This window comes from Wolbachia endosymbiont (group A) of Gymnosoma rotundatum (genome assembly GCF_947250765.1).
GTDB lineage: Bacteria > Pseudomonadota > Alphaproteobacteria > Rickettsiales > Anaplasmataceae > Wolbachia > Wolbachia pipientis.
The window spans coordinates 864,278-1,094,963 of sequence record NZ_OX366347.1; the positions used below are offsets into that span (position 1 = coordinate 864,278).

The window sequence follows — 230,686 nt, forward strand, 5'->3', positions numbered from 1 at the left end:
ATAAAAGGCAAATTTATGCTGCGTAAGGTTGTAAGTAAAAAGAAGTAATAAAAATGAAAAGATCGTATAATTTTTTAAGTAATTCTGAAAAAAGGAAGTTACGTAATAGAGCGAAGCTTGACAAGAGCGCTGAACGTTTACGTATATCCATATTTAAATCTAATAGGCATTTTTATGTCCAGTTAATTAATGATGTAAAAGGAATAACTCTCACTTCAGCTTCTACTTTGGATGCTAAAATTAAGGATGTATGTAAAGGGAAAGTCAACGCTGAAACTATAAAACAGGTTTCTTCTTTAATGGTTGAGCGTCTGTCTGGCATGAAATTAGAGCAGCAGCTTACGTTTGATCGTGGAGCGTATAAATACACAGGATTAGTTTCTCAATTTGCTGAGGCTTTAAGAAGTTCTGGATTTGAATTTTAGAAGGTTTTGAATATGGCTATAAAGAATTTACAAAATAATAATGATTTATCAGAGCTTTTAGTTTCGGTACGAAGAGTGACAACGGTTACCAAAGGTGGTAGAAGATTTTCATTTTCAATTTTGGTTGTTGTTGGCGATGAGAAGGGTAGGGTAGGGTGTGGAATAGGTAAGCACGCAGAAGTTGCTGAAGCAAGAGTCAAAGCTGTAAATGCTGCAAAGAAATCAATGATTAGAGTGTACTTGCGTGAAGGTAGAACTTTGCATCATGATATTAAAGCTAAATTTTGTTCTGGTGAGATAGTTTTAAGAACCGCAAGAGCCGGAACAGGTATTATTGCTGGTGGAGCGATTAGATCAGTTTTTGAGGTGTTAGGTATAAAGGATGTGGTAGCTAAATCCACTAGATCAAATAATCCTCATAACGTTATATGTGCGGTGTTTAAGGCTTTTGATAGTATGTTATCTCCTCGTCAGGTAGCAAGCAAAAGAGGCAAAAAGATTAGCGAGATAGTTGGAAACAGGTAAAGTATGAATAATGCTGTAAAATTAAACTCTATATTTACTAAATTATCTAAGAAAAAGAAGCCTAAGTTGCTGGGTAGAGGTATCGGTTGTGGTAAAGGTAAAACATCCGGTAGAGGGCATAAAGGGCAGAAGGCTAGAAGTGGAGTTTCTATAAATGGTTTTGAGGGTGGACAACAGTCTATATATACTCGTTTGCCTAAAAGAGGTTTTAAGCCTATACGTAGGAGCATATACTCTATAATTAATGTTGGCGATATACAGCGCTTAATGGAAGCTAAAAAAATAGTGAAAGACTCTGTTATAGATAAGGAGAGGCTGTATAAATTAGGTTTTATAAAGTCTATTAAGGGTAAAATTAAACTTCTTAATAAAGGTAAGTTGAGCGAAAAATTTGTGTTTCATGTTGATTTTGCGTCAGAAGCTGCAAAAAAATCTGTAGCTTCAGTTGGTGGTAGTGTGGAAATACTATCGTAAGTCATGGGCAATAAATCAGCATTTAATAGCTTGGATCCTACGTTGTTATATAAAGGCGATTTATTAAAGCGTATATTTTTTACGCTAATAGCTTTAATTTGCTATCGCTTGGGTACTTATGTGCCTATTCCTGGAATTAATCTTGATGTAATTAATGATATATTTCCCAAAGATGGCTCAGGCGTTTTTGGAGTATTTAATTTATTTTCTGGTGGTGCATTGGCTAGAATGACAATTCTAGCATTGAACGTTATGCCATATATAATGGCTTCTATCATTATTCAGTTACTTTCTTCTGCGATTAAAGGAATGAAGGAAGTTAAGAATGATGGAGAGTCAGGCCGTAGAAAGATGAATTCTTATATACGCTATCTGACCATAGTAATTTGTGTATTTCAATCAATTCCAATTTTGGTTGGATTGGAAGGGATGAATAGGGAAGGGATATTGGTTGTAATCGAACCTGGTGTTATGTTTCGTACAATAGGTGTTTTCAGCCTTTTAGGTGGAACTATGCTTTTAATATGGCTTGGTGAACGAATCAACGCTAGCGGTATAGGCAATGGTATCTCATTAATCATTTTCACGGGTATAATATCAGAGTTACACAGCGCTTTGTCATCTTTGTTAACGTTAAATAAAAACGGTAGCGTATCGTTATTTATTATCCTTTTTGTTTTGGTATTGTTTTTTTTGCTGCTACTCTTAGTTATTTTTGTAGAGTCTTCTTATAGAAAGGTTATTGTTCAACATCCTAAAAAGCAATTTAAAAGATTACATAATGACGATTTTACTTATATTCCATTGAAGATTAATTTATCTGGTGTAGTACCAACCATTTTTGCTAATGCAATTTTATTGACACCTATTTCAATTGCAAATTTCTATAAGGGGCACGCTTTTTCTGATTTTATTTTGAATTACTTTATGGCAAATAAAGTAGTATATATTGTAGCCTATTTGGTGCTGATAGTATTTTTTAATTTTTTCTATACCAATTTTATATTTAATCCAGAGGAAAACGCAGATTTTCTTAAAAAAAATGGTGGTTTTATACCTGGTAGAAGGCCTGGGAAACATACTTCTGATTACCTTCAAGATATAGTTTTTAAGTTAACATTCATTGGCTCTGCGTATTTGGTAGTCATATGTACTGTACCTGAAGTTATGAGATATTATTATGATATACCATTTATTTTTGGTGGGACGAGCTTACTGATTATAGTGAACGTTATTACTGATACTATTATGCAAATACAATCTTATATTTTTTCAAATAGGTACGACAACTGGATAAAGAAATATGAGTCTAAAACGAGGAAAGTAAGATGATCATTACGATTTTTGGTCCTCCAGGTTCTGGTAAAGGTACTCAGTCAAGCTTGTTAATAGCAAAATATAATTTAAAATTAATTTCAGTAGGGGATTTATTAAGGAATATTATATCTAGCAGTAATGAGTTAGGTAAAAAAATAAAGGGTACCGTGGAATCTGGTAATTTAATTCAAGATGAAATTATATGTGGATTATTACGTGACCAGCTTGCATTAGTGGATGATAATTGCTTATTAGATGGTTTTCCGAGAAATTTAAACCAGGCTCATTTTTTGACTCAAGTTTTGCAAGAAAAATATAATAGGGATGTTGACATTGTAGTTGAGCTGCAGCTTGACGATAATATTGCAATCGATAGGTTAAAAAATCGTCTTGCGTGTTTGGACTGTAAAAGCATATATAGTGTATCTTCTTTTAAGAGTACTACTTGTGCTAAATGTAAAAGTACGAGGTTAGAGAAAAGAATTGATGATGCTGATATGTCTGCAATTAATAAGAGAATAAGTGAATATCACCTTCAAATGAAAGGTTTACGCGAGTATTATAAAGGCAAATTATTAACAATTGACGCTAATTTGAGTGTTGATGAGGTAACGCAAGAGATTGAAAGTAAAATTTCTTGTAATTTGGTTTGACTCTGAGTTGTTTTATGGTATAAATTAAGAGTTGTTATTAATAAAGTATCGAGGTACCAGTGGCACGTATTGCAGGCATAAATATTCCAGTGAGGAAATGTGTTCCTTTTGCATTAACTTATATATATGGTATAGGTATTGCTACTGCGAATGTAATTTGTCACGCTTGCGAAGTTGATAAGCGCAAACGTGTTTCAGAATTACGAGATGAAGATATAGAAAAGATCAGCGGTTTCATTAGACAAAATTATGTTATAGAAGGTGAGCTCAGAAAAGAAGTGGCTATGAACATAAAATCTTTAGTGGAAATGGGATGCTATAGAGGGGTGAGGCATAGAAAAGGTTTACCTGTGAGAGGGCAAAGGACTCATACTAATGCTAAGACTCGTAAAGGTAGATCTCGGTTGCCTATTGCTGGGAAAAAATAAAATTTATTATTATTGTGAGTTTTAATGAAAAAAGTCAAAACGGTTGGTAAGAGTAAGAAGGAGTTTATTACTGGTGTTGTCCATATTCGTGCAACTTTTAATAATACTTTTGTAAATGTAACTGATGTTCATGGTAATACGCTATGTCAAACTTCTGTGGGTGCATGTGGTTTTTCAGGTTCGAGAAAATCCACACCTTATGCTGCAGGTAAGGCTGCGGAGTCTGCTGCGAAGAACGCAATGGAGAGATTTGGTATGAAGGTTGTCTCTGTAATAATTCGCGGTCCTGGCTTTGGTACCGAAGCTGCGGTTAAAGCACTTCAGAGCTGTGGGTTGACTGTGACTTCAATTGCAGATAAAACCGCAATTCCTCATAATGGGTGCAGGTTAAGAAAAAAAAGAAGAGTATAGGATATTTGAAAAGGTTGTTTTATGTATTATAATAATGATGTTTCTCTCTGTAGCGATTTAGATAAATTGATTAAACCTAGTTCAGTTAAGGTAATATCAGATGATTCAAGTGAAAAAAGTGATATAGTGCTAGAACCGTTGGAAAGTGGTTTTGCTTTAACATTAGGTAATGCATTAAGACGTGTAATGTTATCTTCTCTTAAAGGTAGTGCTGTTTATGGAATAAAAATTGAAGGTGTAACTCATGAGTTCACTTCAATTCAAGGGGTGAGAGAAGACGTAACTGATATAGTATTAAATATGGGTATGTTGAGGTGTAAATTAAATGGTGCTTCTAATAAATGCTTAAATTTAAACGCTAAAGGGCCTTGCCAGGTATTAGCTGGGATGATAGAAACTGATGATCAATGCTCTATTGTTAATAAAGATTTGTTAATATGTACGCTGGGGCAAAATGTGGAGCTTAACATGACCATATATGTGGCTAGCGGAAAAGGTTATCTTCCTGTAACTAAATATAAAGAAAATGAACTTGTGAAGCTTATGAGCGAACAGGATTTAATAGGTTTTATTCCAGTTAATGCTTTGTATAGCCCTGTCAACAGGGTTTCGTACAAGGTAGAGAACAGTCGTGTTGGCCAAGTTACTGATAAGGATAAGCTGATATTGTCAATTGAAACTGATGGTACAATCTCTCCGAGTCAAGCTGTTGACTTTGCTGCAAGAATATTACAGGAGCAACTTCAGCCCTTTATTAGTTCTGATGTGAGTTATAAAAAATCGCAAGTTTCTTCATCTAGTGGTGCTAAAGACTTGGGTTATGACCCTGTCTTATTGCGTAAGGTAGATGAAATGGAATTATCTGTCAGGTCTCATAACTGTCTGAAAAACGAAAACATCACTTATATAGGTGATCTTGTGCAGAAGACAGAAGGTGAAATGTTAAGAACTGCTAATTTTGGCAGAAAGTCTTTGAATGAGATTAAGGCAGTTTTGGTTAATTTTGGCTTGTCTTTGGGTATGAATGTGCTAAACTGGCCGCCTAAAGATATAGATGAGTTGGCTAAACAACATACTGATGAAGATTAGGTGATATATGAAACATGGAATAAAAAAACGTAAACTATCTCTTTGTACTGAACATAGATTATCGATGTTAAAGAATCTGTCTATCTCATTAATTAACCATGAGCAGATTGTAACTACTTTACCAAAAGCTAAGGAACTTCGTCCATATGTCGAAAAGTTTATTACAATTGCTAAGAATAAGAATACTTTACATGGTAGAAGACTTTTGCTTTCACGCCTTCATAATAGTAAGTTAGCAGTTGATAAGTTATTAAACGTCTTAGCCAGCCGTTATCAAGATCGTAAAGGTGGGTATTCTAGAATAATAAAATTTAGCACTCGAAAGGGTGATTGTGCTTCAATGGCAGTGATAGAACTGGTTGATAGGGATGTTGCAGCAAGAGGTAAGGTTTATAGTAAAAATAGAGAAGGAGGCAAAGTAGTTATACAAAGTTAATTATTATCATAATTGTTCTTCTTATGGTAAGTAGGTTACGCTACTTTATAGGTTACTTTGGCGAATTGTTAATTTTAGCGTATTTAAGGCTGAAATGGTATAATGTTATAAAACGCCGTTACCGTTGTAAGTTCGGTGAAATTGACTTAATTGTATCTAAAAAAAAGGAGCTGATTTTTATAGAAGTTAAAACAAGTTTACTTGGAAAAGAAATACCGATATCTCATCTTCAATGTCAGTCAGATATGATTTATATTTTCTTTCCTTAAAGAGAAGAACTGTTTATATAAAAAATGCTTGGATTGAAGAATGAAAGATTTATAGCTGAATTAATTTAGATTTACTGGATTTAATATGAAAAAGACCCAATACAATAATTTAGTTTCATCTTACGCTAGAGTGCTGTTTCATGTCTCAGGAAGCAGGTTAGGTATTATAAGGAAAGAAGTAGAATTTTTGTTGGCTTTTTTTAAGGATCAACGTGACGTTTTTGTGTACCTATCCCATCCTATGATTTCTTTTGCACACAAAAAAAAAGTGATACTTTCTATAAATGAGCACTTGAGTGAGAATTTAGTAAAATTTATTATGGTTATATTTGCAAATAAACGCTCTAGTTTATTGATCTTTATATTAGAAAAATTCTTAAGTCTTGCAAGAAAAAATGAAAATGAATTCGAGATTACTATAAAGTCAGCAGAAACTTTAAAGGAATCTGATATAAAAATAATTACTGAATCTTTGAGCTTTCTTGGTAAAATAATAAAAGTAAGCAATGTGGTTGACCCTTCTATACTAGGTGGCTTCGTAGTTAGGTATGGTTTTAATTTGATCGATGCTTCGCTAAAAAGTTACTTGGATAGGTTAGTTGACTTAAGTAAAATGGAAATATTGAAAGTAAGGAATTTTGTATGAAGAACAGTATGAATGTTTCTGAGATAGCAAGTGTAATAAGGGAAAAAGTTGAGACGTTTGATAATCCTATAAAGCGGGAAAATATAGGTGAAGTAATTTCAGTAACAGATGGTATTGCATTGGTTTATGGACTGGAAAAAGCAAAATTCGGTGAAAAGGTATTTTTTGCAAGCGGTGTAGAAGGAATAGTTCTTGATTTAGATCATGATACGGCTGGAATAGTTGTGCTTGGTAATGACCGTGATGTGAAAGAAGGGGACGTTGTAAAATGTAGTGGTAATGTTGTGCAGGTGCCTGTAGGGCATGAATTATTAGGAAGAGTTGTAAATGCATTAGGTCAGCCTATAGATGGTTGCGGAGAAATTAGAACTAAAAATAGGATGGATATAGAATCCAAAGCGCCAGGTATTATTGATCGTAAATCTGTGCATGAACCGTTGCAAACAGGAATTAAAATTATAGATTTGCTAATTCCAATAGGTAGAGGGCAACGTGAATTAATTATTGGCGATAGACAAATTGGTAAAACTACTATTGCGCTTGATACTATTATAAATCAGAAGAAGATTAATGATGAAGTAGATGAAAATCAAAAAGTTTACTGTGTTTATGTTGCTATTGGACAAAAAATTTCAACAGTAGCAAAAGTGGTAAATAAGCTAAAAGAAAGTGGAGCATTAGAGTATACAACTGTAGTTGTGGCTAGTGCATCTGACTGCGCGCCTATGCAATTTTTAGCACCTTATGCTGGTTGCACTATTGGGGAATTTTTTCGTGACAATGGAATGCATTGTTTGATTGTATATGATGATTTATCTAAGCATGCTGTAGCATATAGGCAGATGTCTTTATTGCTCAGACGTCCTCCTGGTCGTGAAGCTTACCCTGGAGATATATTCTATGTACATTCTCGCTTGCTTGAAAGAGCTGCTAAAATGTCTGATAAAAAAGGGCAGGGGTCTTTAACTGCTTTGCCAATTGTCGAAACTCAAGCTGGTGATGTATCTGCATATGTGCCAACAAATGTTATTTCAATTACCGATGGGCAGATCTTTCTTGAGTCTGAATTATTTTATAAAGGATTTCGACCTGCAGTAAATATAGGTTTGTCAGTTTCACGGGTTGGTTCTGCTGCACAATTAAAGTCTGTGAAAAAAGTTGCTGGTTCTATAAAGCTAAGCTTAGCTCAGTATAGAGAATTAGAAGATTTTGCAAAATTTGGTTCTGATCTTGATGCTAGTGTTCAATTATCCTTGAATAAGGGTAAATATCTTGTTGAGTTATTAAAGCAAAAACAACATTTACCTATGCCAATAGAAGAGCAAGTAGTGCTGATGTATATTTTTTCTAGTCTATATAATCAGTTAAGTAAAATACAAATAAGTAACGTTAATAAATTTGAACATGATCTTATTAATTATTTTCGTACTGTACACCGTGGGGTTTTAAAAAAGTTGTCAAATGACATGAATGGTAATATAAAAGATGATATTTTTAATATTGTGAGTAATTTTGTTACTCAATTTAATTGCGTTTAGGTGGTAATTATGGCTTCATCCATTATTAATAAATTTCCTATGACGAGGGAAGGTTTTGAGAATATGCAAGCCGAACTTGAAAAATTAAAGGAAGAAAAACCTTCTGTGATACAGGCTATTTCTGATGCTCGTGATCAAGGTGATTTGTCTGAAAACGCAGAGTATCATGCTGCACGGGAAAGGTTAGGTTTTATTGAAGGCCGTATAATGGAGATAGAAAGTAAGCTCTCACATGCGGAAGTAATAGAAGTAAAAAATTTGTCTGGTGATTCAGTAATATTTGGTGCAACTGTGACATTAAGCATGTTAAGTGATAATAACGGTGAAGTGGAATATGTTTATAAGGTTGTAGGCGAATATGAAGCTGATGTTTCAAAGCAGTTAATATCTACTAGTTCACCACTCGGGAGTGCCTTAATCGGCAAAAAAGTCGGTGAGTATGTGGAAGTGACAGTGCCAAATGGAGAGAAATTGTATAAAATAGTTAAGATTGAATTTAAGTAAATTATTATGGTACAGGCCACTTATGCTTCAATGAATCTACCCGGTGTTTCTTCTGTGGAAGATGTATTAGAGGATGCTCGTTCCGGTAAATTATTCATTTTAGTTGATGATGAAAGTAGAGAGAATGAAGGTGATTTGATTGTCTTAGCTGAGAAAATAAAGCCGGAACATATGGCTTTTATGGTTAGATACGGTACTGGTATTGTATTTTTAGCCATGACAGAGCTTCATATGAGTAAACTAGATCTTGAGTTTATGGAGAGAAGTAATGTAGACGAAAAGGTTGCTCCTCATACTGCATTTACTACATCAATTGATGCACGTTATGGTATCACAACAGGTGTTTCTGCTTATGATAGAACACATACGATACTTACCGCCATTGATGAAAAGAGTACTAAGGACGATATTATTACTCCAGGGCATGTTTTCCCTATTATTGCAAATGAAGGCGGGGTTTTAGCACGTAATGGTCACACTGAAGCAAGTGTTGAAATAGCAAAGTTGGTTGGTCTTAATCATGCAGCTGTAGGGTGTGAATTAGTGAATGATGATGGCTCTATGATGCGCTTACCTCAGTTGCTTAAATTTGCTGAACAACATAAAATTAAGTTAACTACCATCGACAAACTTATCAGTTACGTTAAAAAATTAAACTAGCGTTTATAAATTTGTATAATTTAAGTGTTAAAATATAGAATTCCTATGAATTATACAAGCACAGAATTTTCATGTTTAGAATTGCTAAGTTTTTGACCTTATTGTTCTTTTTTGCATATTATAATAATGCTTACTCTATTAACATTATTAGAGATAGTGAAGTGGAAGCAATAGTGAAAGAGCTAGCGCAACCTTTATTTTTCGCTGCAAACATTGATAGTGACCGAATAAAAGTTTTTATAATTAATGACAATTCGATTAATGCTTTTGTAATTAACAATAACAGTATCTTCATTCATTTAGGGCTTTTACGATATTCGGCTAAACCTTATGTCCTGCTTGGTATATTAGCACATGAGATTGCTCACATATCTGCTGGTCATATATTGCAAATGAGTAGTGCTATGGGTTATTTTCAATCGATAGCAATGATTAGTTATATGGTAGGATTAGTTTCTAGTATTATCATTAACCCTCAGGTTGCTGGTGCAATTTTGCTTAGTGGTGTAGCATTCAGTTCAAGGCTATTTTTTAACTATTCTCAAGAGCAAGAAAGTGTAGCAGATAGCTATGCTTTAAGGTACCTTGATGAATCTAGCTATGATAATTCAGGTATGAAAGAGATTTTTGATTATTTTAAAAGTATTGAGCATGAAAACACCGAGGAATATTTCCGCACTCACCCACTTAGTGAGAAACGTATATTTGCTGTACAGAATTATAAGGTCAAAAACAACGTAAAACCAATTTTTGCGGATAAGTTACTAAAGTTTGAGCGTGTGGTTGCAAAGCTAGACTCTTTCTTTGCTCCTATTCATGTGTTATCTAATAAATATGAAAATAATTCTGAGTATGTAAATGCTATAGTTTGCTATAGGCAAGGAAAGATAGAAGAGGCTATTGCTAAAATGAATTCATTGATTCAAGAGTCACGCAATGACCCATACCTATATGAATTAAAAGCAGAAATGCTATACAAAGCTGGAAACTTAAGTGAAGCAATAAAAATGTATGAAGAATCGCTTAGGTATTTATCTGAGAAAAACAGTTATTTAGTGAAACTTGCATTATCTCATACTTTATTATTACACGGTGATGCAAAAAAGGCGATTTTTTACCTGGAGCAGATTTTGAATGTAGAACCAAATAACGCTTTTGTCTGGAAATATTTAAGCATTGCATATAAATGTGACGCTGATACGGCAATGCATTATTTTGCTTTGACAAAAAAGGCTTGTATTGAAGGTAATTCAAAGCAATTTATGAAGTACGCTGAGTTAGCTGTTAAAACTCTACCAAAGAATAGCCCTTACTTGTTGCAAATTGAAGATATGAAGCAATTTAATGGGTAACAAAAAAGCATTTCTGCACTTTTTGGGTTATTTTTGTCCACACTTTTCCAACATAGTTTTTGCTTCATCGCTTACGTTGGGCATAATTTTCGTTATGATAGTTTTAGCGCCAAAAAATACAGCACAAAACACGCCTAGAGCAAAAAGAGCAGGCCAAGGCATCCTGCCAAATATTGCAAGCAAAGCTGCACCAATTATTACTACCGTCATAAGTGGACCGCCTATCCCCCAAACATAACCAATAATATTGCATATTACTTTAGTTGTGTCATCCATATCAGGTTCAGCTGCATAACCTGAGAAAGAGAAAAGCAATACTACGCAAAAAACACTAAAAAATTCCATTATAGAGCTCATTTTTTTGCCTCTAAGTAATAAATTAACGTAAACCTAAACCTACACCTACACATTTTTTATTTTAAAGTAAAAATTATAATTTGTCCATACATAAGTGTTGCTACATAAATAACCCACCATTAATATTGAGCACATGCCCTGTTATATATTTTGCTTCATCACTTGCTAAAAACAAGACCCCTGCTGCTATTTCTTCCCCTGTTCCCATTCTTTTCATTGGAATATTATCTAATATTTTTCCCTTTTGTCCTTCATTTAAAACTTCAGTCATTTTAGTATCTATAAATCCAGGAGCAATACAATTTACTGTTATATTACGACTTGCAACTTCTTTTGCTATAGATTTGCTCATAGCTATTATTCCAGCTTTAGACGCCGCATAATTTGCTTGCCCGGCGTTTCCTGTCAGCCCTATTATTGAGGAAATATTTATAATTCTTCCCCAATTATTCTTAATTAGTTTTCTGCATGCTTCTCTACTCAGCTTAAATGTAGAGCTCAAGTTAATATCAATTACTTTTTGCCATGCTTCATCTGTCATTCTCAATAATAAACTGTCTCGCGTAATACCCGCATTGCATACGAGCCCGTCAAAGCCTTCCATCAGCTCACTTGCTCTATTTATTAGTTGATTTACTTCCTCAGCATTTGATAAATCACAAGGGAGTACGTGCATATTTTTTTCATATTGTTTAGCAACTTCTTCGAGCACTTCTTTTTTTGTGCCAGAAATACATAAAGTTGCTCCGGCTTTGTGCATAATTTTTACAATTGCTTGCCCTATTCCGCCTGATGCGCCAGTAATCAGGAACTTTCTGCTTTCCAATTTAAGCATAATAACTTTATATTATCTTAATTCATAACAGAATATTGACTAGTTGGCAATAGATTTCTTACATAATATAAGTAACTCAGATATTCACAAAATAAAGAAAAAGTTATAATAAAGTTAAACGTCAAAAAATTTTAAAAACATAGTTGATGCAGGAATTGTTACTAAATAGTTTATTCTGGTGCTCTACAGTCTAAATGGAATGCTTAAATTATAGATTCTTTGTTTTTGTGTGTTATCTTGAGTTAACACAAATTCACAGTAGTATTATGATAAGTAAGTTAAAAAAGCTTAGCGCTGGATTTTCTTTGACAGGCTTGATTGGCCATGGTGATAATATAAATATGCAAGGAGCAAAAAATAAAAAGAAGAAGTACCCAAAATTTTTGGATAAGACGTTTGCATTGATTGATGCAGTGATAAATTTTATTTTAAAACGCGAAAGTAATAACGTAAATGAAGTCCTGAAAGTAACATGGGGACCACTATTTTTTGGTCTGGTAGTAATACTCATCTTTTTTGGGATAGGTGGTATTTGGTCGGCTATAGCTCCAATTGACGGTGCGGTGCATGCAAGTGGAGAAGTTATTGTATCTTCAAATAGAAAAATAGTTCAACACTTGGGCGGAGGAATAATAAGCAAAATTTTAGTAAAAGAGGGTCAAGCAGTTAAAAAAGATGAGCCTCTAGTTTTGTTGAGTGATGTTAACGAGAAGGCGAATTTAAGTATCATCAAAGAGAAGCTCTTATCATTTTTAGCAACAGAAGCAAGGCTTCTTGCAATCAGAGTAGATTTGGACACGCTCGAGTTTCCTGATGAGGTTAAAAAATTATCTCACGATGAACTTGTAAATAAAGCGATAAAGAATCAAGTAAAGTTGTTCAACTCTCAGAGAAAGAGCATATTGGGAAAAACAGACATACTGCAACAACGTATAAAGCAGTTAAATGATGAATTAGCGGGGCTAAACTTTCAACTAAATGCAGCTCATAAGCAATATGACTTGATAACTGAGGAGTTGGAAACAAAAAGACAATTACTTGATAGTGGCCATATAAGCAAACCACACATTTTAGCTTTAGAAAAGCAGTTTGCTGAAATTGAAGGCAGAGTTGGACATTACCGTTCTGCAATATCTCAAGTGCAGCAAAAAATTGGAGAGAACGAATTAGAAATTATAAACGTGAGAAATGATTCTCAAGAAAGAGCAAACGCTGAACTTAAGGAAGTTAGTACGTCTATTGCAGACTTGAAAGAGAGACTGATGGTTGCTGAAGATTCATTAGCACGTACAATAATTAAATCGCCTCAAGATGGGATAGTCACAGATATAAGATACCATACTGAAGGTGGTGTTATACAATCTGGAGTTCCGATCATGAGCGTAGTGCCATCGGATGATGACCTAATAATAGATGCTAAAATTCAGACCAGAAACATAGAAGAGATACTGTCAGCACAAAAGAAAGATAGCAATATAGTCTCTATTGATGGGCTAGAAGGGCTAAAGGTTAAAGTTCGTTTAAGTGCTTACAGTGCACGTCGTTTAAGTTTAATTAATGGTATAGTAAGCAATATTTCTCCCGATGCCCTTGATGATCCAAGGCTAGGGCGTTATTATTCAGTACGTGTAGTGATACCAAAACCAGAGCTTGCTCAGTTTAAAAACGTATACCTATACCCTGGTATGCCAGCAGAAGTGTACATAGTTACTCAATCTCGTACTCTTTTATCATTCTTGTTTACGCCTATAATTGCAACAGTCGATAGGTCTTTTATAGAAAGGTAGCTCACTCGTTAAAGTAGTAGTGAAAGTGCCGTAATAAAATTTAGGTACATAATTAGACAATAGGCTTCTTGACCTTACCCAGAAAAAGTGGAGAGAAAGAAAGGAGTTTTTTCGGGTAAAATAAAATTTTGGAGGATTAGAAATGGCAAGAGAATATACGGCAGAATTTAAATTGGAAGCTGTTAAGCTGGCAAATGAACAAAGAAAGGTAGTTCAACCAGTTGCAAAAGTAGCAAGAGATCTAGGAATAAGGGATAGTGTATTAGGAAAATGGATGAAGAAATATAACGAAAAAAAGTCAGCGGCAAATGCATTTCCAGATGTAGCACCTTATGACAAAGAGAGATTTGATTTACAGAAAGAGTTAGCAAAAGTAACAAGAGAAAGAGACATTTTAAAAAAAGCCCTGGCCAGTCAAAAAGAGTAAAATATTTTTTCATAAAAGAGCATAGTAAACACTATAAAGTGCAGGAATTATGTAGGGTTTTCTGCTAGTGGCTACTATAAGTGGACTACAAGGAAAATAAGCAGTAGAGAATCAGCAAATAAAGAGTTATTAGCAGATATTCAAAAAATATATCAAGCTTCTAAATGTAGATATGGAGCTCCTAAAATTCATGCTGAATTAAAGGCTTTGGGTAAAAGTTGCAACTTAAAAACAGTGCAAAGTATTATGCAGAAAAATGGTATTCAGGCTATATTGAGAAGAAAATTTAAAATTAAGAAACAACAAACGGACAGTAGCTCCCAATATATTAGACCAAAACTTTATTGTCGATCAACCAAATAAAGTATGGGATTACTTATATAAAAACCAAAGAAGGATGGCTATATTTGGCAACAATAATCGATCTATATTCACGCATGGTAGTTAATGAGCAGTTCAATAAATAAACAATTGGTTATGGACTCTTTATTAATGGCCGTTAACAAGCGTAAACCTGCCAAAAATCTACTATTACATAGTGATCAAGGTTCACAATATACTTCGCAAGGTTATCAATATCTCTTATCCATAAAAAACATAGATGAGTCATAAAGGTTGTTGTTACGACAATTCTGTTGTGGAAAGCTTCTTTAGCTCATTGAAAAGAGAAATACTTATTGATACTTCACAACACTCTGCTCAACAAACTAGAACTGCAATATTTGAATACATAGAAATTTTTTATAACAAACAACGTCACTATTAACTATTGCATTCCTGAGCATTTTGATTCATCATTCTCTTTGTGAAAAACATTCCAAACTTTCTCTCCACTTTTTCTGGGTAAGGTCAATACCTTTAAGCCCAACACCAAGCTCGAGAAAGTAGAAAGTGTGGAGCAGCCTATTCAGTCTTCTTTGAATCTAACATGAAAGGCTATGCTCAAAAAACTATAAGCGTCCAAGTAATTTTTTAAATAAGATAACTCCTTTAGAATATCTCTTAAGCTATTAACTTAACATCACCATAGGATTTAAAACATTCCCCAAAAAATGTTAAAGCTATTTTAGTAAAATACTCAAAACTTGACCCTAAGCAACTTTGAGTTCATGCTCCTGGTACTCTTGCTTTACCTTCCTGCATAATCGCTTTTGGAGGAAATATATTACTGGATGAAGAACTCACTATATCACCACACTTTAAACCTTTTACCGCTGCTTTGACTCCTTCTGAGACTTTTTTAGATAGACTAATTGTTTCAAAAGATTGACAAAGTTTTCCAGACCTTTCAAAATATCCCTGTTTAATAGCATCGTAGACCCAATATCCACCAAGCGAGCAATTCTCACCTAATTCTTCTTTACAATTTTTGAACTTTTCCAGTATTTCCTTTTTGTTACTAACTTCTACTATTATTTTATCTTGCTTGTCAGGGTACAAATTAACTTCTAATTCTCCTAAACTAGTAGAGAAAGTTAACACTATATTACTATTGTCTGCAAGATTAGTGTAATGCCTTATGCCATTTTCCGTTATAATTTCTACCTCACTTTTACCGATCTTTACTATATCTCTTCCGTATTCTATTTTTCCTTGAGTTAACCCTAAGCTCCTTGCCCCATCTGTTATCTTTGCGACATCTATTATGCTTCTAAGAAACTTCCCATTAGTTATTCCTGTTGAACTAAGATATAACCGAATTCCTGTGCCTTTTTGATTAAATTTTTTACAACCCTCTCTTTGTAACGTGTTTCATAATAGTCCATACCTCTTTCTACATATTCTTGTCCATACTTCAACATACTATAAAAGATACATGCTAATTTCCTTGCCGTAGCAGTAATCGCTTTTGGTGCACCTAGTCTTTTTTTTAACCTTCTACAATATGCACCTATTCCGCTATTGCTTCTTGATACACAGTGAGCAGCCATTCGAAATGCATTCGCGGCACGATTAATGACTTTACGTGTTCTTGTGCTAAACACTTTTTCCCCTGTAATTTTATTAGCAGGGCTTAGCCCCAACCACGAAGTAAAATGCTTCTCTGATCGCCATTTATTATAGTTAACACCAACTTCCGAAATGATAGTTTGTACAGTTAGTATATCCAATCCAGGAATTTTGGTAAAATCTATACCAGTTACTCGATATAATTCTTCATGCAAAGCAAAGTTTGGTTTACTTTTTCTATGCTTATTTTTCTCTTCACCTAACTTTTTACTCTCATCAGACTTTGTCTCAAATGTTTTATAATATTCTTCAATGCTCCTGTCACATTCTGCTACTTTTTCCTGATAAATATTATATAGCTCAAATTCTTGCTTTAATGTAAATAGGTGTTCTTTTCTATAGTTTCCTGCTAATGCTTTTGCAATAACAGATTTATCACTTTTTATTCGTCCATCTCTTAGTTCAGCCAATTTTTCAGGATTACTCTCACCATCTATTATTGCTTTAATAATTTGCATTCCAGTTACACCAGTTGTATCGCTTATAACTCTATGTAGTTGAATATTCATTTGTGTTAGCGCTTTTTGCATACGCAAAGTATGTGTAGAAGCATTTTCAATTAAATTTTTACGTTGCCGAACATAACTACGCAATACACACATTTGATCATCTGGCCTAAATGACCCTTGGAGTAACCCGTAACTGTGTAGTTGTTGAATCCATTGACAATCTTGCACATCTGATTTTCTCCCAGGTACATTTTTAACATGTTTTGCGTTTACCAGTTTTACTTCAAATCCGTGTGATTCAAGTACTTGAAACAAAGGAATCCAGTACACTCCTGTTGACTCCATGGCTACTGTATTAACTTTACATTTTTTCAACCATTTTGCTATGTTGTAGAGATCTTCCGTAAAGCAGCTAAATTTTTGTATACGTTGTTCATCGCTTCCTTCGGGTACACATACATAATGTACAGCCGAGCCAACATCGATTCCTGCTGCATTAGGATTCGTTATCTCTAATTTACTTTTGACCTTTGCCATTTTTAATCTCCATTATATAATAATCCATAGTTGAGAAGTGCTTAAGCTTGGGACGGTTGAGTTATACATTCTTCTAATCGAGGTAGCCCAAAAGGCTCCATCAGTGGTTTGACCGTTCCTCCAAAGCCACGCTATTCTACGGGCACTTAAGGCACCATTGCACAGTTCGGCTATAACTGCAAAAAGCTCTTCTCTACAAAATTATATATAAAATTTGCCACACACTCAGCTAGGAAGTTTCTTTTTGGTTTGACAGGTTTTATCTGTCCGGCGCTATCCTCTGAATACTCTAAGTAGAAAGTAGAGTTGTCCATTTTTGCATCTTTTAACTTACCATTAGTTGCACCTCTAACAACTTCCATAAACTTGAGAGTAAGATTTGCACAACTTCCATGAGCTTTTATCATATTAGTTTCATGATCTTCAAATTCTAATTCCAGTGTATTGAGCACATACATACTATCTACAACATACCACACCGCTCCTTTTGATACTAATTTACATATTATATCACTAGCAACCTTGGAGTTCTTTTCTAATTCACTAATCTCTTTTATTCTTTTCATCACACAATCCATAAAGTTATACTTATCTTCATACATCTTTCCATATAGCTTTCCTTGATGAGGAAAATTAAACCTTATTCCAGACTTTATAGCTTCGTTTACAACTTGTTCTAATTGATTCATGTCTTGCGCTTTACCTACTTCATCTAAAAACACTTCTAACTTTGCCTGCTGGTCTAGTATTAAATTATCCCATAGAGTCCTAGATTTAAGCAGATGCTTTTCACTATCTAACCCTTTGAAATCTTTTATTCCTGCTGCCAGCAACAATCTTTCTGCTTCTTTACAACAAGTTTCATCACTATGAAAAACATTTCTGATATATTGAAAGATTCGTAACTTCCCTTTATTGTTATGAAGGCTTAAAACTCTCTTTAAGTCTTGAGTACCCTTGCGTTCATTCAAAAACTTTTCTAATACAGTAAGACCTTTACTTAGAGAAGAAGGGTTATCTTTGTCAACACCACCAAGAATACAGTCTAATTCTTGCTGCAACCTTTTGTGATCCTCAGTTAAAAGATAACCTTCAGCATAGTAGTTACAATTATCAATTGCTATGTCTAGAGGGGTCTTTCCTTGTTTATCACATATATCAGATCTAGCTCCACTATCCAGAAGTGAAGAGATGAGATCATTGTAATCAGTGCTTGTTTAAAACAGCATGGTGTAAAGGGGTATTACCAATCGAGTCTTGCACATTAAGAGCAGCTCCGTTTTTTACAAGATATTCAACTATGTTTAAGTGACCTCCTAGAGCAGCAAAATAGAAAGCAGTGTAGATATAACTGTTTTTTGTCTCAATATCAGCTTTTTCTATAAAATATTTAACTATGTTTAGGTGACCCTTTAAAGCAGCATGGTGTAAAGGGGTATTACCAATCGAGTCTTGCACATTAAGAGCAGCTCCGTTTTTTACAAGATATTCAACTATGTTTAAGTGACCTCCTAGAACAGCAAAATAGAAAGCAGTGTAGATATAACTGTTTTTTGTCTCAACATCAGCTTTTTCTATAAAATATTTAACTATGTTTAGGTGACCCTTTAAAGCAGCATGGTGTAAAGGGGTAGTGCCACGATAGTTTGCCTCAGGAGTAGCTCCGTTTTTTATAAGATATTCAACTATGTTTAAGTAACCCTTAGTGGCAGCATGGTGTAAAAGGGTATTACCAATCGAGTCTTGCACATTAAGAGCAGCTCCATTTTTTACAAGATATTCAATTATGTTTAAGTAACCTTCTGAAATAGCAAAATAGAAAGCAGTGTAGATATAACTGTTTTTTGTCTCAACATCAGCTTTTTCTATAAAATATTTAACTATGTTTAGGTGACCATTTGAAGCAGCACAGTATAAAGTGATACTACCAATCGGGTCTTGTAGATTAAGAGGAGCTCCGTTTTCTACAAGATATTCAACTATGTTCAAGTGACCCTTTGAAGCAGCAGAGTCTAAGGGAGTATTATCATCCCTGTCTTGTACATCAAGAGCAGCTTTGTTTTCTACAAGACATTCAACTATATCTAAGTGACCACTTAAAGCAGCAGCATATAAAGGAGTATCACCCTTCTTGCTTCGTAGATCAAGAGTAGCTCCGTTTTTTACAAGATATTTAACTATGTCTAAGTAACCACCTTTAACAGCAGCATGTAAGGGGGTAGTGCCACGATAGTTCTTCATATTCGGATTAGCTCCTTTTTTTATAAGACATTCAACTATATCTAAGTAACCCTTTGAAGCAGCAGCATATAAAGGAGTATCACCATCCTTGTCTTGTAGATCAAGAGTAGCTCCGTTTTTTACAAGATATTTAACTATGTCTAAGTAACCCTTAATGGCAGCAAAGTACAAAGGAGTAAAGCCGTGATTGTTCTTTGCATTAGGATCAGCATGATTTTTTATAAGATATTCAACTATACTGAAATTATTCTTGCGAACAGCACTGTGTAGGGGAGTATGATCATCCTTGTCTTGTAAATCAATAGCAACATTTTTTTTACCTACAAGATATTCAACTATTCTTAAGCGATCCATGGAAGCAGCTACATGCAGTAAAGTAGTCTTTACATCCATATCGGAAAATATTATGTCAAAATCTTGTTCTTTTAGCTGATTTTCTATTCTATCAATAACATTACTCTCATCTACACCATCTTGTATTATTGCTCTTAATATCTCTTGCAACTCACTTAAATTCATAATTTTACCTTAGTTTAAAACCGCTTTAATCATTATATGCCTGATACAAAAGTCAAGAATTTTATATGTCTTCCTGAAAATTACGAGCGATTGTTTTAGTTGCTCTGCTTGATCGGTAGAAGGAGCATATTTGTGCAATTCAATAGCACCGAACAGAAAAATCTGTCAAACCAGGAAGAAACTCTCCAATTTAAGTTTTAGTAGTTTTTAAGTACAATTGTACAGGAGGTGCTTTTGCAGTTATAACCGAATGTTTCACTGGTGCCATAAGTGCCCGTTTTATAGCATGGTTTTGGGAGGAACGTTCGAACCATTGATGGAGCCATATTTTATGACTACCTCGTTTAGGAGATTGTATAATCTTAACCATTCCCAAGCTGAAGCGCTTCGTTATTATAAATTATAGGAGCTACCATGAAAAAAGCAAAAAGTAAATTAGAGATAATGAATCCTAACGCAGCAGGAATAGATATCGGTTCATCTGTGCATTATGTATGTATACCTGAAGAAAGAGATGAACAACGTGTACAAAAGTTTAGCTGCTTCACAGAAGATCTTCACAATATAGCAAAGTGGTTAAAGAAGTGTAAAGTTACTACAGTAGCTATGGAGTCAACAGGAGTATATTGGATTCCTTTGTTCCAAGTACTTGAATCGTATGGATTCGAAGTAAAACTGGCAAATGCAAGGCATGTAAAAAATGTACCTGGGAGAAAATCAGACGTCCAGGATTGCCAATGGCTACAACAACTACACAGTTATGGGTTAATCCAAGGATCGTTTAGGCCAGATGATCAAATGTGCATATTGCGTAGTTATGTTCGGCAACGTAAAAATCTTACAGAAAGTGCGACTACACACATTAATAGGATGCAAAAGGCGTTAGTACAAATGAATATTCAGTTACATAAAGTAATAAGCCATATAACAGGTGTCACTGGAATGCAAATTATTAAGGCTATAATCGAAGGTGAAAGAAATCCTAATAAATTAGCTGAATTAAGGGATGTGCGAATAAAGAGTGATAAATCGGCTATTGCCAAAGCACTAACAGGTGACTACAGAGAGGAACATTTATTTGCATTACAGCAGGAATTTGAACTATACAATGTTTATCAGGAAAAAATAGCAGAGTGTGACAAAAATATTGAAAACCACTATAAGACATTTGAAGCAAAATCTGACGAGAGTAGAGAGTTAAGCAAGGAAAGAAGTAAGTATCGAAAAGATAAGCTAAACTTTGCCTTGCGTGAAGAATTGTATCGAGTAACCGGTATAGATTTTACTAAAATTCCTGGATTTGATGTACTAACTGTACAAGCTATTATTTCGGAAGTTGGTATTAACTACAGTAAATGGCAATCAGAAAAGCATTTTACTTCATGGTTGGGGCTAAGTCCTGCTAATAAGATTACAGGGGAAAAAGTATTTAGGACAAGAACTCGTGAGGTTATCAATCGTGCTGCGAATGCATTTCGAATGGCTGCTTATGCCGTGGGAAAAAGTAAGAGTGCATTGGGTGCATATTATAGAAGATTAAAAAAGCAACTGGGATCCCCAAAAGCAATTACTGCTACAGCAAGGAAATTAGCGTGTATCTTCTATCAAATGTTGAGATACGGACAAGAGTATGTGGAAAAAGGAATGAACTATTACGAAACACGTTACAAAGAGAGAGTCGTGAAAAATTTGATCAAAAAGGCACGGGTTTTTGGTTATATCTTGGTGCAACAGGAAGAGCTAATTGAGGGAGTTTCTTAGGAGAAACATGCCTTTCTTCAGCATCACAAAATTTTTAATTATTGACTTTCCCCAAAAACGCAAAAAAGTAAGTATATTTGTGAGAATAATTTAAATAAAAGCGGCGTTGTGAAAATAAAAGCGTAAAATTGTTGCAACGAAGTTGGGCAAATTAGTTCGTACCTAAATGTGGCAAAAGTAGGCTAATATAGCTGGTTTTGCGATATAGTCAAACTATTATACAAGAAAGTTCAAACGGTACAAGTGGTGGGACGAGTATAATTTAAAACCTTAAAAACTATTTTTTAGCATCTGCAAGATCGATACCGTTTGTTTGATCAATTTCAACATTGCTAAGCGCTGTATTTGCTTCATACGAACAGTAACATCCTACTGCAAGAAAAGTTAATGCAGCTACAGCAAGTGAAATACACATTGCTAAATGAAACATTGTTAAACTTGCACCAACAGCAAATGCCACAGATAACAAAAAAGAAACAGAAGCATAGATTACTTGCTTTCTACTTTGAGCATTTACTGCTGAGAGTTTTTTGTTTTCATTACCCAGGCTGAGATCTTTTTCTTTGGCGAGCCGACTATTTTCTGATAAAAGTTGAATTTCTTTTTTAGTAAGACAATCAATACTTGCTTGTTTACTTAATGTCTCATGCTTTAGTTGTGAAACATTTTTCTTTGTACTATTCAGCTCTTTATTTTTACCTTCAAGTTGTTCCTGCAAACATTGGATTTGACTTTCCACCCTATTTTTGCTTTCAAGTTGTTCATGTAGATTTTTAACTTGACTCTCTAGTTCTTTACTTTTGGTTTCAGATTCCTGCAGCTTTGTCTTCAGGTCGTTATTTTCATTTTTGGGCTTTTTCAGCTTTAGCTCATTCTTTAGTTTGTTGTTTTCTTCAGTGAGCTGAGTTACTTCACCAGTTTTGTTAGTTAAGTCTCGCTTTGCACTACTCAGGTGCCCTTCTAGCTGTTTTGCTTGCTTTAGATCTTTTTCTAATTGTGAAATATTTTTCTTTGCAACATCTAGCTCTTTCTTCCCCTCTACGAGTTGTTTTTTTGTTTCCTCAAGTTCTTGAGCAAGTTGAATTACTTCACTAGTGTTGCCAACCAATTCTTGCTTTACACTATCCCGCTCCTGTTCCAACTGAGTTTGTGTGCTCTTAAATGTTTGAATTTCTGCATTCAAGGCTTTATTTTTATCATCCAGCTCTTTTTTGCTGTTTTCAAGGTTAGCTTCTTTGCTCTCAAATTCCCTAGTTATTTTAGCCAATTCTTGCTTTGCACTCTCTTGCTCTCGTTCTAACTGAGCTTGTAATTGTGAAACCTTTTGATTTGCATCATCAATCTTTTGTTTTGCTTGTTCCAAATCTTCTTTTAATTTTAAAATATTTTCATTTGCATTATCCAGCCCTGTCTTGCTGTTTTCAAGGTTAACTTTTATGTTCTTATATTGCTCTTTAAGCTTACTGCTTTCTTCAGTAAATTTAGTTACTTGATTATTTAGCTTGCTAATCTTTTCCTCCTTCTCTGCAAGCTGAGCTCCTGTACTCTTAAGTTCTTTAGCTTTTGCATCCAAGCCTTGATTTAGCTTTTTCTTCTCCTGCGCAAACTGAGCTTGTGTATTTTTAAACTCTTCCAGCTTTTGGTTCGCATCATTCAGCTCTTGATCCTTGCTGTTAAGTTCCTCAGTTTTTTCATTCAAGCTTTGTTGTGTACTCTTTAGCGTTTCTTTTAGTTGACTCTTGTCTTGAGTCAATTGAGCTACTTTATCATTAAGCTCATCACACTCTTGTTCTTCTTGTTTCAATTTTTCTTCTAATTTTGGGGCATATTCAATCGGTATTTCAGAAAGCTTAATATCCTTATTTTCTTTCCTGACTTCTTCAAAGAATTTCTCGCCATCTATACATGTAAAGTTAAGTAGACAATTTATTAAGTGGTAAAATGGACTAAGCACGTAAGAAATATAAAAATACCTAGATGCATTGCTGTCTGATTTAAAATTTTCCTGCTTTACTTCCCGAATAAGTTTATAATAGGTATCAATTTTATGATAGTATGGCTCTAAATAATCTAGAACTTTATCCGTTTCTAGTTTTAATGGTTTACCTACATGTTTATAATGCGCACCAGCATTACCGTGTGGCAGACATGGTACTGGGTCGGCTTTGTTGCATAGCAACTGAAAAAATCTGGTGGCTACTGACAAAATTCATTATAAAATAGCCATTTAACCTTGAAAGAAAAAATATGCCACAAAAAATGAGGGTCAGTAACCATAGCGAATATAACAAATTTCTAGAAAAAAGAGGAAATATTTTTCATTATATCAACGAAGCCATAGAAAAGTGGTACGAGAATGGTCCAAAAATACCAGGTGGCAACAATATTTATAGCGATAAAGTTGTAATTTTGGTGCACATAATAACTTGTTTATTTAGAATAGGCCTGAGGCAAACAGTTGGGTTTATAGCAGGATACCTTGAGCAAATTGGGAAAAATTTGCAAGTTATCAGCTATTCACAATCATCAAGAAGGTTTAAGAAACTCAATATTAAGATCAATGATTGCAGAATTGATAAAAATAATATGGAAGATATCGAAATTACTATAGACAGTACAGGAATTAGTATATACAACAACACTCCTGGTCATAGCAAAGAAAATAGCGAAGATAGAAAGTATCGCAGCTATGAACAGACAAGAAAATTGCATGTAATGTTGAATACAAACAGCAAAAAAGCCATAGCTGTAAAATACAGTAACGGTGTCTACTCTGATCACTATGGAGCTTGTGATTTGCTAAAAGAAGTCGATTTTCAGTATGTCATAAAAGTACTATATGCAGATAGGGCATATGACAGAGAAAAGCTCTATAAGCTGTGTAATCAATATGGTATAAAAACGAAAATTCCTCCGAAAAACAACGCAGCAGAGCATCCAAAATTGGATTATATGCTTGATAGAAATGCCGCTATTCAGTTAATGAAATTACATGGTGAGAATGGTATAAAAAGATGGAAAGAAGAAGTAAATTACGGAAAAAGATCGTATATTGAAGGATTTTTCTCAAGGTTGAAGCGAATATTTGGGTTTAGTTTTAGGAGCAAATCTGAGATTAATCGTGAGAAGGAACTGCTACTCAAGTGTTATTTGCTTAACAAATTTACTGAAATAGGCATGGCTAAGTTTGAGATAGCTTCATGAATTTATTGTACGTTACCTACTATCCGAAGAGCGATGCAACAAAGCCTACTGGGTCTGATTGACAAGCTACTCTAATAGTCTTCTTTCCAAGACACTCACTGTAAACTTCAGCAGCATCATTGTAGAAAACTCTTGGGGAGCCAAAAGTTGCAACATTAATGTCTTTGGCTTCTTCTGTTTTATCAAGACATAAAGCAGCTATAGTAGCAAGAGCACCTCCCATGCTATGACCTGTAACATTAATTTTTAAACTTTTGATTCCTTCTAATCCTTTATCATTAGCATGCCCTTGTAATATCTTGTGTACGCTGGGCCAAGAGCGTTTGAATAAAGAGTAGAAACCAGAGTGGATATAATTATCTCCAGATAAAAATGATAACTTAGTCAAAGATGCACGAAGATCTTCCTTCAAATCATTCAAATCGCGAGTACCATGATAAGCTATAGTTACTTCCTTGTCTTTAATAAAAACATAACCAACATCTCGATTGTATGAATTGCTACCCGTCAAAGCATAGCCGACATTATGTTGTTCTAATTTATAATCACTATCCGAGCAATATTTATCTTGAATGAGTTCATTGTCATAAAATTTTATTATTTGATAACCTGCTTCTTCAAACTGCCTTTTAGTTTCATATTCATCTTTCTTTAATTTCCTGTCCCCATCACCATAGGCAATTTTACTGAGAGTACACATTTCTAGTAATTTTTCTTTATCAAATTCTGCAATTTGTCCTGTTATCAGATCGGCAAGGTCAGAAGCATCATTTAACTCACTATTCTCAGAACGCTCTATATTCTTCCATATTTTAATTAAATTAGAAGTGTCTTGATTCAAAAGCGCGTCGAGATCATGTTCATCTCGAGCTTCTAATTCACTCTTAATTGGTCCGAGCTTTTCAATTAAGACCTCTTTTATTGAAGTATTGCTAATATTTACAAAATCATCGCTAATAGAATTTTGATTATCAATAACACCTGGCATATTTCTTACTTACTACAAGTTTAATTAACTTAGTATACCACTATGCAATTATTTAGTCAAATAAGTTATCAATTTAATAAGATTAACCATAAATCTTTTCGTCTTCAACGGTACAAGCAATATTTGTTCAGGAGCGTTTCTGGGAGGAATATTACAGTAACTAGCGTTAACAGGTTAGGTAAGGAAGTAGTATTGCTACTACTCCCTCCCTTAGAAACGCAGCATGCAGGTTTCCCCACACTACGCTTGAGCCCCTTATCTAAGTCCTTCTTTTCTCGAACCGGCTTGTCCTTCATGATTCCTCAGAAAACATCATTCTTAATGGTGACACCAACAGTAGAGAACCTTCTCTTGAGAAAGAGCTTGCTAACATTTTTGTTTGTTTCACTCTTTCATCAAAATACTTTTTCCATTTTAAGTCAAGTGGATTTGCATCCGCCCTGATTTTAACATGTCGTCTGATAGGTATATCAATCAACCTAAGCAGTCTTAAATACCTTATCTCTTTCGGTTTGTTCTTGCATATGGGTGCAGCAAAGACCCATTGACGTTGTTTCATTACCTTGAAGTAACGATTCTTTATCCAACGTAATCCTTTACGAGGATGTCTTTTCTTTGCCCATTTCCATAGAGCACACATAATTTCATGGTCTATTTTGTTAAAAGCTCTTTTCGCACACACATGGCTGTAGTAATTTCCCCATCCCCTTAATAGGGAATTGAGCAACTTGATTAGTACGGCCTGAGTGTTCGCTATGTTTGCCTTTATCAATGTACGTGCTTTATTAAGAAGTTTCTTAATACTTTCTTTTGAAGGTTTTATAATTAACTTCTTATTATACCTGCGTACATTACAACCAAGAAAGTCAAACCCTGTTGTAATAGATATAATTTTTGTTTTCTCTTCGGAAAGGATAAGACCTCTCTCCTGAAGAAAGGACGATACTAGAGGTTTTACTTCATTTTCCAGTACTTCACGTGTGATTCCTGAAATGATAAAGTCATCTGCGTACCTGATTACATTTACTCCACTTCTGATTTTGCTTCTTCTTTTACTGCCAAGTTTACCAAATTGACTTTCCAATGATTTTTCAAGTCCATTTAGGGCTAGATTTGCTAGTATTGGAGAGATGATACTACCTTGTGGGGTACCTGCAGTTGTGGAATACAGAGTTTTTGATTCTAGGAAGCCAGCTTTTAACCAGCTATGAAGAATTTTCTTCTCCATAGGAATATGCTTCATGAGCCATTCATGGTTAATGTTATCAAAACACCCTTTAATATCACCTTCGAGTATCCATTGTAGTTGGTTACGGCTTGCCAGTAACAAGTGACAAGCCACAGTAGCGTCTGCGCAGGATCTTTTTGGTCTAAAGCCATAAGAGTGACGATCACTGATCGTTTCAGCTATCGGTTCCAAAGCAAACAAGTATAATGCTTGCATGGCTCTATCTTTTATCGTAGGGATTCCAAGAGGTCTTCTTTTGCCATTAGACTTACTGATGTATATCCGTTTTAGCGGAGAAGGTTTGTATCCTCTTTGTTTTAATAGCTTTATTCCTTGAAATTTTGTGTTGCAAGTTGACCATATTTGACGATCTACACCTGCTGTCTTGGTTTTCAGTTACTCTCTTAACCGCCAAAGCTTTGCCGCTAAAAGAGCGTGTGAGAAGATGTTGTAAAGTTTTCACCTTACCCCATCTGCCTTGTTGGACAGCCTTAACAATACGCCTCTGTAGCCTCATAACAACTTTTTGGCATTTCTTCCAGGGTCATGCTTCGGAGTTATTGGTAGGTGCACTTACAGTTGTACTTGTAATCATCTGCTTTCCTACCTTAAGTGGTTAACAAAGTTTCTTGTCATGAGGGACCAAATGGAGGTCTGCTCGTTTTCACGCGAATTAATGTTACAAATTCTATCCATTTCGTTACAAAATGGCATTCGCTTTCTCCATTATCCTTTACCTGCACATCCATCAGCATTCCTTGCGGATTGCCTGCCATATAGGCGAAAATACAGGCTTACCCTGTTCCTTCTATCATACAACAGTGGGTTAGGTGGCTTCTCTATACCGGTGATTTGCGTACATCCAGAAATGAAAAATGTCACATTACCTTTTGGTCGGAGCTTATCAGCATCTTTAGCTCTTTAATCGTTACGATACTTATGAAGCTTCACTTACGTTCACCATACCACTAAGCCTAGCCCTCCAACCACATGATGCTTGTAGTTTATGCTTTCTCTCACGATTGAGCATCTTCTTTATCAAGAGGAGGTTCATTGTCCGCGTCGCTCGGCACCAACTGGTTACCCAATTCGCACTGATGCGTAGACTCAGATGGCAAAACATCTGGTTTAATAAGTTTTAGGATTCTTTCAGTTTCTTTCTGAAGGAATTCCTCTCCTTTTAAACAATATGACCGAAGACTTTCAGGTCGCACCATCTCGCAAATGTATTGAGCACCTGTAGAATCTCTACAGAGAACATCAACAATACTTTGCTTTTTAGCGGCGATATCAGGGTCTTGAATAGTACTTAAAAACTCTATATCCTTTATTTCATTTTTACCAGTAAAGCCAAGAATATCATTGAGAAAGTGAATAAGGATATCTTTATTTTTTTCAGTACCGAAGATACGCTTAAATGATACATCATTTTTGGGATCAAGAAACTTAGAAAAAGTCATAAGAAATCAACCTAAAAAGCATTAATAATTATACACACAATTATTCAACCATATTTTTAAGTATAGCTATACCGCCGTGGCGCTAACACGTAGCGGGATGACGAGCTTATCGTCATACCACCGCAAACCGTCATACCGCGATTCATTCACGGTATTTCTAGATCCCGCTAACACGTAGCGGAATGACGAATTACTATCTACACTGTCATACCGCGATTCATTCGCGGTATCTCTTAGCATAGATCCCGCTAACAAGTAGCGGGATGACGAGCTTATCGTCACGCTGCCACGAACCGTCATACCGCCGCGGTATCTCAGCCGCTAACAAGAGATCCCGCTAACAAGCAGCGGGATGACGAATTACTTAACCATCATTACACCGTCATACCGCGATTCATTCGCGGTATCTCTTAGCCGCTAACAAGTAGCGGGATGACGAGCTTATCGTCATGCCACTGCGAACCGTCATACCGCCACGAACCGTCATACCGCCGCGGTATCTCTAGATCCCGCTAACAAGCAGCGGGATGACGGTTGTCGTTTAGCTACAAACATTAAGAAATTTACCAAACGAAAAAAAAGGCAAAAGAAGCCCTAGTCATTGTCTATTTTCAGTATTGGCGTTTTTTAAGTCTTAAACACTGCAATTTAGCTGCTTTTAAATGCAACTCACCTTAGTTTAAATGTTTAAGAAATTTACTAAGCAGAAAAAAAGGCAAAAGAAACCCCGTGTTAGCTAGTTGTCACTCTCTAATCCTGCAAATTGGCGTACTATACTGTCTTAAACGACTTATAAGCGCGTTTCAGCTTATATAGGTAAAAACCTAGAAATGTTGTGAAGACATAAGGTGCACATAGTGCAAAAAATTAAAAATAAGACGCCAACTACGTTGTTTTCTTGCTGTTTAATCTGCACAGATGAAGATAACTGAATACCTTCAATACCATGATAAGAGGACTGGCGGAGTTTGTCAAGCAAGTTTTTCGTTTCTGCGGGCTACTACCCTTTCTTGGTGGACTAAAATCACAACAGCTGCAGAACCTAAATTGCTTCATACTACACCTTTCCCCTTTCCCCTGAAACTAAAATCTATATACTTAACTTTAGAAACTTTAAAATAAGATGCGATCTAATATTAGGCAGTTATTTTACTATATAAAGCCTAATCTATCCTATTTTGTCATAGCTTTTATTGCAGTTTTATTTTCAGCCTTAACGATCCTCCTCTTTGGCAGAGGCTTAAGCAATGTAATTGATTCTGGCACAGAGCACGATTTTACTACCAAACTATTAGTTGCAATACTTATAGTTTTAGCCATTTCTCTCACTGCATTTACTCGGTTATATTTCATTGGCATTGGCAGCGAGAAAGTTATCGCAAGAATCAGATATGACTTATATAGCAGTATCACTAACTTGCAACCAAGTTTCTTTGAGAACACAGGCGTACAAGATGTTATCTCAGCGTTAATTACTGATACCTCTGTGCTGCAATCAATAATAAACAGCAGCTTACTAACCATATTACGAAATTTTGTGATTCTGATTGGCAGTGTTGCTATGTTATTATATACAAATATACAACTAACTGCGTATGCAGCCGCAATAATACCTATACTACTCATTATCATGACCTCACTTGGAAAAAAAGTGCGTAGCTATGCACGCTTTGCCCAGGATAAATTAAGTGAGCTTGCGTCATTTAGTGAGGAAAATTTTAGATCTATAGTGACTATCAAATCGTTTGTACTCGAAGAAAATGAAAAAACCCGTTTTAAGGAGTATTTAAACTCAGCATCAAAATCATACGTAAAATTAGTACTCTTGCGTGCTATTTTAGTAACTCTAGTTATCACGTGTGTGATAGGTTCACTAGTTGTTTTGCTCTTTTTTGGTATTAAAGAAGTCTTAAGCAATAATATAACTATTGGAGAACTCTCCTCATTTGTGTTTTATTCAGCGCTCGCAGCAGGAGCTATAAATAATTTGAGCGATAATATCAGTGATTTACAACGAGGTCTTGGAATAGTAGAGCGTTTATTTGAATTTAAAAATATGAAAAGCTCTATAGCAGATCCCGATGATCCTATAAAAATTTGTAGTGTTCAAAAGGGAATTTCGTTTAATGGCGTAACATTTTTTTATGAATCTCAGTCTGATAAGCCAGCGTTAAATAACGTATCATTTTCTATAGAGGCAGGTCAAGCAGTATCAATTGTTGGACCATCTGGCAGTGGTAAAAGCACCATTTTAAAGCTTCTGCTCCGTTTTCATGATCCAAACAAAGGTAGCATTACTATCGATGGGCACAATATTAAGTCAATTGCGCTAAATGACCTCAGATCGTTGTTTGGCTTAGTGCCACAAGATCACATGATATTTTCTTGCTCAATAATGGAAAATATACTATATGGCAAACCAGGTGCCGAATATGAGGAAGTGAAGCAAGCAGCCATCAGCGCTTATGCGATGGAATTTATTGATAAGCTGCCTGATAAATTTGATACATTTGTAGGAAAAAGAGGATTAAAACTTTCTGAAGGACAAAAACAACGTATTGTAATAGCAAGGGCCATACTCAACAATCCTCAGGTTTTAATACTGGATGAAGCAACCTCTGCCCTTGATTACAAAAGTGAGAACCTCGTGCAAAAAGCATTGAGCAAGTTAATGCAAAACAGAACAACAATCGTAATTACACACAGGCTATCAACCGCACTCAAGACTGACAAGATTATAGTAATTAATCATGGAAAAGTAGAAGAAGTAGGAACTCATGACTCTCTAATGAGTAAAGACGGGCTGTATGCAAAACTGGCGAAGATACAGTGGAATTGAAAGAAAATTTAAATCATACCGTTAGTTGATATGCTAGATTTATAATTAAAATTATTAAATTTTTAATTTTATTATTTTATAATGGTTCCATAGTTATCCGGAAATTTCGTGATCTGTAGTTTCTTTCATTCACGTTATATTCATAGCTTGTTCTATCTTAATGTAATTCCAATTTTGACTGTATAGGAGGTCTCTATGTTAAAACATAACTATAGTGATAAAATCAATAATCGCTATTCATATACTAACAAATTTTCTTATAGTGATGAGGGTGTAGACGAGACGATCAAGGATAAAATCACAACTGAAGATCAGGTGGTAACTGAAGATCAGGTAGTAACTGATGATGTTGAAGAGCCTGATGCTGGTAATGATGGTTACAGCGAAGGTATGGCTTTCTCTTACCATGGTTACGGCAACGACTTAATATAAACTCTGATCCAGGAAGATAAAATAGTTAAGATAAACCTTCAACTAGTCCCACTTATTCACTATACTGCTATAGATTTTATAGCAATATAGTGAATGAACATTTTTAAGCAGATTTCCTCTCTAATCTTTAGTAAATTGAATGAGTTGAAACAAAGGGGTGTTATAAGCACAAGTGCAGCAAACTTTATCATAGAGCCTCCAAGCAATAGAGTCCATGGAGACATTTACACAAATGTTGCTATGGTGCTTGCAAAGCATGAAAAGAAGAATCCCATTGAAATTGCAGAGGTTTTAGCCAAAGAATTTGAACTTTTTGATGAAGTTGCAAAAGTGGAAATAGCAGGCTCTGGTTTCATCAACATGCACTTAAAAATAGAAGTGTGGCATGGAATTTTAAAACAAATAAATGAGCTAAAAACAGAGTTTGGCACCCTAGATATAGGGAACAATCAGGCCATCAATGTTGAATTTGTATCTGCAAATCCAACTGGTCCACTGCATATTGGTCATGCAAGAGGGGCAGTATTTGGTGACGTTCTGGCAAATTTATTGAAAAAAGTTGGTTATAAAGTTACTAAGGAATACTATATTAATGATGCTGGAGCGCAGATAGATACGCTAATTCGGTCAGTGTATTTGCGATATAAAGAAGCTCTGGGAGAAAAAATTAGTGTTGAAAAAGGTTTATACCCAGGTGAATATTTAAAACCGATAGGGGAGGGGCTGGCCAAAAAATATGGCGCAGAGCTTCTAGAAAAGCAAGATAATCAAGTGATTAGAGACTATACTTTAAGTTCTATCTTAGAAATTATAAAGGAAGACATGAACTTACTTGGAGTAAATCATGATGTTTTTACTTCAGAGTATGAGCTACAAAAAAGTGGCAAAATTGAAGAGAGTATAAAGATATTGTCTGACAAGGGTCTAGTGTATGAAGGGTACCTGGAGAAACCAAAAGGCAAAGAAAGCGAAAATTGGACTTCCAGAAAAGAGATGCTATTTCGCTCTACAAAATTTGGTGATGACGTTGACCGTGCATTGAAGAAAGAGGACGGCAGTTGGACTTATTTTGCCTCGGATATCGCTTACCATTTTGATAAGATATCGCGTGGTTTTAACAATATGATCGTAGAGCTTGGTAGTGACCACGGCGGTTATGTCAAAAGACTCAAAGCAGTCGTCTCTGCGCTCAGTGATGATCAAGCAAAAATAGAGGTAAAACTGCATAATATTGTGAATTTTTTCGAGAACGGCAAACCTGTTAAGATGTCCAAAAGATCAGGAAACTTCCTAACAGCAAGAGATGTAGTGGAAGAAGTTGGCAGGGACATAACTCGTTTTATAATGCTAACACGCAAGAATGATATGGTCTTGGACTTTGATTTTGCTAAAGTTAAAGAACAGTCAAAAGACAACCCTATTTTTTACGTGCAATATGCGCATGCTCGTGCTCATTCGTTAATGCGTAATGCTCCAAAAGAGCTCCCAACAGCAGATCCTTCACTTTTAAGGACAGGTGGAGAGCTCTTCCTCATAAAAACCTTAGCAAAGTGGCCAGATGTGGTAGAAATTGCAGCAAGGCTTTGTGAGCCACACAGAATTACTTTCTACTTACTTGAAGTTGCAGAAGCGTTTCACGTTTTATGGGGGTATGGCAAGAGTGATTTAAACATGCGTTTCATACTGGAAGACAACTTAAACCTCACCGCTGCAAGAATGTTTCTCGTGCAGGCCTTAGCACACGTCATCGCTTCTGGACTTTCTATCTTCAATATAGAGCCTTTGGAAGAGATGAGTTGATTTTTTTATGCAAGATTGTTTTTTCAACGAATAGAGAAGTTGACAAAATTAAGTAAAAATGTTATAGTTTATAGTAGTATTTTCTGGTTAATATATGGCTCACAGTCAAAAAAAGCTCAATGTTAATGTAAGTTTTGACAGTAAATTGGCTCAGTATCTTACAGAAATGGCAGAGACTCAAAATAAAACTATTCCTGAAGTTTTAGTAGATTTAGTGGAAGAAGAGTTCGAAGAAGATGTAGAGCTATCCAAAATAGCTGACGATCGCCTCTCTGAAGGTGAAGAAGAAGTAGAGGATGATGAAAACATCTGGAAATAAAACTTACACTATAAAATTCTTAAAAAATGTTATTGAAAAAGAAATTCCAGCTCTTCCGGCAAAGATTAAATTAATGGTTCAGGAGGCCATAAAGAAACGCCTTACAGTTGATCCTTTTAATCTAGGAAAGCCTTTATGTCATAGCTTTAGAGGGCAATATAGGATAAGGGTTAGCAACTACCGTATAATTTACATCATAAATCATTCAGAACGTAAAGTACTTATTACTGCAGTGGGGTATAGAAAAAACATTTACAAACACAGAAGATTACACAATTAAAAATATAAGAAAGATCTCACCGCTGCAACTTGTCCAAGCCTTAGCACACGTCATTGCTTCTGGACTTTCTATCTTTAATATAGAGCCGTTAGAAGAAATGAGTTGATTTTTTTTTGTTACAATATGTAATGATCAAAATATTATTCAAAGTAGGGTAAAGTTATGACGATCAGTTTTAGGGAGTATTCAACTGTATTCACTGAAGTTGCGGAACAGACAGATTTAAATGGAAATAACATAATTGAAAGAATAAAAGGGCATTAGCATAGATCCCGCTAACAAGCAGCGGGATGACGGTTGTCAGGGTGTCAGGCTAGTACCTTCTCTTGTCATCCCAGTGCCCAGACACTGGGATCCAGAAAAGTTTGCTTGTGAACAAGCAAACTAGCATGGAAAGTGGTTACAACATTTTCGATGAGATTATATGGAAAACTGTATTCCAGTGTCAAGCACTGGAATACATCACAGGGGCACTGGAATGACACCCTTTACGGGCTCTTAAATTGCAACTATAAATGTTTAAGAAATTTACCAAATGAAAAAAAAGGCAAAAGAAGCCCCATGGTGGTTGGCTATTTACTATGTACTAAAATATCGGCGTTTTTTTTATTCTAAAACGCTTGATTAAGAGCGATTTAGCTGCTTTTAACTTGCAACTAACCTACACCGCAAGTGTTTAAGAAATTTACCAAGCAGGAAAAAAGGCAAAGAAACCCCGTAGTAGCTAGCATTCAAATTCTCCCTTGTCAATTTGACGTTTTTTGCTGTCTTAAACGCTTTGTAAGCGCGTTTCGGCTTATATAGGTAAAAACCCAGAAATTTTTAAAGACATGCGATGCACGTAGTGCGAAAAATTAAACATGAGACGCCAAATACCCTAAGTTTTTTGTCATTAACCTGCACAGATTGCGAAGATAAATAAATAGCTTCAGTTTCATGATAAGGGGGTTGGCGAAGGGTGTCAAGTAATTCCGTTCCTTATGGGTAAAAAAAGAGAAACTCTAAGTTGCAGCCGCACAATGTTTCTCTTTTCTGCTGTTGATGATTATTTCGCCTATTGTAACTGCCGCTAGAATAAAGCAATAATATACCTGTGTTAATAAAGAAATAGGTGATACAGAGGCGATGCTACCTGCTAGCAATAGTTGGGAACCATAAGGTAAGATACCTTTTGTAGCACAAGCAAAAACATCTAATAAGTATGCGCTGCGATGTGGCGCAATACTGTGTTTTTGTGCAAGCCTTTTTGCAATGCCACCACTTAGTAAAATAGCAATGGTATTATTGGCAACTAAGGTAGTAAACATAAACGCAATTCCTGCTATCACAAATTCAGCTTTAGTTTTTGTGATATTGCTTTCATCGATGAGTTTATGCAACGCTTTTTGACCTTGCTTGTACATTATATGGCTCAATCCACCGATAAATAGAGCAAATATCACTATTTCGTTTACTTTTTTGAAACCGTCATACACGTCATGAGGAAATTGAATGATAGCATAGTCAAAAAAAGTTATTCCTAGCACACCAGCAATAATTATGTTTATAGTTATTGTTACTAAAGTGGCGACTTCAAACAGCCCCATGATTATTAAAGAAATGTAAGGAATAATTTTTATTATAGAATAATAATCTAAATTTGATATAGAAATAATTTTTGTACTATTTGAGGCAACTGCTAGGTAGATGAGTGTTATAATGCTGGCAATAAGTGCAACTTTAGAGTTCATTTTAAGTTTATCTTTTGCTGAAGCTTCCTGTGAAGAAACAGATGCAATGGTGGTATCAGATATCATCGAAAGGTTATCGCCAAACACGGCACCACCTACTACAGTTGCAGTTCCTATTTCGAGACCAAAAGCTCCACTTTTTGCCAGATTAACAGCTATAGGTACCATCAGCGCAACAACTCCCATAGATGTGCCAATTGCAGTTGAAATAAAAGCAGAAGCCAAAAATACTCCAGGCAGCAGTAATCTTGCTGGAAGGAAATTAAGAATTAAATTAGCAACAGTGTCTGCGCTACCGATTGATTGAGTCACCGCAGAAAATGCTCCAGAAAATAAAAAAATTAAACACATAGTAAGGGTGTTTTTGTCACCCATGCCCTTGATAACAGTATCGATGTTATGCTGAATTTTATTTGTACCACGTGAGACAGCAAAAAATAGTGCTGGTAATAAGCAGATTACTGGTGAAACCTGATGAAGTGGATTATCAGTTCCGATAAAAGAAAAATAAGCACCACTTCCAAGATACAAGATTAAAAAAATAATCAAGGGGACAAAAGCTGTCATTTTACTGTACCTAAACTTATAACTATAACTAATTAAGTGGTTTTAAGCAAGTTTGGTTTTCACTAGTTCTACAGGAAGTCAATAGCAGAGTTTTAAACTTCATATTTAATCTACTAAATAAATAGCACATGTAGCTTATTGCTTGACAATAGGATCTAATTGTTGTCTAGATTCCAACATCACGCGCACAACTGTACGAACATTTGTTTGCGAAGAAATGTTATAGCTGGTTTTGCCTCAAACACAAAGATGTCATCCGAGTAGCTGACTACTTGGATCCAGAAAATTTTGCTGCGGGTAAGCAAATTTGTTTGGTGAGCATAGAAAGTGGAATGTGTAAGCGCAGCCTCAACAGGTTGTCATCCAAGTAGCTGACTACTTGGATCCAGATTGGATACTGAGTTGGTGAGTATAAAAGTATAGCTAACGCGAGCTCTACGTCATACCGCCGCAGAATAATTAACCGTCATACCGCGATTCATTCGCAGTATCCCTTCGCGGTATCCCTTAGCCGCTAACAAGCAGCGGGATGACGGTTGTCGTTTAGCCATAAATATTTAAGAAATTTACCAAATGAAAAAAAGGCAAAGAAAACCCGTGCTAGTTATTCACTCTCTATTTTAAAATTTGACGTTGGGTGATGTCTTGAACAGCGCGTTTCAGCTTGTATAGCTAGAAGTTTTATAAAGACATAAGGTGCACATAGTGCAAAAAATTAAACATGACACACCAGATATACTAAGTTTTTTTGTCGTTTTATCTGCACAGACTGAAGATAAATAAATAGCTTCAGTTTCATGATAAGGGGACTGGCGAAGGGTGTCAAGGAAGTCTTTTCGTTTCTAATGGTTGTTAACGTGCTGCCAAAAACTATGCAAGAAGTCTATTGAAATCGCGTATATCAATCGTTGTAAAATCACACAATTGCTCTGTAGAGCTATGCCCTGTAATAATTACTATACCATTTTGCTCAGAGCGTATTGAGATTAAGTTCAGCACTAATTCACACGTTGCACTATCAAGATTACAAAATGGTTCATCTATCAGCCAAACGTTTGCATTAGAAATCAAGAGGCGAGCAAGCGCAACTCTCCTTTTCCAGCCTGCAGAAAGTTCGCCATATCTAATATTAAGTACAGGTTGCAACTGCAAGCAACAAATAGCTGCCACAATCAATTCTCTAGTATTTCGTATTCCTGCCCAGAATTCTACGTTTTGAGCAACAGTTAAGCTATCTTTACAGGCATTCTTATGGCCTATATAGACCATAGAAGGTATATAGGATTTTGGATCATCATATATATCTTTTCCGCAGTGCCTTATATTGCCTGATACCGGCGGTAAAAGTCCAGATAAACTTCTAATTAAGCTGGTTTTACCACTACCATTTGGACCAGTGATTAGAATCTTTGATTTTAGCTCAGCTTTAAAACTGAGATTCTTAAATAGTACCTTATTATTACGAGCGCAGGATAAATTTTCACATTCAAGCATGGATTATCTGCCCTTCCCCTTATGTTTACCTTGAGTTGAAGCCTGAGCTTTTACAAACAGCTCCCAAAATCCTTTCTGTCCGCCTTCTCTATGTATCAATTGTGCAAAACGCTGCATTAAACCATTACCCATCATAACCATCTTTGTCCATTTACCTACCGGTTTTGCTATGTCAACTATTTCTGGATCTTCTTTATAAACTTGCACATCTTTTTGCTTCTCGCGCAGTATTTCCTGTTGTTTCATCAATTCTTTTTGCTTGTTTTTTTGATACAATTCATTGAATTTTCTGTCTTCTTCCCACTCTTCTTTAAAAACTTTTCTAGGAAATATGATTTTTCTAATGCGATTTTTGTATATTTTTCTCAAAAAGAGAAATACTTTGACTATAGCAAGTAATGCTATACTATATATAATGATTTGTCCGAAAGACATTTTCTGTACTCAGCTTATTACAAAGCGCCACTTATATTATACCATAATTATAGAAATTGTGCAATTTTTGTGTGAGTAAAGACAGTATAAAAGTAATACTGCTCTATTTCGTAAATTGCACAAATATCCGACGAATGGGCTTGTATGTAGTAAGGTTTATTTCTATACTTCTTAAAGAATTTAGAAGTGAAACAAACATGAACTGCTACAAGACTCACATGTGCAATGAATTAAGGAAGAATGATGTAGAAAAGGAAGTTACCCTTTCTGGATGGTTATACCGTAAGCGCGATCACGGCAACCTAATCTTTGTTGATTTAAGAGACTTCTATGGAATCACTCAACTAGTATTTAATAATGACAAAGACTTTTTTGATGAGATATCAAATTTAAAATTGGAGAGTGTAATTACTGTTACAGGAATAGTTGAAGCTAGAACTGAAGATACGGTAAACAGCTCTATTTCTACCGGAGAAATCGAGGTGATAGTCAACAATTTGCGCGTTGAGTCGGAAGTTGAGTTCCACTTTGATGAAGAAATAGCAAAAGAAGAAAGAAGTATATTGGCAAGCATTACCGGCGAGCAAGAATACCCAGAAAACATGAGATTTAAATATCGATTTCTTGACTTAAGACGTGAAAAAGTCCGCAACAATATTATTTTGCGCTCACAAATTATTGCAGAGCTCCGCAAGCTCATGATAGAGCGAGGATTTTTAGAGATTCAAACTCCAATACTCACTGCTTCCTCTCCTGAAGGAGCACGCGACTACCTAGTGCCAAGCAGGCTAAATCCTGGCAAGTTCTATGCATTGCCACAAGCTCCGCAGATTTTCAAACAGTTGCTCATGGTCTCAGGGTTTGATAAATATTTCCAAATCGCACCGTGTTTTCGTGATGAAGATGCAAGGGCTGACCGCTCTCCTGGGGAATTTTACCAGCTAGACCTTGAAATGTCTTTTGTGACTCAAGAGGACATATTTGACGTTATTGAATCTGCTTTATATAAAGTGTTCGCCAAATTTTCTCGCAAGTCTGTCGATAAAGATTTTCCACGCATTACATACAAAGAGGCAATGCTTAAGTATGGTTCTGACAAGCCAGATTTGCGTAATCCACTATTAATCAGCGATGTTACAGAAATTTTTCGTGATTCAGGGTTCAATATTTTCAAAAGCAATATTGAGCGTGGTATGGTAGTGAGAGCCATCCCTGCACCTAAAACAGCAGAGGAACCACGCAGCTTCTTTGATAAAAAGATAGAACATGCGCAAAAAGAATTCGGTGCTAAGGGTCTCGGATATATAACGTTTGATAAAGATGGAACTGCGAAAGGCCCAATTGCTAAATTTCTTGATGAAAATAGGCTAAACCACATAAGAGAAGCAACAAACATAGAGCCAGGAGATAGTGTATTTTTTGCTTCTGACAAAGAGAATGAGGCGGCAAACATTGCAGGAAAAGTACGCACTCTTTTAGGGTCAGAACTCAGTCTTATAGATGATAATATCTTCAAGTTTTGTTGGATCATTGATTTTCCATATTTTGTATATGACGATAAAAGTAAAAAAATAGATTTCTTTCATAACCCATTCTCCATGCCACACGGTGGTCTGAAAGATTTAGAGGACAAAAATCCACTGGATATCCTTGCTTACCAATATGATCTTGTTTGCAATGGAATAGAACTGTCAAGTGGGGCGATTCGTAATAACAAACTGGATATCATGTATAAAGCTTTTGCCATTGCAGGTTATAGCCGGGGAGAAGTTGATACAAGATTCGGTGCACTTGTACGTGCATTTAGATTTGGTGTTCCTCCTCATGGTGGAATAGCACCAGGAGTTGATAGAATAGTTATGCTGCTTGCTGATGAGCCAAATATTCGTGAAGTAATCTGTTTTCCTATGAACCAGCAAGGTGAAGATGTTCTAATGGGTGCTCCTTCCAAGGTGGAGGATAAGCATTTACGTGAATTATCCTTGAAGGTTATTGAATGAAAAATTTTATAGCAAGGAGCACCGGTTAATGATATATTAGGTTATGTTAAATTGAAAGACCATGAATAATATCCAAAAAGCAATACTATCGGGCATAATCTGTAACATGATTGTGTGGTATGAACTCACTCTTTTTGGAGTATTAACAGATACAATCATCAACGTTTTTTTCCCATCAGAAGATCATTATTTGAGTACACTCAAATTCCTTGGTGTTTTTGCAATTGGTTTTGCGTTTAGACCAATTGGTGCAGTAATTTTTGGTTATATGGGAGATAAGTATGGCAGAAGAAAGACTTTACTTACTTCAGTAATATTAATTTCAATATCATCCACAATTATGGGAATTATACCTGGGTATAAAGAAATAGGGTTGCTTTCACCTGTATTGCTTGTGTTTTGTAGAATAGTGCAAGGAATAACTGCAGGAGGTGAAACAAGCATTAATACAGCATTTACGATAGAGCATTCAAAAGATAAAAAAAATCTAGGTTTCTTAGGAAGTATGAAGCCCTTTAGCGGAGCCCTTGGAACGCTCTTATGCATAACAATGATATTTATCTGCAAAAGAGTTACAGGTGAGAACTATGAAATATGGGGATGGAAGTTGCTTTTTTATTTTTGCTTTTTTTTGGGAACAATAGGTTTTTTAACTAGGTACATATTAAAAGAAAGCTTAGCATATAAAACTAATAAGTACGCTAATAATTTAGCACATTCACCATTGTTAGAACTAGTAAGAAACTATAAAAGACCGCTTATTATTTCAATCAATCTGGGAATTGCTCAGAATGCAATTGTCTACGCAGCAATAATGTTTTATAATATATCAATAAAAGAGCTAGTTATTTTATCTATTAGTGTTAAAGATTTAATGAGGATAGTAATACAGGTTGTATTTGCAGCATCTGCGGTACTTTTTGCAATTTTATCTGATAAAGTTGGAAGAAAACGCGTAATGATTCCTGTACTGATTATGCTATCTCTGATTGGTACATGTGTATTACCATTATTATCTTCCGTTAACCACTATGTCGTAATAATAACTTACTTATTGATTACTATACCAGTAGGTGCATCTTTTGGAATATATGGTTCTGTTATTTGTGAACTGTTTCCAACAAAAGTAAGATGCACTGGCGTAAGCTTAGCAAATAATATATCTGCAGGAATTTTTGGTGGCCTTTCTCCATACATATGCATGTGGCTTATAGAAAAAACCGAAACAAAACTTGCAGCAGGCATTTATCTTACTGCCTGCGCATTAATTAGCCTAATATCTGTGCTTCAAATTAAAGCCAAAGACAGAAAAGTTGATTGGTGAAATCGTTTCAGTCGAAAAATAGCGCTTCAATGGATTTTTCGATGTGTTTAGTGATAGGAGCGGTGATAGTGATTTCTTTATTGTTTGGCAGTTTTAAAGATAAAGAATGCGAATGAAGGTGAATTTTATTTGCTATCCCATCAATAAAAGCTTTTTTACCACCATATTTACCGTCACCAAGAATAGGGCAATTTATATGAGCTAAATGTGCACGTAACTGATGGGTTCTGCCGGTAATTGGTTGTAATTTTAAATAAGCAACATTGTGTTTGGATTTTGCTATAATTGAAAAATGCGTAGTGGCATTCTGAGGTGAATTTTCATCAACGACCACTTTTTCTTGACCTGAAACATATTTTTTCACCAATGGATAGTCTATTGTTCCACTATCCTTGCTCGGTATGCCAGAAGTTAATGCTAAATAAGTTTTTTTTACTCTTCGTCCTTTAAATTCTTCCATAAGGTATCTGGCAACATTAGCGTTGCGTGCGAATATTATCACTCCACTCGTATCTCTATCTAGCCTATGGACAATTTTAAATGTTTCTCCCTCTCTTATTTGGTCAAGCAAATCACTCATGCTAATCTTTACTTTTACGCCACCTTGAACGATGACCCCTGCGGGTTTGTTTATAGCTAGTATATATTCGTCTTCATATAATATGTTCTCTCTTAGTAGATTCACTAACTTTTCATTATATTTGCGATCAGAATTAGCGTTTTCAATATAATTCAAGTGCTTCAGCGTTATAGTTTGCCCAGAATTTACTCTATCACTGGACTTTGCTTTGCAATCATCAACTTTGATTAATCCTTTCCTTAAAGATTTTTCAATTACAGATTGCTTTAGATCAGGAAAGATTCTTCTGATGTACCTATCCAGCCTAACGTTATCGTCTTCTATTAATATGGTTTTTATACTTTGTAGCATTCCATTATTTATAATGAATATCTAGTGAAATGTCAATTATTGGTGTCATTCCAGTGTCAAGCACTGGAATGACACCGAAGGGGCTACTGCCGTCATAAAGGAACCAGTGTCAGCTACTCGGATGACAGGAGAAGGAGACTACTGAGATGACAGCTAGCCTGACAACCGTCATCCCGTTGCTTGTTAGCGGGATCTAGAGATACCGCGAATGAATCGCGGTATGACGGTTCGCGGCGGGATGACGTAGAGCTTGCGTTAGCTATACTTTTATACTCACCAACTCAGCTGGATCCAAGTAGTCAGAGCACTGGGATGACAAAAAAAGGAGGGCACTTGGATGACGGTAGAAGGAGCTACTTGAATGACATCGTTTACTATACAATGTTCGTACAGTTCTGGATAAAAAAATTAGCTAACAAATTTATAAACATCAGTATACAGCTCATCAATGCTTGGTTCTTTACTATTTTTGGCAAAATCTTCCGACTTTTTTACTAAATCACGTATTTCCTTATCAATTACTTTGCACTCTTCTTCTGAAGCCATTTTATTATCTGTCATGTATTTCTTTAAAGTGCTTATAGGGTCATGATTTTGCTTCATATCTTCAACTTCTTCTTTTAAGCGATAAGTAGCAGGATCTGACATTGAGTGACCGCGATATCGATATGTCTTCATTTCAAGCAGGATAGGCCCTTTTCCGCTGCGTGTGTGTTCCGCTGCTTCGCTTGTAGCCTCATAAACAGAGAAAAAATCCATTCCATCAACTTGTTTTCCAGGAATACCAAAACTTTCTCCCCTTTTATATAACTCTGTTACTAAAGTTGATCTTTGCACGGAGGTTCCCATTGCGTATTCATTATTTTCTATGATGTAAACCACAGGCAACTCCCACAAAGATGCCATATTAAACGATTCATATACTTGTCCTTGATTTGCAGCACCGTCGCCAAAATATGTAAATACCACATTATCTTTTTTCTTATATTTATTAGCAAATGCTATTCCTGTGCCAATTGGAACTTGTGCTCCCACTATTCCATGCCCGCCGAAGAATTTTTTTTCAACGTCAAATACGTGCATCGAACCACCTTTACCTTTCGAGCATCCTGTTTCTTTGCCGGTAAGCTCTGCCATTACAACATTTGGATCAGAATCACATGCGAGCATTAAGCCATGGTCTCTATAACTTGTGATAAAAGCGTCACCTAATTTTGATGCAGCTTGAGTTCCAACTGCAACTGCTTCTTGTCCTATTGATAGGTGACAGAACCCGCCTATTAATCCCATCCCATATAATTGTCCTGCTTTTTCCTCAAATCTGCGTATGAGTAGCATTTTCCTGTAGAATCCAATTATCTGTTCTTTAGTGAAATTTTCTGCTTTCATATCGATTTCTTTTTCATTAAACTAACACAATACCAGGAATTTTAAATTTTTGCTAATGAACTATTACCACTGGCTTGAGGCTTTTCATGTTATCTCTGTTATCATGTGGATGGCAGGTATGCTTTATTTACCCAGGCTTTATGTCTACCATGCAACTGTAAAACCGGGATCGGAAAATGATAGCTTGCTTCAAACAATGGAAAAGAGGCTACTTAGATATATCATAAACCCTGCAATGCTTTTCTCACTTGGTCTTGGAATTACACTAATGGTTATTAGGGAAGCATATCGTGAAGGATGGTTTCATGTAAAAGCATTTGCAATACTTTTGATGTTAATTATTCATATGCTACTTGCAAAATATAGGAAAAATTTTGCAATGGGTTCGAATAAGAAGTCACATATTTATTTTCGCGTTTTAAATGAAGCAGTTACAGTATTGATAATAGTTATAGTTATTATGGTTGTTGTAAAACCTTTTTGACTGACCTTACCCAAAAAAAGCAGAAAGCTCGTATCTGTTCAGATGCATGGCTAATGTACAATACTGAAATAAAAATTCCAGTGCTCCCTTTCTTGTCATCCCAGTGCTTGACACTGGGATCCAGTTTTTCGTATAATTTTGTCAAAATCTATTGTGCTAGCAAGTTCACTAGCGTCACGCGCTGGTCTGTTAGACATTTACGTGTAGGGTGAAGAAATTTTGAAAAAGACATACCAAATATGAAAGGCCTATATATTAAAACTTACGGCTGTCAGATGAACGTTTATGACTCCGTTTTAATGGAAAATGTAATTAAACCTTTGGGGTTCAACGTTGTTAGTGATGCAGGGAAAGCCGATTTAGTGATACTGAATACTTGTCACATTAGAGAGAAGGCAGCAGAAAAACTTTACTCAGAGCTTGGGAAGATTCATTCGTTACGAAAAGAAATGACTATAGTGGTGGCTGGGTGTGTAGCGCAAGCAGAGGGAGAAGAAGTGTTCAGAAGGGCTCCTTTTGTTGATATTGTTGTTGGTTCGCAGAGTATCGCTACCTTACCGGAGCTGATAGTCAAAGCAAGCAGAAGTAAAGGTCATGTAATAAACACTGATTTTCCTGAAGTTGCAAAGTTTGATAAATTGCCAGATGAATGCTATGGCAATAGCCAGGGGTCTTCTGCGTTTCTTGCCATACAAGAGGGTTGTGATAAATTTTGTACGTTTTGTGTAGTGCCCTATACTCGTGGAGCTGAGTATTCACGGCCAATGAATGAAATATTTCGTGAAGCATTGAAATTAGTTGCAAATGGGGCAAATGAGATCAATTTGCTTGGTCAGAACGTCAATGCTTACCATGGGGAGTGCGAAGGGGAAGTGTGGGATTTAGGAAAATTAATTAGTCATATTGCTAAAATTGAAAAGCTAGAGAGGATTCGTTATACAACTTCTCATCCAAGAGATATGCATGAATCTCTCTACTTGGCACATGCGGAAGAGCCAAAGCTCATGCCGTTTGTTCACCTGCCTGTGCAGTCTGGTTCGAATAAAATATTGCACGCGATGAACAGGAAACACACTGCAGAGGAGTATTTGGAAATAATAGACAGATTTCGCAAATTGAAACCTGAAATCGAATTTTCTTCTGATTTTATTGTTGGTTTTCCTGGAGAAACCGAAAAAGATTTTGAAGAAACTATGAAATTAGTAGAAAAAGTTAGATATGCTCAGGCTTATAGTTTTAAATACAGCCCAAGACCAGGCACACCGGGAGCGGAAAGAAAAGATCAAGTACCAGAAGAGGTTAAAACAGAGCGCCTTCTTCGTTTACAGAAATTAATTAGTAAGCAACAACTTGAGTTTAACCAGAGTATGGTAGGTAAAACTATACCTGTTCTATTTAGCGATAAAAAAGGTAAACACCAAAACCAAATTATTGGTAAAAGCCCATATATGCAATCAGTGTGCATTGATGATTCTGAAGATAAATACAGGGACAAAATAGTAAATGTGAAAGTGTTGGAAGCTCGGCAGAGTAGTTTGCTGGGGTGTGCATTTCACTGATTTTAAGCAGCGTTAAATATAAATCTTAAGCAAAGAGTATTGAAAAAATGCAATCATAATCTTTTTCAAAAGTTACAAAGTTTAATTGCTACCTCTGCTGAACGGGTACCTTAAACCTACAAATTTGAGCTTACCTATATCAATTTTTTGTACAAGATGAGTTAGTAACAACTTTATGTATAAAATTGAAGAAGAATAAAAATACAATAACGAGCATTAAATTAAATATTCCCACCTTTAAAAAACCCTCTTTATATATTTCTAAAGATTCTAAATAATTTATTTTACCATTTATTGAAGGAACTGACATAAATTTTGATATTGCAACTCCGGCTAGGTTAGAAAACGCTAATGATAGCATTACTATACCCATCACTACTCCTCTAAGGTTTTTGGGGGCTAGTGTAGTTGCTTGTTCTTGGACTAATGGAGCAATACATAATTCTCCCAGTCCCATAAAGGAGATAGCAATTATTAAATATAAGTATTCTACTTTACCTTCAATGTTAGAGTTTAAACATCCTATGTACAGTGTGAAAAAACACATAACCATTGTCAGAAGGCCAAGGGTAAACATGGAAGTTGCATATTTTTGCTTAAACTTCATGTATGTTCCAAAAAGAAAGCCAAATATTATAATTGACAAAGGATTTATGGCTTGAGAAACTGAAGCTGGAATTGTTATACCTAATACATTGTTAATAACGTTTCTTTCGGTGAATAAGTTAACCAAAGAGCCAAGCTGCATTTCTAAAGCAAAAAAACACAAGAAAAATACTACAAGAATAGATAATGCCACTAATTTTCGTCTTTGTTCTGCTGATAATTTAGATATTATATAAATAAATATGCCCAGAGCTGTTATTCCAACAAATATGAGCATATTAGTAAAAAATTCACTATGTATAAGCATTTTAGCAATTATTGATGATGACAGAAAGCTTCCTATCAATACTATACCAAAAATTTTAATCCCTAATATGCGCTTATTCATAAGCTCTGGATAAGGAGAAAGGCCGCTATCTCCTAAAAGATTCTGAAATTTGAGAAAAAAGATTAGCCCTATAGACATCCCAATACCAGCTAAACCAAAGCCGTAGTGCCAGCCAAACAAGTGGGCTACATAACCACATGAAATAGAAGCCAATATTGCTCCAATATTCACGCTTACGTAAAATAAAGTAAAGCCTCTGCTACGTTCAGGATCGTCTTTGCCATAGCATGAACTAAGTAAGTTAGTTACGTTCCCTTTAAACATACCAGTACCTATGGCTATTAGAGATAAACCTAAATATAATAAACCTGGTTCAAAGTCAACTAATGACATGCAAGCATGACCTGCTATCATCACTATCCCTCCAAGCAACACCATGTTGCGGAATCCCATCAACTTATCAGCTAAAAAACCTCCAAGTATTGGTATAGCATAACCTGTTGCAGCAAATAATGAGTAAACAGTAAAGGCCCTCTCATCAGTGAAACTTAAGTGAGAAGTTAAAAACAGGACCAAAAGTACTCGCATTCCATAATAAGAGAAACGTTCCCACATTTCAACAAAGCACAACATTTTTAAAAATTGTGGAAACTTATCTGTCTTCTGATCCATAAAATACCCCTAAAGCTTGGGTTAATGTTAAGTAAAACAATAAAAACTGCAAGTAAAACTTAAAAAAAGGTATTAGAAGCTCGGCAGAATAGTTTGCTGGGATGTGAGCTACGGAAATATTTTTGAATTTGTAATTTTTCAGAAAGCCCTATATTCTTTAGTTTTACATAGCGAACATGAAGTCAAAGCATTATCCTGATACAGTAAGTAGTCCTGATTTTTCGTCGTTAGAAAAAGAAATCATAAAATTTTGGCAGGAAAATAAAGTTTTTGAGCGGTCAGTTGGAGAACGTTCTAAGGATAATTGTTTTGTGTTTTATGATGGGCCTCCATTTGCAAATGGACTTCCGCATTATGGACATTTACTCACTGGTTTCATCAAAGACGCATTTGCAAGATATCAAACTATGCTTCAAAAAAGGGTTGAACGTAGATTTGGCTGGGATTGCCATGGATTGCCGGCTGAGATGGGTGCAGAAAAAGAACTTGGAATATCTGGTAGAACTGAGATAGAGAAGTTTGGTATAGATAAATTTAACGATCATTGCCGTACTTCTGTGATGAAATTTTCATCAGAGTGGGAAAAATATGTCAATAGACAAGCAAGATGGGTAGATTTTCACAATGACTATAAGACTATGGATAAATCATTCATGGAGTCGGTCATGTGGGCATTCAAGCAGCTTTATGATAAGGGTCTGGTGTATGAATCAGTGCGCGTTGTACCATATAGCTGGGCATGCGAAACTCCATTATCTAATTTCGAAACAAGGCTTGATAACGCGTATAGAGAAAAAGTTAGCAAAGCTGTAACTGTTGCATTTGAGCTTTTAGAAAACCCACAGCAATTTAAAAGTGTTAAACGAAAGTGTAAATTACTTGCTTGGACTACAACTCCCTGGACGTTGCCGAGCAACTTGGCTTTAGCAATAGGAAAAGATATTAAGTATTGTGCAGTGTCAGTCCACCCTTTGATGTCATTCCAGCGCGTGACGCTGGAATCTATTTCTGGATCCCAGTGTCGAAGCACTGGGATGACAGGGGAGGGGGCTACTGGGATGACAGGGGATAATGCAAAAGATCTAGTTAACGATGAAGTTTACATCTTCGCTGAAAGTTATTTAGGGAAATTTGTCAGCCACTGTGAACAAAGCAATATTCCATATGAAAACTGCAATATAAAACTTAAAGCGAATGATCTTGCAGGTCTTTCTTACAAACCACTGTTTGACTATTTTAAAGACACAAAAAATGCATTTCGCGTTTTTATTGCTGATTATGTGACGGAAGAAGATGGTACTGGCGTTGTGCACACTGCTCCTGGATTTGGTGAGGAAGATTTTTACCTTTGCCAAAGCCATGATATTCCAGTTATTTGTCCAATTGATAACAGTGGAAAATTTACTGCTGAAATTTCAGATTTGGCAGGGGTTCATGTTTTTGATACCAATGATACAGTAATAAAAAAATTAAAAGAGCAAGGGAATTGGTTTAAAACTGAACAATATATTCACAATTATCCACACTGCTGGAGAACTGACACTCCTTTGATCTATCGCACTATGCCTTCTTGGTATGTTGCTGTTACAAAATTCAAAAGCAGAATGGTAGAGCTAAATAAGAGAGTTAATTGGATACCAAACCACATTAGAGATGGTCAATTTGGAAAATGGCTTGAAGGGGCACACGACTGGTCAATTTCACGCAATCGATTCTGGGGTACGCCAATCCCTGTATGGAAATCAGACGATGCGAGATATCCAAGAGTAGATGTATATGGTTCAATAGAAGAACTGGAGAGAGATTTTAATGTTAAAATAGACGACTTGCACAGACCATTTATCGATACTTTAACAAGACCAAATCCTGATGATCCAACAGGAAAATCAGTTATGCGCCGTGTACCTGACGTGTTTGACTGCTGGTTTGAATCTGGCTCGATGCCATTTGCGCAAATCCACTATCCGTTTGAAAATAAGGAGTGGTTTGAATCTGCGGATTTTATCACTGAATACATAGCGCAAACCAGGGGGTGGTTTTATACGCTCTTTGTATTGTCCACTGCTTTGTTTGATAGGGAACCATTTAAGAACTGCATATGCCACGGTGTTGTTTTGGATGTAAAAGGGCAAAAATTGTCCAAACGTTTGAATAACTATGCAGATCCAATGGAGGTTTTTGATAGATACGGTTCTGATGCACTGCGTTTTCTTATGCTTTCTGGATCTATTGTTTGTGGTGGTAATTTGCTACTCGATAAAGAAGGAAACTCAATACGAGATGTTCTGAAAAACGTAATAAAACCTATTTGGAACAGTTATCACTTTTTTACTATGTATGCAAATGCAGATGGAATTAAAGCTGAAGTTTGTAAGGATTATCAAAGTACTATTGATCGCTACATGATTTCCAAATGTTTTGAAGCTATAGAAAGTATCCAAGCTTCTATGAACAGCTATAACTCCCAAGAGGCTTGCAAAATTTTAATGAACTTTTTTGAAGTGCTAAATAATTGGTATATTCGTCGCAGTCGCGAGCGTTTTTGGAAAAGTGATTTGGATCAGGATAAAACTGATGCTTATAATGTTCTATATACGGTTTTTTATTACATACTAAGAGCTGCAGCTCCTTTGTTGCCACTTATAACAGAGAATATATGGCAAGGGCTTAAGTATGAAGAAACATCTGTTCATTTGGCTGATTTCCCACAATTAGAGAAGTTTGATAGTCAGCTCATTGCCAAGATGGATTTAGTGAGAGAGGTGTGCAACTCTGCACTTTCGATCAGAAACACTTTTAATATACGTATCAGACAGCCGCTTGGCAGTATGATCATTTATCATCAGTCTTCCTGTAGTTTTCTTGAAGGTGAACCGCTTTCTGTCATCCCAGAGTTCTCTCCTGTTATCCAAGTAGCTGACACTGGGATCCAGTGTGCTGCAGATTCAAATGAGTACCAGGAGATGATAAAAGATGAGGTGAATGTAAAAAGCTTGGAATTAGTAAACAGACTTGAAGGTATTGCATCACTAGAACTGAAACTAAATTTTCCTATGCTTGGAAAGAGAGTTCCGGAGAAGATTAAGACACTGGTTCAATATGTTAAACAAGGAAAGTGGAAACAAGTTGAATCCGGTGTCATCCGAGTAGCTGACACTGGGATCCAGATGCAGATTCCAGCGTCACGCGCTGGAATGACAGAAGGTTCCGCAAAAGGTTCAATATTTTTAGGAGATGAAACAGAGAACTATATTATAGAAAAAGGTGAATATGAACTGTTATTAAAAGCAAACAGTGAATATTCTGCTGTGTTTGATAACAACAAAGGGATTGTGATTCTGAACACTACTTTAAATGATGAATTAATTCTAGAAGGGCTCGCGAGAGATATTGTGAGGCTCATTCAAGAAACTAGAAAACAAGCTGATTTTCATATATCAGATAGAATTAGAGTAACAATCAAAACAGAAGATGAAAAAATTAAGGAAGCAATAACTACATGGAATGAATATATAAAAGAGCAGACCCTTGCCTTATCTTTGGACATTAATAAAGAGATCGAAGCCGACTTCTATTCTAAAGAATATCAAGGGTTGATAGTTGGTATCAAGTTAAGTTGTTAATAAAGTTGCAAAGTTACTAATGTTTATGTTATACTTAGATTGCTTAGGGTAAGGTTATAATATGAATAAAGCTGTTGCAGATGATTATGAAAAAGTTGTTAACAATAGTGATGGTTTAGGTAAAGTAGAATCTATTTCCAATGTTGCTTTGGAAGAGGAAGAAGAGTTTTTTGATGCTATGGAAGCTGTTTCTAATGTAGAAGAAGGGAATGATTTAGGTCTTGCTACTTCAGAAGAGGAAGAAGAATTTTTTGATGCTGTGGAAGAACAAGAGCCGTTAGCTAATTTTAACGTTCCACTCAGTATATTTCATTATAAAGATTATAACTCTGATTTTTTTACTTCTTGGTATAATATATCAAGTAGAATATTTAAAGAGGTAAATCGAGCTTGCCCGGAGAAGAAAGTATTAAATTTAGCTCTATCAGTTTTAATGTTTCCTTATATAGTTTTCACTGCGTTAGGATTAGCCGTATATAATAAATTAAAAACAAATGATAAGACACAAATCAGTTCAGAGGAGAATAAAACAAAAAAAAGTGAAGTAAGTGAAAGTACAGCAAAAAGACTGGCATATGGTGTTCTTGCTGCAATAGTGATTCTTGTTAATATAGCTATGCTTGCAGCATTACTTATTCCTGCAACAATTGCTTTGGCTACTTTTTATCTTTTAAATAGAGATTTATCTCACTCTTTAGTTACTGCTCTTAAAATAAGTATGGGGCGGTATTCTAATAAGCATCAAAATATTGAGGTGTCTTTTCATGAAAAGGAAGTTACTGGACCAAATATTGCGTGGGATATGGAAATAGAATTTCCACCGCAATTTAAACGATTGCTTAGAGATTTGTATGAAAATGAAAATAACAAGTGGTTTGATGTGACGCGGGATTCAGAGCATAGCATCGTACTGAAATTGTCAACTAACATCAATTTAAAAAATGGTCTTAAGCCCTTACGCAATGAAATCAAGGATGTGCTTGCAACTTCTATTCAAGAATTTGCGAAGACTATGGAAGAACTGATAAAGCTAGAAAAGAAAGAGATTACATATGATAAATTGAAGGAATTGTTGGACGAATTCAGGTTAAAAGTGGTAAGTAGCATAGATTTTAAGTTGACAACTCACTTAATATACAACGCCTATCAAGTTGCCTTTATACAAGCAGTTAGGTTTCAGCTGGATAGACGGAAAGAAGGTTTTTCACTGGAAGATGAGATAAAAAATTCTTTAGTGAGACAGGAATTAGAGAGTCAAGGTAAGGAATTACCAAGTGAGAAAGAAGTGATAATAAGAGATCTGAAAAAAGCAGGAGCAAAAGTACCGGATGTTTTAGATGATAGTGAGCTTCCTATATTTAAAGCAGAATGGAAGCGGCTTAAAGAAGAAGGGAAGATAGCTAAGAGAACAATTATTGATGTTTATAAATATATACATAGTAGAGAAACAGAGACAGCTCTAGGTAATGCTAAAGAAGAGATTAATCTTTTAAAAAAAGAAGGACAAAAAAGATATATTAGGATACATGAAAAATTGAAAGAAATATATGGAGATGTAAAAAAGAATAATTTAGCAGGTGATGTTTTAAGAAGAAGGTTAGAAGGTCTTTTTAAGTTCGAGTATGATGATCAAGAAGTTGAGCAAAGGCTAGTAAAATCAGTAATGAAAAAAGCCAAGGGTGAGTTAGGCCTATTAGGCATGCTCAGCTTAATAGACCAGTTTCGGGATTTAGAAAAGGAGATAAAAGGTTCTTTGAGTGAGAATTTAAAAGAAGCTTCAGATAAAGTAAATGCTTTTGTAGCAAAGATATATTTAGAAATAACGAAATGCAAAAAACAAAATGTACTCAAAGGCCAAGCAAAGGGTATAGAGGATTCATGTAAGCTGTTAGAGGAAAAGGAGCCGGATTTAGTACAGAGGATTAATGCGCACCGAGCGGAAATTGCAGAATGCTTAGAGCAACCTATATCGTTAAGGAAAGTAATAGAAGAAAATGAGGATTTAAACAAATATTTAGAAGGTGAGCGAAATAGGAAAGGAGAACAGCATCCAAGTACAAAATTAATAGAGAAGCATTTGAAAAATAACCAAGAAATTCTCAAAGCATTAAAACAGTTAGAATTAGAAGAAAAAGGATTGTTGATAAATGAAGAAACAAAAAATGATTATATAGAAGAACTAGAATCTCGCGAAAAAATAAAGTTTGCAATAATAGAGGATGATTTACTGAAGGAGTTCGAGCGTGAAACTTTTAACGAAGAAGCAGTTAAGAAGTTGTTAGAGGAAGAGGAACTTGAATACTATTTGGCAGAAAAATGCATAAAAAGTCCTGTGATAAAAACAAAAAATAATATCAAGCACTTTTATCAAGGTTTATTGTCTCCTTTGATAGATAATTTGACAAAAGATATAATAAATAATATACCAGGAAATAGTGAAGGTTGTATACAGAAAGTTAAGAACTGGAGTAAAGTTATGTTTGGTGCAATAAAGATTGGAGCATCAAATGCTTATAAAGAGACTACAGAGAGAAAAGCGTTAAATGTGGCACATAATACTTATAAAGAAGGAGAGACATTTCTTCAATGTTTTCAGTCAAATTATGAAGGTATTGGAGCCTTTTTAGGTAATTTATTTTCTGATGATGGGGTAACATTTAAAAATGATGTGTGGCCTAAAATAGAAGAGCATTTGCATGGAATGTGGGATAGATTTTTCAAGGATATTGAATTCAATATTGGAAATAAATTGGATGAAGTAAGTGTGACACAGCAACGGCAGGAAACTATGATTGTGACTCAACGATAAGTTCTCAAAGTTCCTCCGGTATTTTCACATACTAAATTAACTATAGCACTTGATTCTTTTTGGATCTCTTTTTCAGTTAAAGTGTGAGTTGGAGAGCAGAAAGTAACTGACAATGCTATAGACATCTTATTCGATTCTATATTATTTCCATGGTATACGTCAAATACTAAAACTTCTGTGATGAGCTCTGAGCTTTTTTTTACCACATTGATTATGTTACCTACTTTCACATCCTTATTTACAATAAATGCAAAATCACGTTTTACACTTTGGTATTTATAATCGATAAATTTCTTTCTACTTACAGGTAAATTTTCAATATTTTCTAATATCACCTCAAAACCTACAACTTTTTGCTTGATATCAAAAAGATCTAATATATTAGGATGCAACTCTCCAAAATAACCTGCTACTTTATTCTTAAAAGAGAGAGTGCCTGACTTTCCTGGGTGATAATGTTCTTTTTCTGCTCTCTCTATCGTTAAATTATCACAATTGACGTTAAAAAACTCCAAAGCTGCTATGCAATCAGCCTTTGCGTCAAAAACATCTACTTTTCTATCAGTATTATAATGGTTTCGCGGTAAATTATTTCCTGTTCTTATCCCACTTAAAACATGTTTAGACCGAGCTTCACCATCGTAAATCGGCCCAATTTCGAAGATTGCAAGATCAGATATTCCATGGGCAATATTATCAGCAGTAACTTGCAATAAATTTGGCATAATACTTGGTCTCATTATATTAAAGCTATTGTTAAACGGATTATCGATGATAAATAACTTATTCGAGTAACCAAATTTTTCAGCTGTTGATTCACTCATAAACGACCAGGTTAGCACTTCATGAAACCCTCTGTTTGTCATCAAAATACGCAAATTGTCGTATGTACTATCTACTTCTTCAACATTATTTGGTAGTGGTTCTTCTTTTATTTTGTCATAGCCGTATATCCTTGTTACTTCTTCGATTAGGTCAGCCGGTATTGTCACGTCCGGTCTCCAGCTTGGTACTTGTACATTCCAATTGCCTTCGGTTTTTTTATCAATACTAAACCCTAGTTTCGTTAAGATATCAAGCACCTCATCAGGCGATACAGACACACTTCCAAACTTGTTCACATCCTGATAATCAAAGCTCACCTTGGTGTCAGCACTATCTAAACTGCCAGCAGACACTACGCTTGAGGTTTCTCCACCACATAAGTCCAGAATCATTTTAGCTGCAAGGTTGAGTCCATCAAAAGTAAATCCAGGATCAACTGAACGTGCAAATCTGTAACTAGCGTCTGTGGAGATGCCGAGCTGCCTTGAAGATTTAGTAAGAGAGATGGGATCGAACCAAGCAGACTCTAAAAAGATATCAGTAGTTTCAAGAGTACATTCACTGCACTTACCACCTATAATTCCAGCAATTCCATGAATATTTTTATCACCTGCAATAACGCTTATGTCTTTGTTTAATAAGTATTCTTTACCGTTCAAACCAGCAAATTTTTCTCCGTCGTTTGCTTTGCGTACTGTGAGCTCTCCTTCTATTTTTTTTGCATCATACGCGTGCATTGGGCGGCTGAAAGATATCATAATATAGTTTGTGATATCAACTATTGCAGAAATGGAGCGCATTCCTATCGATTCCAGCCTATCTTTTAACCATTTTGGGCTTTCTTGATTTTTTACATTGGCGATGTATATTCCACTAATAAAACTTTCCCCGTCAGTAACTTCAACATCGATTGGTGAATTTATGGAGCTGGTAAGTTGTGGAATGCTTAAAGTCTTTAATGTCCCAATTCCAGTTGCAGCAAGGTCGCGAGCTATTCCATAAATGCCTAAGCAATCTCCACGGTTTGGAGTAACATTTATATCAATTACAGGGTCACAATTGAAAAATTTATCCCCTACTTTATAATCATCGGAAAGCTCGATTATTCCTTCACTTTCCTCTTGAACCAGCGCAAGTTCAGAAGTAGAGCAGAGCATCCCTTCACTTAGCATTCCTCGTATTTTTGTGGACTTAATTGTGAGATCACTTTCTGGCAACGTGCTACCAAGAGATGCAAGTACAGTTTTCATACCTTCTCTAACATTGTTTGCTCCACAGACTATTTGTAGAATTTTACTTCCATCATTTACTTTACATAATTTTAATTTATCAGCATTTGGATGAGGTACGACTTCTAATACCTCTGCAACAATAAACCCAGTCAATCTGGAATTATCGATCACATCTTCTACTTCTAACCCTATGTGAGTTAATTTATCGGTAATTTCTTCTAAACTAGCATTGGTTTCTAAGTGTTCTAATAACCAAGATAATGTGAATTTCATGGACCTAAAAAGAAGTGAAAAAGTTATTGTAATGTAAAATGTAGTGATTTTAAAGCTTATTGTAGTGGAATGAAAAGTGACTTCTGTATCACAAGCAATGATGCAGAAGTTTTTGTAACTTTATATCTTCTTGTAAAGAGAATTTATCTTCTTTATATCACCTTTTAAATCTATCTCCGTAAAGGATTTAAGATTCATATTGTGGGTATCTGCATGGAAGCTATGAATGTAGCCATCTATAGTTAAGTCTCCTATCATATTATGGCTTTCATCTAGTATTTCGCTTCCTATTTGATAATGGCCAGTATATTCGTTAAAGGAACCATCTGTCAATTTGATGTATCCGTTACCAAATTCCTGCTCTAAATTTAAAGGATGATTAGCGTTAATAAAATCTATTTCGTTCATTATATACCTCACTAAAAATTAAATTATAATTAAAATAAGATGTTAAGTTAAATAATTTAATAAGATTAGTAAATTTTAAAATACAGAGCTGACTGTAATTAACACTCTAATTACATATTTTGTTAATGTATCAATGTTATAATAACACAGAGCCTTATCTTAACCCTTGACTTTGTCCTATAAAATTCATACTTTATTTACTGTTATAGTTCAAGTACATAGGGTCAAAATGGCGTTAAATCCGCTAGAGCAATTTAAAGTATATACAATAATAGAGTTACCTAGGTTATTTGGGTATGACGTAAGCTTTACCAATTCATCTTTTTTCACGATGATTTCGGTGATATTGATGATACTCTTTTTGCTTTTTGGAATAAAGAAGGGGTCAGTAATACCAGGATATTTGCAAGCTGCAGTTGAGTATGTATATGATTTTGTTATTTCAATAATAGAAAATAACACTGGAAGCAAAGGCTTGCAGCACATTCCATTGATATTCACAGTATTTATTTTCATTTTATCGTGTAATTTAGTTGGTGTTCTTCCTTATAGTTTCACGGTCACAAGTCATGTGATAGTCACCTTCGCTTTATCGATGGTGGTTTTTATTTATATAACGATTGTTGGATTTAAAGAAAGGGGAGTAGAATTTTTACGCATATTGCTACCAAAAGGAACTCCTTCGTGGCTTGCACCTATAATAATTATTATTAAGTTGTTTGCTTATTTAGTAAGGCCGGTTAGCCTATCAATAAGGCTTGCAGCAAATATGATTGCTGGTCATACAATCATCAAAGTGATAGCAGGGTTTATTGTAAATATGAACATATTTTTCACTCCTGCGCCGTTTTTGTTCATAATTGCATTGATAGGATTTGAAGTATTTGTTGCAATTTTACAAGCTTATATATTTACTATATTAACATGTGTATATTTGTCAGATGCAGTAAAGTAATTGACTTCCTTGTAGAATATTTTACAATTATATTATAAAGAAAAATTAAAGGTAATATATGGATTTAGTAGCTTTAAAGTTTATAGCAATTGGTTTAGCTGTGTTTGGAATGCTCGGTGCTGGTTTAGGTATAGCTAATATCTTTTCTGCTATGTTAAATGGGATTGCGAGAAACCCTGAATCAGAAGGTAAAATGAAAAGTTATGTTTATATTGGTGCTGCCATGGTTGAAATCATGGGATTGCTTGCGTTTGTACTTGCAATGTTATTAATATTTGCTGCTTAACAGATGCCACAGCTTGATGTTTCAACCTTCTTTTCTCAAGTTTTTTGGTTTTTAATTTTTTTCTCTTCACTTTTTTTCGTGGTAAGTTGTTTATTTTTACCAAAGTTAGATAAAATAATAAGCACTAGAAGTAAAGAAGTATTGGGTTCTTTTAATAGTTCTGTTCATCTTTTAAGACTCACGGAAGAGCAGATTGCCAAGTATAATGCCGCTTTAAACCAAGCTAGAATACAGGCAAAAAAAATCATAGATGATGCACTTGCTCAGGTAGAAGAAATGAGAGCTAATGTTAAGAATATATTAGAAGAGGAAGACAAAAAAAAGAGCAAGCTTATTGAAAAAAAAGTGGCAGAATTTAAATCTGAATATACTGATCAGTTAAAACAAATGGCTACTAGTATTGCTTTAATTTATTATACTAAATTGACTAATTCTGAAATTGAAGAGGAATTTATTGCTGACTTGGTGTCCAAAGAATTTTAGGGGTTTTTATGTCTACATCACTGATTATCGGTCTTGCCTTCTTGGTAAGTTTTGTCCTTTCGTATAAATTGCTAAAGAAAGTGATAAAAAATGCGCTTAACAATAAGCGTAACAAAAGCAAATTTTCAAGTGAAGAAACTGAAAAATTCAGGAAAGATATGTTGGAGTATTACAAAAAATCTTCTAAAAAATACAAAGAATTAGATGCAGAAGTTAATAAAATGATGAATGAAGCACTTGATAAAGCTAATAGTATCATTAAGCACAATAGACAGCAGCTAGATCAGACATTAGATGACAATGCCCATTCTAACTTGAAGAAAGTCACTGACCAAGTTGAAAAAGCTCTTGGGGATTTACAGACTAACACAGTGAATATAGCTGCTGATGCTGTAAAAAAAATAATGCATGAACGTAAAGATGATAAGCGTAGTAGCGAGGTCATATCTTCATTTTCACGTGACTTAAATAAAAAATTGCATTAGGTTCAATGCAACAATTGCCTATACTTCAAGCTGATAATGTAGAAAAAATTAAGTTTGATTCTAGTTTGTGCAAAGAGCCAGAGAAACTTTTTTACTATAAATTTAATATAATTCCTTGGCAAAAATTAAATAATACTACTTTTTTTATGGTTGAAGACACAAGCCGAGATATCAACCGTTGGGTCGAAGCTCATTACGGTATTGACTATGTATTAATAAAAGTGGATAGCGAACAGATTTTAAATCTTCTTAACTCGCACTTTGGTATTTCAGAATTTGCAAGCAACTACTTATATTACAAGAATCCTAATTTTTCAGCTAAAAGCATTAAACTAAGCTCAATATTTTTTGCTTCTTTCTTTATTGTAACTTCAATTTTAACACTAACAGAGAAATATACATATTTTGCTTTGATGTTGATATTTATAATCGGATGTTCTAGTTATTTATTCAAGTTTATAGCTACAGTTTTTAGCTTATGTGAAACCTCCAACCAAAAAGTGGATTATAGTAAGCTGAATGAAGAAGATTTTCCTATATATACTATTTTATTGCCTGCTTTTAAAGAAAGTGCAGTGATAGAGCAATTGATCGAAAGCATTGAAAGTTTGGATTATCCAAAATCAAAATTAGATGTGAAGCTTCAGGTAGAAAGTGATGACCAAGAAACGCTAGCAGCTATAGAAAAGTACACTTTACCGCAGTATTTTGAAGTAATAAAAGTGCCTCATTCTTTGCCTAGAACAAAAGCCAAGTCATGCAATTATGCTATGAGCTTTGCTAGAGGAAAGTATGCAGTAATATATGATGCGGACGATAAACCAGACCCATTGCAGTTAAAAAAAGCACTGATTGAATTTAATAAGGACGACGATAAGCTTGCCTGTGTACAGGCGAAATTAAATTACTATAATTGTGATTATAATTTTCTCACAAAATCCTTTTCTCTGGAGTATATGAACTGGTTTCAATACTTATTGCCTGGATTCCAAAAAATGAACATGCCAATGCCTTTGGGTGGTAGCAGTAATCATTTTTCAGTAAAAATTCTAAAAAAAGTGTTTTTCTGGGATGCTTACAGTGTTACCGAAGATGCTGACCTCGGTTTGAGACTTGCGCAAATGGGATATAAAACCAGGATGATTGACTCAGAAACATTGGAAGAGTCACCAATTGCTGTATTTGCTTGGATTAAGCAAAGAGCGCGCTGGATCAAAGGCTATATGCAAACTTATATTGTTCATTTAAAAAATATAAAGTCACTTTATAAACACACTGGATTTAAGGGAATTTTGCTATTGAATCTTTTTGTTGGCTCTGCAGCTTTTATATTTTTTACTACTCCATTTTTACTGCTTTCATTGATATTAACTAAAGTTTTAAATGAATTATTTTTGTACTACTTTGTAGTGGTATACGTTACTAACCTGATTCTTTTGGTAATAGCTGTCAAACAGCAAAAGATGCCTTTTTATTTTTATATAGTATCGATATTTTTTCCGGTCTATAGTCTGCTACATAGTGCAGCAGCTTTTCTTGCCTTGTGGGAATTTATTCTTTACCCTGAGCGATGGAACAAAACTCAGCATGGTTTATGGAACAAAAGCAATCAAAACCTGTAGCTATTTGGCTTTTTCTCTGCTGTATCATGGTAATTCTCATGGTGGGGATTGGTGGATTTACCAGACTTTCAAAAGCAGGATTGTCAATCACAGAGTGGAAACCCATCACTGGAACATTGCCACCACTGAGTGGACAAGACTGGCTACAAGAAAAATTAAAATACGAAGCTACACCTGAATATAAAGCACTTAACTATGGTATGAGTATGGAGGAGTTTCGCGCTATATACTTAATAGAATATGTACACAGATTGGTTGCAAGACTAACAGGTTTAGTTTTTGTCCTGCCATTTATATATTTCACATTAAGAAGAAAAATATCTAAAAAAGTAGTAATAAAGCTATTTATGGCATTATTATTTGGAGCTTTACAAGCTTTTGCTGGTTGGTATATGGTTAAAAGTGGTTTAGTAACTGAACCTCATGTTAGCCACTATAGGCTTGCACTTCACTTATTATTAGCATTAATTATCTTTGCATTATTGTCATATCAATTTTTTGATTACCAAATCAGGCCAAAGCAAACTAAACTTAAGATTAGTAGTGACACTATATACTATACAGGGATGATTTTGGCCCTAATTGTAATACAAATAATTTTCGGTGCGTTTGTTGCGGGATTAAATGCTGGTTTGATTTACAATACCTTTCCACTAATGGGCGGACAAATCGTTCCAGAAGATTTATTTTTCTTACAGCCTATATGGCTGAATATCTTTGAGAACAGAGCGACAGTGCAATTTATACATCGAGCACTGGCATTGCTAATACTAACTTTGGTAGTAATACTCACAGTAAAAAATGCTAGCATAAAACCGGTATATATTATGCTGCTCTCCGTCGTCATTCAGATCATTTTAGGTGTAATTACTCTATTATTGCACATACCGATAGCCATTGCCATAGCTCATCAAGTGTTTTCATTTATCTTGTTTGGGTCAAGTTTATACTTCTTGTGTTATTTAAGGAAGCAGACTACATCACCAATCTGCACATTTTTTCCTTCTTGAACGGGAATATTTTTTATCACCATTGCTGCTTCAGCACATATAATATTTTCCATTTTCATCGCTTCCACAACAAATAAAGGTTGTCCTATTTCTACCTGATCTCCTACATTTACGTGTAATTTAACTAATAAGCCAGATATTGGGGATTTTACAGCATCTACTGAAATCCCTTCTGTTTCATTATTTAGCATTAACTTACTTAATTCAGCTACATGAGGTTTTAATATACAACACTCAGCTTTCATACCTGCATGTCTTATGAAGTACTTGCTGCCTTGTCTTTCTATTTTAAGTGCTATATTGGTATCGTCATTAATTGTGATATATAGCAATCTATAACTTGATTTCCACTTGCCTATAACGGAGTATTTATTGTGATTATATACCGTTATTAGTATATTATCTTGGTATTTTGCATTTACGGAGTACTCATTGTCATTTATATTCACTATGAATAAATCTCTTGCACGGTCACCTGCCATCCGAGTAGCTGATACTGGTGCCCCTTCTTTTTTACTAGATTCCAGTGTCACGCACTGGAATGACACCTGAGATGTTTCATTCACTGCTTTATGATGGTACCTTTCTTCATTTTCCAAATGAACATATAACGCAGTGAAAATAAATATTTTAATATACTCCTCTGTAACAAAATCGCCGTGAAACCCACTAGGGTAATGATCTGGAATGAATCTCGTATGGAGCTTTGCTGCGATAAAATTTGGGTGATGGAAGATGGATTCTAGAAATTCTATATTATTTGTTACTCCTTCTATATAGCATTCAGACAATGCTTTTTGCATTCTGCTGATCGCTTCTACTCTATCTTTTCCATATGTTATCACTTTGGCAATCATCGAATCATAGAACATGCTAATTTCTGAACCTGCAGCAACTCCATCATCTATTCTTACATAATCATTTTCACCCGGTTTATCGTAATATTTTATTCTTCCGCTGGAAGGGAAAAATTTCTTCGATGGGTCTTCAGCGCAAATTCTACTTTCTATTGCAGAACCAGTAAGTTTAATATCATCCTGACTGAACCTTAATTTTTCTCCACAGGAAGTTCTAATCATTTCTTCTACTATGTCTATTCCAGTTATAAATTCTGTTACTGGATGCTCAACTTGTAATCTCGTATTTACCTCAAGAAAATAGAAGTTTTGGTCTTTATCTACAACAAACTCAACAGTACCTGCTGAAAAATAGCCAACTTGCTTTGCTAAAGAAACACATTGGGCATACATTTTTTGTCTTACTTCTTCACTAATAAATGGACTTGGCGTTTCTTCCATTATTTTCTGATTATTCCTTTGTATTGAGCACTCCCTCTCTCCAAGACATACTATATTGCCATATTTATCCGCTATGATTTGTATTTCGATATGTCTTGGTAATTCTATATATTTCTCTATAAAGATACTGCCATCCTTAAAACTTTTCTCTGCTTCATTTGTTGCTGATGTGAACGCTAGTTCAATTTCTTTTTTGGAATTTACAATTCGCATTCCCTTGCCACCACCGCCTGATGCAGCTTTAAGCATAACGGGAAAACCGATCTCTTCAGCAACTTGAGCTGCGTGGGCAGCATCGCTGATCTTACCCATATATCCTGGCACTACATTCACTCCAGCTTTTCTTGCAGCTTCTTTTGCTGTTATTTTGTTGGCTGTAACTTCTATTGTTTCTGCACTGGGACCGATGAAGTCTATATTATGTTTTTGAAGAGCACGTGGAAAATCTGGATTCTCTGCTAAAAAACCATAGCCAGGATGAACTGCCTCAGCACCTGTTTCAACTGCTACTTCACATATTTTTTCAATGTTTAAATAACTGAGGCAAGATGGCGAAGGGCCGATATATCTTGACTCATCTGCTTGTCTTACATGCACAGAATTTACATCTGCATCCGAGTATATGCACACACAAGATATACCCATCCTACGAGCAGTTCTGATAATCCTGCAGGCAATCTCTCCTCTGTTTGCTATTAAAATCTTACTGTACTTCTTTTCCGTCATCGTATGAGTATACTTTCTTAAGTTGAGAAAGTAAATTATTGCCTGCAAGTAATTTTTAGCTTCATGCTACAGCTAAATCACTATTTAAAAGTTGCATAACATCAGGATCTGTCACTATAGTACTTTCATCATACAAGCCGTATATCCCGTTACATGCCTTAAACAACAAACATGTAGATCCTCCAGAAGCTATTGTAGCTACTGAAGCTAGTGCAAGAGATTGAGAAACCAAAAATAAAAAGTGCAAGGATAAACATAAGGCAGCAATACACGCTATAGCTCCTATTATGTATAAGCACAAATGAAATTTGCTATTACATATAAAACCGCCCTTTATACCTGCAATTTGCTTAGCTTCTTCCCGTTCTGCAGCATTTAAAAAATAAAGAGGAGCTACCGCTACTCTCCCATGAAGAATGCAGCTTTTATCACAGAGTGCTTCTTTAATATATCTCTTATTATCCTTAAGTTTCTCTTTTAATCTTTCTGATTCTTTCCAATTTTTAGCTTCTTCTGCTTTTTTAACCTTACTCTTAGTACCTTCTTCCAAATTTCTCATAATCTCTTTGAGTGCAGGTAGCAGAATTTCTTGACTTGCTGCTATATGAAATGGGTTCCCATTTTCATCAAGCCTATGCTTAGCTGCATAAGCAACATTCTCTGTGCAAATTCTGACAAATTCATCTTTATTTCTTGCTTTTGCAACTTCAAATAAGTCAGCCATAACATACCTCGCTATATTTAACCAACACTAAATTATACAACATAACTTACGAAAAACAAGTAGATTTTATCTCTCAGAATAAATAAATTCCACATTGTTACAAGCATAAATTTTAGCTATCATCATTTACATTACTGTAATAGACAAATATGCCAGACGTAGTCACTAGATTCGCTCCATCACCAACAGGGTTTTTGCACATTGGTGGGGCCCGCACTGCGTTATTTAATTGGCTCTATGCAAAGCATCATGGTGGCAGGTTTTTGCTAAGAATTGAGGACACCGACAGAAAACGTTCAACGAAAGAAGCAATTGATGCAATTATAGAAGGGCTAAGATGGCTCGGTGTGAGCTATGATGGGGAAATAGTATATCAGTCAAAAAGAATAGAGCGGCATAAAGAAGTAGCAAACCTTTTAGTTGAGAAGGGTAGGGCGTATCACTGTTATTGCCCTGAGGATGAAGTTGCAGAAAAGAAAATAAAAGCAAGAGAAGAGGGCAAGATATACAAGCATAAATGTACTACAAAACCTCCTTCTTGTCATCCAAGTAGCCGACACTGGGATCCAGAAGAAAATATGTGGTCACGCGCTGGAATGACATCGGGTGTGAGGTCAGTTGTCCGCTTTAAAGTGCCAGATTCGCAAGAGATCGTTATTGATGATAAAATATACGGCCAAATCAAAGTAAATAGCAACCAGCTTGATGATATAGTGATCTTACGCTCTGACAACACTCCAACATATATTTTTGCCGTAGTAGTTGACGATCATGATGCTGGAATAACTGATATAATACGTGGCTCTGACCATCTCACTAATACCTTTAAACATCTGCTAATATACCAGGCTCTTGATTTTGACATTCCACGCTTTGCACATGTGCCGCTTATCCATGGGGAAGATGGGAATAAGCTATCCAAAAGGCATGGTGCCACAAGCGTTTGCGATTATGAAAAGATGGGAATATTGCCAAAAGCGATGCGTAATTACTTGCTGAGACTTGGCTGGAGTCACGGCAACGATGAGATTATTAGCGATGAGCAAGCAATAGAGTGGTTTAATTTAGAAAGTATTGGTCGTTCACCTGCACGGCTCGATTTCAAAAAACTGGAGCATTTGAATAACCACTATATTAGTAATATGAGCAATGAAGATATTCTGACTCTAATGCTTAGAGAAAATACTCTAACTGACAAAAAAAAGGGCTATTTACTGCAGGGACTGACAGAGCTAAAAAAAAGAGCAAACTACCTGACCGAATTATTGGATTTAGCAAAATTTTATATTCAAGATCCGCCACTTGATTTAAGTGAAGAAGCTTGTCAAATTGTCAAATCTAACCTCAATATAATTAAGTTACTCGCATCATTTCTGTCAAAGATCGGTGATGAAAATTGGAATAAGGGTTTTTTATCTTCTCAGATCAAGGAATGTGCAAAATTGCACGATATGAAAATAAGCGATGTATACCACTCATTACGCGCCCCTATAACTGGAGTAATGGATGCACCTGGAATCATTGATATCATGGTGATTCTTGGTAAAGATGAGTGTATAAGAAGGTTATAAGCAATTTAAATGAAATAAGAAAATTACTTGACATCCTTCGCCAGCCCCCTTATCATGAAACTGAAGCTATTGTATTTGCTTTCGCCAATCTGCAGATTAAAAGGTAAGGATTACTTAATGTATCGGCGTCTTATGTTCAATTTTTTGCAGTATATAGATACTGTATGTCTTTACAAAACTTCATCTACATCTAGGTTTTTATCTAAATAAGCTGAACGCGCTTATAAAGCGTTACAAGACATCAAAAAATGCCAATACTCGACAGAGATAGTAAAAGACTAGCTAACTCGGGGATTCTTTGTCTTTTTTTCTGCTTAGTAAATTTCTTAAACATTTGCAGCGTAAGTTAGTTGCCATTAAAAGCGGCTGAATCTCGCTTGTCAAGCGTTTAAAACATAAAAAACGCCAATATTTTAAAGCGGATAATAACCCCAGGGCTTCTTTTGCCTTTTTTTTTATTTGGTAAATTTCTTAATATTTATAGCTAAAGTAATTTAAAAGTCCGTGAAGGGTGTCATGCCAGTGCTTGACACTGGCATCCAGTTTTCCATATAATCTCATCAAAAATGTTTATTTTCTAGCTACTTTTATACTTATCAACCCAGTATGCTTACTTACAATTAAAATTTCTGGATCCCAGTGTCTGGGCACTGGGATGACAGCTAGCCTGACAACCGTCATCCCGCTACTTGTTAGCGCCGCGGCGGCATGACGTCTTAACTATAGAAAACTTGTATAGATTTTTTCTACTTCTGTGATATCATAAGCCTGTAATGATAAAATAAGTAAATATGGATAAGTCAGCGTATGAGATCATAGAACATGAGTATGACGTGGTAGTAGTAGGTGCAGGTGGAGCAGGGCTCAGAGCAACGCTTGGGATGGCTGCAACTAATTTTTCAGTTGCCTGCATTTCTAAAATTTTCCCTACACGAAGTCATACAGTTGCAGCACAAGGCGGAATTAGTGCAGCTTTAGGTAATATCGGTGAAGACGATTGGCGCTGGCATGCATATGACACAATAAAAGGTTCAGACTGGCTTGGTGATCAAGATGCAATAGAATATATGTGTAAAAACGCTGCTAAAGCTGTTATTGAACTTGAAAATTTTGGCGTACCTTTTTCTCGTACAGAAGATGGCAAAATATACCAGCGTTCCTTTGGTGGAATGACAACTCACTTTGGTAAAGGAAAATCAGCGCAGCGCACTTGTGCGGCAGCAGATAAGACTGGGCACGCAATCCTTCACACTCTATATCAGCAGTGTCTTAAATTCAACGCTGAATTTTTTGTTGAATACTTTGTGATTGATTTAATTATGGATAGCGAAACCGGAGCATGCTGCGGAGTTTTTGCTTGGTCGCTATGCGACGGCACATTACATAGATTTCGTGCGCATAGAGTGGTGTTAGCAACAGGTGGATATGGACGTGTTTATTTCTCTGCAACAAGTGCGCATACCTGCACAGGTGATGGTAATGGCATGGTAGTAAGGGCTGGATTACCACTTGAAGATATGGAATTTGTACAATTTCATCCAACAGGAATATATGGCTCAGGGTGCCTGATGACAGAAGGATGCCGTGGTGAAGGGGGGTACCTCGTTAATTCTCAGGGCGAGAAGTTTATGGAACGTTACGCACCAAAAGCAAGAGATTTAGCTTCCCGTGATGTGGTAAGTCGCGCAATAACAATTGAAATTAGAGAGGGAAGGGGGGTTGGACCAAAAAAAGATCATATGTATTTAACTATAGCGCATCTTGATCCGGAAGTAATAAAACTCAGATTGCCGGGCATCAGCGAAACCGCAAGAACTTTTGCTGGAGTTGATGTCACTAAAGATCCAATACCGGTCATTCCGACTGTTCACTATAACATGGGTGGCATTCCAACCAATTATTATGGAGAAGTGATCACGCTGAAGCAAGGTAAGGAAGAAGTGGTAGATGGACTATTTGCAATTGGAGAAGCTGCATGTGTTTCTGTGCACGGTGCAAATCGACTTGGTTCTAACTCGCTTCTTGATCTTGTGGTTTTTGGTAGAGCTGCAGCGCTCAGAGCAAGAGAGAAACTAAAATCCGGTACATCACATAAAAAATTGCATTCAGACTGCACAGACTGGATAGTAGATAGATTTAATAAAATGCGATTTGCCTCCGGTGGGCTAAAAGTAGCAAAAATACGCAGCGAAATGCAGAACACTATGCAAAAGTACGCATCAGTGTTCCGTGTTGCTGAAGTTTTAGAAGAAGGCAAAAAAGCTATAAAAAAGGTAGCAAAAATGATGCCTGATATTTCACTTGAGGATCGCAGTATGATGTGGAATAGTGATTTAGTTGAAGCACTGGAGCTTGCTAACATGATCCCACAAGCGGTTATTACCATGGAATGCGCAGCTAATCGCGAGGAAAGCAGAGGTGCCCATGCTCGTGAAGACTTTCCTGAACGTGATGACAAAAACTGGATGAAGCACACTATAGCGTGGCTTGAAGAAAAGAAAGGGCAAATTAACGTAAAAATTGATTATAAAAAAGTGGCTGAAAAAACTCTGAGCGGTGAGATTGATTTCATAGCGCCAGAGAAGAGGGTTTACTAGTTACACTATCCCTACACAATTTTTCAACGAGTTCATTATTGATATGGCACTCATTTTAGTGTCTGGAGGACTCTCAGTATGCTCTGATTGATTTGGTGACTCTTGTACTGCTTGATTTTTAGTCTCATTCCTTAAATTCTGTTGATCATTATTAACAAGGTTCTTCGAAGCTTGATTCTGCTCTGTTGTTGAATTAGAGCGGTTTTTGTCGTTAAATGTGTCCTGTGCTTTGTTGGTTGATTTTTCAAAAAGTTTCTTAATACCACTAAATCCTAAAGTTAAAGTAAGGCATATAACTCCAGCAGTAGCTATGATAGGAATGGCTGCTCCAATTGCCATTTGACCCTGAAAGAAAGCAAATGTTACCATTGCAATAACAGTAATCGTTATCGTGATTGCTAACAATTCGCGGGTCCTTTTTGCTGGATCTATGAATCCTGCTACAGCAGATCCTGTTTTCTTTATAGCAGAACCTAGCTTTTTAATGCCAGACTTGCATTTTTTCGAAGCAGTTCCACAGTGGTATTTTTCTTCAAGCTTCTCTTTTAGTTCTTTAGCTTTCTCCTGTGCTTTCTGTGGAGTCCCTGAATAATCTTTTAGATCTCGTAAAGTTAAATAGTACTTTTTAGTATGGAATTTTGGATCTTTCAGCTCCAGAGAACAGGGATCAGCGCCTATTTCTAGCAGCATTGTACAAAATTTTGTTGTATTGTCATAAGCAGTTGCTGTATCAAAAATTGTTCCTTGCAATAGGTGTTCGATACTTCTTTTTTCTGCTTTTTTCTTTAATGCCAATTCTAGGGGTGTGTTCCCTTCTCCATTCTTAGCATTTATAGCTTTACCTAATTTATCTTTAGATATTGTTCCATTTTTTACTAAACCTAAAATCAATTCCAAACATGTAACTTTTTGTTCTCCTTTGAATGAAGCAATATAGTGCAGAGCATTTTTTCCATCTTTATCTTGCACAGTAATATCTGCACCATTTTGTAGAAATAACTCTAAGGCTTTATATCTATTTGTTTTTTCAAATTTTCTATCTGTACATGATCGATCCTCATTCTTTTCTTTTATATGCTGAAGCAACTGATGAAGAGGTGTTTGCTCTTTCCCGTTAACAGCATTTATAGCCTTACTAAATTCATCCTTACCTAAAGTCAACTTCAAACATGCAACTTTTTGTTCTCCTTTGAATGAAGCAATATAGTGCAGAGCATTTTTTTCATCTTTATCTTGCACAGTAATATCTGCACCGTTTTGTAGAAATAACTCTAAGGTTTTATACCTGCCAGTATCCTTAAATTCTTTTTTTACTACATTTTTTATTTTATTTTTCAATGAAGGCTCTTTACTCTTTTCTTGTATGCGCTGGAGTAGTTGATAGAGCGGTGTTTGCCCTTCTTTGTTTTTATCATTTACAGCTTTTATAAATTGCTCTTTTTGACCTGCTTTTAGCAATATATTGAGAAGTTCAAGTTTTTGTTTTGTTTCAGGTTTAACAATCAAGTGTAAAGCATTATTACCATCTGTGTCTTTAAGGCTAATATCTGCCCCTTTTTGCAATAACTCTTCAAAACGTTCTTTATCATTATCTTTAATTGCTAAATGTAATTGATAATTATCATTACTATCTGGAGTATTTATGGTATGTGGTATAATTTCTTTAATTTTTGCTTCTGTATTGATTCTTATTTCTGGCTTTAATTTAGATTTCTTTCCTTGCTCTGCTAATTTTTCTAAGAAATTACGATAGTATGTCTTTTGCTCTTCTTTTAAGTCTTGTAATTTTTTTGTAGATAATCCTAAATTATCAGAGCTGGCCCCATGCTCTAACAATTTTGTAAGAAACTTAAGTGTGTTATCGTTATCTTGGATTGTATGAGACTCATGTTTTTCTTTTGTTACCTTGTTAATTAGTGCTACCTGAAAAGGGGTCTGATTTTCACTATCAACAAGTTGTGCTAAATCTTCCTTGGTGACCGTTTTTATTAGGGTACCCAGAAACTTGCATTTCTGTTTCTTTTCCAACGACGCAATGAGGTGTAAAATATTTTTCCCTTCTTCAGCTTTTATGCTGCTAATATCCGTACAATCTTTTAGATATTTTCTAAATTTCCTGTTATTTCCATTTTTGATCGCTTTTAGTAGTAGAGCATTGTTATTTGTTATTTCGTTGCTTATTTCTACTTCATGATCATCCTCTGTTTCGCTGTCCCTACGGTTGTGGGTAAAACAATATCTGCTATTATAAGTAATTTCTGAAATTGCTTGCTTTACTCGCTCTTTTGTTTCATTTGATATTTTTTTCGATCGTTCTATTGCTTTATCTAGCACTGGAAGGAAGCATTGGACATAATACCTATAATATTTTTCTTGTTCTCTTTCAAATAACCTTTTACACTTCTTGAGGGTTCCATCTTGACCTCTTGGTTTTTCACGCTTGTGTTCTTCTTTTTTTACCTTTCTCTCTATAATGCCATACAATTGCTCGTCTTTTCTATCCTGCTCTTGCTTTTTATTTTTATCTATGCATTCACCTAATTTATCTGCATTAGTAGTTAGTGCAGTTATATCTATACCCATACTAAAACCTCAATATTAAAAGCTATTTAAGTTGTCAGCACTAAACTAACAACCAAGAAGTTTGACTTTTAAATTGAGCTAAACGTTGTATATGTGATCAAAATATAGGTGGAAAGGCAGAAAATTAATTTCTGTGAGAAAATTTGCCGTCATAGTTAAACCTCACTTGAACAGTTGTCTACTATTTTAACCATTTAATCTTAAAAAATAATAAATATAGCTAAAGTGACTTAGATTTACCGACAATTTGAAAAACCGTCATTCCGCTACTAGTTAGCGGAATCTATGCCGAAGCGGTATAGCTATAGGATAAGAAACTATAGCTGCAAATTGATGTTTTTATCAGTCTTCCAGGCTTGGTTTTTCTTCTGATTTTTTAAGTCTTTCTTTATTTAGTATAGAGCTTATCTCTTCTACACTTTTGTCAATATCATCATTGATTATTACATAATCATATTTATCACGTTTGCTTATCTCTTTTTGAGCTTCGGCTAATCTGCGCTCTATTTCGCTTGCATCATCACTATTACGCTTTTGCAAACGCAACCTAAGCTCTTCCATTGAAGGGGGAAGTATAAAAACACTTACAACTTTTTTTCTCATGAGCTTGAATAAGTGAAATGCTCCTTGCCAGTCTATGCTGAGTAAAACGCTTATTCCATTGCTTAAGTTTTGCTCTATAAAATTTCTTGGTATACCATAAAAATTCTCAAAAACTTTGGCGTATTCAAGCATTTGGCCAGCTTTGCATAACTCGTGAAATTTTTCTTCGGTAACGAAAAAATAGTCTTTTCCATTTATTTCGCCGGGGCGAGGCTTGCGTGTAGTCATAGAAACAGACCTAACTAAATTAGTTGATTGCTCAAGTAATTTTGCTGATATAGTAGTTTTTCCAGCTCCAGAAGGGGAGGATAGAACCAATAATACGCCCTCACTTTTTACGGTCATTTTTCTTTGCATTTTTTAACATGGTGCTTTTTGGATCAGAGTTTAAAAAGCTAGAACCTTCTAAATTAGAATTTGATAAGTTGGTGCCAATAAGAGAAGAGTTATCAAAGACAGTATAGCGCAAATCGGTTTTTTCAAAATTTGCCTTATTCAAATTAACGTTTACAAACTTTGCTCTACTCAATGTTGAATTAGAAAAATCAGCATTTTCTAAATCCATATCCTTAAATTCAAAGTAAGAATAATTTACATTAAATTTTTCACCCTGTGATATTTTCTCTTGCAAATCTCCAATTGAAGTTATAGCATTTTCTAACCCTGCAAGTTTTTTCTGTCCTTGATTGTCAATCAAAATCGAATTATCAAACTTGCAATCTGTTAAATGAACATCAGCAACTGAACTTTTATATATGCTTGAAGAGTGAAAAGACATATCACTAATTGTTGAATTACTCAAATTGCTAAGAAAAAAACTAGTTTTCCTAAAGGCATTAGCGTGAAGCAAAGAAGATCTGAAATCGCTTTCAATAAAATTTGAATTAGTTACTTTTAAATTGGACCAACTCGAATTATCAGCTAATAAATTAAAGAATGTTGAATTTTCTATTTCACTGGAATCAATATTATGGCGAGAAAGTGTACTGTTATAAACTTGAGAGTCTTGGATTTTTATCTTATACATTGAAGTTGTAGAAAGGTCTGAATCTTCTATCTTCGCAGAGGTGAATAGTGAATGGTCAAAAAATGAGCCATTCATGTTAGAATTTGCAACTTTAGTATTATGAAACTTTCCGTGACGAATGTCAGCATTAGAGACATTAACTTGATGCAGTTCACTAAAACTAAAATCAATATTGGATAAATCAGCATCATGAAGATTTGCTTCAGAAACATATGCATGTTTTATCTTGGAACCATTTAGTATAGATTGAACAAAACTTGAATTATCGTCATTCACATAGGAAATTTGTGTGTTGCTTAAATCAGTTTCGTCGAAGTTACTGTTAATTATGATAGAAGAATTAAGGCAAGCATCGGAAAGATTGCTACCTGTAAAGTCTGATTCTTTTAACTCTGCACCATATATGTTAGCATTTTTTAATGAAGAAAATTGTATCTTTAATTTATATGCATCCACTCCAAAGAAACTTGCATTATCAAGGTTGTTTTTCTGCATAACAGTATCGTTTATTTCACTATCACTAAAATTTACGTGGCTAACATTCGAGTTTGATAAGTTGGAGAAATTCATTTTCACATTCGAGAAATTAGTATGCAAACCAATTACGTTGTGCATACTCACTTTTTTGAGATCGGAACTGATAAAATCAGCATAACTAACATTAGACTGATCAAATACGATATCTGTTAAGTTTGCGGAAACAAATTTTGTAAAACTCAAATTTGTACCTTTTATTTTAATGCCATGTAAATTAGCATTGGAGAAATTAGCACCACGTAAATCAACATCAATGAAAGACACGTCGGATAAATCGGTGTTAGAAAAATCAGCACCAATCAGACTTACTCCATCAAAAACAGATTTACTTAGGTACAGTTGGTTAAAATTAGCTCCATTTAAGTTAGAACCAAAACCTTTCTTAAAATCTTCTGGCACGCCCTCTTTGTGGCACTGCACCAAAAATTCAGCAAAGTCTTTTTTACTGTAAGATACGTATTTTGCATCACGCAAAGCGTTTAAAAAATCACTAATCTGATTTTTTTCATCATTTGTTTCGTTTCCATAACATAAATGACCAACTAAAATTAATATCAAAAATCTAATCATCTTGCTTATCGCACTGTATTTCTTTCGTTTTCACAGCCCAATCGTACATTGCTGAGCTTTCTTTATTGTCTATTTTTCTATCCTCTAAAAGATGTGGCATCATTTCGGCAATCGCATTTATTATATTGATCTGCTTTTTTTCGATTGCTATATCAATTGGGGATTGAAAATTATTGTTAACTACTCTAAGATCAGCACCTTGTAATAAGAGAAAGCGCACTATGTCTACCTCACCTTGTTTAACTGAATAAATGAGAGGAGTATCACCCAATTTATTTCTAAACCTTAGTATCTCTTGAATTGTTAATCCAATTTTTTCTAGCTTACTTATTACTCCTCTTAAGCAAGTTAAGTTGTTCTTCTTAATGCAGTAAAAAAATTGCTTACTGTAATCATCAATAAACACAGTTGTAGGAAGATGCTCATTAAGGCTATCATATTGTCGTTTATATATTGACTTGCTTTGTATGTCTTTATGACCCCATTCTTTTATTGGTTCTCTGTTTAGCTTTGTCCATTTTTGTAAACTTTTCTTTTCACTTTGCTCTTCTTCATCTTTTTTAGTTATAGGTTTTACTCTATTGCGGTCCTTGGAATTACTGTTTGTTTCTTTCACTTTTTTTTCTTCAGACTGATTCTCTACTTTTTCTTTTTTTCCCTCTAATAATTGACTCGCATCACTTTTTGAAAGTTCATTATCTTTTATATCAATCTTCTGATCAGCTTGTAGATTTTTTTGCGGGTTAGCTGTATTCTCATTTAAATCAGCACTTAAAGGCAAAGGCTCTGGTTTCAAATCTTTATTCACTTCTTTATTGGCCACATTTGGTAAATTTTGAGCAAATTTGTCTGTGCTTCCTTCTAGCTGGTCATTTGGCAAATCTTTATCAATCCTTTCACCTTCACTTATAGTTTTTTCAACCACGAAAGCTTTGTTCTCGTTGTGTTGCAGTTTCTCTTTATCGGTAGTGCCGTCTAATCTTTTGCTCTCAGCCTCTTGTGTTTGTTTAGCATCGACGTTGCTTTTTAACTCATCTTTTTGATTTGTGCTATCTTGCTTCCTTACACCTACATTTTCGTTTTTATGAACTGATTCAATTTTCTTTTCTTCAAATTGCTCTACAGCAAATAGGCTCAGTGATCCGAATACAACAGCTAATAATATAAAATATAAAATATTTTTCATAAATATCCCAAGCATAAGCTTAATTAAAATGATACTATAATCAAATGATTAATCTACAGTAAAAAATGCCTTAGGATTTAATTTATAAAAAAACAATAGATTTTTTGTATCTGTTCAGGGGCATCGCAAATATTGAAGCAAAGTGGTCAGTGCTTACTGTACGAACATTGTGATTTGAGAGCAATCTCCGCTAGGGAGGATGTCATCCCAGTGCTCCTTTCTCGTCATCCCAGTGCCCAGACACTGGGATGGCTTTGTTGCATCGCTACTTATGAAAGGCTAACTATAGTTAGGATTATAAGCAACCTATTGAAAATCTTGTTTTTTTGCAATCAATCTGATCAAATTTAAGAATAGTAATTTGTTATTTATATTAATAAATTTAATTCTATTGAAAATAGCTAAAGCATTGAAATTCTTGAATTTTAGCCAGATTAGTGAGTGGTAGTGAAATTTCTTTTACTCAAATTTAGGTATTCACTGACCGTTCTTGTTATAAATACCAGAATAATAAGCTACTGATATTCCCTATCTTTTTTATCTTTAATCCATCATAGCTAGCGATGCAACAAAGCCCACTGGGATCCAGAAAAAAGAATGGTGTCATGCAAGTAGCCTCCTTCTCCTGTCATCCCAGTGCCCAGACTACTTGGATCCAGAAAAGTTTGCTTGTAAGCAAGCAAACTAGCATAGAAAGTGGTTACAACATTTTCGATGAGATTATATGGAAAACTGGATCCCAGTGTCTGGGCACTGGGATGACAAAGGAGGACGTTATTCCAGTGCCAAGCACTGACCATTTGCTGTGCAATTTACCTTCAAAAATGAATGTTCGTACAGCTATGGAATGAATCGCGGTATGACGTAGGACTGCTGTCATTCCAGTCTGGAATCTAGTCTTTACTGGGGAGAAGAAACTCTCCTTCTACAGTGTATCCGTTTAGGGGAGGTATCTGTTCAGATGCATGGCTAATGTACAAATATTGAAACAAAAATTCCAGTGCTCCCTTTCTTGTCATCCCAGTGCCCAGACACTGGGATCCAGAAAACTTAACTTTAAATAAGTGGCTGCATAATAAACTACACATTAAACCTAAAGTGCATTATATCACCATCTTGCACGATGTAATCTCTGCCTTCAAAGCGAATTTTTCCTGCGTCTTTGCAAGCTGATTCACTTCCATACTTTATGTAGTCTGCAAAGCTTATTGTCTCTGCTTTTATAAAGCCTTTCTCAAAATCAGTGTGGATTACACCTGCTGCTTTATCGGCTGTTGACCCTATTTTTACTGGCCATGCCCGTGCTTCTTTGGGGCCCACAGTAAAGAAAGTTATCATACTCAGCACTTCATACATAATACGCGCTACTCCATCAAGGCCTGATTCTTGTAAGCCAAATTCTGATAAAAAACTCTGTTTTTCCTCTTCAGTATCAAGATTTGCAATATCTGCTTCGAGTTTTGCTGAAATACAATAAAATTTACTTTTATTTTCCTCCGCCATTCTCTCTACCTTTTTAGATAATTCATTGCCAGTTATAACATTTGTATCTTCAACATTGCAAACGTACATAACGGGCTTTGTTGTCAGCAATTGAAGCGACTTCATCTCATCTTCATTGATATTCTCCAAACTTCTTGCAGGTTTACCTAATTTTAAAGTAGCTAATACCTCTTGCATTAATTCAAGTTGTCTCTTTAGCTCTTTATCACCTTGCTTTGCTTTCTTTTCCAATTGAGGAAGCCTTTTTTCTATGCTATCAATATCAGCTAGGATTAATTCCATTTCTACCACTTCAGCATCTGATATTGGATCTATTTTACTGTGTACATGGCTGATATCGTCATCCGTAAAGCACCTGAGCAGATGAACGATAGCATCAACTTCTCTGATATGGCTTAAAAATTTATTGCCGAGCCCTTCACCTTTGCTCGCACCCTTTACCAGACCTGCAATATCTACAACTTCTAATTGATTATAAATTATCTTCTCTGAGCCTGCAATTGCTGCGATTTGTTTCAAACGCTGATCTTTTATCGAAATCTTGCCTATATTTGGCTCAATTGTGCAGAAAGGATAATTTGCAGCTTCGGCTGCACTTGACTCTGTAAGTGCATTAAATAAGGTTGATTTTCCTATGTTTGGTAACCCAACTATACCGCAGTTAAAACTCATATTTGCTATTTAAAGCTACAACTATTGCATAATTTAAAAATTTCTGCTATACTTAATTAGTTGCTTATTAATAATTTTGTTGGTATAGTAACATATAGCTCAAATTAAGGTAAAAACTATGGCTGAACCTAGGAAACGGAAGCTACCAAGTGATTTTCATGATGTTGAGGTTGGAATAAAAAGGCCCAAGATCTCAGGGCAAATGAATGTACCTAGGAAACGGAAACTATCAAATGATTTTTACGATACTGGAAGTCCGAAAAGGTTCAAGAGCTCTGGACAAGAAATAACTCTTTTAAATAGTAATCCTTACCCTGACAATTTCCATGTAGGACAAGCAATTGGTAATGGAAGCTGCTTTTTTGACTCGTTCAGACAAAGTCTAGAACAACAGACAGGAGAGCAAGTTACTATCGAAAAATTAAGAAATGATTGTAAAGAATTTGCGCAAAAGAATCCACCAAAGTGGTTTACAAATGCAATTGTCAATAGTCATGATAACAATGGTCAGCACCGTAGTGAAACTGTAGATGATTATACAGCAGACATTATGCGTAACAGTAGGTGGGGTGATCCTGACGTTGAAGGCAGAATACTTTGTGAAAAGTATAAGGTAAAGCTACATGTTATAGAGAACCAGACTGTTGATAACCAAGATCTGTCTTTGCATGAATTAATAGACAATTCAGGTTCAAAAAGTGCAGGTGAATACAATAAAGTTGATTATGATGATAGTAGTATTGTGCATATAATAAACAAAGGCGGATTGCATTTCGAACCATTGCTTGATAGAAATAAAAGTTTAGCAAAACAACTGCAAGAGGAAACCAAACTTAAACAAGAGCAAGAACAAGAAGATTTCCTATTAGCAAAAAAACTGCAGCTAGACGAGATCTTAGAGTATTGTAACTTTTCAAAGGATATCTCTGAGAGAGCAGAGGTTGAAAAGGGATTTGATAAGTTATTGGCAGAAAATGCTGATGGAAAAATTGGTGATGTTGTAGGGCAGTGCGTTAGTGATATAAAGCAGCGCATAGAGCGCTCTGAGAAGCAAAACCCTTCAAGCCTACCAAGATGTAGTATGGAGGAATCAAGAACAGAAAAAACATTTCATCAACAACAAATATCACAATTGGAAGTGTAAAATAAATCTTCATAGCTCTGTATATTTTTATATAGGGCTTTTGCAAGCATTTCATATAATATGAACTTGCAGTACGTACTAACCTAAATGCAAGTTGACCATGAGACTAGTTTAATTATTGATGCCATAGAGGAATTTGGTGGTGAGGCTAGGCTTGTCGGCGGGTGTGTGAGAGACTCAATTTTGCAGCGTGATGTCCACGACATCGATTTAGCTACTAATTTGCTTCCCAATCAAACGATTAAAGCGCTAAAACTCCGTAATATAAAAACTATTCCAACTGGCTTAAAACATGGAACTATCACTGCGGTTCTAAATCAGAGGTCTTTTGAAATTACGACACTAAGGCATGATGTGAAATGTGATGGTAGGCATGCAAAAGTAGAATTTACTAATAATTGGCAAGCTGATGCTTCAAGGCGTGACTTTACATTTAACGCTCTATATGCAGATAAGCATGGCCATATATATGACTACTTTGGTGGCATTGAGGATTTAAAGGCGCGAAGGTTAAACTTTATAGGCAACGCTGAAGATAGAATTAAAGAAGACTATCTACGTATTTTAAGAGCATTTCGTTTTCATGCAAAAATATGTGCCGGAGATTTGAGTGATGAAATACTAAGCGTATGCAAAAAGCATTCGCATATGATCCAAAACCTCTCTGGAGAGAGAATAAGAGATGAAATACTTAAATTGCTGAAGTGCAATGATCCTTTTCCAACACTTAAGAGCATGCAAGAATCTGATGTTTTGCAAAAGATTATCCCAAAAGAAGTAAAATGCGAAATTCTGTCTTCGCCACTTCTTTTGGGCACTGATGCACTAGTAAAATTAGCGTTACTCCTTAGGGCTACTAAAAAAAATGACAGGTTAAGTCTTGGAGAATATGTAAGCAAATTTTTACGTCTTTCGAACAAGCAAAAGAAAAAGCTGCTATTTTTACTATCCAACGATATCAAAACAGAACTCTCAGAAAAAGAGCAAAAAAAATACATATCTTTATTTGGTAGAGAATTATATTGTGATTTAGTGAAAATTTGTGGTGTTGAGTCTGGAGAAAATGTTGATGAATACATTTCATTTGCTAACACATTCAATATTCCAAAATTTCCTTTATCTGGCGATGATTTAATAAGTATAGGTCACCAGCCAGGAAAAAGTTTAGGTAGAAACTTGGAATTGCTAAAACAACATTGGGAAGATAGCTCCTACACTTTAACAAAAGAGGAGCTGGTGCTTTATGCTAAGAGCCTATTCTAACTGCTTTCTGACTGTTCAATGAATGTATGCTTGCAATATTAGTGTAACTCATCCTGGCTGTTTAATGAATGTACGCTTACAGTATTAGTGTAACTCATCGAGGAATTAGGTGTGTATTCTTTTTTAGCTTTTTCTGTTAATTGGTATTCGTTTACTCCTCCTTGAGTTTGATTACACATTCCCTGATCTGTAGATAAAAATTTATCTCTTATGCTTGATGTCAGTTGTAACTCTTGAATCTTATCTAAAAAAAATCTCATTCTAGCTTCTACTAGCAAGATAGAGTTTACAATCTTATTTACCCCTTCTTGTTTGTTAAATTCTAATTTTTTTACGCATTTTCTAACAGAAGGTGACAACTTGGCTTTTAACGTGTCATCTCGTAGTTCTTTACCCATATTTTTTCCAATGTTACAATGTTCGTTGACAACTTCTTTAACCTTAGCTTCTATGATCTCCCTTGCGGATTGTTTCAAATTACTTTCTAATAATTCAAGCAGCTTACTGCTTTCAAATTTGCCATCATCTTGATTTGATAGAGACTTTATAGTTTCATTAAGCACGTTATGGCAAAAGTGTTTCTCTTTAAATTCAGGAAAACCTTTTTTTAACTCCTCGTTTTTCCCAGATAAAAAGTTATTGAGACCCTTATCCCTAGAAAGCTTATTGGGCAAGTTTCGTAATTTTGAAAGAGTTGATTTTGCAGTAGATACTGTACTCACTGCACCTGCCTTTTTAGCCAATTGACCTTCTTTTGCTTCCTGTAGTTTCTTAGTGTCAGCTTTCAATTGACCTTCTAAATCAATCTCCAATTGTTGTTTAGATTCTTGAACACTTTGTAATTGCTTCCCCAAGTTCTCCATTTCACCCAATTGAGCAGTCAATGTATTCACACTTAATCGTAGAGCTTTGTTTTCATGACCTAAGTCACTGACTTTATTTTCTAATTCAGTATTTTTGTCTTTAGCCTGACACAATTTATCAGTCTGTGATTTAAGTAAAGCCACTAATTTGCTAGCTTGCCATTGTTGATTCAATTCAATTAATTTATCCTCCTTGTCCTTTAACCTACTCTTAAGTTCTATTATTTGTGCTTGCAGACTTTCATTATCTTTCCTAGTAGCTTCAATTTCTTCTCCTTGCTCTCTTATTATCATGTATTGATCAAATATAGTTTTCTGTTGTTCATCAACTTTATCCTGCATTTTTTTATCTTGTTTGTATTTGGTTAGTTCCTCTTCTCGTTCGCCTGCATCTTCTGTAAGTCCCTTATAACTCTTTTCAAGTCCTTCAATTGCAGATCGTAATTCTCTATTTTCTTCTTTTAAGGAAGCATTTTGTAAACGTTCAAGTTCTAATTCCTGATTTATGCCCTCCAGCTGTTCTTCTAATGCTTCATCATCTTCCTCTGTTATCAATGCTACTCCATCAGTCTGAACCCCTCCATCTTTGTTTATCACTACACTTTGGCTCTCTTTCTCTACAACTTCAGGTTTTAAGTCAACTTGAACACTTCCATCTATTGTCTTAAAAGCATCAGTTTGAACTTCATTGTTTGCAGTAGTTTTATCGTAGTACAAAATATTTTCTGCCCATCTATTCCATCTCTTGGGCAATATTCGTCCAATCGTTTTTAGATATAACCAAGCAAATACAGTAGACCAGCTGTATTTTTTTTCCTTTCGCTTAATATTAATTTCATAATTAACCTTATTATTAATATTTAGCATAAAATTACCTTATTTTTTAACTTTAATTTACAGAAAATTTTAATAGTAATAACGCAGGTGTCAAATTATGGTAAAGTCTTTGCCCGCCTAATACACTTTAAGCAGAAATGTACATGTCTGCAAGTACAGCATTTGCTTTTTCTATCGCTCTTGCTAACACTTCCTGTTCATTGTTCTGATTTTTCACATTGATTACCTGAGCAGCTAAGTTTGCAGGAAAAGTGACCAAACTGACTTCCCATAATTCCACTTGTTTTAACACTCTAGCTCCGCTTTTATGATCCACATCATACTCTATAGGTATATAGCCGATGGAAAGTCCGTTAATTGCCCCAGTTTTGAGCATCAAATACACTTTTTCTGCTTTCTGAATACCCAAAAGTAAATGTGCGGTTATATACAGGCCAACATCATTTTCATAAATATCTATGATACTACCTATAGGTTCGTCAGGATTATGCTGCCAAAGGAGTTTTATTTTATTTCTGTTTAAATTTTCCTTAAATGCCCCAGGCAATATCAGATCATTTTGTTTATCAATTATATTAAAAACGCTAGCATAACCAGAAAATACACCGTTTTCTCCTATGCTTTTTATTGACAATGGTGAATAGAGAAATTTCTTATTCATAAAGCCTCCTGTAGTATTGGGAATTTTGTTTCGCAATGCACTGCGATATAATTCTATTATATGCAGTGCTCTAAAAGGGGGAAGTATTTTTTTTAGTTACAAAATAATAAAGAGACTATGAAAGCAATAAAGATCCCAGCGTCACGCGCTGGGATGAAAGTAGGGGGAAGGGTAGCTGGCTGTATGTTATGCTATAAATGTAATCTATTATTTCTCATAACTGGCTCGATGGTAACATTTTCCAGTCTTGTAGAAGGACGATCAGCATTTCGGCCTAACTCTTCTAATCTAGCATTTCTCATGACTGGTTCGATGGTAACATTTTCCAGTCTTGTAGAAGGACGACCTGAGATTATTGCGAGCAGCTTTTGTTGCAATTCTTTTATACTCATAATTAGCTCCTATTAAAGTTTAAATGTTGCTACTACATGATGTTATAGTTTTAATCAAGATAATTCTCTATAATTAAATTTTTTGAATGAAGAGATGACGATTCGTGTAGGAATTAATGGTCTGGGTAGAATAGGCAGAGGCGTATTGCGTGCTATTTTCGAAATAGAAGAATATAGCAAACAAATAGAAGTTGTAGCTGTCAATGGATCGCTCAGTGCAAAGCAGCATGCACATTTGATTAAATATGATTCTGTTCATGGCAAATTCAGTGGTGATATTGATTTTAATGAGTCTCAAAATTGGATTTCTATAAATGGCAAAAAGTTTTCTTTATATAGAGAACGGAATCCTGAAAATATTCCTTGGAATGTTGATGTAATACTTGAATGTACTGGTGCATTCAATAAACGTGAAGAAGCAATAAGGCACAATGCAGAGAAAGTAATTGTCTCTGCTCCAGTTCCGGATGCTGATGTCACTATAGTTTATGGTGTGAATGACGATATGCTCGAAAAAGAGCATAAAGTGATATCAGCAGGTTCTTGCACTACAAATTGCCTTGCTCCGATTGTGAAAGTCCTACACTCCAGTTTAGGTATAAAAAGCGGTTTTATGACTACTATACATGCCTACACGAATGATCAAAATATTCTTGATGGTAATCATAAAGATTTGCGTAGAGCAAGAGCTTGCGGATTATCTATGGTGCCAACTACAACTGGAGCAGCAAAAACAATTGGTTCTGTCATCCCTGAATTAAAAGGAAAGCTAGATGGCACTGCCGTCAGAGTTCCGGTTAGCAATGTTTCTATGGTTGATTTTACATTTACGACTGATAAGAAAGCGACCGTTAAAGAAATCAATGAAATGTTTAAGGATGCAGCTCTCTCCTCTACGTCATTCCAGCGCGTGACGCTGGAATCTAATCCAGTGTCAGCTACTCGGATGACATCCGAGGGTACTAAGATGACAGAGGGTTATCCAATGTCAAATGTACTTTCTATATGCGAGGAACCTTTAGTCTCAATAGATTTTGTGCATAACCCTTATAGTGCAATTGTGGATTTAACTGGTACATATGTTACAGGTGATATATGCAGGGTTGCAGCGTGGTATGACAATGAGTGGGCTTTTTCGCTGAGAATGTTAGATATAGCATTATTGAGCCATAGTAAAGTATGAATGGAAACCCAAACAAGTATGTTTCATTTTATGAGCACTTTGCGGAACTCAGAAAAAGAGTTATCTTTTGCTTTCTATTTTTTTGCGTTGCTTTTGGTTTTTGTTATTACTTTAAGGAAAATATATACCGTTTTTTACTTGCACCTTTAATAGAAGCAACAAAAGGTAGCGAAGGTTTTTCTTTAATTTACACAGACTTAACAGAGGCATTTTTTGTGTATCTTAGAGTTGCAATAATGAGTGCACTTTTGCTCTCCTTTCCTGTGTTTGCATGGCAATTCTATATGTTCTTAGCACCTGGGTTATATAAAAGTGAAAGGGCAGTGTTGTTGCCATACTTAATTGCAACACCGGTTTTATTTGTAATGGGAGCTACTGTAGTCTATTACTATATATTTCCTTTAGCCTGGAAGTTTTTTATCAACTTCGAACACAGTGGTAAATCCTTCGATATACCGATAGAGTTTATGCCATCAGTTAGCGAATATTTAGACCTTGTTCTTCAATTTATGTTTGCATTTGGCACTGCATTTCAAATTCCAGTAATACTCACATTGATGGTGAGAGTAGGGTTACTCACTACACAAAGTTTGTCAAATAAACGTAGAATCGCAATAGTGGTAATTTTTATTATTGCTGCAATCTTAACTCCACCTGATGTATTAAGCCAAGTAGGGCTTGCAATACCTATGCTGATTCTATATGAATTGTCCATTCTGATATGTAGGTATATTGAAAAAAAGAAGACAAAGATTTAAACAAAGGAATCCCTCTTATCTCCTTTATATCACATTTTTAACTTACAACATTCTTATTCAGGACTTAAATATGGGAATGTTTCATAAATTGATTGTAATACTTTGTTAAGTTCAGCCTTACTTTTGATGATCAATAATACTGTATCATCACCTGCTATAGTTCCTATAATTCCTATGTTTTTGCTATTATTTAATGAATAAATAACATACTTCTGATCTAGAAAGTAAGCTAGGCTGCTAGCTTGTCCTGGTTGAGTGTGTAGTACTATTAAACCAAAATCCGAAATTTGCATATTAAGTATTAATGGTAATCGATATTGGTTGATGTCAATTACTTTATACATACCAGCAACTTTGGCAATTTTAAGTTCTTTCAATTTTCTTGATAAAGTAGCCTGAGAAATGTTATACCCTCTTTTTTTGAGTAAGGTCTGTAAATCGCTCTGTTCTAAAATTTCATGATTTTGAATAATATTTAAAATATGTTCACCTAGTGTGTTGTCATGCATTATGCATTTTCCTCATATTGAATATGTAATAAGTATATTTGAAATTATATTCATTATTTCTTGACTATTCAATTTTTAATGTCTATATTCACAAGATGAATAAAATATGAATATAAATTAGTAATATGAAAAAATACATTTTAAATGCTATTATAGCGATAAGTATTCTATTAACAGGATGCAAAGAAGATAAACACGATAATATCATTAGATTTGCAATTTCTGCAGATTATCCACCTTTTGAATATTATGAAAATGGTAAATTTACTGGCTTTGACATTGAGCTTGCTCAATTAGTAGCAAAAGAGTTAGGTAAAGAAGCGATATTTAAAGATATGCAGTTTAGTACTATATTTGCAGCATTGCAAAGTAATTCTGTAGATGCTGCTATATCTACTATTGGTAGCACAGAAGAGCGTGAAAAAAATTTTGATTTTTCAAATAGTTATTATACAGGGGAATTTGGTATTCTATATCACAAAAATAAACCCATAGCCGGTATAAACAACTTAACTCACAAGAAGATAGCCGTTCAACTAGGAACTGTCATGGAAATTTGGCTAAAAGAGCATGTTCCTACAACAGCTCAAATTATTGCTATAGACAATAATAATCAAGCTGTAGAAACATTAAAGTCTGGTCATGTTGATAGCGTCCTAATTGATGAATTCCAAGGTAAAGTATTTAGCAAAAAAAATCCTGGTCTATCATGGTCAGCCATCGCTAAGTCAGATAATGGTTATTCTATTGCTGTGAATAAAGGATCTGATTTAAAGGATAAAATAAACGAGGCGTTAAAAAGTTTAGAAAGTAAAGGTGTAATACAAAAGATAGCAGAAAAATGGCTAGGAGATAACTGATGCAAGAATTAATTTCTAATTTCTTGTTTGTTGGAACAGGCCTTGCCTTTACTTTAAAATTATTGATTGGAGGACTGCTTTTAGGTATGAGTCTAGGAGGGTTATTTTCAGTACTCAGATATAATAAGATCTGTATTCCATTAATTAATGGAATTATATCTGTAATACGTGGCACCCCCCTTATATTACAGTTAAGTGTTGTTTATTTTATGACTCCAACCATTGCAGGAATTAAATTAAACATATTTAGTGCTGGCATTATAGCATTTGGTCTAAATAGCTGTGCTTATATTGCTGAGATTTTACGAGCTGGTATTGAAACTATATCAAAAAACCAGTTTGAAGCAGCTAAAACTTTACAAATACCTAGTTTCTATATGTGGAGAGATATTATATTACCACAAGTTATTAAAAATATTCTTCCTGCAATGATAAATGAGATCATTGCACTCCTTAAAGAAACGGCATTAATCTCTACTATTGGTGGTGTTGATATTATGCGCTCTGCGCAAATGCTTGCAGCAGAACAATTTACTTATTTTATACCACTTTGTCTTGCTGGGGCTTATTATTACGCTCTTGTATTACTAATTGAATATATAGGCAAAAAGATTGAACAGAAAGGTATATATGATAAAAATGCATAATATTTGTAAATTATTTAATAATATTCCAGTACTTAATAATATTAACCTGATTATAGAACAATCTATAGTTGGTCTTGCTGGTCCTTCTGGTAGTGGTAAATCAACATTGTTACGTTGTATACAAAAACTCGAAGTTTTAGATTCTGGTAGCATTGAATGCAATGATAGTACTGGTTTTGTATTTCAGGATTTTCAACTTTTCCCACATATGACTGTCTGGGAAAATCTTACATATGCTCCCAAACTTAAAAACAAAACTCAGGATCAAAGTGATTCACTACTTGAGTCTTTGGGTATTGCCTCTAAAAAAAATGATTACCCTAGTAATCTATCCGGTGGGCAAAAACAGCGGGTTGCGCTTGCCAGAAGCTTAATGATGAATCCAAGGATTCTATTATGCGATGAGCCAACGTCTGGTTTAGATGTAGCAACAATAGTCGACGTTGTGGAACTATTACAATCAGTTAGAGATATGGGTATTACTATGATTATCGCTTCTCACAATTTGGATTTTTTAACAAAAATATCAGATCGGATTATTCTGTTAAAAAACGGAAAAATAATTGTAGATATCAATCCTAAAGAAATTGATGAACCAACAAACTATTTAAAAAATAATTATTAAAAGAGAATCACTCATATCATACTGAGAGCTATAACAGATCTTAGCATCGAAAATTACATAATGTATATTATGGAAAATAAATTACATAATATAAGAAGCAACGCTAAAAATAAAATCACATAATATAGCAAACTATAGCTAACCCAAGAAAGGTTTTCCTACGTCATACCGCCGCGATATCTCAGCATAGATTCCGCTAACAAGTAGCGGAATGACGAATTTTTGTTTTTCAAACTGTCGGTAAATCTAAGTCAGTTTAGCTATATGTGTCAAGCACTGGGATGACACCCTCCTGATGGGCCAAAATCACAATGTTCGTACAGTTATGGAATGAATCGCGGTATGACGTGTTGCTTTGATCAGCTATAAAGATGATGCTGCGGAAGTTTTTAGTACTTGCTCGCAACTTTCAACAATTTAATAGCACTGGTGTTTACAACCTCTCCGCCGACACGCTTAGTGACAAAAAACCTCACATAAGGTTTATTCGTATAAGGGTCTCTTAATATTCTCATTCCTCTGTTATCTACAATCTTATAAGCTTGTTTGAAATCTGCCATCGCAATTACTGGTAGCTGATTGTTTGGCGCTGGTGGCATATCGGCAGATTGATATACTGGTATTCCCATTAAGGTATCTGGGGCTTTAAGCGACAAACTTGGTTGCCAGAGATATTGACCTGTTTGAGCTTTTAGTAGCCTAATGTCCTTCAACGTACTCCTGTTCATCAAAAATGACGCATTTTTGGAATAATATTCGTCCAGAGAGTAATACAACATCATTATTGAATCACTATCTAATTTTTCAGTTTTAACTTGCTCTATTTTATTATAACTGTTTCCATTTTCATAAGCTAAAATTCCTTTTGGTTGAAAAGTGCCCTCACCCTTAATGAAGGCTTCGCTTTCTTCCTTACTAAAAGTCTCGGCAATCTTTTCCACCAGCCAACTCTCAACATCGACAAACGCATCATCGAGTAACTTTTGTGATATTTGTGGTTGAGCATATAACTCGTAAGTTGTGACGGAAATCTTTTGGATTTTGGGCGTGTCCGTATCTTTTGCAAAATCATACTTAGACTTATTGCCACCGTCCTCATCATCTACTGTTTCACTGCTCCAACCTGCACCGGCGCGGTCAAAATCTTCTATAATGTAATCCAATGTTTCAGTAGAGATTCTTTGACTGGAGCATATTTGTCGCATTGGGGACGAATCAGTTACACGCTTGTTTATGCGTTTTACAATATGCGGAGTAACTAGATACCCCCCGATATCACTGTCATCTCCACTGAGGGTTTTGTGTGATAAACCGCTTTCCATTCCCTTGCGGATATAATCAGAAAAATATTTATCGCTTGTGCTAAAATCTGTATTTACTTCTGGGCGTTGAGCTGCAGTTTCGATCAAGTCTAAACGCTCTTTGCAACTATCAATGGCATTATTTACCTTGCATAGCTGCTCAATTGTTGCAGAATCAGCACGCCCTTTGCTTTCAATTTCTTTTAGTTTGCGATCATTTATTAATTTAAATTGCTCCCATGGTGAAGCGAGTTCATTGATACGGTGAGCGATATCGGTAAGTGACATAATAGCCTCCTTTGAAAATGAAATAAAAATGGAAATAAGGTAATAGGAATGGCATCCATAGATGTTTCCCACAGTTGTACGAATATTGCAATATGGTACATAGTAAACGATGTCATTCCAGTGCTCCCTTTCTTGTCATCCCAGTGCTTGACACTGGGATCCAGCTTCTATGCAACTTAATTAAAAACGTTTGTTTTAGCGTAAGACAACTACCTTTAGCTCATCAGCTCAGTTATAAGCAAAATTTCTGGATTCCAGTGTCAAGCACTGGAATGACATCATCTGTTGTGCAATTTACCTTTAAAAATGAATGTTCGTACAGTTATGTGCTTGGCACTGAAATGGCATCATTTTTTATCTGTTGAAAATGTAAACCGAAAAATAGCGTGGCACTTTGTGCCACGCTTAGTACTGTAAGCTTAATCCAGTAATTAAATTAAGCGAGGTAAAATAAAAGATAATGACACTATATAATGTTCGTTCTTTTATGTCAAGCACTTTTTTGAATTTTTTTGGTGATAATTTTTATCCAGTTATTTTATTATTGTAGTATAATTTCAATGCCAGATACTATCATTATGATCACTATCTAAATTTAAATCGTAATTATCATCAAATTTATATATCCCCTCCATCTCTTCTCTATGCAATTTATGTGAATCACCTAAAGCTTTTTGATTAGAAACGTCAACACAATACTGTAACAGTGCTCTTAATGCTCCAGCACTATCTTGATCTAAATTAAAATTGCTAAAATCAAATTTCTGCATATTCTCCACATGTCCTTCTCTACATAACCTACATATCTTAGCAAAAGCCCTTTCACTTTCTCGACTCCAAGCATTAAGAAAGTAAGGATCTACTACTTTGCTAAATTGTTTCTCTATCTCTTCAAGAGAGCTCTCTGGATTAAGTTCTAATATTACTTTGAAAATCCCACTGCCATGGAATCTATAAAATTTACTAGATAAGCTATCTTTTACAAAATTAACTGCATCATCTATTGTAACACCAGAGCGAGATTCAAATATCATCTCAAATGCTCCATAACAACTATCAATACCAAAATTAATTATTTTTTCCATAAAATCAATTACCTCTTCTAAGGAAATTTGTGGCTTATTCCTCAAGATAACTTCTAAACTCTTGACAAAATTATGCCCATGCTGACCCATAGCATGGGTTTTCCCATTTATTGTATAATGATATAGCTTCTTATTTTCTATTATATGCTTATTGCACTGGTAGATATGTAGCTTATTCAATTTGCCAGAATATTCCTCTATTTCCTTATCTGGTAATTTTGAGCGGAATTCCTTGATTACTTCGCGTATTATTCTATTGATATTACTCATGCTTATTCCTAATTAATATGTTAGTATTTTTATAAATTAAGTTATTATATTAAAATTCTTTCATGGATTTCAATATTAGCTCCGCACTACTTGTAGTTTTTGTAATGGGTCTGCCAATGACGATATAATCAGCTCCTGAATTTATTGCTTCTTTTGGTGTTGCTGTTCTTTTTTGGTCGTCATGACCTGGATCTATACGAATTCCTGGAGTAATAATTTTAAAGTCTTCACCGCATTCTCGGCGCACTTCTTGAGCTTCTAGTGCAGAACAGACTACTCCATGGAGTCCAATCTTTTTTGCAAGCTTTGCAAGCAAAATTACCTGTGATTTTGCCTCTCTTGCTACTCCAAGCTCGTTTAAATCCTCATTGCTCATACTAGTTAGCACTGTCACTCCAATCAGCTTTATTTTTGTGCCTTGCACTACACTTAGCGCTTCTTCAAGCATTTTTGTTCCACCGCTGATGTGCAGAGTTAACATTTCAATGTTCAGAACTTTTATTACTTCAACTGTTTTGGCTACAGTGTTTGGAATGTCATGCAATTTCAGATCTAAAAAAATTGGTACATTGCATTTTGCAACTTCTTGCACTCCAGAAAGACCTTGAGCAGCAAAAAATTCTAATCCCAGCTTTACCATGCCAACTTTACCACGCAGAGCATTAGCTAGAGAAATAGCCTTATTTAAGTCTTGTGTATCCAGTGCGCATATTATTGGGTTCATTATCTTGCATGATTTATCTTATAATAAGACTCATTGTTGTGTTTTGCAAATACTTTCACTCTGATTGAACTGACTGCGTTCATAAGATTCTGTCAATAGTGAATTTGGCAACTTGGTCGGGGTGGATGAGCGACTGACAAATAATGATTCATATCCAAGATCTTCCAGCGAAGAAGAAGGCGTTTCGTCTGGCAAAAGCCGTGCAATTTCTCCTTGTAACGCAGACTTTAATATTTGAATCGTATCTAATATTGCTTTTCCATCATTATTTCTTATTGGTTCTTCTATATTGTCTGTTACGCATCTTATCAACAGTTGCGCAAAATTCACTTGTTTTTCTTTCTCTTTCAAAAAATCTTCTATTTGACTGTCTCGTTCTAAAAGTGAATTTCTTAAACTTTTTACTTCATTATTACAATCTTTTCTTATCCCATCTAACTCAAAAGATTGATTTTTAATTAAACCATTTGCTTCATCTAACTCTTCAAATTTCTCTTTTAATTCTTTAGATAAATTTTTCTTTTCTTTGTTGACCTCTTTAATTTTACATTGTAGCTTATCTAAGTTTGCATGCAGCCTTTCTTGTTCTTCACGTAATTCCTCTACTTCTTTAGAAAGTTTATTTTTTTCCTTATTCAATGCCTCTACTTTTTCACTAAGTTCATGTTTTTTCTCACGTAGTGCCTTTTGTACTTCACGTAACGTTTCTATTCTATCATTCAACCCCTTATTCTCTAGCTCTAAATGTTTATTATCATCCACTTCCATCTTCAGCTTTGCAATAAATCTACTTCTTTCTTCCAACTGTTTCTTCAAACATGAGATTTCAAGTTTTAATTTCTCTTCCTGCTCATTAAGCTTACCTATTTCCTTTCTTGTTTTGTCCAATTCATTGTCTATTTCAAACGTACGATTCTTTGCTGTTTCTAATTTTTTCTCTAAAGATTTTTTTTCTTCAAGAAGAGATTCTCTCTCAACTTCTGACTCATTTACTTTCTGATTCAATTTTTTTGCTCTCTTGTCTAAATTTTGCTTTTCTCGAGTTAATTCATGTAATTGATTCTTCACTTCTTTGTTTGCAGCTTCTTCAGCTTCCTTTCCTAGAGTTATTTTATTTTCCAACTCTTGCTCTTTTTGAGCGAATTTATTTCTCTCAATCTCTATTTTCTTATTATTACGAATTATTTTATATAAAAGTGCAAGCACCAAAACAGATAATGCAGCTAAAGCGAGAGTTAGAGGAAGAGGCACATTAGAAGTTACAATAAGCGCTAAAGATGTAAGTAACGTAAGAGTAGCTAAGGAACTAGCTACAAAATAAAATGCATTAGCCTCACTAAGCAAATTGCTCATTACTCCCCTCCTCCCCCACGTTCAGCAGTCTTGTATATATTTATTAAAATTCTCTTATCTGTGGAGGAATTATAGTGCTGCACCTACAACAAACTTCCCATTTTCAGTCTACTAGCTAAAAATGGCTAAGGTTTTATGTATCCAGTGTACAACTGTACTCAAAATGTGTGGCAGCTGTTGGTCGTGGTAGAACATCCACTGGTATATCCAGGATCTTCCACAAATGAAGAAACAGACGTTTCGCCTGGCAAATATTGTGCAACTTCTTCTACTAACACGGACTTTATTGCTTGAATCACTTGTAATATTACTTTTTTATCATCATCTCTGATCACTTCATTTTCCCTTACTAATTTTTCTACCTCATCTGTTATATACTCTATCGTCTGTTGCAAAAAAAGCACTTCTTCTTGTTTCTTTTTCGACAAATCTTCTTGAAGTTGTTCTATTTGAGAGGATTGCTCCAAAAGTGAACTGTTTAATTCTTTCACCTTATTATCGTGATCATCCTTCACTGTTGTTAATGTGTTATCAGATTCTTTCTCTTCTTTTTGTAAAGATAATAACTCCTTTTTCAGCTCCTCAATTTTAGATAAGTACTCTTTCTCCTTTGTACACAATTTATCAACTTTACTTTCAAGATCAGTGCGCTTTTGACGTTCATCACTAACTTTACCTTCTAATTCTTTCTTTTCCTTTTCCGACTGGCATAACTTCTTCTCTAATTCTTCTATGTCGCTTTCTGAGCTCTCATGTTGTTCTTCCGATTCTAAAGTTTTTAATTGTTTTACTTCTTCTACTTCTACTTTTTTTCTTAACATAGTTAATTGAGTACGCAGAGAAGAAGCTTCCCTACTTTTATGTTCTAATTCCAAGTTTAATTCATCTTCATATTCCAATCTTAAGCGTAACTCATCTTCATATTCTGACTTTAAACATAACTTATTCTTTTCACTTTCTAATTTGCATTGACACAATTCCTCCATTAAAGAATCTACTCTTTCATTCAATCTTGTATTTTCATCGTGTAAATCTTTGTTCTTATTATTAAGGGCACCTATCTTACCCTCTAATTCTCGGATTTGATTACCTTTATTATTTAACTCTTTTGTAGCATCATCTAATTTTTGCTGTGCATCATCTTGTTGTGTCTTTAACTGCTCTATTTCCTTATTTAACCCTGCAATTTCGCTTTCCAAATCTTGCTTTTCTCGAGTTAATTGATCTTTTAATTCCTTCACTTCTTTATTTACAGCTTCTTTAGCTTTTTCTCCCAGAGCTATTTTACTTTCTAACTCTTGTACCTTACTCTCTGATTGTTGTTTTACGCTTTCTAACTCTTGCTCTTTTTCAGCAAATTTATTTTTCTCAACCTCTATTTTCTTATTATTACTAATTATTTTACATGAAAGTGCAAGCACCAAAATAGAAAGTATAGACAAACTCAAAGCAACAGGAAGAGCTACATTAAAGGCTGCAACTGAAGACAAGAACTTAATATAAGGGGCAACGGCAAGTGTCCCAGATGCAAGCAATACCAAAGTAGCAACAGCACCAGCTATAAGATATGGTGCATTGGTTTTACTATACAAATCCCTCATTATTCCTTCACACTAATAATGATTATAATAGCATGGATATCAAAGGAAGTAAAGCTATAAAAATCAGTATAAGTCTATATTCACTATGTATTTCCCGTCTTCAGTTTCAAGCTCAGACTGCATCCACTCTATCATTTCCGCATTGCACACTGCCTGCAAATCATCCTGTGCAGATTGATCTAACTTATCCTCTTGTACGCTCGCTTTTATCATCAATTTTTTTATCAGATGCTTAACTGATACATTATTATCTGCCTTTATCTTTCTGATAATGTTTAATATCTGAATAACATTATCTCCCATTTCCTCTGAATATTTATCGTAGATAAGCTCTTCTTTGCTCGGCCAATTGCTTTGATTGTGTACAGAATTATAACTATACAACTGGTGATATATCTCTTCTGTAATATATGGCAGAAAAGGTGCAAATAACCGCAAAATAATATTCAGTACATACGCCAAGCTTTGTTTTGCACTTAAACTGCTTCCGTACGCACGTTTTTTTACTAATTCCAAGTAGTTATCACAAAAATCCTTCCAAAAAAATTCTTCTACTGCACTCAAAGCTTCGCAGTATTCAAACTGTAATAAGTTATTTGTTGCTTTTTCTATAACTTTGTATAACTTAGACAATATCCACTTATCCATTGTCTCGTGAGCAGAATTTATGCTCAATGCTTGATGCTTTTCCATGAACATGGAAACGAACTTGCTAGCGTTCCAAAGTTTTGTAACTAGGCGCTTGCCAATTTTGAATATATTTTCAGAGTAGACTGTATCAACTCCAAGCCTTGAGTTCGCTGCCCAATAGCGCACTACATCAGCTCCATAAGTTTCAAGTATTACATGAGGAGTGATGATGTTACCCTTTGATTTACTCATCTTTTTCTTATCATCTGCTAAACACCAACCGCTGATCATAATGTTTTTCCAAGGTAAAGAATTTGCATGATAATGTGCCTTTAGAATAGTATAAAAAGCCCAAGTTCTGATTATCTCATGGCTCTGGCTGCGCAGATCTGCAGGAAATATCGTATTATAGCGATGATTTGGTAAGCTAAACTCACTATTTACTGCCAGTGCACTCAGTTGAGGAGTAATTGAACTTGTGGCCCAGGTATCCATTACATCTTGATCTGGGATAACCTCTTCTTTGCTATACCCTTTTGGCAAATCTTTGAGTGGATCAATAGGTAGGGCCTTTATTTCAGCTAGGATGATTTTGCCCTCTTCTCCCTTACGTTTGGAATACCACGCTGGAAATGGCACACCAAAATAACGTTGCCTTGAGATGCACCAGTCCCAATTTAGCCCTTCTATCCACACTTCCATACGTTTACGCATATTGCTTGGATGCCAATTGCATTCTTTTACTTTATCTAATACTTGAGCTTTTTGCTCTAAGATCTTGATAAACCATTGATAAGTAGGCAATATCTCAAGTGGTGCACCAGATCTTTCTGCGCACTTAACAGAATGAGAAATGTTAGTGCTTTCTATCAAAAGTCCTTTTTCAGTTAGAACTTCAATTATCCTCTTTCTTGCTGCTGTAACTTTCAATCCATTTATTTCATTTAGTATATCGTCTGTCATCCGAGTAGCTGACACTGGTTCTTTTTCCTGGATTCCAGTGTCAAGCACTGGAATGACATCATAAAGGCTTATTCTCCCATCCTGATCGATGATAATTTTCATCGGTAGATTATGCTTTTGCTGCCAATATATGTCGAGTTCATCACCGAATGTACAACACATAACAAGCCCGGTGCCTTTATCTATTTTAACCTTATCATCAGCTATTATTGGAACTTTTTCCTTTGTTATTGGCACTACCGCTGTTTTTCCGATCAGATGAGTGTAGCGCGTATCCTCTGGATGACAAAAAACTGCAACGCATGCTGGAAGTAGTTCAGGTCGCGTAGTTGCAATATTGATCTGCTCATTTTCTTGAGTAGAGAAAACTATCGTGTTTAAGGATGACTCAAAAACTTTATCTTCTATTTCTGCTTGCGCAATTGCGGTTTTATCAACCGGGTCCCAAAGGATGGGCTGCATTTTTCTATACGCATATCCCTTATTGTATAGATCGACGAATGACATTTGAGAAAGCGTCACAGTTTCCTTGCTGATCGTGTGGTATTCCAAATCCCAGTCATAACTAATTCCAACAAGCTTAAATAGTTCCTTGAATTCTTGCTTTGATTTCTCAATAACCTCATGGCACATCTCTATAAATTTTTCTCTGCCAACTTCTTTTGCACGGGTTTTATAGGTTTGTTCAACCAATCTTTCGGTGGGAAGCCCGTTATCATCAAACCCAATTGGATAAAACACATCTTTGCCCAGCATGCGTTGAAACCTTGCAATAAAGTCCGTGTGGCAATAGCTAAATATATGGCCAATATGGAGTTTTCCCGATATTGTCGGTGGAGGTGTGTCTATAGTGAAAGTGTTATCCTTTTCACCATTCCATTTATAAACTTTACTGCCTTCCCATAATATGTTGCATTTGTCTTCAACTTCTTTAAAGCCGTATTTTTCTTTTAACATAAATATTTCTTAAGTTTTAAGCTCTAAGTTAGCACAATTAAGCAAATACGGCTACGCCAAAGTTTTACGAAAACAACACACTATGGAAAGTATTACTTGACGTTAAGTTTTAAAGGCATCATACTGCCTAAATAACATTTATATTGAGGTTTAATATGCTTACAGAGATTACTGGTACAATAAAGATTGTCAATAATAGTAATGTAGTGCTTGAGATAGAACAAAATAATCTTGAAGAATTTAAAAAGTATGAACACCCTACAGATCCTAAAAAGTTTTCTGCGAATTTTTCACTAGATAATAAGCAATTATGGGTAAATGGTGTTTTTGAAAAAAAAGAAAATCAAGGAGATAATACTGTAATCATGCCTATATTTTCAGTTAACAAACAAGGTAACGGAAAAGCTTCTATTACCGTAGCAGCCATAAAAGCCCTGTTAGACCTTGATGATCAAAAAAAAGAAGTTAAGGTGCAGATGCTTAAACATCCCAGAAAACAAGTAGAAGAATTGAAAACTAAAACACAAGAATTACAAGATCAATTGGACACAGCTCAGCAGGAAAAACAAGACTTAGAAGCTGAAGTGGAAAAACTAAAGGCAATAAATTCTACAGCGTTACAGCAGCAGTTAGAAGAGAAAAATGCTAAAATAACAGAATTGGAAGCATTAGATGCTGTGGCGTTACAGCAAAAGTTAACAGAGAAAGAGAATGAAATAACAGCATTAAAAGCTCAACAAAATACACAAGAAGTTGCGGACTTACAGCAACAGTTACAAGCTAAAGACGAGGAAATAAAAGATTTACAAGAACAGCTAAACAACCAACCAAGTGCTGCTCAGTTACAAGCTAAAGATGAGGAAATAACACAATTAAAAGCTCAAGTTCAGCAGTTGCAAGCTAAAAATGCTGAAGTTGTGGAGTTAAATAAACAATTAGAAGAGAGTAAAAGTCTTGTTGATAAATTACAGAAGGAAAAATAAACATTAGAAGATAAAAGCAAAACAACTGAGCAACCAAAACAAGGCAATGGAGCGAAGTACACCGCTACTGTTGGTATGGGTCTTGCTGCTGGACTGATAGCATTTACTGCACTTGAACGTACAGTGAGATTAGATATTTGGGTAATGGTTGGTATAGCAGTAGCATCTGCACTCGTAGCCGGTGGTATTACATATGCAGCATTACCTAGTACTCAAGTAAATGGGGCAAAAACATAAGAAAAAGTAAATGAGATGGGAAAAAGAAGTAACAAGGGTTAAGCCGAAATGTACGTGTCAAGTAAAACACTTGACGCGAACTTCAGTTTTTATATTCCTTCATTAGCATAATATAATTTTGTGCTGATTGTGTAATATGTTTAATTTCTTCATTCGACATTTTTTTGAAGAATTTTGCTGGCCTGCCAGCCCATATTTCCCCACTTTTTATTACTTTTCCATGTGTCACTAGCGAGCCAGCAGCTACCATAGCTTCAGACTCCACAACTGCATGGTCCATCACGGTAGAGCCCATACCAATAAACGCTTTATCATGCACCGTGCATGCATGCAACATACAAAAATGTCCCACTGTTACCATGCTGCCAATAATTGTGTCACCACCTGGGTTTCTATCCACATGAATTACCGTTCCATCTTGAATATTTGTTCCATCACCTATTTTTATTGATCCAACGTCCCCTCTGACCACACAATTAAACCAGATGCTCGCATTTCTTCCTATTTCAACCTTGCCTATGATATGCGAACCACCTGCGATGAAAGCACTTTCGTCTATTTTTGGTTCATAATCTTTGTATTTTAAAATGTGATACATATTAAGCCCAAAGTCTTATGCATATGTTAATCAAAATAAGGTAAGCAGTAAATACATACTTAGATTTCAAACTACTTGGGTGACAGATGTTCTTGACTTACGTGCTTTGTACTGCTAAGATTTTTATTTTCAGCCCTATCTATAATGTCAGTAGCGGTATTAAGTATATTTCAAATAATATTGGTTGTTGTGTTAGTAATTTTAGTGCTCTTGCAGCCGCCTGGAAGTAGTTCGTTAAGTGGTTTTAGTAATACACAACAGGGGGTCAATTCGATGATTCCGGTGAAATCTTCTGAAAACCCGCTCAGCAGAATAACGGCTATTGTTGCTGGATTGTTTATTATAAACACATTGCTATTGTCAGGATTATGTTCAAAAGACGTACATAAAAAATCGATCGCAGAAAAAATTATATTAGAAAAAAAGCAAGAAAGTGAATCTACTTCTGTTCCATTTGAAAATTAATGAAGGAAGCTAAATTTATCTTTGTCACAGGTGGAGTTGTGTCATCGCTTGGTAAAGGCTTAGTTGCTTCGAGTGTTGGTGCGCTTCTTCAAGCTCACGGTTTTAAGATCCGTATCAGAAAACTTGACCCGTATCTCAACATTGATCCTGGGACAATGAACCCAACTCAGCACGGAGAGGTATTTGTTACCGAAGATGGTGCTGAAACTGATTTGGATCTTGGGCATTATGAGCGTTTTACTGGAATTAAAGCAACAAAAGATGACAATATAACAACTGGTAAGATATATCATGAGTTATTGAAGAAAGAGAGGCGTGGTGATTATCTGGGCAAAACTGTGCAAGTCATTCCTCATGTGACAGATTTGATCAAATCGTTCATTTTTAATGGTACGGAAGGTTTAGATTTTGTAATATGTGAAATAGGCGGAACTGTAGGTGACATTGAAAGCCAACCATTTTTGGAGGCTATACGCCAAGTTAACTACACATTAGGAAAACAAAGAGTTATCCTGATTCACTTAACTTTAATACCATATCTTACCGCAGCGCAAGAATTAAAGACAAAACCAACGCAGCATTCAGTTCGAGAGTTAAATTCCGCGGGGTTACAACCAGATATTATATTATGCCGCAGTGAGAAAGAAATTTTCGATAATCAAAGAGAGAAAATAGCTAAGCTTTGCAATGTTTTTTTATCCAATGTAATACCTGCCCCTGATGTGAGTCATATATATGAGTTACCGGTGTTGTATAGCCAATGTGGGCTTGATACGCAAATTTTGGAGCACTTTCATTTAAGTAAGCCAAAACCAAGCTTGACTGAATGGGATCAAATAGTGCATTCCATAAGGCACCCAACACAGGAAGTTACTGTATCTATAGTGGGAAAATACACCGAATTCCCTGATGCATACAAATCACTGATTGAAGCATTAAATCATGGTGCAATTAGTAATAAAGTCAAAGTAAAGATAAATTGGGTTAACTCAAGAGAGAAGGAAGAAAAACCTATAAATGAAAAACTTATAGGAGAGAAATTACAGAATTCTCATGCAATCCTTGTTCCAGGGGGGTTTGGTGATGACGGAGTAGAGGGTAAAATATTAGCAATAAATTATGCCCGTACAAATAATATCCCATTTTTCGGAATTTGCCTTGGTATGCAGCTTGCAATTATTGAATTTGCTCGTAATGTTGTTAAGCTTGAAGATGCACACTCTGAAGAATTTCGTAACTGTAAACATCCAATCGTTAAGTTAGCTGGCGATCAAGATGACGATCTTGGTGGAACCATGAGACTTGGGGCATACAAATGTAATATAAATGCAAACTCTAAAATGATGGATGCATATAGTAACACTACTATTTCAGAAAGACACAGGCATAGATACATAATCAATTCAGATTATAAAGATGATTTGGAAAAAAATGGGCTGCTATGCAGTGGCATATCAGAAGATGGAACGTGCATAGAGGCAGTGGAGTTAGAGAGTCATCCGTGGTTTATTGGTGTGCAGTTTCATCCAGAATTTCAATCAAAGCCGTTTTCTCCTCATCCTCTTTTCGTGTCGTTCGTTAAAGCAGCAATTGATAAGAAATAAGTGCCTAGTGTTTAAGTATCAATATATGGAGCTTGCCATAGAGCAAGCCAAACTCGCTCAAAAAAATGATGAGGTGCCCATAGGTGCTGTAATAGTGAGTGGAGACAATATCATTTCTTCTGCACACAATATATCCAGCGATCCAACTGCACATGCAGAGATGTTAGCGATCAGACAAGCATTTTCAACTCCCACGCTTTGTGATGCTGATATGTACGTAACATTAGAACCATGTCCGATGTGTGCTCAAGCTATTTCCTTTGCCAGAATTAAACGATTGTACTTTGGAGCTTATAATCCAAAAGGTGGAGGAATTGAAAATGGTGCTAAGATATTTCAATTTTGCAGCCATATACCTGAAGTTTATGGTGGGATATTAGAAACAGAATGCTCTTTTTTGTTAAAGGATTTTTTTGAGAAATTGAGAACATAGTTTAAGTCTATCAATTGTCATTTGCTTGCTTATCTCTGAAACTATCTTCACTTTTTTCCATATAGCCGCCTCTAGTCTAACTGTGCAGATCGATTTGCTGCCACGTGCGTAATAAGTACAACATTAGAGTTGCTAGATAAATTATTATTAGTACCAGCTTCAGCGGCCAAATAACGACCATCTTCAGTACATGTGAGTATATAATTTAATAGTGTTGCGGCTGCTTCCCTATCATTCAGTTTTGGGTCCAAACAATAATCTATCAATTTACTAATTGACTGTTTATTTGTAACTCGACCCTCAAACTCCCTGAGAGATCCTACTCTCTCTCCTAAGTTTATAACGAATTGCTGCGTTTCTTCAGGTGTAAGTTTACCTACTCTGTAATCTAACTCATTTGCGGTTCTTGCACGTTCTACTTCTTCGTGTCCATAGCAGCCTAATAGGTTACTTATTGCCTGTACCATACCATTTAGACTATTTGCAAGTTCTACTCCTAATATCCTATACAATGACTCTTGTACCGATGTCGTATAAACTTCATCAATCACTTCTTTCAGGCAGACCAGAGTATAGATTATAAATTTTCTTTCTTCTCTTGATTCTGATAGGCTCTTTAAAATATCAGTAAGAGTTGGTACTATAACATTCCGCACAACTTCTTGATTTCTTATTAAGTTTGGTACTGTATTTTTTAATACCTTAGCCCACTGCTTATCTTCAGGCAATTTTCTTTCACTTATGGCAGTTAAAATTGTACTTCCAAGAGTTGGATCAGTTATTGCCTGAAAAATAGCATATGATACTTCCAATGATAAATGGTAAACAAGCGATAATAGATGTAAATTGGAAATAGGAATGCTGGAGCGTATCTTTAGAACATCTTTAACAGCAGCATAGAATTTCTTTAAAGTACTAGAATCTCTAGCACCTTGAAGTTCTTCAAAATTACTTAACTTATTAATGAAATTTTCTTGTATATTTTGAAATCTTGCTTCAATTAATTCCTTTTTGGATGTCATTTTTTTAGCTACACTTTCAGTCTTTTCCTTTACTTCCAGGTATAGTGCACCTGCTTCTGCTCCTCTTTCTGCTATAGTTGATAACCCGCTAAACAAATCATTAGCTGCTTCTTCTAGACTTATGTTAAATACAGCATTATTAACAATTACCTCGTGTTTGCGTTCCCCTTTTACTTTTTTATATAATACAAACAGAGACATAGATGCTATTGCAGTCAAAAAGAAGGTCACAGCTACTATTACTAACACTAGCGGAGACATTTTAATTAGAGTAAACGTGGCTGCAGCTCCCATACCAAGCGAAAACATCGCTACACATCCAACCGCTACTTGGAAATACAACTTACAGTTTTTCTTATTATTTGAAATGTTTGCGTTATTTGGAATGTCTGCTCTGTTTCGTAAAAGAAACCCGATACCTTCTATATCTCGATTCTGAAGAGCTTGTATCAGTAAAGATGACCCATTATGCGAAACATTTGCTCCTAGATCTATACAAGATTGAGCACTATCAAATAATTTATTGTTGAAAAAATACTCCAATAGTGTTTCACCAGAAGGCAATTTGAAATTTTTTACTAACTGCATGTTTTCACTCTGATCACCTCTTTCTATATATAGCTTGAATAGATAAACAGCTTCCCTAGGAGCTATTCTTGCGTGAAAAGCATATTCAAATGCTGTAAGGTTATCATGATTTTTGATATAGAGATCTGCACCATTCTTAAGAAAATCATAAAAAGTAGCGTTAGCTGTATAGGTTTCATCACATTCAATTAAGCGCTGCTTAATAAAATTGACAACAGCGTAGTGTAGTGAGCTATTTCCATTATTATCTGGTATATTAACGTTAACTCTTTGTTTTATGAGATATTTTGCATGGCCCAACTTATCTTGAATAATTGCATTTAGTAATAACGTTCTTCCTTCAGCATCTTGAGAATTTACTCCTTCATGTGCTCCCCTTTCAAGCAATAGCACAGCATTTTCAACATCACCTTTTTCAGCTGCAACACTCAGTAGGGCTTGATCACCTTTATTAACATTAATGTTAGCACCATTTTTTAGCAACCAATCTATAACCTCTTCCTTTTCGCATCTGTCCTCAATCTCTAATGCTTTTGTAAGCACATCAAAGCAGTAGTTATGGTCAGAAACAAGTTTATTTAAATCTAATTCCCCTATATTAAGGTTGCGTGAGTATAAAAACTTTTCACTATGTTGTGCTCCATATTTTTGCAGCAAGCTATACATTTCACTGCCATATTGAGCATAATCCAAAGCAGTACAACCATCATTATCCTTAGCATTTACTTCTATTTTTTGATATAACATAGACAATGGCAAAAACCTTGCTACCAGGTACTGAGACACTTCTTTTTCATTAGCTTCTAAAAACAACTCAACAACTTTTCTATTTTCATTCCTAACAGATCTATGCAGTACAGTACGATCGCTAGCATCTATAGTATCAATCCTACTGCCATTGCTTATTAATGAACTTATAACTTTTGATGAGCATTTTTTTTCTATAGCAACGTCTAGAATAGTTTTGCCATTTTTTGTAGCATTTATATCTAAATCTTCCTTGATAAGCTGCTTAATTCTGTTTTCCCTATCGGTGCTGTTTTTTATTCTCAACACATCTTCAAAGTACTCAAAATTAGACCACGCATCACACAATGCTTCATTTTCTACTGATTTTTGTATTCTTTCTGAGTAAGCAATATCTGAATGTATATTTGTGACGCTTGTAAAGACTTAAATTTACAGTTGGAAATACTGTTTTTTTAGACGAATAGAATAAGAAATTAGTGTTACGCATAAAAAAGTTTATCATGGCATGTGTTTTTGATCGTTCTAATTTTTCCGCAATAAAATTTTCTCATTTAGCGAGATTAGCGCATTTTTCACACCTTTTTTCAACTTAGGAGAATACACACTTAAGAGAAAACTAAAACCAATCAAATTTCTTATCTTGTGGTTTTATTTGCAATATTGCTACCACACTGATCAACAAGCAGAAGACTATATAAAGCCCAGCAGCAAGGTTTGTTTGAGGAAATGTTACAGTCAACCAAATACAAACCATAGGAGTAAATCCTCCATGTAACGCATAAGAGATATTGCGTGATAAGCTCACACCACTAAATCTAACATTGGTAGGAAAGAGTTCAGATGCAACTATTCCTATGGGAACTATACCCCTTTCTATTATAGAGAGAACCATTACGCTCAACGCAATCACAAGATAATTTTTATAGTAATATGCAATAGATAACGCAGGACAACACAGTGCCATTGTAATTGCTATAAATAAGATTGCAGTGCGCTCTTTTCCAACTTTATCAGCCAACATTCCAAACGCTATTGAAGATATCGGCATTAATACACTGGTTATAATCAATACAATTTCGTTGATATATGTTGTTACATAAACATCCACTGATGCTATTTCCTTTGCGAGAGTTCGAAGAAATATGGTAAATCCAACAACAACATTAACAGGTACAGATATTAAAATAGCAAGTATAAGAGCTCTCTTGTGGCGTTTTATAAGCTCTATTATTGGCAAATCAGGTAAATTTCTTTGTTTTCGATTTTTTTCATATGCTGGAGTTTCTCCCAATGTGTATATGCTATACGCGCTAATTAATCCTAAAATAGCTGAGAAAATAAATGGCAATCTCCAACCCCAGGTACAAAAATCAGTAGTTTTTTTGCAGATAATCACTATCACCGCAGAAAGCAAGACGCCAATGGAGCGACCAAAACCCATCATTCCAAAATACATCCCTAAGTTCTCTTTCCTACTGGATAAATGCTCTATAAGATAAACAGAACTTCCTTGTTCACCACCAAGTGCAATTCCTTGTGTTATATGGATTGCAAGAAGCAATATAGTAGAAATTATACCTACTTGATTGTGACTTGGAATAAATGCAATGAGACTTGATGGTATCGATATTAGCAAGATAGTAATTATTAATGCTATCTTCCTTCCATACCTGTCACCAACGTGACCAAATATGAATGCACCAAGTGGCCTTACAATTGCACCTAGCCCTACAATTCCAAATAATTGCAGTATGTTACTGTAGACATCTTTTGCAAAACAAAACTCTCTGCTGATTATGTTAATCAAATCAATAAAAAGCATGTAGTCATACCATATTGCGATTCTGCAGAGTATGGTTGATATCAACACCCTTGTTTGCACTAAATTCAATTCGTAAATGTTTGCTTATTCTATTCTGGCTGCTTTTTGGGATTTTACAACCTAAACATATGGAGTTGACTTTTTTATTATGGTGTGTGATAATTGCAATGAATATAGCTTATTTAGCAGCACTTATAGCAGCAGCTATAATAAAAATAGCAGCAGTAATACTTTGTGCTATAATGTGTATAAGCATTTTCTTTATATTATTTAAGGGAAAAAGAACACTTAGATTCAAAAGGATTTCTATCTCTTCTGAAAACAGTAGGTGTAATTTCTATAATACTATCAATTATATCTCTCCCACTTATTATATTAAGCCTTACTACTCCGTCACCTCTGGTAGTAGGTATAGTAGGTGGTATCGTTGGTGCTATTTCCATAATACCATTAATAGTAGCTTACATTTTGCTTGTGGCTATATCGAATGTCTTTATTACCAAGTCTTTATAAATTTGAGCTAATGTTACTGTCTTCATTTCTTCTTGGTTGTAATATTGCTGAAAGTTATCTATTTCCATAGGTATAACATATAATCTGATTTTATAAGATATTCTACCGGGATTAAAATATCGTAAATCTTAGGCGTTATAAACAAAATTTACAGGAAAAATAAGATGATACTACTCAAAAAGGCAAACAAGACGGTATTTTTCTGGCATAAGTTAGCGTTCAGCTTTACCTTTCCTTGCAAGACATTTTAGAGCTATTATGTCTTACTTCTTGAAGATACAAGTTAGCGTTTTTAACCCGAATTCTGGATTGGAGATTAAAAAAAACAAGAATATCAATAGCTTATTGTTTTAGCATTTACGATAAAGCAGTAAGCATTTTAAGACTAGTTACTAATTTAGTAAAATTCAAGACTTTCAATAATTTACCTAAAATCTAATCCAGAATTCGGGTTAATAATAAAATCTTGTTTTTTGAAAATGAATTTGGTAAACTTTAAAGATGTATGTGACAATATGGTGATATATTGTTTTTAGTATTTAATAAATTAAAGTACGTACTTGATAATTTTTCTGAACGCTCTAATCAAGCTAAAATAGGTAAGCTAGATAAAATTATTCTTAGTTTAAAATTGGTATAAGGTATTAAGATGAAAAAAATTGAAATTTCAGAATTACTAAAAAGAATTTCAATCTGTTTACTATGCGTGGCAACTATTGTCTCTATCGCTTTTTTGTTTGCCTATATGCATACAATGTTGCTTAGTAAAGGGTATGAGTTAGCTGCACATTATGTTAGTGAAGCTATGCCTTGTGTGTTACTTGTCGTTTTCTTTTTTATTGCTTGGTTTATATATGATCAAATATTCAGCAAACTAAAGGAAGTAGAGCTGCCTATATCGATAGAATTAGCTGATTCAGATGATAAAAGAATAACATTTGCTGATGCTATAATTGATGACTCCTTAAAACAACGGTTGCAGATGATTTGCTGTGACCAAATGACAGAAGAAATGCGCAAGCTGTTTGGAAATAAAAGTATTAATTCACTAAGAGGTTACATATTACATGGCCCTCCTGGAAATGGTAAAACACTTATCGCTCGTGCAATTGCAGGTGAATCAAATATGAATTTCATAAGCATCTCAGGTCCTGAACTTATTGGAGTATATATTGGTCATGGTGCACATGCTGTACGCGAGCTTTTTAAAATAGCAAAAAAATATTCTCCTTGTATAGTCTTTATAGATGAAATAGATGCAGTTGCTCAAAAAAGAAGTACCGCTAATAACTCAGCTTACCATTGTCGAGAGAGTTTAACACAGTTGTTAACTGAAATAGATGGATTTAAGAGCAGAAAAGATATAATAGTAATTGGTGCAACTAACCTTATCGGTGGTATAGATCCAGCACTTATTAGACCTGGACGTTTAGGTCAGAAGGTTTATGTCCCTAATCCAAACATAGAGGTGAGACAAAGGATATTGGAACTTTATATGCGAGGTACAAAAACTGATGAAAAGCTAAACCTCCAAGACATTGCAGACAAGACTGAAGGCTATTCTGGGGCTGAATTAGAGCAATTAGTGAATGAAGCAAAAATTAGCGCTGGTGCGCAAAGACGGCTTATAGTGAGTGAGGAAGATTTCAGTTACGCGCTTCACAGGTTAAGTCCAGAACAAGAAAGAGATAGAATAAGGTTAGTTTCAAACGTGAAGACACAGACAGAAGTATCTTATTCTATTTAGAGTATAAAACTATCATAAATTTTTCTGTTATTTCCAAATAAATTGCTATTAATTTAACAACATACATTACTAAAAGCTTAAATAATCCAGCCATTTCCAGCAACAAAAAACAGCAAGCGTGAGAAGATTTTTTTTTGGAATGAGTTGGTCATGATGTTTGTAAAACTTAATTTGTACACTTTACTTATCCCCAGTAATTCTGATATAGTTACTTTAGTTAAAGTCTATAAAAGTTTATAAATGGCAACCTTAAGTGTAAGAGAAGCTTTATGCACAGCAATTAGAGAAGAAATGCAAAACGACTCTGATGTGCTTATCATGGGTGAAGAAGTTGCAGAGTATGATGGTGCTTATAAAGTAACGAAAGGATTACTGAAAGAGTTTGGAGAAAACAGAGTAGTTGATACGCCTATTACCGAACATGGATTTGCTGGCCTTGCTGTTGGAGCGGCATTTGCTGGATTAAAGCCAATAGTCGAGTTTATGACTTTTAATTTTTCTATGCAAGCTATTGACCAAATTGTGAATTCCGCAGCAAAAACAAATTATATGTCAGGCGGACAACTTGGATGCCCTATAGTATTTCGTGGACCAAATGGCGCTGCAGCAAGAGTTGCTGCACAACATTCTCAATGCTTTGCAGCTTGGTATTCGCATATACCGGGGTTAAAAGTAATAGCACCCTATTTTGCCTCCGATTGCAGAGGTCTGCTTAAAGCTGCAATTCGTGACCCTAATCCGGTAATATTTCTAGAAAACGAAATAGCTTATGGACATGAGCATGAAGTTTCTGACTCTGAGCTATCAAACAAAGATTATCTACTTGAGATAGGCAAAGCTGCTGTTATACGGGAAGAAAAGGATGTAACTATCACTGCTTTTTCATTAAAATTAATGGATGCCTTAAATGCAGCAGATTTACTTTCGAGTGAAGGTATAGAAGCTGAAGTTATTGACCTCAGAACCTTAAGACCACTTGACACTCAAACTGTTATTAACTCTATTCAGAAGACTAATAGGTTAGTTAGTGTAGAAGAAGGATGGCCATTTGCAGGAATAGGAGCAGAGCTGTCAGCCGTTGTTATGGAACAAGGATTTGACTACCTTGATGCTCCAGTTGTACGCGTAACTGGCAAGGACATCCCCTTACCTTACGCTGCAAATCTAGAAAAAAAAGCATTACCACAAGTGGAAGATATAGTTAAAGCCGTACATCAGGTCTGTTTTAGAAAAAAATAGTTCTTTTTTGTGTCTCCTGTTCCACATTGGTCCATCAAAGAAGTATTTCCAGTGCCGCCTATACCACCCATTACTTTTATGACGATAGTTTTAGCACCGAAAAATACAGCACAAAATATACCGAGTGCAAAAAGAGCTGGCCATGGCATTCTACCAAATATCGCAAGCAAAGCTGCACCTATTATCACTACGGTCATAAGCGGTCCGCCTATTCCCCAAACGTAGCCAATAATGTTACATATTACTTGAGCAGTTGTATCAGTATTAGTGTCAGCGGCAGCACTCCCAACATGAGAAAAAGAAATAAATAATACTATAAGAAAAATATTGAAAATTCTCTTGATTGTAGGATTCATCTCTATACCTTAAACTTAGATATTGTAATTATATCTAAAATAGTATAATTTTTAGTAAAACTAGCATAAAGATTGAATAACAAACGGTGCCACAAAAGTAGTTGACACACAACTGCACGAACATTGTGCTACCAGGAGGGCAATGCTTCCTTCTCCTGTCATCCAAGTGCCCTCTTTTTGTCATGAAAGTAGCTGACACTGATTTCCATCCAAGACGGTGTCATCCAACTCCCCTGTCATCCCAGTGCTTGACACTGGGATGGCTTTGTTGCATAGCAACTGAAAAAATCTGGTGGCTACTGACAAAATTCATTATAAAATAGCCATTTAACCTTGAAAGAAAAAATATGCCACAAAAAATGAGGGTCAGTAACCATAGCGAATATAACAAATTTCTAGAAAAAAGAGGAAATATTTTTCATTATATCAACGAAGCCATAGAAAAGTGGTACGAGAATGGTCCAAAAATACCAGGTGGCAACAATATTTATAGCGATAAAGTTGTAATTTTGGTGCACATAATAACTTGTTTATTTAGAATAGGCCTGAGGCAAACAGTTGGGTTTATAGCAGGATACCTTGAGCAAATTGGGAAAAATTTGCAAGTTATCAGCTATTCACAATCATCAAGAAGGTTTAAGAAACTCAATATTAAGATCAATGATTGCAGAATTGATAAAAATAATATGGAAGATATCGAAATTACTATAGACAGTACAGGAATTAGTATATACAACAACACTCCTGGTCATAGCAAAGAAAATAGCGAAGATAGAAAGTATCGCAGCTATGAACAGACAAGAAAATTGCATGTAATGTTGAATACAAACAGCAAAAAAGCCATAGCTGTAAAATACAGTAACGGTGTCTACTCTGATCACTATGGAGCTTGTGATTTGCTAAAAGAAGTCGATTTTCAGTATGTCATAAAAGTACTATATGCAGATAGGGCATATGACAGAGAAAAGCTCTATAAGCTGTGTAATCAATATGGTATAAAAACGAAAATTCCTCCGAAAAACAACGCAGCAGAGCATCCAAAATTGGATTATATGCTTGATAGAAATGCCGCTATTCAGTTAATGAAATTACATGGTGAGAATGGTATAAAAAGATGGAAAGAAGAAGTAAATTACGGAAAAAGATCGTATATTGAAGGATTTTTCTCAAGGTTGAAGCGAATATTTGGGTTTAGTTTTAGGAGCAAATCTGAGATTAATCGTGAGAAGGAACTGCTACTCAAGTGTTATTTGCTTAACAAATTTACTGAAATAGGCATGGCTAAGTTTGAGATAGCTTCATGAATTTATTGTACGTTACCTACTATCCGAAGAGCGATGCAACAAAGCCCACTGGGATCCAGCCTTTCTGCAATCTCATCGAAAACGTTGTAACCACTTTCTATGCTAGTTTGCTTGTGAGCAACCTGGATCCCAGTGTCAGCTACTTGGATGACAAAAAAAGGAGCACTGGGATGACATCTTTATATTTAGGGCAAAAGAGGTACTTTCCGCTCATTTTTAACATTTCCTTCTTTTGCTTCATCCACTTTAGAGTCTGGTTCTTTATGTGTATCAGTCACAGATTCTTTTTCTGCTTGCATTATTTTACCTGATATGTACTCCTTAGCTTGCTTAGCGAGATCGATTACAATAACTACTCCAATTGCAGTTGCAATCGTAAGTGCTAGTGCATGTATTCCTACTGCAGGTAAGGACTCTAGTGCTGCTGATAAAGATGATAAGGAATCTACTTTACATATTGGAAAAACACCACTTACAGCGATAAAAGCTCCAGCTATGATGTTTCCAATAAACAGTAAAAGAGAAGTTAAGAACAAGTGCTGATAATTTTCAGGCTGTTGAGACAATCCTTTCGATGTTATTGAAAGCAAAATGTAAGCTACTATTAATGGTATTATGGAAATAGCACCAACGATACCACCTACTATACCTACTACCAGAGGTGACGGAGTAGTAAGGCTTAATATAATAAGTGGGAGAGATATAATTGATAGTATTATAGAAATTACACCTACTGTTTTCAGAAGAGATAGAAATCCTTTTGAATCTAAGTGTTCTTTAATTCCCTTAAATAATATAAAGAAAACGCTTATACACATTATAGCACAAAGTATTACTGCTGCTATTTTTATTATAGCTGCTGATATAAGTGCTGCTAAATAGGCTATATCCATTATCATTTTACCACTAAACTTAATAACACTGCAATTATCACATACCATAATAAAAAAGTCAACTCTATAGCTAACCCAAGAAAGGTTTCCCACGTCATACCGCGATTCATTTGCGGTATCTCTAGATCCCGCTAACAAGTAGCGGGATGACGGTTGTCGTTTAGCCATAAACATTAAGAAATTTACCAAATAAAAAAAAAGGCAAAAGAAGCCCCGTGGTTGGCTAATTACTTACATTATACTTTCAAGTATGGCGTTTTTTTATTCTAAATGCTTAATAACCGCGATTCAGTTGCTTTTAAACCGCAACTAATCTAAATTAGAAACATTAAGAAATTTACTAAACAGAAAAAAAGGCAAAAGAAACCCTAGGGTAGCTAGTTATTCACTATCCATTTTTTAAGTTGGCGTTTTTTTATGTTTTAAACGCTTTATAAGCGCGTTTCAGCTTATGTAGGTAGAAGTTTTATAAAGACATAAGGTGCACATAGTGCAAAAAATTAAACATGAGACGCCAGATACGTGAGTTTTTTTGTCATTTAATCTGTACAGAGAAGATAAATAAATAGCTTCAGTTTCATGATAAGGGGGCTGGCGGAGTTTGTCAAGTAAGTTTTTTCGTTTCTAACGGTTGTTGCCAAAAACTATACAAGAAGTCTTTTAAGATCAATCACTTATCTTCAAGGCTTGAATAAAAGCATTCTGTGGAATATTTACGTTCCCTATAGAATGTAACCTTTTTTTACCCTTCTTTTGCTTTTCAAGTAGTTTCATTCTTCGCGTTACATCTCCACCATAGAGTTTAGCTGTTACATCTTTTCTGTATGGGTTAATCGTTTCTCTGGCAATAATTTTTCCGCCCACTGCCGCTTGAATCGCGATTTTGTATTGCTGACGTGGTATTAAATCCTTCAAGCGTGCACATATTTCACGTCCTCTTTTTTCTGCCCTACTTTTGTGAACGATACAAGCCAGTGCATCTACGGGCTCTCCATTAATTAAAAAGCTTAATTTATCTATTTGGCTTACCAGATAGCTGGAAATTTCCCAATCCAAACTTGCATATCCTTTGGAAATTGATTTTAATCGATCATAAAAGTCAAAAACAACTTCAGACAGTGGTAATTTATATCTTAACAATGCTGTTGTTGTGTTACCAATGTAAGATAAATCCTCCTGTTCTCCCCTCCTTTCTTCACATAGAGATAGAATCTCTCCCAAGTATTGGTCAGGGACCATTATGGTTGCGGTAATCCATGGTTCTTCCACAATTTCAATTTTCGTTGGATCTGGCATATCACTTGGGTTATGAATATTCAAAATTTCACCACTTCGTGTTGTAACCCTATATATAACACTCGGTGCAGTTGCTGTTAGGTCTAAATCAAATTCTCTCTCGAGCCTTTCTTGAATAACTTCAAGATGCAACATTCCCAAAAAACCACAACGAAATCCATAGCCTAGTGCATTTGAAGTTTCAGCTTCGAAGGTAAAACTTGCATCATTTAAATGTAACTTCTCTAGAGCTTCCCTTAGATATTTAAAATCATCCGTTTTGTGAGGGAAAATGCTACAAAATACCACAGGATGCACTTCTTTAAATCCAGGAAGTGCTTCACTACAAGGTCTCTTTTCCTCAGTGATAGTGTCTCCTACCTTGCAGTCTGCTACTTCCTTCATTGAAGCAGTTATAAAACCAACTTCACCCGCTGAAAGCTCACTCGTCATAACTTTTTTAGGGGTGAAAATACCAATATTGTCCACTTGATATGTAGCATTATTAGACATCATAACAATTCTCATGCCTTTTTTTAGCACTCCATTTTTAACTCGCACTAAAATTACTACTCCTAAGTAAGTGTCATACCAACTATCAACCAAAATTGCTTGCAATGGAGCATTTACATCACCTTGAGGAGCTGGAAGTTTTGCTACTATTGCTTCCAGTACATCTTTTATTCCAAGTCCAGTTTTTGCTGATATTAAAACTGACTCACTTGCATCAATACCGATTATTTCCTCAACCTGGAGTTTTACCCCTTCTGGATCTGCAGCAGGAAGATCAACTTTATTGAGCACAACTATTATTTCATGGTTGTTGTCAATAGCTTTATATACATTTGCAAGGGTTTGTGCTTCAACGCCCTGGCTACTATCTACCACTAAAAGTGAACCTTCACATGCGGCTAAGCTTCGGCTTACCTCGTAAGAAAAGTCAACGTGACCTGGGGTGTCCATGAGATTTAGGCAATATTGATTACCGTCGTTTGCCGTATAATTGAGTTTTACCGTCTGTGCCTTAATTGTAATCCCACGTTCGCGTTCTATATCCATTGAATCGAGTATTTGATTGGTCATTTCTCTTGCTTCAAGGCCGTTACATTCCTCTATTAAACGGTCAGCAAGCGTTGACTTACCGTGGTCTATATGCGCTATTATTGCAAAATTTCTTATGTTGTTCATTTATGGCTATTTTACTTAAGTAGAACCATTTTACATTTTAAGTGTTGTGAGGGCAATCCTTTATTAAGAGACTATTTACTCCTTCAACATAGACGAAACTTTTTTCGAGCAGGAAATCACTTTATTAACCATATAGTTTTCATGATTATTATCTATTTTAGGCAACTCATACAGATAATTTACCATCATTCCAGCCGACTGACTAATACCTTTTTCAGAAGTATCTGCCATCCAGTTTAATTGTTTTATCGATGCACCATTGCTTAAATGAAAATGCGCCACCGGATCATAAGCATTCCCATTACTATTATTCACTTTTAGTAAATAATATGCACATAGTTTAAGCATGCATTGTTTAGTTTCATTTATACATTCAACATTAGTTTTTAATTGCTCTGCACTTTCTAAAATTTCTGCACTAGATTGTTTTATATTTAGTTTGCCCAATAAAGTGACATCTTGGTTTAGATTGTTTTTTAGCCATTTCGTAAAGCCAGGTATTGGAGAAAGAGTTGCATATGTTTTTATACTTTTAAACTCCTGTGATAGCTTTTCTACAACCCTTTTGATCAAAAAATTACCAAGGCTGATTCCAGATAACCCTGCTTGAGTGTTTGATATTGAATAGAATATAGCAGTGCTTGCATTACTCGGATCATTTGAAGGTACTGACTCATCTAAAAGGTGTTGAATGCTATCTGCAATCTTATCCACCAATGCAACCTCTACAAAAATTAGAGGTTCGTTTGGTATCTTGTAATGAAAAAAAGCAAAACAGAGACGATCAGAATCTAGTCTGTTTTTTAGGTCGCCCCAAGAGGAAATTTTATGCACAGCTTCATATTTTATAAGTTTTTCTAGCAATGATGCAGGTGAATCCCAGGTGATTTGACGAAGATCAAGTAGATCAACATCAACCCAAGTATAGAGTATATTTTTTAATTCGCTTTCTAGTGGATTCAAGCTTCTATATTGGTTCTTTAGCTTAAGCACGTCAGAACGCATATCAACAATAAACTTAAGGCCTTCTGGTAAAGAAATAAATTGCTTTAATATTTTAGAACGCGGTGATTCAAGAATTTTTATTAAATCCTGTTCAAATTTATAGTTTAACTCGGGATCTTGGTTTTTCTTATACTCTCTAATTTTCTCATCTATTTCCGCTTTATTCGGATTAAATTTTTCTGCCAGGGTTTGTAGAAATTTTATTTTACCTTTCTCTGATAAGCTTAAGTACAAGTTACCAAGAGATACAGCGTTTTTACGTGCTGAAACCTCCCCTCCCTTTGGATTTAAGCACTCGTTCATCTTCAAGACTAAACTATCGATATCGCGACTGTTGCTTAAATCAGGACTGATGTTACCAATCCACGATCTTACAGCATCTGCCACTCCACCTAGTATTTTAAAAAAGCTTCTTACCGCCTTTTTGTCTTCAACTTTCACTATATCAGTTTTTACCAATGATTCTTTTGTCATAGATTCCCTTTATTATACATGGCTAATGCAAGTCAGGGTCATACCGCTGCGATATCTCTAGATCCCGCTAACAAGTAGCGGGATGACGAATTTGTCGTTTGTCAAATCGTCGGTAAACCCAAGTTATTTTAGCTACATATAGCTTAAGTTAAAGGAAAATTTTAGCTACATAGCAGGCACTATTACTAGATTATTAATAATTCAGTAATACAATAGACTTCTTGCACTACCTCCCAAGCCACAACTGTCATTCAGTAGAAACGAAAAAACTTGCTTGACAAACTCCGCCAGCCCACTTATCATGAAACTGAAGCTATTGTATTTGCTTTCGCCAATCTGCAGATTAAAAGGTAAGGATTACTTAATGTATCGGCGTCTTATGTTCAATTTTTTGCAGTATATAGATACTGTATGTCTTTACAAAACTTCATCTACATCTAGATTTTTATCTAAATAAGCTGAACGCGCTTATAAAGCGTTACAAGACATCAAAAAATGCCAATACTCGACAGAGATAGTAAAAGACTAGCTAACTCGGGGATTCTTTGTCTTTTTTTCTGCTTAGTAAATTTCTTAAACATTTGCAGCGTAGGTTAGTTGCAATTAAAAGCGGCTGAATCTCGCTTGTCAAGCGTTTAAAACATAAAAAACGCCAATATTTTAAAGCGGATAATAACCTCAGGGCTTCTTTTGCCTTTTTTTTATTTAGTAAATTTCTTAATGTTTGTGGCTAAAAGAGTCCAAGAGAGGTGTCATGCCAGTGCTCCTTTTTTTGTCATCCAAGTAGCTGACACTGGGATCCAGCCTTTCACGCAATCCCATCAAGAACGTTGTATTTTACATAACACTTTTATGCTTACCAACTTAATAAAATTCCTGGATCCCAGTGTCTGGGCACTGGGATGACAGGCTAGCCTGACAACCGTCATCCCTGTAAAGATCAAGTATCCCACTACGTGTTAGCGGATGAGATACCGCGGCGGTATGACGGTTCGTGGCGGTATGACGGTTAAGCAATTCGTCATCCCGCTGCTTGTTAGCGGCTAAGAGATACCGCGGCGGTATGACGTAGGACTGCTGTCATTCAAGTAGCTGAAACTGGAATGACACGTCATAAAGGAACCAGTGTCAGCTACTTGGATGATACCTTTTTTCTACTTAGTTTGGGTTATGCAAGAAGTCTATTTACTTCTTAACTTGACGCACATGATGTCTTGCAGCATCATCTACTGTCTCTAAATAAATCATTGCTAGACATATACCACTGTGTACTTCTACGGATACCTTATTGCCTAAACTTCGATTAAAGCAAGAATTTTTTCCCGGAAAAGCAAGATTACTAAGGTGCAGTTCCCATTTTAATCCTTTGGTTGATATTTGAGCTCTCGGTATACCAAGTAAAGATATTTTAGTATTTTTTGGCAAAGAAAAAAAATGGGTAATACCTTTTTGTAAAGTGTAACCTACCATGGGAGGTGAAGGTGTGTAAAAGATACTGCCCGTACTTAGAAAAATGTTAATATTCTGTAGTATGTGATCAATTGCTCCTCCAGTAATACCCGTTACTATTGATGGCAATAACTTTACTGTTTTTAAGTGAGCCATTGCTTTAGAAAAGTCGCAATAATCTTGATCAGGTAGATATATCGTATTCAAATTAGCACGTAAATCCAGATTTACGCTATCCAAATCTCCTACTACAAGATCAGGTTTTACGCCAATTGATAGAAGCTTGTTTGCTCCTCCATCTACAGCAATAATAGGTATATCTCGTTTAAAAAACGATGAGCTCGGTATTTTTCCATTTAGCACTACAATAGAACGATATTGTTGCTGTGTACTGCAGTGCAGCACATGATCATGGTGCAGGTTTTGCATCGTAGTAACATTTTTGAATAATTGATATTATGCTAATCACTAATCCAGCAATATTGCTAAGCACCACAAAAATTGAGCTCTGGTAAAGACCATAGCCAATCCAAGACAATGAACAAATAAGATAGTTTACTAACATTAACATCGATACATCACGAGTAACTTTAGTGATATATGCTTTATATACTTGAGGTGATAATCCAATTAGAGATGCAATTAACGCAATGAAGCCGAAGCATTCTTCAATATTTATATACATACATTTTCCTACGCTTGCTTTAACAATATCAGGTTCAAAGGGTTGTACTTTATGTACTCTCAGCTTTTCTAGAGCACCCCTAATGCGTGTAATTTATAACATCATTTAGTCTATTAATCAAGAAATTAATAGTGACTTGCATTTATGAAACCCAATCGGCTTCTATGCTAATTATTATCTAAACTAATCGTCGGTTGTGCATCTTGCTCAGAGATTAGGGCAACCAACAAATTATTTATCAATTGAACCTTTTGCTTGCCATCTAATTGTAAGCTTTTGTTTTTTTCAAAATGAGCTATTACTTCCTCGACAATTCCTATTGCATTTTGCACTATATGCCTTCTTGCCGAAGTGATAGCATGTGCTTGTTGACGCCTTAACATTGCTTGTGCAATCTCGGACGAATACGCCAAATGCGATATTCTTGCTTCTGTAATCTCAATTCCTGCAATATCTAATCTTTGTTGTAACATTGACTGCAATTCACTCGAAATTTTATCAGAATTTTTACGTAAAGACTCCTCATCGCTTTCGCTATCATACGGATAATTGCTCGCCAATTCTCTAATTACCGAGTCACTTTGTACAAAAACAAATTCGTGATAGTTGTTAACATTATAATACGCCTTTGCAGGACTGCTCACTCTCCAAACAATTACTGCAGAAATCTCTATTGGACTTCCATTTGCATCATTAACTTTTATTTTTTCTGTGTTAATATTCTGAAATTTTAGGGAAACTATATATTTGCTTGAAAAGGGAAGCGTTACACATATTCCAGACTTAAAATAAGTTCCAATATAATGACCAAAAAATTCTATCACTCTTGCTTCATTAGGGTCATTAATAAAAAATCCTTGAAGAAAAGTCAAAATTGAAACGGCAGCAACTCCAAGTGCAATTGTGCTGTCATATGCCAAAAAAAGCAGCGATAAAATTAATCCTAGCGCTATTAGTACAGGAAAAGCCCGAATTTGACTCAAATTTCTATCGTTTATCGTATTCTTATCCATATTGTCTTTAAACTTCTTTTTCACTTGAACTCTCTCTGTTGATCGTTTTATTTATCTTATTTACAAATAGTTTAAACTCTCTTAATTCATGATCAGGCAATTTTACTTCAGTTTTATGCGCTATCGTAAGCGGATCGATGTGTTTGCCGTTATATATAACTTCGTAATGTAAATGAGGGCCTGTTGCAACACCAGTGCTACCAACATAGGCGATGACCTGCCCCTGCTTTACTTTAGAGCCTAACTTTATATCGCCACTAAATCTACTTATATGCGCATAACAGGTTGAATATTCATTTTTGTGTTTTATTTTGATGTAATTTCCATAGCCACCATTCTTTCCTATATATTCTATCACACCCTCTGCAGCAGCGTATATGGGAGTGCCAAGTTTAGCTGCATAATCCACTCCTTTGTGAAAAGCAATTTTACCGCGAACAGGATGCTTTCTATTGCCAAATTTTGAGGATATGCGATAATCTCCATTTAAAGGATTTGCAAAAATTTCGCCATTTTTTAAGCTTATTCCTTCTTTATTAAAATACCTTTCTTTGCCGTCTTGCGATTTATAATGATATAAACTAATAGCTTTCTTGTTTATTGTCAGTGAAGCATATAAAATTTTTTCTTCAGTCTTCTGATTATTAGGCAATCTCTCAAAAAGAACCTCCAATTTACTCTTCGGCACAATGTCTTTTTTAAAATCAACACCGAAATCTTTATATATGTTGATCAATTTCACCACTGTATTTGGCGCCAACCCTTCCGTGGCAAAAAAGGAAGATTTTATGGTACTGGATATGAATAACAACTTTCTATCACTTTCTGTCGTCAAAGTAGCTTTTTTTTTTCTGATTCCATGCTGGAATGGCTGTGCAAGATCTGTTGATGTTTCAGCGGTATATAACGGTAAGATAAAGAGCAGCATAAATACAATCAGCTTCATCATTTAAACAGCATCAACAAAAGTAAAATTACCTTCCACATACTGTACATCATCATTATCTTCTAATTCTTCAACCAATGCAGATAATTTATCAATCAACTCTTTATCGCTAATTTCAATCAGATCTTTTGGCTGCCATGAAAGACGAGCAAGTTCTGGTTCTCCGAATTTTGCATAAAAGGCATCGCGTACTTTACCAAAATCTTTTATTTCACAAGTTATAACGTGTAATCCTTCTTTGTCATTTTCCTCAATATTCAATACTTCTAATTCGATTCCATGACTGAATAAATCATCAAAATTCACACCCTCTGCTTTATAGACAATTAAACCTACATGATCAAAAAGGTAACTAACACTTCCTGTTTCTCCCAAGTTTCCACCCTTGCGAGAAAATATATAACGTACCTCAGAAGCAGTACGGTTGCGGTTATTAGTCAAGGCATGGACAATGAGTGCAGTGCCAGAAGGCCCATGACCTTCATATTGTATTTCCTCGTAATTTTCTCCAGCAACGTTACCAGTTGCATTTTTTATTGCTGTTTCTATTTTATCTTTTGGTAGATTTTCCTTGCGTGCAGCAAATATAGCAGAGCGAAGGCGCGGGTTGAGTTCGGGATCGGGCAGCCCTTGCTTTGCAGCAACTGTTATTTCTCTAATCATCTTCGTAAATTTTTGAGAGCGCTTTGCATCCTGAGCGCCTTTCCGATGTTTTATATTTGAAAATTGTGAATGACCAGCCATATTCAAATAGTTAAAAACCTAATTATATATCAAAGCATAGAAAAAGCTAAAGCAAATTTTCAAGCCTCTGGCTTGGCATCTTGCAGGTTTTCTGCTAATAACATACTTTCATACTGCTCAGCTTCTAAGTCAAGGCCAAGAGCTGAATGGGCTGCTATTAAATGGTTAATAGACTTAGAAAAATATTTAGAATCCTTATAGCTTGCCATATTCTGGAAACGCTTAATTGCTGCTAAATATTCACCACGCCTCAGGTAAAATTTACCGATAGAATACTCTTTTGTTGATATATGTTCTGTGATTAATTTTGCTCTTTCCTTTATCTCGTCTACATATTCGCTGCCTGGAAAGAGATTAATGTACTCAGTGGCTAGCTCTAAAGTTTTATATGCAGTTTGCTGTCCAAGTTGCACTTTATTAATTTGCATGTAATAAGATAATACTCTTAAGTAGTATACATATGGTAAATCTTCACCATTTGAATAAACATATATATAATCATCCATATCACTTGCAGCACTGCTATAGTTACCCATATTATAGTGAGAGACCCCAGATAATAATTTTGCTTTCATTGCCCAATAAGAAAAAGGATACAAATCCTCTATCTTATGAAATGCCCTAATAGCTTGTTTATATTTTTTCTGGTCAAAAAGTTCAACTGCTTCTTCATATAGTTCAGTTTCAGTTTTTTCAAGATCATCCGCATACGATTGTGTAAAGGAGCAAATTAGGAAAATAAAGCACGTGATTAAAGTCTTATACATAAGATTTTTTTCGATCAAAATAAAGTATAGACCTAAATATTACTTAAATAAATAAATTTCTTAGGCAACAGCCGGTCCTTCTTCTTTATAACTACGGTCAGAACTACCTGCATTTCTTGATTCACCTCGTCCTTCCACTTTTGGATCTTTCAGCGTCTTACTGTAGGAATGTATAGTTAAGACCTGTACAGCCATAAAAATTGCAATACCTACCAAGCCTAAAGTAGGTCCAACAGCAGGATTTAAGGACGATGCTAATGCTATTAACATTATCCTTCTTATTAAAAATACAGAAGAACCAGCAAGCGCCAATCCGGCTACAGATATATTGCTAGTTTTCTTGCTAGATTTCTCATCAAGATCAGACTTTTCTGTTTCCTTTTTCTTATTTTTTTCATGCTTATCAATATAAGAAACAAGAGTTGCAAGAAAAGCAATTGCATTGGCAAGAAATAAAATTGCATCCTCTGCTGCTTCAAGTGAAGATGTTTCACCCATTATCATACCTACAATAACCAGTGCAGTTGTTATAGCCTCAATATAGATCAAACACTGACCTATATCAGAAATATTGTGCTCTTTTTCCTTTACTTCCTCTCCATTTTCAATAATCTCCAACTCTCGTTCTTTTTGTGCTATCTTCCTATTATTGTAAATTAAATATAGCGTACAAATAAGAGATAAGACTGTAAAAGGTAATATAGTGTGGCTTAGCGCGCCACTTATCACGCCAAGTAATACCTGATCGCTATATGTTTTTTCCAGTTCAATCGCCATCAGCAATGTAAATGGGACCATTGTTGCCAATGATGCACATTTTCTATATAGCTCTCTTTTTTTTAGTGCTAATAGTTCTTGTTCTAGCCTTTCTCTTTTGACTTCTTTATCAACTGTTGGCCAAAAATCCCAAAAAAACTCTTCTAATGGTTCAAAATCTCTTTTTTTCTTATTCTTTCCTGGAACCTTTTTAGTAGAAGAAAATTTGCCACTAGGTATTTTCATAATATTAACCTAATTAGTTGTAAGTTAATATAATTATACACCTTTTTGCTTTCTGAGTCAATATCACTAAGATATTAACTACTCTTGTCTATTAACTATTTCCTAGGAGATTTAATCAATCTGTTTGATGCCGGCTAGGATATAATTATAGCCTGACCACATAGTTATAATAGCTGCAACCCATAAACAAATCGCACCTGTATATTGAATCATATAATAATCGTTCATTATTAGCGCTACTACAGCAACCATCTGCAAAAATGTTTTAATTTTTCCAGCTTTGCTTACAGGTAGACTAACATTTGTAGCTATCAGAAACTCCCGTAAACCCGAGACTAATATCTCCCGACAGATGATGATAATCGATGGTACTATTGTAAAATCATTTATCTTATGCTTATAAACTAGCATAATTATCGTTGAAACCACTATTAATTTGTCAGCAATTGGATCAAATAGCTTGCCAAACTTTGATTGGACTTTCCACGCACGCGCCAGGTAACCATCAAAAAAATCCGTAATGCATGCAAATATAAAGATTGATATTGTTATCAGGCCTGCATATTTATTTTCTATATAAAAACTTAATATTATTGCTGGTATTGCAAGTGCACGAGAAATCGTAAGCAAATTAGGCAAGTTCTTCTTAAGCATGTAATATCATCTTACGTAATAGGTAAACTTATACAGAAGTACAACAGAGTTCACAAGTTAATAGTTTACAATTGAACATTTATAAAAACTCCATATACTTAAAAAATACAAGCTTAAAATATAAGGATGTAATGATGAACGATGATTTAGATAGTACCACAAAACAAGAAGCGCTTAAGTATCACAGCAGAGGTGGTAACCCTGGTAAAATTTCAATCATGCCAACAAAACCTTTATCTACCCAGTATGATTTGTCACTTGCTTATTCCCCTGGTGTTGCAGCTCCGTGCCTTGAAATAGCTAAAAATCCTGAGGTTGTTTATGATTATACGGCAAAAAGCAACTGTGTTGCTGTCATTTCAAATGGCACTGCAGTGCTTGGACTTGGTAATATCGGTCCTCTTGCTTCAAAACCGGTCATGGAAGGCAAAGCTGTTTTATTTAAGCGTTTTGCTGATATTGATGCAGTTGATATAGAAGTTGATACAGAAAATATAGAAGATTTTATCAATGCAGTAAGGTATCTTGGGCCAAGTTGGGGAGGAATAAATTTAGAAGATATAAGATCTCCTGATTGTTTTATAATAGAGAAACGCCTGAATGAACTGATGGATATTCCAGTGTTCCATGATGACCAGCATGGAACTGCGGTGGTTGTTGCAGCTGGCATAGAAAATGCTCTTGATATTGTCGGAAAGAAATTAGAGGACGTTAAGATCATTATGAATGGTGCTGGAGCAGCCGGTATTGCATGTTTAGAAATACTAAAGTCCATGGGCGCTAAAAATATAGTGCTGTGTGATAAGCAAGGAGTAATATACAAAGGTAGAAACGAGGATATGAATGAGTGGAAGGAAAAGTATGCAATTGATACTTCCGAACGTTCTCTACTTGATACAATAAAAGGCGCTGATGTATTCATCGGACTATCTGCAAAAGATGTGTTAAATGAAGAGATGTTAAAGAGTATGGGCAAAGACCCGATTATTTTTGCTCTTGCCAATCCCGATCCAGAAGTAAGGCCTGAGTTTGCAAAATCTGTGAGGCCAGATGCAATAATTGCAACTGGTAGGTCAGATTACAACAACCAAGTCAACAACGTAATGGGTTTTCCTTATATATTTAGAGGGGCACTTGATGTACATGCAACAACAATAAATGATGAAATGAAAATTGCAGCTGCAGATGCAATAGCAAAGCTTGCCCGTGAGCCAGTACCAGGTGAGATATCTGCAGTCTATGGCGGTCGTAAAATGGGCTATGGACGTGAATATATAATACCTACTCCATTTGACCCAAGATTAATTTCTATAGTAGCTCCTGCTGTTGCAAAAGCCGCAGTTGATTCAGGTGTTGCAAGAAAGGCAATACAAGATTGGAGTAAATATGAAAATCAATTAAAATCTCGTCTTTCTAATGTTCTCAGCACGCTGAATTTACTATCTTCACATATGTAATTTATTGGATAAAGTTAAAAGTGATAAACCAATCCAAACTCTAAGCCATATAAGCCAAACCTATTGGTAATGGTTGCAGTTGTTGATTCAACACGTGCAGTTTCATCGACTTTACTTCCTCCACCGGCAGGAATATATCCTTCACCAGCTAGTATCTTTATTCCTGGTACAATATCTTTAAATTGGTTATCAAGGATACCAAAATAGCGTAAACCAGCAAATGCTTGAGTTTGTGCTGTAAGTTGGTGATTGATACCAAGTTTTGCTTGGTAAGCCAAGGCATATCTGGTTTTTCCTAGAAATTTAACCCTAGTTACACCTGCACCAATACCAACATATGGGGTGAATGGCATTTTTGCTATATTAAAATCACGATATACATTGACCATTCCAGCTAAGTTATTAAAACCTTCATTTTTCATCTTAAATGCAGCTCTGAACTCTGCTTCAACACTACAATTTTCTTGAATGTGAATATCAACCTTTCCACTTCTCCAAGGTGAATTGCATTCCGCTCCAGTAGACGCATCATTGTGACGACGAAGTTCAATATATCTTGCTTTTTTCTTATCTGAATAATCTTCATCATATAAGTTAGTCTGAGAATATAAGCCTTCAAACTCAACTCTCATATTTTTGAATAAATACCCTATTGCAGCACTACCGGCAAACCCTGGAACATATTTAGGACTGTATCCAGCTTCAATTCGCTCCTTCTTATTAAAACTAAAAACCCCCTCTGTTATATTGTCACCTGCATCTTCTTTTCCTTCTAGAGAACCTATTGCATTGAAGAATGCTCCAAAATAGTTAGCTTTGATGTAAACATTCTCTAAGTTATTTATTTTATCATCGTAAGATAAGCACCTAAATGAAAAAGTTAGCAAAACCAATAGATATGTGAATTTAAATCTTTCGCCCACCACAAAGCCTCCCTGCATAATTTGTCATTCCATTATTATAGTATGCTTCTATTTTTTATGATAGCAACTTTTTATTGCGCTCAATCGTTTTAGATTTATAATGAAAGTATTGTAATTTAAAGCAAATCAATGACTATTGCAATTCACGAATTAGAGAGGATCATCAAACAATCGTTCCCCGACGCTGATATAAAGATTCATGATCTTGCTGGAGATGATGACCATTATCATTTAAAAATAAACTCCAAGTGTTTTCTTGGAAAGACAAAAATAGAACAGCATAAAATGGTATATAAAGCTCTGGAAGGTCAGTCTATACACGCCTTGCAACTGGAAACTAATACTTAAAAATAAGGTGAATTTATGAGCAATTTTGAACAAATAAAAAAAGATATAACAGAAAATGATGTGGTATTGTATATGAAAGGCACTTCTGATTTTCCTCAATGCGGATTCTCTGGACTCGTCGTGTCAATCCTAAAAAAATTGAACGTGAAGTTTAAGTATATTAACGTGTTGGAGAATGATGAAATACGTGAATCTATAAAAAAGTTTTCTGATTGGCCAACAATTCCACAATTATATATAAAGGAAGAGTTTATTGGTGGTTGCGACATCACTCGCGAGATGTACGAAAAAGGCGAACTGCAAAGTTTATTGAAGGAAAAAAAAATTATTGCGGAATAAGTACCAAGAAACCAGTGCCCAGACGCTGGATAACGTAGTATAGCTATGAAAAAGGATCTTATGTCTTAAACCGTATCCGTTCAGGGGAGCGGCAAAATAAGGTAGACAAAGCAAGATAATAATGTTGATGTTAACACTATTGTCAAGTTTACTGGCCTTTCTATTAGTGAGATTGAAGAATTAAGTGTGAGCGGTTACAAATAATTTACCATTTCTTCTGGTTTCACTATCCTTTCAAACTCTTCCTCAGTGAGCAGTTGAAGTTTTGCTGCTGCTTCTTTTAGAGTGATATTTTCTTTATAAGCAAGCTTCGCTATTTTTGCTGCATTGTCGTACCCTATATGCGTATTTAATATAGTGACCAACATCAACGACTGATTCAGTAAATCTTTTATCCTCTCTTCATTTGCTTTAATACCAACTACACATTTTTCTGTAAAATTTAAACTTGCGTCAGCTAAAAGTCTTATAGACTGCAAAACATTGTAAATTATCACTGGCTTAAACACATTCAATTCAAAATGACCGTTTGAACCACTAATGGTTACAGCAACATGATTTCCCATAACTTGAGTGCATACCATAGTCACCGCTTCACACTGAGTTGGATTCACTTTACCTGGCATAATTGAAGAACCAGGCTCATTTTCCGGTAACATTATTTCCCCAATTCCGCATCTTGGACCAGAACCAAGCAACCTTATATCATTTGCAATTTTCATTAAACTGACTGCTACTGTATTGAGTGTTCCACTGAGCTCAACTAAAGCATCATTTGCTGCTAGCGCTTCAAATTTATTGCCTGCTGAAGTAAATGGAAGGTTAGTAATTTCTGCAACTTGGCTTGAAAAATCTTCAGCAAAACCCTTTTTAGTATTGAGTCCCGTGCCAACTGCAGTGCCACCTTGTGCAAGCTCATATATATCACTTAAAGTTGATTTTACTCTCTCTATCCCCTTTTTAATCTGGACTGCATAGCCAGAGAACTCCTGTCCTAGTGTTAGGGGCGTTGCATCTTGCAGATGAGTACGTCCTACTTTTATTATATCTTTAAATTCCTGAACCTTATTATCCAGCACCTTATGCAATTTTTCAAGATTTGGAATAAGCAAGCGGTTTATCTGGTCTGCTGCTGCTATATGCATTGCTGTTGGAAAGGTGTCATTTGACGACTGACCATAATTCACATGATCATTTGGATGTATCGGAGATTTACTACCCAAATTACCACCTAAAATCTCTATTGCGCGATTGCTGATCACTTCATTCATATTCATATTAGTCTGCGTTCCGGATCCGGTTTGCCAAACAACAAGCGGAAATTCATTATTAAATTTGCCATCTATTACTTCCTTTGCGGCTGCGCAGATTGCGTCCCCTACCTTATTATCTATGCTACCCTGCTTCATGTTAACATGTGCTGCTGCAAGTTTTACTATTGCTAATGCTTTAATCAGAGGCTCTGGCATTTTTTCTGTGCCAATCTTAAAATTTTCTAAAGAACGCTGAGTCTGCGCTCCCCAGTAATGTTCACTTGGTACTTTTACTTCCCCTAAGCTGTCTGATTCTATTCTCGTCTTTCTATCCATATTTTCCTCCTGGTGTTATGCAAACTGGTTCACTACATAATTTTTTCATGCCTACTTCTTGGTTAATTAAATCATACTAGATCCAAGTAGTCAAGTGTACGAACATTGCAATTTTCAGGTAACTTGCATGGTAGATGTACAACTGTACGAACATTGTCTAGCAGGAGGGTGTCATCCCAGCGCCCCTATGATGTCATCACAGTGCTTGACACTTGGATCCAGAAATTTTATTAAGTTGGTAAGCATAAAAGTAGCCGTTTTATGTTAAAATACAACGTTTTGATGATTATGAAAAGGCTGGATCCCAGTGTCTGGGCACTGGGATGACACCATCTGCCACGCAAATTGCCTGCAAATTGCAATGTTCGTACAGTTGTGTGGTAGATGCAAGTAGCTGACACTGGGATTTGTTGTGTTTAACAAAAACAAATGTTCGTACAAATATATTCTAGTTATATGATAAAATAAATGAAATTCACATCTTAAAAGGATCATATACATCGATTTCCTTAGAATTACTCTTTTTCAATTTTTCACTTAATAATCTTAAAATAGGCTGTAAATCACCATTAATTGATAAGCACAGCACTTCTTTATTGAGATAATTAGCTAGGTGATTCTTCTTTTCCAGAATTTCTGCTTCCCTCAATAAGTCGCATTTGTTTAATACTACAATCTCTTCTTTTTCAACAAGATCACTATTGTAAAGTTCCAATTCATTATGGATACAATTATAAGCCGAAATAACATCATCATGAGTTACATCGATTAAATGAAGTAAAATTTTACACCTTTCTATGTGCTTTAAAAATTTATGTCCGAGCCCAACTCCAAGGTGAGCATCGGTGATTATTCCAGGAATATCTGCTATTATAACTTCGCTATCATCTACTTTTGTCACACCTAAGTGGGGTCTTACGGTGGTAAATGGATAATCGCCTACTTTTGTATCGGAATTTGAGCAGCGAGTCAAAAATTTTGATTTACCTGCGTTTGGCATGCCAATAATTCCAACATCTGATAAAACTTTTAGTTTTAATAATACATGTTTTTCTTCGCCAGGCTGACCGTAAGTAAAATGTCTTGGTGCCTTATTAGTAGAAGATTTAAAATTAGTATTTCCAAGTCCACCTTTTCCACCCTGTGCTACTTGAAATTCCATACCAGGCTTGTCAAGATCGACTATTATCTCTTCACTTTCTTCATCGATTATTTGTGCACCGACTGGAACTTTAAGTATAACGTCTTTCCCTGCTGTGCCAGATCTATCCCTGCCTGCACCATTTTTTCCACTATCTGCTTTAATGTGTCTTCTATAACGAAAATGAAGCAAAGTGCTGAGATTAGCGTCGCTGATGAAAACTATGTTTCCACCCTTTCCTCCATTACCACCATTTGGACCACCAAATTCAACGAACTTTTCTCGACGAAAACTTGCACAGCCATCACCACCGTCACCAGCTTTTAAACACAATTTTACTTCGTCTATAAAACCCATGCTAACCCACGATAATATTTAGCATCCTTTCCTAATGCGCTTTCTATTCTCATTAGCTCATTATACTTCGCGAGTCTATCAGAACGCGATAGCGACCCGGTTTTTATTTGCCCGCAATTTGATGCAACTGCTATATGAGATATTGTTGTGTCTTCTGTTTCACCTGAGCGATGAGAAATAACAGCTTTATAGCCATTTGATTTTGCCATTTCAATTGCATTAAACGTTTCTGTTAATGTCCCTATTTGATTTGGCTTGATCAGCACAGCATTTGCCATTTTTTCTTCTATTCCTTTGCCTATTAGTTCACAATTTGTAACGAATAAATCATCCCCAACCAATTGAATTTTACTCCCCAATTTTGCAGTAAGTAATTTCCAACCTTCATAGTCGTCTTCACTCATTGCATCTTCTATAGAAATTATTGGATATTTTTCCACAAGGTCACAATAGTATTCAGTCAATTCTTTTGAAGTAAGCTCTTTATTTTCAAATTTGTAAATTCCATCTTCATAAAAAGTAGATGAAGCAACATCAAGACCCAGTGCAAAATCACTTTGCGCTGAATAACCTGCTGATTCTATAGCGTATATGATCAAGTCAAGTGCTTCTTCAGTACTTTCAATATTTGGTGCAAAACCACCTTCATCTCCTACGTTTGTGCTATAACCTTTTTTCTTAAGAATGCTACGTAAGTTGTGGAACACCTCCGCAGATATTCTGATAGCTTCACTGAAAGTCTCAGCACCGACCGGAAGAATCATGAATTCTTGGAAATCGAGCTTATTGTCTGCATGTACTCCGCCATTAATTATGTTAATGAGTGGAACCGGCATAACACTTGTCTGCTCTCCCCCCAAATATCTATATAGCGGCATTTTGAAACTGTTTGCTGCTGCTTTCGCAACTGCAAGAGACACACCCAAAGTTGCATTTGCTCCAAGTTTTGATTTGTTTTTTGTTCCATCCAGTTCAATTAATGCTTTATCAATTGCATTTTGGTCCGCTGCATTCATTCCAATGATTTTATCTGTTATCATTCCATTTACAACTTGAACAGCTTTCAGCACTCCCTTACCACAATACCTTTTCTCATCTTGATCCCTGAGTTCCAAGGCTTCTAATTTACCGGTTGAAGCTCCAGAAGGTACAGATACCCTACCTATTGCTCCATCACAGAGTTCAATTTCCACCTCAACAGTGGGGTAACCCCTGCTATCTAAAATTTCTCTTGCAAATACGTTATTGATTATCTTATTCATTGCATTAAACCTTAACTTCCGCAATAAGTGCTGCAGTTTCTTTTGCCAATTTAGCTATATTACTACCAGCACCAATAAATAATACTATATCACCTGGACTTGTCGAATCACTAATAAAATGTGAAATGAGCAAAGCATCATTCATAATTTTTGTGTTATTAAATCCATTACTGATTAAAGCTTTTTGTATATCATCAATTCCACAACCAGGAATAGGCTTGTCTTCTGGGGGATGAACAGGAGTGAGGATGACATAATCAAATATCATAAAAATTCGTATGAATTCATCAAAAAAATTACGAATGCGAGCAAAACGAAGTGGTTCGATAATTCCTATCACCTTTCCTTTAGTAATCGAACGTGCAGCCGTTAAAGTTGCATATATTTCATTTGGATGATGGGCATAATCCTCAATTAACTTAACACCTTTAATATTGGCAATCAAAGAGAATCTTCTTGCTACTCCTTTGAATTCCAAAAGGCCTTTTTTAATCTCTGCATCGCTAATCCCGAGTTTTATCGCAACTGATATTGCAGCCAAGGCGTTACTCATTTTGTGAATACCTATTGCGTTTGCTAGTACTACGTTTTTTATTCTGTGGTTATTGTCAATCAACACATCAAATTCCATGCTGTTATTATGTTGTTCGATGTTGCTGGCTCTTATGCTACCATTCTCAAACCCAAACATCATAGAGTTACCTGCATCATAATTAATGCCTACAGAATCAGGCAAAACTGCAAAATCTGCTTTGCTTATAAACTGAGAAAACGCATTTTTTATATCGTCAAATGTACCATAATGATCCATATGATCGTCGTTAATACTCGTTATGACAGCAATATTTGCAGAAATTTTTAGCATGGTTCCATCAGACTCATCAGCTTCGATTAAAAAAATGTTACTCCTTCCAAGTCTTGAATTACTCTGATACGAATTTAGTATTCCTCCCACAATTACAGTTGCATCGATATTAGAATGATCAAAAATGGAAGCAATCATAGCCGTTGTTGTTGTCTTTCCGCTTGAACCTGAAACCGCTATCACATATTTACCTTCCATAATTTCAGCAAGTATGTCTGATCTATGCAAAACGGTTTTATTGTTATTTTTTGCCGCAATTAACTCCACATTGTCAAATTCTATTGCAGAAGAATGTACAACTATTTGAGCTTGGCTTATATTATCAGCATTGTGACCAATATAAACCTCTATACCCAGCTTTTGTAACCTATCTACATTGTCGTTTGACTGCGTATCACTGCCTTGAACTTTACAATTGGAATTGTGAAGAATTTCAGCAATGGCACTCATTCCAATTCCACCTATACCAATAATATGTATTATTTCTTTTTGAGTTTTGTTAATATTTAGCAGTAGATGTTTACTCATTACTAAATTTATTATAGTATAATTTAAAATCCTCATAGTATCGAACCCTCTTACCGAATACAATGATAAAAAACCTAACCTTTCTATGCCTAATATTTGTTTTGATAAGTAGCTGCAGTGTTAGCAACAGGTTTAACTGCACTGCAGGTCATTATAAAATTGGCAGCAGCTACACAATAAATGGTATAACTTATTATCCAAAAAACTGTAAACACTATGAAGAGATAGGGATAGCATCGTGGTATGGAATAGAAGATCATGGCACACTTACAGCAAATGGTGAAGCGTTTAACCGTCACTTGATCTCTGCAGCGCATAAGACTTTGCCCTTACCCTGCTTTGTTCTTGTCACTAATTTAGAAAATGGAAGAAAGCTTGTTACAAGGGTTAACGATAGAGGGCCTTTTATTGAAGGCAGAATAATAGACTTATCAGAAAAAGCAGCTCAAGTCTTAGGATTTCATAAATCTGGGCTTGCAAAAGTAAAAGTTCAATACCTAAGAAAGATGTCAGAACAATTGATACAAAATACTCCTCATTACAGAAAGCAATATGAAAAAGAAATGCAGAAACGTCATCCGAAACAAGACAGTGCAGAAAGTAAGGGATATGTTGCATTTTTTAAAAGTGCTCAGGCTGCTAAATCAGCTGCATCAAAGCTTCGCAATCAAGGAATAAAAAATGTTAGATTGCTTTTTAAGAACGATCAATATTGCGTGAAAGTGAGTTATAGGTAGTGGTGAGTGCAGAATTTGAAAGATTTGGTTAATGTAAGGAACGCTGGCTAACTATTGTAAGTTAAAAATGTGATATAAAAAAGATATCAACAATTTATAGCTATACCACCGCGATATCTCTTAGCCGCTAACAAGTAGCGAAATGACAGCAATCCTACGTCATGCCGCCGCTAACCGTCATACCGCGATTCATTCGCGGTATCTCAGCCGCTAACAAGTAGCGGGATGACGAGCTTATCGTCATGCCACCGCGAACCGTCATGCCGCGATTCATTCGCGGTATCTCAGCCGCTAACAAGTAGCGGGATACTTGACCTTTACAGGAATGACAGTTGTCGTTTAGCTATAAATATTAAGAAATTTACCAAATGAAAAAAAAGGCAAAGAAACCCTAGGGTAGCTAGTATTCAAATTCTCCCTTGTCTATTTGACGTCTTTTACTGTCTTAAACACTTTATAAGCGCGTTTCGGCTTGTATAGGTAGAAACCTAAAAGTTTTATAAAGACATGAGGTGCACATAGTGCAAAAAATTAAGCATGATTTACGCCAAATACATTAAGTTTTTTGTCATTAATCCACCGCAGAGATTGCGAAGATAAATAAATAGCTTCAGTTTCATGATAAGAGGGCTGGCGGAGTTTGTCAAGTAAGTTTTTCGTTTCATCCAATGCGCTGCCAAAAGTTTGTTATGCAAGAATGCACTAGCCATTTCTCACAGATTCATTTAAACTTAATCAAGTAGGAGTATTATTAACGCGAAAAGAGTTTAATTAGAGATTTAAGTGATATGGCGCGTGAGGAAGATATAAACCAATTAGTAGAAAATGGATTTGATATTAACTCAAAAGATGCAAGTGGAATCACTCTCTTGCATAAGTTCACAAAAGAAGGCGATTTAGTTGGAGTAAAGTCATTACTAGAGCACGAAGCTGATTTCAATGTCGTAGACAACGAAAATAGAAACCCTCTGCATTACGCCATTATGCATGGACACAAGAAAGTTGCTAAACTTTTTGTTAACCAACTGACAATTAATTCCAAGGATAAAAATGGATTCACTCCACTGCACCTTGCTGCACTACAAGATGACACGGAATTAATAGATTTTTTGATAACAAAAGGCGCAAAAATTAATGAAAAAGATGCCAAAGAGGGCTATACTCCTCTTCATATAGCTTCACTATACGGTTCTAAAAAAAGCGTCCAAATTTTAATTGATAGCGGAGCAAATCTCGAATGTGAAGATAACAATTTTCGTACTCCTTTGTTTTTAACCATTTATCAATGCACCGCACATTATGACAGCAGAGCAGAAATTATAGAATATCTGATAAAGAAAGGTGCAAATATAGAAGCCAAAGATGCAGAAAATAACACTACGCTTTTCCTAGCAGCGTATAACAACAAAATGCAAATAGTAAAACTTATTGCAAAAAAACAGCAAGCAAGTAACGATAAAATTAAACTTAAAGAGTTTTTTTGCACAAAAAACAACCATGGTTTTGATGCGTTAGATTGCGCTATTGAGCATAATAATAGAAAAATGGTAACATTTCTTGTTTCAAAGGGAATAGAAGCAAACGATCAAGATTTTAATGGTAACGCTAGGCTGCATAAAGCTAGCCATAATGGTAACACTAAAACAGTTAAGCTCTTATTGAAGCTTAAGGTAAACGTTAATGCTGTTACTAAATGTAACAGAACTCCCTTGCTACTCGCAGTTAAAAAAGGCCATACACAAATTGTGAAAATGTTATTGGAAGTTAGAGCCAATATGAACATTTGTGAGCAACAAGGTTTTGCACCTCTACATCTTGCTGTTCAAAAGGATTATTTTGATATAGCTCAGTTGTTAACAGAAAAAGGTGCAGACCTTAACATTAAGTGCAATAACGGTCATACCGCAATAGATATGTTCATTAGCAAGGCTCATAGCAAAAAAAACATCGAAGAAAATTACAAAAAATTTTGTAGATTTTTGATGCTTTACCTGAAAGAGCTACATAGTAAACACAAAGCCTGTTGTATACTTTCAACCCTAGCTCTAAGCTTAACAATTATAGGCTTACCATTTATTTTCAAGCCTATTATTAAATACAGAGAAAGAAGTAAAATATATAAAAAAATTAGGGCTATGCTGGTCTACATTTAAGTACAAGAAAAGTATACAAAAAATACATAGCCAAAGCTAATACACGACAATTATCTGCTCGATGAAAATGAGATTAAATACATTTTTAATATTTTTATAGAAATCTATTAGTATAGATTTTGTATGCTGTTCTAATGGCTATTTTTAAATGCTTAATACTCCTCTTCATTATTTCTTGCACACATCTACCTACTAAGCAATATCCTATTAACATAGACAATTATAAGCACGATTATCCGTTGCAACAATATAACACCTCTTTGGAGATTAATGAACCGGCAATACCAGAAATTATGCCTTTACCAATAGAGTTTCCCGATCTCACAATCAGTAATCAGCTTATTTCTATTAATGTTAGTGAAGAAGTATCAGTAAAGGATTTGCTGATTGAGATAGGAAAACTTTCTGACGTTAACTTGGATATGGACCCAAAAATATCAGGTAATATTATTTTAAAGCTAAAAGATAAGGATATAAACGAAGTAATTCAGAGTATAGCAAATAGCGCCAAACTGCGTTACTCAACAAGTAATGGTGTAATTAGAATTGAGCAGGACTTGCCATACGCACAAAATTATTACGTAGACTTCATCAATATTCAACATTCTGCTCAAAGCAGTTTCGTCATTAGTAACAATATTACTAACAGTGATGGAAGTAACGTTGATAGGGACTATAACAATGTTATGAAGTCTCAATACAGTAGTGACTTATGGAATTCATTAGAAAAAGGCCTGAATGCAATAATGGATGTTAACGGGGTGGATGATGGCGAATTCCTTTCATCCAACAGAGAAGCTGGTGTTATTATTTTGAATGCTAGAAAAGATATCCACAAAGCTGTTGAAGAATATATTAATAAGGTTAAGAAGTTAGCGTCCTCTCAAGTAATGATAGAGGCAAAAATAGTTGAAGTTGTGCTAGATGACAAATACCTTTCTGGTATGAACTTAAATGACTTACAAGATGGAACTAAGTCTATAATAAATCAAGATAACTCCATTATTAACCTAGCAATGAACTTTGGTGCGAATGATCTAGGAGATTTAGTAAAAAATTTAGACAAATTTGGCACTTCAACTGTAATTTCAAGCCCCAGAGTACATGCTATAAATAATCAGCAAGCGATGATTTCATTTACTAAAAACCATATTTATTTTACTTCCGATATACAAAAAGATACTAGAAACTCTAATCAGACCTTAATTACCAAGATGAATAGCGTTCCAATAGGTATTGTGCTAATAATCCACCCAAGCATTAACATTGATACTAGTGAAATATTCATGGATATACATCCAACTTTATCAAGAATTAACGGCTACGTTAAAGATCCAGATATAGAGTACGTCGCACAGCAGAGTAAAATGAAATTAAATAGCGACATTCCAATTGTTGAAATCAGAGAAATGAACTCTATGTTAAAAATTAAGAGCGGTGAAATTATGGTAATCGGCGGGCTTATAGAACATAGAGAAGATAAGCAAAGCTTATTGCACCAGAAGTCAAAAAGGCTAGCGAATAATATTAGAACAGTAGAAACTGTCATTTTTTTAAAAGCAACAATCGTACCAACATTTGGTTTGTTAGATAGAAAAGATAAGAATTTATATATATATTAAATTATCACTAAAAATTAAATATCAAACCAATTTCAATATTGTGAGTAGATATGTCATCTGCAACAGGTATCGGAACGCTAAAGTAACGATAGCCGAGAAAGGTTTTGACTTCTGGGATTATTGAATAATCAACACCAAGTTTTATTTGATAAGCAAACCAAGGAACATTCAGTGGCATTGAATTTTGGGGTGACCCATTAATCCTTTTTAATCTAAAAACTGTTGGTCCTATACCAAGACCGATGTACGGAGCAAATTGTGTATCCTGAACGCTGGGATTATAATAGAAGTTTAACAAAAACGCAAATATACTTGCTGATTTATCAAATACCGGAGGAGAATTACTATCTTCAATATTGGCTATAGAATACGCGGCTTCAAAATCAATTTTACCATTTTCTCCAGCATAGTAACCTAAAGACATGCTGCTAAACCACTGGAAATCAATTTTACCATCAAATTGCTGTATACTTTTAATTTCATCTGCCACTATATTTTTTATTATAAAACCATAATGACTTTCAACTAAAGTTAGGACTCTCTCCCCTATTGCCTTTATACCCTTTACAAATATTTCTGAATTATCATGGTATACCTTACCACCGTTAGCGCTAACATAAAAATCAAGTTTTTTTGATTTTTCTTTTGTAGGCTCAGCTTGATCTGCAATACGTGACCACATATTTTTCTGATCAGCTACTTGGAGAATAGAAGGTTGTTCAATAGGACTATTTTCAGGTTCTTGATATTTTAAATCCTCTGTTAGTACTTCTTTTTCAGTAACCTCTTTAGAATGCATTACATCTTCATTATTGTCCGTTTCTAGTTTTAAGAGTTGTGTTCCAATAACTTGTTCAACGTGTACATAATTACCGATATAAGTAATAAAAAAATAGACACATGAAATTAAAATCAAAAATAAAGTAATAGATCTTTTAGTTATCACAAATGAACCCATAATTATCATTTATAGTATAACCATCATATCATATATTTCTTTAATGTACAAAAATTAAGAAAGAGTATTTCCAATTAAATAATTATTCTCTACGCCTGTAACATTAACTTTCACAATACTTTTAGCTTGCGCTCTTGATTCAAGCTTTATTAATGCAAAATTTTCTGCTCTACCGACATTATTTTGCTCAACCAGAACACTTTGCTTAGTGTTGATCAAGGATTGACAAAAACTGCTCATAATTTCTTTATTTACTTCTCTTAAATTTTTTACTCGTTCTTTACGCACATTCTCTGGTACTTGTGGCATTCGTGCAGCAGGTGTATTTTTCCGCTCTGAATATGGAAAAGCATGTAGGTAAACTATATTTGTTTTTTTCAGTAAATCAACTGTATCCTGAAACATTTCATCAGTTTCTGTTGGAAATCCAGCAATAATATCAGCGCCAAATGCTATATTAGGCCTCAAGCTCTTCATTTTATGACAAAATTCTATCACTTGTTCTCTGTTGTGACGACGCTTCATTCTCTTTAGTATTAAATTATTACCAGATTGTAGACTCAAATGTAAATGAGGCATAAGTCTTGACTCATTAGCTATTAAATCCATTAATTCGTCGTCAACTTCAGCAACATCGATAGAGGAAAGTCTTAGCCTCTTCAACTCTGGTATATCCTTTAAAACTCTCCTAATCATTGAACCAAGTGATGGCTTACCCAACAAATCTGTACCAAAGTCAGTAATATCAACCCCTGTAAACACTACTTCTTGATATCCATTTTCTACAAAGATCCTGATTTGCTCTATAATACTGTTTATTGGCACAGATCGATTATTCCCTCTTGCCTCAGTAATTGAACAAAATGTGCAGCTATGATTACAACCATTTTGAATTTCAATAAATGCCCTTGACTTATCTTCAAATCCATTAATTAGAACAGGTTCTACTTGGTTATCACTGACCAAGATTTTATCGTCATTTAGTAAGTAATTTTCAGCTTTTAGCTTATCTTGATTACCGAGCACTTTACTTACACCAGGAATGCTACTGTAAACTTCTGGATCCAACTGAACAGCACAACCAACTACGATAATTTCTTTATTTGGATCATTTTTGTAAATCTTACGTATCTTTTGCTTTACCTGACGTTCTGCTTCGTTTGTCACTGCACAGCTATGCACCACAACAACATTTTCTCTCTTTGCTTTTTTTAGTGCTTCTTTGATTAACTCGCTCTCGTAAAAATTTAGACGACAACCAAATGTTATCACTTCATTCATGTTAGTATTTTTTGCTTTAATAGACCTAAATTATATCAAATATCCAAGCAAAGTCTCTTGCATGACTATTTTTTTGTAAATAAATGCTATGCAAGCAGCAGACACTGGGATCTCAACGATTTTCACTCAGATACAGTATCACTCCTTTGCTTATTATAGTCTTTTGACCTTTTTAAGATACAATCCGGATTGGATACTGAGTTGGTGAGTATAAAAGTATAGCTTCTACGTCATACCGCTGCGGTATCTCTTAGCCGCTAACAAGTAGCGGGATGACGATTATCGGTGAATCTAAGTTACCTTAGCTACATTTCTAGCTGTAACTATAAATGTATGGATTTTTTATCGTGCCATGTTATAATTAACGTCTTGCTAAAAATTAAATATTGATGAATGAACTAAGAAAGTTAAGTATTACACAAATGCATGACGGGCTCAAAAAAAAGAGTTTTTCTGCCGTTGAACTCGTAGAGGCGCACATCAGTGCGGTTGAAAATGAGAAATTAAATGCATTTATAACAAAAACCCCAGAGATAGCAATGAAAGCTGCTAAAGCTGCAGATGAACATTTCTCTAGGCAAAAGGATGATTTAATCTCGCCGCTCATGGGTGTACCAGTTGGCATCAAAGATCTATTCTGTACAAAAGGAATAAAAACAACAGCATGCTCAAAAATGCTGGAAAATTTCGTTCCGACTTACGAATCTACGGTGTCTGACTTGCTTTTAAAAAGTGGAGCAGCCATGCTCGGTAAGCTTAATATGGATGAATTTGCTATGGGTTCTGCGAACACAAATAGCTATTTTGGCCCTGTTGAAAATGTGTGGATTAGAAAAAGTGATGGGGAAAAAGTTGTTCCTGGTGGATCATCTGGTGGATCTGCAGCATCGGTTGCTGGATTTTTATGCGCTGGAGCGTTAGGGAGCGACACCGGTGGATCTGTACGCCAACCAGCAGCTTATTGTGGAGTAGTTGGAATAAAGCCAACTTATGGAAGATGCTCGCGTTTTGGTATGATTGCATTTGCGAGTTCTCTGGATCAAGCAGGAGTCATTACTCGTTCTGTCTCTGATTCAGCATTAATGCTGGAAGCAATTTGTGGCTATGATACAAAAGATTCAATATCGAGCGAAAAGCCAGTGCCTAAATTTTCTAGCTTTATAAATGGTGATGTCAAGGGTAAGTGTATTGGTATACCAAAAGAATATAGGATGGATGGAATTTCAGAGGAAATAGTTCATAATTGGGAAAGAGTTGCTTCCTATTTAAAAGAAAATGGCGCTGAAGTTGTTGACATTACTCTGCCACATACTAAATATGCAATACCAGTCTATTATTTAATCTGTTCTGCTGAAACTTCATCCAATCTTGCTTGTTACGATGGTGTGCGTTATGGATTAAGGGTTGATGCTGATACCCTTGAAGAAATGTATTCACTAACAAGAGCAGAAGGTTTTGGTAAAGAGGTGAAAAGAAGAATTTTAATTGGCGCTTATGCGCTTTCTTCAGGTCATTATAATGAATATTACGAAAAAGCGCAGTGCATTAGGGCATTAATCAGAAATGATTTTATAAAAGCGTTTGAAAAAATAGATTACATACTTGTGCCATCTGCTCCAACAGAAGCTTTTGGCTTAAATGAAAAGCCAGATCCGTTAATTATGTGCATCAATGATGTGTTTACTGTGCCGGCAAGTCTGGCAGGATTGCCTGCTATTTCTGTTCCTGTTGGGCTCTCCAATGAGGGTTTACCACTTGCCTTGCAAGTGATTGGAAATTATTATGATGAAGCTGGAATATTAAATGTGGCAAGTGTGATAGAGCAAAATTGCGGCAGAATAATTAGACCTCTTGCATAATCTATTTTTTGATAGTAATTTTTGCATTAAAATTTGCTTACGCTCCTCAACGTACTCTATGGTTCCATTTTTAGATGAATAGCAAAAACAGGGTATATTAATCTGTTTACAAAATTTTCGTGTAACAGTTCACACTTAATTAAACAGACTGAATTCTGTAATTTTGGGATGTTGAAAAATTTACCTCACGTTGTCATTCCATCGCATAACGCTGAAATCCAGATTTATAGAAACGAAAAAACTTGCTTGACACATTTTGCCAACCCCCTTATTATGATGTGTAGTACAATGATACAAATTAAGAATTCCCCCATCCTGTGCTGGTTCTTCGATCTGAAATCCTACTTCTACCTGATCACAACCAATGTTAATTTGTCCTATTAATGCTTTAATAATGCCGCGCTTAGTTTGCCAATCTAGCTGTTCCAGGTTCGATTTTACACTAGAATAAAAATTCTTTATGCTATTTATAATAAGACTTATTCCTTTTTCTACTGCCTTCTGATCAACTACCTTTTTTTTCTCTTCTTCTATCCCTTGTAAGCGTTCTTTCATTTTTCTCATTGTCTGTTTAAATTCTTCCTCGCTTATATATCCTTTCTCTCCTGCATTTTCTTGACTATAATAATCTTCCATTAATTTTTCGATACCTTCTTTTATTTGATTTTCTCTTCTTGCAAACTTTTTCTCTGATGATTCATCATTTTTATTTTCTAATACTCTACGTTGGTATTCCTTTTTTATCATCTCTGGGTTTTTTAGTACATCTTTCACCTTTTCCCATACTGACCTTACCCAGAAAAAGTGGAGAGAAAGAAAGGAGTTTTTTCGGGTAAAATAAAATTTTGGAGGATTAGAAATGGCAAGAGAATATACGGCAGAATTCAAATTGGAAGCTGTTAAGCTGGCAAATGAACAAAGAAAGGTAGGTCAACCAGTTGCAAAAGTAGCAAGAGATCTAGGAATAAGGGATAGTGTATTAGGAAAATGGATGAAGAAATATAACGAAAAAAGTCAGCGGCAAATGCATTTCCAGATGTAGCACCTTATGACAAAGAGAGATTTGATTTACAGAAAGAGTTAGCAAAAGTAACAAGAGAAAGAGACATTTTAAAAAAAGCCCTGGCCAGTCAAAAAGAGTAAAATATTTTTTCATAAAAGAGCATAGTAAACACTATAAAGTGCAGGAATTATGTAGGGTTTTCTGCTAGTGGCTACTATAAGTGGACTACAAGGAAAATAAGCAGTAGAGAATCAGCAAATAAAGAGTTATTAGCAGATATTCAAAAAATATATCAAGCTTCTAAATGTAGATATGGAGCTCCTAAAATTCATGCTGAATTAAAGGCTTTGGGTAAAAGTTGCAACTTAAAAACAGTGCAAAGTATTATGCAGAAAAATGGTATTCAGGCTATATTGAGAAGAAAATTTAAAATTAAGAAACAACAAACGGACAGTAGCTCCCAATATATTAGACCAAAACTTTATTGTCGATCAACCAAATAAAGTATGGGATTACTTATATAAAAACCAAAGAAGGATGGCTATATTTGGCAACAATAATCGATCTATATTCACGCATGGTAGTTAATGAGCAGTTCAATAAATAAACAATTGGTTATGGACTCTTTATTAATGGCCGTTAACAAGCGTAAACCTGCCAAAAATCTACTATTACATAGTGATCAAGGTTCACAATATACTTCGCAAGGTTATCAATATCTCTTATCCATAAAAAACATAGATGAGTCATAAAGGTTGTTGTTACGACAATTCTGTTGTGGAAAGCTTCTTTAGCTCATTGAAAAGAGAAATACTTATTGATACTTCACAACACTCTGCTCAACAAACTAGAACTGCAATATTTGAATACATAGAAATTTTTTATAACAAACAACGTCACTATTAACTATTGCATTCCTGAGCATTTTGATTCATCATTCTCTTTGTGAAAAACATTCCAAACTTTCTCTCCACTTTTTCTGGGTAAGGTCAGTTTCCATTTGGTTCAAACTCGGATACAATTTCCCCAGAGCTGGGTAATCTCATACCAGAACCATCTGCTGCAATAAGTCTATAGCCTCTCCAACTCAGGTTCATCCTGATAGGCTGTTTGGATGCTTAAATTCTTGAAAGCCTGTATGGCAAATCTTATACCTTGCTTTAGAAAAAGCTTGCTTTGAGGGTACATGTCAATGGCTCCATAAGTTCACATTCTATTCCCAAACTTTTTTTAACTAACTTTAAAATCATAGAAAATACTGTCGAAAAAGGAAGTTTTCTTGTTCGTGTAAAACTCAACACAATGGATTTTCTGAAAAGTTTTCGAGTATATTGCATTTTTAATTTGTAAGATAAGATCTTTTCCTTTTTGCATGCCTCACCTAAAAAAGACACATTTTAAACTTTTTTGTTGCAATAAAATAGAAACAAAAGTGCTGTCCCTTGCACTCTTTGGATAATTTAATGATAAAAAATTTGGAGAGAAATTTTATACACTATCGCTGATATTTTTCCTTAAGTTGACGCCATTGCCTGAACGGATACATGACAAATCTATCGTTTATCAAATCGTCGGTAAGCCTAAAGCTATAGCCATTAAGCACGATAAAGAAAATCATTCATAATCGCTATAGCAACTAGTGTAGACACTTGACGTTCCTTGTGATTTGATAAATAGAGGTTTTTATCTGACTTCACAACAAGGGCTTCTGGATGACTTTGAAAGTGAACATTACCATGCTTATCTTCAATAGCCTCTATTACCCCCTCACTGGAAAATGCTGCAACTTTATATCCAAGTGACTCCAATTTTCTTCTATTTTCTGGTGTATTACTTACTGCTCCTGAATGAGCATCTGGAAAATATGTTGAAAACCAACCATTTTCATCAGGTATTAGGAATTTGGCTACTACTTCTGCTAAACGACTATTTGGAACAATCTTTATCTGTTGTAAAGGCACATCTTCCTGCTTTGGATTAAGCGCTGACATTAAATGGGTCTTTTGCTGTCTTTCATAACCCGCTACTTCAATTCCTTTTGCACGCATAATGTCTTGTAACCCACCACATATGCCAAGTAAATGAATTGCAGGATTGTCATCTACTATTTTTACAATTGCTTTAGTAGCAAGATCGTTGTAAAAATCAGCAATGCGAGTTTTTGGCTGATGAAGATCATTTAGAATAAATATTCTATTTATCTTTTGCTCTTTAATGAATCGTGCAACTTCAATTTTTATTCGGTCTAGTGCTAGCGCCAACACTTCATCTTGTTTTGCAAAGATAAGCGACTTTTCTTGGATTCCTGTTAGGTTAATTATTTTATTGTAATCAATGAGTACGGTTTTAACTCCAAAATTATTGAATATCTCATAAATTTGAGATACCTCACGCCCAAATGCTCCTTCCTTTTTCAACAAACCAACAACTATGTCATTATTTACTGTATTTTCTGCCGTCAAGACAGTTGACGCTGGTTCTTCTTTTCTGGTTACATGTTGAGATGCCGGTTTTTCACTAACGCCAGCATAAGTAATATTGCTTAATAATAGAACTATAATTAATAAGATATTAAATATTCTGCTATAATATCTATACATATAGTTTACCCTCTCAACACTTATATCAATATCATAACATATTATAGAACGTTTTACAACAAAAAGGTAAATTTGGTAAGAAAGAGAAGGTGGCCTGAGCAGGAATCGAACCAGCGACACAAGGATTTTCAGTCCTTTGCTCTACCAACTGAGCTATCAGGCCAACTGTATACTTTTATTTTTAGATAAAAAATGTTATTATGTCTATCAAAAGTTTTTAAAGTAGTTTATAAAAATAAAGGATGAACATTAATGACAAAATAGGAATCTACCCTGGCACATTTGACCCTATAACTTTTGGGCATCTTGACATAATCAAAAGAGCGTGTAAACTAGTCGATAAATTAATAATAGGAGTTGCAGAAAACGTTAATAAGCATATTGCCTTTGACACAAAGCTACGCACAAGCATGGCTAAAAATGAAATCAAAGGGCTAGGAATTGATGCAGATGTTATATCTTTTAATGGGTTGCTAGTGAAGTTTGCCAAAGAGCAGAATGCTTCTGTTATTATTAGAGGATTAAGAGCAGTGTCAGACTTTGATTACGAGTTTCAAATGAGTTGGGTAAATTATAAACTTCTTCCTGAAATCGAAACCATATTTCTTCCCGCTTCTGAAGATACTCAATTTATCTCATCAAGCTTTGTAAAGGAAATAGCAAGATTAGGAGAAGATGTTAGCAAATTTGTATCAAAAGGCGTTCAAAGCGAATTGATTAACCTGAATAGGATAAAAAATGGAGAATAGTGCTTGTTGTTTTTTATTTCTGGATAGGTATATTTAATATATAAAATGTTATAAGCTAAAGGAGTAGCATGTCAAAAGTGAGGGTTAATAATAGAAAAGTTTGTTGTCATGGTGATGAGAATGATGAGGGTTCTGGCCATCCATTAATATATTTAGATATGGGAGAAGAAGAGAAAATAGCCTGCCCTTATTGTGAAAAGACGTTTGTCCATGACTGCACTGTAGAAGCGGTTGGAGAGCTAATTAGGGATGACCTCTAATGGCACTTCTGCAGACTTAGCTTATGTAAATAGCAATAAGGGGGGCAGTAAAAATGAAGCTGTCCATACGGTCGAGCACTCCTCCATGGCCAGGTATCATATTTCCACTATCTTTAACACCGTAAGCTCTTTTAACAAGCGACTCAGTGAAATCGCCAAGTTGCGCTAGAATAGCAATTGCAAGGCCAATGATTGGAGAATAAAAAATTGAAAATAGACCAAAAAATATTGATCCAAAAATTGTGCACACTACTCCAGCTAAAATCGCACCAAGAAGTCCTGTCCAAGTTTTTCCAGGGCTAAGAATTGGGCAAATTTTAGCTCCACCAAAATTCTTACCAAATAGGTAGGCAGTAACGTCAATTCCCCAAATGGTTAAGACGAACCACACTAATGCGTATTTTCCCTGTGGTAGATTATATAAATATATTAATGAGGCGCTTGGTAGTGCAATCAATAATAATGCAAAAACGTATAAAATTTTATTTCCTTGGGTTAAATTATACCATTCAAAAGAAGATAAAACTGCTATTGAAAAAATCAATAGGTAAAACGATAAATCACTGAAATATGTAGCAAAGGAAAATATGAATAATATTACTATTGAGGACAACATTCTAATTATAAAATTATTATCTACCATATTTTTTCTCTCTTTTTGTATAATCTTCTAATGCTTTACTCAAATCTTGACAAGAAAAATCAGGCCATAAAGTATCACAAAAATATAATTCAGCATAAGCTGCTTGCCATAATAAAAAATTGCTTAGCCTTTTTTCGCCGCCAGTGCGAATTAATAAATCCAATTTTGGCAAATCTTTAGTATACAGAAATTTTTCAAATTCCTCTTCTGATACATAAGCAATATTTTCTTTTATAATATTGCTTATAGCTTGTGTAATTTCTTGCTTTGCTCCGTAACTGACTGCCACAGTGAGTAATAAACCATCGTTCTTATGTGTCATTTCTTCTGCTTTTTTAATTTGATCCAATATTTTACTGGATAACAGACTTAAATTGCCAATAAAATTCAACTTAATGTTACAGTTGCAAATGAAATTGACTTTATCTTCATTAGTTAAAACGGAGTAAAATAAATCAAATAGACAGTCAGTTTCGTTTTTGGGTCTAAGCCAATTCTCCATAGAGAATGCATACAAAGTTAAGTAGGGTATGGTTAGGTCCGTACAATACTTGGCAATATCGTATGCAACTTCACTGCCCTTTTTATAACCATCAATTTTTACCTTTCCTTGATTGTTCGCCCATCTACCATTACCATCCATAATAATTGCTAAATGTTTCGGTAAAGATTCTTGATTCAACATTTAAATTTAACCTAATTTTGACTTGAGTGAAATTTTTTGGATTTCAATGGACACCTGGAAGGTGTCAGCTACTTGCATGACAGGAAGAGAGTTACTGTAGTGACACCAATAGTTGATACTTGAATGCAAAATTGGTGTCATCCCAGTGCTCCGACACTGGGATCCAGGAAATTTGATTTCAAACAAGTGCATCAGATAGTTGTATAGTAAAGACTGGATTCCAGTGGGCTTTGTTGCATCGCTCTTCGGATAGTAGGTAACGTACAATAAATTCATGAAGCTATCTCAAACTTAGCCATGCCTATTTCAGTAAATTTGTTAAGCAAATAACACTTGAGTAGCAGTTCCTTCTCACGATTAATCTCAGATTTGCTCCTAAAACTAAACCCAAATATTCGCTTCAACCTTGAGAAAAATCCTTCAATATACGATCTTTTTCCGTAATTTACTTCTTCTTTCCATCTTTTTATACCATTCTCACCATGTAATTTCATTAACTGAATAGCGGCATTTCTATCAAGCATATAATCCAATTTTGGATGCTCTGCTGCGTTGTTTTTCGGAGGAATTTTCGTTTTTATACCATATTGATTACACAGCTTATAGAGCTTTTCTCTGTCATATGCCCTATCTGCATATAGTACTTTTATGACATACTGAAAATCGACTTCTTTTAGCAAATCACAAGCTCCATAGTGATCAGAGTAGACACCGTTACTGTATTTTACAGCTATGGCTTTTTTGCTGTTTGTATTCAACATTACATGCAATTTTCTTGTCTGTTCATAGCTGCGATACTTTCTATCTTCGCTATTTTCTTTGCTATGACCAGGAGTGTTGTTGTATATACTAATTCCTGTACTGTCTATAGTAATTTCGATATCTTCCATATTATTTTTATCAATTCTGCAATCATTGATCTTAATATTGAGTTTCTTAAACCTTCTTGATGATTGTGAATAGCTGATAACTTGCAAATTTTTCCCAATTTGCTCAAGGTATCCTGCTATAAACCCAACTGTTTGCCTCAGGCCTATTCTAAATAAACAAGTTATTATGTGCACCAAAATTACAACTTTATCGCTATAAATATTGTTGCCACCTGGTATTTTTGGACCATTCTCGTACCACTTTTCTATGGCTTCGTTGATATAATGAAAAATATTTCCTCTTTTTTCTAGAAATTTGTTATATTCGCTATGGTTACTGACCCTCATTTTTTGTGGCATATTTTTTCTTTCAAGGTTAAATGGCTATTTTATAATGAATTTTGTCAGTAGCCACCAGATTTTTTCAGTTGCTATGCAACAAAGCCATTCCAGTGTCAAACACTGGAATGACATCATTTGCTATGTAAGCTTTCTCCATATCATTTAGTGATTCAGTATATCCTTTTCTTTGATGGACAATTCACCATCTATCTTTTTTATGTTATCATCAGTAATATTTTGTATTTCCTTTTTAGCACCATGAAAATCATCTTCTGAGATTTCTTTATTTTCCTTCATTTTTTCTGTTTCTTCCATAATATCTCTACGTATATTTCTAATGGCAATCCGTGCATTTTCAGCAAACTGATGCAATAATTTCACTAATTTTTCACGGGTTTCTTGTGTTAAGTCCGGAAGAGCTATACGTATGGTATTGCCCTCAACAACAGGATTTAAATTCAAGTTGGCATTTAATATAGCATTTTTCACTTCACCGACAACATTAATATCCCAAATTTTAATTGATAGAGTTTTGTTATCTATAACCGAAACACCTGCAACCTGATTTAACTTTTGATGTCCACCATAGATATTTACAACTATACCATCAAGCAACGATGCGCTAGCTCTACCAGTGCGTACACCTTTAATATCATCATGAAAGGACTGAATAGTTTTTAGCATCCTGTCCTTTGTTTTAGTTTTTATTTCATTTAACATAAATTACCTAATGTTTACAATCTGAAACTATAGTATAAGTACCTTGACCCTTAATAATATTGACTATTTTTTCTCCCTTCAAAGAAAAAACTATAATGGGAATAGAATTCTCACGAGCAAGTGAAATTGCTGATGCATCCATAACTTTTAAATCACGAGTCAACAAATCCGTGTAAGAAAGCTTATCATACATTACAGCATCCTCATTTTTTTTCGGATCAGCGGAGTATACACCACTTACTTGCGTACCCTTTAGAATAACATCACAATTCATTTCAACAGCACGTAAAGCCGCAGCTGTATCTGTAGTAAAAAATGGGTTGCCTGTGCCTGCTGCAAAAATTACCACTCTACCTTTTTCTAAATGACGAATAGCTTTCCTTCTTATGTAAGGCTCACATACAGTGGCCATGGGTATTGCAGATAATACCCTCGAAGCTACTAAATTTTTTTCTAAAAAGTTTTGTAAAATTAAAGCATTGATTATAGTTGCAAGCATTCCAATATAATCACTGCTTGCTCTTTCACAACCACTTAAAGACGCAGATGTGCCACGAAAGATATTACCACCACCAACAACAATACATACCTGAACTCCAAGATTACAAACTTCAACTATGCCTTTAGATAACTCACCTATAGTCTCCATATCGTGACCAAATTGCTTTGATCCCATCAAAGCCTCACCAGAGATTTTAAATAACACTCTGGAATATTTTATTTCGCTTTTTTCATTTGTTGAGGGAAACATTTTTTACCATTTAGTTTGCACCACCCAAAACAAGTAACTTGTAATTAGAGAGTTTAACAGCACTCAACTCGCTTGATTTTATAAAATCAGAAATCTTCATCTTATCATCCTTTATAAATTTTTGCTCCAGTAAAACAACTTCTTCATAGTACTTAGCCATTCGTCCATCTACTATTTTTTTTGCTACTTCTTCAGGTTTATTTAAGCTCCTCACTTGCTCTTCAATTATAGAACGTTCATTTTTCAACTTCATTTGATCTAAATCATCTATAGACAAAGCTTCAGGCTTCATAGCAACTACATGCATAGCTATTTGTTTCCCAATCTCTTGTAGCTTCGCCTTATCACCAGATGATTGCAATGCAATTAAAGCACCAATCTTACCTAAGCCACACACATCACCATGTACGTAGCCAGCAATAACTCCATCCTTAGCTTCTAAGTAACAAAGCTTGCTTAACTCTAGCTTCTCACCAAGAACTGATGTACCATTCATAATAGCTTCCTGCACTGTGCCAATGCTTTCATACTTGGCATTTTTTAACTCATCAACGCTAGTACAGCGTTCTTGATGAGCAATTGATGCTAAATTTGAAACTAACTCTATAAATTTCTCATTCCTTGCAACAAAATCTGTTTCGCAATTGAGTTCAACCAATGCACCATAATTTTCAGTCAAACACATAGCAACGAGTCCATCTGAAGCTATTCTATCAGATTTTTTGTCAGCTTTAGCAAGACCTATTGTACGTAACTTATCAACAGCCTTCTTGATGTCACCATCACATTCTTCCAATGCTTTTTTACAGTCACTTAAGCCAAGCCCTGTTCTATCACGTAATTCTCTTATATCATCTGGATTCATCTTCATTTGTTACTACCTCCCTTTCTTCTTCTTTGTAAACTTTACTACGTCTCCTTTTAGTTTGCACAATACCGTCTTCTTTTTCTTGAATAAACTCATCACCCCTTATATCATCAATCTTAACTCCAGATTTTGCTAGACTAGACTCTATTCCAGCTAATATAGAGTCGGTAGCTAATTTACAATAGAGCTCTATTGATTTTCTTGAGTCATCATTTCCAGGTATTAGATAAGTAATACCATCTGGATCAGAATTAGTATCAAGTATTGCAACTATTGGAATTTCTAACTTCTTAGCCTCCTTAACCGCTATATGCTCTTTATTAGTATCAATGATGAATAAGATATCAGGAATTGCTCCCATTTCTCTAATACCGCCAAGCGCCTTATCAAGCTTTTGCTTTTTCTTTTCAATGTTTCCCAATTCTTTCTTTGTTAAAATGCTATCCTCGTCATTTAATATTTTCTCATATTGCATCAAGGTTTTTATCGAAGAAGAAACAGTGCCCCAATTAGTAAGCATACCACCAAGCCAACGATGATTCACATAATATTGACCACAACGAATCGCTTCACTTGCAATAATATCAAAAGCTTGAAACTTTGTACCAACAAATAGAATGCGACCACCTTGAAATGCAACGTCATATAAAGCCTTCATGGCCACCTGTAGCAATGGTAGTGTTTTTCGCAAATCAATTATATGTATACGATTTTCTTGATGCACTCCATATATGTATGGAGCCATTTTTGCGTTCCAGCGACTAATTTTGTGACCAAAATGTACACCAGATTCAGCTAAATCACGCACAGTGACTTTAGGCAAATTTGTCATATATCATTCCTCCAAATAGTTTATCTTCCATGGCATAACCCTAATGGGACTACTTGTACAAGCCATGTGTGAAATTAAATTATTTACATAGTAATAGAAAAGACAGCAAAGCGCAAACAAAAAATATTGACAAAGGGCAACATGTTTATTAGCTTTAAAGTTGAAGCCCGAAAACGCTAAAAAGAAATTAGGGGGGTGTAGCTCAGTTGGTTAGAGCGCATGCCTGTCACGCATGAGGTCGTGAGTTCAAGTCTCATCACTCCCGTCATATTAGTTTTAGCATAACTTAGAATTCGCAGTATTATTGCCGGTATTGAGAAACGCCTTCACCAAACTTGACATGGCATGGTATTGTAATTAATACTTAAATAGGTTTGTTTTTATCATTAACAATTAGGATTAAATATGCTCATTTCTGAAGTTTTTGCAGCAGATGCAACTAGCAATACATCAAGTATCGGCGCATCTTTTGCTAGTTTTACTCCATTGATTTTAATATTTGTGGTATTTTATTTTCTCATTATTCGCCCGCAACAAAAAAAACTAAAAGAACATAGAAAGATGATAGATCAAATAAAACGTGGTGATACAGTCATTACTTCTGGTGGAATAATAGGTGAAGTTAATAAAGTTGATGAGGCAAATGCACAATTTATAATAGAAATAGCACCAAAAGTTGAGATAAAAGTTCTAAAGTCCGCTATATCTGAGGTTTTAAGCAAAGAAACTCAAAAAGTAGCAGCTAAACCAATTAAAAAGGTAAAATCGAAAGAATGATAAAAAGAATATAAATCAACCAGTAATAAAGGCAAAAATGCTTAACATGTTTAGAAAAAAGTTTGTTTGGTGATCCATTTGTGTGCGGAATATTTGGTGTAGTAAGTAGCGGTGATTCAGTAATACCAACCTTACTAACTGGGTTACAAAAATTGGAATATAGGGGATATGATTCCTCAGGTATAGCAATCATAAATAACGAAGGTAAGATAGAAGTCAAAAAATCAGAAGGTAAAGTCGAAAGGTTATGTGAAGTTGTTGATGACAGCAAGATGTCTCACAGTACAGTTGGTATAGCACATACTCGCTGGGCTACACATGGAGTCCCAGGCCTTAAAAATGCTCACCCCATTCGTACAAATAACGTTGTTGTTGCTCATAACGGCATAATTGAGAATTACAATCTGCTAAAAAAGGGCCTAGAAGAAAGGGGCATGTCATTCCATACTGACACTGACACAGAGATCATACCAAACATGCTAACCTTATATCTTGATGAAGGATTGTCGCCAGTTGATTCTCTATTTAAGTGTTTAAACAACTTACATGGCTCATTTGCCTTGGTCTTATTATTTGCAGAATATCCAGACGCCTTATTTGTTGCGAAGAGAAATTTGCCTTTAGCAATAGGCTATAACTGTAACACAGTGTTTGCTGCATCTGACTCTAATGCTTTAAGTGCATTTGTGGAAAAAATATCGCATTTGGAAGATGATGACATTGCAGTGATAAAATCTAGTGGAGTTAGTATATACAACAATGGTACACAAGTTAAACGCAGTATAGAAAATAGTAGTCCAAGTGATTTTCTAATTAGCAAAAATGGTTACCCTAGCTTCATGTTAAAAGAGATTTTTGAGCAACCGCGTGCATTAAACAAAACAATAAATCAATTTTACAAGCAATATAAAGAGGTAATATTTACTAACAAAAAATTGTTTTCTGAGCTGAGTTACATTACTATAGTTGGATGCGGGTCATCTTATTTTGCTGGGCTAATAGCAAAGTATTGGCTGGAAAATGTCGCTCAAGTTCGAGTATATCTAGAAATCTCATCAGAATTTAGGTATAGCAACGTCAAGCTGGAAGAAGGCAGCATTGGGTTATTTATCTCTCAATCTGGCGAAACTGCAGATACCATAGAAGCGCTGCGTTATGCGAAATCACAGAAGCAAACAATCATAAGTATAACTAATACATTTAGCAGCAGCATTGAAAAGATCTCAGATATTGTGTTACATACTCTTGCTGGGCCAGAAATTGGTGTTGCTTCAACAAAAACCTTTTCTGCGCAACTTGCAACTTTAGCATGCTTTGCCGTGGAGCTTGGAAAAATAAAAGGTGTACTGGGTGGAGAGAGAATAAAACAGCTAAGCAACGCTATTAACTCTATTCCCGAGTATGTTGAGCACGTTTTGAATGTGATGAAAATACAACATATATCGGGCAGTATATTAGAACACAATAACGTTATTTTAATCGGCAGAGGAAGTTCATACGGAGTTGCAATGGAAGGCGCATTGAAAATAAAAGAGCTTTCATATATCAATACAACTGGTATTGCAGCGGGAGAAATGAAGCATGGTTCTATTGCTTTAATAGACTCTACTGTGCTTGTTATAGCAATTATCCCTTATGATGATTTATTCTTTAAAACGCTATCTAATATACAAGAGATTATTGCAAGAAAAGGCAAAGTAATTGCCTTCAGTGATAAACAAGGAGCGCCATTCCTAAGGGGAGTTTGCGCAGATGTGGTGCAACTTCCAGACACTGATAATTTTATCTCTTCAATCATCTACAGTGTTGCTATGCAATTCCTTGCTTACTTTACTGCAGCAAAAAAAGGGTTAGATGCAGATTGTCCAAGAAATTTAGCTAAGTCTGTCACGGTTGAGTAGTCCATTTAAAGTTAAAGCTAAACTTCTAATAAGGTAACCAGACTGCATTCTGTGATTTTTAGCAAAACACGATACACAATCGTCATTCCGCTACTAATTAGCGGAATCTATGCCGAGATACCGCGGCGGTATGACGGTTCGCGGTGGTATGACGGTTAAGTAATTCGTCATCCCGCTGCTTGTTAGCGGGATCTAGAGATACCGCGGCGGTATGACGGTTCGCGGCGGCATAGCTATCTTCAAAAATATGGTTGAATAATTGTTAATAATAGTGTATAATTATTAATATTTTTAAGCACTTTGGCTATGGCTTTATCTAAGTTTCTCGACCCTAAGCTGGATTTGACCTTCAAAAAAATCTTTGGAACGGAAAAAAATAAGAATATTCTCATACATTTTTTGAATGATATTTTAGGATTTACCGAGATAAATACTATACAAGAAGTGGAATTCCTCAGTACTATAATGGATCCTGAAATTGCCTCTGATAAGCAAAGTATAGTTGATGTTCTTTGCAGGGATTCTAGTGGGAACAGGTATATAATTGAGATGCAGCTCACTCGTGATAAAGGCTTTGAAAAACGCGCACAACTTTATGCTGCTAAGGCTTACTCAAGACAAGCTGATAAATCTGGTAAATACGTTGATTTAAAGAAGATTTTCTTTATCGCGATTTCAAATTGTACCTTATTCCCTGATAAGCTTGACTATATATCTAGCCATACCATAAGAGATGAAAAAACCAATGAGCATGACTTAAAAGATTTTCAATTTATCTTCATAGAGCTGCCAAAATTTCCTAAGAGTAGAGAAGAACAACTAGAAAGTGTAGTAGACCGTTGGCTATTTTTTTTCAAATATGCAGATGAAACAACGGACGAAGATCTCAGAAAAATTGCGGAAAAATCACCAATAATAAAGCTAGCATATGATGAATTAGATAAGTTTCACTGGAATGAAAAAGATCTAGTAGCTTATGAAGAAAGAATAATGGATCTGCGCAAAGAAGAAGCCATTCTTGAATACAGACTTGATCTTGCTAAAGAGGAAGGTAGAAAAGAGAGGGAAATTGAAGTCGCAAAGAATCTACTTAAAGCAGGTGTTTCTTTTAATATTATAGCTCAAACTACTGGTCTTTCTATGAGTGAGATCAAAGAATTGCAGAATTAAGTGTGAATGGTTACGAAAAATATAAGTTTTTGCGATAAACGACATAGTGATGTATTTGTTGTTCAGCATGTCAGTGGAATATTTTCTGGTATCTGTTCAGATGCATGGCTAATGCTGAAACAAAAATTCCAGTGCTCCTTTTTTTGTCATCCCAGTCTGGGATCCAGATTGGGCACTAAGTTGGTAAACACGAAAGCGCTTTACAACGTTTTTGATGGAACTGTGCAAAAGGACTGGATACCAGTGTCAGCTACTTGCATGACACCCATTTGTTCCTATAGTTGCTTTTCTCGTCTACCTTATTTTGCCACTCATCTGAACAGATACCCATTTTGGAGGGATACCAATAATAGTTGTGAGCGGTACAAGTTTAGTCCATATACCTTCCAAGCATAACACGCTCACGAAACTTTAATGCGATAGCTTGGTTTCTACTGAAAGACAGCATTATGCCAAGTGCGATGCTCGAAGATAAAAGAGAAGAACCACCATAGCTAAGTAACGGCAGGGTTATGCCGGTGGTAGGAAAAACACTCAATGTTACCCCTATGTTTATTATGAATTGTGTGATGAATTGCATTGAGATACCGAGAATCACTAACAGATTAAATAATTCATTTTCCCTATATGCAACGTAAAGCAAGCGGGCGGAAATGATACAAAATAACATCAATGTGGCTAAGCACGTAATCAAACCAAATTCTTCTGCTAAAACAGAAAACACAAAATCTGTATGACAATCAGGAAGAGAGGCTTTTACGCTACCTTCACCAGGTCCAACTCCAGTTAATTGACCTCTTTTGAATGCTTCTAATGATTTTGTGACTTGAAAGTTATCGCGTTGCGTAAAAAAGACAAAATTGTAAATCCTTTGCTTTATATGTGGGAGGCATAAGTAAGCTATTGTAGTTCCAGTTGTGGCCATTCCTATTATGCATAGAAAGTATAAAAGTGGTATACATGCAATAAACATTTGACCAATAAAAGAATATGTTAAAAGCATAGACATACTGAAATCAGGTTGCAAAAGTAACAACACAAAAACTAACAGAAATATTATGATTGATATGTGTATTTTAAACTTCATTTCGCTGGCCAAGATACTAGCTATAACAACAGAAAAAAATGGCCTTACGAACTCAGATGGTTGAACTGAAATTTTGACAATATGTAACCATCGTTTCGCACCTTTTACCTCTATACCAAGTATTATCGCAGTTGCTACTAGAATAGTAAATAAAGCGAAACCTGCGAATGAGAGGTTAAGTATAGTTCTTGTGTTGAGAAAAGAAAATGTCACCAAGGTAATTAGTGACAGGACTATATAAATTGTGTGACGCCGTATAAAATAATCTTGTGGTAAAGAAAGACGCTGCGCAATTACAGGGCTTGCTGAATAAACAAGAATGAAGCTTATAGTGAGCAAAAAAAACACTGGAAGGATGAGATAATAATCCAGCGTTCTATACCAGAGTTTAATATTCATTTTGTTCCAATGTGTAATGCCACTATTCCATAGCTCATATTATGAAACTCAACATTCTTAAAGCCTACCTCTTCAATTTCCATTTTAAAATCAGCCTGAGTTGGAAATTCTCTGATGCTCTTCACTAAATATTCATAAGAACTCTTGTCTTTAGCAACTATGCTGCCAATTTTAGGAATTACTTTAAATGAATATAAGTCATAAAGTTTGGTAAATATCTCATTTTGATAGTGCATAGGGGCAAATTCTAAGCAGATAAATTTCCCATGTGGTTTTAATACCCTGTGCGTCTCATTTAAAGCCTTCTTGCGGTCAGAAACATTTCGAATGCCAAAAGCTATTGTGCAATAATCAAATTCGGAGTCTTCAAATGGTAAACTTTCTGCACTTGCACATACCCAATCAAAATTAATTTGGTTTGAATTTATAGCTTTATCACGTCCTCTGTTTAGCATGTTTTGATTTATATCGCATACTGTAACCTTAGCACTTGGCTCTTTTCTTACTATTCTTATTGCTATATCTCCAGTTCCTCCAGCAACATCTAAAACCTTAGAGTTTTTTGTAAAATGCACACTATTTACCATCTTATCTTTCCATAATCTGTGCATTCCGAGGCTCATTATATCATTCATGGTGTCGTAGCGACTTGCCACGGAATCGAATACCTCTTTAACTAATTGTGATTTCTTCTTGATTTTTATAGTAGACATTACGTAAAGTCGCTCAACTCCTTTATAATTAGTAAAAATTAATTTGAATTAACACAAATGTCAACGACAGGCCTTGAGCCTGTTAAAATCTTCTTCAGCGTGGTATGATGACCTAGTCAGTGGGCTTGATGCAACCACTAAGAAACCTTTGGAGTAAGCAATATATTTATAATGCTCAAACTCTTCTGGGGTAACATACCTATCAAGTTTTGCATGTTTTGGAGTTGGTTGTAGATATTGACCAATTGTAATAAAATCAACCTCAGCACTGCGCAAATCGTCCATAACCTGAAGTATTTCCTCTTTTGTTTCTCCAAGACCAACCATAAGCCCTGACTTTGTGAAAACTTTAGGATTAATCTGCTTTACCATCTTCAACAAATATAGTGAATGAAAATAGCGAGCTCGTGGTCTTATTTTTGCATACAATCTCGGCACTGTTTCAATATTGTGGTTATAGACATCAGGTGATGCAACAGCAATTGCTTCAAATGCTCCTTTCTTATTTAAAAAATCAGGAGTTAAAATCTCTATTGTTGTTTCTGAAGTTATCTTTCTAATTTCTTCTATGCACTGTATAAACTGATTTGCGCCACCATCTGGTAAATCATCACGATCAACAGAAGTAATGACAACATGTTTTAAGTTTAACTTTTTTATTGCTTTTGCTAAATTTTCTGGTTCATGAGGGTCTAGTTTATCAGGAATGCCAGTTGCAACGTTGCAAAATGCACAAGCACGAGTGCAAACAGAACCGAGAATCATCACAGTAGCATGACGTTTATTCCAACATTCACCAATGTTTGGACATGCAGCCTCTTCGCACACTGTATGCAAGTTATGCAGTTTAACGATGTTTAAGGTTTCATTGAATACTTCACCGGTCGGAGCTTTTGCTCTGAGCCATTGAGGTTTGCTATGCATCTGAAACTGCTAACTCTACCTCTTGCTTTACTAAAACTTTTTTCAACCTTCTTTTTATCTTCTGCGCTTTCTCACTTAGTTTAATCGTTCTTGTGTTGAGCAAAAAAGCATCTAAATCACCTTTGTAATCTATAGTTCTCAAAGTTCTTGTTGCCACACGAAATCTAAACTTTTTATTCAATATATCACTTGTCAACGTAACCTTATGTAAATTTAAAAGAAAGGTACGCTTTGTTTTACGATTCGAATGTGATACCTTATTACCAAAAGATTTTTTTCTATTTGTTAATTCACAAACTCTACTCACTTCAATATACCAAATTATTCTATGTACTTAGATTACCTTATATAGTCAAATAGTCAATACTCTCTTGCTTAATTTTTATACCATATACTGCTTTATAACCAAAAAATATCGTAATTTTTTCTATTATAAGAGAAATCATATGCTGAATTTCCAATGCTTTGCTGCCATTTGTTACTACCAGATGCAACACACCCGAATTTATATTCTGTGCATATGAGATCTTTTTCGGTTTTGTACACTCTGCTATTTCTTTCCCTACTATATTTCGCCAGTTTAAAATAAGACGTATTTCATTTTTACTAATCTTATTTTTCATGCATTTTAATGCATAGTTTTCAATTATAGACTTTAATTTTTTTGGACCGCTACGTTTGAGCATTTTTCTGTTTTTTTAGTAGGTAGATAATATAAAAGTATACATATAACTTGAGATTTTGTCATTACTGCTACATGTTTGTGAGATACCGTGACGGTATGACCATAATCGTCACTCCGCAACGCATATTGCATAGTCGTCATTCCGCGGCGTGTTCGCGGAATCTAGCTCTGGTCACGCTACTTAGATGACAACCTTCTAACTGCTTTACAAAGGCTCTACCCTCTGGCCTCACACCGTAAAAGCAGTATTTTTATGCAAAACTTATCTCAACGTAGCACTTGCCAAGATCGTTCCATTTACCAAATTTTGTGCTGTCATCTTTGCCTCATAATTAACCTTATAGCTGTTTTAATTGTAATTAGTTAAATTATTATTAACTTGCCAGGCTAGATCCAAAAAATAGCATAATCAATATGCAAATTGTAATAGAAATCACGTTTGCGTATGGTTTATTGCTATGCGGTTAATCTTTCCTCAATCCAAGCTGCTTGAATAGCTTCGAGTATTTTTTCGTTACAGCGTTTTTCATCATCATCAAATTCCTCTAAACTCAAGACCTTTTTTTTAAGCTCAGTGAATCTGATACTAATTATATTCTCATTTGGAAATTTTTCCTCCAGAGCTTCCACAATATCTTCTATATCAAGCCATTTCATACTTTTTTGTATTTATCTGCTAAGTTAAATTGGTGCCCATGGGGAGACTTGAACTCCCAAGGTCGCAAAACCCACGGATTTTAAGTCCGCTGCGTCTACCGATTCCGCCACACGGGCTTTTTTTATCTATCTAGAGTAAAACTCTACTACTAAATTGACTTCCATGTCTGCTGAATAAGGAACCTCAGAATATTGAGGTGACCTCAAATACTTCACTGAATGCTCTTTACTATCTGCTTCTAAATAATCCGGAGCCTTGCGCTCTTGTTTTTGTTCAGCCTCTACTACTACAGGGATTTTTGCTGCCCTTTCTCTTATTTTTATTATATCACCTGGCTTCACTCGATAACTCGATATGTTAACCACCTTATCATTAACTGTAACGTGCTTGTGAGATATGAGCTGCTTTGCTGAGTAAATTGTTGGAACAAGACCAGAGTGGTATAAAACAGAACTTAATCTCGATTCTAAGATACCGATAAAATTATCAGCCGTATAACCCTTTCTGTTATAAGCATCTAAAAATGTACGTCTGAGCTGCTTACTTGAAATCGCATAGTAAAACTTAAATTTCTTATGCGCAGCAAACTGCTTACCAAAGTCGGATAACTTCTTGAATCCAAGAATACCATGTTGACCTGGAGGGTATTTCCTTTTGTTTACTGGGTCTTTAGCTCTACCCCATAAATTTACACCAAGTCTACGGCTAATCCTATACTTTCTAGTGATAACAGTTGTCATATAAAAACTCTCACGATTTAACTTTAGATTATTAAGGATTTTAGCACTCAGTGTCAACTTGTTTTTGCTGATATAATCTTTTATACTTCATTTTTAAGTTTTTCTATTAACACATGAATCATTCACATTTAAAATCTATGGCAAACGCCATCCGTTTTTTATCAATTGATGCAGTACAAAAAGCAAACTCTGGACACCCAGGTATGCCACTTGGCATGGCAGATGTTGCAACTGTTTTGTTTGCTAAATATCTGAATCATAATCCTGATGATTCTAAATGGTTCAATAGAGATCGCTTTGTTTTATCAAACGGTCATGGGTCAATGTTACTATATTCAATATTATATTTGACAGGTTATATTAGCATAGATGAGCTAAAAAACTTCAGGCAAATGGGATCCAAGACCCCAGGTCATCCAGAGTTCGGCTTGACTTCCGGGGTAGAGGCAACAACAGGCCCGCTCGGTCAGGGATTTGCCGCTGCTGTTGGCATGGCACTTGCTGAATCAATCCTTAAAAAGCAATTCAGAATCAATCACTACACTTACGTGATGCTAGGGGATGGCTGTCTTATGGAAGGAATAAGCCATGAGGTAGCATCACTTGCTGGGCATCTTAAATTGAATAAGCTCATAGCTCTTTTTGATGATAATGATATCTCTATAGATGGCGCTACTTGCCTTTCCTGCTCTGATGATGTAGAGAAACGCTTCTTAGCGTATGGATGGAATGTTGACAAAATTGATGGCCACGATTTTGATGCCATATCCTTTGCAATAGAGCAAGCAAAAAAGTCTGGTAAACCTACAATGATCTGCTGCAAAACCATTATCGGAAAATTTTCAAGCCGTGCTGGCACATCCTCTGCTCACAGTGGTGCTTTTTCGGAGGAAGACATAAAACAGATGAGAGAGAAATTAAACTGGAATTATGAACCATTCCATGTACCAGAAGATGTGAAAAATGCCTGGAAGAAAATTGTTGAGAGAGCAAAACAAAACTACAATTTGGTGTCATTCCAGCGCGTGACCAGGAAAGAAGAAAAAGAATGGATCCCAGTGTCAAGCACTGGGATGACAAGAGAGAGTACTGGGATGACAGAAGAGAATGCTGGGATGACAGGGTATCATGCAGAACTTCAAAGACGGTTAGATAAACATCTACCAGATAATATCGCTGGTGTTTTAGCTGACCTGAAGAAACAAATATGTGAGCTAATGCCAAACGAAGCTACTCGATCTTCTTTCGGCAGAGTAATGGAACTTTTAACTGAGTCTATGCCGGAATTAATCGGCGGTTCTGCTGATCTTACTGGGTCAAATTGCACTAAATATAAGCACATGCAGGTAATAAATAGCAATAATTATAGTGGCTCTTATGTCCACTATGGAGTGAGAGAGCACGCTATGGCAGCATGTATGAATGGTATGGCACTTCACGGCGCGATTCTTCCTTATGGCGGCACTTTTTTGGTATTTTCCGACTATTGTCGTCCTGCTATACGTCTTTCAGCTCTGATGAAGCAGCAGGTTATGTATGTCATGACTCACGACTCAATTGGAGTGGGAGAAGATGGCCCAACTCATCAGCCAATAGAGCATTTAGCCTCTTTGCGTGCTATACCAAATCTATATGTTTTTAGGCCAGCCGATGCAGTTGAAACTCTGGAGTGTGTTAGCATTGCACTCGAAAAGAAAGAATCTCCAGCACTGTTTGCGCTCTCAAGGCAAAACGTAAGTTACATGCGCAAGTTCTACTCTGATATCGATCAATCTGCTAATTTATCGAAGTTTGGTGCATATATTTTGTGTGAATGTTCAAAAGAATTAAAAGTGACGATATTTGCTACGGGGTCCGAGGTTGAAATTGCAGTTGAAGCAAGGGAGAAATTGCAGGAAAAGGGTATAGGTACAAGGATTGTTTCTATGCCATGCTGGAGGCTTTTTGACGAGCAAAGCGATGAATATAAAGCGGCAATATTAAATAATGACAGCATTAAAGTTGCAATTGAAGCCGGAAGTGAAATGGGTTGGCATAAATACATAGGTTCAAACGGTATATTTATTGGCATGAAAAGCTTCGGAGAATCAGCACCTTATAAAACACTTTATGAGCATTTTAATATCAGCGCAGATCATGTAGTAAAATGTGTGTGTGAGAAGTTAGGTTGCATTCAGTAAACCTCTTGCATAACCATATGAAAGCCCACTCTTCTTTGTCATTCCAGCGCGTGACGTTATTTCCATCCAAGATGGTGTCATCCGAATAGCTGACACTGGTTCCTTTATGACGGCAGTGCCCAGAGGTGTCATCCCAGTGCCCAGACACTGGGATCCAGTTTTCTTTACAAATTCACCAAAAGTGCTTCATTCTATAACGCAAAACCCATACTCACCAGACCCAATGTATTACTTGCAATTAAGTTTCCTGGATCCCAGTGGGCTTTGTTGCATCGCTCTTCGGATAGTAGGTAACGTACAATAAATTCATGAAGCTATCTCAAACTTAGCCATGCCTATTTCAGTAAATTTGTTAAGCAAATAACACTTGAGTAGCAGTTCCTTCTCACGATTAATCTCAGATTTGCTCCTAAAACTAAACCCAAATATTCGCTTCAACCTTGAGAAAAATCCTTCAATATACGATCTTTTTCCGTAATTTACTTCTTCTTTCCATCTTTTTATACCATTCTCACCATGTAATTTCATTAACTGAATAGCGGCATTTCTATCAAGCATATAATCCAATTTTGGATGCTCTGCTGCGTTGTTTTTCGGAGGAATTTTCGTTTTTATACCATATTGATTACACAGCTTATAGAGCTTTTCTCTGTCATATGCCCTATCTGCATATAGTACTTTTATGACATACTGAAAATCGACTTCTTTTAGCAAATCACAAGCTCCATAGTGATCAGAGTAGACACCGTTACTGTATTTTACAGCTATGGCTTTTTTGCTGTTTGTATTCAACATTACATGCAATTTTCTTGTCTGTTCATAGCTGCGATACTTTCTATCTTCGCTATTTTCTTTGCTATGACCAGGAGTGTTGTTGTATATACTAATTCCTGTACTGTCTATAGTAATTTCGATATCTTCCATATTATTTTTATCAATTCTGCAATCATTGATCTTAATATTGAGTTTCTTAAACCTTCTTGATGATTGTGAATAGCTGATAACTTGCAAATTTTTCCCAATTTGCTCAAGGTATCCTGCTATAAACCCAACTGTTTGCCTCAGGCCTATTCTAAATAAACAAGTTATTATGTGCACCAAAATTACAACTTTATCGCTATAAATATTGTTGCCACCTGGTATTTTTGGACCATTCTCGTACCACTTTTCTATGGCTTCGTTGATATAATGAAAAATATTTCCTCTTTTTTCTAGAAATTTGTTATATTCGCTATGGTTACTGACCCTCATTTTTTGTGGCATATTTTTTCTTTCAAGGTTAAATGGCTATTTTATAATGAATTTTGTCAGTAGCCACCAGATTTTTTCAGTTGCTATGCAACAAAGCCATCCCAGTGTCAAGCACTGGGATGACACCCTTCCTTGTAGAGATCTCTTGCGTTACCCTACTCATCTTTCGTTACATCGTAATCGCAACTACTACTCTCTCCTTCGCATCTAGCATCGGTTTGTGATGTAGATTCATCAATTTTTTCTTCGTTAAACCCAAACAACCATGAAAAAAACCCACCAAAAAATGATGCAACTAATGAAAAAGGCTTCATAAGTATACTAAACAAATTACCAAAAAAAGAGCTCGGCTGTTCTTCTGTTTGTGCAGGTTCTGTGGAAGCAACAGGACCTACATCGGTGTCTTGTACACCAATTCCTTGTTCTGCACTGGTGGTGCTGGTTTTTTCCCCTTCTTTGCTATTATCTGATTGTAGTTCAGTATCATCACCTACTCGTTTTTCTTCCTCTGGGCCCCCTTCACTATCTGTCGATGACTCATCAACTGAACCATCATCAGATTCTTCTGCGGGTTGCAATAGAGTTTTTATTTCTTCGTTAGTAGTTAAATCTAAGGGAGTCTTTCCATCTTCATCTTTTATATTAACATCTGCTCCTGCTTTTATTAGGGCGTCTACTATTTCTTTGTTGTTATTTTGAGCAGCAAAATGTAAGGGAGTCCTGTTATCTTTATCTTGTGCATTAACATCTGCTCCTTTTATTATTAGAACATTAACCACTTCCACATTATCCCTACCGGTAGCCCAATGTAAAGGAGTCCTGTTATCTTTATCTTGTGCATTAACATCGATTTCATCTTTTTCCAATAGGGCTTCTAATACCTCTTTATGGCCCTTTACAGCAGCCCAATGTAAAGGAGTATTGTTATCTCTATCTTGTGCATTAACATCAATTCCCTCTTTTCCCAATAGGGATTCTACTACCTCTTCATGGCCATTTTTAGCAGCCCAATGTAGAGGAGTATTTCCATTTTGATCTGTTGCATTAACACTTGCTCCTTCACTTATTAGACGATTTACTTCATTAATATTACCACTTTTAGCAGCCTCAAGTAATTCATCTGTGTTTTGTAATAGAGTTTGTATGTCTTGATTAGTGGTTAAATCGAAAGGAGTGTCTCCATTTTCATCTTCTGCATCAACATTTGCCCCTTTGTCCAATAGAGCTTCTACTACATCTTTATGGACCTCTTTAGCAGCCCGATGTAAAGGAGTGCTGTCATATTTATCTTGTGCATTAACATTGATCCCATTTACGTTCAGTAGGGCTTCTACTACATCTTTATGGCCCTTTTTAGCAGCGACGTGTAAAGGAGTCTCTCTTGTGTCATTTTGTGCATTAACATTTGCCCCTTTCCCTAATAGATCTTTTACTGCTTCCAAGTTGCCAAGCCTAGCAGCCAGATGTAAAGAGCTCTTGCAATATTCAGCTTCTTTTTCTTGTAATAGAGTCAACACATCACGTTCCATAGAATAATTGACACCATCAACATATGCTCCATTATCTAATAGAACTTCTACTATATTAAAATGATTATTTTTAGCAGCCCAATATAAAGGAGTATACAAATCTTTAACTGCGTTAACGTTTGCTCCTTCACTTATTAGACGCTTTACTTCATTAATATCACCACTTTTAGCAGCCTCAAGTAAAGCAGCATTTTGTGGAACTTGGCTTTCTTCTTCATCATTTTGCAATACTGGACTAGCATTATCTGTTTTTCCTGCATTTTCTAATAGAGTTTTTATTTCTTCTGCCTTAGCTAAATTTAAGGGAGTTTTTTCATTTTTATCTTTTATATTAACATCTGCCCCTTTGTCCAATAGATCTTTTACTATCCCTGCATGGCCCATTTCAGCAGCAAAATGTAGAGGAGTGCTGTCATATTTATTTTGTGCATTAACATCGATCCCTTCTACTTGCAGTAGGGCTTCTACTACTTCTTTACGGCCATGTGCAGCAGCAAAATGTAAAGGAGTCTTTCCATCTTTATTTACTGCATTAACATTTGCCCTATTATCCAATAGAGCTTGCACCACTTCTTTATAGCCATATCCAGCAACATAATGTAAAGGAGTGTTGTTATGGTCCTCTACTGCATTAACATTTGCCCCATTATTTAGTAAAACTTCTACTACCCCTTTATGGCCCTTTTCAGCAGCCCAATGTAAAGGAGCATTGCCAAATCCATCTTGTGCATGAACATTTGCTCCTTCACTTATTAGACGGGTTACTTCCTCAATGTTATCTTTTTCAGCAGCCTCAAGTAATTTAGCTGTGTTTTGTAGTAGAGTTTTTATTTCTTCATCAGTGGCTAAATCGTAAGGAGTCTTTCCATCTGTATCTTCCGCATTAACATTTGCCCCATTATTTAGTAAAACTTCTACTACCTCTTTATGGCCATTTTCAACAGCCCAATGTAAAGGAGTCTTTTTATCTTGATCTTTTACATTAACCTTTGCTCCTTCACTTATTAGACTTCTTACCTTATCAATTTCACCGTTTTTAACAGCCTCAAGTAATTCAGCATTTATATCTCTGTTTGAATTGCTCATCCCATACCTCCTGTAAAACTATATTGTTATGATAAAGTCGTTAATAATCTATGAGCTCTCACCCCCTGTAAAATTATATTATCATGATAAAGTCATTAATAACCCATGAGCTCTGGATCACGCAAATAATGGTTATTCCCTGTGTTTTTCAGTACATTTGAGCTGGCTGTACATAAGAATTGCAATTGTAGAGCATGCTATTGTTAATAGTAAATTTGGTAAAATACCATAGCGAAAAAATTTTCCTACTATATATATTCCAATAGCCCCAAATATCATATTGCAGAATGAGAGGACTGCACTACCAAGCCCTATACCTTTGATCGTTTCTAAAGCAGAGGTTACGTTATTGCTTATTATTAATGCAAGTCCGATATTGGCTGGAATCCAAACAGTTTGAAGAATGAATATATTCAACTTGTCCGCGAAATAAAAATATACCAATAAACTATCGGATATTATCGGTAACACCAAACCTATTATTAGCATTTTACTCACCCCTATTTTCGGCACATATCTCCTGTTAATTAAAGTTCCAATTATGTAAAATATGACTATGATCGATATGAGGTAGCCAAAATACTGTACTTCAATGCCCATTGATTCAAATATGAAAGGATAGTTAGCAACGTATGCCCAAAGCCACATGAAAGTTAATCCATGAATGGCTGAAAACCCAAGGAAACGATAATTTCTAAATATTGATATGTATTGCTTGCAGATATTAGTAGTTATGTTGGTTATACTGGTTTCATTTTTATTTACAGTGAGTGTTTCTTGTAACTTAAAGTAGATAAAAATAAGCATAGCAATTGCTGCAAGTGACATAATAAAAAACAAAAATTTCCAATGATAACCATGTGAAATTATATAACTGCCCACCACTGGAGCTATTCCAGGTGAGAGTGCCACAACCATATTTAATTTTGAAATTACTCTCGAGTATTCACTACCCGAGTACATATCCCTTATTGCTGCATACCCAACAACACCTGCAACACCAGCCCCTGTTCCTTGTATGAAGCGAATTAGTATCAAGAGCGCAATACTGTCGGCTATATAACACATGACACTTGCCAAAGTAAAAATTGTCATACCAATCAGCATCATTGGACGCCTACCATAATGGTCCGATAATGGACCATAAATTAATCCAGACACCGCAAATCCAACTAGATTCAAGCTAATTGTAAGCTGCACTACACTGCCTTCTACTTTAAAATAATTGGCAATGCTTGGTAGTGCAACTGAGTATAGGTCAGTTGCCATATCGACAATTGCTACAGACAATATCATAATAAGAGAGATGATATTTTGCGAAAGAGCTGTTTTCACTTAATGATTTATTGGTAAATATGCTTAATTATAATGTATTTTTTTCATTAGTATAAGTACAATGTTACATAGTAAACGATGTCATTCGAGTAGCGGACACTGAAATCTTAAGCTAAAATCATGAAAAGCACGAATTTCAATATTTTACCTTTGATTATTCACTTTAAGCTTTAAGTCTTCAACAGAAGATGCATTTGCCTCACTTACTACCTTTAGTGGTTCACCAAGGCTATGTTCCACTTTTGTCTCAAATTTAAAGCCCAATTTTTCGCAAAGCTTCTGAAAATATTCAACAATAACATCAAACAAATTCTTACCACTTACTTTGTAGTTTTTTAGCTCTTTAGGAATGGTAAGAAGTACTTTACCATCTTCATATGTTACATTTTTATCTTCACATTTCAGTTTAAACTCCGCTGAACTGCAAAAACCTGGTGTTTCGATATATGTATAATCATTATAGTTAAGCATTTTTGTATATTTCATGCTAAAACTAAGCTTTATACAATTGGGTTCACGACAATCCATAATATACTCTCTTGTCATACAGTTGCTTTGCGTTGACAAATGAAAAGATCCAAGAGCTTGACTCATATCATTAGGAAGAAAATGAGTATATCCGCCCTGATAATAGTTATTTATTAACTCCTCAATAATAGAGTTATTGGGAATTGTTGCACCAACGTGTTTAAACATTTCTGTAAAAATTTGTCTGAGAAATGGACGATAATTCCCTTTTCCGTTTTCATCCCGTAGAATTAGATTTTTATGGTTTGAATACAGATCGTTAATAAATTCGTTAGTTATTTTTTGTCCGTTAATAGCAAGGCCGTGTGTTCTATTAAGATCCTTATATGTTCCCTCACCAGAAATTACTTCGTCCCAAGTGTTAGCTTTGAAATCAGCATATTTGAGCTTCTTCACTTCAGCTTTCAACGCATTGACCATTTCCTTTGACATGTTATATCTCTACCATTAATACCTGTATATTAATTCTAGCACTTACTTTATTAAATTTCAATTACTAAATGAATTTATCACTTTCACTTCCGTATTTTCCAGCGAGTCACCGTAAGTCACTGCTTTTAGGTAAAACTTTTTTCCCCTTTGCACTTCGAAAGATATTATTGAATCATCAAGTAGAACAAATTTTTCACCTGCAGTGTGCTGATACTCTTTAGTGCCTTCTTGCCCTCTAATTAGATTGCTAAGCTTATATTTATTTTTATCTATAAGTTCGGCACTCTGAAATTTTACTATCTCTTTTCCAACCAGTGCTAAATTTGAGTCCGCAATTGAAGTTATGTTTCCAAAACGTAACACTACTATAAGCCCCTCGTCGGTAGATTCCATTACATATCCGTAAGTAGACTGCTTGTTTGTGCTTGCAATAGGCTTATAATCCTTATCGTTGTACGAAATAAAGAGTGTTGCTCCCTTCCAATTCTTTTCCTCACTAATTAAAGTAAAGCTTGCACTATTACCTTTAATATCCGGTAAATCTATCATTTCTACGATGGTTTTGCTAATGTGAGAGGAAGGGTATTCCTTCAGCATAAGTGACCTTGTTGAAGGAAAAGAAAGCTTATATATAGAGTGATCATAACCAACGCCAATTACTTGAATGGACATGCTTTCGAATTTTGTTTTTATAATTCTCACCGTATGCTTTTTCTCACCGTCTAAAATCGTTATTACATCACTTGGCACAAGCCACGCATATTTTATCGGCAGCTTGAAATTGTATATATTTCTCTCTTGCCACGAAGAATAAAGTAAAACCTCAGCTATATTTTGCGCCTCTCCCTCCTCCATAATGAGCGGTATTTCAACTGTTATAGCAGCGCCTTGCTTTGGCAACTCAGCATATTTAACATCAATTGGATAGCCAAAATTGCGATTAAAATAAACGACGTTAACTTTATTGTTTAAATCTAATTGACTGATATTAGCAAGTTTTGAATTGTTACTGAAAACCATTTCACCAATTGGTATTCCAGTCGTAACTCCCCTGCCCTTTTGGACAAATTTCAGTTTAGAGTCCTGTTCAACCACATCAAAAAAATAGCAACTTTGCAGCATTTTAATAATTGAACGTACGGGTTGCTGGTCGTTTATCACATACCCAGACAATAACCCTTTGACGTTGCTTGTATCGAACTGATTGCTTTTTAAACCTGTTTTTTGTAACAGATCCGATAAAACATCGGAAATATTAAGTTGTGAAAGCTTTCCCTGAATCCAATGTCCTGTTTGCCAGTTATGGCAGTCAGCCCACACATCACATAAATTGGGAAAGTAAGGAAATGGCCTTGCATCCCATGCCCAGAGAAACATTTTTTCTACCATTTCTGAGCTTTGCCACTTTTTTAGCGTTCCTTCAATTGCAATTTTTTGCGAAAGAAAGCTCACCTCTCCGTTTGAATATCGTGGATATTTGCTCTCTATGCTGCCTTTGTCAACAAACACATTTGGCTCATTAGTGCAGCCGTTCATACTGGGAAATCCATACTCAGTAAACCATATTTTTTTCATCTTTGGTTGCCATTTCGTTTTGCTACCGTCAGGATTTGTGTGAGTTTCACTCCACCATTTCTCTATATTTTTCCACGCATACCTGCTGTCGTTATACTTTACTCTTTCAGGCTCACCCTTTGAGTAATCATAGAAATAATCATACCCCACTCCACTGCTCCAACCACCCATTACATCTTCCGCAGAATAGCCAAAAGGAGGCTCTGGACCATCAGTCAGTGGAAAATAAGCATCTATGCCAACAACGTCGATGTACTCTGAAGACCACAGTTCATCCATATTATACCAACCATCATATGAATGGTATTCACTCCAATCAGCAGCGTAAGTTACCGTTACTTCTTTTCCAAGCTGAAGTTTTATTCGCTTTGCAAGCTTGACCAGCTCTATAACGGCAGGGTAATTCCCTTGTTCATCCCTGATTTTGGTAAGTTGCGCAAATTCAGAACCAATGATAAACCCTTCCACTTTAGTTTGTTTGGCAATGCTTGCATAATGCTCTATAAATTTGTTGTACTGATTCTTAAAAAAATCACTTATATCTTCAGGAGTCCCGCTCAACCTTCCTCGCCACTCTTTGTTCTTTGTATCAAGTAAGGGCATTGGATAGAGCATCACCTTGTAGCCTCTGCTGTGTAGCTCTTCTATATATCTTATCAACGCTGCATCACTAACTGTGCCACCATACCTTGGGTTTCCACTCGCATCTTTTGAAATTAGCTGAGCATTATCTCTGGTTACACCCCCTACTTGCCAATCATCAGGTAATATTGCGGAATCATCTTGAAATTCAACTGCAGGATATATTTTACAATCTTTAATGTTCAGATCATTCACAAACCAATTGACTACTACCGATACCCACTCAACATTTGGTAAATCTCCCTTTAATTGATCCAAAGAAAGCATTGCATCGCTCTTTTTAGTGTGGTTGTTGTGATTTACCCTTTGCGCCAGCCCATATGGGATATATTGGTTGCTGCTTATTTTCTCTTGCGCGATTTTCTTCTGTATTTTTGTATCATATACAAACTCTCCTGAGCCTGGTATTATATTGATATTCCGAATATTTTTTGCTACTGAAAATTCATTTGACTTTACTGCAGTTTGCACTTCAAACGTAAATACCGGAACATGATTATTATAGTCTGCTAAAGGAAAATTCTTGATGACTATGTAAGATATTCCCCTATAAGCCGGCACATTCCCCTCTCCTTCAATTGATGACATAAATGGATCAGGATTTTGGTCTTCTCTGCCGCTGTAAAAAGTATAATCTATTTCATCAAAGCTAAGTGATGTTGTATCTGCCCAGATTCTGTTTAATTTTTCTACTTTCCCCTTGCAGATCGCAATTGCAAGCGTTGCATAGTAATTATATGTAACGTTCATACCTCTTCCAATTTTACTTTTGGTGGTTATCGCCTCTTCTTTTATTGGCTGTGCCCAAATAATATTCCCCGCAACACGAGCAGTGCCATAGATAATTGGGATCGTTCTGCCGTAGGTTGAGGTTTGAACTTGCAGATTTTTTAGCCTTGCCCCATGCGTTACTTTTTGCTCGGCTTCAAGGCCGAACATTGCCCCATCTAGCTGTGCACCAAGAAGAGCACCAAGTTCTGAGCCGATAATCCGGCCAATTGGCCCAAAAATGCTGCCTGCTTGACCGAAAATTGATGATAAAATTATTGTAGACATGATAATCCTCCTTTTTGTTTCTATAGTTAATGTAGGCTCTACGTCATGCCGCCACGGATAGATCCCGCTAACAAGCAGCGGGATGACGAGCTTATCGTTATGCCGCCGCGAACCGTCATACCGCGATTCATTCGCGGTATCTCTTAGCATAGATTCCGCTAACTAGTAGCGGAATGACGAATTTGTCGTTTTACAGCCACTTGGATAACAATTTGCCACTAAATAGTAGGAGATTCAGCAGCTTACAATGAATAATTGAAGTTTTTAATCAGGAAAAATACATGAGTAAATCATGTAGCTATAATCATTGTAAGCAACAATGAAAAAGTGCGGAAGTAGAAATTTGGGTTGACAAAATAAGAAAAAATATAGTATATTAATAATATTGATATTAACTTAAACTAATTATGCCAGCAGTAGTAAATACACCAGACAACATACAAAGACCGTCAAAATTAAAAAAAGCAAAAGAAATTCTGCTAGCTCCTGTAAGGTGGCTAATCACAGGTTTATTTATAGTATTACTTATAATGCTCATTATCTCGGCCCTAGTCTTTATTCTAGCCTTCATGGCATTGGATAAACTGTATCATCTTGCAGGAGGCAAAGCACCAGAATGGTTAGAGCAAAGAGCTGAAGCATTTATGGAGGCAGCACGTGTCCCACAAACAACACATGATACTGATGTAAATAATGCAATCAGTATTAACATTCAAAAGCTAAGAGAAAACTATGGTGAACCTGATGTTGATGATAAGTTTATAGAGGAAATAGAAGGATTTATTGATCAGTTAGAGTGCATAGCAAATGGCACACAAAAAGCTGCAGATAAAGATCAACTTACAGAAGATGAGAAAAAACATGCACTTGAGTGCTTGAAGCGTATAAAAAATAACCCTGATACACATAGTGGAAGCGGGTTAACATTGAAGCAAGTTTTAAATTTAGTTTGGAAGGCTTGCAACGATCAAACTAGAGCAAATAATATAGATATTAATACCTGCATATCACAGAGAAAATATCAATTGGTTAAACATTTAGTAGAATCACAAACAGAATACGGAGTGCGTGATGGTCGTGGTTCAAGTACATGTTTTACTGGCACCTTTAACAGTATTGTCTCTTCCTTGTACATTTTTGAAGAGTTTTCCTTCTTGCAAAAAGCAGATAATAATATTATAAAGCGGGCATTTGAAAATGAGCTGCAAAAAAAGGGAGAAGAACTATTTAATCAGCTTTCCAATGATAAAGAAAAAAAAGAAGTTGCAGAAGCTTTAAGTAATCCTTCTACAAATTTCTTTTCAAGCTATGTAGAGTCATTTAAAAACCACTCTGCACGTGCAGTTTTAGGTGATAAAGAATGCGACAAATTAGTTAAAACTCATTTTAGTAATCTTCAGTACAATAAAACAATATCACGCTTTACCTAAAGTAATCACTTAACTAACGGCAAAGTGATACCATGCTGATTCATATATTTTCCTTTCATATCATCATATGATTTCTCACACTCACTTTCGCCGCTTAAAAATACGAATTGGCATGCGCCTTCATTAGCGTAAATTTTCGCGGGAAGCGGAGTGGTGTTTGAGAATTCGAGTGTGACATGACCTTCCCATCCAGGTTCTAAGGGAGTAACGTTTACTATAATTCCACATCTTGCGTAAGTTGATTTACCAACACAAATGACCAGTACATTCCTTGGTATACGAAAATATTCCACTGTACTTGCAAGCACAAAACTATTTGGCGGAATTATGCATACGTCTGTTTCTTTATCTATAAAACTATTCTCAGAAAAATTTTTAGGGTCCACGATGGCTGAATTAACGTTAGTAAAAATTTTAAATTTATTATCCACTCTTGCATCGTAACCGTAAGATGATAGTCCGAAAGATATAACACCTTTGCTGCTTTTGTGATTCACAAAAGGCTCTATCATTCCAAAGTTTTCAGCTTTTTCTCTTATCCATTTATCTGGCATAACTGCCATAACTGTTCCTTAAAGTTGTGTAATACTTACAATAATATAAAATAAAATTTAAATGTAAACTGTAGCTTTTGTCATGCAATTAAAGCTTTTCAGTTTGATGTTTTGTTACAATAATTAGATTTATGTTCTTAACTAAAAATAATGCTTAGAAACTTTCTCCTGATTTTTGTATTCGTATTATTCACGCCGCTATCAAATGCTGATGCCAGGAAATACATCAGAATTGTTGGATCTTCAACTGTTTTTCCTTTTATCTCGTTTATAGCCGAAGAGTTCAACCGTGTATTCTCCTTTAAGACTCCAGTTGTGGAATCGATAGGAAGCGGATCAGGATTCAAAATGTTTTGCTCAGGAATAGGGGAAGACACTCCAGACATCACCACTTCATCTCGCCCTATGAAGGAAGTAGAAAGAGAACTATGTAAAAGGAATAAAATTAATGAAGTGATAGAAATCATCATTGGCTATGATGGAGTTGTCATTGCAAATTCAAATCAAAGCCATAGATTTGATTTCACAAAGAAGGACTTATTTGAAACTTTATCTGCATATTCTCAAGAAAATGATAAATTAGTAAAAAATAATAAGAAGTTTTGGTCTGATGTAAATCAAGCCTTACCAAAAACAGAAATTGAAATTTATGGTCCACATCAAAATACAGGCACATACGAAACTTTGGTTAATTCTATTATGCTTGATCAATATTCATGCATGAACTCGAGAATTTTCAAAGAGAATTATAAAGATCAGGAAGAAAGAAAGCAAGCATGTGGTAATATAAGGGATGACGGAAGGTATATAGAAGTTGGAATTAATGAAAACATAATAATACAAAAATTGAAAAGTAACAAGAACGCTTTAGGGATATTTAGTTTTAGCTTTTTAATGAGGAATCAAGATAAAATACAAGGGAGCACAATTGCAGGAATTGAGCCAACTTACGAAAATATATCATCGGGAAAATATATATTAGCAAGACCTCTATACCTTTATATAAAGAAAGAACACCTGGATACTGTTGATGGATTAAGAGAATTCATAAAAGAAATTATAGATTCGATCGGCATTGAAGATGGGTACCTATCTAGGCTTGGTCTAATTCCACTTTCAAGTGAAGATATAAAGAAAGCTTCAGCAAAGGTTTATGATATAACGTGACGGCAACGTTTCTTTTATATTCTTTGTTCTAGCGTAGTCAGACCCAGCGCGGCGCGCTGGGATGACAATGGATTACTAATTAGACAGTTCTGCGTTGTTGCAACACCCAGAAACAACCGGGTCCGAGCTTTTCGTATTTGGGCTTTCTGATTTCTCACAAACTCCTCCAATATAAGCTAGTACAGCCAATGCTGAAACTGCTGAAACTTCTAAAACTAATGCAACTACAGGATATGCCAGCACATAGGCTGCAATAGCACCAACTACGCATAGTCCAAAAACGCCTAGAGCAATCTTCCCTTTGTGTTCACTCCAGAAGGTTGTATCGTTTTTTTCTGGGGTTCCGGTTTCTTGTTCTTTTAATTTCCGTATATACTCTGCATCTTCTCTTGCTTGTTCTTTTATAAGCTTTTCGGACACATGTTCATTGAGGTCATTGTCAACTTTTTGAATAAAGTCGTTGAACAATTTGTATAATTCCGGTTGGTCTTTAAAATTTTCTAGGCCATTGCGAAGCAAAAACGTAAAACCACCTGTGTTGTTATCAGAAAGCCCAAAAAGGGATTGACGAAACTTCTCAGGAGTTTTTTGGTAGAAAAGTTCAAGGAATTTTATCACTTTTACTACTTCTGCTTCTTCTACTTCTTCAGAATCCGAGAATACATTTTCCCTCAAGAGATTTTTATTAGAGCTTTGTCCCACTAAACGTGTAAAAACTTTCTCCTGATCGTCACCATAGTCGAATGCTTCTTCAATGTGTTTCCAGTTAATATTGCCATTAGAATCAAGAGATGTACATACTTACTATTACCCACAAATATAAAGTTCGTGAGCAAGTCGCCATCCTTCTGCTAGATCAAAGAGACGTCTCCATCCTTTCCAAATAGTAATGGGGCCTGGTTCTAGATCATTTTTTCTAGCCAAATGTCCTCCAAGTTGAGCAATCCATGAAACAGCTTCTTTTATAGTAGGAGTTGCATTTGAACATGGTTTTCTATGTATTTTTACATATAGAACTTTCCATTCTTCTTCGGCTAATAAGGTAGTACACGGTAATGTTGGATCAATTCTTGCAATTGTTGTAATAAAGAAAATTCTCCAAGCAATAATACTCATTACTGTTAAATATCGCATCAACCTTTCTGCTGTTCCAAGCCTACATTCTTCAACTTTGAGACCAGATTTTAAAATTTTATGTAATATTTCTATTTTCCATCTAAGACAATACCACCTAACTTTTTCAACAGCTTCATCAAAGGTATTGACTGGAAGATTTGTTAAAAGCATCCACTCTAGCGGACTTGTTTCAGAAGGAAAGTCTTTTTCAACAACGTAAACTGCATAGTGTGGTAATTTAAGTAATTCTTCTGTCTTATGCCTAATACTATTCTTAGATGGATGCATAATAAACTTTCCGAATCTAACTTCCAAATGTGCTGTTCTTTTTGGCTTATTATCTTTTGCAGGAACTTCAACTTTTACCGTACCTGCACAATGAGAGGATTTAATAAATTCCCATAACTTCTGCTCACCTTTTTCAGGATATCGAGATTTTCTATTTACTGCCCTATCTTTGGAAGCTCTAACTAACACTGCCGAATTAAGATTATGTGCAAGCTCAAAAAACTCATATATATCTGCTTCTCTATCGCATATAGTTATAGTCTCAGTTTGAGTTGAATCAATAATGTTGTTTGTGTTGCTTAAAGTTTCTAACCATTTTATACTCTCTTTATCTTCAATGCGGATACTGTCATTGTTCTTTTTTTTTATGTTTTCAGATTCTTCAGGTCTTGAATAAATTTTTTGATCTAGTATCCCTAGTACCAAACCTTCTATACTAACAGCTAGAGCTGTATGCATTATAATACCTTGACTATGTTTTCTTGTAATAACTCCCAATCCACTTGTTTTTTCATGGTCTGTGTATGAAATATAACTTGTATCTTGGATCACAAAAATTTTTTTATGGGCTTTTGTTCTTTCAACTGTTTTAGCAACGTGTGAAGCTAGAATATCGCCTTCTTTCACGTTCTCATTTTGAAAAAAACGATATGCTGCTTTTGCTTCTGACCAACTTCCACACGCCTGATTGATTGAGCTTTCAGGTAAACTTGTAAAACTATCAGCAATATTTACTAATCGGTCAGTTAACCTTTTATCTCCAAGTACAGCATCTCCAAATTCATTTTCAGCCCATTCATTATTCCTGTTTGCCATTTTTTACCCTCAATGTTTGCAAACTTTAATGTTGTAATACTTTATTTTTATGTCCATTTATATTTGTGGGTAATAGTAAGATGTACATACTACATGGAAGTTATTTACATAATCCATTACCCTCTTGTGCTCTTCCATTTCTTGAATAACTGTTTTAAGAGCAGGTATGTTATAACTGCCAAATCTTCGAAAATTATCTATTGTACAACAACACAAAAAATCACGAGTTTTTTGATCAGCTTCCTTCCAAATTAGTTCAATGATCTTTACTTTAGTGCTAACGCTAGCATTAGAACAGTCAATAACATCATTTAAAATGGTACCTTTGTCACTAGTCAAAGTCCCCTCGTGGCTCAAAACTGCTTGTATATTATTATGTTCATTATTGTCGAATATGTTCTTGACTTCTTGAGAATTGTTATCCTGGACTGCCTGTCTTAATGAACCTAGAATTTCTTCTTGTGCATTAGTTAATTCAACCATATCTTACCTCTAATAAAAATTTAATTATCACACATATTTACAAGTAAATCAAGTATATTGTTAATAAAGGCCAACAAAATGCTTGACGTTAGAGTAGCTTTTATGGCTTTGTATAGCGAGGAAGTAACTCTATGAAAAATCATCAACGTTTACAAAATTTGCGTTCAATTGTATTTATTGTGGGAATATTCCTATTGCTGTTTAGCTTAGCAATGCTTATTCCTGCTATTACCAATAAGTATCTCAGCTACGAATGGAAAAATTTTCTCGCTGGATTCATAATTACCTGCACATCTGGCGTAACTTTTATTTTGTTCGGTAAATTGAGTAGATTGCATGGAATGCCAGCAATTTTTGCGATTACTAGTTGCACCTGGATTGCCTTGTCTCTGTTTGCAGCTATTCCTTTCTATTTTGATAATCTGAGCTATGTTGATGCATTGTTTGAAACGATATCTGGCATCACAACCACAGGAGCAACTATATTTAATGATATTGAAAAACAATCTCCAGGAATACTGCTATGGAGAGCAATGCTACATGGCATGGGGGGTTTTGGTGTAATCACTTTAGGAATTGCAGTTTTTCCTATGTTTAAGGTTCTCAGCATAAATAATTTACTTTATTCTGAGTATTCAGATGCTACCAAAAGGAAGTTGCCGAATACGCGAAGCGTAGTAATTCATGTTACGGCAATATATTATGGCCTAATTTTGTTATGTATATTTTCCTATTATCTAGCTGGTATGCCACTGTTTGATGCAATATGCCACGGAATGTCTTCTGTATCAACTGGTGGATTTGCTAACTATAATGATTCTATAGGGCACTATAATAATCCCATACTAGAAGCCATAACGATCGTTTTTATGATTTTGGGTTCTCTGCCTTTTCTTAGCTATTTAAAAATTATAAGACGATTAGACATTTGCTATGATGAACAGGTCTCTTACTTTTTTAAGATAGCTATTGTTTCATCTTTATTTGCTTGTTTTTGGTTGTATAAAAATGTTGATTTAGGAGTGTCATTATCATTTAGATGCAGCACATTTACCATCACTTCCTTGATTACGTCAACTGGTTATGCAATCTGTAATCATATAGATTGGAGTTTCATTTCAGTCTTAGCTTTTTTTCTCACCTTTGTTGGTGGATGTAGCGGTTCTTCAAGTGGTGGTGTCAAAATCTTCCGCTTGATTGTTCTTTTAAGGTCTATAAGAAATTACTTTTACCTTTTATTAAACCCAGGCGCAGACAATGGAGTAAAGTTCAATGGAAAAACCCTGGAGAATGATGAAGTTCATTCTGTCTTTATATTTTTTGCAATTTTCATGTTAACGTTTACCATTTCATCAATAGTGATGTCTTACTTAAGCAATGCGGACTTTATAACTAGCGTCAGCTCAGTCTCTGCAACGCTTACAAACTCTGGTCCAGGATTTAGTAATTTAATAGGCCCTTCAGGTAACTATTCTTCTTTCAGTAATGAAGTAAAATTATTTCTATCGTTTTTAATGCTGCTTGGCAGACTTGAAATATTGCCAATCTATTTTTGTATAGGTAATTTATTCTTATTTAATAGAGAGAAATAGTTGGTGAAACTTGATATTATAGCTAAACTGACTTACGACAATTTGAAAAACCGTCATTCCGCTACTCGTTAGCGATATCTATACCGCGAATAAATCCACAGATGTACGAACATTGTGATTTGGGCACACCAGGAAGAATGTCATCCAAGTAGCCCCTTTCTCGTCATCCCGCTACTTGTTAGCGGGATCTATGCTAAGAGATACCGCGAATGAATCGCGGCATGACGGTTCGCGGCGGTATAGCTATAGATAGTATTAGCTATTTAATAAAAAGATCGTAGCTAAACCAAGAAATATAAAAGCTGAGAGAATATCAGTTGTTGCCGATGTTAGGATTGAAGAAGAAACGGCAGGGTCAGACTTTAAACGGTGAAGCATTATAGGAATGAAAGTTCCGATGAACGTTGCAATAATTGACATCATAATCATGGAGACCACAAAAATCATCTCCACTTTGAAGTTGTGAAACCTTATTGCTAACACTACTAATGAAATAGTAGATAAGATCACCCCGTTTATAAGACCTATTAAAAATTCTTTCATCAGTATTCTTTTTGCATTTTGCTCAGTTAGATATTTTGTTGCGATTGCCCGGATGGTTAGCGTTACTGTTTGGGATCCTGCATTTCCGCTCATTGATGCAATTATCGGCATGATTATTGGCAGCACTATAAAACTTTTTATTACATCATCGAAAAAGCCAACTACTATGGAACACATTGTTGCAGCTAAGAGGTTAAACAGTAACCAAGGTAGCCTTTTAATTATAGTTTTATGTATAGGGGCATTTATATCGGCTTTAGAAGATACACCGCTTATTTTGAGTACATCCTCTTCTGTTTCTTGTTGAACAACTTTTATCACATCTTCAATTAAGATCACACCAATAATTTTACCATTCTTATTTACTACCGGAGCCGATAATAGAGAGTAATCTTTAAATATTCTTGCTACTTCCTCTTGGTCTATTCCAGTTTTAATGATTTTTATGTCATGATCCATTATCTCTTTTATTATTGTGTCTCCTGAGTGAGATATTACCTTATTTAAATTAACACTGCCTATAGGCTCTAATTTTGAGTTGATAATGAATATCTGGTGAAATTTTTCTGGTATTTTTTTATAGTTGCACACAAATTCTGTCAGTTGATTTATTGTCCAATAATATGGAGCTATAACCATATCTTTATGTATTAACCTTCCTGCACTTTCTTCTGGATATGATAGCAACTCCTCTACCGATTTCTGAGTTTTGCTGGGCAAATAGTAAAGTATATTTTCTACAGACTTTCTATCTAAATCTTTCACTATGGTTACTATATCTTCTACATCAAGGAGCATTAGTAACTTTGCTGTATTTTCTATTCCCAATGTTTCTATGATCTCTATTTGTAAATCTGGCACTACATGCACTAGGGCATCACTTAACAAATGTTGATCGAGGATATTAACTAATTTCTCCCTGTGATCACTGATCGAAGTAGATAAAAAATAAGCTAACTGAACACTGTCTATCGTTTTTACAATATTACGAACATTCTCTAGCTCCTCGTTATCAAGTGACTCTATTAAGTCATCAATAGCCTTTTTGTCTAAACCATAATGGGAACTTATTTCAATATTCATTACTTTACCTTGTTTTTTAATAAATATACGCGCTTGATTTCCTTAAACATTAAAGTATAATGAAATTATTTAAATTAACTATCATATGGTTAAATTTCTATTTTGTTTACTGTTATTGTTATTGATAGTAAATATATTAAAATCTAAAGTATAATGAAAACTTATCCAGAAATTCTTGAACACTTTCAAAGCTTAAATAAAAGTATTTCTCTTATCAGGAGGTGTCTTTGACATAGAAAAATTAAAGTTGCGCCTTGAAGAGCTTGACTCCCAAGCGTCGAATGATGACCTATGGCAAGATAACCAAAAAGCACAAGAAGTTTTAAAAGAACGTTCTAAAATTAAGAATGACGTAGAGTCGTTTTTAAAGCTGGAAAGCGATTACAACGATGCCATCAGCTTAATGAAGTCTGCTATTGATGAAAATGATGAAGAATTTTTCTCTGAAGTTGAAAATGAATTAGCTAAGCTAGAGAAATTAATCAAGTATAAAGAAACAGAGTCCTTATTTACTGGTGAAGCAGATAATAATAACTGCTTTTTAGAAATCCACTCAGGAGCTGGCGGAACCGAGAGCAATGATTGGGCTGAAATGCTGATGCGCATGTATATAAGGTGGGCAGAAATTTATCACAACTTTAAAGTTGAAGTTGTAGAAAAATTAGAAGGAGAGTCAGTTGGTATAAAGTCTGCAATGATAAAAATCGTTGGAGAAAAAGCTTATGGGTGGGCAAAAAGTGAAAGTGGAATTCACAGGCTGGTTAGAATATCGCCATTTGATGCAAATGGTAAACGTCATACCAGTTTTGCAAGTGTAGGAGTAACTCCAGTGATAGAAGATTCAATTGATATTGCTGTGGATGAAAAGGATCTAAAGATCGACACCTACCGTGCTTCCGGAGCAGGCGGTCAGCATGTGAACAAGACTGAAAGTGCGGTACGCATTACGCATATTCCAACTGGTGTTGTAGTTCAATGCCAAAATGGTCGTTCTCAACACAGAAATAAAGATGAGGCGTTAAAATTACTTAAAGGACGTTTATACCAAATTGAACTGGAAAAAAAAGAACAGAAAATGGCTGAAGAATATGGTAAAAAATGCGATATAGGCTGGGGCAATCAGATCAGATCGTACGTTATGCATCCATATCAAATGGTGAAGGATTTAAGAACCGGACATGAAGTGGGCAATATAAATTCTGTTTTTGATGGTAATATAGATTGTTTCATAGTTAGTGTGCTTACTAAGCAAAATTAGGTAGGGTTGACTTTCTTGCCATAATATATGATAATTAAAATATTGTTAAAGTAGGAGTAAAGTTATGGCGATTAAATATGATCAGTGGAAAAGTGACCTTACCCAGAAAAAGTGGAGAGAAAGTGTGGAATGTTTTTTACAAAAAGAATGATGCATCAAATTGTTCTGGAATGCAATAGTTAATAGTGACGTTGTTTGTTATAAAAAATTTCTATGTATTCAAATATTACAGTTCTAGTTTGTTGAGCAGAGTGTTGTGAAGTATCAATAAGTATTTCTCTTTTCAATGAGCTAAAGAAGCTTTCTGCAACAGAATTGTCGTAACAACAGCCTTTATTACTCATCTATATTCTTTACAGCTAAGAGATATTGATACCCTTGCGCAGTATATTGTGAACCTTGGTCACTGTGCAGCAGTAGATTTTTAACAGGTTTACGCCTATTAATGGCCATTAATAAAGAGTTCATAACCAATTGTTTATTTATTGCACTACTCATTAACTACCATACGTGAGAATTATTGCTGCCAAATATAGCCATCCCTCCTTGGTTTTGATGTAAGTAATCCCATACTTTATTTGGTTGATCAACAATAAAGTTTTGATCTAGTATAGCCTTTCTTATAATAGTCCGAATGCGATAAGATATGTGTTTATGGCTATAGCAGGCCAGTAGCATATTACGGTCTGTTCGGATTATTGTAAAAAGAGCTATATATTGGGAGCTACAGCTCTATTATCTGTTTGTTGTTTTTTAATTTTAAACTTTCTTTTCAGTATAGCCCTGATGTCATTTTTCTGCATAATACTTTGCACCGTTTTCAAATTGCAACTTTTACCCAAAGCCTTCAATTCAGCATGAATTTTAGGAGCTCCATATCTACATTTAGAAACTTGATATATTTTTTGAATAGCTTCGAGTAGCTCTTTATTTGCTGATTCTCTACTGCTTATTTTTCTTGTGGTCCACTTATAGTAGCCACTAGCAGAAAATCCTACATAATTCCTGTACTTTATAGCAGTTACTATATAAAAAAATATTTTACTCTTTTTGACTGGCCAGGGCTTTTTTTTAAATGTCTCTTTCCCTTGTTACTCTTGCTTTGTAAATCAAACCTCTCTTTGTCGTAAGGAGCCATGTTACCTCTACCTGGAAATGCATCTGCTGCCGACTTTTTTTCGTTGTGTTTCTTTATCCATTTTCCTAATAAACCACCCTTTATTCCTAAATTCTTTGCTATTTTTGTAATTGTTTGACCTGCCTTTCTTTGTTCATTTGCCAGTTTAACAGCTTCCAATTTGAATTCTGCTGTATATTCTCTTACCATTTCTAATCCTCCAAAATTCTATTTTACCCGAAAAAACTCTTTTCTTTCTCTCCACTTTTTCTGGGTAAGGTCAGAAATTTAATGATCCAGGATATACTCCTTTGTTAAGGGAGATTGAGCATTTTCGAATATTTCTTGAGTGCTTCCAGACTCAACAATTCTGCCATTATGAAAGAAAATTACACTATCAGATAACTTTTTAGCTTGCTTCATTGAATGAGTCACCATAATTATAGTAAATCTTAATTTCAGCTCTTGTATAAGATTTTCGATTGCATTGGTTGCCATTGGATCAAGAGCAGAGCACGGTTCATCCATTAATAAAATAGTTGGCTTCACTGCAATTGCGCGAGCGATGCATAGCCTCTGTTGTTGGCCACCGGATAAATTGAGTGCGCTATCTTGCAATCTGTCCTTCAATTCTTCCCATAAACCAACCTTGGTTAAACTATTTTCCACCATCTCATTCAATTTTTGCTTATCCTTCGCCATACCATGCAATTTTGGCCCATAAGCAACATTATCATATATTGATTTTGGAAAAGGATTTGGCTTTTGAAATACCATACCAACTTTTGCTCTAAGTAGTACAACATCCATATCGCGTGAATATATATCACCCAGCCCATCGATATCTAATTCACCAACAGTTTTGCAACCTGGTACATAGTCATTCATACGATTAAAACAACGCAAAAATGTTGATTTACCGCACCCGGATGGTCCGATAAAAGTAGTAACTTTTCTTTTATAAATATTCAAATTTATATCGAATAAAACTTGCTTAGAGCCGTACCAGAGATTTAAATCTTTAACAGAGGCACGTGTATTGCTCATATCACATCCTGCATTGAATAGAGCCCCGGAATTTCTCTTTTATTTTCGTATAGCCATACTGCTGCTTGAACAGCTCCTCTAGCAAATGTTGTGCGATCAATTGCTTTGTGGTTTAGTTCTATCCGTTCATCAGAATTAACAAACATCACGCTGTGATCTCCTATTACTCCACCTCCACGAGATACTGCAAAACCTATTCCCCCCTTTTTCCTTATGTTTGAACCACTATGTAAATATTGATTGGACTGAAAATCCACTTTTGAAGCGTTAGCAATTGTTTTGCCAAGTTCTATAGCTGTTCCAGATGGTGAATCCTTTTTTAAGTTATGATGCATTTCCCAAATCTCAACGTCATATTCATTACCTAAAAGCTCAGCAGCTTTTTTTACCAATTTCAGCAACACATTAACCCCAACACTCATATTTGCTGACCATAATATTGGAACTTCAGCAGCATATTCTTTCAAATCGACACCTTCTATTCCAGTTGTGCCACTAACCAGCGGTGTTTTAAATTTTACAGCTGCTTTAAGGCAGTCTAACATACATTCTTTAGTTGTAAAATCTATTACAACGTCAGATGACTCAAATATGCCACTAATAGAACTTGTAACCTTGATTCCTAGATTGGCTATAATTGGTCCAATATCTGAATCTATGTACTTACTGCCTGAACGGGCAACAGCACCTGCTATTTCCACTTTGGTATTTGTAATTAATTCATTGAGTATTTTTTTGCCCATTCTGCCTAAGCAGCCTATTACTCCAACTCTGATTTTCATAAAGCTTTTTACGTTTATTAAGAATGTTAGGCCTTTTTTTAAGCTCTGTCACTTCTGATCTATATTCTATAGCTGTACGAACACTGCAATTTCAGATCCCAGTGCCTTGACCACAACTATTGCAATATGGTACATAGTGAACGATGTCATTCCAGTCTGGAATCTAGCCTTTCTGCAATCTCATCGAAAACGTTGTAACCACTTTCTATGCTAGTTTGCTTGCTTACAAGCAAACTTTTCTGGATCCCAGTGTCTGGGCACTGGGATGACAAGAATAGGGCACTGGGATCTAGTGGGCTCAAACTACAATGTTTGTACAGCTGTGATCTATATTCTATAGCTGAATAATTTAACAATTCAAAATGAATACATATCCTATTGAGCTCTATATTACATACCAGGTTGCTTTGCCTTTTCCATGCTGAGTGATGTGATTACTCTTTACGAGATTAGATACGTGCTTCTTTAAGGTATTGCAGTTTGCTTTAGTAATATTTTCCAAATCCTTAATTGTAAGACGTCCATGTTTGCTGAGTAGTGCTAATACTTTAGCAGAAAGTGGTGGTAAATAGAGATTTAACACTTTTTCATGTGACACCTTTTGTTCAAGATGAAATTTTTGCTTTTGTAGTGACCTTAAAAAGAATATAAGCCATGGATTAAAATCATAGCTGCTCGTCTTCAAGGATTGTTGAGTACGACGCAAAGCTAAGTAGTAACTCTCCTTATTACTTTCAATTATACTTTCAAGGGAACTGTAAGGTACATAGATATACCCTAACTTTAGTAACAAGAAAGTTGTGAGAATGCGTGATAATCTGCCATTTCCATCCTGGAAGGGATGAATAGCTAAAAAAGTAACTATAAAAATGCCAATAATTAATAGAGGGTGTAACGATTTCACCTCTAATTGCTGGCTAGTCCAATAAATAAGTTCTTGCATTTGTGTTGCTGTCTCAAATGGAGAGGCTGTTTCAAAAACTATGCCCAAGCTTTTTCCAGATTCATCAAACGCTTCAACATGATTGGGGAATTTTTTATATTCTCCCATGTGCCTTTGATCTTTATATGAAAATTGTAAAAGCCAGATGTGAAACTGTTTTATAGTGTTTTCTGTAAATGGCATCTTGTTAAAGTTTTGAAATACTTCTTCACACACATACGCATATCCGGCTATTTCTCGTTCATCTAGAGAACGAAATGAGCGTGTATCAAGTTTGGATAGTAATTGCTCAACTTCACGGTCTGATAATCTTGCCCCTTCAATACGAGTAGAAGAACCAATACTTTCAATTGTTGCAATTTTCTTGAGCATTTGTAAACGTTCTGGAGCTAAATTACCAAACAATTGCCATGCTCCTTTAAATTCATCAATTTCAGCAACTAATTTTAACATTTCAGGTGTTATTACAATTTTTGAAATGTCAAACATATCTGTATTTTTATCTAGTTATATTCAATTATATTCGAAAATATCCTATTAGCAAAGAATACTTGTGAGACACACACTAAAGAATGAATTTTGGTAGGCATAAAAGCAGCTATTTTATGTTAAAATACAACATTTTGATGAAATTATAAGAAAGGCTGGATCCGAGTAGTCAGCTACCCGTCAGTGCATGTTGAAAAATCATTTTATGATCTAAATCAGTTTTTTTACAGGTAACTTCTAAGCTTATCAATTTTTCCAAGATCTTCTTAAGTTCTGAAAGTTGCAAACTTTTCAAATGAGATTTAAAACTCTGCAATTGTTTAAAAAACAATGGAGGGCTTAGCTGATCAATCGCAGCCTGCTCACTCATTCCACCTTGCACTGACAGCAAAACGTTTTCAAGGCGTAGGAAATAATTTGATATAATGCGAATTAGCGCTATCGGTGAAAAATTTTCTTGCGATATCAATGCATCAGAAATTCTAATGAAGCGCGACATATCTTTACTTGCTATGGCAGAGCATAGATCATCAAGTGTAGCATAGTCGTTGCCGGAAGTTGAAAAGCATAATTCTATATCAGTAAGTTTTAGGTCTTTTCTCTCCCCTAAGTATAAAACTAACTTCTCAAGTTCTGAACATATAGGCAGCTTGCTATGATTAAAGTAAGATTGCAAATGGTAGATTATCTCATTTGTGCATTTTATATCATTTTGTTTTAAGTAACTTGATATAATATCATAAAGATTACTGTTGCTGTCCTTATAGCAAGCAATTACACCAAAAATTTTTGAACTCTCCATATAACTTTTGGTTGCAGAATTGTGTGGAAGATCAGTTGCTGTCATCATTACATAATGACCACTTGCATTATAATCCAATACGTTTTTTAACTCTTTGGATATACCTCCACTCACATTTATCAGCTTAATTAATTTTTTGCTGGTAAACATCGAAACGTTTGCCAATTCAGAAAACAGTAAACTGGGTGACTTATTCACTATTGCAAAATCCATCACCTGAACTGAATACTCACCCAAATTAGCAATTATTTCTTGTACATAAAAATCAACCCTACTGTTATCACTTCCATGAATTAACACACCACTTAAAGCGTCAGGTTTCTCTAGGAATCTTTTAACTTTGGATGGTGTAACCCTCATGCCACCTATATGATATCATTCTCATTTGATTGTACATGAGTGTCCAAAGACTCTGAGCTTTCTTGTACAATATCATCTGCCGTACTCTGCACATTATCCGACTCTTCTGTTTTTCCTGTAATATAATTATAAAATTTTTTCACAGGTTGAGATATATATTTGGAAAAAAATCCTTCTTCGCTCATATTGCTTACTCCATAAAATTAACAACTTATCATTAGCATATAAATAATAGTATAGCAAAAACTATTTTGTGCTAAGATAGTGATGTTTTATAATGAGTATATTACAAAATTATTAACATTCGAGATTAAAATTAAGCCAACCTGCTTAATACTAGCCTTATAAAATAAGCGATAATTAAATATACGGCTGCAACAAGTATAATTGCAGGACCAGTTAACAAATCAAAACTTGCAGATAACATGAGACCTGATATCCCAGAAATCACAGAAAAAACTGTTGCAACAATAATCATCTGCATCGGAGTTTTCGAAATGAGCCTTGCAGATGCTGCTGGTATTAGCAAAAATGCAGCAATGAGTAATATTCCTATTAATTGGGCAGCAATTGCTATAAATATAGCAAGAGTGATTAAAAATTCTAGTCTCACAAAATTGACATTAATCTTCTCAACTACTGCTAAATCTTGATTAATTGAAATCATTAACCAATAACGCCATCTAAATATTAATATCAAAGTAACTATTAGAGAGGTTAAAAAAATCAATACTATATCACTTTGATCGAGCGTTAATATATCACCAAACAGTGAGCTAATAATACTATTATTGCCAGATGGAAGAAAAGACATAAGTATTAAACTCGATGATAAAACTACATTGGTAACAATGTTCAATATCGTATCAGCAGAATATAATCTGTTAAAATTAAGAGAAAGTAGTATAGCAAATGTAATTGCAATGAGCATTATGCTAAGCGATGGGCTAATCTTAAAGATTAAAGCAAGTGCAACACCAAGCAACGAAGAATGGGACAAACTATCACCAAGATAAGATAACCTTTGCCATATCATAAACGATCCTAAAGCGCCTGTTACTAGGCTAATTACAACTACTGCAACTAGACTATTGATGAAAAAGTCCTGGGTAAGCATGCTATATGGCTATTAGATAACTGACAACAAATCTATCTTCGGATATCAGAACATTATGGGTTCTGCATGCAGAACCTGTTGTCATAAATTCAAAATTTAAACCTTTTTGTTCCATAAGATAGGACTTCACTGAAGAACTTGGTATATTGCGTGTTTTACCAGTACCTATTATCAAAATTTCTATTTCCTCTGTTAAAAAAGATTCAAAATACTCCTTGCTGTTTATATCACTTTCTTTCAATTTTATCACCTTTTCAGGAAAAATTATAATTGAGCCATAATATTCTTGATTGTTTACCAAAAATTTTCCTTCCCTGTAACCATTTATAAGATTTTTATTCTCGGAAATTAAGGGAGTTACATCCATAAGTCAAACTATTAATTGAGTGTCACATACCCACCATTCTGGTTGCTTTTTTCCGATATTAACTGCAGCAGCTTTTGCATTTTCCTCACTATCGAATATTCCAAAACATGATACACCACTGCCTGACATGCGAGAAAGTATAGAGCCTTCTTGTGACTCAAGTGTTGATATCACATCCTTAATTTCAGGTACAAAGCTTATTGCTATTTCTTGAAGATCGTTTCTCGTCTCTTTAAGAAGCTTCAACAAATCCTTTTCAGCGTCATCGCTCCATTTAATTGGCTCAGAAAATTTTCCTTCATGTTTGGAAAATACCTCTGGTGTACTCAAAAACCTTTTTTTCGGTTTCACAAGCACCACATTTGTAGGTAAAGAGAATTTTTTAATGTGGCATAATTCTTCGCCAATACCTCTAACAAAAACTGGCTTGCTATCTACGCTTGCGGGAACATCAGCACCAACGTTTAAGGCTATTTCATTTAAAATCGTCCTATCAATCTCCCACAGCTTCCCTAGCGTACGTACCACAGCTCCAGCATCTGAGGATCCGCTACCAAGTCCTGCAGCAATTGGTATGTTTTTTACAACCTTTACAGTGACTTTAGTGCGTACAGGAGCATGCCTAAGCAGCAGATTAACCGCTTTCATTACAGTGTTATATTGGTTATTTATTTTAGACTCGGAGTTTATAAATTCAACTGTAGAGTTATCGTATCTAGAATCCTTCTCACCTACTTTTATTTCCAAAAAATTAGAGAGATTAGCAAAGACAAATAAACCTTCAATCAAGTGATACCCTGTTTCTTTTTTGTCTACAACATGCAAAAAAAGATTGATTTTTGCAGGCGCCTTTACACAAAAACTTTTCATTATATATCTTCACTAACACTATTTTTACATTATATGTATAATGCTATTCTAGTCAACTTTTATAAGGTTCTCGCACTTCTGATGAGATCAAATGCCATAAATCCTAATTTCTCTGTGTGGGTAAATGCGTCCGCTGGTACAGGCAAAACAAAAATCTTAATAGACAGAGTATTGAGACTTTTATTAGAAAACAAAAGAAATATTCTTTGCTTAACATTCACCAATGCTGCAGCAAACGAAATGGAGAATCGCATTCACAGCATACTCAGTAAGTGGGCAATATGTTCAGATAGTGTGTTGGCAGCAGATCTAGAACAACTAGATTTCTTTCCAATGTCATCCCAGTGCGTGACACTGGGATCTCAGCACCCCTACTTGTCATCCCAGTGCGTGACACTGGGATCCAGAAAAAATAAAGATTATTTAACAAGAGCAAGAAGGCTTTTCTCTGAACTGGAAAATCTTGGTCTAACTATACAAACCATACACGCTTTCTGTTACAAATTAATCTCCAGCTTTCCTATAGAAGCTGGCATTGCTCCAAATTGCACGCTGAGTGAATGTAAAGAATTACATTCCATCATATTCAATAAAGTGCTTCATAACGAAACTGTGCAGGATGATATCAACCTTATTGCAACTGAAATTGATGAAAATAAACTACGCGATTTGCTTTATACTTTATGTGTAAAAAGATCGATGTCAGCAAATGATTCGAAATATATCAAAGATAAATTGAGCGCCCCAGATGAAATTCATGACTTACAGAGTGAAACAATTGAGCACGTGGGAAGACTAGCCGAGATATTAAGTGAAGGCAGTAAAAGAGATCAGAGTTATAGTGAAATACTTTATTCTACTGTCATCCCAGCTGGAATCCAGAAAAAAAGAACCAGTGTCAGCTACTCGGATGACACCGGAATAAAGTGGAATGACACCAAAATAGAAAACCTAGCCAAGGTATTTCTCAAATCAGAATCGCACGAAAAAAAGAGCATATCATCCATTGCAACAAAAAGTATTTTGGAGAAATTCAAAGATGCAGAGCAAATAATAGAGAGCGTTCAGAATGTAGTATTTACCCATATAAGAGACATGAACTCTTATCAAATATTCAAGAGAACCAGTAGCTTACTTGGTATATTTAAAGTATATGTTGATTTATATAATAGTGAAAAATCAAAAAATGCACTGCTTGACTACAATGATATAATCAACTTAGCAACAAATCTTCTCAGCAATCCAAACTATAAAGATTGGATATTGTTTAACTTGGATCAAAAAATAGATCACATCCTTGTTGATGAGGCACAAGACAATAGCATCAGCCAGTGGAAAATTATAACAAATCTCTGCGATGAATTTTTTGCCGGTAATGATGAAAAGCGAACCTTATTTGTAGTTGGTGACGTAAAACAATCCATATACAGATTTCAAGGAGCAAATCCCCATTTATTCAACTACATGCAACAATACTTTCATACGAAAACTGGTGGTAGAGATTGGATATCATGCCAACTTGAAAAGTCATTTCGTTCAACTCCAGAAGTTTTGATGCTTGTAGATAGAATATTTAATAACTTCCGCGCAGAAATATCTTTTAATGATAATGAAATAAAACATGTTCCACATAGAGAAAATGACCAAGGATATATTGAAATTTGGCCAGCGTTACCAAGGCGCAAAGAGAAAGAACAGCAAGCTTTACAAATTCCTCTGACATGCAGGGAAAATTATATAATAGCAGACCGATTACTTGCTCAAACAATAGCCAACAGAATTTACAATTGGTTAAATGAAGGGCGAATTTTAGTCGCTAAAGATCGCCATATAGAGCCAAGAGACATTATGATTTTGGTGCGACAACGAAACGTGTTAGTTGATTACATAATAAGCGAACTTAAAAAAGCAAACGTGCCAGTTGTAGGCCGAGATTATTTTAGAATTATGGACTATATAGCCGTGCAGGACTTAATAGCTTTGGCCGAATTTTTACTCCTCCAGGCAAATGATCTAGCTCTTGCAAATGCTTTAAAATCACCGTTATTCAATTTTACCGAGGATGATTTATTTAACATTGCATATAATCGTAAAGAGCATTCACTATGGGAAAGAATTCAGGATTATTCTGTGGTTATCTATAGTGAATTAAACTATCTCATTAACTTATCTCGCACAGAATCCCCTCTTGCACTATTTACGCATATATTGCGTACAGGTAAGAAAAAATTTGCTGCAAGGCTAGGTCTTGAGTGCTTTGAGGTCCTAGACGAATTTATGAACCTCGTGTTGCAATTTGAAAACCCATCTCTTCAAGCGTTTGTTCAATGGATCAAGGAGAATAATCCGGAGATTAAGAATGATATGCAATCAGAACGCAATGCTGTACGAATAATGACAATTCACAAATCAAAAGGTCTGCAAGTTCCCATAGTATTTTTGGTTGATACAAACACAGTGCCAAGAAACAGTGAAAGCATTATCTTTGATGGAACGGAAGCACCATTTTGGTGTGGAAAAAACAATAACGCTTATTGTGATCAAGTAAAAAGAGAGAAAAAATTAGAGGATTATAATGAATATTTGCGTTTATTATACGTAGCACTCACGCGTGCTGAAGATGAGTTGTATATTTTAGGTAAAGAGCCAGTGCAAAAGGGCTCTTGGTATGATCTAATCACTAAGTATGGAGAACCATATGAAAAGAAACAAGCATACTTACAGCCAATATTTAAAGAAAAAGTTGAAGTGCTATGTGTGAACGCAAACTACCCTTACATTTATAAAAAACGTGATTACTTTGACGTTCCGGTCATTTCCCTTCCACCAGCTTTAGCCCACTCTTCGGTGTCATCCCAGCGCGTGACGCTGGAATCCAGTGAAAAAGAAGGAGCAGAATGGATCCCAGTGTCAGCTACTTGGATGACAGATGGTTATGCAAGAGGCCTGATTATTCACAGCATATTGCAGTATATGCCCAAGATAGAAAAAGAAAGGAGAAAAAATTGGGTCAGAAAATACCTTGATAACATCAGCGAAGATAAGGATGAAATTTACAGTAAAATATTAGCCTTTAATGAAAAATATGGCTATTTGTTTGACTTGGAAGGCAAATCAGAGATTACACTGAGTGGAACAATTGATGGCAAGTCAGTATTAGTACGACTAGATAGGCTATGCATAACGCAAGATAAAGCAATCATAATTGACTACAAATCACACCGTAACGTTTCTGTTTCCTTATTAAATGAAATAAAAAAACAGATGTTAATCTATAAAACCTTAGTACAAGAAATATATCCAAACAAGCAAGTAGAGTGCGTGGTTATTTGGGTGGAAGATTTAACCATTCAATCTGACTTTTAACGAAACTTGATTGCAAGAAATAGCTACTACGTCATACCACCGCGAACCGTCATACCGCCGCAGACCGTCATACCGCGATTCATTCGCGGTATCTCAGCCGCTAACACGTAGCGGAATGACAGCAGTCCTACGTCATACCGCTGCGGATAGATCCCGCTAACAAGTAGCGGGATGACGAATTACTTAACTGTCATACCACCGCAAACCGTCATACCGCCGCGGTATCTCAGCCACTAACAAGTAGCGGGATGACGAATTACTCAACCGTTATCCTGCTGCTCCTTTCTCGTCATCCCGCTACGTGTTAGCGGGATCTCAGCATAGCTATCTTAAAGCTAAGTAATATAAGTCAATCCAGCTAGGATTCTTTTGATTGATCAAATTAATTTTCCACTGCCTTGGCCATTCTTTCAGGCGCCTTTCTCTTGCAATAGCTAAACTTATATCTTCAAACTCTTCAAAATATACAAGTTTATTTACATTATATCTTGATGTAAAACCTGAAACAATTTTGTTTTTGCGTTCCCAAATCCTCTTGATCAAATTTGCAGTTACACCAATATATAATGTGCTATTAGCTTTATTTGTAAGTATATAGATATATGATAACTTCATCTTAATCGTTTATAGCTAAAGTAACTGAGGTTTACCAACATTATACTACACCATCATACCACAATAAAACTTACCGTCATGCCGCCGCAGATAGATCCCGCTAACACGTAGCAGAATGACGATTGTCGGTAAATCTAAGTTACTGTAGCTATAAAGGCTTTCACAACAACCTATTTTCCTTGAAACTAAAATAGCTACTGAATGTAATAATAATGTGATCTATTAATTCTATTCCTATACTTTGGCAAGCTTCTGCTAGTTGTCTAGTGAGAGATATATCGCTATTTGAAGGTTGTGTATCTCTGCTTGGATGATTGTGAGATATTACAATGGATGTTGAACCAATCAAAAGTGCGCGCTTGATGATCTCTCTGACATAAAGAGGAGTTTGATCTACTGTACCAATATTTTGCAGGTCTTCCGCTATTAGACGATACTTTTTATTCATATAGATGACGCGAAAATTTTCCTTATTGAGGCTTCCTATACTTATTCTTAAATAATCAAGCAATTTTTCCCAGTTATCGATTATAGGCAGGTCTTTTATTTCTTCTCTTGCAGAACGAACAAAGGCTTGTTTTACACAAAAGATGGCAGATATCGCTGCATTGCTGACACCATCAACGTTTTGCAGCGCTTCCAGGTCAGCATTAAAAACTTTATTCAAACTGCCAAAATTTTCTATCAAACTCTTTGCTATCGGCTTTACATCAATTCTACTGTATGCTGAATATAAAATGTGCTCTAAAACCTCATAATCAAGTAATGATTGTCCATTATCTAAAATAATTTTCTCCCTTAGGCGCTTTCTATGCCCCTTTTTGTAATTTTTCATCATCAATGAATTGCTTATCTCTTGTATAATAAGAAATTAGATTTTTAAGTAAAATATTTAATAAAGCGCATGACGCACAATTGTAAGAACATTCATTTTTAAAGACAGCAAATGGTGTCATGAAAGTAGCTGAGACACTGTCCTCCTTTGTCATCCGAGTAGCTGACACTGGTTCCTTTACGACGGCAGTGCCCAGAGGTGTCATCCCAGTGCGTGCACATAGTGCAAAAAATTAAAAATAAGACGCCAATACGTAATACTGTTGTCGTTTAATCTGCACAGATTGAAGATAAATGAATACCTTCAGTATCATGATAAAGGGGCTGGCGAAGGGTGTCAAGTAGTTTTTAGCTCTGCCTTCTAAGGCTTTTACTCGTGACAACCACTGTGCCTGCGATCTTATCGTGCCAAGTTTGACAGCGTTTGTTGAAATTTGACCATAAAAAGCCCAAGAATAATGGTGCAACTGACAATATAAAGGAAAAAAATCTCTTTGTTGCTTGTCTTAAAGTTATCTTTTCGAAAGTTTGTGCATCCACAACTCTAAGCCCAAGTAATAGTTTTCCAGGTGTAGCAGCAAACCTTACCCACATATATATTACATAGCAAAAGAGCATAATAAACTGGACTATTTGATTTAGGATTAGTAATTTTATAAGTCTACTCTGCGTTGTCTTTTCTTCCGCAGACAGTGGTGCTTGCATTGGGGATTTTGCAGCAATTTGACTTAATATTTTGCTATCCTCTGAGTTCATAAAGAGCTGATTTAAGGCTTGGCTGCAAAACTGCAAGAACAAAACGATAATAATTAAATCAAGCAATACTGATATATAGCGCCTGAGGCCCGTTACATAACATATCCCATTTTCATCTTTCTTTACCTTTTGAATAACATTTATAGAAGAAAAAATAGAAAATAAACGATCAAAAAATTTATGTAACATATATACACTTTCCAATATTTAACGTGCCCCTGGCCGGACTTGAACCAGCATGCTTTTGCAAGCAACAGATTTTGAGTCTGCCGTGTCTACCATTCCACCACAGGGGCATTAAGTTTTAATGCTATAGGCAACACGGAATTAGTCAAATTTTTTTGCCTTTACATCTTTCAAATGAGGACTAAATATTCTACAATAATCAACAGTTACTCTCAAAACTTAAAATGAATGAATTAGCTAGTCTCTTGGGTTCAAGAAGTGTAGACAAGGAAATATGTAAATTACCGCATAATCTAGAAGCTGAACAGATGCTTATTGGTGCAATGATTCGTGATAATAGAATCTGTGATGCAGTTGAAGACACAATTACAGCAGAAAATTTCTATGATCCACTGCATCAAAGTATTTTTACGCAAATATCTAAAACCAGGAAACACGGTATAGTTGCCAATGAACTGAGCCTCAAAATGTTTTTTGAGAACGACCAAGCGTTTACCGAATGTGGTGGGGTAGAGTACTTAGCAAAGCTTGCAGCGAAGGCAAGTATTGCGCTTGATATCTATAGTTTGACTAGAATAATCCGTGATACTTACTTAAGGAGATGTTTAATTAAGCTCGGGCAAGAAATAGTTGGTGATAGCTACAACTACGATATTGAAAATCCTGCACAGGCGCAAATTGAACAAGCAATGACAAAATTGTTCAATTTAGCAGTAAAAAAACAAGGTGAGAAAACATATATAAAACTTGCAAGTTCAATTAAAGATGTAGTTGAGAAGATCAGCACACTGAAAAACAATCCAGAAGCGCTAGGCGTTACAACCGGACTTCAAGATCTAAATCAGCTTCTTGGTGGTCTACAAAAATCTGATTTATTAATTCTAGCTGCAAGGCCTTCTATGGGTAAAACAGCATTGGCGCTAAACATCGCACTTAATGCTTGTAAGATGTTGCAAAAAAGAGCAGATAAGCAACACTATGTAGCGTTTTTCTCGCTTGAAATGTCAGCAGAGCAATTAACTGCAAGGCTGATCACTATAGATTCAGGAATTAGTTATTATAAGGCATTAACCGGGAGAATTAGTGATTTTGAATTGCATGAATTTATCAATACTAGTACAGAATTATCTGAACTGCCTTTCATCATAGATGACACCCCTGCGCTATCAATTAGTGCCCTTCGCACCAGAATACGCTTGCTGTATCAATTATATAATGTAGAAGTGGTATTCATTGATTATTTGCAGCTAATCAGAGGAACAACAAAAAGGAGTAATGAAAATAGAGTGCAAGAAATCTCGGAAGTGACGCAGGGTTTGAAAGCAATTGCAAAGGAGCTAAATATTCCCATTGTTGCACTATCTCAGCTCTCTCGTTCTGTTGAGCAGAGGGATGATAAAAAACCACAACTTTCTGATTTACGTGATTCAGGGAGCATAGAGCAAGACGCAGATATAGTAATGTTTCTCTATAGAGAAGAGTATTATGAACTAAGAAAACAGCCAAATGAAGGAAACAATAAACATCGGGAATGGCAAGAGAAAATGGAAAAAATTAGAAACATTGCAGAGCTCATTATTGCAAAGCAGAGAAATGGACCAATTGGCAGTGTGAAGCTATATTTTGACTCTAACAGAGGTGCATTTAAAGATTACACGGAAAGGCATAGTTCATAGCTTGGCAGCAATCTTCTTGTTCCCAAGTTTATCAATTATTTTTTTTTATGTAAAGATAGCTTGACAACTTCTTAAAAATCCTTTTATAATGGTATTATATTTTATAATACGTGAGATGATGAATAAAAACAATGTACCCTATTATATAGCTGGAACTCTGGCTACTTTCACTTTATTAGCATCTGGAGTGTTTGCTGCAGCTCCTTATATTGGTTTCTTAGCTCCAGTTGCAGCATTAAGTGTTGGCTTGCCATTTATTATTGGTTATGCTGTGTTTTCTGTTGTAACTATTGCACTTTCGTATAAAGCAATTAGTGAGAACAAAACAAATTCTGAGTTAAAAAATAAAATGAAAGCTCAAGAGCAAACAATTTCTGGGCAAAAAACTCAACTAGCTAAAAAAGAAGCGGAAGTAAAAGCTAAAGAGGAAGAAAATTCTAAGTTAAAAAATAAAGTAGAAGCTCAAGAGGAAGAAAATTCTAAGTTAAAAGATCAAGTACGCACTCAAAAGCAGAAAAGTTCTGAGCAAAAAACTCAACTAGCTGAAAAAAATAAAAAGATAGAAGAAGACAAATTAAAAGTGGCAATTGCTGATGGCACTGTTCAGCTTGCAAAAGGAACAGTTAATAGCGCTGTTTGGTTTGCAAAAGAAGCAGTTAATGGTGTCTTGTATTCTGGCAAATATGCTTACGATAATTATGTGCCATCAACTGAGTCTACAAAAGGAACACTTAGTGGTATTGGAGGTGGCTTGAAAAATACTTATGATGCGTCAATTGCATCTGTAAGAGAAGCACTTAACAGCGTTGGAAGCAGCTTGTACAGTAGGATTTATGGTACTAAGGTTTCTAGTCCGGAAGAGCAGTTTAAGCGTGAAGATGGATCTAAACCTAGCATGCAAGAACTAACTCGTTTGGATTATTTAAATCTTGAGGTTCTTTCCAGTGAGCAAAAGCAACGAGCTAATAGTTTGGATTATTTAAGTATTGATAACGTTCCTAAGCAACCTGATCATTTAAATGTTGATGCTGCTAAAAGTTATTTAATGAGTCTTTCTGAGGATCAGGATGTATTTTATGATGCAGAATCTGGTGATGAAAAAGGTACTGAGATTTCTAGCCCAGAAAGTCAGCCAACTAAAGAAGAAAATGGTCAAGGCTGGTTTGCATGGAGCCTAGGAAAGGTTAAGTCGGCAATGACTGAAGTAGTAGTGATAGATGCTGATGTTACTAAACCATATTTTGCTAAAGTAACTAAGGCACTTGCACCTAACTTTAATATGTAGACAGCGGTGTGCACCGTCGTTAACTAAAGATAATCCCATCCAGGAGAAATAGTTTTTACACTATTTCTCCTCTTTAGCATCAACCCTCAAAAAAACCGGCGTAGGTTTAGGCAGCGTAATGCCTGAACTTACGCACGCGTTGCACAAAGATTTTAAATCTCGTTGTTCTTTTGGAATTTGCAATTGATCGAGTATCATTTCTGCTGACTTGGGGACAATTGGCTGCAATAAAATACCAATTATCCTGATATATTCTAGTAATTTGTAGATTACTAAGTTCATGCGCTCTCTATCGGTTTTGCTTAATGTCCAAGGTGCACTTTTGTCTATATAAGCATTGGCTTCAGAAGAGATGTTGATAATTAGAAGTATAATCTGGTTAAATTCATACTTTGATAAATGGTCCATCACTTGACCTAGTATAGCTTTGCAATTTGGCAAATTTTCATCTCCCTGAAACAAATTTTTATCAACTATTGGTACAATCCCAAAACATTGCTTGTGTAAAAATGAAATTGTTCTTTGTACTAAATTGCCTATATTGTTTGCCAGTTCTGAGTTTATGCGGCTGATCATGTTTTTCTTACTAAAGTTGCCATCTTGGCCGAAGCTTGCTTCTCGAAGGAGAAAATAACGTAATTGATCAATACCAAACTCTTGAGCGAGGCCAATTGGATCTATGACATTACCAAGGGACTTGGATATTTTTTCTCCCTCGTTCAACCACCAGCCATGAACTGCAATTTGCTTTGGTAGTGGCAAATCCGCTGCAAGGAGAATCGCCGGCCAATATACAGCGTGAAAGCGCAATATGTCTTTGCCGATTACATGAACGTTGAAAGAGCTGTCATTTGCCCAGAATTTTTTATATTCCTCACCCTCAGTACTAGGGAAACCTATTGATGTAAGATAATTGGTTAATGCATCTATCCAGACATAAATTATATGCTTGTCATTACCTGGTACTTCTATTCCCCAGTTAAAACTAGTACGAGAGATTGAAAGGTCAGTGAGTCCCGATTTTACAAACGATACCACTTCATTTTTTCGGCTCTCAGGAAAGATAAAATTTGGTTGACCTTTATATAGCTCAAGCAATTTGTCTTGCCAGTTTGATAAGCGAAAAAAGTAGCTCTCTTCTTTTACCCATTCAACCTCAGCACCTGTTGGTGCTTTGCCATCTATCAGCTCTGATTCTTGATAAAATGCTTCATCACGGACTGAATACCAACCCGAATAGGAATCCAAATATATTTGTCCTCTCTCTTCAAGTCTATTCCATAAAGCTATAACTGCTTTTTTGTGACGTTCCTCCGTAGTGCAAATAAAATCGTCATATTGAAAATTCATGAACTTAGCCAATTCTTTAAATGAAACGCTCACTTCATCTGTAAATTCTTTTGGCTGCATTTCCTTTGCTTTAGCTGCTTTTTCTATTTTTTGTCCATGTTCATCTGTACCGGTGGTAAATTTGACATTTTTCCCAGCTAGTTTCATGAACCTTGCCACCACGTCACACAAGAGAGAAGTGTATGCATGACCAATATGCGGCTTATCGTTTACGTAATATACTGGCGTGGTGATGTAAAAGTTCTCGAATTGTTCCATGGTTTCGCATTTTGATAAAAATCAACTGAGTTAATTATAGTATTAAAAAGGCAGTAATAAATAAATATTGATTGGGTTAAGCATAATTTTTGAAAAAAGCTATTTACTGAAATTTCATTAAAATAAGAAACAATCAGGCATGATTATTGAAAGAACAATGAGAAATTTTCTTGTAATTCTATTTATAGTTTTCTATGCATTTGATGCACACGCTGATGGAGCAACAGATGTAATGTGTAATGTAATAGGTTACGTTCATGGAATAGGTGGACCAATGATTACAGTGGTAATAATTGGTTCAAGCTTACTTGCAATATTTGGCAGAATGCCTTGGCCTGCACTTTTCGCACTGGGTATGTTTGTTGCTGTGTTTTTTGGTGCTCCTCAAATTATAACAAAGGTAACAGAAAAAGAAGTTTGTTGTCTTTTTAAAGGTCAAACCTTGGAGAATGGAAAGTGTGTTGCTGCTACTGGGCATGAACTTGTGGGTAAACAGTGTGGTATATCTCCTGACAAACATAATAAGGGACAATATGTTTGTTGCCCTCCTGGCTCTATGATCACTAATCAAGGAGGTTGTACTAATAATCCTTCAAAAGTGTGGCAATGAAGTAGTACTTTATATAAAAAAACATTGTTATATTAAAGATCTACTATGCACTGAATCTGACTATTTACAACAGAGTTCCCCACAAAGTATATAATTAACATCCACGCCTTTAGTTAGATTCCACTCACGCTTTATTACGTTGTACTCCATACCAGCCATGTTTTGCAGCGTTACATTATTTTCTCTTAAGTGATTTGCAATTTCTGACGGCTTGAGAAATTTATTCCAGTTATGTGTACCTTTTGGCAGCCAATTTAATATGTACTCTGCACCAATTATTGCAAGGCAAAAGGATTTGATAGTTCTATTTATTGTGGATATAAATATCAGCCCATTCGGTTTTAGCAGTTCTATCGCTTTTTTCATGAAAAGCTCTAAATTATCCACATGTTCAACTACTTCCATCAACAGAACCACGTCGTACTTCTTGTCATTGCTTAGCTCTTCAATGCTGGTGTGTATATATTCTATATTTAACCCTACTTTTTTTGCATGTGAATGCGCTACTTTTATGTTTTCTTCACATACATCTATTCCCACAACGTTAATGCCAACGCGTGCCATTGACTCTGACAAAATGCCACCACCACACCCGACATCAAGCAATGATAATTCTTTTAAATTGCATTTTTTTAACTCTTTTATTTTCTCAATAATGTAAGATACTCTAACAGGATTCATCATGTGCAATGGTTTGAATTTGCCGTTCTCATCCCACCACTGGCCTGCCATTTTAGCGAATTTTGATATTTCATCTTCGTTATAAGTTTTTGTTTTTTTTTTCCTAGAGGTTATATTGCTGAGTTTATCAAGGCGTTTTTTATGTCTGCTTTCTTTTGAAAATTCTGTTTCGAGGAATTGTTTGACTATGTCTTTTGCTAATCCACTCGCAGTAAATCCTGCACCAAGACACAGTACATTTGCGTTGCCATGCTCGCGAGCTAATTTTGCGATTTCAACACTATTACACAAAGCAGCGTAGATTCCTTCAAAACGATTTGCCACAGTACTCATGCCCAAACCTGTACCACAAATTAATATCCCATAATTTGCTTTTTTGCTTGTTATATCTTCTACAACTTTAACAGCATAGTCTGGATAATCCACGCACTTTTGCTGAGCAGTGCAGCCTTGATCTACCACTCTATAACCTAGGGTTTCCAGGTAAGGTTTTATTTCTGATTTTAATTCATAACCAGCATGATCTGAGGCAATTGATACTACATCTAACATATAAGAAATAAGGACATTTTATATGGGTTTGAACTTTCTGTCAAGTCATTCAATGCTTCTGACCTTTTGGGAGTTCTAAAGCTATAGCTAAGGTTTTCCTACGTCATACCGCAATTCATTCCACAACTGTACGAACATTGTGATTTGAGAATAATCTCCGCCAGGAAGGGTGTCATCCCAGTGCTTTGGCACTGAGATCCAGAAAACTTAATTTTAAATAAGTACACCAGATAGCTGTATAATAAGAACTGGATTCCAGTGTCAAGCACTGGAATGACACCTTCTGTATAAATATTAAGAAATTTACCAAACAAAAAAAAGGCAAAAGAAGCCCCGTGGTTGGCTAATTACTTACATTATACTTTCAAGTATGGCGTTTTTTTATTCTAAACACTTAATAACCGCGATTTAGCTGCTTTTAAGCTGCAACTAATCTAAATTATAAACGTTAAGAAATTTACTAAACAGAAAAAAAGGCAAAAGAAACCCTAGGGTAGCTAGTTATTCACTATCCATTTTTTAAGTTGGCGTTTTTTAATGTTTTAAATGCTTTATAAGCGTATTTCAGCTTGTGTAGGTCAAAACCCGGAAATTTGATAAAGACATAAGGTGCACATAGTGCAAAAAATTAAACATGAGACGCCAGATACGTTGAGTTTTTTTGTCATTTAATCTGTACAGAGAAGATAAATAAATAGCTTCAGTTTCATGATAAGGGCGCTGGCGAGGTTTGTCAAGGAAGTTTTTTGTTTCTGTGGGCTACCTGGATGACAGGATTGCTCTTGAATTTGTATAGCTACATTGTTGGTAAATCTAAATTGCTTTAGTTATAGAAATAAATTTCGAGTCAGATGTGTATAAATTCTATATAATTTTTATCCTACTACTAATTTAACAAGATGGATCATATAGATATTATAAAATCAAAATTATTATTATCCGGCATAGTAGGTAAAAAAGTCAGATTAATAAAAAGAGGAGATAGTTTTGTTGGGCTCTGTCCATTTCATAACGAAAAAACCCCATCTTTTTCGGTGAGCAATACTAAGGGGTTATATTACTGTTTTGGTTGCTTAGCTAGTGGTGATGCATTTGAATTTATTTCACAAACTGAAGGATTAAGCTTTAAAGAAGCATTGGAAAAATTAGCATCGGTTACAGGTGTTGAACTGCCCAAAAATCTTAGTATTACAAAAGAGAACAATAAACTATTTTTAGCGCTTGATTTAGCTGCAAATTGGTTTGCACAAAAAAATCAAAGTGTTGTAGATTATTTAAAGCAGCGTAAGATTTCACCTAAAATCATAGATAAATTTAAGATAGGTTATGCACCAAGCTCTGGTTTGAAAGAGTATTTAAACTCTTCAGGTATTGAAGACAAAATTTTAATTGATATTGGATTAGTAAACAAAAATTTTCATGATTATTTTTATGACCGGCTGATATTTCCTATACAGAGCATTGCAGGGAGAGTTATTGGTTTTGGCGGACGTGCGCTAAGTTCTGAGCAACAGCCGAAATATTTAAACAGTCCAGAGAGTCAGCTCTTCAAGAAGAGGGAGAATTTATACGGATTAAACTTTGCTTTAAGCGAAATACGTAAAAAACAGCACATACTCGTTGTTGAAGGATATATGGACGCTATAGCGCTACATCAAGCAGGAATTAGTAATGCAGTTGCTCCGCTTGGTACCGCAATTTCTGCAGAGCAGATAAAAAATCTATGGAGATTTGCTAAAGAAATCTCCATCTGTATGGATGGCGATAGTGCTGGACGTCATGCTGCTACTCGAGTTGCAGAACTTGCTCTGCCAATATTAGAGCCTGGATACACGTTAAAATTTGTGACTTTGCCGAGTAATAAAGATCCATACGATATATGTAACAAACTGGAATACAAGAAAGAAGACGTATTGATTGCGCTTGATCACTCAACAAAACTTCATTCTGAATATTTATGGCATCACATAATCGATAGCAATTTGCAAAATTATGAAAAACTTGCTCCGGAAAAATATTCAATTCTTGAGCACAAGTTCATGGAATATGTAAATACTATTAGCAACAGCAGTATTAGAAGGTATTACAGAGATTATTTTTACAATAAGGCTAGTGAACTAAGAAGTAGCTTCAAAAAACAGATTTTTAATAGTAAAACTAGAGCAACAAAAGGTGAGTATCTTCATAACAAATCTCCAGAGCTAATTGAAGCAGAGCAAAATCAGGCCGTAATTTTGCGTATAGCCGTAGAATTTCCTGAAATCTTGAACCGTCCTATATTTTTTGAGCAATTTTCTCATTTTGAATTTACTAATGAGATGAAAAGATTGCAACAGCGTGTAATTGATGCAATAAGTAACAAAAGCAAACTCGATAAAGAGGCTTTGTTACAAGAATTGAAACAGTTTAACGTTATAAAGTATGTATTTGAAAAAACTAGTGTACTAAATAGCCAACTGAACGAGAGAAAATCTGCAGAAATTGTGTGGAATAATATAGTGTTACTAAAAGAATTAAATGCATTACGAAAAGAAAGAACCGAAGCGAGGCTGAGCGGTAATCTTGACTTAGAAGAAAGGTTGATAGAACAAATAGAGCAAATAGAAAGTAATATACAAGAAATGCAAATGGAGTTTATTGAAAAGTAGATATCGTCTCGTTAGTCAACAAGAAAATTACAAAATAAGACAATATTTTACATAAGATTGAAATTTTTAACTAATTAAGCCTTCCTCTAACAGCTTTGCCCTGTAGTTTTTGATATGGTTAGGATCACTTGAAAATGTATAATTTTTGTAGTTAGCTCTGCTGTGCATATAAAGCTTACTATTGACTTTTATCACATTATCTCACATTATCTCACATAATATGCATGTGAGAAGAATATGAACTGGAAGAATTTTCGTCTTAGTACACGTCTCAACCTAGAAGGGCCTGTAATTGAGCAAGTGTACGAGTTAATTACTGCAGTTGATAGTGTTAAAAATAGCTGGCAGATAACGAAAAAACTACTACCACAAACAATTGAAAGATTAACTCATTCAGTTATTGTTACATCTTCTGGCGCTTCTAACCGTATTGAAGGAAATCGTCTAACCGATAAAGAAGTTGAGGATCTATATAAAAACCTACGTGTCAAAAAATTTAAAAATAGAGATGAGCAAGAAATTGCTGGCTACTTAGAAATGCTTACACTAATATTTCATGATTATACGGATATTCCAATTAGTGAGTCATCAATATTGCACATTAACAACCAGATGCTACTTTATAGTGAAAAAGATTTGTATCATAGAGGAAAATACAAAGCAAGTTCTAATAGAGTTGAGGCAAAAGATCAGAATGGAAAAGTTGTTAGTATAATTTTTGATCCCACACCACCTTACCTTGTTAGAAAGGAAGTACAAGAGCTTATTGATTGGTATCACTGGTCCTTAAATAATAAATTTAAGCATCCTCTTATTATTGTTGCTAACTTTGTTTTTGAGTATCTGGCAATACACCCTTTTCAAGATGGGAATGGCAGAACTAGTAGATTGATGACTAATTTAATGCTGTTGCAGCAGGGTTATGATTTTGTATCTATTGTATCACATGAAAAGATAATTGAAACTAACAAACTTGATTACTATTTAGCGCTTAATAAAACACAAAGTAGCTGGAAAAGTGGCAAAGAAGATATTTCCCCATGGTTAATATTTTTTCTTAATGTGCTCAAAACGCAAGCAAATGAGGCGCATTATATTCTTGAGAGGGAGAATACTGAATATTTATTATCAAGAAAACAATTGTTCTTCTGGGAATGGGCACTTAGCCTTGCAGATAAAGAATTTAGTAGAAAAGATGCTATAGAAGCTCTAGGATTTCCTCCAAGAACAGTAGAGGCAATTACAAAGAAACTGCTAGGGATGAAATACTTACAGCGTCTTGGAGAAGGCAAAGCCACTAGATATAAAGTTATTATTTAAAAGTTTTAGTATGTTTTTCGAGATTTTTTAAATCCAGTTTTATGCACAACTTTATTTGCAATTTTACATTTTTATTCGATTCAAAATTGCATTTTTGCAATAGAAAACTTACTTATTGTAGGAAAATCTTGTGTTTGTTCTCATATAAAATTATTTATGGAGTGACGATGGTGCATGTATTATACTTACATTTCTGATTCGAAAATTTATGCAGTTGTTTCTAACAAAATTAGTTAACAAATTCTATTGTTTAAAGATGAGAAATAAAGTAATCATCATTTCCAGTATTGCTTTTATTCTACTGTTTTTTATCAGCAGTGCATTTTTAAAAAAAGATCAGGCGGTTTATAGTGATAATGCAACTAGTAACTTTTCAGTAAAAACTCAAGAATGTGCGCCGCAAAACCGCACTATATATTTAAATTTTTCTGGTACAATAAATCCCTTACATAGAGCTAGCCTTGTCTCAAAAATAAGTGGCAAGATTATTGCTATTTATTTACCTGATGGTGAAAAGGTAAAAAGAGATGATGTAGTATTAAAGATAGAAAATGATGACAGGATTGAGCAAGCTCAGAAAGCTAAAGCTTTATTAAAGCAGCGTGAAATTGAGTATGATTCCTCTCACAAACTGAATAAAAAAGGCTATGGAGCGCAAATAAAAGTAGAAGCAGCTTTTACTGCGTTACAAAGTGCAAAAGCTGACCTAAAAAGGCTAGAATTGGATTTAGAAAACACTGCAGTCAAATCTCCTATAGATGGTTATGTTGATAAAATCAATGCAAATGAAGGGGATTTTGTTAATGCTGGGCAAAAAATAGCTGACGTAGTTAATTTCGATCAAATTCTTGTAGTGTTATACGTTTCGGAAAATGAAGTAAATAAAATAGAGCTAGGCAGCACAGCTCAAATTAATTTGCTGGACGGAAAAGAATTGGCAGGTGAAGTAAGTTTTATTAGTAAAATTGCTGAGCCTAAAACTGGGTCTTATAGGGTAGAAGTAAAGGTAACTAATAATAAAATGATATCCTTGCAGGGACTAACTGCCAACGTAAGGCTACCTTCAGGCGAAAGATTTGCATATAAAGTTCCTTCTTCAGCCCTGAGCTTAAGTGACGAAGGTGCTCTTGGAATAAAGATTGTTGATGATAATAATTATGTAGTATTTGCACCAATAGAAATTGTTGATCATGAGAGCGATGGGGTTTGGATAGTAGCAAATAACGAAGGTAAACCCATAAAGTTAATAGTATTGGGCCACCTATTTGTTAAGCCTGGTGATAAGGTTTAAGACATAAGATCCTTTGACCTTACCCAGAAAAAGTGAAGAGAAAGTGTGGAATGTTTTTTACAAAAAGAATGATGCATCAAATTGTTCTGGAATGCAATAGTTAATAGTGACGTTGTTTGTTATAAAAAATTTCTATATATTCAAATATAGCAGTTTTGATATGCTGTTTAGAGTGCCGAGAGGTGTCTATTGGTAACTCCCTTTTTAGAGAACTGAAGAAGCTTTCCACAACAGAATTGTCGTAACAACAACCTTTATGATTCATCTATGTTTTTTATGGATAAGAGATATTGATAACCTTGCAAAGTATATTGTGAACCTTGGTCACTGTGCAGCAGTAGATTTTTAACAGGTTTACGCCTATTAATGGCCATTAATAAAGAGTTCATAACCAATTGTTTATTTATTGCACTACTCATTAACTACCATACGTGAGAATTATTGCTGCCAAATATAGCCATCCCTCCTTGGTTTTGATGTAAGTAATCCCATACTTTATTTGGTTGATCAACAATAAAGTTTTGATCTAGTATATTGGGAGCTACAGCTCTATTATCTGTTTGTTGTTTTTTAATTTTAAACTTTCTTTTCAGTATAGCCCTGATGTCATTTTTCTGCATAATACTTTGCACCGTTTTCAAATTGCAACTTTTACCCAAAGCCTTCAATTCAGCATGAATTTTAGGAGCTCCATATCTACATTTAGAAACTTGATATATTTTTTGAATAGCTTCGAGTAGCTCTTTATTTGCTGATTCTCTACTGCTTATTTTTCTTGTGGTCCACTTATAGTAGCCACTCGCAGAAAATCCTACATAATTCCTGTACTTTATAGCAGTTACTATATAAAAAAATATTTTACTCTTTTTGACTGGCCAGGGCTTTTTTTTAAATGTCTCTTTCCCTTGTTACTCTTGCTTTGTAAATCAAACCTCTCTTTGTCGTAAGGAGCCATGTTACCTCTACCTGGAAATGCATCTGCTGCCGACTTTTTTTCGTTGTGTTTCTTTATCCATTTTCCTAATAAACCACCCTTTATTCCTAAATCCTTTGCTGTTTTTGTAATTGTTTGACCTGCCTTTCTTTGTTCATTTGCCAGTTTAACAGCTTCCAATTTGAATTCTGCTGTATATTCTCTTACCATTTCTAATCCTCCAAAATTTTATTTTACCCAAAAAAACTCTTTTCTTTCTCTCCACTTTTTCTGGGTAAGGTCATGCAGCTTTTGGGTAATTTAATGGTAAAAATTTTAGAGAGAAATTTTATACACAATCTCTGACATTTTTCCTTAAGTTGACGCCATTGTCTGTTCAGCTAAGCGGTGTGAGAGACAATATAGCTAAACTGACTTAGATTTACCGACAATTTGAAAAACCGTCATCCCGCTACGTGTTAGCGCCGCGGCGGTATGACGTAGGGAGATCTCTACTGCTATTCCACGTCAAGAACAACCATAAGTTCATTAGGGTTCACATAACCTAAAGCATTTTTTGCTTGCTCATCAAGCAGATCTAAATCTAAGCTTTTTTCATATAAGCCAAATACTTTGTTGTCCAACTTTTCCTTTTCAGAAGAGACATCCTTTAGCAAAAGTTTATTGTACTCGATTTCTTTTTTTAAATCGATTAACGTCAATAAGCCACGTTTACCTGTAATTGTGCTAATGCTGAAATATAATGTAAGGGAAGAAATGAGTAAGGCTGCGCTTAAACACAGTAACTTTTGCTTTTTTTTAGATATAAGCACCGTACTTTCACATATAAAAAATATATAACATGAAAAGGTGAACAAAAAGCTAAGAACCTTGACGCGCTTTACACCTTGGCTTTACCTTATTTATAATGTAAATCTTACCACCCCTTTTCACAACTTTACAATTTTTATCTCTGTTACGATGAGATTTTAGCGACCCTTTGACTTTCATATCTATAGTAAGAATTAAATTACTTTACATTATAATCACTTATCAAGAGTTAGTCAATTGATAACATTTTATTAAAATATTGTATAATTGTTGCTGATACTTCTTCGATCGACTTTTGCGTGACATCGATAATTGGCCAGTTATTCTGTTTAAAGAGCTCCTCTGCTTCTTTAATTTCCTTTTCTACTTTCTCAGGGTTAGCATATATATTATTATCTTCGTTGTTAATTGAAGTAAGTCTATTTTTGCGTATTTCTATTAGCCTACTTACGTCTATTGTTACCCCTATCGTTAGTTTATTTTTTAATTTTGCCAAGTCAACATAAAAGGGTACTCCACTAACAAAAGGAATATTTGCAACTTTATAGCCTCGGTAAGCTAAATACGTACTGGTGGGAGATTTTGATGTACGTGAAACTCCAACCAAAATTATATCTGCTTTATCAATATCTTGAATATTTTGTCCATCATCATGATTAATAGTGTAGTTTATTGCCTCAATGCGCTGAAAATATTCGTTATTTATCTCAGTATGCAAGTCAAGCTTTTCGTCTTTTTCAATTTCAAGATAGGACGAAATTTCTCTAATAATATGTGATAATATTGCTCTATAGGGAATTTTCAACTTTATACAGTTATCTTTTAAATATTTTCTTAGCTCATCATCAGTAATAATGCATATAACAAAATTATGCTCATCACTTTTCCTATTAATTTCCTCCAGAATTTTGTCAATCTGCTCCTCTTTTTTCACAAAAGACCAAACATATTCGATCGTTTCTATAGAACGAAAGTGTTTCAGAGCTGATTTTGCAACTGATATAACAGTTTCACCACTTGAATCTGATACTAAGTGTAGATTAAGCTTTTTAATGGTCATGTTTTATATAGTGTTATACTAAAAATAATGGCTAGCAATCTGCTACTGAAATTATGCTAATTTGTTGACCTACGTAAATATAGAAAAACTATCCTGTTGATAAAACTCAAACTAATTGGTAAATTCTTAACACAATTATTCTCAAAACGAATGTTTTTATTAAAGCCTACAAATTTCTCTTATTTTTCTAAGAAAGCTCTACCTTGGCTTGGAGTTATTTGTTTCGCATGTTTTTTAATTGGAATGTCTTTGGCGTTATTCTTCTCTCCAGAAGATTATAAACAAGGAGAAATTGTACGAATTATGTACATTCATGTGCCTTCTGCATGGCTTGCTCTTGGAATATATGGATTAATTGCATCACTCAGTTTCATTTCATTGGTATGGAACAATAGCATTGCTAGTGTCTTGGCACATGCTGCTGCTCCTGCAGGGACAGTCTTTTCGGCAATATGTTTAATCACAGGCAGCATCTGGGGAAAAGGAACCTGGGGCACTTGGTGGGTATGGGATGCAAGACTTACTTCAATGCTGATTTTACTTTTCCTATATGTTGGCTACCTTTCATTGTGGAGCGCTTTTGATAATGAAGCGAGGGCAGAAAAATCAGCAGCAGTATTTGCCATCTTTAGTGCTATAAATATTCCTATAGTAAAATTTTCCGTGAATTTATGGTCCACTCTCCATCAGCCAGCAAGCATTTTGAGAAAAGGTGGAATAGCAATAGAAAGTTCCCTGCTGTTGCCACTGGTTGCAATGTTTATGTTTTGTGCCACATTTTTTTTAGTAGTGTGGATACTGTATTCACTTTACTTAATTAATTTATATAAGATAAAGAGAGAAATCAGTATGCGGTATTAGGCCGAGAGATGAAAATAGAACACACCACATCACCAAGTAGCAAAGACATTGAATTCCTACTCAAAAAGATTAATGAAGAAACCGTTGATAAAGGTACGTGTAACCCATTTGCTTTTTTTATTCGCGATGATACTGAACAAATTATTGCAGGTTGTAGCGGTTTTGTTATCTATGGTTCAATTTACACTGACTTGCTTTGGGTACATTCTGATTATAGAAGAAAAGGTATGGGAAAGCAGCTAATGGAAGAAGTTCATGATTATGGTCGTGAGATGCACTGTAAAATAGCAACCGTTGTAACCATGAACTCTAAAATATTTAAAGAGCCTACTAATATCTTTAAGGTAAATGTTCATGTGATTCCGCAGAATAATTCTGTTTTTTGATTCTATCTGTCCATTTATCATTTTCTATATCTTGTTTGTTGGTTGCTTTTTTTTCTTGCTCAACAATTGCCTTATCTATCTCCTTATGAATTGCATCAATTGCATTAATCGCACCTCCTTTTTTGTATACTTCGCTTTTCCCTTCAATAATTAACTTAATAAAAGTATTTACAACAGACTGCACTTGATTATGATTAACCTGACCTTTTATCAAAGAAGGTAAAGAGCCTAATTCCATCAATACTTCTGGTGCTGTTTTATCTTGAGTGGAAAGTCCTAAATTATCTGCTACTTTACTTATTAATAACTCTCTGTGTTCTTTATTATCTTCCAATTTAGCATAATCACTCAATAGATCTATAACGGTAGATACTCTGACTTCAACAATATCATCAACATCTTCATCTTCTAGAGCAACTCCTGACCCCAATAACCTCTCTCTGAGATTTTCGCTTAAAAGATTGATAAATTCTTCATTTGCATCTGATCCTGTGGTTGATATTGTACCATCTAAATAGTTACTTTGAGCACCGAAGCCATGCTCTATTTGTATTTTTGTCTCAGGTTTAAATCCTAATTTTGCACAGAATTTCTGAAAATATTCTTTAATAATGTCAAACAAGCTCTTGCCATTATCTTTATAATTTTTTAACTCTTTAGGAATAGTAAGTGACAATTTACCATCTCTGTATGTTACAAAGTCTTCACCATTGTGAGATTCAATTGTAAATTCCAATGAACTAGACAGATTACATATCTTATCGCCATGCATAACTTGATTTTTAACAGAGAGTATTGGTAGCCTCATATCAGATCTAATTCTCACATTATTTTGGTTAGCACAATCAATGTTTATTACTTTTTTAGGATTTTCTACTATGAACGACTGTCCAAGTGCAAGTTGGGTTTGTATAAATGGAGCAGCCTCATACCCTGCTTGATTACAATTGGTAACTAGCTCTTCTAAAATAGCATCACTTGGAACTTCTGCCCCAGCGTATCTGAACATTTTTTTGAAAACTTCTTTTGCAAAGGAACGGTAATCCTTGTTTTCATCTTTCTCTGTTGGTAATAGATGGATATACCTTTGGCCAGCATTGTAAAATTCTTCAAATTCTTTCTTATATGAATCGGTTTTTTGATGATTGGCAGTTTTGGAATTTTCACAGTGATTTTTCCATAGCTCACCCAATGCATTACTTACAAGCTCTTTCTCAATATCTTCGAGTACTGAAGCAACAAAAGCTTTGCCATGATCCGTATCTATTTCTCTTGTTCCTTTTTTGTTAAATATTTCGTCATTATATATATCATCACTATTAAAAAGTTCGCTTTTGCGGTGCTTAGCTCCTTCCTTAAATGCAATAATAAGATTTTTATCTATTTCTTTTCCGTTAATAATAAAATTCATCCTTTGAAAATCTAAGAACATTGTTTCACCGGAATTCGCTAATTTATTATCTTGATCTGCTCTTAATTTACTAAAATTGAACTCTTTAGCTGTGGCCTTTAATCTAACTACTGGACTCTTATTATTTTTTCCTTTTGTCTCTTTCATAAATAACACCTTACTGTAAATATGCTGTAAGTTATATCATATAATGATGAATAATTTGGTAATATATTAAGAAAATCGACAGTATATTTCTTTATTTAAGGGGTGTAGGAAAGGCGTAGATTTCTCTTTCCATTTGTAGCGTACTGCATTAATATTTATGTATTAATCTAGAAAATAATGATGAATAATATTGTAATTGTTGGTCTGCAATGGGGTGACGAAGGCAAGGGTAAAATAGTAGATTATCTTTCTGAGAATGCAGATGTAGTTGTGAGATTTCAGGGAGGAAATAATGCAGGGCACACTATAGTAGTAGATGATGAGGTTTATAAATTAAATTTACTGCCCTCTGCTGTTTTGAGGCCAGGCAAAATATCTATCATAGGAAATGGCGTTGCTCTTGATTCACACGCTCTAATCTCAGAAATAGAGTCATTGAAAGTTAAAGGAGTAGACGTAAACTATAACAACTTGATGGTATCTGAGAGCTGTCCATTAATACTTAGCGTACATAAGGACAAGGAAAAGCTATTTGAAGATTTAAATGGAAATCACAAAATTGGTACAACAAATAAAGGGATAGGACCATGTTATGAAGATAAAGTTGGGAGGAGAGCTATACGCCTTTGTGACTTAGAAAACGCAGATGAGCTCAATAAAAGATTGGATACTCTTTTGAATTACCACAATGCTATCAGGAAAGGCCTTAACTACCAGGTAGTTAAAAAAGAAGAAATATTAAAGGAAATTCAAGAGATTTCAGAAAAAATTCTTTCATATAAAAAACCTGTGTGGAAGATATTAAATGACTTGATGAAAGAAGGTAAGAAAATAATATTTGAAGGTGCCCAAGGCGCATTTTTAGATATCGACCACGGAACTTACCCTTTTGTTACTTCAAGTAATACTGTAGCATCGCAAGCAATAACAGGCTCAGGGTTATCCTCCAATGCTTACATTATTGGTGTGGTAAAAGCTTATACAACAAGAGTGGGCAATGGCCCATTTCCTACTGAGCAGAAAAATGAAGTAGGAGATAGCTTGTTTACTATAGGTAAGGAACTTGGAACAGTGAGCAATAGAAGAAGGCGTTGCGGATGGTTCGATGCAGTTTTAGTGCGCCAGGCCGTACAACTCTCTGGAGTTTCAAGCATTGTATTAACCAAATTAGATGTGCTTAATTCTTTTGATACAATTAAAATATGCACTGGTTACAAGTATAGCGGAAAAATGTATGATTATTTACCCGCATCGCATTCAATACAAGGGGAATTAGAGCCAATATATGAAGAGTTTCCTGGCTGGAAAGAAAACACTCAAGGTAAAAGGTCGATTGAAACATTGCCTATCAATTTAATAAAATATATAGAAGGGTTAGAAAAATTAATAGGTGTACCAATTCATCTAATCTCAACTAGTCCAAAGAGAGAGGATGTTATTAAGCTTAAAGATTTCTGAAAACGTCTTTGTATCTTAGAGCCTGTACGTAATCTCAAAAAAGAGATAAAGTGAGAGGATAAAGTATATAAAGTAGGATATGCGAAGTTTATAACCAAGTGACATAAGTCGAGAAAAGTTTGAGATTATTGTAGCAGATCTGGAATCTTGCAGAAAGAAAACAAAACCAAGAACACTTGATTTACATGATATATTTTGTGGAGTGTTATACGTGTTAAAAAGTGGTTGCCAGTGGAGAATGGTATCAAAAGAGTTCCCAAAATGGCGCAATTGTTACGACTATTTTAAGAAGTGGAGTGAAAAACCAGATGTAAATAAAGAAAGTGTTCTGGAGCTGGTATTAAAAAAAAATAATTGCGACAAAACAATGGTCGGAAAAGCTTCTGCATAATTGATGCACAGAGTATAAAAAATGCAGATACTGCTGAAGCTATGATGCAGGCAAGAAGATTTCAGGGCCGTATTGCAGTAGATACGCAAGCATGCAATTTATACAACAACAGCAGAGATAACTGACCGTAGCAGTGCTGTGAGAATGGTCGAAAATGCAAAAGAAAACCTCTCGGGAGTTAAAAATGTACTGGTTGATGCAGGCTATACTGGAGAGAATTTTGTAACTCAAATAAAAACGATTATTGGTGCAACCGTTGAAGTGATCAAAAGAAATGAATTACGTTCCTTTGTTGTATTGCCCAAAAGATGGGTTGTGGAGCGATCTTTTGCTTGGTTAGAAAAATGTAGAAGATTGTGGAAAAATTGTGAGCGAAAACTCAATACTAGCCTACAAATGGTCGTTCTGGCTTTCACTGCCTTACTTCTGAAAAAATTATGAACAGGCTCTTACTAACTCTTATCTAATAAAAAAAATACTTGTGTAACTTCGAATAGTCTATTATGCAAGACAGCAGTATAAACATGTAGTAAGAAATGTATAATGAAAAATAAAAGCTCAAGTTTAACACTTGCAGTTATTTTTACACAATTAAGTAATCATAAAAGTTAGTGTAGGACGAGGTTATACAGTTTGATTTCTTTTAATATATGTTAATTGGTATAATATAAATATAGTTAAGGAGGCGTATTATGACTGGAAGTTTGGCTAAGGAAGAAAAAACAGCAGAGGCAGGAAAAACAAGTAATCAGTCAGAGAATTATGATGTTGAATCAGTTATAAGGGTAGCATCATGTGCTTGGAATGCAATACATTGCTTGTTGGCATCTTATGAATACGATCTATATTCGTCATGGCTTGAATCGCATTTTACATCCCTCAAGGACTGTATCAATAAAATGGAAAAAGACAATTCTTTCACTAAGGACTCTGCTATAATAAAGTTCTGCCGCTCAATTGCAGAAAATAATAAATTATACAAAGAGTTAAAAAATTTAAATAATCCTGCTGAAAAATTTTCTCAATTAGAGAAGATAATAACAGGCTTTAAACTAAAAGACCTAGAAGACAAGGTAAGCTTCTTAATGCTTTTGAAAGAAGAAAGTGACTTCACTGCTATACAGAAGGCTTATAGAGATGAGTGGAGTTTTTATGACCTAATAAATGATAGAGATTTTAAAAAAACGTACATAGATAAAGCAGTAACAGAGTCTGCTAATAAGAGCTTTAAGAAAGATATAGATAAATGCATAAAGTTGGCAGAGCAGGGAAAAAAAGCTGCAAGTAAATATCTTGGAAGGAAAGGCGTAGAGCTTCAAGCTTATTACACAGAAACTGATAACGCTTATAGAGTTTTGAATATCAACTCTATTAATTACAATAGAAGTGAGCCAACCAGGATTAGTGACATTTTACAGCAAGAGAAAGATATTAAAGAGCTGAATATCTATTGCAATAAAAAACATGAAATACACGCTCATCGGAAAGGTAAGGAAAGATATTATGAATTTAAAGAGGGCGCATATTATGAAATGAAAAGCACTTGGCCTGTAAAGGATGGATCCGAAATGTGTACCATGATTATGAATGTGAGTAGCGATGGCATAACTGAAGTACTAAAATTTAATGATGAAGATTTTGTGCTATCGGATGAGATCTTAGAATTAATAAAGCAAAACGATGAATTATATATTCAAGGTCTCTCCTTATATGATGCTGTACTAGAAAAAGGTAAGGCTGCTGATGTTGTACCTACTGCTAATAATAATTTTCAAAATGAGTCTATAGCGGCCTATCGCGAGGAACCAGAGGGGGAATTAGACCCTAAAGTTGATGCTGACAATAGCCTTTCTCCTTCTATTAATAGCAATGCATCAACTCAAACGGAAGTCAATTTACAACACACTGAAACTCAAACAGAAGTTGCTTCACAACAAATCGAAACTAAAACGGAAGTCAATTTACAGCACACTGGAACTCAGACAGAATTTGCTTCACAACAAATGGATGAATTGATTTTAAATAATCAGATGCTGTCCGAAGAAAACGTTGAATTGAAGCAAGAAATGTCAAATTTGAAAAAAGAAGCTGTTGAATTGAAGCAAAAAATAGAAGCAGGGTTGCAAGTGATAAATAAAAAGCACCATGAATTAATACAAGAAAATCAGCGACTACAGGAGAAACTAGAAACAACCCAAGCAGAAGCTAATCAAACAATTGTAAAGTTAGAGAAGCAGAATAGCGATTTACAAGACAGGTTTGAAAAAGAGGAGCAAAAAAACACGGAATTGCAAACTGAACTGGCACAAAAAAATGAAGAATTAGCAGGTGTGTTAAAAGAGCTACAAGGGAAAGCACAAGAACTTAAAGGTGTATATGAAGAAAAAAGAAAGCTAAAGGAAGAGCTGAAAATTGTTAATGCAGGAAAGAAGAATTTGGAAAAAGAGCTAAATCAAGCACGAGAAGATGCGGAACAGATAATGGTTGAACGACGCCAGCAGAAAGAGCGCTTGAAAGATCAGCTAAGAGAATTAGATCAGGAATATAAGGTACAAGTAGAAATTGAGCAAAAGATTAAAGAATCAGATAGGCAGGATAGCAATTTACAAGATACACTTGGAGAAGAGAGACTAAAACTCAACATTGAAGAGCTAGAAAACGAGTACGAGGAATTTCCAGGAGATAAGGTGCTTACACTTGAACTCACTAAAGATGAAGATAAAGTCGAAGAGTTAAGAAACGAGCTAGAGCGTGAGAAAGAAAAGTGTAAACAATTATTAGAAGAAGAAAATGAATGGGGTGATGAATTGGTAGGAATGCTTGATGGACTGGAAGAAAAAATTCGTGCTGATGAACAAAGGAGCTTCAACAATCAATTAACGGGAGAAATTTCTAATGAGTCTGGTAATGCTCCACGACAGAAGAAAAGGTTATCCAAATCTTCAAGCATTGATAATGAGTCTTATGTTCCACTGAGAGAGAAGACAACATTACTCAGATCTTTAAGCGTTGATAGTGGACTTGATAGCGATGAAGAAAATTGTGATAATGATTTATCTTTCAACATAAGTCCTATAAGTTCTATTGAGAAGGTGGCAGAGAGTAGAAACGTAGGTAGGGTATCATTGTGAAGATGGTTGGGGTTAAGTTGCAACTTAAGTGGGGCGCAAAAGGTCTTTTGTGTTGATAATAATTTAAAATCTATAGTAGACTAAAAAAGATTATTAAATTATAATATAACATATGATAAAAGACGAGAAATCGAAAACAATTTTTGAAGTGGAAGGGGCAGTAACTGCTTTACTACCTGCAGCAGAATTTAGAGTGAAACTGGACAATGAACATGAGATTATCTGTCATGTATCAGGGAAAGTGAGAAGAAGTAAAATACGCATCATTATAGGGGATAGGGTGTTAGTTGAGATGAGCATTTACGATAGGAATGCGAGAAAGGGTAGGATCATTAGAAGGCTTAAAGGTACAAGTGACAGAACGATCTCTAAATAATCTTATTCTTGCTTCATCATCGAAAAGGCGTATAGCTTTACTAAAACAAATAAACATTGAGCCAGGTTTAATTTTGCCAGCAGATATAGATGAAGCCCCTTTAAAAAAGGAACTTCCGAAGGATTACTCAATCCGTATGGCAAAAAGTAAAGCGGAGAAAATACAAAGCTCAAATCCAAATTACTTTGTGCTTGGTGTTGATACAGTTGTTGCTTGTGGTAGAAGGATATTGCTCAAAGCTGAAAACGTTGAGCAAGCAGAAAAATGTATCCGCTTGTTATCAGGAAGAAGGCATAGAGTATACACCAGTGTATGTCTATTAACTCCCGATCAATCTAAACAACATATCAGGACTGTGGTTACAATAGTGAAATTTAAACGTCTCAGTGAACAAGAAATTAAGTATTATTTAGCATCAGAAGAGTGGAAAAATAGGGCGGGGGGATGCAATATACAAGGCCTAGCTGGAGTGTTCGTATTGTTCTTACGCGGCTCCTACTCTTCCGTTATAGGGTTACCATTACATGAAACCTATTGTTTGCTAAGCAATTATTTTAACTTCAATTTATATTGAAATACCTTTATTAGTATCTTTTTTTTGTTGTGACTCAGCAACCTGTTTAGCCCAATCTAGTGGTCTTTTATTTCTGTTAGCTAATGCAATTCTATTGCGATCATAACCATCAGTGTGTTCTGTTAAAGTATCTCCTCTTTCTTCTTCTATTACTCCAGCTTTCAGTTGTGCTTCATCTTTCTCTAGTAATTTATATAGTTCGCTATTTTTATCTACGGTTGGATTAGTGTCAGCATTTTCTCGTTCTGCCACTGTTTTTACATCTGTTGAGCTGTCTTTTAGCAACCCGGCTGCTAATAAATGTTCTTTGGTTTGTTCACTAATTCCTCTTTGATCCACTGGTTTTAGTGGAAACTTCTGAGTTTCTTTATCCAACTTACTGGTAAATTCCGTAAGTAGAGTATCATCTCTTTGTTCAACATTCATTAGGCTCGCTTTTAACTGTCCAGGATTTACTTGAGATTGTTCATTATTGTCATGAGTTGGAGATGAATAGCCCGAATCGTTTGCTTTTATGTCTGTTGAGCTGTCTTTTAGCAACCCAACTTCTCTCAAGCGTTTTTTAGTTTCTTCGCTAATCTGACTCTGATCAGCTGGTTTTAACCCGAGATTTTCTTGACCTAATGTATTTTTAAGTTCTTCAAATAGAGTTAGATTACTTTGTCTAATATGTTCTTCTAATTTCCTTCCTACCTGTTTTAAATCTGTTTGAGATTTACTATCACTATTAGTTGGAGATATATAGCCTGAATCACTTATACTATTTGGTGTTGAAGCAGAGACATTAACGGTTGGACCTTCCACTGTTTTTACATCTGCTAAATTGTCTTTTTGCAACCCATCTTCTTTATCTTGTGACAGTTTATCAGTAGGATCAACTTGCCTTAATCCTCTATTATCCTGCTGTGATCTATCTCTGATTTCTTTAAGAAGATTTTCAGGTGGAGTTTGATCACTTTGTTCAATGTTCTCTAAGCTCTTCTTTAACTGTTCAGGATTTACTTGAGATTGTTCATTATTGTCATGAGTTGGAGATGAATAGCCCGAGTCACTTTTATTATTGAGTGCTGTAGCAGAGAGCGGCTGTTCACTTTCTTTCCACTTAGCATCACTAGCATCTTGGTTATCACTGTTATCTGGAGAAGATGAATAAGGAATTCTGTCCTTTAATGTCTCTAACGGTGATGGGTTATTTTTTCTACTTCCTGCAATTGATGCTTTTCTATAATCAACATCAATGTGCCGTAAGTTGTTTTTCTTGAAATTTCTGATGTCTTGTAACAGATCGCCTTTGCTATTTCCTTCTTGTTGCTGGGTTTTAGGTTGTTGCTGATCATTAGGTGTTTGCTCACTTCTATCTGGTTTTTGGCTTCCAGGTACAGCATGTCCAAATGTAGGATTGTCATACCGTTCATCTTCTTGCCTATTATCTTGATTGTGGCTTACAGACTTGGTGAAAGTAGAACTATCTGAAGAATCAGAAGTTGCACCTTTTTGCTGATTATTAGGTGTTTGCTCATTTTCGCGCAAGTCATCTGGTTTTTGGCTTCCAGATTTGGCTCCCCCTTGCTCATCGAAAACACCTTTTTTAGGTGGTAGTGAACTAGTTCTAGGTGGAAGTGGCGGAGGAGTTTTTTTGTTCTGAGGATTCTCCTCAAAAAGCGATTGTAGGTTATAAACTTGACCTCCCGAATTTGCTTCTCGTGCTGCTTGTCTAAGCTCACGCTTTTCTTTAGCCTCCTGAGAATTAATTTTATCGTCAAAATCTTTTCCAATTCCGCTATCGTAAGACTGCCTTCTGCTGTTAGATTGTAGTCCAAAATGTGAAAGGTGGTCTTCTTTTTTTTGAGTTATATCAGTAGCTTGAACGCTAACACCTCTATTAACATCAATTCTTGTTGTAGTTTCAGATGATAGCTCGTTACTGTCTTTATTATGTTGCATCTCATTCGCTTTTCCTTGTCCTTTTTCCCTGAATTTTATTTCATGCAAGAATAAACCACCTATTTTCACGTCTTTGTTTGCTTTTAGCTGATCTTCAGTAACGCCATTACCTTCAATAAGTTTTACACCTTCTTTATCAATATTGACTTTAATAGTACATTTTTCCCCATTCACATACCAATTTAGCGTCATTTCATATGAACCATCGGTTACGACATAATGTCTTATTTTTTTCCCTTCTTCCTCGGCAACAAAACCATGCATTCCGCTCTTTCCATCACTATGCAACGTTGAAAATCCCGAGATTCCATTCTTCTCACAAAAATCACTATTTAAAAATTCGCTGATTTTAAACTCTTTTTTGTTATCTCCCAGCGTAATACTTGCGTGATTACCGTATATTGAAACTTCTGCAACATCATCAACATACTCTTTCAACCTTTCTTTAACTTCACTTTCAAGGTCTTGTCCAGCTTTCTTTGTCTTGTCGCATTCCTGAAGAATAACTCCATATGCTTTATTTTTGTTTTCTTCTTCGTCCCAATTCCAGTTGGCGTGTTTTGTTAAAAACTTTACTGTGTTAAAATCAACTCTAGCATTATAAATTAGGTCGCCTTCCTTTTTTCTTTCATCAAATAAAGGAAAAATTTCTTGAATGCGCTCATTATAAATGTGTTCTTGTTGTGTATCGTTAGTGTTCATATACCCCTCACTAATAACCCTCTGCCTTTAGTTCTAGCTAATACTAGCTAATATAATTATCACGAGCATTGGTTGAATTTTTATTAAGGAGGTTGTGTTGTTACTCAGATGGCAACTTTTAGTTGGCACCTAATTTCAAATATCTGTCACTCATAGTAAACACTTTTGGATCTTGAGAAGTTAGTTTGAGTATGGCGAGTATGTTGATAAACAACAAAGCGGCGATCGAAATATCAGCAACATCCCATAGCAATTGAACTTTACCTATCGCACCAAGCGGAATAATCAAGGTAAAAATTACAATCCAGATTTTAGTATATTTATTATCCATAGACACATAGCGTATTGTCTGTTTTGAGCAAAAAAACCAAGTAAAAATAGTAGTAAAAGCAAAACAAAACATTATGGCCATAATTAAATAGTCAATATAAGGCCAATTCATTGCCTTTCTAAAAGCAAATATGCACATGTTAGTGCTCTCTAAATCAGTAATCCAAGAATCTGTGACAAGCAGTACCATTGTTGTAATAAACACTATAAACGCAACTATAAAAGGCGATATTATCGTAATTAGACTCTGCTCAATAATAAATTTATTATTATTTTTCTTAGGAACAATTGAAGAATGCACGATTCCTTCAAGGCCAAGCCCTATATCTGTTGCAAAAATACCTCGCAAAGTTCCAACTTGAATAATAGTCAACATTTCTAAAATCAAACTTAAGGATAAACCAGAGTTAAAGCTACTAGTTGTAAAAAAACTGCTTGTTATTAGTTTTAGAGAAGGAAGAATATTTTCACTAAATTTAAATAATATGATACCGCAAAGTGTGAGGTAACTTACCGTCATTATCGGTATCATAGCCGATATAAAAATTTTAATTTTTTTTAAGCTGAGAGCTGCAACAACAAAAAATATTATGGCCATTACAATGCCACCAATAACTACAGGCACACCTATCATATTAAGTGGTATTGATAGAGAATTTACCTGAACAAGGTTACCAACTGTTATTGAAACCATCATCATAACAACCAGAAACACAATTGTAGCTTTTCTAGAATTAAATGCATCAGCCATGTAGGCTACAGGGCCACCTATAAACCGTCCGTTCTTTTCCTTTCTGGTTTTTATACTTAGATAACAAGTGACATATTTTATCACAGAAGTGATAACAATAATTATCGCCATCCACAAAATAGAGCCCGGTCCTCCGGTTTTTAGAGCAACAGCAGTTCCTGAAATATTTCCTACTCCTAAATTTCCCCCTAAAATTGTAAACAGAGCGGCTATAGAAGAAAATTTATTTTCTCCTTTTTTAGCTCCAAGTAGTGAAAGGGCGTATGGTAATCTAAATACCTGTAGCCATTTTAGTTTAATCGATAGGTAAACACCAGCAACTAGCATGAGTAATATTGTTGGCAGTAATAAAACAAACTTTACTGTATCCATCTGTAAAAGTGAGATTTTTATTTGAGTATACAACAAAAATTGAAAATACCTAACCTATTTTCTATGTATGACTTCGTTTCCGTCATTCTAGAAACCTTTTCTTGTCATCCAAGTAGCGTGACACATAACTGTACGAACATTGTAATATGGTACAATGTTAAGACGATGTCATTCCAGTGCTTGACACTGGAATCCAGCTTCACCTTATGATGATGTCATCCCAGTGTCTGGGCACTGGGATGACATCTTTTTTCTTGGTACAAATTACTCTTATATCTCAATGTTCGTACAGTTAGTGCGTGACACTGGGATCTAAATTTTTTTATTATAGATCCCAGTGTCAGCTACTTGGATGACGCCATTTTAGAGGAATTCCCTTATACCACAAGTTTGTACAGATGTGGGTTTGACCATAGCTAGATTCCAGCGTCACGCACTGGAATGACACCTACCCCATGAGAACTCTATTTTTCATACCACTCATTTATAAGTTTATTGATATCAGAATCTATAAAATCCTTTAATGGTTGCCTGATTTTTATCTCAACATTTTTAGGGATGCACCTATCTTTACATATCGCATAATTTATATGGAAGTTAAGGTCAATATACCCTTGATTTAAAAATATATTCATCTTAAAGGGAAATAATACCATATCCTCATATACGTTACTTACAAACGTCTCTCTCCCTACTTTATCTTTATGTTCCTTTGGAATAGGCCAGTGAATATTTATATCTGATGCATTACCTTTGTAACTAATAGACGTGGGAAGGCCAAAATCTCCAGGATCTTTATAATATATGTGCCAGCCTGGTTCTACTGTAACCTTTATTGCACCTTTAAGAGTGAAGCTTGCTTCATTTATCTCGCCAATAAGTAAATCAAATTTTGCAATTTCCTCGTCAGCATATAGTTGAGTGCAAGAAAAAAATAAAAACAATATTAAATATATATGTATTTTCATTAAGGTAAATTTCTCCTTTTATAGAGAAAGTGATTTAGATTTTAATTATTATATTTAATAGCATTATACAGATTATTTATTAACATAGCATTATGCTATAGCTAAACTGACTTACAACAATCTAAAAAACGACAAATTCGTCATTCCGCTACTTGTTAGCGGAATCTATGCCGCGAATGAATCCACAACTGTACGAACATTGTGATTTTGGCCCATAAGGAGGGTGTCATCCCAGTGCCCAAACACTGGGATGGCTTTGTTGCATCACACTTTATGAGATGGTGATTTATGGTAAATTCATGTAACTATCTCAAATTTAGCCATACCAATATCAGTGAATTTATTAAGCAAATAGCATTTGATTAGCAGTTCTTTTTCTCGATTTATCTCAGATTTATTCCTAAAACTAAATCCGAATATTTGCTTTAATCTTGAGAAAAACCCTTCAATATAAGATCTTTTCCCATAATTTACTTCTTTTTTCCATTCTTTCATGCCATCTTCACCGTATAATTTTATTAACCTAATAGCAGCATTCCTGTCAGACATATAATCTATTTCTGGATGTTCTGCCGCATTGTTTATTGGTGGAATTTTTGTCTTTATATCATATTTGTTACACAACTTATAAAACTTGTGCCTATCACATGCTCTATCTGCATATAGTGCTTTTATGGCATGCTGAAAATCAACTTCTTTTAGCAAATCACAAGCTCCATAGTGATCAGAGTAGACACCGTTACTGTATTTTACAGCTATGGCTTTTTTGCTGTTTGTATTCAACATTACATGCAATTTTCTTGTCTGTTCATAGCTGCGATACTTTCTATCTTCGCTATTTTCTTTGCTATGACCAGGAGTGTTGTTGTATATACTAATTCCTGTACTGTCTATAGCAATTTCGATATCTTCCATATTATTTTTATCAATTCTGCAATCATTTATCTTAATATTAAGTTTCTTAAACCTTCTTGATGCTTGTGAATAGCTGATAACTGCCAAATCTCTTCCTATTTGTTGCAAATACCCTTTTATAAACCCGACTGTTTGTCTTAAACCAATTCTAAAGAAACTGACGATTATATGCACCAAAATCACAACTTTATCACTATAAATATAGTTGCCGCCCTGCATTTTTGGACAATTCTCGTACCAATTTTCTATGGCGTCATTGATATAACAAAAAATGCTTCCTCTTTCTTGGAGAAATTTGTTATATTCATGGCAGTTACTGACTCTCATTTTTTGTGGCATATTTTTTCTTCAACAGTTAAATGGCTATTTATAATGAATTTTGTCAGTAACTGCCAGTTCTTTTCACTTGAGCGATGCAACAAAGCCCACTGGGATCCAGAAAAATTGATTGTGCACTATACAACATTTTCGATTAAAAGCTGGATTCCAGTGTCAAGCACTGGAATGACATCACAGGGGCACTGGAATTTTTGTTTCAATATTTGTACATTAGCCATGCATCTGAACAGATACTGTAAATTAGCTATATTACATTAGCCCATCAGATGAGTTGTAATGGTTATAATTGTCTGATAAGTGATCTCTAACATCGTGACCTAACTCATTGGCATCAGGCTTAACTTCGTGATCTAACTCATTAGCATCGAGCTTAAACAAAGAAGGATTATCATCAGATTGTTGATTAGACTCTTTCTCTTTCGACCCAAATAACCATGAAAAGAGTGATGAGATAGAATCAATAATGGATTTAATTGCTGAAAAAATATTGGATAAGAAATTACTGGGTTGCTGAGTGTCTTGCTGGTTACTTTTTTCTTCTTCTACATTACTTTGTTCTACTTCATTTGATTCTTCCACCTCTTCTTCAGGGTTACTTCTGCTTATAAATGTCTTATCTAGCTGCTTGAATATATTTTTGTCGGAGTTTTGAAAATACATTTGACTTATCTCCTTATTTTCATCAACGTGAATCGATAAAACTGTATTCTCATTCCCCAATCCATCACATTCACTAACGAGCGATTCATGAGAGTTCTTAATGTCTTTGATAAGTTGAAATTTTTCATCTTCTGAAAAGTCCACTTCTGAAAAGTCCTCGTATCTTACGTTATAAGTGGTGCCTTTGTATTTAAAACTAAATATCCATCCATTGTCTTGATATTCATCTAGTCCAGAATTCTTGACACGTTGTATAATTTGAAATTTCTCTGCTTCTGAAAGATCTTTGCGGTATATACTACCAGTTGTGTCCTTATATTTAAATTGAAACATCCATCCACGGTCTTTATATTCATCTACACCCATCTGCTTGCAAATAGCTTTATAATTTTTTTCTTCTACCTCTCGTCCAACAACATTTGCTATGAGTTCAGTATCCAGAATATTCAAAGTTCGGACTGTTGCTGATGGTGAAAAACGTAATTGAAATATGTGACCTAGCTCATGACCTAGAACAAAATCCATGGCACTTTGCTTATATGTCAGAATATTCTGATAATCTGTTACTCCTCGTGTAATATATCCTGGACCACCGTCTTCATCTATGCCGAGAAGATTGTTATACTTTATATAATCGCTTCTATTATTGAAAATGTAAACCTTTATATCTTTAATTATGCTACTATCTTTGAAGCAAAACTTTTCTTTAAATGCCTCATAGGCAGTTTTAATGTCTGTTTCTATTTGGTTTTGTTCCTGCTCAGATAAGTTGTCGTATTTTATAGTACAATTTATATACCCGTATTTAACGGTAAAGCTGTTAGACAAAATATCATGTATATTTGTGGAAAAATAATTGAACTGCTTTGACTCGGCTTCCTTATACAATTGATGCCCATATTTATCACTAGAATACTTTGGTAGTTTAGGTACTTTGGCAATTAAGTTTTTGTTACTATCAAAAAAAGAAATGTCTGTATTACCAATTTCACAATTTTGTATAGATTGCCCGCAAGTGCCATCATTTGCACAATCGTGATGATTTGGGTCAGTCTTCTTATAAAACCATGCATTAGTGTATTTTCCCATTTTGATACCTCACTACCAAACCTTACTATATTATTATCTTGGTAAAAATCATAATAATTCGTTAACTTGTATTTTAAATCTGTATCAAATGTGCTTTTCTCGTAAGGTATCAATTGTGAAGTAATTAACTTTATTTGTTTAAAATTTTGCTAAAATAGCTCTTTTTATACTATGTTTTATATAGCTAAACTGACTTAGATTTACTGACAATTTGAAAAACAAAAATTCGTCATCCGCTACTATAGTATTTTCTAAAACGAATGATAAACATCTAAAATGGTATTACCAACTAAAAGGTGTAAGTCTGTACATTGATGCATTAGAGGTCTGAGGCGACTTTTGATGGTGTGCCAACAATGCTCTATCGGATTTAGATCTTACTATTACCCACAAATATAAATGTTTGTTGCATAGCTCTTAATGGCATAACTTGTGCTTGAAATAACTGTTTATATGGTGCAATTTACAGCTTTTAGTTGCTAAAATTATAACTCTTAGTTTAATAATTTTAATCTAATAAGCTTTCAGGTTAATAAAATTAAATTATTTGAATAAATACAATACTATGTTTTTATTTGTGGGTAATAGTAAGGCTTAAAGCAAAATGTAGTACGAACGGTAGGTGGATCTAAAAGATCGAATTACAATCCTGTATACAGCATTTTGCATTATTGTTTGATGATATTTATAGGTACAAAAATGGCTAGAATAATTTTCATGGGAGTAGATGTTTCCAAGGAAGCATTGGACATCTCAATTAATGGCAAGCATAAGCGCATAGCAAACGTGAGTGATGCTATATCTAAGTTTATAGCACCGAACAGAAAAATCTGTCAAACCAGGAAGAAACTCTCCAATTTAAGTTTTAGTAGTTTTTAAGTACAATTGTACAGGAGGTGCTTTTGCAGTTATAACCGAATGTTTCACTGGTGCCATAAGTGCCCGTTTTATAGCATGGTTTTGGGAGGAACGTTCGAACCATTGATGGAGCCATATTTTATGACTACCTCGTTTAGGAGATTGTATAATCTTAACCATTCCCAAGCTGAAGCGCTTCGTTATTATAAATTATAGGAGCTACCATGAAAAAAGCAAAAAGTAAATTAGAGATAATGAATCCTAACGCAGCAGGAATAGATATCGGTTCATCTGTGCATTATGTATGTATACCTGAAGAAAGAGATGAACAACGTGTACAAAAGTTTAGCTGCTTCACAGAAGATCTTCACAATATAGCAAAGTGGTTAAAGAAGTGTAAAGTTACTACAGTAGCTATGGAGTCAACAGGAGTATATTGGATTCCTTTGTTCCAAGTACTTGAATCGTATGGATTCGAAGTAAAACTGGCAAATGCAAGGCATGTAAAAAATGTACCTGGGAGAAAATCAGACGTCCAGGATTGCCAATGGCTACAACAACTACACAGTTATGGGTTAATCCAAGGATCGTTTAGGCCAGATGATCAAATGTGCATATTGCGTAGTTATGTTCGGCAACGTAAAAATCTTACAGAAAGTGCGACTACACACATTAATAGGATGCAAAAGGCGTTAGTACAAATGAATATTCAGTTACATAAAGTAATAAGCCATATAACAGGTGTCACTGGAATGCAAATTATTAAGGCTATAATCGAAGGTGAAAGAAATCCTAATAAATTAGCTGAATTAAGGGATGTGCGAATAAAGAGTGATAAATCGGCTATTGCCAAAGCACTAACAGGTGACTACAGAGAGGAACATTTATTTGCATTACAGCAGGAATTTGAACTATACAATGTTTATCAGGAAAAAATAGCAGAGTGTGACAAAAATATTGAAAACCACTATAAGACATTTGAAGCAAAATCTGACGAGAGTAGAGAGTTAAGCAAGGAAAGAAGTAAGTATCGAAAAGATAAGCTAAACTTTGCCTTGCGTGAAGAATTGTATCGAGTAACCGGTATAGATTTTACTAAAATTCCTGGATTTGATGTACTAACTGTACAAGCTATTATTTCGGAAGTTGGTATTAACTACAGTAAATGGCAATCAGAAAAGCATTTTACTTCATGGTTGGGGCTAAGTCCTGCTAATAAGATTACAGGGGAAAAAGTATTTAGGACAAGAACTCGTGAGGTTATCAATCGTGCTGCGAATGCATTTCGAATGGCTGCTTATGCCGTGGGAAAAAGTAAGAGTGCATTGGGTGCATATTATAGAAGATTAAAAAAGCAACTGGGATCCCCAAAAGCAATTACTGCTACAGCAAGGAAATTAGCGTGTATCTTCTATCAAATGTTGAGATACGGACAAGAGTATGTGGAAAAAGGAATGAACTATTACGAAACACGTTACAAAGAGAGAGTCGTGAAAAATTTGATCAAAAAGGCACGGGTTTTTGGTTATATCTTGGTGCAACAGGAAGAGCTAATTGAGGGAGTTTCTTAGGAGTAGGATACGTTTTTAATTTCTCCACCCACTATTTCTTGACCAATTGCTATGAAATCTCCTTTTGTAACTTGCAAAGCGTTGAGATGTTCCATTGCAGTTTCTGTATCATTCTCAGCAAGCCAACTTTTGAAGTCAGTATCGTGTCCTTTTATGTCTTTCAAGAAACTTTTTGACTCATCTGAGTTACCTTGACGTAAAGCATCTAGGTAGTCTCTTAATAAACTAGGATCTTTTTCCTGTAAGTACATTATCAACGCATGACCTGTTTTATAAACCAAGCTATTTGCTTCGCTGTCCTTTGAGTATTCTAAACTTAAAATTTTATCTAAATCCAAATTTGCAGCTTCAGTTTTGTCGATACTTGATCCTTGAGAATTGAATTTATGATCTGAATGATGCTCAAAGTAGTCTGCAATTCCTTCCATTAATACTGTAGGTAAAGATTTGCCTCCTGTAGCCAAGTAAGTTAAACCATGTGCAAATTCATGCTGAAGGTTATGAACGCCACCTTGCTGGTAGACGTACATTTCAGCAAAAACGTCAGCTTTCCCTTTGTAGTAACATTTACCACCTTCGTCTCCAAGGTAAGAACCGAAACGCTCGCTTCCGCCAAGGTGAGTGTAATCATCCTTGTCATCAAACATGTAAATTTTAAATGTTTGTTCTGAACTGCCGCGTTCTAACTCGAATGCGTTTTTAAAATTAGTAGCTGTTTCTCTTATCTCACTTTCAATGTTAGCAATTTTACTTGCTCTTAAATTGTGAGAATAAACCTCTACTTTAATATTTAAATCTTCAACTTCTATAACATGTGGCGAATTAAACCCTTTGCCGTTATTGTTGAAATATTCTGCTTTAGTTATATTTTTATTTACTTGTTGACTAATTGTCATAATTTTAACCTCTAATTTGCTGATCTTTCAATATCAAGCATAAAGTAATTTCCCTAAAAAAAACGTAAATCCCTGTATTAATATAATTTATATCTTAATAAATAAAGTATAGATAGTTAACTTAATATGTAAAATTTAGAATATGGCTGAAATTCTATACAGCTATATTCCGGAATCACATTGGACAAGGACAAAAGCAAAGTGGTTTATTGACTTTCATTCCACCAAAGCACTATACTAAAACCACGATGGGTAATTAGCTCAGTTGGTAGAGCACTTGCTTGACGTGCAAGCGGTCGCTGGTTCGAACCCAGTGTTACCCACGTTTTTGTTTATGAAAAGATTTTATATGACAGCAGTGCATAACGGTAAACACTCAGCAGCGCAGTCCAAGCGCTTAATCTATTCCATAATAATAGTTGCAATAACAATGTTTATGGAAATAGTAGGTGGAATAATTTCACATTCGCTTGCTCTATTATCAGATGCAGGGCATATGCTCACTGACCTCTTTGCCTTGGTTTTAAGCTGGTTAGCACATAGGTTTTCAGCTAAGAAATCCGATTTGCAGAGATCATACGGATATCATCGGTTGCAGATAATTGCAGCATTTGTTAATGGTTTAACTCTATTCCTCATTGCAGTAATCATTATAATTGAGTCAATAAAGAGGTTTATTTTTCCAGTCAATGTTGAGTGGAAAGTAATGTTAGTAATTGCTACACTTGGCCTGATCTCTAATATCATAGTCTTTTTTATATTGCATAGTAAATGCGAGAGCAATATAAACATAAAAAGTGCTGTACTACACGTTATAGGAGATATTTTAGGTTCTGTAGCTGCTATACTTGCATCCATAATTATCATGTTTACTGGATGGCAAATGGTGGATCCGATTTTATCGGTATTTGTCAGTGTAATCATTTTGAATAGTGGCTACAAAATTCTAAAGAATTCTTGCCACATACTTCTTGAAGGTACACCTGAAGGGATATCTACTGAGGAAATAAAAAGTAAGATCACATCAGAATTACCTGAAGTGATAGATGTGCACCACATACATGCATGGTCACTGTCTGATAATTATTTTATAATTACCATGCATGCCAAAGTAAAGCAAGATGCACAACACACTGATATTTTGTATGAGATAAAAAAAATACTACTAAATAGGTTCGAGATAGCACACTCTACAGTCGAGATCGAATACGATGAGTGTGCGGATAATAAAATACTTAAACATTGACGTTTTAAATTATTATGCTATTACTAGAGTGTAATGATGTCAAAGGTAGGCTATGATAGGCATTTCTCAAATACAATTTCCTTCAAAGGAATCTAGCAAGCTAAAGTTTGTTAGTTATTTTGCAACTTTTGTTTCTTTAAGCATTATCACTAATCCCGTTAATGTTCTTTTTTCTCTTGGTACTATATTCTTCAGGTCTGAAATTAAAACTCTTTATATCTACAAAGAAATAAAAACGGCAAAACAGCAAAAAATGAGCAAAAGGGAATATTGGGAAATATTTTTTAAGAACAATACAATCAAGGTAGCAGCCTTCCTCTTGTTTTCTGCTTTCATAACATATCTAACTTTCACTACCACTTTCTTGCTTATTTCGTTACTGGGAACTATACCACTTACAATGCTATTAATTTTATTGCAGAGTGAACTAAGGCCAAAAGATTTTAAC

Annotated in this window: 209 protein-coding genes, 5 tRNA genes, 12 pseudogenes and 1 riboswitch (2 of these 227 cut by a window edge); of the genes and pseudogenes, 100 read left to right on the top strand and 126 right to left on the bottom strand. The window is 35.2% G+C overall.

Translation table 11 applies throughout. From position 1 onward, the window contains the following. The 16 genes and pseudogenes from rplF to OOK97_RS04405 all read left to right on the top strand — a co-directional run. Positions 1–48: the 3' end of a 50S ribosomal protein L6 gene (gene rplF, locus OOK97_RS04330; protein WP_007551152.1), read on the top strand. It extends 498 nt beyond the left edge of the window; only the last 48 of its 546 coding nucleotides appear in the window; its start codon lies off the left edge, out of view; its stop codon occupies positions 46–48. Between the two features lie 5 nt (positions 49–53). Further along, positions 54–425 (top strand): 50S ribosomal protein L18, encoded by a 372-nt coding sequence (gene rplR, locus OOK97_RS04335; RefSeq protein ID WP_006279867.1) that lies wholly within the window; start codon positions 54–56, stop codon positions 423–425. Between the two features lie 12 nt (positions 426–437). Continuing rightward, a complete protein-coding gene (gene rpsE, locus OOK97_RS04340; protein ID WP_010962748.1) occupies positions 438–950 on the top strand; it encodes a 30S ribosomal protein S5 in 513 nt (170 codons plus the stop codon). A gap of 3 nt (positions 951–953) precedes the next feature. Continuing rightward, positions 954–1,424 (top strand): 50S ribosomal protein L15, encoded by a 471-nt coding sequence (gene rplO, locus OOK97_RS04345; RefSeq protein WP_213862995.1) that lies wholly within the window; start codon positions 954–956, stop codon positions 1,422–1,424. A gap of 3 nt (positions 1,425–1,427) precedes the next feature. Then, a complete protein-coding gene (secY, locus tag OOK97_RS04350; protein WP_264704992.1) occupies positions 1,428–2,756 on the top strand; it encodes a preprotein translocase subunit SecY in 1,329 nt (442 codons plus the stop codon). Continuing rightward, entirely contained in the window at positions 2,753–3,394 is a 642-nt protein-coding gene (locus OOK97_RS04355) for an adenylate kinase family protein (RefSeq protein ID WP_182366930.1), read from the top strand. The genes secY and OOK97_RS04355 overlap by 4 nt, the downstream gene beginning before the upstream one ends. A gap of 59 nt (positions 3,395–3,453) precedes the next feature. Continuing rightward, positions 3,454–3,822, top strand: a complete 369-nt coding sequence (gene rpsM, locus OOK97_RS04360) for a 30S ribosomal protein S13 (protein WP_010962745.1) — start codon at positions 3,454–3,456, stop codon at positions 3,820–3,822. 24 nt (positions 3,823–3,846) lie between these two features. Beyond that, on the top strand, positions 3,847–4,233 hold the full coding sequence (gene rpsK / locus OOK97_RS04365; protein ID WP_065094543.1) for a 30S ribosomal protein S11: 387 nt from the start codon (positions 3,847–3,849) through the stop codon (positions 4,231–4,233). Between the two features lie 21 nt (positions 4,234–4,254). Next, the gene (locus OOK97_RS04370) at positions 4,255–5,322 is read left to right on the top strand and encodes a DNA-directed RNA polymerase subunit alpha (RefSeq protein WP_264704993.1); all 1,068 of its coding nucleotides are present in this window, start codon (positions 4,255–4,257) and stop codon (positions 5,320–5,322) included. Positions 5,323–5,329: 7 nt separating this feature from the next. Next, positions 5,330–5,758: a 50S ribosomal protein L17 gene (rplQ, locus tag OOK97_RS04375; protein WP_264704994.1), complete on the top strand. Its 429-nt coding sequence runs from the start codon at positions 5,330–5,332 to the stop codon at positions 5,756–5,758. Between the two features lie 23 nt (positions 5,759–5,781). Beyond that, positions 5,782–6,071: pseudogene (locus OOK97_RS04380) on the top strand (YraN family protein). Between the two features lie 41 nt (positions 6,072–6,112). Continuing rightward, positions 6,113–6,673: an ATP synthase F1 subunit delta gene (gene atpH / locus OOK97_RS04385; RefSeq protein WP_264704995.1), complete on the top strand. Its 561-nt coding sequence runs from the start codon at positions 6,113–6,115 to the stop codon at positions 6,671–6,673. Next, positions 6,670–8,211 carry a F0F1 ATP synthase subunit alpha gene (gene atpA / locus OOK97_RS04390; protein WP_264704996.1) on the top strand — a complete coding sequence of 514 codons (1,542 nt, stop codon included), beginning with the start codon at positions 6,670–6,672 and terminating at the stop codon, positions 8,209–8,211. The genes atpH and atpA overlap by 4 nt, the downstream gene beginning before the upstream one ends. Before the next feature lie 9 nt (positions 8,212–8,220). Continuing rightward, entirely contained in the window at positions 8,221–8,715 is a 495-nt protein-coding gene (gene greA / locus OOK97_RS04395) for a transcription elongation factor GreA (RefSeq protein ID WP_264704997.1), read from the top strand. Between the two features lie 6 nt (positions 8,716–8,721). Further along, positions 8,722–9,375, top strand: coding sequence for a 3,4-dihydroxy-2-butanone-4-phosphate synthase (gene ribB, locus OOK97_RS04400; protein WP_264704998.1), 654 nt, complete (start codon positions 8,722–8,724; stop codon positions 9,373–9,375). Positions 9,376–9,446: 71 nt separating this feature from the next. Further along, on the top strand, positions 9,447–10,727 hold the full coding sequence (locus OOK97_RS04405; protein WP_264704999.1) for a M48 family metalloprotease: 1,281 nt from the start codon (positions 9,447–9,449) through the stop codon (positions 10,725–10,727). 27 nt (positions 10,728–10,754) lie between these two features. On the opposite strand, the gene OOK97_RS04410 is transcribed toward OOK97_RS04405, so the two are convergent. Both OOK97_RS04410 and fabG read right to left on the bottom strand, forming a co-directional pair. After that, entirely contained in the window at positions 10,755–11,084 is a 330-nt protein-coding gene (locus OOK97_RS04410; protein WP_264705000.1) for a TrbC/VirB2 family protein, read from the bottom strand. Between the two features lie 100 nt (positions 11,085–11,184). Beyond that, complete coding sequence (fabG, locus tag OOK97_RS04415) at positions 11,185–11,919, bottom strand: 3-oxoacyl-[acyl-carrier-protein] reductase (protein ID WP_015589136.1); 735 nt, start codon at positions 11,917–11,919, stop codon at positions 11,185–11,187. 266 nt (positions 11,920–12,185) lie between these two features. On the opposite strand from fabG, the gene OOK97_RS04420 reads away from it, so the two are divergent. Beyond that, the gene (locus OOK97_RS04420) at positions 12,186–13,706 is read left to right on the top strand and encodes an HlyD family type I secretion periplasmic adaptor subunit (RefSeq protein ID WP_174516815.1); all 1,521 of its coding nucleotides are present in this window, start codon (positions 12,186–12,188) and stop codon (positions 13,704–13,706) included. A gap of 142 nt (positions 13,707–13,848) precedes the next feature. Then, positions 13,849–14,942: pseudogene (locus tag OOK97_RS07615) on the top strand (IS3 family transposase). 298 nt (positions 14,943–15,240) lie between these two features. Here the strand turns inward: OOK97_RS07615 and OOK97_RS04440 are convergent. The 4 genes from OOK97_RS04440 to OOK97_RS04455 all read right to left on the bottom strand — a co-directional run bounded on the left by OOK97_RS04440 (position 15,241) and on the right by OOK97_RS04455 (position 19,889). Then, positions 15,241–15,615 (bottom strand): hypothetical protein, encoded by a 375-nt coding sequence (locus tag OOK97_RS04440; RefSeq protein ID WP_406719894.1) that lies wholly within the window; start codon positions 15,613–15,615, stop codon positions 15,241–15,243. Between the two features lie 188 nt (positions 15,616–15,803). After that, positions 15,804–17,129 carry an IS110 family RNA-guided transposase gene (locus OOK97_RS04445; RefSeq protein ID WP_172758466.1) on the bottom strand — a complete coding sequence of 442 codons (1,326 nt, stop codon included), beginning with the start codon at positions 17,127–17,129 and terminating at the stop codon, positions 15,804–15,806. A 170-nt stretch (positions 17,130–17,299) separates the two neighbouring features. Beyond that, positions 17,300–18,190, bottom strand: coding sequence for a hypothetical protein (locus OOK97_RS04450; RefSeq protein WP_264705002.1), 891 nt, complete (start codon positions 18,188–18,190; stop codon positions 17,300–17,302). Positions 18,191–18,335: 145 nt separating this feature from the next. Continuing rightward, the gene (locus OOK97_RS04455) at positions 18,336–19,889 is read right to left on the bottom strand and encodes an ankyrin repeat domain-containing protein (protein WP_264705003.1); all 1,554 of its coding nucleotides are present in this window, start codon (positions 19,887–19,889) and stop codon (positions 18,336–18,338) included. 414 nt (positions 19,890–20,303) lie between these two features. Between OOK97_RS04455 and OOK97_RS04460 the strand changes: the two genes are divergently transcribed. Further along, the gene (locus OOK97_RS04460; RefSeq protein ID WP_264705004.1) at positions 20,304–21,650 is read left to right on the top strand and encodes an IS110 family RNA-guided transposase; all 1,347 of its coding nucleotides are present in this window, start codon (positions 20,304–20,306) and stop codon (positions 21,648–21,650) included. A 277-nt stretch (positions 21,651–21,927) separates the two neighbouring features. Here the strand turns inward: OOK97_RS04460 and OOK97_RS04465 are convergent, their stop codons facing one another. After that, a complete protein-coding gene (locus OOK97_RS04465; RefSeq protein WP_264705005.1) occupies positions 21,928–23,856 on the bottom strand; it encodes a TomO hydrophobic C-terminal domain-containing protein in 1,929 nt (642 codons plus the stop codon). A gap of 41 nt (positions 23,857–23,897) precedes the next feature. On the opposite strand from OOK97_RS04465, the gene OOK97_RS04470 reads away from it, so the two are divergent. After that, a complete protein-coding gene (locus OOK97_RS04470; RefSeq protein ID WP_253303449.1) occupies positions 23,898–24,854 on the top strand; it encodes an IS5 family transposase in 957 nt (318 codons plus the stop codon). Positions 24,855–24,873: 19 nt separating this feature from the next. Here OOK97_RS04470 and OOK97_RS04475 read toward each other — a convergent pair whose 3' ends face one another. The 6 genes and pseudogenes from OOK97_RS04475 to OOK97_RS04500 all read right to left on the bottom strand — a co-directional run bounded on the left by OOK97_RS04475 (position 24,874) and on the right by OOK97_RS04500 (position 28,812). After that, positions 24,874–25,842, bottom strand: a complete 969-nt coding sequence (locus OOK97_RS04475) for a lipase family protein (protein ID WP_264705006.1) — start codon at positions 25,840–25,842, stop codon at positions 24,874–24,876. A 173-nt stretch (positions 25,843–26,015) separates the two neighbouring features. Then, positions 26,016–26,138, bottom strand: a pseudogene (locus OOK97_RS04480) (Rpn family recombination-promoting nuclease/putative transposase); the annotation flags it as partial. Further along, a complete protein-coding gene (gene ltrA, locus OOK97_RS04485; protein ID WP_319803573.1) occupies positions 26,135–27,433 on the bottom strand; it encodes a group II intron reverse transcriptase/maturase in 1,299 nt (432 codons plus the stop codon). The gene ltrA and the pseudogene OOK97_RS04480, both read right to left, overlap by 4 nt. Further along, the gene (locus OOK97_RS04490; RefSeq protein ID WP_264705007.1) at positions 27,339–27,587 is read right to left on the bottom strand and encodes a reverse transcriptase N-terminal domain-containing protein; all 249 of its coding nucleotides are present in this window, start codon (positions 27,585–27,587) and stop codon (positions 27,339–27,341) included. The genes ltrA and OOK97_RS04490 overlap by 95 nt, the downstream gene beginning before the upstream one ends. A 697-nt stretch (positions 27,588–28,284) precedes the next feature. Continuing rightward, positions 28,285–28,530: pseudogene (locus tag OOK97_RS07295) on the bottom strand (PD-(D/E)XK nuclease family transposase); the annotation flags it as partial. A gap of 66 nt (positions 28,531–28,596) precedes the next feature. Continuing rightward, the gene (locus OOK97_RS04500; protein ID WP_264705009.1) at positions 28,597–28,812 is read right to left on the bottom strand and encodes a hypothetical protein; all 216 of its coding nucleotides are present in this window, start codon (positions 28,810–28,812) and stop codon (positions 28,597–28,599) included. Positions 28,813–29,653: 841 nt separating this feature from the next. Between OOK97_RS04500 and OOK97_RS04505 the strand changes: the two genes are divergently transcribed. The 6 genes from OOK97_RS04505 to OOK97_RS04530 all read left to right on the top strand — a co-directional run bounded on the left by OOK97_RS04505 (position 29,654) and on the right by OOK97_RS04530 (position 34,682). Beyond that, entirely contained in the window at positions 29,654–31,369 is a 1,716-nt protein-coding gene (locus OOK97_RS04505) for an ABC transporter ATP-binding protein (RefSeq protein ID WP_264705010.1), read from the top strand. A gap of 195 nt (positions 31,370–31,564) precedes the next feature. Next, positions 31,565–31,801, top strand: coding sequence for a hypothetical protein (locus OOK97_RS04510; RefSeq protein WP_155968535.1), 237 nt, complete (start codon positions 31,565–31,567; stop codon positions 31,799–31,801). A 93-nt stretch (positions 31,802–31,894) separates the two neighbouring features. Beyond that, a complete protein-coding gene (gene argS / locus OOK97_RS04515; protein ID WP_015589069.1) occupies positions 31,895–33,601 on the top strand; it encodes an arginine--tRNA ligase in 1,707 nt (568 codons plus the stop codon). A 94-nt stretch (positions 33,602–33,695) separates the two neighbouring features. Beyond that, positions 33,696–33,920 (top strand): hypothetical protein, encoded by a 225-nt coding sequence (locus tag OOK97_RS04520; RefSeq protein ID WP_010962565.1) that lies wholly within the window; start codon positions 33,696–33,698, stop codon positions 33,918–33,920. Beyond that, positions 33,898–34,200 (top strand): type II toxin-antitoxin system RelE family toxin, encoded by a 303-nt coding sequence (locus OOK97_RS04525; RefSeq protein WP_233395579.1) that lies wholly within the window; start codon positions 33,898–33,900, stop codon positions 34,198–34,200. Before OOK97_RS04520 ends, OOK97_RS04525 begins: the two co-directional genes overlap by 23 nt. Positions 34,201–34,526: 326 nt before the next feature. Next, a complete protein-coding gene (locus tag OOK97_RS04530; RefSeq protein ID WP_167513690.1) occupies positions 34,527–34,682 on the top strand; it encodes a hypothetical protein in 156 nt (51 codons plus the stop codon). A 519-nt stretch (positions 34,683–35,201) separates the two neighbouring features. Here the strand turns inward: OOK97_RS04530 and OOK97_RS04535 are convergent. The 3 genes from OOK97_RS04535 to OOK97_RS04545 form a co-directional block, all read right to left on the bottom strand. After that, a complete protein-coding gene (locus tag OOK97_RS04535) occupies positions 35,202–36,497 on the bottom strand; it encodes a Na+/H+ antiporter NhaC family protein (RefSeq protein WP_264705011.1) in 1,296 nt (431 codons plus the stop codon). An 870-nt stretch (positions 36,498–37,367) separates the two neighbouring features. Continuing rightward, positions 37,368–37,991 (bottom strand): heme ABC exporter ATP-binding protein CcmA, encoded by a 624-nt coding sequence (ccmA, locus tag OOK97_RS04540; protein ID WP_213862934.1) that lies wholly within the window; start codon positions 37,989–37,991, stop codon positions 37,368–37,370. Positions 37,992–37,994: 3 nt separating this feature from the next. Further along, a complete protein-coding gene (locus tag OOK97_RS04545) occupies positions 37,995–38,426 on the bottom strand; it encodes a hypothetical protein (RefSeq protein WP_010082661.1) in 432 nt (143 codons plus the stop codon). A 197-nt stretch (positions 38,427–38,623) separates the two neighbouring features. On the opposite strand from OOK97_RS04545, the gene aspS reads away from it, so the two are divergent. Beyond that, positions 38,624–40,426, top strand: coding sequence for an aspartate--tRNA ligase (gene aspS, locus OOK97_RS04550; protein ID WP_264705663.1), 1,803 nt, complete (start codon positions 38,624–38,626; stop codon positions 40,424–40,426). 61 nt (positions 40,427–40,487) lie between these two features. Further along, entirely contained in the window at positions 40,488–41,750 is a 1,263-nt protein-coding gene (locus OOK97_RS04555; RefSeq protein WP_264705012.1) for an MFS transporter, read from the top strand. 7 nt (positions 41,751–41,757) lie between these two features. Here OOK97_RS04555 and OOK97_RS04560 read toward each other — a convergent pair whose 3' ends face one another. Both OOK97_RS04560 and pdhA read right to left on the bottom strand, forming a co-directional pair. Continuing rightward, the gene (locus OOK97_RS04560) at positions 41,758–42,681 is read right to left on the bottom strand and encodes an RluA family pseudouridine synthase (protein ID WP_006279888.1); all 924 of its coding nucleotides are present in this window, start codon (positions 42,679–42,681) and stop codon (positions 41,758–41,760) included. A gap of 408 nt (positions 42,682–43,089) precedes the next feature. Beyond that, positions 43,090–44,070 carry a pyruvate dehydrogenase (acetyl-transferring) E1 component subunit alpha gene (gene pdhA / locus OOK97_RS04565; RefSeq protein ID WP_264705013.1) on the bottom strand — a complete coding sequence of 327 codons (981 nt, stop codon included), beginning with the start codon at positions 44,068–44,070 and terminating at the stop codon, positions 43,090–43,092. A gap of 55 nt (positions 44,071–44,125) precedes the next feature. Between pdhA and hemJ the strand changes: the two genes are divergently transcribed. Then, positions 44,126–44,554, top strand: a complete 429-nt coding sequence (gene hemJ / locus OOK97_RS04570; protein ID WP_010082641.1) for a protoporphyrinogen oxidase HemJ — start codon at positions 44,126–44,128, stop codon at positions 44,552–44,554. A gap of 239 nt (positions 44,555–44,793) precedes the next feature. Next, complete coding sequence (miaB, locus tag OOK97_RS04575) at positions 44,794–46,113, top strand: tRNA (N6-isopentenyl adenosine(37)-C2)-methylthiotransferase MiaB (protein WP_264705014.1); 1,320 nt, start codon at positions 44,794–44,796, stop codon at positions 46,111–46,113. A gap of 139 nt (positions 46,114–46,252) precedes the next feature. Here the strand turns inward: miaB and OOK97_RS04580 are convergent, their stop codons facing one another. Continuing rightward, a complete protein-coding gene (locus OOK97_RS04580; RefSeq protein WP_264705015.1) occupies positions 46,253–47,719 on the bottom strand; it encodes a peptide MFS transporter in 1,467 nt (488 codons plus the stop codon). Between the two features lie 176 nt (positions 47,720–47,895). Here OOK97_RS04580 and OOK97_RS04585 point away from each other — a divergent pair, with 176 nt between their 5' ends. Both OOK97_RS04585 and OOK97_RS04590 read left to right on the top strand, forming a co-directional pair. Continuing rightward, entirely contained in the window at positions 47,896–51,342 is a 3,447-nt protein-coding gene (locus tag OOK97_RS04585; protein ID WP_253303030.1) for a class I tRNA ligase family protein, read from the top strand. Positions 51,343–51,403: 61 nt separating this feature from the next. Next, on the top strand, positions 51,404–54,151 hold the full coding sequence (locus OOK97_RS04590) for a coiled-coil domain-containing protein (protein ID WP_264705016.1): 2,748 nt from the start codon (positions 51,404–51,406) through the stop codon (positions 54,149–54,151). Here OOK97_RS04590 and pheT read toward each other — a convergent pair. Continuing rightward, positions 54,142–56,481 (bottom strand): phenylalanine--tRNA ligase subunit beta, encoded by a 2,340-nt coding sequence (gene pheT, locus OOK97_RS04595; RefSeq protein WP_264705018.1) that lies wholly within the window; start codon positions 56,479–56,481, stop codon positions 54,142–54,144. The genes OOK97_RS04590 and pheT overlap by 10 nt on opposite strands. Positions 56,482–56,601: 120 nt before the next feature. After that, the gene (locus tag OOK97_RS04600) at positions 56,602–56,889 is read right to left on the bottom strand and encodes a hypothetical protein (protein WP_077188073.1); all 288 of its coding nucleotides are present in this window, start codon (positions 56,887–56,889) and stop codon (positions 56,602–56,604) included. Between the two features lie 229 nt (positions 56,890–57,118). Between OOK97_RS04600 and OOK97_RS04605 the strand changes: the two genes are divergently transcribed. Genes OOK97_RS04605 through OOK97_RS04630 form a run of 6 tightly spaced genes read left to right on the top strand, consistent with a single transcriptional unit; the run spans position 57,119 to position 61,730 of the window. Further along, positions 57,119–57,844: a F0F1 ATP synthase subunit A gene (locus tag OOK97_RS04605; protein WP_022626288.1), complete on the top strand. Its 726-nt coding sequence runs from the start codon at positions 57,119–57,121 to the stop codon at positions 57,842–57,844. 58 nt (positions 57,845–57,902) lie between these two features. After that, positions 57,903–58,130: a F0F1 ATP synthase subunit C gene (locus tag OOK97_RS04610; RefSeq protein ID WP_006014985.1), complete on the top strand. Its 228-nt coding sequence runs from the start codon at positions 57,903–57,905 to the stop codon at positions 58,128–58,130. Positions 58,131–58,133: 3 nt separating this feature from the next. After that, positions 58,134–58,613, top strand: coding sequence for a F0F1 ATP synthase subunit B family protein (locus OOK97_RS04615; protein WP_077188072.1), 480 nt, complete (start codon positions 58,134–58,136; stop codon positions 58,611–58,613). Positions 58,614–58,621: 8 nt separating this feature from the next. After that, positions 58,622–59,098, top strand: coding sequence for a F0F1 ATP synthase subunit B family protein (locus OOK97_RS04620; RefSeq protein WP_077188071.1), 477 nt, complete (start codon positions 58,622–58,624; stop codon positions 59,096–59,098). 14 nt (positions 59,099–59,112) lie between these two features. Further along, positions 59,113–60,720, top strand: coding sequence for a glycosyltransferase family 2 protein (locus OOK97_RS04625; RefSeq protein WP_319803575.1), 1,608 nt, complete (start codon positions 59,113–59,115; stop codon positions 60,718–60,720). Further along, on the top strand, positions 60,669–61,730 hold the full coding sequence (locus OOK97_RS04630; RefSeq protein WP_264705020.1) for a COX15/CtaA family protein: 1,062 nt from the start codon (positions 60,669–60,671) through the stop codon (positions 61,728–61,730). The genes OOK97_RS04625 and OOK97_RS04630 overlap by 52 nt, the downstream gene beginning before the upstream one ends. Here OOK97_RS04630 and OOK97_RS04635 read toward each other — a convergent pair. Both OOK97_RS04635 and OOK97_RS04640 read right to left on the bottom strand, forming a co-directional pair. After that, entirely contained in the window at positions 61,679–63,754 is a 2,076-nt protein-coding gene (locus tag OOK97_RS04635; RefSeq protein ID WP_264705022.1) for an acetyl-CoA carboxylase biotin carboxylase subunit, read from the bottom strand. The two genes, OOK97_RS04630 and OOK97_RS04635, sit on opposite strands and share 52 nt — an antisense overlap. Positions 63,755–63,815: 61 nt before the next feature. Continuing rightward, on the bottom strand, positions 63,816–64,478 hold the full coding sequence (locus OOK97_RS04640) for an ankyrin repeat domain-containing protein (protein ID WP_264705023.1): 663 nt from the start codon (positions 64,476–64,478) through the stop codon (positions 63,816–63,818). Positions 64,479–64,627: 149 nt separating this feature from the next. On the opposite strand from OOK97_RS04640, the gene gltX reads away from it, so the two are divergent. Then, complete coding sequence (gltX, locus tag OOK97_RS04645) at positions 64,628–66,049, top strand: glutamate--tRNA ligase (protein WP_264705024.1); 1,422 nt, start codon at positions 64,628–64,630, stop codon at positions 66,047–66,049. A 570-nt stretch (positions 66,050–66,619) separates the two neighbouring features. Here gltX and OOK97_RS04650 read toward each other — a convergent pair. After that, on the bottom strand, positions 66,620–66,730 hold the full coding sequence (locus OOK97_RS04650) for a WPE palindromic element domain-containing protein (protein WP_080717651.1): 111 nt from the start codon (positions 66,728–66,730) through the stop codon (positions 66,620–66,622). Positions 66,731–66,840: 110 nt separating this feature from the next. Between OOK97_RS04650 and sdhA the strand changes: the two genes are divergently transcribed. Then, positions 66,841–68,646 (top strand): succinate dehydrogenase flavoprotein subunit, encoded by a 1,806-nt coding sequence (gene sdhA / locus OOK97_RS04655; RefSeq protein WP_264705025.1) that lies wholly within the window; start codon positions 66,841–66,843, stop codon positions 68,644–68,646. Here sdhA and OOK97_RS04660 read toward each other — a convergent pair whose 3' ends face one another. The 4 genes from OOK97_RS04660 to OOK97_RS04675 form a co-directional block, all read right to left on the bottom strand. Beyond that, the gene (locus OOK97_RS04660; RefSeq protein WP_264705026.1) at positions 68,647–71,229 is read right to left on the bottom strand and encodes an ankyrin repeat domain-containing protein; all 2,583 of its coding nucleotides are present in this window, start codon (positions 71,227–71,229) and stop codon (positions 68,647–68,649) included. Positions 71,230–71,571: 342 nt separating this feature from the next. Then, complete coding sequence (gene gmk, locus OOK97_RS04665) at positions 71,572–72,177, bottom strand: guanylate kinase (RefSeq protein ID WP_264705027.1); 606 nt, start codon at positions 72,175–72,177, stop codon at positions 71,572–71,574. Next, positions 72,161–73,966, bottom strand: a complete 1,806-nt coding sequence (locus OOK97_RS04670; RefSeq protein ID WP_264705028.1) for a pentapeptide repeat-containing protein — start codon at positions 73,964–73,966, stop codon at positions 72,161–72,163. The genes gmk and OOK97_RS04670 overlap by 17 nt, the downstream gene beginning before the upstream one ends. Further along, positions 73,959–75,152 (bottom strand): ankyrin repeat domain-containing protein, encoded by a 1,194-nt coding sequence (locus OOK97_RS04675; protein ID WP_077188062.1) that lies wholly within the window; start codon positions 75,150–75,152, stop codon positions 73,959–73,961. Before OOK97_RS04675 ends, OOK97_RS04670 begins: the two co-directional genes overlap by 8 nt. 132 nt (positions 75,153–75,284) lie before the next feature. Between OOK97_RS04675 and OOK97_RS04680 the strand changes: the two genes are divergently transcribed. Further along, the gene (locus OOK97_RS04680) at positions 75,285–75,503 is read left to right on the top strand and encodes a hypothetical protein (protein ID WP_264705029.1); all 219 of its coding nucleotides are present in this window, start codon (positions 75,285–75,287) and stop codon (positions 75,501–75,503) included. A gap of 212 nt (positions 75,504–75,715) precedes the next feature. Beyond that, positions 75,716–76,003 carry a hypothetical protein gene (locus tag OOK97_RS04685; protein WP_264705030.1) on the top strand — a complete coding sequence of 96 codons (288 nt, stop codon included), beginning with the start codon at positions 75,716–75,718 and terminating at the stop codon, positions 76,001–76,003. Positions 76,004–76,045: 42 nt separating this feature from the next. Here OOK97_RS04685 and OOK97_RS07525 read toward each other — a convergent pair whose 3' ends face one another. Then, positions 76,046–76,240, bottom strand: coding sequence for a hypothetical protein (locus OOK97_RS07525; protein ID WP_410529701.1), 195 nt, complete (start codon positions 76,238–76,240; stop codon positions 76,046–76,048). Further along, entirely contained in the window at positions 76,233–77,327 is a 1,095-nt protein-coding gene (ychF, locus tag OOK97_RS04690; protein WP_264705031.1) for a redox-regulated ATPase YchF, read from the bottom strand. Before ychF ends, OOK97_RS07525 begins: the two co-directional genes overlap by 8 nt. Before the next feature lie 118 nt (positions 77,328–77,445). On the opposite strand from ychF, the gene OOK97_RS04695 reads away from it, so the two are divergent. After that, positions 77,446–78,471, top strand: a complete 1,026-nt coding sequence (locus tag OOK97_RS04695; protein WP_264705032.1) for an OTU domain-containing protein — start codon at positions 77,446–77,448, stop codon at positions 78,469–78,471. Between the two features lie 87 nt (positions 78,472–78,558). Further along, on the top strand, positions 78,559–79,734 hold the full coding sequence (locus OOK97_RS04700; protein ID WP_264705033.1) for a CCA tRNA nucleotidyltransferase: 1,176 nt from the start codon (positions 78,559–78,561) through the stop codon (positions 79,732–79,734). A 38-nt stretch (positions 79,735–79,772) separates the two neighbouring features. Here OOK97_RS04700 and OOK97_RS04705 read toward each other — a convergent pair whose 3' ends face one another. From OOK97_RS04705 to OOK97_RS04715, 3 genes are all read right to left on the bottom strand, one after another. Further along, positions 79,773–81,464, bottom strand: a complete 1,692-nt coding sequence (locus tag OOK97_RS04705; protein ID WP_264705034.1) for a coiled-coil domain-containing protein — start codon at positions 81,462–81,464, stop codon at positions 79,773–79,775. Between the two features lie 97 nt (positions 81,465–81,561). Further along, positions 81,562–82,095, bottom strand: coding sequence for an HK97 family phage prohead protease (locus OOK97_RS04710; protein WP_264705035.1), 534 nt, complete (start codon positions 82,093–82,095; stop codon positions 81,562–81,564). A 191-nt stretch (positions 82,096–82,286) separates the two neighbouring features. After that, positions 82,287–82,487 (bottom strand): hypothetical protein, encoded by a 201-nt coding sequence (locus OOK97_RS04715; protein WP_264705036.1) that lies wholly within the window; start codon positions 82,485–82,487, stop codon positions 82,287–82,289. 94 nt (positions 82,488–82,581) lie between these two features. Here OOK97_RS04715 and OOK97_RS04720 point away from each other — a divergent pair, with 94 nt between their 5' ends. Together OOK97_RS04720 and tatC are read left to right on the top strand one after the other, a co-directional pair. Then, positions 82,582–83,670 (top strand): type I glyceraldehyde-3-phosphate dehydrogenase, encoded by a 1,089-nt coding sequence (locus OOK97_RS04720; protein WP_264705037.1) that lies wholly within the window; start codon positions 82,582–82,584, stop codon positions 83,668–83,670. Beyond that, complete coding sequence (tatC, locus tag OOK97_RS04725) at positions 83,667–84,428, top strand: twin-arginine translocase subunit TatC (protein ID WP_264705038.1); 762 nt, start codon at positions 83,667–83,669, stop codon at positions 84,426–84,428. The genes OOK97_RS04720 and tatC overlap by 4 nt, the downstream gene beginning before the upstream one ends. A gap of 53 nt (positions 84,429–84,481) precedes the next feature. On the opposite strand, the gene OOK97_RS04730 is transcribed toward tatC, so the two are convergent. Further along, positions 84,482–84,937, bottom strand: a complete 456-nt coding sequence (locus tag OOK97_RS04730) for an arginine repressor (protein WP_064125001.1) — start codon at positions 84,935–84,937, stop codon at positions 84,482–84,484. 125 nt (positions 84,938–85,062) lie between these two features. Here OOK97_RS04730 and OOK97_RS04735 point away from each other — a divergent pair, with 125 nt between their 5' ends. Genes OOK97_RS04735 through OOK97_RS04745 form a run of 3 tightly spaced genes read left to right on the top strand, consistent with a single transcriptional unit; the run spans position 85,063 to position 87,069 of the window. Further along, complete coding sequence (locus OOK97_RS04735) at positions 85,063–85,797, top strand: substrate-binding periplasmic protein (protein WP_077188142.1); 735 nt, start codon at positions 85,063–85,065, stop codon at positions 85,795–85,797. Continuing rightward, positions 85,797–86,444 (top strand): amino acid ABC transporter permease, encoded by a 648-nt coding sequence (locus OOK97_RS04740; protein ID WP_007548901.1) that lies wholly within the window; start codon positions 85,797–85,799, stop codon positions 86,442–86,444. The genes OOK97_RS04735 and OOK97_RS04740 overlap by 1 nt, the downstream gene beginning before the upstream one ends. Then, on the top strand, positions 86,428–87,069 hold the full coding sequence (locus OOK97_RS04745) for an amino acid ABC transporter ATP-binding protein (protein ID WP_182319288.1): 642 nt from the start codon (positions 86,428–86,430) through the stop codon (positions 87,067–87,069). Before OOK97_RS04740 ends, OOK97_RS04745 begins: the two co-directional genes overlap by 17 nt. Positions 87,070–87,458: 389 nt before the next feature. On the opposite strand, the gene OOK97_RS04750 is transcribed toward OOK97_RS04745, so the two are convergent. Then, entirely contained in the window at positions 87,459–88,658 is a 1,200-nt protein-coding gene (locus OOK97_RS04750; protein ID WP_264705039.1) for a phage major capsid protein, read from the bottom strand. A 92-nt stretch (positions 88,659–88,750) separates the two neighbouring features. Between OOK97_RS04750 and OOK97_RS04755 the strand changes: the two genes are divergently transcribed. Continuing rightward, entirely contained in the window at positions 88,751–89,023 is a 273-nt protein-coding gene (locus OOK97_RS04755) for a hypothetical protein (RefSeq protein WP_156518015.1), read from the top strand. A 192-nt stretch (positions 89,024–89,215) separates the two neighbouring features. On the opposite strand, the gene OOK97_RS04760 is transcribed toward OOK97_RS04755, so the two are convergent. The 5 genes from OOK97_RS04760 to OOK97_RS04780 form a co-directional block, all read right to left on the bottom strand. Further along, positions 89,216–90,013: a hypothetical protein gene (locus OOK97_RS04760; RefSeq protein ID WP_264705040.1), complete on the bottom strand. Its 798-nt coding sequence runs from the start codon at positions 90,011–90,013 to the stop codon at positions 89,216–89,218. A gap of 49 nt (positions 90,014–90,062) precedes the next feature. Beyond that, complete coding sequence (gene pyrF, locus OOK97_RS04765; protein WP_006280567.1) at positions 90,063–90,737, bottom strand: orotidine-5'-phosphate decarboxylase; 675 nt, start codon at positions 90,735–90,737, stop codon at positions 90,063–90,065. Between the two features lie 30 nt (positions 90,738–90,767). After that, on the bottom strand, positions 90,768–92,090 hold the full coding sequence (locus OOK97_RS04770; RefSeq protein WP_264705041.1) for a coiled-coil domain-containing protein: 1,323 nt from the start codon (positions 92,088–92,090) through the stop codon (positions 90,768–90,770). Between the two features lie 158 nt (positions 92,091–92,248). Next, on the bottom strand, positions 92,249–93,691 hold the full coding sequence (locus OOK97_RS04775) for a coiled-coil domain-containing protein (protein WP_264705042.1): 1,443 nt from the start codon (positions 93,689–93,691) through the stop codon (positions 92,249–92,251). Positions 93,692–93,754: 63 nt separating this feature from the next. After that, a complete protein-coding gene (locus OOK97_RS04780; protein ID WP_264705043.1) occupies positions 93,755–96,241 on the bottom strand; it encodes a valine--tRNA ligase in 2,487 nt (828 codons plus the stop codon). A 155-nt stretch (positions 96,242–96,396) separates the two neighbouring features. Between OOK97_RS04780 and OOK97_RS04785 the strand changes: the two genes are divergently transcribed. Both OOK97_RS04785 and OOK97_RS04790 read left to right on the top strand, forming a co-directional pair. Then, complete coding sequence (locus OOK97_RS04785; RefSeq protein WP_264705044.1) at positions 96,397–97,224, top strand: hypothetical protein; 828 nt, start codon at positions 96,397–96,399, stop codon at positions 97,222–97,224. Positions 97,225–97,299: 75 nt separating this feature from the next. After that, complete coding sequence (locus OOK97_RS04790) at positions 97,300–97,461, top strand: hypothetical protein (RefSeq protein WP_264705045.1); 162 nt, start codon at positions 97,300–97,302, stop codon at positions 97,459–97,461. Between the two features lie 82 nt (positions 97,462–97,543). Here the strand turns inward: OOK97_RS04790 and OOK97_RS04795 are convergent, their stop codons facing one another. Further along, on the bottom strand, positions 97,544–98,059 hold the full coding sequence (locus OOK97_RS04795) for a gamma carbonic anhydrase family protein (RefSeq protein WP_182320224.1): 516 nt from the start codon (positions 98,057–98,059) through the stop codon (positions 97,544–97,546). A gap of 144 nt (positions 98,060–98,203) precedes the next feature. Between OOK97_RS04795 and secG the strand changes: the two genes are divergently transcribed. From secG to OOK97_RS04810, 3 genes are read left to right on the top strand one after another with little or no spacing between them, the layout of a single operon-like run. Further along, positions 98,204–98,524, top strand: a complete 321-nt coding sequence (gene secG, locus OOK97_RS04800) for a preprotein translocase subunit SecG (protein ID WP_007548880.1) — start codon at positions 98,204–98,206, stop codon at positions 98,522–98,524. After that, positions 98,524–100,128, top strand: a complete 1,605-nt coding sequence (locus OOK97_RS04805) for a CTP synthase (RefSeq protein ID WP_264705046.1) — start codon at positions 98,524–98,526, stop codon at positions 100,126–100,128. Before secG ends, OOK97_RS04805 begins: the two co-directional genes overlap by 1 nt. 25 nt (positions 100,129–100,153) lie before the next feature. Further along, entirely contained in the window at positions 100,154–100,561 is a 408-nt protein-coding gene (locus OOK97_RS04810) for a nucleoside deaminase (protein ID WP_209472967.1), read from the top strand. A 71-nt stretch (positions 100,562–100,632) separates the two neighbouring features. Here OOK97_RS04810 and OOK97_RS04815 read toward each other — a convergent pair whose 3' ends face one another. The 3 genes from OOK97_RS04815 to OOK97_RS04825 all read right to left on the bottom strand — a co-directional run bounded on the left by OOK97_RS04815 (position 100,633) and on the right by OOK97_RS04825 (position 105,186). Further along, positions 100,633–103,227, bottom strand: coding sequence for an ankyrin repeat domain-containing protein (locus tag OOK97_RS04815; RefSeq protein WP_264705049.1), 2,595 nt, complete (start codon positions 103,225–103,227; stop codon positions 100,633–100,635). A 310-nt stretch (positions 103,228–103,537) separates the two neighbouring features. Then, positions 103,538–104,743, bottom strand: a complete 1,206-nt coding sequence (locus OOK97_RS04820; RefSeq protein ID WP_264705664.1) for an MFS transporter — start codon at positions 104,741–104,743, stop codon at positions 103,538–103,540. Between the two features lie 266 nt (positions 104,744–105,009). After that, positions 105,010–105,186 (bottom strand): hypothetical protein, encoded by a 177-nt coding sequence (locus tag OOK97_RS04825; protein WP_174930852.1) that lies wholly within the window; start codon positions 105,184–105,186, stop codon positions 105,010–105,012. Between the two features lie 719 nt (positions 105,187–105,905). Between OOK97_RS04825 and OOK97_RS04830 the strand changes: the two genes are divergently transcribed. After that, on the top strand, positions 105,906–107,003 hold the full coding sequence (locus tag OOK97_RS04830; RefSeq protein ID WP_264705050.1) for an ATP-binding protein: 1,098 nt from the start codon (positions 105,906–105,908) through the stop codon (positions 107,001–107,003). Between the two features lie 240 nt (positions 107,004–107,243). Next, the gene (locus tag OOK97_RS04835) at positions 107,244–108,242 is read left to right on the top strand and encodes a pyruvate dehydrogenase complex E1 component subunit beta (protein ID WP_264705052.1); all 999 of its coding nucleotides are present in this window, start codon (positions 107,244–107,246) and stop codon (positions 108,240–108,242) included. Here the strand turns inward: OOK97_RS04835 and OOK97_RS04840 are convergent. Then, complete coding sequence (locus OOK97_RS04840; protein ID WP_015588961.1) at positions 108,218–108,598, bottom strand: TrbC/VirB2 family protein; 381 nt, start codon at positions 108,596–108,598, stop codon at positions 108,218–108,220. The genes OOK97_RS04835 and OOK97_RS04840 overlap by 25 nt on opposite strands. Before the next feature lie 101 nt (positions 108,599–108,699). Between OOK97_RS04840 and OOK97_RS04845 the strand changes: the two genes are divergently transcribed. Then, positions 108,700–108,921, top strand: a complete 222-nt coding sequence (locus OOK97_RS04845; RefSeq protein WP_264705054.1) for a hypothetical protein — start codon at positions 108,700–108,702, stop codon at positions 108,919–108,921. 24 nt (positions 108,922–108,945) lie between these two features. Further along, a complete protein-coding gene (locus tag OOK97_RS04850; RefSeq protein WP_253303449.1) occupies positions 108,946–109,902 on the top strand; it encodes an IS5 family transposase in 957 nt (318 codons plus the stop codon). Positions 109,903–110,087: 185 nt separating this feature from the next. On the opposite strand, the gene OOK97_RS04855 is transcribed toward OOK97_RS04850, so the two are convergent. From OOK97_RS04855 to pgsA, 11 genes are all read right to left on the bottom strand, one after another. Beyond that, positions 110,088–110,963 (bottom strand): hypothetical protein, encoded by an 876-nt coding sequence (locus OOK97_RS04855; protein WP_264705056.1) that lies wholly within the window; start codon positions 110,961–110,963, stop codon positions 110,088–110,090. Between the two features lie 498 nt (positions 110,964–111,461). After that, positions 111,462–113,258: a translation elongation factor 4 gene (lepA, locus tag OOK97_RS04860; protein ID WP_264339418.1), complete on the bottom strand. Its 1,797-nt coding sequence runs from the start codon at positions 113,256–113,258 to the stop codon at positions 111,462–111,464. A gap of 75 nt (positions 113,259–113,333) precedes the next feature. Further along, on the bottom strand, positions 113,334–114,737 hold the full coding sequence (locus OOK97_RS04865) for a malonyl-CoA decarboxylase (RefSeq protein WP_264705057.1): 1,404 nt from the start codon (positions 114,735–114,737) through the stop codon (positions 113,334–113,336). Positions 114,738–115,922: 1,185 nt separating this feature from the next. Beyond that, on the bottom strand, positions 115,923–116,615 hold the full coding sequence (locus OOK97_RS04870) for a thiamine diphosphokinase (RefSeq protein WP_010962623.1): 693 nt from the start codon (positions 116,613–116,615) through the stop codon (positions 115,923–115,925). Next, a complete protein-coding gene (locus tag OOK97_RS04875; protein ID WP_006280002.1) occupies positions 116,596–116,871 on the bottom strand; it encodes a SemiSWEET family sugar transporter in 276 nt (91 codons plus the stop codon). The genes OOK97_RS04870 and OOK97_RS04875 overlap by 20 nt, the downstream gene beginning before the upstream one ends. Continuing rightward, positions 116,860–116,962, bottom strand: a riboswitch (TPP riboswitch). (Overlaps the previous gene by 12 nt.) A gap of 76 nt (positions 116,963–117,038) precedes the next feature. After that, positions 117,039–117,884 (bottom strand): SPFH domain-containing protein, encoded by an 846-nt coding sequence (locus tag OOK97_RS04880; RefSeq protein WP_264705665.1) that lies wholly within the window; start codon positions 117,882–117,884, stop codon positions 117,039–117,041. Between the two features lie 7 nt (positions 117,885–117,891). Continuing rightward, positions 117,892–118,830 carry a M23 family metallopeptidase gene (locus tag OOK97_RS04885; protein WP_264374048.1) on the bottom strand — a complete coding sequence of 313 codons (939 nt, stop codon included), beginning with the start codon at positions 118,828–118,830 and terminating at the stop codon, positions 117,892–117,894. Positions 118,831–118,833: 3 nt separating this feature from the next. Continuing rightward, positions 118,834–119,574, bottom strand: a complete 741-nt coding sequence (locus OOK97_RS04890; protein WP_264705058.1) for a YebC/PmpR family DNA-binding transcriptional regulator — start codon at positions 119,572–119,574, stop codon at positions 118,834–118,836. Between the two features lie 59 nt (positions 119,575–119,633). After that, a complete protein-coding gene (locus OOK97_RS04895) occupies positions 119,634–120,341 on the bottom strand; it encodes an outer membrane protein assembly factor BamD (RefSeq protein WP_213862790.1) in 708 nt (235 codons plus the stop codon). Between the two features lie 60 nt (positions 120,342–120,401). Then, positions 120,402–121,343, bottom strand: coding sequence for a hypothetical protein (locus tag OOK97_RS04900; RefSeq protein WP_209472809.1), 942 nt, complete (start codon positions 121,341–121,343; stop codon positions 120,402–120,404). A 111-nt stretch (positions 121,344–121,454) separates the two neighbouring features. Then, complete coding sequence (pgsA, locus tag OOK97_RS04905; protein WP_264705059.1) at positions 121,455–121,997, bottom strand: CDP-diacylglycerol--glycerol-3-phosphate 3-phosphatidyltransferase; 543 nt, start codon at positions 121,995–121,997, stop codon at positions 121,455–121,457. A 134-nt stretch (positions 121,998–122,131) separates the two neighbouring features. Between pgsA and OOK97_RS04910 the strand changes: the two genes are divergently transcribed. Then, the gene (locus tag OOK97_RS04910; RefSeq protein WP_264705666.1) at positions 122,132–123,454 is read left to right on the top strand and encodes a malic enzyme-like NAD(P)-binding protein; all 1,323 of its coding nucleotides are present in this window, start codon (positions 122,132–122,134) and stop codon (positions 123,452–123,454) included. A 14-nt stretch (positions 123,455–123,468) separates the two neighbouring features. Here OOK97_RS04910 and OOK97_RS04915 read toward each other — a convergent pair whose 3' ends face one another. Then, positions 123,469–124,395, bottom strand: a complete 927-nt coding sequence (locus OOK97_RS04915) for a P44/Msp2 family outer membrane protein (RefSeq protein ID WP_264705060.1) — start codon at positions 124,393–124,395, stop codon at positions 123,469–123,471. Between the two features lie 111 nt (positions 124,396–124,506). On the opposite strand from OOK97_RS04915, the gene OOK97_RS04920 reads away from it, so the two are divergent. Together OOK97_RS04920 and grxD are read left to right on the top strand one after the other, a co-directional pair. Continuing rightward, the gene (locus OOK97_RS04920; protein ID WP_006280012.1) at positions 124,507–124,725 is read left to right on the top strand and encodes a BolA/IbaG family iron-sulfur metabolism protein; all 219 of its coding nucleotides are present in this window, start codon (positions 124,507–124,509) and stop codon (positions 124,723–124,725) included. Positions 124,726–124,740: 15 nt separating this feature from the next. Continuing rightward, positions 124,741–125,064, top strand: coding sequence for a Grx4 family monothiol glutaredoxin (gene grxD / locus OOK97_RS04925; RefSeq protein ID WP_006280013.1), 324 nt, complete (start codon positions 124,741–124,743; stop codon positions 125,062–125,064). Positions 125,065–125,258: 194 nt separating this feature from the next. On the opposite strand, the gene fumC is transcribed toward grxD, so the two are convergent. Next, positions 125,259–126,653 carry a class II fumarate hydratase gene (gene fumC, locus OOK97_RS04930; RefSeq protein ID WP_264705061.1) on the bottom strand — a complete coding sequence of 465 codons (1,395 nt, stop codon included), beginning with the start codon at positions 126,651–126,653 and terminating at the stop codon, positions 125,259–125,261. A 127-nt stretch (positions 126,654–126,780) separates the two neighbouring features. On the opposite strand from fumC, the gene OOK97_RS04935 reads away from it, so the two are divergent. Beyond that, positions 126,781–126,921: a hypothetical protein gene (locus OOK97_RS04935; RefSeq protein ID WP_153296801.1), complete on the top strand. Its 141-nt coding sequence runs from the start codon at positions 126,781–126,783 to the stop codon at positions 126,919–126,921. On the opposite strand, the gene OOK97_RS07530 is transcribed toward OOK97_RS04935, so the two are convergent. From OOK97_RS07530 to murC, 4 genes are read right to left on the bottom strand one after another with little or no spacing between them, the layout of a single operon-like run. Next, the gene (locus tag OOK97_RS07530; RefSeq protein ID WP_237357337.1) at positions 126,918–127,076 is read right to left on the bottom strand and encodes a hypothetical protein; all 159 of its coding nucleotides are present in this window, start codon (positions 127,074–127,076) and stop codon (positions 126,918–126,920) included. The genes OOK97_RS04935 and OOK97_RS07530 overlap by 4 nt on opposite strands. 52 nt (positions 127,077–127,128) lie before the next feature. Then, positions 127,129–128,151 carry an Obg family GTPase CgtA gene (cgtA, locus tag OOK97_RS04945; RefSeq protein ID WP_264705063.1) on the bottom strand — a complete coding sequence of 341 codons (1,023 nt, stop codon included), beginning with the start codon at positions 128,149–128,151 and terminating at the stop codon, positions 127,129–127,131. Next, positions 128,139–129,413: a phosphopyruvate hydratase gene (eno, locus tag OOK97_RS04950; RefSeq protein ID WP_264705064.1), complete on the bottom strand. Its 1,275-nt coding sequence runs from the start codon at positions 129,411–129,413 to the stop codon at positions 128,139–128,141. Before eno ends, cgtA begins: the two co-directional genes overlap by 13 nt. 4 nt (positions 129,414–129,417) lie before the next feature. After that, a complete protein-coding gene (gene murC / locus OOK97_RS04955; RefSeq protein WP_264705066.1) occupies positions 129,418–130,842 on the bottom strand; it encodes a UDP-N-acetylmuramate--L-alanine ligase in 1,425 nt (474 codons plus the stop codon). A 26-nt stretch (positions 130,843–130,868) separates the two neighbouring features. Between murC and OOK97_RS04960 the strand changes: the two genes are divergently transcribed. Beyond that, positions 130,869–131,543 carry a septal ring lytic transglycosylase RlpA family protein gene (locus OOK97_RS04960; protein ID WP_319803565.1) on the top strand — a complete coding sequence of 225 codons (675 nt, stop codon included), beginning with the start codon at positions 130,869–130,871 and terminating at the stop codon, positions 131,541–131,543. Positions 131,544–131,697: 154 nt separating this feature from the next. On the opposite strand, the gene OOK97_RS04965 is transcribed toward OOK97_RS04960, so the two are convergent. Further along, complete coding sequence (locus OOK97_RS04965; RefSeq protein ID WP_174515743.1) at positions 131,698–131,841, bottom strand: hypothetical protein; 144 nt, start codon at positions 131,839–131,841, stop codon at positions 131,698–131,700. Positions 131,842–132,331: 490 nt separating this feature from the next. Here OOK97_RS04965 and OOK97_RS04970 point away from each other — a divergent pair, with 490 nt between their 5' ends. Continuing rightward, positions 132,332–133,696, top strand: coding sequence for an ankyrin repeat domain-containing protein (locus tag OOK97_RS04970; protein ID WP_065095203.1), 1,365 nt, complete (start codon positions 132,332–132,334; stop codon positions 133,694–133,696). A 134-nt stretch (positions 133,697–133,830) separates the two neighbouring features. Continuing rightward, complete coding sequence (locus tag OOK97_RS04975; protein WP_264705068.1) at positions 133,831–135,318, top strand: type II secretion system protein GspD; 1,488 nt, start codon at positions 133,831–133,833, stop codon at positions 135,316–135,318. Between the two features lie 7 nt (positions 135,319–135,325). Here the strand turns inward: OOK97_RS04975 and OOK97_RS04980 are convergent, their stop codons facing one another. Both OOK97_RS04980 and mtaB read right to left on the bottom strand, forming a co-directional pair. Beyond that, complete coding sequence (locus OOK97_RS04980; RefSeq protein ID WP_264705070.1) at positions 135,326–136,264, bottom strand: P44/Msp2 family outer membrane protein; 939 nt, start codon at positions 136,262–136,264, stop codon at positions 135,326–135,328. A 66-nt stretch (positions 136,265–136,330) separates the two neighbouring features. After that, on the bottom strand, positions 136,331–137,557 hold the full coding sequence (mtaB, locus tag OOK97_RS04985; RefSeq protein ID WP_077188084.1) for a tRNA (N(6)-L-threonylcarbamoyladenosine(37)-C(2))-methylthiotransferase MtaB: 1,227 nt from the start codon (positions 137,555–137,557) through the stop codon (positions 136,331–136,333). 389 nt (positions 137,558–137,946) lie between these two features. Between mtaB and gatA the strand changes: the two genes are divergently transcribed. Next, a complete protein-coding gene (gene gatA / locus OOK97_RS04990) occupies positions 137,947–139,416 on the top strand; it encodes an Asp-tRNA(Asn)/Glu-tRNA(Gln) amidotransferase subunit GatA (RefSeq protein ID WP_264705071.1) in 1,470 nt (489 codons plus the stop codon). Positions 139,417–139,596: 180 nt separating this feature from the next. Here gatA and OOK97_RS04995 read toward each other — a convergent pair whose 3' ends face one another. Beyond that, entirely contained in the window at positions 139,597–140,190 is a 594-nt protein-coding gene (locus OOK97_RS04995; protein WP_244226866.1) for a hypothetical protein, read from the bottom strand. 85 nt (positions 140,191–140,275) lie between these two features. Between OOK97_RS04995 and OOK97_RS07620 the strand changes: the two are divergent. Further along, positions 140,276–141,368: pseudogene (locus tag OOK97_RS07620) on the top strand (IS3 family transposase). A 46-nt stretch (positions 141,369–141,414) separates the two neighbouring features. On the opposite strand, the pseudogene OOK97_RS05015 reads toward OOK97_RS07620, so the two are convergent. The 3 genes and pseudogenes from OOK97_RS05015 to OOK97_RS05025 form a co-directional block, all read right to left on the bottom strand. Continuing rightward, positions 141,415–141,793 (bottom strand): annotated as a pseudogene (locus OOK97_RS05015) (IS4-like element ISWosp8 family transposase); the annotation flags it as partial. A gap of 221 nt (positions 141,794–142,014) precedes the next feature. Beyond that, positions 142,015–143,019 (bottom strand): gamma-glutamyl-gamma-aminobutyrate hydrolase family protein, encoded by a 1,005-nt coding sequence (locus OOK97_RS05020; RefSeq protein ID WP_253303203.1) that lies wholly within the window; start codon positions 143,017–143,019, stop codon positions 142,015–142,017. 90 nt (positions 143,020–143,109) lie between these two features. Next, positions 143,110–143,182: transfer RNA gene (locus OOK97_RS05025), tRNA-Phe, on the bottom strand. A 79-nt stretch (positions 143,183–143,261) separates the two neighbouring features. Between OOK97_RS05025 and coaD the strand changes: the two genes are divergently transcribed. Both coaD and OOK97_RS05035 read left to right on the top strand, forming a co-directional pair. After that, positions 143,262–143,768 carry a pantetheine-phosphate adenylyltransferase gene (gene coaD, locus OOK97_RS05030; RefSeq protein ID WP_264705073.1) on the top strand — a complete coding sequence of 169 codons (507 nt, stop codon included), beginning with the start codon at positions 143,262–143,264 and terminating at the stop codon, positions 143,766–143,768. Between the two features lie 68 nt (positions 143,769–143,836). Then, complete coding sequence (locus OOK97_RS05035) at positions 143,837–144,028, top strand: zinc-finger domain-containing protein (RefSeq protein WP_264705074.1); 192 nt, start codon at positions 143,837–143,839, stop codon at positions 144,026–144,028. A 16-nt stretch (positions 144,029–144,044) separates the two neighbouring features. Here OOK97_RS05035 and OOK97_RS05040 read toward each other — a convergent pair whose 3' ends face one another. The 8 genes from OOK97_RS05040 to rpsB form a co-directional block, all read right to left on the bottom strand. Continuing rightward, positions 144,045–144,671: a phosphatidate cytidylyltransferase gene (locus OOK97_RS05040; protein ID WP_015589049.1), complete on the bottom strand. Its 627-nt coding sequence runs from the start codon at positions 144,669–144,671 to the stop codon at positions 144,045–144,047. Continuing rightward, positions 144,661–145,356, bottom strand: a complete 696-nt coding sequence (gene uppS, locus OOK97_RS05045; protein WP_015589050.1) for a polyprenyl diphosphate synthase — start codon at positions 145,354–145,356, stop codon at positions 144,661–144,663. Before uppS ends, OOK97_RS05040 begins: the two co-directional genes overlap by 11 nt. Before the next feature lie 6 nt (positions 145,357–145,362). Then, positions 145,363–145,632, bottom strand: coding sequence for a hypothetical protein (locus OOK97_RS07535; RefSeq protein WP_410529702.1), 270 nt, complete (start codon positions 145,630–145,632; stop codon positions 145,363–145,365). Beyond that, entirely contained in the window at positions 145,629–146,585 is a 957-nt protein-coding gene (locus tag OOK97_RS05055; protein ID WP_253303449.1) for an IS5 family transposase, read from the bottom strand. Before OOK97_RS05055 ends, OOK97_RS07535 begins: the two co-directional genes overlap by 4 nt. A 144-nt stretch (positions 146,586–146,729) precedes the next feature. Beyond that, on the bottom strand, positions 146,730–147,287 hold the full coding sequence (frr, locus tag OOK97_RS05060) for a ribosome recycling factor (protein ID WP_264705075.1): 558 nt from the start codon (positions 147,285–147,287) through the stop codon (positions 146,730–146,732). Positions 147,288–147,294: 7 nt separating this feature from the next. Next, entirely contained in the window at positions 147,295–148,038 is a 744-nt protein-coding gene (pyrH, locus tag OOK97_RS05065; RefSeq protein ID WP_155968561.1) for a UMP kinase, read from the bottom strand. A gap of 10 nt (positions 148,039–148,048) precedes the next feature. Then, on the bottom strand, positions 148,049–148,909 hold the full coding sequence (gene tsf / locus OOK97_RS05070; RefSeq protein WP_264705076.1) for a translation elongation factor Ts: 861 nt from the start codon (positions 148,907–148,909) through the stop codon (positions 148,049–148,051). Beyond that, a complete protein-coding gene (gene rpsB / locus OOK97_RS05075; protein WP_264705078.1) occupies positions 148,890–149,738 on the bottom strand; it encodes a 30S ribosomal protein S2 in 849 nt (282 codons plus the stop codon). The genes tsf and rpsB overlap by 20 nt, the downstream gene beginning before the upstream one ends. Positions 149,739–149,929: 191 nt before the next feature. Here rpsB and OOK97_RS05080 point away from each other — a divergent pair. From OOK97_RS05080 to OOK97_RS05095, 4 genes are all read left to right on the top strand, one after another. Then, positions 149,930–150,003 (top strand) — tRNA-Asp (locus OOK97_RS05080). 140 nt (positions 150,004–150,143) lie between these two features. Beyond that, the gene (gene yajC, locus OOK97_RS05085) at positions 150,144–150,515 is read left to right on the top strand and encodes a preprotein translocase subunit YajC (protein ID WP_015589055.1); all 372 of its coding nucleotides are present in this window, start codon (positions 150,144–150,146) and stop codon (positions 150,513–150,515) included. 80 nt (positions 150,516–150,595) lie between these two features. Then, the gene (gene glmS / locus OOK97_RS05090; RefSeq protein ID WP_264705667.1) at positions 150,596–152,416 is read left to right on the top strand and encodes a glutamine--fructose-6-phosphate transaminase (isomerizing); all 1,821 of its coding nucleotides are present in this window, start codon (positions 150,596–150,598) and stop codon (positions 152,414–152,416) included. A 306-nt stretch (positions 152,417–152,722) separates the two neighbouring features. Continuing rightward, on the top strand, positions 152,723–153,586 hold the full coding sequence (locus tag OOK97_RS05095; RefSeq protein WP_264705079.1) for an Rpn family recombination-promoting nuclease/putative transposase: 864 nt from the start codon (positions 152,723–152,725) through the stop codon (positions 153,584–153,586). Positions 153,587–153,956: 370 nt separating this feature from the next. On the opposite strand, the gene OOK97_RS05100 is transcribed toward OOK97_RS05095, so the two are convergent. The 8 genes from OOK97_RS05100 to rpsD form a co-directional block, all read right to left on the bottom strand. Beyond that, complete coding sequence (locus OOK97_RS05100; RefSeq protein WP_264705080.1) at positions 153,957–155,072, bottom strand: FtsW/RodA/SpoVE family cell cycle protein; 1,116 nt, start codon at positions 155,070–155,072, stop codon at positions 153,957–153,959. Continuing rightward, complete coding sequence (gene ubiE, locus OOK97_RS05105; RefSeq protein WP_264705081.1) at positions 155,069–155,785, bottom strand: bifunctional demethylmenaquinone methyltransferase/2-methoxy-6-polyprenyl-1,4-benzoquinol methylase UbiE; 717 nt, start codon at positions 155,783–155,785, stop codon at positions 155,069–155,071. Before ubiE ends, OOK97_RS05100 begins: the two co-directional genes overlap by 4 nt. Positions 155,786–155,845: 60 nt before the next feature. Then, positions 155,846–156,709: a lipoyl synthase gene (lipA, locus tag OOK97_RS05110; protein WP_010082514.1), complete on the bottom strand. Its 864-nt coding sequence runs from the start codon at positions 156,707–156,709 to the stop codon at positions 155,846–155,848. Continuing rightward, positions 156,702–157,016 (bottom strand): 50S ribosomal protein L28, encoded by a 315-nt coding sequence (gene rpmB / locus OOK97_RS05115; RefSeq protein ID WP_006279619.1) that lies wholly within the window; start codon positions 157,014–157,016, stop codon positions 156,702–156,704. Before rpmB ends, lipA begins: the two co-directional genes overlap by 8 nt. 37 nt (positions 157,017–157,053) lie before the next feature. After that, the gene (locus tag OOK97_RS05120) at positions 157,054–157,395 is read right to left on the bottom strand and encodes a DUF721 domain-containing protein (RefSeq protein ID WP_010082513.1); all 342 of its coding nucleotides are present in this window, start codon (positions 157,393–157,395) and stop codon (positions 157,054–157,056) included. A 455-nt stretch (positions 157,396–157,850) separates the two neighbouring features. Next, positions 157,851–158,051, bottom strand: coding sequence for a Fe-S cluster assembly protein IscX (gene iscX / locus OOK97_RS05125; RefSeq protein WP_007552114.1), 201 nt, complete (start codon positions 158,049–158,051; stop codon positions 157,851–157,853). A 30-nt stretch (positions 158,052–158,081) separates the two neighbouring features. Further along, positions 158,082–158,168, bottom strand: a tRNA-Leu gene (locus OOK97_RS05130). 9 nt (positions 158,169–158,177) lie between these two features. Continuing rightward, on the bottom strand, positions 158,178–158,792 hold the full coding sequence (gene rpsD, locus OOK97_RS05135; protein WP_010962555.1) for a 30S ribosomal protein S4: 615 nt from the start codon (positions 158,790–158,792) through the stop codon (positions 158,178–158,180). 113 nt (positions 158,793–158,905) lie between these two features. Between rpsD and tkt the strand changes: the two genes are divergently transcribed. Beyond that, positions 158,906–160,972: a transketolase gene (gene tkt, locus OOK97_RS05140; RefSeq protein ID WP_264705085.1), complete on the top strand. Its 2,067-nt coding sequence runs from the start codon at positions 158,906–158,908 to the stop codon at positions 160,970–160,972. Here the strand turns inward: tkt and OOK97_RS05145 are convergent. The 6 genes from OOK97_RS05145 to OOK97_RS05170 form a co-directional block, all read right to left on the bottom strand. Further along, positions 160,955–161,104 (bottom strand): hypothetical protein, encoded by a 150-nt coding sequence (locus OOK97_RS05145; protein WP_264705087.1) that lies wholly within the window; start codon positions 161,102–161,104, stop codon positions 160,955–160,957. The two genes, tkt and OOK97_RS05145, sit on opposite strands and share 18 nt — an antisense overlap. A gap of 174 nt (positions 161,105–161,278) precedes the next feature. Further along, positions 161,279–162,235: an IS5 family transposase gene (locus OOK97_RS05150; protein WP_253303449.1), complete on the bottom strand. Its 957-nt coding sequence runs from the start codon at positions 162,233–162,235 to the stop codon at positions 161,279–161,281. Between the two features lie 143 nt (positions 162,236–162,378). Next, entirely contained in the window at positions 162,379–164,838 is a 2,460-nt protein-coding gene (locus tag OOK97_RS05155) for an ankyrin repeat domain-containing protein (protein WP_264705088.1), read from the bottom strand. A 132-nt stretch (positions 164,839–164,970) separates the two neighbouring features. Continuing rightward, on the bottom strand, positions 164,971–166,134 hold the full coding sequence (locus OOK97_RS05160; RefSeq protein ID WP_264705089.1) for a multidrug effflux MFS transporter: 1,164 nt from the start codon (positions 166,132–166,134) through the stop codon (positions 164,971–164,973). Between the two features lie 183 nt (positions 166,135–166,317). Next, entirely contained in the window at positions 166,318–167,133 is an 816-nt protein-coding gene (locus tag OOK97_RS05165; protein WP_264705090.1) for a hypothetical protein, read from the bottom strand. A 57-nt stretch (positions 167,134–167,190) separates the two neighbouring features. Continuing rightward, the gene (locus tag OOK97_RS05170; protein ID WP_264705091.1) at positions 167,191–170,406 is read right to left on the bottom strand and encodes a glycoside hydrolase/phage tail family protein; all 3,216 of its coding nucleotides are present in this window, start codon (positions 170,404–170,406) and stop codon (positions 167,191–167,193) included. A gap of 407 nt (positions 170,407–170,813) precedes the next feature. Between OOK97_RS05170 and OOK97_RS05175 the strand changes: the two genes are divergently transcribed. Further along, a complete protein-coding gene (locus tag OOK97_RS05175; RefSeq protein ID WP_264705092.1) occupies positions 170,814–171,836 on the top strand; it encodes a hypothetical protein in 1,023 nt (340 codons plus the stop codon). Between the two features lie 5 nt (positions 171,837–171,841). Here the strand turns inward: OOK97_RS05175 and dcd are convergent, their stop codons facing one another. Continuing rightward, positions 171,842–172,399, bottom strand: a complete 558-nt coding sequence (dcd, locus tag OOK97_RS05180) for a dCTP deaminase (protein WP_006280485.1) — start codon at positions 172,397–172,399, stop codon at positions 171,842–171,844. Positions 172,400–172,540: 141 nt separating this feature from the next. On the opposite strand from dcd, the gene OOK97_RS05185 reads away from it, so the two are divergent. Further along, a complete protein-coding gene (locus OOK97_RS05185) occupies positions 172,541–173,557 on the top strand; it encodes a substrate-binding domain-containing protein (protein WP_264705093.1) in 1,017 nt (338 codons plus the stop codon). Between the two features lie 75 nt (positions 173,558–173,632). Here OOK97_RS05185 and OOK97_RS05190 read toward each other — a convergent pair whose 3' ends face one another. The 3 genes from OOK97_RS05190 to OOK97_RS05200 all read right to left on the bottom strand — a co-directional run bounded on the left by OOK97_RS05190 (position 173,633) and on the right by OOK97_RS05200 (position 176,260). Beyond that, a complete protein-coding gene (locus OOK97_RS05190) occupies positions 173,633–174,259 on the bottom strand; it encodes a hypothetical protein (RefSeq protein WP_264705094.1) in 627 nt (208 codons plus the stop codon). A gap of 105 nt (positions 174,260–174,364) precedes the next feature. Then, a complete protein-coding gene (locus OOK97_RS05195; RefSeq protein ID WP_076612417.1) occupies positions 174,365–175,777 on the bottom strand; it encodes an IS4-like element ISWosp2 family transposase in 1,413 nt (470 codons plus the stop codon). Between the two features lie 57 nt (positions 175,778–175,834). Further along, positions 175,835–176,260 (bottom strand): hypothetical protein, encoded by a 426-nt coding sequence (locus OOK97_RS05200; protein WP_264705095.1) that lies wholly within the window; start codon positions 176,258–176,260, stop codon positions 175,835–175,837. Positions 176,261–176,391: 131 nt separating this feature from the next. Between OOK97_RS05200 and OOK97_RS05205 the strand changes: the two genes are divergently transcribed. Further along, a complete protein-coding gene (locus OOK97_RS05205; RefSeq protein WP_264705096.1) occupies positions 176,392–177,852 on the top strand; it encodes a TrkH family potassium uptake protein in 1,461 nt (486 codons plus the stop codon). A 255-nt stretch (positions 177,853–178,107) separates the two neighbouring features. Here OOK97_RS05205 and mgtE read toward each other — a convergent pair whose 3' ends face one another. Continuing rightward, positions 178,108–179,478 carry a magnesium transporter gene (gene mgtE, locus OOK97_RS05210; RefSeq protein ID WP_006280192.1) on the bottom strand — a complete coding sequence of 457 codons (1,371 nt, stop codon included), beginning with the start codon at positions 179,476–179,478 and terminating at the stop codon, positions 178,108–178,110. Positions 179,479–179,631: 153 nt separating this feature from the next. Between mgtE and prfB the strand changes: the two genes are divergently transcribed. Beyond that, positions 179,632–180,736, top strand: a protein-coding gene (gene prfB / locus OOK97_RS05215; RefSeq protein WP_141456981.1) for a peptide chain release factor 2 whose coding sequence is annotated in 2 segments (ribosomal slippage) — positions 179,632–179,706 and positions 179,708–180,736 — 1,104 coding nt in all. Because the reading frame shifts where the segments join, the coding sequence is not laid out codon by codon here. A 136-nt stretch (positions 180,737–180,872) separates the two neighbouring features. Here the strand turns inward: prfB and OOK97_RS07625 are convergent. The 12 genes and pseudogenes from OOK97_RS07625 to OOK97_RS05285 all read right to left on the bottom strand — a co-directional run. Continuing rightward, positions 180,873–181,348: pseudogene (locus tag OOK97_RS07625) on the bottom strand (transposase); the annotation flags it as partial. Between the two features lie 209 nt (positions 181,349–181,557). Beyond that, positions 181,558–181,776 (bottom strand): annotated as a pseudogene (locus OOK97_RS07300) (IS3 family transposase); the annotation flags it as partial. Beyond that, entirely contained in the window at positions 181,761–182,063 is a 303-nt protein-coding gene (locus tag OOK97_RS05240; RefSeq protein WP_264705099.1) for a transposase, read from the bottom strand. The pseudogene OOK97_RS07300 and the gene OOK97_RS05240, both read right to left, overlap by 16 nt. A gap of 78 nt (positions 182,064–182,141) precedes the next feature. Then, on the bottom strand, positions 182,142–182,900 hold the full coding sequence (pstB, locus tag OOK97_RS05245; protein WP_065094809.1) for a phosphate ABC transporter ATP-binding protein PstB: 759 nt from the start codon (positions 182,898–182,900) through the stop codon (positions 182,142–182,144). Further along, a complete protein-coding gene (gene dapB, locus OOK97_RS05250; protein WP_010962542.1) occupies positions 182,897–183,682 on the bottom strand; it encodes a 4-hydroxy-tetrahydrodipicolinate reductase in 786 nt (261 codons plus the stop codon). Before dapB ends, pstB begins: the two co-directional genes overlap by 4 nt. A 146-nt stretch (positions 183,683–183,828) precedes the next feature. Further along, on the bottom strand, positions 183,829–183,984 hold the full coding sequence (locus OOK97_RS05255; protein ID WP_264705100.1) for a hypothetical protein: 156 nt from the start codon (positions 183,982–183,984) through the stop codon (positions 183,829–183,831). Between the two features lie 83 nt (positions 183,985–184,067). Continuing rightward, a complete protein-coding gene (locus tag OOK97_RS05260; protein WP_010082541.1) occupies positions 184,068–185,114 on the bottom strand; it encodes a Fic family protein in 1,047 nt (348 codons plus the stop codon). Positions 185,115–185,283: 169 nt separating this feature from the next. Then, a complete protein-coding gene (gene holA, locus OOK97_RS05265; protein WP_264705101.1) occupies positions 185,284–186,276 on the bottom strand; it encodes a DNA polymerase III subunit delta in 993 nt (330 codons plus the stop codon). 5 nt (positions 186,277–186,281) lie between these two features. After that, positions 186,282–186,461: a hypothetical protein gene (locus OOK97_RS05270; protein ID WP_007548716.1), complete on the bottom strand. Its 180-nt coding sequence runs from the start codon at positions 186,459–186,461 to the stop codon at positions 186,282–186,284. A 131-nt stretch (positions 186,462–186,592) separates the two neighbouring features. After that, on the bottom strand, positions 186,593–187,393 hold the full coding sequence (locus OOK97_RS05275) for a metal ABC transporter permease (protein WP_264705102.1): 801 nt from the start codon (positions 187,391–187,393) through the stop codon (positions 186,593–186,595). Between the two features lies 1 nt (position 187,394). Further along, positions 187,395–187,760: an Mth938-like domain-containing protein gene (locus OOK97_RS05280; protein ID WP_264705103.1), complete on the bottom strand. Its 366-nt coding sequence runs from the start codon at positions 187,758–187,760 to the stop codon at positions 187,395–187,397. A gap of 3 nt (positions 187,761–187,763) precedes the next feature. Next, on the bottom strand, positions 187,764–188,630 hold the full coding sequence (locus tag OOK97_RS05285; protein ID WP_006280386.1) for a 4-(cytidine 5'-diphospho)-2-C-methyl-D-erythritol kinase: 867 nt from the start codon (positions 188,628–188,630) through the stop codon (positions 187,764–187,766). Positions 188,631–188,711: 81 nt separating this feature from the next. Here OOK97_RS05285 and OOK97_RS05290 point away from each other — a divergent pair, with 81 nt between their 5' ends. Next, positions 188,712–191,996, top strand: a complete 3,285-nt coding sequence (locus tag OOK97_RS05290) for a UvrD-helicase domain-containing protein (RefSeq protein ID WP_264705104.1) — start codon at positions 188,712–188,714, stop codon at positions 191,994–191,996. A 324-nt stretch (positions 191,997–192,320) separates the two neighbouring features. Here OOK97_RS05290 and OOK97_RS05295 read toward each other — a convergent pair whose 3' ends face one another. The 5 genes from OOK97_RS05295 to OOK97_RS05315 all read right to left on the bottom strand — a co-directional run bounded on the left by OOK97_RS05295 (position 192,321) and on the right by OOK97_RS05315 (position 194,497). Beyond that, on the bottom strand, positions 192,321–192,611 hold the full coding sequence (locus OOK97_RS05295) for a GIY-YIG nuclease family protein (RefSeq protein ID WP_264705105.1): 291 nt from the start codon (positions 192,609–192,611) through the stop codon (positions 192,321–192,323). Between the two features lie 160 nt (positions 192,612–192,771). Continuing rightward, complete coding sequence (gene radC, locus OOK97_RS05300) at positions 192,772–193,446, bottom strand: RadC family protein (protein ID WP_006280440.1); 675 nt, start codon at positions 193,444–193,446, stop codon at positions 192,772–192,774. Beyond that, a complete protein-coding gene (locus tag OOK97_RS05305; protein ID WP_041573522.1) occupies positions 193,421–193,651 on the bottom strand; it encodes a hypothetical protein in 231 nt (76 codons plus the stop codon). The genes radC and OOK97_RS05305 overlap by 26 nt, the downstream gene beginning before the upstream one ends. A 142-nt stretch (positions 193,652–193,793) precedes the next feature. Beyond that, positions 193,794–194,390: an RDD family protein gene (locus OOK97_RS05310; protein WP_064124935.1), complete on the bottom strand. Its 597-nt coding sequence runs from the start codon at positions 194,388–194,390 to the stop codon at positions 193,794–193,796. A 24-nt stretch (positions 194,391–194,414) separates the two neighbouring features. Continuing rightward, a tRNA-Leu gene (locus OOK97_RS05315) sits at positions 194,415–194,497 on the bottom strand. Between the two features lie 114 nt (positions 194,498–194,611). Between OOK97_RS05315 and OOK97_RS05320 the strand changes: the two genes are divergently transcribed. Together OOK97_RS05320 and OOK97_RS05325 are read left to right on the top strand one after the other, a co-directional pair. After that, positions 194,612–196,063, top strand: coding sequence for a replicative DNA helicase (locus tag OOK97_RS05320; protein ID WP_182320382.1), 1,452 nt, complete (start codon positions 194,612–194,614; stop codon positions 196,061–196,063). A 115-nt stretch (positions 196,064–196,178) separates the two neighbouring features. Continuing rightward, positions 196,179–197,348: a hypothetical protein gene (locus OOK97_RS05325; RefSeq protein ID WP_264705106.1), complete on the top strand. Its 1,170-nt coding sequence runs from the start codon at positions 196,179–196,181 to the stop codon at positions 197,346–197,348. A 60-nt stretch (positions 197,349–197,408) separates the two neighbouring features. Here OOK97_RS05325 and metG read toward each other — a convergent pair whose 3' ends face one another. Further along, positions 197,409–198,956, bottom strand: coding sequence for a methionine--tRNA ligase (gene metG / locus OOK97_RS05330; RefSeq protein WP_264705107.1), 1,548 nt, complete (start codon positions 198,954–198,956; stop codon positions 197,409–197,411). A 157-nt stretch (positions 198,957–199,113) separates the two neighbouring features. Here metG and OOK97_RS07445 point away from each other — a divergent pair, with 157 nt between their 5' ends. Next, the gene (locus OOK97_RS07445) at positions 199,114–199,566 is read left to right on the top strand and encodes a TrbC/VirB2 family protein (RefSeq protein ID WP_264705108.1); all 453 of its coding nucleotides are present in this window, start codon (positions 199,114–199,116) and stop codon (positions 199,564–199,566) included. A 60-nt stretch (positions 199,567–199,626) separates the two neighbouring features. Here OOK97_RS07445 and ubiG read toward each other — a convergent pair whose 3' ends face one another. Further along, positions 199,627–200,799 carry a bifunctional 2-polyprenyl-6-hydroxyphenol methylase/3-demethylubiquinol 3-O-methyltransferase UbiG gene (gene ubiG / locus OOK97_RS05340; protein ID WP_264705109.1) on the bottom strand — a complete coding sequence of 391 codons (1,173 nt, stop codon included), beginning with the start codon at positions 200,797–200,799 and terminating at the stop codon, positions 199,627–199,629. Between the two features lie 195 nt (positions 200,800–200,994). On the opposite strand from ubiG, the pseudogene OOK97_RS07450 reads away from it, so the two are divergent. The 4 genes and pseudogenes from OOK97_RS07450 to OOK97_RS05355 all read left to right on the top strand — a co-directional run. Continuing rightward, a pseudogene (locus OOK97_RS07450) lies at positions 200,995–201,084 on the top strand (WPE palindromic element domain-containing protein); the annotation flags it as partial. 614 nt (positions 201,085–201,698) lie between these two features. Next, on the top strand, positions 201,699–203,447 hold the full coding sequence (gene dnaG, locus OOK97_RS05345) for a DNA primase (RefSeq protein WP_264705110.1): 1,749 nt from the start codon (positions 201,699–201,701) through the stop codon (positions 203,445–203,447). Between the two features lie 237 nt (positions 203,448–203,684). After that, on the top strand, positions 203,685–204,767 hold the full coding sequence (locus OOK97_RS05350) for a Fic family protein (RefSeq protein ID WP_264705111.1): 1,083 nt from the start codon (positions 203,685–203,687) through the stop codon (positions 204,765–204,767). A 208-nt stretch (positions 204,768–204,975) separates the two neighbouring features. Then, positions 204,976–206,058, top strand: a complete 1,083-nt coding sequence (locus OOK97_RS05355; RefSeq protein ID WP_264705112.1) for an efflux RND transporter periplasmic adaptor subunit — start codon at positions 204,976–204,978, stop codon at positions 206,056–206,058. A gap of 57 nt (positions 206,059–206,115) precedes the next feature. On the opposite strand, the pseudogene OOK97_RS07630 reads toward OOK97_RS05355, so the two are convergent. The 4 genes and pseudogenes from OOK97_RS07630 to OOK97_RS05385 all read right to left on the bottom strand — a co-directional run bounded on the left by OOK97_RS07630 (position 206,116) and on the right by OOK97_RS05385 (position 208,862). Further along, positions 206,116–207,202: pseudogene (locus tag OOK97_RS07630) on the bottom strand (IS3 family transposase). A gap of 287 nt (positions 207,203–207,489) precedes the next feature. After that, on the bottom strand, positions 207,490–207,804 hold the full coding sequence (locus tag OOK97_RS05375; protein ID WP_010962526.1) for an FtsB family cell division protein: 315 nt from the start codon (positions 207,802–207,804) through the stop codon (positions 207,490–207,492). Positions 207,805–207,853: 49 nt separating this feature from the next. Further along, a complete protein-coding gene (ykgO, locus tag OOK97_RS05380; RefSeq protein ID WP_006279631.1) occupies positions 207,854–207,982 on the bottom strand; it encodes a type B 50S ribosomal protein L36 in 129 nt (42 codons plus the stop codon). Positions 207,983–208,031: 49 nt separating this feature from the next. Next, positions 208,032–208,862, bottom strand: a complete 831-nt coding sequence (locus tag OOK97_RS05385) for a pyruvate, water dikinase regulatory protein (RefSeq protein ID WP_264705113.1) — start codon at positions 208,860–208,862, stop codon at positions 208,032–208,034. A 150-nt stretch (positions 208,863–209,012) separates the two neighbouring features. On the opposite strand from OOK97_RS05385, the gene ccmC reads away from it, so the two are divergent. Both ccmC and OOK97_RS05395 read left to right on the top strand, forming a co-directional pair. Continuing rightward, the gene (gene ccmC, locus OOK97_RS05390; protein ID WP_065095173.1) at positions 209,013–209,723 is read left to right on the top strand and encodes a heme ABC transporter permease CcmC; all 711 of its coding nucleotides are present in this window, start codon (positions 209,013–209,015) and stop codon (positions 209,721–209,723) included. Between the two features lie 8 nt (positions 209,724–209,731). Beyond that, positions 209,732–210,109, top strand: coding sequence for a GNAT family N-acetyltransferase (locus OOK97_RS05395; protein ID WP_264705114.1), 378 nt, complete (start codon positions 209,732–209,734; stop codon positions 210,107–210,109). Here the strand turns inward: OOK97_RS05395 and OOK97_RS05400 are convergent. After that, complete coding sequence (locus OOK97_RS05400) at positions 210,063–211,667, bottom strand: hypothetical protein (protein WP_174516894.1); 1,605 nt, start codon at positions 211,665–211,667, stop codon at positions 210,063–210,065. The genes OOK97_RS05395 and OOK97_RS05400 overlap by 47 nt on opposite strands. A gap of 180 nt (positions 211,668–211,847) precedes the next feature. Here OOK97_RS05400 and OOK97_RS05405 point away from each other — a divergent pair, with 180 nt between their 5' ends. The 5 genes and pseudogenes from OOK97_RS05405 to OOK97_RS05425 all read left to right on the top strand — a co-directional run bounded on the left by OOK97_RS05405 (position 211,848) and on the right by OOK97_RS05425 (position 217,597). Beyond that, positions 211,848–213,125 carry an adenylosuccinate synthase gene (locus OOK97_RS05405; protein WP_006280265.1) on the top strand — a complete coding sequence of 426 codons (1,278 nt, stop codon included), beginning with the start codon at positions 211,848–211,850 and terminating at the stop codon, positions 213,123–213,125. Positions 213,126–213,228: 103 nt separating this feature from the next. After that, positions 213,229–213,957, top strand: a pseudogene (locus tag OOK97_RS05410) (IS5 family transposase). Between the two features lie 251 nt (positions 213,958–214,208). Beyond that, on the top strand, positions 214,209–216,647 hold the full coding sequence (locus OOK97_RS05415) for a coiled-coil domain-containing protein (protein WP_264705115.1): 2,439 nt from the start codon (positions 214,209–214,211) through the stop codon (positions 216,645–216,647). Positions 216,648–216,759: 112 nt separating this feature from the next. Beyond that, the gene (gene infA / locus OOK97_RS05420; RefSeq protein ID WP_007550159.1) at positions 216,760–217,023 is read left to right on the top strand and encodes a translation initiation factor IF-1; all 264 of its coding nucleotides are present in this window, start codon (positions 216,760–216,762) and stop codon (positions 217,021–217,023) included. Beyond that, positions 217,001–217,597 carry a Maf family nucleotide pyrophosphatase gene (locus tag OOK97_RS05425; RefSeq protein WP_007550161.1) on the top strand — a complete coding sequence of 199 codons (597 nt, stop codon included), beginning with the start codon at positions 217,001–217,003 and terminating at the stop codon, positions 217,595–217,597. The genes infA and OOK97_RS05425 overlap by 23 nt, the downstream gene beginning before the upstream one ends. On the opposite strand, the gene OOK97_RS05430 is transcribed toward OOK97_RS05425, so the two are convergent. From OOK97_RS05430 to OOK97_RS05445, 4 genes are all read right to left on the bottom strand, one after another. Further along, positions 217,589–220,243 (bottom strand): hypothetical protein, encoded by a 2,655-nt coding sequence (locus OOK97_RS05430; protein ID WP_264705116.1) that lies wholly within the window; start codon positions 220,241–220,243, stop codon positions 217,589–217,591. The genes OOK97_RS05425 and OOK97_RS05430 overlap by 9 nt on opposite strands. Before the next feature lie 118 nt (positions 220,244–220,361). Beyond that, the gene (locus OOK97_RS05435; RefSeq protein WP_264705117.1) at positions 220,362–221,696 is read right to left on the bottom strand and encodes an alanine:cation symporter family protein; all 1,335 of its coding nucleotides are present in this window, start codon (positions 221,694–221,696) and stop codon (positions 220,362–220,364) included. Between the two features lie 464 nt (positions 221,697–222,160). Further along, positions 222,161–222,664, bottom strand: a complete 504-nt coding sequence (locus tag OOK97_RS05440; protein WP_044471194.1) for a protein-disulfide reductase DsbD domain-containing protein — start codon at positions 222,662–222,664, stop codon at positions 222,161–222,163. A 297-nt stretch (positions 222,665–222,961) separates the two neighbouring features. Then, a complete protein-coding gene (locus OOK97_RS05445) occupies positions 222,962–223,918 on the bottom strand; it encodes an IS5 family transposase (protein ID WP_264705118.1) in 957 nt (318 codons plus the stop codon). Positions 223,919–223,951: 33 nt separating this feature from the next. Here OOK97_RS05445 and OOK97_RS05450 point away from each other — a divergent pair, with 33 nt between their 5' ends. Then, the gene (locus OOK97_RS05450; protein ID WP_077190065.1) at positions 223,952–224,176 is read left to right on the top strand and encodes a WPE palindromic element domain-containing protein; all 225 of its coding nucleotides are present in this window, start codon (positions 223,952–223,954) and stop codon (positions 224,174–224,176) included. Here the strand turns inward: OOK97_RS05450 and OOK97_RS05455 are convergent. Further along, positions 224,168–225,667: a hypothetical protein gene (locus OOK97_RS05455; protein ID WP_264705119.1), complete on the bottom strand. Its 1,500-nt coding sequence runs from the start codon at positions 225,665–225,667 to the stop codon at positions 224,168–224,170. The genes OOK97_RS05450 and OOK97_RS05455 overlap by 9 nt on opposite strands. 699 nt (positions 225,668–226,366) lie before the next feature. Here OOK97_RS05455 and OOK97_RS07635 point away from each other — a divergent pair. Both OOK97_RS07635 and OOK97_RS05465 read left to right on the top strand, forming a co-directional pair. Next, positions 226,367–226,480: pseudogene (locus OOK97_RS07635) on the top strand (IS110 family transposase); the annotation flags it as partial. A 269-nt stretch (positions 226,481–226,749) separates the two neighbouring features. Next, positions 226,750–228,096 (top strand): IS110 family RNA-guided transposase, encoded by a 1,347-nt coding sequence (locus tag OOK97_RS05465; RefSeq protein WP_264705004.1) that lies wholly within the window; start codon positions 226,750–226,752, stop codon positions 228,094–228,096. Here OOK97_RS05465 and OOK97_RS05470 read toward each other — a convergent pair. Continuing rightward, positions 228,093–228,992 (bottom strand): collagenase, encoded by a 900-nt coding sequence (locus tag OOK97_RS05470; RefSeq protein ID WP_264705121.1) that lies wholly within the window; start codon positions 228,990–228,992, stop codon positions 228,093–228,095. The two genes, OOK97_RS05465 and OOK97_RS05470, sit on opposite strands and share 4 nt — an antisense overlap. A 250-nt stretch (positions 228,993–229,242) precedes the next feature. Here OOK97_RS05470 and OOK97_RS05475 point away from each other — a divergent pair. From OOK97_RS05475 to OOK97_RS05485, 3 genes are all read left to right on the top strand, one after another. Next, a tRNA-Val gene (locus tag OOK97_RS05475) sits at positions 229,243–229,315 on the top strand. 26 nt (positions 229,316–229,341) lie between these two features. After that, on the top strand, positions 229,342–230,238 hold the full coding sequence (locus tag OOK97_RS05480) for a cation diffusion facilitator family transporter (protein WP_077188352.1): 897 nt from the start codon (positions 229,342–229,344) through the stop codon (positions 230,236–230,238). Positions 230,239–230,290: 52 nt separating this feature from the next. Beyond that, on the top strand, positions 230,291–230,686 hold the 5' end (the start) of the coding sequence (locus OOK97_RS05485; protein WP_264705122.1) for a hypothetical protein. The gene runs 1,425 nt beyond the window's last position; only the first 396 of its 1,821 coding nucleotides appear in the window; it begins with the start codon at positions 230,291–230,293; the stop codon falls past the right edge of the window.

What these genes read in the sequence shown, in the direction of transcription:
- rplR (WP_006279867.1), top strand. Translation starts at nt 54, where the DNA reads ATGAAAAGATCGTATAATTTTTTAAGTAATTCTGAAAAAAGGAAGTTA.
- rpsE (WP_010962748.1), top strand. Translation starts at nt 438, where the DNA reads ATGGCTATAAAGAATTTACAAAATAATAATGATTTATCAGAGCTTTTA.
- rplO (WP_213862995.1), top strand. Translation starts at nt 954, where the DNA reads ATGAATAATGCTGTAAAATTAAACTCTATATTTACTAAATTATCTAAG.
- secY (WP_264704992.1), top strand. Translation starts at nt 1,428, where the DNA reads ATGGGCAATAAATCAGCATTTAATAGCTTGGATCCTACGTTGTTATAT.
- OOK97_RS04355 (WP_182366930.1), top strand. Translation starts at nt 2,753, where the DNA reads ATGATCATTACGATTTTTGGTCCTCCAGGTTCTGGTAAAGGTACTCAG.
- rpsK (WP_065094543.1), top strand. Translation starts at nt 3,847, where the DNA reads ATGAAAAAAGTCAAAACGGTTGGTAAGAGTAAGAAGGAGTTTATTACT.
- OOK97_RS04370 (WP_264704993.1), top strand. Translation starts at nt 4,255, where the DNA reads ATGTATTATAATAATGATGTTTCTCTCTGTAGCGATTTAGATAAATTG.
- rplQ (WP_264704994.1), top strand. Translation starts at nt 5,330, where the DNA reads ATGAAACATGGAATAAAAAAACGTAAACTATCTCTTTGTACTGAACAT.
- atpH (WP_264704995.1), top strand. Translation starts at nt 6,113, where the DNA reads ATGAAAAAGACCCAATACAATAATTTAGTTTCATCTTACGCTAGAGTG.
- atpA (WP_264704996.1), top strand. Translation starts at nt 6,670, where the DNA reads ATGAAGAACAGTATGAATGTTTCTGAGATAGCAAGTGTAATAAGGGAA.
- greA (WP_264704997.1), top strand. Translation starts at nt 8,221, where the DNA reads ATGGCTTCATCCATTATTAATAAATTTCCTATGACGAGGGAAGGTTTT.
- ribB (WP_264704998.1), top strand. Translation starts at nt 8,722, where the DNA reads ATGGTACAGGCCACTTATGCTTCAATGAATCTACCCGGTGTTTCTTCT.
- OOK97_RS04405 (WP_264704999.1), top strand. Translation starts at nt 9,447, where the DNA reads ATGTTTAGAATTGCTAAGTTTTTGACCTTATTGTTCTTTTTTGCATAT.
- OOK97_RS04410 (WP_264705000.1), bottom strand. Translation starts at nt 11,084, where the DNA reads ATGAGCTCTATAATGGAATTTTTTAGTGTTTTTTGCGTAGTATTGCTT.
- fabG (WP_015589136.1), bottom strand. Translation starts at nt 11,919, where the DNA reads ATGCTTAAATTGGAAAGCAGAAAGTTCCTGATTACTGGCGCATCAGGC.
- OOK97_RS04420 (WP_174516815.1), top strand. Translation starts at nt 12,186, where the DNA reads ATGATAAGTAAGTTAAAAAAGCTTAGCGCTGGATTTTCTTTGACAGGC.
- OOK97_RS04445 (WP_172758466.1), bottom strand. Translation starts at nt 17,129, where the DNA reads ATGGCAAAGGTCAAAAGTAAATTAGAGATAACGAATCCTAATGCAGCA.
- OOK97_RS04455 (WP_264705003.1), bottom strand. Translation starts at nt 19,889, where the DNA reads ATGAATTTAAGTGAGTTGCAAGAGATATTAAGAGCAATAATACAAGAT.
- OOK97_RS04460 (WP_264705004.1), top strand. Translation starts at nt 20,304, where the DNA reads ATGAAAAAAGCAAAAAGTAAATTAGAGATAATGAATCCTAACGCAGCA.
- OOK97_RS04470 (WP_253303449.1), top strand. Translation starts at nt 23,898, where the DNA reads ATGCCACAAAAAATGAGGGTCAGTAACCATAGCGAATATAACAAATTT.
- OOK97_RS04475 (WP_264705006.1), bottom strand. Translation starts at nt 25,842, where the DNA reads ATGCCAGGTGTTATTGATAATCAAAATTCTATTAGCGATGATTTTGTA.
- OOK97_RS04490 (WP_264705007.1), bottom strand. Translation starts at nt 27,587, where the DNA reads ATGAGGCTACAGAGGCGTATTGTTAAGGCTGTCCAACAAGGCAGATGG.
- OOK97_RS04505 (WP_264705010.1), top strand. Translation starts at nt 29,654, where the DNA reads ATGCGATCTAATATTAGGCAGTTATTTTACTATATAAAGCCTAATCTA.
- OOK97_RS04510 (WP_155968535.1), top strand. Translation starts at nt 31,565, where the DNA reads ATGTTAAAACATAACTATAGTGATAAAATCAATAATCGCTATTCATAT.
- argS (WP_015589069.1), top strand. Translation starts at nt 31,895, where the DNA reads ATGAACATTTTTAAGCAGATTTCCTCTCTAATCTTTAGTAAATTGAAT.
- OOK97_RS04520 (WP_010962565.1), top strand. Translation starts at nt 33,696, where the DNA reads ATGGCTCACAGTCAAAAAAAGCTCAATGTTAATGTAAGTTTTGACAGT.
- OOK97_RS04525 (WP_233395579.1), top strand. Translation starts at nt 33,898, where the DNA reads ATGATGAAAACATCTGGAAATAAAACTTACACTATAAAATTCTTAAAA.
- OOK97_RS04535 (WP_264705011.1), bottom strand. Translation starts at nt 36,497, where the DNA reads ATGACAGCTTTTGTCCCCTTGATTATTTTTTTAATCTTGTATCTTGGA.
- ccmA (WP_213862934.1), bottom strand. Translation starts at nt 37,991, where the DNA reads ATGCTTGAATGTGAAAATTTATCCTGCGCTCGTAATAATAAGGTACTA.
- OOK97_RS04545 (WP_010082661.1), bottom strand. Translation starts at nt 38,426, where the DNA reads ATGTCTTTCGGACAAATCATTATATATAGTATAGCATTACTTGCTATA.
- aspS (WP_264705663.1), top strand. Translation starts at nt 38,624, where the DNA reads ATGAACTGCTACAAGACTCACATGTGCAATGAATTAAGGAAGAATGAT.
- OOK97_RS04555 (WP_264705012.1), top strand. Translation starts at nt 40,488, where the DNA reads ATGAATAATATCCAAAAAGCAATACTATCGGGCATAATCTGTAACATG.
- OOK97_RS04560 (WP_006279888.1), bottom strand. Translation starts at nt 42,681, where the DNA reads ATGCTACAAAGTATAAAAACCATATTAATAGAAGACGATAACGTTAGG.
- pdhA (WP_264705013.1), bottom strand. Translation starts at nt 44,070, where the DNA reads ATGAAAGCAGAAAATTTCACTAAAGAACAGATAATTGGATTCTACAGG.
- hemJ (WP_010082641.1), top strand. Translation starts at nt 44,126, where the DNA reads ATGAACTATTACCACTGGCTTGAGGCTTTTCATGTTATCTCTGTTATC.
- miaB (WP_264705014.1), top strand. Translation starts at nt 44,794, where the DNA reads ATGAAAGGCCTATATATTAAAACTTACGGCTGTCAGATGAACGTTTAT.
- OOK97_RS04580 (WP_264705015.1), bottom strand. Translation starts at nt 47,719, where the DNA reads ATGGATCAGAAGACAGATAAGTTTCCACAATTTTTAAAAATGTTGTGC.
- OOK97_RS04585 (WP_253303030.1), top strand. Translation starts at nt 47,896, where the DNA reads ATGAAGTCAAAGCATTATCCTGATACAGTAAGTAGTCCTGATTTTTCG.
- OOK97_RS04590 (WP_264705016.1), top strand. Translation starts at nt 51,404, where the DNA reads ATGAATAAAGCTGTTGCAGATGATTATGAAAAAGTTGTTAACAATAGT.
- pheT (WP_264705018.1), bottom strand. Translation starts at nt 56,481, where the DNA reads ATGAAATTCACATTATCTTGGTTATTAGAACACTTAGAAACCAATGCT.
- OOK97_RS04600 (WP_077188073.1), bottom strand. Translation starts at nt 56,889, where the DNA reads ATGAACGAAATAGATTTTATTAACGCTAATCATCCTTTAAATTTAGAG.
- OOK97_RS04605 (WP_022626288.1), top strand. Translation starts at nt 57,119, where the DNA reads ATGGCGTTAAATCCGCTAGAGCAATTTAAAGTATATACAATAATAGAG.
- OOK97_RS04610 (WP_006014985.1), top strand. Translation starts at nt 57,903, where the DNA reads ATGGATTTAGTAGCTTTAAAGTTTATAGCAATTGGTTTAGCTGTGTTT.
- OOK97_RS04615 (WP_077188072.1), top strand. Translation starts at nt 58,134, where the DNA reads ATGCCACAGCTTGATGTTTCAACCTTCTTTTCTCAAGTTTTTTGGTTT.
- OOK97_RS04620 (WP_077188071.1), top strand. Translation starts at nt 58,622, where the DNA reads ATGTCTACATCACTGATTATCGGTCTTGCCTTCTTGGTAAGTTTTGTC.
- OOK97_RS04630 (WP_264705020.1), top strand. Translation starts at nt 60,669, where the DNA reads ATGGAACAAAACTCAGCATGGTTTATGGAACAAAAGCAATCAAAACCT.
- OOK97_RS04635 (WP_264705022.1), bottom strand. Translation starts at nt 63,754, where the DNA reads ATGACGGAAAAGAAGTACAGTAAGATTTTAATAGCAAACAGAGGAGAG.
- OOK97_RS04640 (WP_264705023.1), bottom strand. Translation starts at nt 64,478, where the DNA reads ATGGCTGACTTATTTGAAGTTGCAAAAGCAAGAAATAAAGATGAATTT.
- gltX (WP_264705024.1), top strand. Translation starts at nt 64,628, where the DNA reads ATGCCAGACGTAGTCACTAGATTCGCTCCATCACCAACAGGGTTTTTG.
- OOK97_RS04650 (WP_080717651.1), bottom strand. Translation starts at nt 66,730, where the DNA reads ATGACGGTTGTCAGGCTAGCTGTCATCCCAGTGCCCAGACACTGGGAT.
- sdhA (WP_264705025.1), top strand. Translation starts at nt 66,841, where the DNA reads ATGGATAAGTCAGCGTATGAGATCATAGAACATGAGTATGACGTGGTA.
- OOK97_RS04660 (WP_264705026.1), bottom strand. Translation starts at nt 71,229, where the DNA reads ATGGGTATAGATATAACTGCACTAACTACTAATGCAGATAAATTAGGT.
- gmk (WP_264705027.1), bottom strand. Translation starts at nt 72,177, where the DNA reads ATGACCGTAAAAAGTGAGGGCGTATTATTGGTTCTATCCTCCCCTTCT.
- OOK97_RS04670 (WP_264705028.1), bottom strand. Translation starts at nt 73,966, where the DNA reads ATGATTAGATTTTTGATATTAATTTTAGTTGGTCATTTATGTTATGGA.
- OOK97_RS04675 (WP_077188062.1), bottom strand. Translation starts at nt 75,152, where the DNA reads ATGAAAAATATTTTATATTTTATATTATTAGCTGTTGTATTCGGATCA.
- OOK97_RS04685 (WP_264705030.1), top strand. Translation starts at nt 75,716, where the DNA reads ATGCAACAAAGCCCACTGGGATCCAGAAAAAAGAATGGTGTCATGCAA.
- OOK97_RS07525 (WP_410529701.1), bottom strand. Translation starts at nt 76,240, where the DNA reads ATGTGTAGTTTATTATGCAGCCACTTATTTAAAGTTAAGTTTTCTGGA.
- ychF (WP_264705031.1), bottom strand. Translation starts at nt 77,327, where the DNA reads ATGAGTTTTAACTGCGGTATAGTTGGGTTACCAAACATAGGAAAATCA.
- OOK97_RS04695 (WP_264705032.1), top strand. Translation starts at nt 77,446, where the DNA reads ATGGCTGAACCTAGGAAACGGAAGCTACCAAGTGATTTTCATGATGTT.
- OOK97_RS04700 (WP_264705033.1), top strand. Translation starts at nt 78,559, where the DNA reads ATGCAAGTTGACCATGAGACTAGTTTAATTATTGATGCCATAGAGGAA.
- OOK97_RS04705 (WP_264705034.1), bottom strand. Translation starts at nt 81,464, where the DNA reads ATGCTAAATATTAATAATAAGGTTAATTATGAAATTAATATTAAGCGA.
- OOK97_RS04710 (WP_264705035.1), bottom strand. Translation starts at nt 82,095, where the DNA reads ATGAATAAGAAATTTCTCTATTCACCATTGTCAATAAAAAGCATAGGA.
- OOK97_RS04715 (WP_264705036.1), bottom strand. Translation starts at nt 82,487, where the DNA reads ATGAGTATAAAAGAATTGCAACAAAAGCTGCTCGCAATAATCTCAGGT.
- OOK97_RS04720 (WP_264705037.1), top strand. Translation starts at nt 82,582, where the DNA reads ATGACGATTCGTGTAGGAATTAATGGTCTGGGTAGAATAGGCAGAGGC.
- tatC (WP_264705038.1), top strand. Translation starts at nt 83,667, where the DNA reads ATGAATGGAAACCCAAACAAGTATGTTTCATTTTATGAGCACTTTGCG.
- OOK97_RS04730 (WP_064125001.1), bottom strand. Translation starts at nt 84,937, where the DNA reads ATGCATGACAACACACTAGGTGAACATATTTTAAATATTATTCAAAAT.
- OOK97_RS04735 (WP_077188142.1), top strand. Translation starts at nt 85,063, where the DNA reads ATGAAAAAATACATTTTAAATGCTATTATAGCGATAAGTATTCTATTA.
- OOK97_RS04740 (WP_007548901.1), top strand. Translation starts at nt 85,797, where the DNA reads ATGCAAGAATTAATTTCTAATTTCTTGTTTGTTGGAACAGGCCTTGCC.
- OOK97_RS04745 (WP_182319288.1), top strand. Translation starts at nt 86,428, where the DNA reads ATGATAAAAATGCATAATATTTGTAAATTATTTAATAATATTCCAGTA.
- OOK97_RS04750 (WP_264705039.1), bottom strand. Translation starts at nt 88,658, where the DNA reads ATGTCACTTACCGATATCGCTCACCGTATCAATGAACTCGCTTCACCA.
- OOK97_RS04755 (WP_156518015.1), top strand. Translation starts at nt 88,751, where the DNA reads ATGGTACATAGTAAACGATGTCATTCCAGTGCTCCCTTTCTTGTCATC.
- OOK97_RS04760 (WP_264705040.1), bottom strand. Translation starts at nt 90,013, where the DNA reads ATGAGTAATATCAATAGAATAATACGCGAAGTAATCAAGGAATTCCGC.
- pyrF (WP_006280567.1), bottom strand. Translation starts at nt 90,737, where the DNA reads ATGAACCCAATAATATGCGCACTGGATACACAAGACTTAAATAAGGCT.
- OOK97_RS04770 (WP_264705041.1), bottom strand. Translation starts at nt 92,090, where the DNA reads ATGAGCAATTTGCTTAGTGAGGCTAATGCATTTTATTTTGTAGCTAGT.
- OOK97_RS04775 (WP_264705042.1), bottom strand. Translation starts at nt 93,691, where the DNA reads ATGAGGGATTTGTATAGTAAAACCAATGCACCATATCTTATAGCTGGT.
- OOK97_RS04780 (WP_264705043.1), bottom strand. Translation starts at nt 96,241, where the DNA reads ATGTTAAAAGAAAAATACGGCTTTAAAGAAGTTGAAGACAAATGCAAC.
- OOK97_RS04785 (WP_264705044.1), top strand. Translation starts at nt 96,397, where the DNA reads ATGCTTACAGAGATTACTGGTACAATAAAGATTGTCAATAATAGTAAT.
- OOK97_RS04790 (WP_264705045.1), top strand. Translation starts at nt 97,300, where the DNA reads ATGGGTCTTGCTGCTGGACTGATAGCATTTACTGCACTTGAACGTACA.
- OOK97_RS04795 (WP_182320224.1), bottom strand. Translation starts at nt 98,059, where the DNA reads ATGTATCACATTTTAAAATACAAAGATTATGAACCAAAAATAGACGAA.
- secG (WP_007548880.1), top strand. Translation starts at nt 98,204, where the DNA reads ATGTCAGTAGCGGTATTAAGTATATTTCAAATAATATTGGTTGTTGTG.
- OOK97_RS04805 (WP_264705046.1), top strand. Translation starts at nt 98,524, where the DNA reads ATGAAGGAAGCTAAATTTATCTTTGTCACAGGTGGAGTTGTGTCATCG.
- OOK97_RS04810 (WP_209472967.1), top strand. Translation starts at nt 100,154, where the DNA reads ATGGAGCTTGCCATAGAGCAAGCCAAACTCGCTCAAAAAAATGATGAG.
- OOK97_RS04820 (WP_264705664.1), bottom strand. Translation starts at nt 104,743, where the DNA reads ATGCTTTTTATTGATTTGATTAACATAATCAGCAGAGAGTTTTGTTTT.
- OOK97_RS04825 (WP_174930852.1), bottom strand. Translation starts at nt 105,186, where the DNA reads ATGGAAATAGCACCAACGATACCACCTACTATACCTACTACCAGAGGT.
- OOK97_RS04830 (WP_264705050.1), top strand. Translation starts at nt 105,906, where the DNA reads ATGAAAAAAATTGAAATTTCAGAATTACTAAAAAGAATTTCAATCTGT.
- OOK97_RS04835 (WP_264705052.1), top strand. Translation starts at nt 107,244, where the DNA reads ATGGCAACCTTAAGTGTAAGAGAAGCTTTATGCACAGCAATTAGAGAA.
- OOK97_RS04840 (WP_015588961.1), bottom strand. Translation starts at nt 108,598, where the DNA reads ATGAATCCTACAATCAAGAGAATTTTCAATATTTTTCTTATAGTATTA.
- OOK97_RS04850 (WP_253303449.1), top strand. Translation starts at nt 108,946, where the DNA reads ATGCCACAAAAAATGAGGGTCAGTAACCATAGCGAATATAACAAATTT.
- OOK97_RS04855 (WP_264705056.1), bottom strand. Translation starts at nt 110,963, where the DNA reads ATGGCTAAACGACAACCGTCATCCCGCTACTTGTTAGCGGGATCTAGA.
- lepA (WP_264339418.1), bottom strand. Translation starts at nt 113,258, where the DNA reads ATGAACAACATAAGAAATTTTGCAATAATAGCGCATATAGACCACGGT.
- OOK97_RS04865 (WP_264705057.1), bottom strand. Translation starts at nt 114,737, where the DNA reads ATGACAAAAGAATCATTGGTAAAAACTGATATAGTGAAAGTTGAAGAC.
- OOK97_RS04870 (WP_010962623.1), bottom strand. Translation starts at nt 116,615, where the DNA reads ATGCAAAACCTGCACCATGATCATGTGCTGCACTGCAGTACACAGCAA.
- OOK97_RS04875 (WP_006280002.1), bottom strand. Translation starts at nt 116,871, where the DNA reads ATGTATATAAATATTGAAGAATGCTTCGGCTTCATTGCGTTAATTGCA.
- OOK97_RS04880 (WP_264705665.1), bottom strand. Translation starts at nt 117,884, where the DNA reads ATGGATAAGAATACGATAAACGATAGAAATTTGAGTCAAATTCGGGCT.
- OOK97_RS04885 (WP_264374048.1), bottom strand. Translation starts at nt 118,830, where the DNA reads ATGAAGCTGATTGTATTTATGCTGCTCTTTATCTTACCGTTATATACC.
- OOK97_RS04890 (WP_264705058.1), bottom strand. Translation starts at nt 119,574, where the DNA reads ATGGCTGGTCATTCACAATTTTCAAATATAAAACATCGGAAAGGCGCT.
- OOK97_RS04895 (WP_213862790.1), bottom strand. Translation starts at nt 120,341, where the DNA reads ATGTATAAGACTTTAATCACGTGCTTTATTTTCCTAATTTGCTCCTTT.
- OOK97_RS04900 (WP_209472809.1), bottom strand. Translation starts at nt 121,343, where the DNA reads ATGAAAATACCTAGTGGCAAATTTTCTTCTACTAAAAAGGTTCCAGGA.
- pgsA (WP_264705059.1), bottom strand. Translation starts at nt 121,997, where the DNA reads ATGCTTAAGAAGAACTTGCCTAATTTGCTTACGATTTCTCGTGCACTT.
- OOK97_RS04910 (WP_264705666.1), top strand. Translation starts at nt 122,132, where the DNA reads ATGAACGATGATTTAGATAGTACCACAAAACAAGAAGCGCTTAAGTAT.
- OOK97_RS04915 (WP_264705060.1), bottom strand. Translation starts at nt 124,395, where the DNA reads ATGCAGGGAGGCTTTGTGGTGGGCGAAAGATTTAAATTCACATATCTA.
- OOK97_RS04920 (WP_006280012.1), top strand. Translation starts at nt 124,507, where the DNA reads ATGACTATTGCAATTCACGAATTAGAGAGGATCATCAAACAATCGTTC.
- grxD (WP_006280013.1), top strand. Translation starts at nt 124,741, where the DNA reads ATGAGCAATTTTGAACAAATAAAAAAAGATATAACAGAAAATGATGTG.
- fumC (WP_264705061.1), bottom strand. Translation starts at nt 126,653, where the DNA reads ATGGATAGAAAGACGAGAATAGAATCAGACAGCTTAGGGGAAGTAAAA.
- OOK97_RS04935 (WP_153296801.1), top strand. Translation starts at nt 126,781, where the DNA reads ATGGTAGATGTACAACTGTACGAACATTGTCTAGCAGGAGGGTGTCAT.
- cgtA (WP_264705063.1), bottom strand. Translation starts at nt 128,151, where the DNA reads ATGGGTTTTATAGACGAAGTAAAATTGTGTTTAAAAGCTGGTGACGGT.
- eno (WP_264705064.1), bottom strand. Translation starts at nt 129,413, where the DNA reads ATGAATAAGATAATCAATAACGTATTTGCAAGAGAAATTTTAGATAGC.
- murC (WP_264705066.1), bottom strand. Translation starts at nt 130,842, where the DNA reads ATGAGGATTTTAAATTATACTATAATAAATTTAGTAATGAGTAAACAT.
- OOK97_RS04960 (WP_319803565.1), top strand. Translation starts at nt 130,869, where the DNA reads ATGATAAAAAACCTAACCTTTCTATGCCTAATATTTGTTTTGATAAGT.
- OOK97_RS04970 (WP_065095203.1), top strand. Translation starts at nt 132,332, where the DNA reads ATGGCGCGTGAGGAAGATATAAACCAATTAGTAGAAAATGGATTTGAT.
- OOK97_RS04975 (WP_264705068.1), top strand. Translation starts at nt 133,831, where the DNA reads ATGGCTATTTTTAAATGCTTAATACTCCTCTTCATTATTTCTTGCACA.
- mtaB (WP_077188084.1), bottom strand. Translation starts at nt 137,557, where the DNA reads ATGAATGAAGTGATAACATTTGGTTGTCGTCTAAATTTTTACGAGAGC.
- gatA (WP_264705071.1), top strand. Translation starts at nt 137,947, where the DNA reads ATGAATGAACTAAGAAAGTTAAGTATTACACAAATGCATGACGGGCTC.
- OOK97_RS05020 (WP_253303203.1), bottom strand. Translation starts at nt 143,019, where the DNA reads ATGTATAGATATTATAGCAGAATATTTAATATCTTATTAATTATAGTT.
- coaD (WP_264705073.1), top strand. Translation starts at nt 143,262, where the DNA reads ATGAACATTAATGACAAAATAGGAATCTACCCTGGCACATTTGACCCT.
- OOK97_RS05035 (WP_264705074.1), top strand. Translation starts at nt 143,837, where the DNA reads ATGTCAAAAGTGAGGGTTAATAATAGAAAAGTTTGTTGTCATGGTGAT.
- OOK97_RS05040 (WP_015589049.1), bottom strand. Translation starts at nt 144,671, where the DNA reads ATGGTAGATAATAATTTTATAATTAGAATGTTGTCCTCAATAGTAATA.
- uppS (WP_015589050.1), bottom strand. Translation starts at nt 145,356, where the DNA reads ATGTTGAATCAAGAATCTTTACCGAAACATTTAGCAATTATTATGGAT.
- OOK97_RS07535 (WP_410529702.1), bottom strand. Translation starts at nt 145,632, where the DNA reads ATGAATTTATTGTACGTTACCTACTATCCGAAGAGCGATGCAACAAAG.
- OOK97_RS05055 (WP_253303449.1), bottom strand. Translation starts at nt 146,585, where the DNA reads ATGCCACAAAAAATGAGGGTCAGTAACCATAGCGAATATAACAAATTT.
- frr (WP_264705075.1), bottom strand. Translation starts at nt 147,287, where the DNA reads ATGTTAAATGAAATAAAAACTAAAACAAAGGACAGGATGCTAAAAACT.
- pyrH (WP_155968561.1), bottom strand. Translation starts at nt 148,038, where the DNA reads ATGTTTCCCTCAACAAATGAAAAAAGCGAAATAAAATATTCCAGAGTG.
- tsf (WP_264705076.1), bottom strand. Translation starts at nt 148,909, where the DNA reads ATGAAGATGAATCCAGATGATATAAGAGAATTACGTGATAGAACAGGG.
- rpsB (WP_264705078.1), bottom strand. Translation starts at nt 149,738, where the DNA reads ATGACAAATTTGCCTAAAGTCACTGTGCGTGATTTAGCTGAATCTGGT.
- yajC (WP_015589055.1), top strand. Translation starts at nt 150,144, where the DNA reads ATGCTCATTTCTGAAGTTTTTGCAGCAGATGCAACTAGCAATACATCA.
- OOK97_RS05095 (WP_264705079.1), top strand. Translation starts at nt 152,723, where the DNA reads ATGGCTTTATCTAAGTTTCTCGACCCTAAGCTGGATTTGACCTTCAAA.
- OOK97_RS05100 (WP_264705080.1), bottom strand. Translation starts at nt 155,072, where the DNA reads ATGAATATTAAACTCTGGTATAGAACGCTGGATTATTATCTCATCCTT.
- ubiE (WP_264705081.1), bottom strand. Translation starts at nt 155,785, where the DNA reads ATGTCTACTATAAAAATCAAGAAGAAATCACAATTAGTTAAAGAGGTA.
- lipA (WP_010082514.1), bottom strand. Translation starts at nt 156,709, where the DNA reads ATGCATAGCAAACCTCAATGGCTCAGAGCAAAAGCTCCGACCGGTGAA.
- OOK97_RS05120 (WP_010082513.1), bottom strand. Translation starts at nt 157,395, where the DNA reads ATGCTCAAACGTAGCGGTCCAAAAAAATTAAAGTCTATAATTGAAAAC.
- iscX (WP_007552114.1), bottom strand. Translation starts at nt 158,051, where the DNA reads ATGAAATGGCTTGATATAGAAGATATTGTGGAAGCTCTGGAGGAAAAA.
- rpsD (WP_010962555.1), bottom strand. Translation starts at nt 158,792, where the DNA reads ATGACAACTGTTATCACTAGAAAGTATAGGATTAGCCGTAGACTTGGT.
- tkt (WP_264705085.1), top strand. Translation starts at nt 158,906, where the DNA reads ATGAATCATTCACATTTAAAATCTATGGCAAACGCCATCCGTTTTTTA.
- OOK97_RS05145 (WP_264705087.1), bottom strand. Translation starts at nt 161,104, where the DNA reads ATGACACCTCTGGGCACTGCCGTCATAAAGGAACCAGTGTCAGCTATT.
- OOK97_RS05150 (WP_253303449.1), bottom strand. Translation starts at nt 162,235, where the DNA reads ATGCCACAAAAAATGAGGGTCAGTAACCATAGCGAATATAACAAATTT.
- OOK97_RS05155 (WP_264705088.1), bottom strand. Translation starts at nt 164,838, where the DNA reads ATGAGCAATTCAAACAGAGATATAAATGCTGAATTACTTGAGGCTGTT.
- OOK97_RS05160 (WP_264705089.1), bottom strand. Translation starts at nt 166,134, where the DNA reads ATGATATTGTCTGTAGCAATTGTCGATATGGCAACTGACCTATACTCA.
- OOK97_RS05165 (WP_264705090.1), bottom strand. Translation starts at nt 167,133, where the DNA reads ATGTCAAAGGAAATGGTCAATGCGTTGAAAGCTGAAGTGAAGAAGCTC.
- OOK97_RS05170 (WP_264705091.1), bottom strand. Translation starts at nt 170,406, where the DNA reads ATGTCTACAATAATTTTATCATCAATTTTCGGTCAAGCAGGCAGCATT.
- OOK97_RS05175 (WP_264705092.1), top strand. Translation starts at nt 170,814, where the DNA reads ATGCCAGCAGTAGTAAATACACCAGACAACATACAAAGACCGTCAAAA.
- dcd (WP_006280485.1), bottom strand. Translation starts at nt 172,399, where the DNA reads ATGGCAGTTATGCCAGATAAATGGATAAGAGAAAAAGCTGAAAACTTT.
- OOK97_RS05185 (WP_264705093.1), top strand. Translation starts at nt 172,541, where the DNA reads ATGCTTAGAAACTTTCTCCTGATTTTTGTATTCGTATTATTCACGCCG.
- OOK97_RS05195 (WP_076612417.1), bottom strand. Translation starts at nt 175,777, where the DNA reads ATGGCAAACAGGAATAATGAATGGGCTGAAAATGAATTTGGAGATGCT.
- OOK97_RS05200 (WP_264705095.1), bottom strand. Translation starts at nt 176,260, where the DNA reads ATGGTTGAATTAACTAATGCACAAGAAGAAATTCTAGGTTCATTAAGA.
- OOK97_RS05205 (WP_264705096.1), top strand. Translation starts at nt 176,392, where the DNA reads ATGAAAAATCATCAACGTTTACAAAATTTGCGTTCAATTGTATTTATT.
- mgtE (WP_006280192.1), bottom strand. Translation starts at nt 179,478, where the DNA reads ATGAATATTGAAATAAGTTCCCATTATGGTTTAGACAAAAAGGCTATT.
- OOK97_RS05240 (WP_264705099.1), bottom strand. Translation starts at nt 182,063, where the DNA reads ATGGTAAGAGAATATACAGCAGAATTCAAATTGGAAGCTGTTAAACTG.
- pstB (WP_065094809.1), bottom strand. Translation starts at nt 182,900, where the DNA reads ATGAGCAATACACGTGCCTCTGTTAAAGATTTAAATCTCTGGTACGGC.
- dapB (WP_010962542.1), bottom strand. Translation starts at nt 183,682, where the DNA reads ATGAAAATCAGAGTTGGAGTAATAGGCTGCTTAGGCAGAATGGGCAAA.
- OOK97_RS05260 (WP_010082541.1), bottom strand. Translation starts at nt 185,114, where the DNA reads ATGTTTGACATTTCAAAAATTGTAATAACACCTGAAATGTTAAAATTA.
- holA (WP_264705101.1), bottom strand. Translation starts at nt 186,276, where the DNA reads ATGAGGGTTACACCATCCAAAGTTAAAAGATTCCTAGAGAAACCTGAC.
- OOK97_RS05270 (WP_007548716.1), bottom strand. Translation starts at nt 186,461, where the DNA reads ATGAGCGAAGAAGGATTTTTTTCCAAATATATATCTCAACCTGTGAAA.
- OOK97_RS05275 (WP_264705102.1), bottom strand. Translation starts at nt 187,393, where the DNA reads ATGCTTACCCAGGACTTTTTCATCAATAGTCTAGTTGCAGTAGTTGTA.
- OOK97_RS05280 (WP_264705103.1), bottom strand. Translation starts at nt 187,760, where the DNA reads ATGGATGTAACTCCCTTAATTTCCGAGAATAAAAATCTTATAAATGGT.
- OOK97_RS05285 (WP_006280386.1), bottom strand. Translation starts at nt 188,630, where the DNA reads ATGAAAAGTTTTTGTGTAAAGGCGCCTGCAAAAATCAATCTTTTTTTG.
- OOK97_RS05290 (WP_264705104.1), top strand. Translation starts at nt 188,712, where the DNA reads ATGAGATCAAATGCCATAAATCCTAATTTCTCTGTGTGGGTAAATGCG.
- OOK97_RS05295 (WP_264705105.1), bottom strand. Translation starts at nt 192,611, where the DNA reads ATGAAGTTATCATATATCTATATACTTACAAATAAAGCTAATAGCACA.
- radC (WP_006280440.1), bottom strand. Translation starts at nt 193,446, where the DNA reads ATGAAAAATTACAAAAAGGGGCATAGAAAGCGCCTAAGGGAGAAAATT.
- OOK97_RS05305 (WP_041573522.1), bottom strand. Translation starts at nt 193,651, where the DNA reads ATGACACCTCTGGGCACTGCCGTCGTAAAGGAACCAGTGTCAGCTACT.
- OOK97_RS05310 (WP_064124935.1), bottom strand. Translation starts at nt 194,390, where the DNA reads ATGTTACATAAATTTTTTGATCGTTTATTTTCTATTTTTTCTTCTATA.
- OOK97_RS05320 (WP_182320382.1), top strand. Translation starts at nt 194,612, where the DNA reads ATGAATGAATTAGCTAGTCTCTTGGGTTCAAGAAGTGTAGACAAGGAA.
- OOK97_RS05325 (WP_264705106.1), top strand. Translation starts at nt 196,179, where the DNA reads ATGATGAATAAAAACAATGTACCCTATTATATAGCTGGAACTCTGGCT.
- metG (WP_264705107.1), bottom strand. Translation starts at nt 198,956, where the DNA reads ATGGAACAATTCGAGAACTTTTACATCACCACGCCAGTATATTACGTA.
- OOK97_RS07445 (WP_264705108.1), top strand. Translation starts at nt 199,114, where the DNA reads ATGAGAAATTTTCTTGTAATTCTATTTATAGTTTTCTATGCATTTGAT.
- ubiG (WP_264705109.1), bottom strand. Translation starts at nt 200,799, where the DNA reads ATGTTAGATGTAGTATCAATTGCCTCAGATCATGCTGGTTATGAATTA.
- dnaG (WP_264705110.1), top strand. Translation starts at nt 201,699, where the DNA reads ATGGATCATATAGATATTATAAAATCAAAATTATTATTATCCGGCATA.
- OOK97_RS05350 (WP_264705111.1), top strand. Translation starts at nt 203,685, where the DNA reads ATGAACTGGAAGAATTTTCGTCTTAGTACACGTCTCAACCTAGAAGGG.
- OOK97_RS05355 (WP_264705112.1), top strand. Translation starts at nt 204,976, where the DNA reads ATGCAGTTGTTTCTAACAAAATTAGTTAACAAATTCTATTGTTTAAAG.
- ykgO (WP_006279631.1), bottom strand. Translation starts at nt 207,982, where the DNA reads ATGAAAGTCAAAGGGTCGCTAAAATCTCATCGTAACAGAGATAAAAAT.
- OOK97_RS05385 (WP_264705113.1), bottom strand. Translation starts at nt 208,862, where the DNA reads ATGACCATTAAAAAGCTTAATCTACACTTAGTATCAGATTCAAGTGGT.
- ccmC (WP_065095173.1), top strand. Translation starts at nt 209,013, where the DNA reads ATGTTTTTATTAAAGCCTACAAATTTCTCTTATTTTTCTAAGAAAGCT.
- OOK97_RS05395 (WP_264705114.1), top strand. Translation starts at nt 209,732, where the DNA reads ATGAAAATAGAACACACCACATCACCAAGTAGCAAAGACATTGAATTC.
- OOK97_RS05400 (WP_174516894.1), bottom strand. Translation starts at nt 211,667, where the DNA reads ATGAAAGAGACAAAAGGAAAAAATAATAAGAGTCCAGTAGTTAGATTA.
- OOK97_RS05405 (WP_006280265.1), top strand. Translation starts at nt 211,848, where the DNA reads ATGAATAATATTGTAATTGTTGGTCTGCAATGGGGTGACGAAGGCAAG.
- OOK97_RS05415 (WP_264705115.1), top strand. Translation starts at nt 214,209, where the DNA reads ATGACTGGAAGTTTGGCTAAGGAAGAAAAAACAGCAGAGGCAGGAAAA.
- infA (WP_007550159.1), top strand. Translation starts at nt 216,760, where the DNA reads ATGATAAAAGACGAGAAATCGAAAACAATTTTTGAAGTGGAAGGGGCA.
- OOK97_RS05430 (WP_264705116.1), bottom strand. Translation starts at nt 220,243, where the DNA reads ATGAACACTAACGATACACAACAAGAACACATTTATAATGAGCGCATT.
- OOK97_RS05435 (WP_264705117.1), bottom strand. Translation starts at nt 221,696, where the DNA reads ATGGATACAGTAAAGTTTGTTTTATTACTGCCAACAATATTACTCATG.
- OOK97_RS05440 (WP_044471194.1), bottom strand. Translation starts at nt 222,664, where the DNA reads ATGAAAATACATATATATTTAATATTGTTTTTATTTTTTTCTTGCACT.
- OOK97_RS05445 (WP_264705118.1), bottom strand. Translation starts at nt 223,918, where the DNA reads ATGCCACAAAAAATGAGAGTCAGTAACTGCCATGAATATAACAAATTT.
- OOK97_RS05450 (WP_077190065.1), top strand. Translation starts at nt 223,952, where the DNA reads ATGAATTTTGTCAGTAACTGCCAGTTCTTTTCACTTGAGCGATGCAAC.
- OOK97_RS05455 (WP_264705119.1), bottom strand. Translation starts at nt 225,667, where the DNA reads ATGGGAAAATACACTAATGCATGGTTTTATAAGAAGACTGACCCAAAT.
- OOK97_RS05465 (WP_264705004.1), top strand. Translation starts at nt 226,750, where the DNA reads ATGAAAAAAGCAAAAAGTAAATTAGAGATAATGAATCCTAACGCAGCA.
- OOK97_RS05470 (WP_264705121.1), bottom strand. Translation starts at nt 228,992, where the DNA reads ATGACAATTAGTCAACAAGTAAATAAAAATATAACTAAAGCAGAATAT.
- OOK97_RS05480 (WP_077188352.1), top strand. Translation starts at nt 229,342, where the DNA reads ATGACAGCAGTGCATAACGGTAAACACTCAGCAGCGCAGTCCAAGCGC.